General features: G+C 62.0%; 222 protein-coding genes (1 of these 222 cut by a window edge). 108 read left to right on the top strand and 114 right to left on the bottom strand.

The window, feature by feature from the left end; genetic code table 11:
- The 6 genes from R8L07_16835 to R8L07_16810 all read right to left on the bottom strand — a co-directional run.
- Positions 1 to 2,352, bottom strand: partial view of an aminotransferase class I/II-fold pyridoxal phosphate-dependent enzyme gene (locus tag R8L07_16835; GenBank protein ID MDW3207208.1) — the 5' portion only. Its footprint begins 450 nt before the window's first position; only the first 2,352 of its 2,802 coding nucleotides appear in the window; its start codon is at positions 2,350 to 2,352; the stop codon falls past the left edge of the window.
- Positions 2,349 to 3,341, bottom strand: coding sequence for a carbon-nitrogen hydrolase family protein (locus R8L07_16830; protein MDW3207207.1), 993 nt, complete (start codon positions 3,339 to 3,341; stop codon positions 2,349 to 2,351). Before R8L07_16830 ends, R8L07_16835 begins: the two co-directional genes overlap by 4 nt.
- Before the next feature lie 89 nt (positions 3,342 to 3,430).
- Entirely contained in the window at positions 3,431 to 4,186 is a 756-nt protein-coding gene (locus R8L07_16825; GenBank protein ID MDW3207206.1) for a sulfite exporter TauE/SafE family protein, read from the bottom strand.
- Positions 4,187 to 4,207: 21 nt separating this feature from the next.
- Complete coding sequence (gene speB, locus R8L07_16820) at positions 4,208 to 5,182, bottom strand: agmatinase (GenBank protein MDW3207205.1); 975 nt, start codon at positions 5,180 to 5,182, stop codon at positions 4,208 to 4,210.
- An 85-nt stretch (positions 5,183 to 5,267) separates the two neighbouring features.
- The gene (locus tag R8L07_16815; GenBank protein MDW3207204.1) at positions 5,268 to 5,891 is read right to left on the bottom strand and encodes a glutathione S-transferase N-terminal domain-containing protein; all 624 of its coding nucleotides are present in this window, start codon (positions 5,889 to 5,891) and stop codon (positions 5,268 to 5,270) included.
- Between the two features lie 78 nt (positions 5,892 to 5,969).
- Complete coding sequence (locus R8L07_16810) at positions 5,970 to 6,314, bottom strand: hypothetical protein (GenBank protein MDW3207203.1); 345 nt, start codon at positions 6,312 to 6,314, stop codon at positions 5,970 to 5,972.
- 227 nt (positions 6,315 to 6,541) lie between these two features.
- Between R8L07_16810 and phnC the strand changes: the two genes are divergently transcribed.
- The 4 genes from phnC (at position 6,542) to phnE (R8L07_16790) (ending at position 10,806) form a co-directional block, all read left to right on the top strand.
- Positions 6,542 to 7,387, top strand: coding sequence for a phosphonate ABC transporter ATP-binding protein (gene phnC / locus R8L07_16805; GenBank protein MDW3207202.1), 846 nt, complete (start codon positions 6,542 to 6,544; stop codon positions 7,385 to 7,387).
- Positions 7,388 to 7,478: 91 nt separating this feature from the next.
- Positions 7,479 to 8,393: a phosphonate ABC transporter substrate-binding protein gene (gene phnD, locus R8L07_16800; protein ID MDW3207201.1), complete on the top strand. Its 915-nt coding sequence runs from the start codon at positions 7,479 to 7,481 to the stop codon at positions 8,391 to 8,393.
- Positions 8,394 to 8,478: 85 nt separating this feature from the next.
- Positions 8,479 to 9,336, top strand: coding sequence for a phosphonate ABC transporter, permease protein PhnE (gene phnE / locus R8L07_16795; GenBank protein MDW3207200.1), 858 nt, complete (start codon positions 8,479 to 8,481; stop codon positions 9,334 to 9,336).
- A gap of 12 nt (positions 9,337 to 9,348) precedes the next feature.
- A complete protein-coding gene (phnE, locus tag R8L07_16790) occupies positions 9,349 to 10,806 on the top strand; it encodes a phosphonate ABC transporter, permease protein PhnE (protein ID MDW3207199.1) in 1,458 nt (485 codons plus the stop codon).
- A 95-nt stretch (positions 10,807 to 10,901) separates the two neighbouring features.
- Here the strand turns inward: phnE (R8L07_16790) and R8L07_16785 are convergent, their stop codons facing one another.
- The gene (locus R8L07_16785; GenBank protein MDW3207198.1) at positions 10,902 to 11,936 is read right to left on the bottom strand and encodes a hypothetical protein; all 1,035 of its coding nucleotides are present in this window, start codon (positions 11,934 to 11,936) and stop codon (positions 10,902 to 10,904) included.
- A gap of 185 nt (positions 11,937 to 12,121) precedes the next feature.
- Here R8L07_16785 and R8L07_16780 point away from each other — a divergent pair, with 185 nt between their 5' ends.
- Positions 12,122 to 12,412 carry a hypothetical protein gene (locus R8L07_16780; protein MDW3207197.1) on the top strand — a complete coding sequence of 97 codons (291 nt, stop codon included), beginning with the start codon at positions 12,122 to 12,124 and terminating at the stop codon, positions 12,410 to 12,412.
- Between the two features lie 19 nt (positions 12,413 to 12,431).
- Here R8L07_16780 and R8L07_16775 read toward each other — a convergent pair whose 3' ends face one another.
- A complete protein-coding gene (locus R8L07_16775; protein ID MDW3207196.1) occupies positions 12,432 to 13,253 on the bottom strand; it encodes a hypothetical protein in 822 nt (273 codons plus the stop codon).
- A 3-nt stretch (positions 13,254 to 13,256) separates the two neighbouring features.
- Positions 13,257 to 13,739 (bottom strand): ABA4-like family protein, encoded by a 483-nt coding sequence (locus R8L07_16770; protein ID MDW3207195.1) that lies wholly within the window; start codon positions 13,737 to 13,739, stop codon positions 13,257 to 13,259.
- An 83-nt stretch (positions 13,740 to 13,822) separates the two neighbouring features.
- On the opposite strand from R8L07_16770, the gene R8L07_16765 reads away from it, so the two are divergent.
- Positions 13,823 to 14,431, top strand: a complete 609-nt coding sequence (locus R8L07_16765) for a TetR/AcrR family transcriptional regulator (GenBank protein ID MDW3207194.1) — start codon at positions 13,823 to 13,825, stop codon at positions 14,429 to 14,431.
- Between the two features lie 8 nt (positions 14,432 to 14,439).
- Here the strand turns inward: R8L07_16765 and R8L07_16760 are convergent, their stop codons facing one another.
- Together R8L07_16760 and R8L07_16755 are read right to left on the bottom strand one after the other, a co-directional pair.
- Positions 14,440 to 15,879, bottom strand: a complete 1,440-nt coding sequence (locus R8L07_16760) for a PleD family two-component system response regulator (protein MDW3207193.1) — start codon at positions 15,877 to 15,879, stop codon at positions 14,440 to 14,442.
- 34 nt (positions 15,880 to 15,913) lie between these two features.
- Positions 15,914 to 16,279 (bottom strand): response regulator, encoded by a 366-nt coding sequence (locus R8L07_16755; GenBank protein ID MDW3207192.1) that lies wholly within the window; start codon positions 16,277 to 16,279, stop codon positions 15,914 to 15,916.
- Positions 16,280 to 16,460: 181 nt separating this feature from the next.
- On the opposite strand from R8L07_16755, the gene R8L07_16750 reads away from it, so the two are divergent.
- On the top strand, positions 16,461 to 17,363 hold the full coding sequence (locus tag R8L07_16750; protein MDW3207191.1) for an ROK family protein: 903 nt from the start codon (positions 16,461 to 16,463) through the stop codon (positions 17,361 to 17,363).
- Positions 17,360 to 18,637, top strand: coding sequence for a DNA polymerase IV (locus R8L07_16745; GenBank protein MDW3207190.1), 1,278 nt, complete (start codon positions 17,360 to 17,362; stop codon positions 18,635 to 18,637). The genes R8L07_16750 and R8L07_16745 overlap by 4 nt, the downstream gene beginning before the upstream one ends.
- 24 nt (positions 18,638 to 18,661) lie before the next feature.
- Here the strand turns inward: R8L07_16745 and chrA (R8L07_16740) are convergent, their stop codons facing one another.
- Together chrA (R8L07_16740) and R8L07_16735 are read right to left on the bottom strand one after the other, a co-directional pair.
- Positions 18,662 to 20,017 (bottom strand): chromate efflux transporter, encoded by a 1,356-nt coding sequence (gene chrA / locus R8L07_16740; protein MDW3207189.1) that lies wholly within the window; start codon positions 20,015 to 20,017, stop codon positions 18,662 to 18,664.
- Positions 20,014 to 20,835, bottom strand: a complete 822-nt coding sequence (locus R8L07_16735; GenBank protein ID MDW3207188.1) for a sulfurtransferase/chromate resistance protein — start codon at positions 20,833 to 20,835, stop codon at positions 20,014 to 20,016. The genes chrA (R8L07_16740) and R8L07_16735 overlap by 4 nt, the downstream gene beginning before the upstream one ends.
- 208 nt (positions 20,836 to 21,043) lie before the next feature.
- On the opposite strand from R8L07_16735, the gene R8L07_16730 reads away from it, so the two are divergent.
- The 3 genes from R8L07_16730 (at position 21,044) to R8L07_16720 (ending at position 23,663) form a co-directional block, all read left to right on the top strand.
- Complete coding sequence (locus R8L07_16730) at positions 21,044 to 22,009, top strand: D-glycerate dehydrogenase (protein ID MDW3207187.1); 966 nt, start codon at positions 21,044 to 21,046, stop codon at positions 22,007 to 22,009.
- Between the two features lie 123 nt (positions 22,010 to 22,132).
- The gene (locus R8L07_16725) at positions 22,133 to 22,906 is read left to right on the top strand and encodes an isocitrate lyase/phosphoenolpyruvate mutase family protein (GenBank protein ID MDW3207186.1); all 774 of its coding nucleotides are present in this window, start codon (positions 22,133 to 22,135) and stop codon (positions 22,904 to 22,906) included.
- Between the two features lie 76 nt (positions 22,907 to 22,982).
- The gene (locus tag R8L07_16720; GenBank protein ID MDW3207185.1) at positions 22,983 to 23,663 is read left to right on the top strand and encodes an SDR family NAD(P)-dependent oxidoreductase; all 681 of its coding nucleotides are present in this window, start codon (positions 22,983 to 22,985) and stop codon (positions 23,661 to 23,663) included.
- A gap of 10 nt (positions 23,664 to 23,673) precedes the next feature.
- Here the strand turns inward: R8L07_16720 and R8L07_16715 are convergent, their stop codons facing one another.
- Complete coding sequence (locus R8L07_16715; protein ID MDW3207184.1) at positions 23,674 to 24,243, bottom strand: CGNR zinc finger domain-containing protein; 570 nt, start codon at positions 24,241 to 24,243, stop codon at positions 23,674 to 23,676.
- Positions 24,244 to 24,334: 91 nt separating this feature from the next.
- Here R8L07_16715 and R8L07_16710 point away from each other — a divergent pair, with 91 nt between their 5' ends.
- From R8L07_16710 to R8L07_16700, 3 genes are all read left to right on the top strand, one after another.
- Positions 24,335 to 25,216: an alpha/beta hydrolase gene (locus R8L07_16710; protein MDW3207183.1), complete on the top strand. Its 882-nt coding sequence runs from the start codon at positions 24,335 to 24,337 to the stop codon at positions 25,214 to 25,216.
- 166 nt (positions 25,217 to 25,382) lie between these two features.
- Positions 25,383 to 26,072 (top strand): GGDEF domain-containing protein, encoded by a 690-nt coding sequence (locus R8L07_16705; protein MDW3207182.1) that lies wholly within the window; start codon positions 25,383 to 25,385, stop codon positions 26,070 to 26,072.
- Positions 26,073 to 26,191: 119 nt separating this feature from the next.
- Complete coding sequence (locus R8L07_16700; protein MDW3207181.1) at positions 26,192 to 27,436, top strand: Xaa-Pro peptidase family protein; 1,245 nt, start codon at positions 26,192 to 26,194, stop codon at positions 27,434 to 27,436.
- 48 nt (positions 27,437 to 27,484) lie between these two features.
- Here R8L07_16700 and R8L07_16695 read toward each other — a convergent pair whose 3' ends face one another.
- The 8 genes from R8L07_16695 to fabD all read right to left on the bottom strand — a co-directional run bounded on the left by R8L07_16695 (position 27,485) and on the right by fabD (position 35,209).
- Positions 27,485 to 28,444: a hypothetical protein gene (locus R8L07_16695; protein ID MDW3207180.1), complete on the bottom strand. Its 960-nt coding sequence runs from the start codon at positions 28,442 to 28,444 to the stop codon at positions 27,485 to 27,487.
- Positions 28,445 to 28,506: 62 nt separating this feature from the next.
- Positions 28,507 to 29,100 (bottom strand): hypothetical protein, encoded by a 594-nt coding sequence (locus tag R8L07_16690; protein MDW3207179.1) that lies wholly within the window; start codon positions 29,098 to 29,100, stop codon positions 28,507 to 28,509.
- Between the two features lie 23 nt (positions 29,101 to 29,123).
- Positions 29,124 to 30,314, bottom strand: coding sequence for a cyclopropane-fatty-acyl-phospholipid synthase family protein (locus R8L07_16685; protein ID MDW3207178.1), 1,191 nt, complete (start codon positions 30,312 to 30,314; stop codon positions 29,124 to 29,126).
- 158 nt (positions 30,315 to 30,472) lie between these two features.
- Complete coding sequence (gene mltG, locus R8L07_16680) at positions 30,473 to 31,546, bottom strand: endolytic transglycosylase MltG (protein ID MDW3207177.1); 1,074 nt, start codon at positions 31,544 to 31,546, stop codon at positions 30,473 to 30,475.
- A gap of 49 nt (positions 31,547 to 31,595) precedes the next feature.
- Complete coding sequence (gene fabF / locus R8L07_16675; protein ID MDW3207176.1) at positions 31,596 to 32,861, bottom strand: beta-ketoacyl-ACP synthase II; 1,266 nt, start codon at positions 32,859 to 32,861, stop codon at positions 31,596 to 31,598.
- Between the two features lie 202 nt (positions 32,862 to 33,063).
- Positions 33,064 to 33,297: an acyl carrier protein gene (locus tag R8L07_16670; protein MDW3207175.1), complete on the bottom strand. Its 234-nt coding sequence runs from the start codon at positions 33,295 to 33,297 to the stop codon at positions 33,064 to 33,066.
- Between the two features lie 184 nt (positions 33,298 to 33,481).
- Entirely contained in the window at positions 33,482 to 34,219 is a 738-nt protein-coding gene (gene fabG / locus R8L07_16665) for a 3-oxoacyl-[acyl-carrier-protein] reductase (GenBank protein ID MDW3207174.1), read from the bottom strand.
- A 48-nt stretch (positions 34,220 to 34,267) separates the two neighbouring features.
- Positions 34,268 to 35,209, bottom strand: a complete 942-nt coding sequence (gene fabD, locus R8L07_16660; protein ID MDW3207173.1) for an ACP S-malonyltransferase — start codon at positions 35,207 to 35,209, stop codon at positions 34,268 to 34,270.
- A 194-nt stretch (positions 35,210 to 35,403) separates the two neighbouring features.
- On the opposite strand from fabD, the gene R8L07_16655 reads away from it, so the two are divergent.
- Positions 35,404 to 36,582, top strand: coding sequence for a hypothetical protein (locus tag R8L07_16655; protein MDW3207172.1), 1,179 nt, complete (start codon positions 35,404 to 35,406; stop codon positions 36,580 to 36,582).
- A gap of 88 nt (positions 36,583 to 36,670) precedes the next feature.
- Here R8L07_16655 and R8L07_16650 read toward each other — a convergent pair whose 3' ends face one another.
- Complete coding sequence (locus R8L07_16650; protein ID MDW3207171.1) at positions 36,671 to 38,515, bottom strand: ATP-binding protein; 1,845 nt, start codon at positions 38,513 to 38,515, stop codon at positions 36,671 to 36,673.
- Between the two features lie 230 nt (positions 38,516 to 38,745).
- Positions 38,746 to 39,183 (bottom strand): hypothetical protein, encoded by a 438-nt coding sequence (locus R8L07_16645; protein MDW3207170.1) that lies wholly within the window; start codon positions 39,181 to 39,183, stop codon positions 38,746 to 38,748.
- A gap of 435 nt (positions 39,184 to 39,618) precedes the next feature.
- Here R8L07_16645 and rpsF point away from each other — a divergent pair, with 435 nt between their 5' ends.
- From rpsF to rplI, 3 genes are read left to right on the top strand one after another with little or no spacing between them, the layout of a single operon-like run.
- A complete protein-coding gene (rpsF, locus tag R8L07_16640) occupies positions 39,619 to 40,062 on the top strand; it encodes a 30S ribosomal protein S6 (GenBank protein MDW3207169.1) in 444 nt (147 codons plus the stop codon).
- 3 nt (positions 40,063 to 40,065) lie between these two features.
- The gene (rpsR, locus tag R8L07_16635; protein ID MDW3207168.1) at positions 40,066 to 40,305 is read left to right on the top strand and encodes a 30S ribosomal protein S18; all 240 of its coding nucleotides are present in this window, start codon (positions 40,066 to 40,068) and stop codon (positions 40,303 to 40,305) included.
- Positions 40,306 to 40,319: 14 nt separating this feature from the next.
- Positions 40,320 to 40,988, top strand: a complete 669-nt coding sequence (gene rplI, locus R8L07_16630; protein ID MDW3207167.1) for a 50S ribosomal protein L9 — start codon at positions 40,320 to 40,322, stop codon at positions 40,986 to 40,988.
- A 93-nt stretch (positions 40,989 to 41,081) separates the two neighbouring features.
- Here rplI and R8L07_16625 read toward each other — a convergent pair whose 3' ends face one another.
- On the bottom strand, positions 41,082 to 41,723 hold the full coding sequence (locus tag R8L07_16625; protein MDW3207166.1) for an NAD(P)H-binding protein: 642 nt from the start codon (positions 41,721 to 41,723) through the stop codon (positions 41,082 to 41,084).
- Between the two features lie 94 nt (positions 41,724 to 41,817).
- On the opposite strand from R8L07_16625, the gene R8L07_16620 reads away from it, so the two are divergent.
- Positions 41,818 to 42,327 (top strand): MarR family transcriptional regulator, encoded by a 510-nt coding sequence (locus tag R8L07_16620; GenBank protein ID MDW3207165.1) that lies wholly within the window; start codon positions 41,818 to 41,820, stop codon positions 42,325 to 42,327.
- Here the strand turns inward: R8L07_16620 and R8L07_16615 are convergent.
- A complete protein-coding gene (locus tag R8L07_16615; protein ID MDW3207164.1) occupies positions 42,317 to 43,279 on the bottom strand; it encodes a sigma 54-interacting transcriptional regulator in 963 nt (320 codons plus the stop codon). The genes R8L07_16620 and R8L07_16615 overlap by 11 nt on opposite strands.
- Before the next feature lie 179 nt (positions 43,280 to 43,458).
- On the opposite strand from R8L07_16615, the gene pspA reads away from it, so the two are divergent.
- The 3 genes from pspA (at position 43,459) to R8L07_16600 (ending at position 45,006) form a co-directional block, all read left to right on the top strand.
- Entirely contained in the window at positions 43,459 to 44,124 is a 666-nt protein-coding gene (pspA, locus tag R8L07_16610; protein ID MDW3207163.1) for a phage shock protein PspA, read from the top strand.
- A 90-nt stretch (positions 44,125 to 44,214) separates the two neighbouring features.
- Positions 44,215 to 44,466, top strand: a complete 252-nt coding sequence (gene pspB, locus R8L07_16605) for an envelope stress response membrane protein PspB (protein ID MDW3207162.1) — start codon at positions 44,215 to 44,217, stop codon at positions 44,464 to 44,466.
- Between the two features lie 51 nt (positions 44,467 to 44,517).
- Positions 44,518 to 45,006, top strand: coding sequence for a PspC domain-containing protein (locus R8L07_16600; protein MDW3207161.1), 489 nt, complete (start codon positions 44,518 to 44,520; stop codon positions 45,004 to 45,006).
- Positions 45,007 to 45,083: 77 nt separating this feature from the next.
- Here the strand turns inward: R8L07_16600 and R8L07_16595 are convergent, their stop codons facing one another.
- Entirely contained in the window at positions 45,084 to 45,473 is a 390-nt protein-coding gene (locus tag R8L07_16595) for a response regulator (GenBank protein ID MDW3207160.1), read from the bottom strand.
- A 225-nt stretch (positions 45,474 to 45,698) separates the two neighbouring features.
- Between R8L07_16595 and R8L07_16590 the strand changes: the two genes are divergently transcribed.
- The 3 genes from R8L07_16590 (at position 45,699) to R8L07_16580 (ending at position 50,731) form a co-directional block, all read left to right on the top strand.
- Positions 45,699 to 46,679 (top strand): ABC transporter substrate-binding protein, encoded by a 981-nt coding sequence (locus tag R8L07_16590; GenBank protein ID MDW3207159.1) that lies wholly within the window; start codon positions 45,699 to 45,701, stop codon positions 46,677 to 46,679.
- 67 nt (positions 46,680 to 46,746) lie between these two features.
- Complete coding sequence (locus R8L07_16585; protein MDW3207158.1) at positions 46,747 to 49,074, top strand: ATP-binding protein; 2,328 nt, start codon at positions 46,747 to 46,749, stop codon at positions 49,072 to 49,074.
- A 106-nt stretch (positions 49,075 to 49,180) separates the two neighbouring features.
- Entirely contained in the window at positions 49,181 to 50,731 is a 1,551-nt protein-coding gene (locus R8L07_16580) for a replicative DNA helicase (protein MDW3207157.1), read from the top strand.
- A gap of 24 nt (positions 50,732 to 50,755) precedes the next feature.
- On the opposite strand, the gene R8L07_16575 is transcribed toward R8L07_16580, so the two are convergent.
- From R8L07_16575 to R8L07_16560, 4 genes are all read right to left on the bottom strand, one after another.
- Positions 50,756 to 50,980, bottom strand: coding sequence for a hypothetical protein (locus R8L07_16575; GenBank protein ID MDW3207156.1), 225 nt, complete (start codon positions 50,978 to 50,980; stop codon positions 50,756 to 50,758).
- Positions 50,981 to 51,090: 110 nt separating this feature from the next.
- Positions 51,091 to 51,774: a DUF1194 domain-containing protein gene (locus tag R8L07_16570; protein MDW3207155.1), complete on the bottom strand. Its 684-nt coding sequence runs from the start codon at positions 51,772 to 51,774 to the stop codon at positions 51,091 to 51,093.
- A gap of 33 nt (positions 51,775 to 51,807) precedes the next feature.
- Entirely contained in the window at positions 51,808 to 53,022 is a 1,215-nt protein-coding gene (locus R8L07_16565) for an MFS transporter (GenBank protein ID MDW3207154.1), read from the bottom strand.
- Positions 53,019 to 53,759 carry an SDR family oxidoreductase gene (locus R8L07_16560; GenBank protein ID MDW3207153.1) on the bottom strand — a complete coding sequence of 247 codons (741 nt, stop codon included), beginning with the start codon at positions 53,757 to 53,759 and terminating at the stop codon, positions 53,019 to 53,021. Before R8L07_16560 ends, R8L07_16565 begins: the two co-directional genes overlap by 4 nt.
- Positions 53,760 to 53,860: 101 nt before the next feature.
- On the opposite strand from R8L07_16560, the gene R8L07_16555 reads away from it, so the two are divergent.
- The 5 genes from R8L07_16555 (at position 53,861) to R8L07_16535 (ending at position 57,897) form a co-directional block, all read left to right on the top strand.
- Positions 53,861 to 54,469: a TetR/AcrR family transcriptional regulator gene (locus tag R8L07_16555; GenBank protein ID MDW3207152.1), complete on the top strand. Its 609-nt coding sequence runs from the start codon at positions 53,861 to 53,863 to the stop codon at positions 54,467 to 54,469.
- 101 nt (positions 54,470 to 54,570) lie between these two features.
- On the top strand, positions 54,571 to 55,698 hold the full coding sequence (gene alr, locus R8L07_16550; protein MDW3207151.1) for an alanine racemase: 1,128 nt from the start codon (positions 54,571 to 54,573) through the stop codon (positions 55,696 to 55,698).
- Positions 55,695 to 56,468: an ABC transporter permease gene (locus R8L07_16545; protein MDW3207150.1), complete on the top strand. Its 774-nt coding sequence runs from the start codon at positions 55,695 to 55,697 to the stop codon at positions 56,466 to 56,468. Before alr ends, R8L07_16545 begins: the two co-directional genes overlap by 4 nt.
- A complete protein-coding gene (locus tag R8L07_16540) occupies positions 56,465 to 57,253 on the top strand; it encodes an ATP-binding cassette domain-containing protein (GenBank protein MDW3207149.1) in 789 nt (262 codons plus the stop codon). The genes R8L07_16545 and R8L07_16540 overlap by 4 nt, the downstream gene beginning before the upstream one ends.
- Before the next feature lie 188 nt (positions 57,254 to 57,441).
- Positions 57,442 to 57,897: a glyoxalase superfamily protein gene (locus tag R8L07_16535; protein ID MDW3207148.1), complete on the top strand. Its 456-nt coding sequence runs from the start codon at positions 57,442 to 57,444 to the stop codon at positions 57,895 to 57,897.
- Positions 57,898 to 57,922: 25 nt separating this feature from the next.
- On the opposite strand, the gene R8L07_16530 is transcribed toward R8L07_16535, so the two are convergent.
- Positions 57,923 to 58,690 carry an Hpt domain-containing protein gene (locus R8L07_16530; GenBank protein ID MDW3207147.1) on the bottom strand — a complete coding sequence of 256 codons (768 nt, stop codon included), beginning with the start codon at positions 58,688 to 58,690 and terminating at the stop codon, positions 57,923 to 57,925.
- 223 nt (positions 58,691 to 58,913) lie between these two features.
- Between R8L07_16530 and radA the strand changes: the two genes are divergently transcribed.
- The 4 genes from radA to R8L07_16510 all read left to right on the top strand — a co-directional run bounded on the left by radA (position 58,914) and on the right by R8L07_16510 (position 63,270).
- On the top strand, positions 58,914 to 60,335 hold the full coding sequence (gene radA / locus R8L07_16525) for a DNA repair protein RadA (GenBank protein MDW3207146.1): 1,422 nt from the start codon (positions 58,914 to 58,916) through the stop codon (positions 60,333 to 60,335).
- Positions 60,336 to 60,418: 83 nt separating this feature from the next.
- Positions 60,419 to 61,084 (top strand): CvpA family protein, encoded by a 666-nt coding sequence (locus R8L07_16520; protein MDW3207145.1) that lies wholly within the window; start codon positions 60,419 to 60,421, stop codon positions 61,082 to 61,084.
- A gap of 12 nt (positions 61,085 to 61,096) precedes the next feature.
- Positions 61,097 to 62,587: an amidophosphoribosyltransferase gene (gene purF, locus R8L07_16515; protein ID MDW3207144.1), complete on the top strand. Its 1,491-nt coding sequence runs from the start codon at positions 61,097 to 61,099 to the stop codon at positions 62,585 to 62,587.
- A gap of 8 nt (positions 62,588 to 62,595) precedes the next feature.
- Positions 62,596 to 63,270 carry an SDR family NAD(P)-dependent oxidoreductase gene (locus R8L07_16510; protein ID MDW3207143.1) on the top strand — a complete coding sequence of 225 codons (675 nt, stop codon included), beginning with the start codon at positions 62,596 to 62,598 and terminating at the stop codon, positions 63,268 to 63,270.
- Positions 63,271 to 63,279: 9 nt separating this feature from the next.
- Here R8L07_16510 and R8L07_16505 read toward each other — a convergent pair whose 3' ends face one another.
- The 5 genes from R8L07_16505 to R8L07_16485 form a co-directional block, all read right to left on the bottom strand.
- On the bottom strand, positions 63,280 to 63,702 hold the full coding sequence (locus R8L07_16505) for a hypothetical protein (protein MDW3207142.1): 423 nt from the start codon (positions 63,700 to 63,702) through the stop codon (positions 63,280 to 63,282).
- Between the two features lie 7 nt (positions 63,703 to 63,709).
- A complete protein-coding gene (gene der / locus R8L07_16500; protein MDW3207141.1) occupies positions 63,710 to 65,134 on the bottom strand; it encodes a ribosome biogenesis GTPase Der in 1,425 nt (474 codons plus the stop codon).
- Positions 65,135 to 65,153: 19 nt separating this feature from the next.
- Positions 65,154 to 66,482 (bottom strand): PQQ-binding-like beta-propeller repeat protein, encoded by a 1,329-nt coding sequence (locus tag R8L07_16495; protein MDW3207140.1) that lies wholly within the window; start codon positions 66,480 to 66,482, stop codon positions 65,154 to 65,156.
- A gap of 12 nt (positions 66,483 to 66,494) precedes the next feature.
- Positions 66,495 to 67,145 (bottom strand): tetratricopeptide repeat protein, encoded by a 651-nt coding sequence (locus R8L07_16490; GenBank protein ID MDW3207139.1) that lies wholly within the window; start codon positions 67,143 to 67,145, stop codon positions 66,495 to 66,497.
- Positions 67,146 to 67,210: 65 nt separating this feature from the next.
- Positions 67,211 to 67,762: a thioredoxin family protein gene (locus R8L07_16485; protein MDW3207138.1), complete on the bottom strand. Its 552-nt coding sequence runs from the start codon at positions 67,760 to 67,762 to the stop codon at positions 67,211 to 67,213.
- A gap of 155 nt (positions 67,763 to 67,917) precedes the next feature.
- On the opposite strand from R8L07_16485, the gene R8L07_16480 reads away from it, so the two are divergent.
- Entirely contained in the window at positions 67,918 to 68,268 is a 351-nt protein-coding gene (locus tag R8L07_16480) for a hypothetical protein (protein MDW3207137.1), read from the top strand.
- A 100-nt stretch (positions 68,269 to 68,368) separates the two neighbouring features.
- Entirely contained in the window at positions 68,369 to 68,710 is a 342-nt protein-coding gene (locus R8L07_16475; protein ID MDW3207136.1) for a DUF2794 domain-containing protein, read from the top strand.
- A 30-nt stretch (positions 68,711 to 68,740) separates the two neighbouring features.
- On the opposite strand, the gene R8L07_16470 is transcribed toward R8L07_16475, so the two are convergent.
- The 3 genes from R8L07_16470 to R8L07_16460 all read right to left on the bottom strand — a co-directional run bounded on the left by R8L07_16470 (position 68,741) and on the right by R8L07_16460 (position 71,989).
- Positions 68,741 to 69,388 (bottom strand): MBL fold metallo-hydrolase, encoded by a 648-nt coding sequence (locus tag R8L07_16470; protein MDW3207135.1) that lies wholly within the window; start codon positions 69,386 to 69,388, stop codon positions 68,741 to 68,743.
- A gap of 52 nt (positions 69,389 to 69,440) precedes the next feature.
- Positions 69,441 to 70,409 (bottom strand): polyphosphate kinase 2, encoded by a 969-nt coding sequence (gene ppk2 / locus R8L07_16465; GenBank protein MDW3207134.1) that lies wholly within the window; start codon positions 70,407 to 70,409, stop codon positions 69,441 to 69,443.
- 62 nt (positions 70,410 to 70,471) lie between these two features.
- A complete protein-coding gene (locus tag R8L07_16460; protein MDW3207133.1) occupies positions 70,472 to 71,989 on the bottom strand; it encodes an AMP-binding protein in 1,518 nt (505 codons plus the stop codon).
- 139 nt (positions 71,990 to 72,128) lie between these two features.
- Here R8L07_16460 and R8L07_16455 point away from each other — a divergent pair, with 139 nt between their 5' ends.
- From R8L07_16455 to R8L07_16435, 5 genes are all read left to right on the top strand, one after another.
- On the top strand, positions 72,129 to 74,054 hold the full coding sequence (locus R8L07_16455) for a CoA-transferase (GenBank protein ID MDW3207132.1): 1,926 nt from the start codon (positions 72,129 to 72,131) through the stop codon (positions 74,052 to 74,054).
- Between the two features lies 1 nt (position 74,055).
- A complete protein-coding gene (locus R8L07_16450; GenBank protein MDW3207131.1) occupies positions 74,056 to 74,535 on the top strand; it encodes a GNAT family N-acetyltransferase in 480 nt (159 codons plus the stop codon).
- A 4-nt stretch (positions 74,536 to 74,539) separates the two neighbouring features.
- Positions 74,540 to 75,235: a rhomboid family intramembrane serine protease gene (locus R8L07_16445; GenBank protein MDW3207130.1), complete on the top strand. Its 696-nt coding sequence runs from the start codon at positions 74,540 to 74,542 to the stop codon at positions 75,233 to 75,235.
- Positions 75,228 to 76,046, top strand: a complete 819-nt coding sequence (locus R8L07_16440; GenBank protein MDW3207129.1) for a nitroreductase family protein — start codon at positions 75,228 to 75,230, stop codon at positions 76,044 to 76,046. The genes R8L07_16445 and R8L07_16440 overlap by 8 nt, the downstream gene beginning before the upstream one ends.
- 66 nt (positions 76,047 to 76,112) lie before the next feature.
- Complete coding sequence (locus R8L07_16435; GenBank protein ID MDW3207128.1) at positions 76,113 to 76,694, top strand: nitroreductase; 582 nt, start codon at positions 76,113 to 76,115, stop codon at positions 76,692 to 76,694.
- Positions 76,695 to 76,707: 13 nt separating this feature from the next.
- On the opposite strand, the gene R8L07_16430 is transcribed toward R8L07_16435, so the two are convergent.
- The 5 genes from R8L07_16430 to R8L07_16410 all read right to left on the bottom strand — a co-directional run bounded on the left by R8L07_16430 (position 76,708) and on the right by R8L07_16410 (position 82,832).
- On the bottom strand, positions 76,708 to 77,544 hold the full coding sequence (locus R8L07_16430; protein ID MDW3207127.1) for a protein-glutamate O-methyltransferase: 837 nt from the start codon (positions 77,542 to 77,544) through the stop codon (positions 76,708 to 76,710).
- Positions 77,541 to 78,698: a chemotaxis response regulator protein-glutamate methylesterase gene (locus tag R8L07_16425; GenBank protein ID MDW3207126.1), complete on the bottom strand. Its 1,158-nt coding sequence runs from the start codon at positions 78,696 to 78,698 to the stop codon at positions 77,541 to 77,543. The genes R8L07_16430 and R8L07_16425 overlap by 4 nt, the downstream gene beginning before the upstream one ends.
- Positions 78,699 to 79,064, bottom strand: coding sequence for a response regulator (locus R8L07_16420; protein MDW3207125.1), 366 nt, complete (start codon positions 79,062 to 79,064; stop codon positions 78,699 to 78,701).
- 165 nt (positions 79,065 to 79,229) lie between these two features.
- On the bottom strand, positions 79,230 to 82,061 hold the full coding sequence (locus R8L07_16415; protein MDW3207124.1) for a chemotaxis protein CheW: 2,832 nt from the start codon (positions 82,059 to 82,061) through the stop codon (positions 79,230 to 79,232).
- 93 nt (positions 82,062 to 82,154) lie between these two features.
- Complete coding sequence (locus tag R8L07_16410) at positions 82,155 to 82,832, bottom strand: histidine phosphotransferase family protein (GenBank protein MDW3207123.1); 678 nt, start codon at positions 82,830 to 82,832, stop codon at positions 82,155 to 82,157.
- 89 nt (positions 82,833 to 82,921) lie between these two features.
- Between R8L07_16410 and R8L07_16405 the strand changes: the two genes are divergently transcribed.
- The 4 genes from R8L07_16405 (at position 82,922) to R8L07_16390 (ending at position 87,079) form a co-directional block, all read left to right on the top strand.
- The gene (locus R8L07_16405; GenBank protein ID MDW3207122.1) at positions 82,922 to 83,122 is read left to right on the top strand and encodes a DUF3553 domain-containing protein; all 201 of its coding nucleotides are present in this window, start codon (positions 82,922 to 82,924) and stop codon (positions 83,120 to 83,122) included.
- A gap of 152 nt (positions 83,123 to 83,274) precedes the next feature.
- Positions 83,275 to 84,981 carry an NADH-ubiquinone oxidoreductase-F iron-sulfur binding region domain-containing protein gene (locus R8L07_16400; protein ID MDW3207121.1) on the top strand — a complete coding sequence of 569 codons (1,707 nt, stop codon included), beginning with the start codon at positions 83,275 to 83,277 and terminating at the stop codon, positions 84,979 to 84,981.
- An 86-nt stretch (positions 84,982 to 85,067) separates the two neighbouring features.
- Positions 85,068 to 86,009, top strand: a complete 942-nt coding sequence (locus R8L07_16395; protein MDW3207120.1) for a succinylglutamate desuccinylase/aspartoacylase family protein — start codon at positions 85,068 to 85,070, stop codon at positions 86,007 to 86,009.
- A complete protein-coding gene (locus R8L07_16390; protein ID MDW3207119.1) occupies positions 86,006 to 87,079 on the top strand; it encodes an AbrB family transcriptional regulator in 1,074 nt (357 codons plus the stop codon). Before R8L07_16395 ends, R8L07_16390 begins: the two co-directional genes overlap by 4 nt.
- Here R8L07_16390 and R8L07_16385 read toward each other — a convergent pair.
- The 7 genes from R8L07_16385 to R8L07_16355 form a co-directional block, all read right to left on the bottom strand.
- Positions 87,076 to 89,073 (bottom strand): NADPH-dependent 2,4-dienoyl-CoA reductase, encoded by a 1,998-nt coding sequence (locus R8L07_16385; GenBank protein ID MDW3207118.1) that lies wholly within the window; start codon positions 89,071 to 89,073, stop codon positions 87,076 to 87,078. The two genes, R8L07_16390 and R8L07_16385, sit on opposite strands and share 4 nt — an antisense overlap.
- Entirely contained in the window at positions 89,063 to 89,515 is a 453-nt protein-coding gene (locus R8L07_16380) for a MaoC family dehydratase (GenBank protein ID MDW3207117.1), read from the bottom strand. Before R8L07_16380 ends, R8L07_16385 begins: the two co-directional genes overlap by 11 nt.
- The gene (locus R8L07_16375) at positions 89,512 to 90,567 is read right to left on the bottom strand and encodes an MBL fold metallo-hydrolase (protein ID MDW3207116.1); all 1,056 of its coding nucleotides are present in this window, start codon (positions 90,565 to 90,567) and stop codon (positions 89,512 to 89,514) included. The genes R8L07_16380 and R8L07_16375 overlap by 4 nt, the downstream gene beginning before the upstream one ends.
- 34 nt (positions 90,568 to 90,601) lie before the next feature.
- Positions 90,602 to 91,378, bottom strand: coding sequence for an alpha/beta hydrolase (locus R8L07_16370; GenBank protein MDW3207115.1), 777 nt, complete (start codon positions 91,376 to 91,378; stop codon positions 90,602 to 90,604).
- Positions 91,375 to 92,931, bottom strand: coding sequence for a benzoate-CoA ligase family protein (locus tag R8L07_16365; GenBank protein ID MDW3207114.1), 1,557 nt, complete (start codon positions 92,929 to 92,931; stop codon positions 91,375 to 91,377). Before R8L07_16365 ends, R8L07_16370 begins: the two co-directional genes overlap by 4 nt.
- 62 nt (positions 92,932 to 92,993) lie before the next feature.
- The gene (locus R8L07_16360) at positions 92,994 to 93,470 is read right to left on the bottom strand and encodes a DUF4863 family protein (GenBank protein MDW3207113.1); all 477 of its coding nucleotides are present in this window, start codon (positions 93,468 to 93,470) and stop codon (positions 92,994 to 92,996) included.
- A gap of 44 nt (positions 93,471 to 93,514) precedes the next feature.
- Complete coding sequence (locus R8L07_16355; protein ID MDW3207112.1) at positions 93,515 to 93,979, bottom strand: flavodoxin domain-containing protein; 465 nt, start codon at positions 93,977 to 93,979, stop codon at positions 93,515 to 93,517.
- Positions 93,980 to 94,140: 161 nt separating this feature from the next.
- On the opposite strand from R8L07_16355, the gene R8L07_16350 reads away from it, so the two are divergent.
- Positions 94,141 to 95,043 (top strand): helix-turn-helix transcriptional regulator, encoded by a 903-nt coding sequence (locus R8L07_16350; protein ID MDW3207111.1) that lies wholly within the window; start codon positions 94,141 to 94,143, stop codon positions 95,041 to 95,043.
- A 2-nt stretch (positions 95,044 to 95,045) separates the two neighbouring features.
- On the opposite strand, the gene R8L07_16345 is transcribed toward R8L07_16350, so the two are convergent.
- Positions 95,046 to 95,693, bottom strand: coding sequence for an HAD family phosphatase (locus R8L07_16345; protein ID MDW3207110.1), 648 nt, complete (start codon positions 95,691 to 95,693; stop codon positions 95,046 to 95,048).
- Positions 95,690 to 97,366, bottom strand: a complete 1,677-nt coding sequence (locus R8L07_16340) for an NAD+ synthase (protein MDW3207109.1) — start codon at positions 97,364 to 97,366, stop codon at positions 95,690 to 95,692. Before R8L07_16340 ends, R8L07_16345 begins: the two co-directional genes overlap by 4 nt.
- A gap of 146 nt (positions 97,367 to 97,512) precedes the next feature.
- On the opposite strand from R8L07_16340, the gene R8L07_16335 reads away from it, so the two are divergent.
- Positions 97,513 to 98,346, top strand: coding sequence for a hypothetical protein (locus tag R8L07_16335; protein MDW3207108.1), 834 nt, complete (start codon positions 97,513 to 97,515; stop codon positions 98,344 to 98,346).
- On the opposite strand, the gene R8L07_16330 is transcribed toward R8L07_16335, so the two are convergent.
- Positions 98,343 to 99,422 (bottom strand): GTP-binding protein, encoded by a 1,080-nt coding sequence (locus R8L07_16330; protein MDW3207107.1) that lies wholly within the window; start codon positions 99,420 to 99,422, stop codon positions 98,343 to 98,345. The genes R8L07_16335 and R8L07_16330 overlap by 4 nt on opposite strands.
- A gap of 106 nt (positions 99,423 to 99,528) precedes the next feature.
- Between R8L07_16330 and R8L07_16325 the strand changes: the two genes are divergently transcribed.
- From R8L07_16325 to R8L07_16315, 3 genes are all read left to right on the top strand, one after another.
- Positions 99,529 to 100,944: an amidase family protein gene (locus R8L07_16325; protein MDW3207106.1), complete on the top strand. Its 1,416-nt coding sequence runs from the start codon at positions 99,529 to 99,531 to the stop codon at positions 100,942 to 100,944.
- Positions 100,945 to 101,066: 122 nt separating this feature from the next.
- Positions 101,067 to 101,543 carry a MaoC family dehydratase gene (locus R8L07_16320; GenBank protein MDW3207105.1) on the top strand — a complete coding sequence of 159 codons (477 nt, stop codon included), beginning with the start codon at positions 101,067 to 101,069 and terminating at the stop codon, positions 101,541 to 101,543.
- A gap of 72 nt (positions 101,544 to 101,615) precedes the next feature.
- Positions 101,616 to 102,566, top strand: a complete 951-nt coding sequence (locus tag R8L07_16315) for a bifunctional riboflavin kinase/FAD synthetase (GenBank protein ID MDW3207104.1) — start codon at positions 101,616 to 101,618, stop codon at positions 102,564 to 102,566.
- A gap of 4 nt (positions 102,567 to 102,570) precedes the next feature.
- Here R8L07_16315 and R8L07_16310 read toward each other — a convergent pair whose 3' ends face one another.
- A complete protein-coding gene (locus tag R8L07_16310; GenBank protein MDW3207103.1) occupies positions 102,571 to 102,819 on the bottom strand; it encodes a DUF6356 family protein in 249 nt (82 codons plus the stop codon).
- A gap of 130 nt (positions 102,820 to 102,949) precedes the next feature.
- Between R8L07_16310 and R8L07_16305 the strand changes: the two genes are divergently transcribed.
- From R8L07_16305 to hutG, 4 genes are all read left to right on the top strand, one after another.
- Entirely contained in the window at positions 102,950 to 103,417 is a 468-nt protein-coding gene (locus tag R8L07_16305) for an Lrp/AsnC family transcriptional regulator (GenBank protein ID MDW3207102.1), read from the top strand.
- A 67-nt stretch (positions 103,418 to 103,484) separates the two neighbouring features.
- Positions 103,485 to 104,147: a dienelactone hydrolase family protein gene (locus R8L07_16300; protein MDW3207101.1), complete on the top strand. Its 663-nt coding sequence runs from the start codon at positions 103,485 to 103,487 to the stop codon at positions 104,145 to 104,147.
- Positions 104,148 to 104,157: 10 nt separating this feature from the next.
- Complete coding sequence (locus R8L07_16295; GenBank protein ID MDW3207100.1) at positions 104,158 to 105,084, top strand: endonuclease/exonuclease/phosphatase family protein; 927 nt, start codon at positions 104,158 to 104,160, stop codon at positions 105,082 to 105,084.
- A gap of 57 nt (positions 105,085 to 105,141) precedes the next feature.
- Complete coding sequence (gene hutG / locus R8L07_16290; protein MDW3207099.1) at positions 105,142 to 105,939, top strand: N-formylglutamate deformylase; 798 nt, start codon at positions 105,142 to 105,144, stop codon at positions 105,937 to 105,939.
- On the opposite strand, the gene tssA is transcribed toward hutG, so the two are convergent.
- The 13 genes from tssA to tssH all read right to left on the bottom strand — a co-directional run bounded on the left by tssA (position 105,940) and on the right by tssH (position 125,225).
- Positions 105,940 to 107,124, bottom strand: a complete 1,185-nt coding sequence (gene tssA, locus R8L07_16285; protein MDW3207098.1) for a type VI secretion system protein TssA — start codon at positions 107,122 to 107,124, stop codon at positions 105,940 to 105,942.
- A gap of 3 nt (positions 107,125 to 107,127) precedes the next feature.
- Complete coding sequence (locus R8L07_16280; protein MDW3207097.1) at positions 107,128 to 111,294, bottom strand: type VI secretion protein IcmF/TssM N-terminal domain-containing protein; 4,167 nt, start codon at positions 111,292 to 111,294, stop codon at positions 107,128 to 107,130.
- 16 nt (positions 111,295 to 111,310) lie between these two features.
- Positions 111,311 to 112,255: a DotU family type IV/VI secretion system protein gene (locus R8L07_16275; GenBank protein ID MDW3207096.1), complete on the bottom strand. Its 945-nt coding sequence runs from the start codon at positions 112,253 to 112,255 to the stop codon at positions 111,311 to 111,313.
- Between the two features lie 9 nt (positions 112,256 to 112,264).
- Positions 112,265 to 113,617, bottom strand: a complete 1,353-nt coding sequence (gene tssK / locus R8L07_16270) for a type VI secretion system baseplate subunit TssK (GenBank protein MDW3207095.1) — start codon at positions 113,615 to 113,617, stop codon at positions 112,265 to 112,267.
- 103 nt (positions 113,618 to 113,720) lie between these two features.
- Positions 113,721 to 114,200: a hypothetical protein gene (locus R8L07_16265; protein MDW3207094.1), complete on the bottom strand. Its 480-nt coding sequence runs from the start codon at positions 114,198 to 114,200 to the stop codon at positions 113,721 to 113,723.
- A gap of 41 nt (positions 114,201 to 114,241) precedes the next feature.
- Positions 114,242 to 115,351: an SPOR domain-containing protein gene (locus R8L07_16260; GenBank protein MDW3207093.1), complete on the bottom strand. Its 1,110-nt coding sequence runs from the start codon at positions 115,349 to 115,351 to the stop codon at positions 114,242 to 114,244.
- A 320-nt stretch (positions 115,352 to 115,671) separates the two neighbouring features.
- Positions 115,672 to 115,962 (bottom strand): PAAR domain-containing protein, encoded by a 291-nt coding sequence (locus R8L07_16255; protein MDW3207092.1) that lies wholly within the window; start codon positions 115,960 to 115,962, stop codon positions 115,672 to 115,674.
- A gap of 81 nt (positions 115,963 to 116,043) precedes the next feature.
- On the bottom strand, positions 116,044 to 117,174 hold the full coding sequence (locus R8L07_16250) for a hybrid sensor histidine kinase/response regulator (GenBank protein MDW3207091.1): 1,131 nt from the start codon (positions 117,172 to 117,174) through the stop codon (positions 116,044 to 116,046).
- Positions 117,171 to 117,602, bottom strand: a complete 432-nt coding sequence (locus R8L07_16245; GenBank protein ID MDW3207090.1) for a response regulator — start codon at positions 117,600 to 117,602, stop codon at positions 117,171 to 117,173. The genes R8L07_16250 and R8L07_16245 overlap by 4 nt, the downstream gene beginning before the upstream one ends.
- A gap of 49 nt (positions 117,603 to 117,651) precedes the next feature.
- Complete coding sequence (locus R8L07_16240) at positions 117,652 to 119,316, bottom strand: ATP-binding protein (GenBank protein MDW3207089.1); 1,665 nt, start codon at positions 119,314 to 119,316, stop codon at positions 117,652 to 117,654.
- Positions 119,317 to 119,428: 112 nt separating this feature from the next.
- Complete coding sequence (locus R8L07_16235) at positions 119,429 to 120,322, bottom strand: hypothetical protein (GenBank protein ID MDW3207088.1); 894 nt, start codon at positions 120,320 to 120,322, stop codon at positions 119,429 to 119,431.
- Between the two features lie 4 nt (positions 120,323 to 120,326).
- Positions 120,327 to 122,510 carry a type VI secretion system tip protein TssI/VgrG gene (gene tssI, locus R8L07_16230; protein MDW3207087.1) on the bottom strand — a complete coding sequence of 728 codons (2,184 nt, stop codon included), beginning with the start codon at positions 122,508 to 122,510 and terminating at the stop codon, positions 120,327 to 120,329.
- A 45-nt stretch (positions 122,511 to 122,555) separates the two neighbouring features.
- Entirely contained in the window at positions 122,556 to 125,225 is a 2,670-nt protein-coding gene (gene tssH, locus R8L07_16225; protein ID MDW3207086.1) for a type VI secretion system ATPase TssH, read from the bottom strand.
- A gap of 206 nt (positions 125,226 to 125,431) precedes the next feature.
- Here tssH and R8L07_16220 point away from each other — a divergent pair, with 206 nt between their 5' ends.
- On the top strand, positions 125,432 to 126,211 hold the full coding sequence (locus R8L07_16220; GenBank protein ID MDW3207085.1) for a transporter substrate-binding domain-containing protein: 780 nt from the start codon (positions 125,432 to 125,434) through the stop codon (positions 126,209 to 126,211).
- Here R8L07_16220 and R8L07_16215 read toward each other — a convergent pair.
- From R8L07_16215 to tssB, 8 genes are all read right to left on the bottom strand, one after another.
- Positions 126,208 to 127,533: an FAD-binding oxidoreductase gene (locus tag R8L07_16215; GenBank protein MDW3207084.1), complete on the bottom strand. Its 1,326-nt coding sequence runs from the start codon at positions 127,531 to 127,533 to the stop codon at positions 126,208 to 126,210. The genes R8L07_16220 and R8L07_16215 overlap by 4 nt on opposite strands.
- A gap of 99 nt (positions 127,534 to 127,632) precedes the next feature.
- Positions 127,633 to 128,703, bottom strand: a complete 1,071-nt coding sequence (tssG, locus tag R8L07_16210) for a type VI secretion system baseplate subunit TssG (protein MDW3207083.1) — start codon at positions 128,701 to 128,703, stop codon at positions 127,633 to 127,635.
- Positions 128,667 to 130,481 (bottom strand): type VI secretion system baseplate subunit TssF, encoded by a 1,815-nt coding sequence (gene tssF / locus R8L07_16205; GenBank protein MDW3207082.1) that lies wholly within the window; start codon positions 130,479 to 130,481, stop codon positions 128,667 to 128,669. Before tssF ends, tssG begins: the two co-directional genes overlap by 37 nt.
- Before the next feature lie 3 nt (positions 130,482 to 130,484).
- Positions 130,485 to 130,955, bottom strand: coding sequence for a type VI secretion system baseplate subunit TssE (gene tssE, locus R8L07_16200; protein ID MDW3207081.1), 471 nt, complete (start codon positions 130,953 to 130,955; stop codon positions 130,485 to 130,487).
- Positions 130,956 to 130,992: 37 nt separating this feature from the next.
- A complete protein-coding gene (locus R8L07_16195) occupies positions 130,993 to 131,538 on the bottom strand; it encodes a hypothetical protein (GenBank protein ID MDW3207080.1) in 546 nt (181 codons plus the stop codon).
- A gap of 33 nt (positions 131,539 to 131,571) precedes the next feature.
- Positions 131,572 to 132,060, bottom strand: a complete 489-nt coding sequence (locus R8L07_16190; GenBank protein MDW3207079.1) for a type VI secretion system tube protein Hcp — start codon at positions 132,058 to 132,060, stop codon at positions 131,572 to 131,574.
- Between the two features lie 53 nt (positions 132,061 to 132,113).
- Positions 132,114 to 133,565 carry a type VI secretion system contractile sheath large subunit gene (tssC, locus tag R8L07_16185; protein MDW3207078.1) on the bottom strand — a complete coding sequence of 484 codons (1,452 nt, stop codon included), beginning with the start codon at positions 133,563 to 133,565 and terminating at the stop codon, positions 132,114 to 132,116.
- Between the two features lie 65 nt (positions 133,566 to 133,630).
- Entirely contained in the window at positions 133,631 to 134,155 is a 525-nt protein-coding gene (tssB, locus tag R8L07_16180; protein ID MDW3207077.1) for a type VI secretion system contractile sheath small subunit, read from the bottom strand.
- 397 nt (positions 134,156 to 134,552) lie between these two features.
- Between tssB and R8L07_16175 the strand changes: the two genes are divergently transcribed.
- The 3 genes from R8L07_16175 (at position 134,553) to R8L07_16165 (ending at position 135,812) form a co-directional block, all read left to right on the top strand.
- Complete coding sequence (locus R8L07_16175) at positions 134,553 to 134,846, top strand: hypothetical protein (protein ID MDW3207076.1); 294 nt, start codon at positions 134,553 to 134,555, stop codon at positions 134,844 to 134,846.
- Positions 134,847 to 134,911: 65 nt separating this feature from the next.
- Entirely contained in the window at positions 134,912 to 135,082 is a 171-nt protein-coding gene (locus R8L07_16170; GenBank protein ID MDW3207075.1) for a hypothetical protein, read from the top strand.
- 34 nt (positions 135,083 to 135,116) lie between these two features.
- On the top strand, positions 135,117 to 135,812 hold the full coding sequence (locus R8L07_16165; GenBank protein ID MDW3207074.1) for an aspartyl/asparaginyl beta-hydroxylase domain-containing protein: 696 nt from the start codon (positions 135,117 to 135,119) through the stop codon (positions 135,810 to 135,812).
- On the opposite strand, the gene R8L07_16160 is transcribed toward R8L07_16165, so the two are convergent.
- Positions 135,809 to 136,531, bottom strand: coding sequence for a GNAT family protein (locus tag R8L07_16160; protein ID MDW3207073.1), 723 nt, complete (start codon positions 136,529 to 136,531; stop codon positions 135,809 to 135,811). The two genes, R8L07_16165 and R8L07_16160, sit on opposite strands and share 4 nt — an antisense overlap.
- Positions 136,532 to 136,643: 112 nt before the next feature.
- Positions 136,644 to 137,804, bottom strand: coding sequence for a D-alanyl-D-alanine carboxypeptidase (locus tag R8L07_16155; protein ID MDW3207072.1), 1,161 nt, complete (start codon positions 137,802 to 137,804; stop codon positions 136,644 to 136,646).
- 205 nt (positions 137,805 to 138,009) lie between these two features.
- On the opposite strand from R8L07_16155, the gene R8L07_16150 reads away from it, so the two are divergent.
- The gene (locus tag R8L07_16150) at positions 138,010 to 138,729 is read left to right on the top strand and encodes a hypothetical protein (protein ID MDW3207071.1); all 720 of its coding nucleotides are present in this window, start codon (positions 138,010 to 138,012) and stop codon (positions 138,727 to 138,729) included.
- Between the two features lie 3 nt (positions 138,730 to 138,732).
- Here R8L07_16150 and R8L07_16145 read toward each other — a convergent pair whose 3' ends face one another.
- The gene (locus R8L07_16145) at positions 138,733 to 139,509 is read right to left on the bottom strand and encodes a peptidase (protein MDW3207070.1); all 777 of its coding nucleotides are present in this window, start codon (positions 139,507 to 139,509) and stop codon (positions 138,733 to 138,735) included.
- Between the two features lie 392 nt (positions 139,510 to 139,901).
- Here R8L07_16145 and R8L07_16140 point away from each other — a divergent pair, with 392 nt between their 5' ends.
- From R8L07_16140 to R8L07_16130, 3 genes are all read left to right on the top strand, one after another.
- Positions 139,902 to 140,387: a phasin family protein gene (locus tag R8L07_16140; protein ID MDW3207069.1), complete on the top strand. Its 486-nt coding sequence runs from the start codon at positions 139,902 to 139,904 to the stop codon at positions 140,385 to 140,387.
- A 192-nt stretch (positions 140,388 to 140,579) separates the two neighbouring features.
- Positions 140,580 to 142,955, top strand: coding sequence for a sensor histidine kinase (locus tag R8L07_16135; GenBank protein MDW3207068.1), 2,376 nt, complete (start codon positions 140,580 to 140,582; stop codon positions 142,953 to 142,955).
- A gap of 154 nt (positions 142,956 to 143,109) precedes the next feature.
- A complete protein-coding gene (locus R8L07_16130) occupies positions 143,110 to 143,709 on the top strand; it encodes a cell cycle transcriptional regulator TrcR (GenBank protein ID MDW3207067.1) in 600 nt (199 codons plus the stop codon).
- A 36-nt stretch (positions 143,710 to 143,745) separates the two neighbouring features.
- Here R8L07_16130 and R8L07_16125 read toward each other — a convergent pair whose 3' ends face one another.
- The 3 genes from R8L07_16125 to R8L07_16115 are packed head-to-tail and all read right to left on the bottom strand — an operon-like array spanning position 143,746 to position 145,299.
- Positions 143,746 to 144,204: a methylated-DNA--[protein]-cysteine S-methyltransferase gene (locus R8L07_16125; GenBank protein ID MDW3207066.1), complete on the bottom strand. Its 459-nt coding sequence runs from the start codon at positions 144,202 to 144,204 to the stop codon at positions 143,746 to 143,748.
- Positions 144,205 to 144,219: 15 nt separating this feature from the next.
- Complete coding sequence (locus R8L07_16120) at positions 144,220 to 144,489, bottom strand: hypothetical protein (protein ID MDW3207065.1); 270 nt, start codon at positions 144,487 to 144,489, stop codon at positions 144,220 to 144,222.
- Positions 144,490 to 144,534: 45 nt separating this feature from the next.
- Positions 144,535 to 145,299, bottom strand: coding sequence for a S49 family peptidase (locus R8L07_16115; GenBank protein ID MDW3207064.1), 765 nt, complete (start codon positions 145,297 to 145,299; stop codon positions 144,535 to 144,537).
- Between the two features lie 175 nt (positions 145,300 to 145,474).
- Here R8L07_16115 and chrA (R8L07_16110) point away from each other — a divergent pair, with 175 nt between their 5' ends.
- Positions 145,475 to 146,671, top strand: a complete 1,197-nt coding sequence (chrA, locus tag R8L07_16110) for a chromate efflux transporter (GenBank protein MDW3207063.1) — start codon at positions 145,475 to 145,477, stop codon at positions 146,669 to 146,671.
- Positions 146,672 to 146,693: 22 nt separating this feature from the next.
- Here the strand turns inward: chrA (R8L07_16110) and R8L07_16105 are convergent, their stop codons facing one another.
- Positions 146,694 to 148,142: a PLP-dependent aminotransferase family protein gene (locus tag R8L07_16105; GenBank protein ID MDW3207062.1), complete on the bottom strand. Its 1,449-nt coding sequence runs from the start codon at positions 148,140 to 148,142 to the stop codon at positions 146,694 to 146,696.
- A gap of 93 nt (positions 148,143 to 148,235) precedes the next feature.
- Here R8L07_16105 and R8L07_16100 point away from each other — a divergent pair, with 93 nt between their 5' ends.
- The 6 genes from R8L07_16100 (at position 148,236) to R8L07_16075 (ending at position 153,322) form a co-directional block, all read left to right on the top strand.
- Positions 148,236 to 148,502, top strand: a complete 267-nt coding sequence (locus tag R8L07_16100) for a DUF1127 domain-containing protein (protein ID MDW3207061.1) — start codon at positions 148,236 to 148,238, stop codon at positions 148,500 to 148,502.
- A gap of 181 nt (positions 148,503 to 148,683) precedes the next feature.
- Positions 148,684 to 149,658 carry a threonine dehydratase gene (locus tag R8L07_16095; GenBank protein MDW3207060.1) on the top strand — a complete coding sequence of 325 codons (975 nt, stop codon included), beginning with the start codon at positions 148,684 to 148,686 and terminating at the stop codon, positions 149,656 to 149,658.
- Positions 149,645 to 151,078 (top strand): aminotransferase class I/II-fold pyridoxal phosphate-dependent enzyme, encoded by a 1,434-nt coding sequence (locus tag R8L07_16090; protein ID MDW3207059.1) that lies wholly within the window; start codon positions 149,645 to 149,647, stop codon positions 151,076 to 151,078. The genes R8L07_16095 and R8L07_16090 overlap by 14 nt, the downstream gene beginning before the upstream one ends.
- The gene (locus R8L07_16085) at positions 151,075 to 151,875 is read left to right on the top strand and encodes a PhzF family phenazine biosynthesis protein (protein MDW3207058.1); all 801 of its coding nucleotides are present in this window, start codon (positions 151,075 to 151,077) and stop codon (positions 151,873 to 151,875) included. Before R8L07_16090 ends, R8L07_16085 begins: the two co-directional genes overlap by 4 nt.
- A complete protein-coding gene (locus R8L07_16080; protein ID MDW3207057.1) occupies positions 151,868 to 152,362 on the top strand; it encodes a GNAT family N-acetyltransferase in 495 nt (164 codons plus the stop codon). Before R8L07_16085 ends, R8L07_16080 begins: the two co-directional genes overlap by 8 nt.
- Positions 152,363 to 152,557: 195 nt before the next feature.
- The gene (locus R8L07_16075) at positions 152,558 to 153,322 is read left to right on the top strand and encodes a transporter substrate-binding domain-containing protein (GenBank protein ID MDW3207056.1); all 765 of its coding nucleotides are present in this window, start codon (positions 152,558 to 152,560) and stop codon (positions 153,320 to 153,322) included.
- Between the two features lie 79 nt (positions 153,323 to 153,401).
- Here the strand turns inward: R8L07_16075 and R8L07_16070 are convergent, their stop codons facing one another.
- The 3 genes from R8L07_16070 to R8L07_16060 form a co-directional block, all read right to left on the bottom strand.
- A complete protein-coding gene (locus R8L07_16070; GenBank protein MDW3207055.1) occupies positions 153,402 to 153,695 on the bottom strand; it encodes a ferritin in 294 nt (97 codons plus the stop codon).
- 133 nt (positions 153,696 to 153,828) lie between these two features.
- Positions 153,829 to 154,206 (bottom strand): hypothetical protein, encoded by a 378-nt coding sequence (locus R8L07_16065; GenBank protein MDW3207054.1) that lies wholly within the window; start codon positions 154,204 to 154,206, stop codon positions 153,829 to 153,831.
- 161 nt (positions 154,207 to 154,367) lie between these two features.
- A complete protein-coding gene (locus tag R8L07_16060) occupies positions 154,368 to 156,833 on the bottom strand; it encodes an FAD-dependent oxidoreductase (GenBank protein MDW3207053.1) in 2,466 nt (821 codons plus the stop codon).
- A gap of 372 nt (positions 156,834 to 157,205) precedes the next feature.
- Here R8L07_16060 and R8L07_16055 point away from each other — a divergent pair, with 372 nt between their 5' ends.
- Together R8L07_16055 and R8L07_16050 are read left to right on the top strand one after the other, a co-directional pair.
- Positions 157,206 to 157,694 (top strand): cytochrome c, encoded by a 489-nt coding sequence (locus R8L07_16055; GenBank protein ID MDW3207052.1) that lies wholly within the window; start codon positions 157,206 to 157,208, stop codon positions 157,692 to 157,694.
- A 51-nt stretch (positions 157,695 to 157,745) separates the two neighbouring features.
- A complete protein-coding gene (locus R8L07_16050; GenBank protein MDW3207051.1) occupies positions 157,746 to 158,630 on the top strand; it encodes a cytochrome c in 885 nt (294 codons plus the stop codon).
- A 7-nt stretch (positions 158,631 to 158,637) separates the two neighbouring features.
- Here R8L07_16050 and R8L07_16045 read toward each other — a convergent pair whose 3' ends face one another.
- From R8L07_16045 to R8L07_16025, 5 genes are all read right to left on the bottom strand, one after another.
- Positions 158,638 to 159,663: an Ldh family oxidoreductase gene (locus tag R8L07_16045; protein MDW3207050.1), complete on the bottom strand. Its 1,026-nt coding sequence runs from the start codon at positions 159,661 to 159,663 to the stop codon at positions 158,638 to 158,640.
- 86 nt (positions 159,664 to 159,749) lie between these two features.
- Positions 159,750 to 161,786 (bottom strand): adenylate/guanylate cyclase domain-containing protein, encoded by a 2,037-nt coding sequence (locus R8L07_16040; GenBank protein MDW3207049.1) that lies wholly within the window; start codon positions 161,784 to 161,786, stop codon positions 159,750 to 159,752.
- Between the two features lie 371 nt (positions 161,787 to 162,157).
- Positions 162,158 to 163,498 carry a tetratricopeptide repeat protein gene (locus R8L07_16035; protein ID MDW3207048.1) on the bottom strand — a complete coding sequence of 447 codons (1,341 nt, stop codon included), beginning with the start codon at positions 163,496 to 163,498 and terminating at the stop codon, positions 162,158 to 162,160.
- Complete coding sequence (locus tag R8L07_16030; GenBank protein MDW3207047.1) at positions 163,491 to 164,075, bottom strand: peroxidase-related enzyme; 585 nt, start codon at positions 164,073 to 164,075, stop codon at positions 163,491 to 163,493. The genes R8L07_16035 and R8L07_16030 overlap by 8 nt, the downstream gene beginning before the upstream one ends.
- Before the next feature lie 85 nt (positions 164,076 to 164,160).
- Complete coding sequence (locus R8L07_16025) at positions 164,161 to 165,027, bottom strand: TauD/TfdA family dioxygenase (GenBank protein ID MDW3207046.1); 867 nt, start codon at positions 165,025 to 165,027, stop codon at positions 164,161 to 164,163.
- A gap of 106 nt (positions 165,028 to 165,133) precedes the next feature.
- Here R8L07_16025 and R8L07_16020 point away from each other — a divergent pair, with 106 nt between their 5' ends.
- Positions 165,134 to 166,060, top strand: coding sequence for a LysR substrate-binding domain-containing protein (locus tag R8L07_16020; protein MDW3207045.1), 927 nt, complete (start codon positions 165,134 to 165,136; stop codon positions 166,058 to 166,060).
- A 7-nt stretch (positions 166,061 to 166,067) separates the two neighbouring features.
- Here R8L07_16020 and aroC read toward each other — a convergent pair whose 3' ends face one another.
- Entirely contained in the window at positions 166,068 to 167,150 is a 1,083-nt protein-coding gene (gene aroC / locus R8L07_16015) for a chorismate synthase (GenBank protein ID MDW3207044.1), read from the bottom strand.
- The gene (gene fabI, locus R8L07_16010; protein ID MDW3207043.1) at positions 167,150 to 167,992 is read right to left on the bottom strand and encodes an enoyl-ACP reductase FabI; all 843 of its coding nucleotides are present in this window, start codon (positions 167,990 to 167,992) and stop codon (positions 167,150 to 167,152) included. Before fabI ends, aroC begins: the two co-directional genes overlap by 1 nt.
- 232 nt (positions 167,993 to 168,224) lie before the next feature.
- Between fabI and R8L07_16005 the strand changes: the two genes are divergently transcribed.
- On the top strand, positions 168,225 to 169,565 hold the full coding sequence (locus R8L07_16005; GenBank protein MDW3207042.1) for a YihY family inner membrane protein: 1,341 nt from the start codon (positions 168,225 to 168,227) through the stop codon (positions 169,563 to 169,565).
- Between the two features lie 8 nt (positions 169,566 to 169,573).
- Here the strand turns inward: R8L07_16005 and R8L07_16000 are convergent, their stop codons facing one another.
- On the bottom strand, positions 169,574 to 170,494 hold the full coding sequence (locus R8L07_16000; GenBank protein ID MDW3207041.1) for a DnaJ C-terminal domain-containing protein: 921 nt from the start codon (positions 170,492 to 170,494) through the stop codon (positions 169,574 to 169,576).
- Positions 170,495 to 170,587: 93 nt separating this feature from the next.
- Positions 170,588 to 171,091: an RT0821/Lpp0805 family surface protein gene (locus R8L07_15995; GenBank protein ID MDW3207040.1), complete on the bottom strand. Its 504-nt coding sequence runs from the start codon at positions 171,089 to 171,091 to the stop codon at positions 170,588 to 170,590.
- A 190-nt stretch (positions 171,092 to 171,281) separates the two neighbouring features.
- Here R8L07_15995 and pdxH point away from each other — a divergent pair, with 190 nt between their 5' ends.
- Genes pdxH through R8L07_15975 form a run of 4 tightly spaced genes read left to right on the top strand, consistent with a single transcriptional unit; the run spans position 171,282 to position 174,096 of the window.
- On the top strand, positions 171,282 to 171,878 hold the full coding sequence (gene pdxH, locus R8L07_15990) for a pyridoxamine 5'-phosphate oxidase (GenBank protein ID MDW3207039.1): 597 nt from the start codon (positions 171,282 to 171,284) through the stop codon (positions 171,876 to 171,878).
- Between the two features lie 4 nt (positions 171,879 to 171,882).
- Positions 171,883 to 172,866: a cation diffusion facilitator family transporter gene (locus R8L07_15985; GenBank protein MDW3207038.1), complete on the top strand. Its 984-nt coding sequence runs from the start codon at positions 171,883 to 171,885 to the stop codon at positions 172,864 to 172,866.
- Positions 172,863 to 173,642 carry an SDR family oxidoreductase gene (locus R8L07_15980; GenBank protein MDW3207037.1) on the top strand — a complete coding sequence of 260 codons (780 nt, stop codon included), beginning with the start codon at positions 172,863 to 172,865 and terminating at the stop codon, positions 173,640 to 173,642. The genes R8L07_15985 and R8L07_15980 overlap by 4 nt, the downstream gene beginning before the upstream one ends.
- Positions 173,643 to 173,661: 19 nt before the next feature.
- Complete coding sequence (locus R8L07_15975; GenBank protein ID MDW3207036.1) at positions 173,662 to 174,096, top strand: thioesterase family protein; 435 nt, start codon at positions 173,662 to 173,664, stop codon at positions 174,094 to 174,096.
- A 12-nt stretch (positions 174,097 to 174,108) separates the two neighbouring features.
- Here the strand turns inward: R8L07_15975 and R8L07_15970 are convergent, their stop codons facing one another.
- Together R8L07_15970 and R8L07_15965 are read right to left on the bottom strand one after the other, a co-directional pair.
- Positions 174,109 to 175,926: a sensor histidine kinase gene (locus R8L07_15970; protein MDW3207035.1), complete on the bottom strand. Its 1,818-nt coding sequence runs from the start codon at positions 175,924 to 175,926 to the stop codon at positions 174,109 to 174,111.
- Positions 175,927 to 175,979: 53 nt separating this feature from the next.
- A complete protein-coding gene (locus R8L07_15965; GenBank protein MDW3207034.1) occupies positions 175,980 to 176,756 on the bottom strand; it encodes a hypothetical protein in 777 nt (258 codons plus the stop codon).
- A 247-nt stretch (positions 176,757 to 177,003) separates the two neighbouring features.
- On the opposite strand from R8L07_15965, the gene R8L07_15960 reads away from it, so the two are divergent.
- Both R8L07_15960 and R8L07_15955 read left to right on the top strand, forming a co-directional pair.
- Complete coding sequence (locus R8L07_15960) at positions 177,004 to 177,795, top strand: DUF4197 domain-containing protein (GenBank protein ID MDW3207033.1); 792 nt, start codon at positions 177,004 to 177,006, stop codon at positions 177,793 to 177,795.
- 92 nt (positions 177,796 to 177,887) lie between these two features.
- Positions 177,888 to 179,993 (top strand): adenylate/guanylate cyclase domain-containing protein, encoded by a 2,106-nt coding sequence (locus R8L07_15955; GenBank protein ID MDW3207032.1) that lies wholly within the window; start codon positions 177,888 to 177,890, stop codon positions 179,991 to 179,993.
- Between the two features lie 57 nt (positions 179,994 to 180,050).
- Here R8L07_15955 and R8L07_15950 read toward each other — a convergent pair whose 3' ends face one another.
- From R8L07_15950 to R8L07_15940, 3 genes are all read right to left on the bottom strand, one after another.
- Positions 180,051 to 181,358, bottom strand: coding sequence for a FecR family protein (locus R8L07_15950; protein MDW3207031.1), 1,308 nt, complete (start codon positions 181,356 to 181,358; stop codon positions 180,051 to 180,053).
- 18 nt (positions 181,359 to 181,376) lie between these two features.
- Positions 181,377 to 182,006 (bottom strand): flavin reductase family protein, encoded by a 630-nt coding sequence (locus R8L07_15945; protein MDW3207030.1) that lies wholly within the window; start codon positions 182,004 to 182,006, stop codon positions 181,377 to 181,379.
- 113 nt (positions 182,007 to 182,119) lie between these two features.
- Positions 182,120 to 182,527: a hypothetical protein gene (locus R8L07_15940; GenBank protein ID MDW3207029.1), complete on the bottom strand. Its 408-nt coding sequence runs from the start codon at positions 182,525 to 182,527 to the stop codon at positions 182,120 to 182,122.
- 426 nt (positions 182,528 to 182,953) lie between these two features.
- On the opposite strand from R8L07_15940, the gene R8L07_15935 reads away from it, so the two are divergent.
- The 6 genes from R8L07_15935 to R8L07_15910 all read left to right on the top strand — a co-directional run bounded on the left by R8L07_15935 (position 182,954) and on the right by R8L07_15910 (position 189,851).
- Positions 182,954 to 183,970, top strand: a complete 1,017-nt coding sequence (locus R8L07_15935) for an amino acid ABC transporter substrate-binding protein (GenBank protein ID MDW3207028.1) — start codon at positions 182,954 to 182,956, stop codon at positions 183,968 to 183,970.
- Positions 183,971 to 184,164: 194 nt separating this feature from the next.
- Complete coding sequence (locus tag R8L07_15930) at positions 184,165 to 185,358, top strand: ABC transporter permease subunit (GenBank protein MDW3207027.1); 1,194 nt, start codon at positions 184,165 to 184,167, stop codon at positions 185,356 to 185,358.
- 10 nt (positions 185,359 to 185,368) lie between these two features.
- Positions 185,369 to 186,748: an amino acid ABC transporter permease gene (locus R8L07_15925; protein ID MDW3207026.1), complete on the top strand. Its 1,380-nt coding sequence runs from the start codon at positions 185,369 to 185,371 to the stop codon at positions 186,746 to 186,748.
- Positions 186,749 to 186,772: 24 nt separating this feature from the next.
- Positions 186,773 to 187,552 (top strand): amino acid ABC transporter ATP-binding protein, encoded by a 780-nt coding sequence (locus R8L07_15920; GenBank protein ID MDW3207025.1) that lies wholly within the window; start codon positions 186,773 to 186,775, stop codon positions 187,550 to 187,552.
- A gap of 154 nt (positions 187,553 to 187,706) precedes the next feature.
- Positions 187,707 to 188,726: a 2-dehydropantoate 2-reductase gene (locus tag R8L07_15915; protein ID MDW3207024.1), complete on the top strand. Its 1,020-nt coding sequence runs from the start codon at positions 187,707 to 187,709 to the stop codon at positions 188,724 to 188,726.
- Between the two features lie 57 nt (positions 188,727 to 188,783).
- Entirely contained in the window at positions 188,784 to 189,851 is a 1,068-nt protein-coding gene (locus R8L07_15910) for a TAXI family TRAP transporter solute-binding subunit (GenBank protein ID MDW3207023.1), read from the top strand.
- Positions 189,852 to 189,877: 26 nt separating this feature from the next.
- On the opposite strand, the gene R8L07_15905 is transcribed toward R8L07_15910, so the two are convergent.
- The 4 genes from R8L07_15905 to gmd form a co-directional block, all read right to left on the bottom strand.
- A complete protein-coding gene (locus R8L07_15905) occupies positions 189,878 to 190,708 on the bottom strand; it encodes a universal stress protein (GenBank protein MDW3207022.1) in 831 nt (276 codons plus the stop codon).
- A gap of 101 nt (positions 190,709 to 190,809) precedes the next feature.
- Positions 190,810 to 192,186 carry an SLC13 family permease gene (locus R8L07_15900; protein ID MDW3207021.1) on the bottom strand — a complete coding sequence of 459 codons (1,377 nt, stop codon included), beginning with the start codon at positions 192,184 to 192,186 and terminating at the stop codon, positions 190,810 to 190,812.
- A gap of 3 nt (positions 192,187 to 192,189) precedes the next feature.
- On the bottom strand, positions 192,190 to 193,134 hold the full coding sequence (locus tag R8L07_15895; GenBank protein ID MDW3207020.1) for a GDP-L-fucose synthase: 945 nt from the start codon (positions 193,132 to 193,134) through the stop codon (positions 192,190 to 192,192).
- 11 nt (positions 193,135 to 193,145) lie between these two features.
- Positions 193,146 to 194,186: a GDP-mannose 4,6-dehydratase gene (gene gmd / locus R8L07_15890; GenBank protein ID MDW3207019.1), complete on the bottom strand. Its 1,041-nt coding sequence runs from the start codon at positions 194,184 to 194,186 to the stop codon at positions 193,146 to 193,148.
- Positions 194,187 to 194,317: 131 nt separating this feature from the next.
- Here gmd and R8L07_15885 point away from each other — a divergent pair, with 131 nt between their 5' ends.
- Complete coding sequence (locus R8L07_15885) at positions 194,318 to 194,671, top strand: DOPA 4,5-dioxygenase family protein (GenBank protein ID MDW3207018.1); 354 nt, start codon at positions 194,318 to 194,320, stop codon at positions 194,669 to 194,671.
- Positions 194,672 to 194,694: 23 nt separating this feature from the next.
- Here R8L07_15885 and R8L07_15880 read toward each other — a convergent pair whose 3' ends face one another.
- Positions 194,695 to 196,017, bottom strand: a complete 1,323-nt coding sequence (locus R8L07_15880; protein ID MDW3207017.1) for an aspartate aminotransferase family protein — start codon at positions 196,015 to 196,017, stop codon at positions 194,695 to 194,697.
- A 167-nt stretch (positions 196,018 to 196,184) separates the two neighbouring features.
- Between R8L07_15880 and R8L07_15875 the strand changes: the two genes are divergently transcribed.
- The 4 genes from R8L07_15875 to R8L07_15860 all read left to right on the top strand — a co-directional run bounded on the left by R8L07_15875 (position 196,185) and on the right by R8L07_15860 (position 200,872).
- Positions 196,185 to 196,727: a cupin domain-containing protein gene (locus R8L07_15875; protein MDW3207016.1), complete on the top strand. Its 543-nt coding sequence runs from the start codon at positions 196,185 to 196,187 to the stop codon at positions 196,725 to 196,727.
- Between the two features lie 101 nt (positions 196,728 to 196,828).
- Entirely contained in the window at positions 196,829 to 197,506 is a 678-nt protein-coding gene (locus R8L07_15870; GenBank protein ID MDW3207015.1) for a TIGR02466 family protein, read from the top strand.
- On the top strand, positions 197,503 to 198,825 hold the full coding sequence (gene purB, locus R8L07_15865) for an adenylosuccinate lyase (GenBank protein MDW3207014.1): 1,323 nt from the start codon (positions 197,503 to 197,505) through the stop codon (positions 198,823 to 198,825). The genes R8L07_15870 and purB overlap by 4 nt, the downstream gene beginning before the upstream one ends.
- Positions 198,776 to 200,872, top strand: coding sequence for a hypothetical protein (locus R8L07_15860; protein ID MDW3207013.1), 2,097 nt, complete (start codon positions 198,776 to 198,778; stop codon positions 200,870 to 200,872). The genes purB and R8L07_15860 overlap by 50 nt, the downstream gene beginning before the upstream one ends.
- Before the next feature lie 241 nt (positions 200,873 to 201,113).
- Here the strand turns inward: R8L07_15860 and R8L07_15855 are convergent, their stop codons facing one another.
- On the bottom strand, positions 201,114 to 201,440 hold the full coding sequence (locus R8L07_15855; GenBank protein ID MDW3207012.1) for a DUF1476 domain-containing protein: 327 nt from the start codon (positions 201,438 to 201,440) through the stop codon (positions 201,114 to 201,116).
- 266 nt (positions 201,441 to 201,706) lie between these two features.
- Between R8L07_15855 and R8L07_15850 the strand changes: the two genes are divergently transcribed.
- The 3 genes from R8L07_15850 (at position 201,707) to purQ (ending at position 203,662) form a co-directional block, all read left to right on the top strand.
- Positions 201,707 to 202,471 carry a phosphoribosylaminoimidazolesuccinocarboxamide synthase gene (locus tag R8L07_15850; protein MDW3207011.1) on the top strand — a complete coding sequence of 255 codons (765 nt, stop codon included), beginning with the start codon at positions 201,707 to 201,709 and terminating at the stop codon, positions 202,469 to 202,471.
- Between the two features lie 122 nt (positions 202,472 to 202,593).
- Positions 202,594 to 202,836, top strand: a complete 243-nt coding sequence (gene purS / locus R8L07_15845; GenBank protein ID MDW3207010.1) for a phosphoribosylformylglycinamidine synthase subunit PurS — start codon at positions 202,594 to 202,596, stop codon at positions 202,834 to 202,836.
- Positions 202,837 to 202,957: 121 nt separating this feature from the next.
- Complete coding sequence (gene purQ / locus R8L07_15840; GenBank protein ID MDW3207009.1) at positions 202,958 to 203,662, top strand: phosphoribosylformylglycinamidine synthase subunit PurQ; 705 nt, start codon at positions 202,958 to 202,960, stop codon at positions 203,660 to 203,662.
- A gap of 316 nt (positions 203,663 to 203,978) precedes the next feature.
- On the opposite strand, the gene R8L07_15835 is transcribed toward purQ, so the two are convergent.
- On the bottom strand, positions 203,979 to 205,529 hold the full coding sequence (locus tag R8L07_15835; GenBank protein MDW3207008.1) for a S8 family serine peptidase: 1,551 nt from the start codon (positions 205,527 to 205,529) through the stop codon (positions 203,979 to 203,981).
- A gap of 345 nt (positions 205,530 to 205,874) precedes the next feature.
- On the opposite strand from R8L07_15835, the gene R8L07_15830 reads away from it, so the two are divergent.
- The 5 genes from R8L07_15830 to grxD all read left to right on the top strand — a co-directional run bounded on the left by R8L07_15830 (position 205,875) and on the right by grxD (position 209,802).
- Positions 205,875 to 206,267, top strand: coding sequence for a DUF2237 domain-containing protein (locus R8L07_15830; GenBank protein MDW3207007.1), 393 nt, complete (start codon positions 205,875 to 205,877; stop codon positions 206,265 to 206,267).
- Positions 206,268 to 206,296: 29 nt separating this feature from the next.
- On the top strand, positions 206,297 to 206,824 hold the full coding sequence (locus R8L07_15825) for a DUF4019 domain-containing protein (GenBank protein MDW3207006.1): 528 nt from the start codon (positions 206,297 to 206,299) through the stop codon (positions 206,822 to 206,824).
- A 112-nt stretch (positions 206,825 to 206,936) separates the two neighbouring features.
- Positions 206,937 to 209,144, top strand: coding sequence for a phosphoribosylformylglycinamidine synthase subunit PurL (gene purL / locus R8L07_15820; protein MDW3207005.1), 2,208 nt, complete (start codon positions 206,937 to 206,939; stop codon positions 209,142 to 209,144).
- A 35-nt stretch (positions 209,145 to 209,179) separates the two neighbouring features.
- Positions 209,180 to 209,419 carry a BolA family transcriptional regulator gene (locus R8L07_15815; GenBank protein MDW3207004.1) on the top strand — a complete coding sequence of 80 codons (240 nt, stop codon included), beginning with the start codon at positions 209,180 to 209,182 and terminating at the stop codon, positions 209,417 to 209,419.
- 44 nt (positions 209,420 to 209,463) lie between these two features.
- Positions 209,464 to 209,802 carry a Grx4 family monothiol glutaredoxin gene (gene grxD, locus R8L07_15810; protein ID MDW3207003.1) on the top strand — a complete coding sequence of 113 codons (339 nt, stop codon included), beginning with the start codon at positions 209,464 to 209,466 and terminating at the stop codon, positions 209,800 to 209,802.
- A gap of 76 nt (positions 209,803 to 209,878) precedes the next feature.
- On the opposite strand, the gene R8L07_15805 is transcribed toward grxD, so the two are convergent.
- Together R8L07_15805 and R8L07_15800 are read right to left on the bottom strand one after the other, a co-directional pair.
- Complete coding sequence (locus R8L07_15805) at positions 209,879 to 210,709, bottom strand: hypothetical protein (GenBank protein MDW3207002.1); 831 nt, start codon at positions 210,707 to 210,709, stop codon at positions 209,879 to 209,881.
- 7 nt (positions 210,710 to 210,716) lie between these two features.
- Complete coding sequence (locus R8L07_15800; protein ID MDW3207001.1) at positions 210,717 to 211,358, bottom strand: ABC transporter substrate-binding protein; 642 nt, start codon at positions 211,356 to 211,358, stop codon at positions 210,717 to 210,719.
- Positions 211,359 to 211,452: 94 nt separating this feature from the next.
- Here R8L07_15800 and R8L07_15795 point away from each other — a divergent pair, with 94 nt between their 5' ends.
- The 6 genes from R8L07_15795 (at position 211,453) to R8L07_15770 (ending at position 219,530) form a co-directional block, all read left to right on the top strand.
- Positions 211,453 to 214,044, top strand: coding sequence for an MMPL family transporter (locus tag R8L07_15795; GenBank protein MDW3207000.1), 2,592 nt, complete (start codon positions 211,453 to 211,455; stop codon positions 214,042 to 214,044).
- A gap of 150 nt (positions 214,045 to 214,194) precedes the next feature.
- Positions 214,195 to 215,085, top strand: a complete 891-nt coding sequence (locus R8L07_15790) for a sterol desaturase family protein (GenBank protein MDW3206999.1) — start codon at positions 214,195 to 214,197, stop codon at positions 215,083 to 215,085.
- Between the two features lie 261 nt (positions 215,086 to 215,346).
- Positions 215,347 to 216,018: a VWA domain-containing protein gene (locus R8L07_15785; protein ID MDW3206998.1), complete on the top strand. Its 672-nt coding sequence runs from the start codon at positions 215,347 to 215,349 to the stop codon at positions 216,016 to 216,018.
- Positions 216,019 to 216,037: 19 nt separating this feature from the next.
- Positions 216,038 to 216,814 (top strand): PP2C family serine/threonine-protein phosphatase, encoded by a 777-nt coding sequence (locus tag R8L07_15780; GenBank protein MDW3206997.1) that lies wholly within the window; start codon positions 216,038 to 216,040, stop codon positions 216,812 to 216,814.
- Positions 216,815 to 216,823: 9 nt separating this feature from the next.
- Positions 216,824 to 218,638, top strand: coding sequence for a hypothetical protein (locus R8L07_15775; GenBank protein ID MDW3206996.1), 1,815 nt, complete (start codon positions 216,824 to 216,826; stop codon positions 218,636 to 218,638).
- Between the two features lie 61 nt (positions 218,639 to 218,699).
- Positions 218,700 to 219,530 (top strand): glycosyltransferase, encoded by an 831-nt coding sequence (locus R8L07_15770; GenBank protein MDW3206995.1) that lies wholly within the window; start codon positions 218,700 to 218,702, stop codon positions 219,528 to 219,530.
- Positions 219,531 to 219,578: 48 nt separating this feature from the next.
- On the opposite strand, the gene aceB is transcribed toward R8L07_15770, so the two are convergent.
- On the bottom strand, positions 219,579 to 221,195 hold the full coding sequence (gene aceB / locus R8L07_15765; protein MDW3206994.1) for a malate synthase A: 1,617 nt from the start codon (positions 221,193 to 221,195) through the stop codon (positions 219,579 to 219,581).
- A 116-nt stretch (positions 221,196 to 221,311) separates the two neighbouring features.
- Entirely contained in the window at positions 221,312 to 222,292 is a 981-nt protein-coding gene (locus R8L07_15760) for a DMT family transporter (GenBank protein ID MDW3206993.1), read from the bottom strand.
- A gap of 126 nt (positions 222,293 to 222,418) precedes the next feature.
- Here R8L07_15760 and R8L07_15755 point away from each other — a divergent pair, with 126 nt between their 5' ends.
- A complete protein-coding gene (locus R8L07_15755; protein MDW3206992.1) occupies positions 222,419 to 222,883 on the top strand; it encodes an Lrp/AsnC family transcriptional regulator in 465 nt (154 codons plus the stop codon).
- Here the strand turns inward: R8L07_15755 and R8L07_15750 are convergent.
- Positions 222,880 to 223,254 carry a response regulator gene (locus R8L07_15750; GenBank protein MDW3206991.1) on the bottom strand — a complete coding sequence of 125 codons (375 nt, stop codon included), beginning with the start codon at positions 223,252 to 223,254 and terminating at the stop codon, positions 222,880 to 222,882. The genes R8L07_15755 and R8L07_15750 overlap by 4 nt on opposite strands.
- 144 nt (positions 223,255 to 223,398) lie before the next feature.
- Between R8L07_15750 and R8L07_15745 the strand changes: the two genes are divergently transcribed.
- The 3 genes from R8L07_15745 to R8L07_15735 are packed head-to-tail and all read left to right on the top strand — an operon-like array spanning position 223,399 to position 225,173.
- A complete protein-coding gene (locus R8L07_15745; protein ID MDW3206990.1) occupies positions 223,399 to 223,980 on the top strand; it encodes a gamma-glutamylcyclotransferase in 582 nt (193 codons plus the stop codon).
- Between the two features lie 14 nt (positions 223,981 to 223,994).
- Positions 223,995 to 224,444, top strand: coding sequence for a D-aminoacyl-tRNA deacylase (gene dtd, locus R8L07_15740; protein ID MDW3206989.1), 450 nt, complete (start codon positions 223,995 to 223,997; stop codon positions 224,442 to 224,444).
- 9 nt (positions 224,445 to 224,453) lie between these two features.
- Entirely contained in the window at positions 224,454 to 225,173 is a 720-nt protein-coding gene (locus tag R8L07_15735; GenBank protein ID MDW3206988.1) for a phenylalanine--tRNA ligase beta subunit-related protein, read from the top strand.
- A gap of 12 nt (positions 225,174 to 225,185) precedes the next feature.
- Here R8L07_15735 and R8L07_15730 read toward each other — a convergent pair whose 3' ends face one another.
- Positions 225,186 to 225,320, bottom strand: a complete 135-nt coding sequence (locus R8L07_15730; protein ID MDW3206987.1) for a hypothetical protein — start codon at positions 225,318 to 225,320, stop codon at positions 225,186 to 225,188.
- Positions 225,321 to 225,510 lie beyond the last annotated feature (190 nt).

Raw genomic sequence — 225,510 nt, 5'->3', positions numbered from 1 at the left:
TTCGTCCAGATCGGTCGCAATCTTGACCAGCACCTCGATCAGATAGGCGACGGAGGATCGCGTGGTGCCGATATTCGTCATGAACAGAACGGTGTTCCGGGACGTCTTGTTGATCTGGATCCCGTACTTGTCCATCAACTCCTTGTTCTTGAACGTGTCGCCGTCCAGCCCGGTCTTGCCGATCAGCAGCGTGATCCGGGTCGCGTCCAGCGCGAACTCGTCCTTAGCCCAGGCCTCCCAGATGTCGTTCCAGCCCTTGCCGGCCTGATAGTAAGCCTCGATCCCGCTCTCCCGATAAGTGTCCGGGATCATGTCATGCGGCGTCAGAACCCTGAAATATTTGCTGAGCAGCGGATGGGTCGCGACCTTCTCGCGCAGGACCATCGCCATTTCGACCTGTTTCTGAACCAGTTCGAAACCTTCCAGTTCGACCTGGCGGCGGCCGACATCCAGGGACGCCACGATCTGATAGTTCGGCGAGGTCGAGGTATGGGTCATGTAGGCCTCGTGAAAGGCCTCCTCCACCTTCGCCTTGTAGTCCTGATCGTGGATATGGATCATCGACCCCTGACGCAGGCTGGTCAGGGTCTTGTGCGTGGACTGGCAGGCATAGACCCGCACCCGCACCTTGTCCGGATCCGGCATCAGTCGCCGGTCCAGCCAGGTACCGTCCTTCTCAGGATCGGCCTTGTCGAATTCCTTCTTCCAGGCCTCGTATTCGGCGCGGTACTCCCCGGTCTGATAGCGTTCCCGCAGCATGCCGGCATTGTGCATGGCGGTTCGCAGCCGGTATGTCGGACCGAACCGGGCGAAACCAAACCACGCCTCGTCCCACAGGAAGACAAGATCCGGCTTGATCGCCAGACATTCCTCCATCACCCGTTCGACATTGTAGACGATGCCGTCGAAGGTGCAGTTGGTCAGCAGCAGCATCTTGACCCGGTCGAGCTTACCGGCCCGTTTCAGGGTTAGGAGCTGATGCTTGATCTCGCGCAGCGGCACCGCGCCGTACATCGAGAACTCATTCAGCGGATAGCTGTCCAGATAGACGACCTGCGCCCCGGCCAGAACCATGCCGTAATGGTGCGACTTGTGGCAGTCCCGATCCACCAGCACGATGTCGTCCGGCTTCACCAGCGCCTGTACGACGATCTTGTTACAGGTCGATGTACCGTTGGTGGCGAAGAAGGTGTGCCGCGCACCAAAAGCCCGGGCCGCAACTTCCTGTGCCTGCTTGATGGGCCCGTGCGGGTCGAGCAGCGAATCAAGCCCGCCCGACGTAGCCGACGTCTCGGCCAGGAAGATGTTCATGCCGTAGAAATCGCCCATGTCCTTGATCCAGTGGGACTTGGCGATGGACTTGCCGCGGCTGATCGGCATGGCGTGGAACACGCCAGTCGGCTGCTTGGAATACTCCTTCAACGCGGTGAAGAACGGCGTCTTGTAGCGCGCGTTCACCCCCCTGAGGATATTCAGGTGCAGTTCCATGTAGTCTTCCTGATTGTAGAAGACCCTGCGGCAGTTTTCGCAGACCCGACCGGCGATATCCTCCACCGATTGGTCCGTAACCATGTAGATATCCAGCTCCGGGCGCAGCTTCCCGACGGCATAGGCCAGGGAAACACCGTATTCTTCCGGCGGCAGGTCCTCGAAACTCTCGTCGCCCAGCCGGTTCAGATACCGGGTCAACATCGGCAGGCCATGGCGCGACGGATACGGGAAGCCGTACCGAATCACGACGGCCTGGATGTTGTAATTGAACAGGACACCGATCAGCGCGTCTTCGAAACTGCCGACGACCACGCTTTCATAGACGAAGGAATCCTCCGCCCGGCGCTTGTCGCGCAATGACCGTTTCAGCGTGTATTCCTGATGCGGCGACAGATCGTCGACGATCATCACCTCGAAATAGGGTCTGGCCCGCGCCCGCTCGTCCGCGGTATCGGACCGGTCCTCCTCGTCCTCGTCCTCATCCGTCGGCAGGACATGAACGTGACGGCTGCGGTAACTGTCGGACATCAGGGCCCTGGTCGTCCGCGCGACCGTATGCGCCAGGGAGGTGAATTCTCCCTCGTCGAACATCGCTTTCAGACGCTCAAACGTGACCCGCCCCGGAAACGCCCAATAGCTTTCGATGGGCTCCAACCGCGCCAGCAGGTCCTCGACAACCCGATGCAATGGGTCGCCCGGTGCCCGCCTTTCCGCCATGGCAAGCCGCGCGGTGGCGTTCTTCAATTTGCTCCAGCTGTCGTTTCGCAGCTGCGATGCGGAGTAATGGGCCGTTAGATCGCCCTTTTGTCCCCCGCTCCCCTGTTCGCCGCTCGTGGCGGACTTTTTCTTGTTCTGGCTCATGTTGTCCCGGTTCTGTTTACTCCATGAATCAGGTCCACCGTATGCAGACGGGGACCGCCGGCCCCCGCGGCTTCGCCGTAAGCTTCCGGCGGGTTCGTTTCCAAAGTGCCTGGACGGACATCCAGTCCGGCGCGGGACCCGCGCTTCGGCATCTCCAGCGGTCCAAGGCTGTTCAGATAGGCATTGGCCGGATTGTTCCGGTCGTAAATCCCGAATTCGACATCGCGGTCACGGAAACTCTTGAGAGTCTGCCCCAGCCCCTTGAGGCCGGTTTCGCGCTGCCGCCGGACGAGGTCGAGGTCGACTTCGATCGGAATGATCTCCTCCTGGCCGGCCGCCTGGTACAGGACCAGCCCCGATGGATCGACGACGCAGGATCGCCCGCAACCGCCGGCACCCAGTCCGTTGATGTCGAAAATGTAGCACTGGAACATGGCGGCGGATGCCCGCGCGATCGACAGTTCCACATCCCGGTCTACGGTGCCGGTCAGCACCGGGTGCAGCAGGACCTCGACGCCCTGCGCCGTCAGTGTCCGTGTCGTCTCCGGGAACCAGATATCGTAACAGATCGACAGGCCGAACCGCCCGACCTCCGGCACATCGAAGATCAGAAACTCCGTCCCAGCCTCGACGCCATCCTCATACGGGCGGAAGGGAAACATCTTGCGATAACGCCCGACGACTTCCCCTTCCGGATTGATGACAATTGCGGTGTTATAGATTTTGTCGCCGACACGCTCGAAGACGGAACCTGGAATCAGCCAGACCCCATGCGCGCGGGCCATTTCCTGAAACGCCTCTTCCGTCGGGCCGGGCAAATCCTGGGCATGCTGCGGCAGCGGCCCGTAGGGCGCCAGTTCCGAGAACAGGACCATTTGAACCCAGGGAAACCGGGCGACCGTCAGATCAAGGCGTTGGCGGATGGCAGAAACGTTCTCGGTATAAGCGCCGACATGCATCTGAACGCCGGCGATTGCAAAGGGCTGCATACGGGGTGATCTTCCATCCTTCGTTTTCTTGAATAACTAGGACAACACAGGGCAGGTGTTCTGTAAACAAAGCGTTTTTCCGCAGTGCGTTACCCTGCCACCCCGTTTGTCAGCGCGACAAGGATGCCGCCCAGCGCGCCGAGAATGACAAGTCCCAGTACAACCCGCCGAAAGACCTTCTCCGACACATACCCGAAGGCATGTCGCCCCAGCCAGACTCCGCAGAGATAGATCGGCAGCAGGCTTGCGCCGAACCAAAGCACGTCGGCGGTAAACAGTCCGGCAGTCCAGAACATCGGAACCACCAGGGCATCGATGATCGCGAAATAGGCAATGATGTTCGCCCGCAGCATCGGTCCCGGAACCTGGGCAGCCACCCAGCCGAGGATGATCGGCGGACCGGGCAGTGCAGCAGCCCCCTGCAACATGCCGGAAAGCGCGCCCATCGCCAGGCTGCGTCTCCGCGAAGGACGACCACCCAGCGTGAGCCCGGCCAGCAAGGCGACCGCCGTCGCCAGCGCTACGGCATTGGCACTGATCGCGACGACATCCGCCTCGACATAGGTCAGGACCCAGATGCCGATCGGCATACAGACGATCGCCGCAACCGCCAGGGTCAGCACGTCACGCCGATCGATACGGCGCCACGCCTCCGCAACCAGATAGAGGGAGGCCGGAGTATCGAGAATGGCCAGGACCGGCACCATGAAAGCCGGCGTCAGCAACGCGCCGCCGATCGGCATCATGATCAGTCCGATCCCGAATCCCGACAGGCCCCGCGCCACGCCCGCGACAGCGGCCAGTATCGCGACGATCCCCCAGTCGAGTGTCCACAGAATGTCCAAGGGCTCAGCCCTGCCCCGGCGTCATGCGGCTTTGCGCTGCGATACCTTTTCCGCCATCAGACAGAGGATTTCCCACATGATGGTAACGCCCGCCAGTGCCGTGGCACCGGACGGATCGAAAGGCGGCGCGACTTCGACGACGTCTGCCCCGACGATATCCAGGCCACGCAGTCCGCGCACCATGCGCTGAGCCTCATGGGTCGAATAGCCGCCTATTTCCGGCGTGCCGGTCCCCGGAGCATAGACCGGATCCATACCGTCGACATCGAAGGAGACATAGGCCGGACCGCCCCCGACAACCTCACGCGCCAGTTCCGCGACCTTGTCGGGGCCAAGGTCGAAATACTCCTCGATCTCGACGACGCGAATGCCCTGCGCCAATCCCCATTCCTTGTCTTTGGGATGGTAGAGTCCTCCGCGAATGCCGATCTGGATTGTTCTCCTGGGATCCAGAAGGCCTTCCTCGATGGCGCGGCGGAACGGTGTGCCGTGCGTGTACTTTGCTCCGCCGAAGTAGCGGTCCCAGGTGTCGGTATGGGCATCGAAATGCACCATGCCCAGAGGGTTCGCCGTGTCCGCGATGGCGCGCATGATCGGCAGGGAGATCAGATGATCCCCGCCCGCCGTCAGCGGCAGGATGCCCTTCTCATGGATCTTTCGAAAATGCTCCTCGACCCGGCCCAGAGTGTCCTCGAGCTGGATCGGATTGACCGGGCTGTCACCGAGATCGGCGCAATTGGCGAGGTCGAACGGCATGATGCCATGGACGTGATGACAGTTGCGCATCATGGTCGACATGTCGCGCATCTGGCGCGGCCCGTGTCGGGCCCCCGCCCGGTTGGTCGTGCCGCCGTCCCAGGGGACGCCCGTGATTCCGATGTCGACGGCATCCGCCTGTTCCGGCAGCAGATGCGGCAGACGCATGAAGGTCGGAATGCCCGCAAATCGCGGCAGAACGGTTCCCGAAACAGGTTTGAAGTCGATCTCGTCGGACATGCGGTACGCTCCTGGCAAACTGGGCTTGGGGCCGAAGCTTGAACCAGGAGTCGAGGGGCCGCAAGCGGCCCTCGACCATTCCCTGTCAGGGTACTGACATTCCTTTCTTCACGGCCTCACGCTGTCCCAGATCGGTGAACCAGCGCCAGACATTCGGGAGTGTCTTCAATTCAATCTGATGCCATTCCCGACGGGCCACCCACGGGTAGGTCGCAATGTCTGCAATGGAATAGGCGTCGCCCGCGAGGAAGGGTCGCTCCGCCAGACGCCGGTCAAGAACGCCGTAGAGTCGATGGGCCTCATTGCGATAGCGCTGCTCGGCATAGTCCGACTTGCCGGGATTGAAATGCAGGAAGTGATTGGCCTGGCCAAACATCGGGCCGACGCCGCCCATCTGGAACATCAGCCATTCATTGACCCTTGTGCGCTGCCGCAAATCCTTCGGCCAGAGGTCACTGCCGGTCTTCTCTGCCAGATAGGTCAGGATCGCCCCGGTTTCGAACACGGAAATCGGTGCCCCGCCCGGTCCGTCCGGGTCGACGATCGCGGGGATCTTGTTGTTGGGGCTGATCTTCAGGAAGTCGGGCGCGAACTGTTCGTCCTTGCCGATATTGACCGGGTGCACGGAATACGCCAGCGCCAGTTCCTCCAGCAGGATCGAAACCTTGCGGCCGTTCGGCGTTCCCCAAGTGTACAGTTCGATGGTCATCGCACGTCCCGTATCAGCGAATGAAGGTGCGACGAAGCTTAGTGATCGGTGTCGTGATCGCCAACCGGCAAGGAAGGATCAGTGATCGGATTCCTCAAGGAACCGGTCGCCAAGTCCCGTGTCATAGGCCTGACCTTCCGGGGTCAGCGCAATCGCGTGCATGTTCGCACTGCGCACCAGCCCCTTGCGCGCCAGGGCCGCCCAGACCGAAGGATTGGAGAACCCGCTGGCGTCCCGCGCCGAAACCACGAACGGGCCGACATGCACATGGTCGCCATGAGCATGGGGAATCTTTGCCAAACGCACGTCACCGGTCCCCGGATCGGCAATGCCTCCGTCGGGCTGGCGCGCGATAACCTGGGCAAGAACGAGTGTCCGGGCCTGCAGCTTGTTCAGCTTAAGGGGATTGGGTCTCTGCATCATGGTTTTCCCTTACAGAACTCCGCTGACGGCGGCAACCGCCCAATAGACCTTCGATCAACCCTTTCACAAATCTGACACCGCATCTGCACGCGGCTGCAACGCAGGCGGGGTAATCAGGGTCGGCGCAGGCGGCGGTCCGCTGCTGCGCGGGGGAAGCCACCTTAACGGACTACAAGGTCGACCTTACCGGATCGGCTGAATTTCGCATATCCGGTGACGAGGGAAAGATGCTCGAAATCAAGTCACTTACAAAACAGTTCGGCAGCTTGTGCGCCGTGGACTCGGTCAGCCTGTCAATCGAGGAAGGCGCCATGGTCGGGATCATCGGGCGCTCCGGTGCGGGGAAGTCGACCGTCCTGCGCCTGATCAACCGGCTGGCGACGCCGAGCCAGGGCAGGATCCTGTTTCGCGGCAATGAGGTGAGCAACCTGTCGGGCGGGGCCCTGCGCGACTGGCAGGCGAGCTGCGCCATGATCTTCCAGCAATTCAATCTGGTGCCGCGCCTGGATGTGCTGACGAATGTAATGCTGGGTCGCCTCAACCATGTCGGCACCCTGCGCAGCGTCTTCAAGCTGTTCAGCGAGACGGAACGACTGGAGGCGCTGCTGGCCCTTCAGCGGCTGGGTATCGAGCAGACTGCCCTGCAGCAGGCCGGGACGCTGTCCGGCGGCCAACAGCAGCGCGTCGCCATCGCCCGTGCCCTGGTCCAAAAACCCAAACTGATCCTGGCCGACGAGCCGATCGCGTCGCTGGATCCACTCAACGCCAAGCTGGTCATGGATGCGCTGAAGCGCATCAACAAGGAGGACGGCATTACCGTCGTCTGCAATCTACACACCCTGGATACCGCACGGACCTATTGCGAGCGCATCGTCGGAATGAGCCAGGGCAAGGTCGTGTTCGATGGTGGGCCGGACGCGCTGACAACCGATCAGGCTCGCGAAATCTATGGCGCCGGCGAAGAATTCAACGAGGCCGCGACCTCTACCTCAATCAATTCCGAAGCGGACAAGAAATCCCCTGCTGCCGATGACGACGAGCCGGTGGTGGCGGGGAATGTCGTCAATCTCTGAGCATGTGCCGGAGATCAGACGGGCTCGTACACGCGGGGCGGCGGGGGGTCCTCCGCCCATTCGATCAAACGATTTTCTGGAAGGGTAGAACATGAAACTCACCAAGATCGCGGCTGCCGTTACGACCGCCGCTGTTATGAGCTTCGCCGGCAGTGTCGGCGCGGAGGAGATTTCCGAACTGCGTATCGGCATCCTGGGCGGCGAAAACGCCAATGACCGCCTGAAGGCCTATTCGTGCCTGGAGGAAAAGGTGGAAGACCTGCTGGGTGTCGAAGCCTCGGTCTTTGCGCCGGCCGACTATTCCGGCGTCATTGAGGGCCTGCTCGGCGGCAATCTTGATCTCGCCTGGCTGGGCGCCTCGGGCTACGCGGCGGTCTATCTGTCCAATCCCGATGCGGTCGAACCGATCCTCGTCAAGGTCAACACCGACGGTTCCTACGGCTATTATTCGATCGGCTTTGCCCGGGTCGACAGCGGAATCTCGAACCTGGACGACATGAAGAGCAAGGTCTTCGCCTTCGGCGACCCGAACTCGACGTCCGGCTATCTGATCCCGTCGATTGAAATCCCGCAGAAGGGCTATTCGATGAAGCCGGGTGAGTATTTCGGTGACGTGAAATTCGCCGGCGGTCACGAGCAGACCATCGTCGGGGTCTTCAACGGTGATTACGATGCCGGTGTCACCTGGGCCGATGGTCTGGGCGCCTGGGAAGAAGGCTTCAATTCCGGCGCGCTGCGCAAGGCGACCGATGCCGGTCTGGTCGATATGACCGAGATCCGTGAAATCTGGCGCTCGGACGTCATTCCGGAGGGCCCGTTCGTCGTCCGCAAGGACCTGCCGGAGGACGTGAAGGTCAAGCTGACCGGCCTTCTGGCGAGCCTGCCGTCGATGGACTCGGATTGCGCCTACGGTGTGCTGGCCGGCGACGCGCTGGGCCTGGCCCCGATCACGCACAAGGCCTATGTGTCGGTCATCGAAGCCCGCAAGGCGAAGATCGACAACTAAGCGTTCTGACATTGCGCGGCGTCGCCGGATTTCCGGCGGCGCCGCCGCTTCTTCCAGCACCGATCCAATTTGCGGATAATGGACAATGAGCGATCACGCCCTCAGCATCGGGGAGCTTCAATCCCATTTCTCGGAGATGGAGCGCAGGCGACGCCTTTATACGGCATTGTTCCTCGGCGCCTCTTTCATTGTCTTCTTTGGCGGCTTCTATATCGCCGATGATCTGAACTCAGGCGGTTTCTGGCAGGGTCTGGCCAAGTTCTTCGACTACCCCTACGAGATCGTCATGGATTCGCTGGAGGCGGATCGCTGGGCCGGCCTGCTGGTCGACCATTTCCCGGCGCTGATCGAAACGGTCAACATGGCCGGCGTCGCAACTCTGGTCGGCGCCGTCCTGGCAATGGTCCTGGCGTTCTGTTCGTCGCGGAACCTCGGCATCTTTGGTCCGCTGGTCCCCGTCGCGCGGCGCGCAATGGACATTTCCCGCGCCTTCCCCGAACTGATCCTGGCCCTGTTCCTGATCTACCTACTGGGTGCTTCGCCCATCCCGGCGATGATCGCAGTGACGTTTCACACCGCCGGTGCGCTCGGGAAACTGTTCTCGGAAGTGAACGAGAACATCGACAACAAGCCGCTCGAAGGTCTGCAGGCGACCGGCGCGACCTGGCTGCAACGTATGCGCTTCGGCGTCCTGCCGCAGGTCCTGCCCAATTACTGCAGCTACGCGCTGCTGCGGTTCGAGATCAACATCCGCGCGTCGGCCATTCTCGGTTTCGTCGGCGCAGGCGGTATCGGTCAGGAGTTCAAGACCGCAATATCCTGGGGCGCCGGCGCTGACATTTCCGCCCTGTTCACCCTGCTGTTCGTCACCATCGTGGTGATCGACCAGATATCCAGCCGCATTCGCCAGCACCTGGTCGGCGGCACATTCCAGATGGCTTGAGGGACGCAGATCATGTCGATCAGCACCGCCGATACCAACCGCCTGTCCGCCGGCTTTACCACTGTTCTCAAGTCGCATAGGCGCGCATCGCTGGCACCGCTGGGCCTTATTGCCCTGGCCCTGATCTATTTGATCTATGCGTGGTTTTCCTTCGACATGGGCAAGGTTTTCGGCTCCGCCGATGCCGACCGCAGCCTGATCCTGTCGCGCGACAGCTTTCATTACAAATATCAGATCGAACACTCGCAACGCCGCGACGCGCTCTCGATTACCGTCGAAGGCAACCGCGACACCGAATCTGCGAAAGGCGAGGACTGGGAAGGCCCGGCCTGGATCAGCCGTCAGGGCAATGTCACCCGTGTGGATCTGGGCGACGGCCATGTTGCGCTGTTCGGCAAGGGGTTTCTGGACTACACGGCGCCGGATGGTGCGGTTTACGAAGTCCGCACGACGGATGAAGGTGTCACCGTAAACGGCTACCGGTCCATCCTGGTCGATGATCGATACTACCGTTTCCTGCCGGTCGGTGCCGACCCGGCCGCCGGCCTCCTGACATTGGCGGAGCTCGAGGATCTGGGCATCGTTCCCCAAGGCGCGTCCTTCGCCACGACCAAATTCGAATACGCCCCGGATTTCTATAAGCGCATCCGCGCGACCCGGTCCCAGATCCTCGCTGAAAGGTACTTCTTCGGCTGGGAGTTCTTCTGGTTCGGCCCGAAGTCGCCGCTGGCCGGCAAGGGCCTTGGCGAAGTGTGGGACATTGCGATGTCCGACGAGCGGATCACGCCGGAGCTGGCGAACCACGAATACATCTTCCTGCAATTCTGGCGGAATCCTGACTGGCAGCATAACGAGATGTTCATCGCGCTGCTGGAAACGCTTCTTATGGCACTTCTGGGAACCTTCGTGGCGGCCGGTGTCGGACTTCCGCTCGGTTTCCTGGCCGCGGCCAATTTCAATCCCTTCTTCGCAGGCCGCATGGCGCTGCGTCGGCTGTTCGATTTCCTGCGCGGCATCGACCAGATCATCTGGTCGCTGATCTTCATCCGGGCCTTCGGTCTGGGCCCGCTGACGGGATCGATGGCAATCGCCTTCACCGATACCGGGACATTGGGCAAACTGTTTTCCGAGGCGATCGAGAATATCGACAACAAGCAGGTCGAAGGCGTGCGCTCCACCGGTGCCACCGCATCACAGCGCTATCGCTTCGGGGTAATCCCTCAGATCCTGCCCGTCTTCGTGTCGCAGACGCTCTACTATTTGGAATCGAACATCCGTTCTGCGACCGTCATCGGTGCCCTGGGGGCCGGTGGAATCGGGCTGAAGCTGGTTCAGGCCATGCAGACTCACAAGGATTGGGAAAACGTGATGTACCTCATCACGATGACCCTGATCGTGGTCATCACCATGGATATCGCATCCGGTTGGCTGCGCCGCAAACTGACCGGAGCGGAGGCCAGCCGGAACTGAGCCGGCTGAGTCAGACGAAGTTGTCGATCAGCATCCGCCAGTGCGCGGTTCTCGATGCTGTAGCGCGGAGGCCAGCCGGAACTGAGCCGGCTGAGTCAGACGAAGTTGTCGATCAGCATCCGCCAGTGCGCGGTTCTCGATGCTGTAGCCCGGCCTTGGACAATGGCAACCGCCATCTCGAACGGCATGCAGGCGCGGATGTCCTGCAGCATCTCAGCGCGGGAATGGTTATCGATATTCAGCTCCGCCAGGGTGTCGGTATAGACTGAAAGAACCTTTTCCAGCGATAGCCGCCCGGACGTGTCATCCAGCAGCAGCCGCGCGATATCGCCGGCCCAGAGGTCGATACGCCAGTCATCCCAGTCCGTCAGGATCACCGGCACGCTGCTTGTCTTGCGCGGCAGCCACAAGGCCCCTAGCGACGGGCTGCCGTGAACGCGTGTCAGTGGGCTTCCGGCCGACAGGCGTGCCTGCTTGGACGTCGCAGCCGCGTCCAGCGTGGCCTCCATCCAATTCAGGACATCGGCCCGGATATGCGACATTCGGGCAACCGCTGCCGCGGCACGGGCAACGATCCGTCGATCACGCTGCATCAGGGCCTCAAGGCCGAAGGGTGCGGTACCGGCCTTTTGACGTAGATCCCGGGACGGCCACCACACGCCATGGACGCGTGCTACCGAAGCAATCAAGGCCGTGCGCGCGGCGTCGATGTCGCCCGCAGAGTCCCATGCCCGAAAATGGGTGGCGCGCAGATCGGGCGTTACGGTGCAGGCCCGCGCCGCCGCCCGATCCCGGAACACCACCGTCTCGCCCTGGACCGGCAGATCGACCCTGGGCAGCGATTCGAAGAAGGCTGCCTCGCCGGGCCATTCCGGTGCCGTCGCGTGCGCCCCTCCATGAAACCGCACGACAATACCCTGCCCCGCTTCGGTTCCGGACGGGCCTGCGGCCGGGCGGTGCGTCAGATAGAATGTCTTCGCATCCGGTCTTGATCCGCCACGAAGCAGGTCCTCCCGCCCACGGATCATTCCCGCGCCCATCAGCGTATCGGCAAGCCATGCCAGATCAGAATGCTGGGAAACGCCGGAATCGGTGTCACCGGGCATACCGGGGGGGTCATCGTTCAGCACCGGGCGTCTCCCTGGGAACGGATCAAATCAGTATTTCCCCCAATGGGATAAATTGATGCGCGAGGCCGATTCTGCAATACTTGATGTGCGGTGTCGGCGTATCGCCTGAACCAAGGACCGAAGCAGAGCACTCTGAAAGGCGCGGCACCCGGTCCGAACCGAAGACCCGAAAGGTCGAATTTCCCATGAAGCTGAATGCCACCCAGCTGGCTGCTGTGAAACAGCAGACCGGAGCCGATCCTATTGAAGACGGCAGCGATGCCTATGGCCAACTTTCCGAGGCTTTCGGCGATCACACCTTCTATGTCAGCGAGGTCGGACTCCTGGTTCCGGAATCCGTTGAAGCGGAAGGTACGGATCCGGTGGAACTGATCCTGATCGCGGAATGGACTGACGAGAAGCGTGAGGCGATGGAGCGCATTCCGCCCAAACAGACGGGGTACGTTCTGGACGCCGGCGCAACGCCCGGGGCCTGATCGCCCGACTTGCCGGTCCTCAGCCAAGGAACGGCTGCCCGGCGAGAGCCTGGAAAAAGGTCGCAACGGTAATCGTCACGCCCGCTGCGGCGGTCAGACAGACCGTCGTAACCGGGCGCGACGACCATCGGTCGGCTGCCAGGCCGACAAGCGGCAGCACCTGCATCAAGTGCGTGGCAAAGAAATGGGGCACCCGAAGATCCCCGCCGTCGCGTGCCCAACCAAAAATCGGAAGGCCCGCCGTATCCGAAGGTGCGCCACCGACCCAATGGCCGCCGGCATTGCTCATATAGCCAGCCACGACAAAGGTCGCCACGCTGCCGAGGATCAGCCCCCAAGACGCGCCCCAGCGTAACCCTGGCCCGAGGCCGACCCTCGGACAGCGCCAGATCAGGACACCGATCAGGGCCGCTGTTACGACCAGCGTGACGGCGCCCGCGCCCATTACACCGTAGAGCACCTGTTCGAGCATGGTTGAATCGTTGAAATGCGAATGGCGACCCCGGCCGGCCTGAAGGGTGATGTAAACCACCTCGAATATGGCCGACACCACGCATGCCCGGACGGCCGCCCTTACCCATCCCCTGTCTTGCCGTTCCACGGCGACTAGTCGCAGCAGCAGGGCCAGCGTTCCGAGATGCAGGGCAACCGAAAGCTGGAATTTCAGCGGCTTCATCCAGAGATTTATGCCGTTGAGCAGCCGTTCCTCCCCCGCCAGCGCCGCCAGGGTCAGAGGCACAAGGACGAGGATCGCCACACCGGATTGCCAGAGTAGGCTTTCAGCGGGTCGAGCCCCCGTCCGACCGGCGGACCTTTCAGCCTCACAGGTCGCATCCGTCATCGATCAGGCTTCCGCCAGGGATTTGGGGCGCCGGAACTGCTTCATGCCCTGCTCCAGGATCAGGTAGACCAGCAGACCAAGCGGCCCCAACATGAAGGTCGCAAACAGAATCGGCACCTGCAGGACACGGTGTAGCCCGACACTGTCCGCGCGCCGCGCGATCCAGGCCCCGATGAACAGGTCGAACGCCAGGTAGTGAATCCAGCCTGCCAGCAGGAGTGGCGGCGATTCGAACAACGTCGCCACGGCGGCGAGCGTGTCGACCCCCCCTTCCGACCGACCGAAATAGAGGAGGACGAGAACGCTGTATCCGACACTCAGCACCGCCGGCAGCAGAAGGGCGGGGACCGCATTCAGCAGCGGCCAGCGCCGGGGCGCGAGCGCCAGTATGAGCCAGCCCAAGGCTGCCAGACTGCCACCGATCGAGAACCATGTTTCCCAATCCAACCCGAACAAGCCGACTGCCTCGTTCATGCCCTCAGTCATCGTGCCCTCTCCTTCCGGAATCGGTGATTGATCCACACTCAAATCTTGACACCGTCAGGATATATAGAGCTTGTTTCTTGACGGTGTCAAGTTACAATCCGGCCATGGCTGGAAAACGCGACTATCATCACGGAAATTTGAAAGAAGCACTGATCGAAGCCGGGATCGAAATCCTGGATGAGGTCGGCTGGGACGCCCTGAGCCTGAGGGCCTGTGCGGCACGTGCGGGCGTTTCCCATGCCGCCCCCGCCCACCATTTCGGGAACGTCAAGGGGCTGCGGACCGCGCTGGCCGCGGTCGCCTTTTCCCGATTTCACACGACCCTTGCCGAGTTCCGTGACACGGCCGAGCCGGATCCGAAGCTACGCCTTCAGGCCGCCGGGGCGGGATATGTCACCTTTGCCCTGCGCCATCCCGGACTTTTCAAGCTGATGTTCGGCGGGGCCGACCTGGATTACGACAACGCGGACTATCGCGAAGCCAGCGGCCGCGCCTTCGAACAGCTCGGCGAGATCGTCGCGCCGTTCCTGCCCGACGGTTCAGACCCGTGCGACGATTACCAGCTCCGCGTGACTATCTGGTCCGCGGTTCACGGCTATACCCATCTGCTGCTGGCAGGAAAACTCAGGGACATGGGGGTTTCCGACGATGGCCTCAGCCACCTGCCGGACCTGACGAAGCTGGTGCGGTAACGGGATCGCTACTCGGCGGCGTCCGAGGAAGCCGCCGGCAAGGGGCCGCCGCCGATACGCTCGAACGACTCACCCAGATTGCCGATGCAACAGTTCCGGCCGCCGCGCTTGGCCTCATAGAGTGCCTGGTCGGCCTTGTGAATGACGCTGTCGACCGTATCCGTGTCGAAATCGAACATCGCCACCCCGACCGAAATCGACACGCCCAGCCCCCCTTCCGGCCCGTCGCGGGTCTGCATGGGGGTCGCGCACACACTCTTGCGGAGACGCTCTGCGACAACGCCGGCAACCTGATAGTCGGCATCCGGCATCACGACGACAAACTCTTCGCCTCCGAACCGCGCGATTGTATCGATGGAGCGGACATTCTGGCCAATCCGCCGACTAAGTTCGATCAGGACCTCATCCCCGGCCGCATGTCCGTAGGTGTCGTTGACCTGTTTGAAATAGTCGATGTCGAACATCATGATCGCCAGCGGCTTGCCACTGGCCCGGACCCGGTCAACAAGCCCCCCGAGATGCGCGGTCAGATACCGGCGGTTATAGAGACCGGTCAGACTGTCGGTCAGGGCCATGGCCAGACTGCGTTCGTAATTGTCGCGCAGTCGTTCCTGATAGCGCTGCCGGCGGATCTGGGTTCTCACCCGGGCCAACAATTCCTGTTTTTCGATCGGCTTGATCAGATAATCGTTGATACCGATGTCCAGCGCCTTGGCCAATCGCTCCGTATCGTCCTCCTCGACCGTAAGCAGCAACGGTGTATGGCGATTGGCATCGCTTGCCCGCACGTGGCTGCAATAGCGCAGGGCATCGCCCGATTTCAGGCGCAGACTCACGACGACCAGTTCGTAGCTGCCCATGCGAAGACGTTCGTTCGCCTCCTCCACCGTTGCGGCGATATCCGTGGAGGCATTATCCCGTGCGAGCGCGTCCACGACTTTCTGGGCGTCGATCCGATTGTCTTCGACCACAAGCACCCGGGCATTCGTGGCATCGACCTTATGGATCGGTTTCTCGTCGCGCATGACGCCCAACTGGCCGGATGTCTGTTCACGCATCCGCCATTCGTCCATCAGCATTTTCAGGCGCACAAGCGACCGCACCCGCGCGAATAGCGCGCCATCATTGACGGGCTTGGTCAGGAAATCGTCGGCACCAGCCTCCAGCCCTCTCACGCGATCGGCGGAATCGGAAAGCGCCGTCACCATGACGACGGGGATATGCATGGTCGTCGGATCCTGCTTCAGACGCTCGCAGACCTCGAACCCGTCCATGCCGGGCATCATCACGTCCAGCAGGATGATATCCGGCTGGTCATGCTTCGCCATCTCCAGGGCCGTCTGCCCTTCGCGCGCGGTAATGACCTCGAAATACTCACTGGTCAGCTTCGCCTCCAACAATTTGACGTTGGGACGAAGATCGTCGACCACAAGTACGCGAGCGGTCATACGCTGCTAGTCCTTTCAGAGATCCAGGTCGGTCCTACGACAGGAACTTTTCCACCGTGGACAGGAAATTCGCCACCGAGATCGGCTTGGCGATATACGCCTCGCAGCCGCCTTCGAGGATCTTTTCCTCATCACCCTTCATCGCAAATGCCGTGACGGCGATCACCGGAATGTGCCGAAGATCGTCGTCTTCCTTGATCCACTTGGTCACTTCCAGGCCTGAAACTTCGGGCAATTGGATGTCCATCAGAATCAGATCCGGCTTGTCGCTGCGTGCGATTTTCAGGGCCTCCATACCGTCCCGCGTTTGCAGAATTTCGTAGCCCTTCGAATCCAGCAAATCGTGAAACAGCTTCATGTTGAGTTCGTTATCCTCAACGATCAAAACCGTCTTCGCCATTTGGCCCCCTCTGCCGGTACCTACATACTAATCTGCAGCACCCTATGTGCTGCGAATCCCACGATTGCGCGACTCTGCCTTTCATGACAAATCGGCAAAGACGCGACGCCTGCTTCGTTCTATATCATAATGACAGGGGTGGCGACGGTTTTCGAGCCCCAAGATGGTTGAGGAGAACAGGGTGCGCATCGGGATCGATCTGGGCGGCACGAAGATTTCCGGCGTCCTGATGAACGACGCCGGTGAGGTCGAGACCCACCTTAGACGCGAAAGCCCGCGCGGCGACTACGGCGCGACCCTTAACGCGATACGGGAATTGTCGAACGACTTGGCCGGGCCGGACCGCCGCGATCTGCCCATCGGCATCGGCATTCCCGGCACAGTCTCCGGCACGACAGGTCTTGTGAAGAACGCCAATTCCACCTGGCTGATCGGAAAGCCACTGGACCAGGATATCGAAAGCCTGACCGGTCGGCCGGTTCGGGTTGCCAATGATGCCGACTGCTTCACCCTGTCCGAAGCCGTCGACGGCGCCGGGCAAGGCTTCAGCACGATTTTCGGCGTAATTTTGGGCACCGGGGTGGGCGGCGGCCTAGCGGTGAATGGAAAACTGATTCGTGGCCCGAACGGAATTGCCGGCGAATGGGGCCACAATCCGCTGCCCTGGAGAAACCCGGCGACGGACCCGATGCATGGCTGCTATTGCGGCAAGGACGGCTGCATCGAGACATTCCTCAGCGGGCCGGGCCTCAGCGCGCATCACAGGAGCGACACCGGCGAGGACCTGACCGCCGAATCGATTGCAGCCGGTGAGAAACCCAGCCGCGTCGCCTCCCTCGCCCGTTATTCAGACCGCCTGGCGCGGGCCCTGGCGCATGTGATCAATGTTTTCGACCCGGAGGCCATCGTTCTGGGCGGCGGTCTTTCGCAAATCAAGGGACTGTACGACAGTGTCCCCGCCCGCTGGTCGCGATACGTCTTTTCCGACAGCGTCGAAACGAAGCTGCTGCGAAACCGGCATGGCACAGACAGCGGCGTGCGCGGGGCGGCCTGGCTTTGGCCGGGCATGACAGACCGAAAATGACCGCCCGCACCCAGTTGTGCCGCGACTGTCTGAAATCCGGCCGGTTCGAGGTGGACGATGTCCTGCCGACACGGTGCCCGCATTGCCGCTCGACCCGCGTCATAGACCATCCAGAGCTGGATCGACTGTCGATCGCGCATATCGACTGCGATGCCTTCTATGCCTCGGTGGAGAAGCGCGACGACCCCAGTCTGGCGGACAAGCCGGTAATTGTCGGCGGCGCGACGCGTGGTGTCGTCTCTGCCGCCTGCTATGTCGCGCGCATTTATGGCGTCCGGTCGGCCATGCCGATGTTCAAGGCGCTGAAAGCCTGCCCGAATGCCGTCGTCATCAAACCGAATATGGAGAAATACGCCGCGGCGGGCCGCGAGGTACGGGCCCTGATGCTGGAAGCCACCCCCCTGGTCGAACCGCTGTCCATTGACGAGGCGTTCCTGGACCTGTCCGGGACCGAGCGGCTACACGGGCGCAGCCCCGCCGCGACCCTGGCCTGGCTGGTGAAGCGAATCGAGACCGAGGTCGGCGTCACCGCTTCCATCGGCCTGAGCTATAACAAGTCGCTGGCGAAGATTGCCTCCGATCTCGACAAGCCCCGAGGATTTGCCGTGATCGGTCGTGACGAAGCCGTTTCCTTTCTGGCGCAAAAGCCCGTCGGCCTGATCTGGGGTGTCGGCAAGGCACTTCGAACCAAGCTGGAAGCGGATGGCATCGCGACAATCGGCGACCTGCACAAATTCGAGAAGATCGACCTCATGGCCCGCTATGGCGCCATGGGAAAACGCCTGTATCATTTCGCACGGGGCGAGGACGACCGATCCGTCTCGCCGGAGGGTGAAACCAAATCCATCTCCTCCGAAACCACTTTCAACACCGACATTGCGGATCCCGAAGCCCTGAAGGCCGAACTATGGCCGCTCTGCGAGAAGGTGTCCCGGCGATTGAAGGCAAAGGAATTCGCCGGAAGAACCGTGACACTGAAACTGAAGACCAAGGAATTCCGTACGGTGACCCGATCCCGCACCCTGCCGGATCCGACACAATTGGCCGAAACCCTCTATCGCACCGCGGCTCCGATACTGGAGAAGGAGGCCAATGGTCGGGCCTTCCGTCTGATCGGGATCGGAGCGTCGGAACTGACCGACCCTACCCAGGCGGACCCGCTCGATCTCGCCGATCCGGACGCCGGCAAGCGCGCCAAGGTCGAACGAGCCATCGACGCCGTCCGCGCCAAGATGGGTAAGGATATCCTGAAGAAGGGCCGCGGCTGGCATTGAGGCCGCTTCTCATACACTGAACCGTCAGAACACCACCCGGGCCACGAGCCCAAGCCCCGAACAGATTGCCAGCAACCCGACCACCCCGATCCGGCCGGAAAAGAGCAGCAGCGCAGCGATCAGGAATATTGCCACCGCCGCTGGATCGACACTCTGAACCACCGGCAGTTCAAGTCCTGAGGGCGCCCATGCCGGAACTTGCATTTCGGAAAATCCGACCCTCAATCCGAACCACAGGGCCATGTTTGCGACCACCCCGACGACCGCCGCAGTGATACCGGCCAATGCCCCTGCAAGTCGTGGCTTGCGCAAAGCGGATTCGACATAGGGTGCGCCCAGAAAGACAAAGGCAAAACAGGGCGCAAAGGTTACCCATAGGGTCAAACCGGCCGCCAGAATTCCGCCGGTGACGCCACAGCTGCCGTGGCCAGCCAGAAATCCGACAAATTCCAGCACCAGGATCAGAGGTCCGGGCGTGGTCTCCGCCAGGCCGAGCCCCGACAGCATCTGGTCCGGAGTCAGCCATCCGAAAGTTTCGACAGCCTGCTGGGCGACATAGCTCAGGACCGCGTAGGCGCCGCCGAAGGTGACCACGGCCATTTTCGAGAAGAAGACCGCCACATCGGCATAGAGGCCGCCGATCGGGATCAACGCCAGAACCGGTAAAGCCCATAACAGCAACGCCAGCAGCCCAGAACGCCGGGCGGATGCCGCATGCCTGTCGGCACGGCCCGGATCCCCGAGCGCGAGTCGGTCCAGCAGGCTTTCTTCGCCGTTGTCTGCGCTGCCGTGCCCTCCCCCTGCGAAGAGCCCGGGTCCCGCCATCCCGATCAGGGCCGCCGCCAGCACAACGATCGGAAAGGGCACATCAAAGGCGAACAATGCCACGAAGGCACTGACCGCCAGCGCCCACGGCAAGGGACCGATCAGGGCGCGCCGCGCAATCCGGACGACCGCATGCGCCACAACGGCGACCACCGCACAGGTCAGTCCGAAGAACAGCGCCGATACGAACCCGACCTCGCCGTACAGTACGAAAACCAACGAAAGGCCCAGCATCAGGACAGCGCCGGGCAGGATGAAGGCAAGGCCCGCGATCCATCCGCCGCGCGCGCCATGAATCAACCAGCCAAGATAGGTGGCAAGCTGCTGTGCCTCCGGCCCGGGGAGCAGGGAACAGAAATTGAGCGCGTGTAGGAAGCGACGCTCGTCGATACACCGCCGCATTTCCACCACTTCCCTGTGCATCAGAGCTATCTGTCCGGCCGGTCCGCCAAAAGACAGACAGCCGATCCTGAACCACATCCGGGCGGCCTCTCCGAAAGCCGGCGCCGAGTTCTCGACAGTTCCGATCCGATCGGACGTTGCGATCTGCGTCATTTGCCGCCTCCCGTCCGCATGGGCCAGTCATGACCTTCGTCCGTGGCGTCGCGGCACCAGCGGTAGAACGCGTCATAGACCCCCAATGCGGCGTCCAGCTGCTGCAGGTCGTCCCTGTACATTCGGGACAGTCCAAGCGACGCCGCCAGCAGACCTGCACACTCCGGGGCGAGGTCCGGACGGGCGGTATCCGCACCGCGGACGATGACGGCAAGATGCTGCAGCGCCGGATGCACCAGTTCAAACTCTCGCAGCATCGTATCGAAGGTGCATTCCTCGCCGCGATGGCTCCAGAATACGCCTTCCAGGTCGAACGGCTCGGCCGAAAACCGGTCCGCGACATCCATGACCTCCGCCGGGGATACGAACAGGAAGGCCGCGTCCGGATCGACGAACCGGCGGATCAGCCAGGGACAAGCGACCCGATCGACCTTGGGCCGCGCCCGGGTGACCCACAGCGTTCTTCCCCTGGCATCGCGATCCGGAAGACATGCCGGGTTGATCGTCGGCAGGCCGGCCTCGATCCAGGCGACGGCTCCGCCCTCCAGAGTCTCCGCCTCGATGCCTTCCGTGCGCATCAGGGCCGCGACGCCCTGGCTGAGTTTCTTACCCTTGTGACAGATGACGACACATTTCCGCCCCGCATAGTCGGACAGCCACGATTGGACATCCGTGTGACGGCGCCGTCTCGCTCCGGGCATGAGGCGCGGGCGCGCCGCGAAATCTTCGTCTATTCGGATATCAATCAGCGCCGGACAATTCGGCAGGCCGATGAGTTTGGACAATTGGGCTGCTGTAATTTCAGTCGGAGACGCCATAACACGTCCTCCCTTCCATTCAGGGTTCACAGGACGCGACTCTTGGGCTGACGCCTCACGGGGCGATCGCATGCCCCAGTGGGGCAACGATACGAAGCTCCTTGAATCCAGTCAATATGTTGGCATTCCTGTCGCTGCCGTACATGTTCCGCGCTGCGGCGTCGGCATAAGCTGCGCGCCAATGTCATTTTGTCTGGGGAGTTTCCTGATGTCCGTTCGACCGAGAGTGCTGGCCACCCGTCTGATGCCCGAAGCCGTCGAAACCCGTTTCCATGCCGAGTTCGACGCCGTTTCCAATGCGGAGGACCAGCCTCTGGACAGCGACGCCGTAATCAATGCGGCCGACGACTGCCGGGCGATTATCTGCAGCCCGACCGAAAGGATGGACGCGGACACCATCGCGCGGCTGCCCGAAAGCGTGGAGATTCTCGCGACCTTTTCCGTCGGCTGCGACCATATCGACCTGGAGGCCGCGAAAGCACGGGGGCTGATCGTCACCAACACGCCCGATGTGCTGACCGACGCAACGGCCGACACCACGATTCTGTGTTTGCTGGGCGCGGCACGGATGGCGCAGGATTCGGAACGCGTTCTGCGCCAGGGGCGTTGGGGCCGCTGGGCTCCGCGTGACATGCTGGGCGTGCACATGTCCGGGAAGCGCCTCGGTATCGTCGGCATGGGGCGGATCGGCCAGGCGGTTGCCCGCCGCGCGCAGGGCTTCGGGATGTCGGTGATGTACCACAACCGCCGCCGCCTGAAGTCACCCGACGACCAGGGTGCCGCATTTTATGCGGATGCAGCGGAGATGCTGCCGCAATGCGACTTCCTGGCCCTAACCTGCCCGTTGACGCCCGAAACGCACCACTGGCTGAATGCCGAGCGGATCGCCCTGCTGCCGGATGGCGCGGTTGTCGCCAACACCGCGCGCGGGCCGGTCGTGGTGGATGACGATCTGATCGAGGCCCTGAAGTCCGGCAAGGTCTTTGCCGCCGGCCTGGATGTCTTTACCGGCGAACCGAAGCTGGACCCACGGTACCTGGACCTGCCCAACGCGTTTCTGCTGCCCCATATCGGATCGGCCACTGTCGAGACCCGCAACGACATGGGGTTTCGATGCCTGGACAATCTGGCTGCGCATTTCTCCGGCCGTCCGCTCCCCAGCCGGGTCGTCTGATTTCGGTTGAATATCCGCGCGGGATAATGTCTGAACGTGTGATCCTCAGGCACATCGCGCGATAGCAGCCATCCATGCAAGGTCGGTGCGCTTGATGCACTCTCCCGGGAAAGGAACCACACCGTGTCGCAAGTGGATAAGGCGCGTCAGTTTCAGGCCCTGCATGTAAAGGGCCGCCCTGTCATCCTTTACAATATCTGGGATGCCGGAAGCGCGAAGGCGGTTGTCGATGCCGGCGCCCCAGCCGTGGCGACCGGAAGCTGGTCTGTGGCGGCTGCGCAGGGCTACCCGGACGGCGAGGCACTTCCGCTTGAGACGCTTTTCGGGATCGCGCGCCGTATCGCGGCTGCGGTCGACGTTCCGGTGACCATCGATTTCGAAGGCGGCTATGCCGAAGAACCGGAACCGGTCGCGGCGAACTTTTCGGCCTTGCTGGAGACAGGCGTTATCGGCGTCAACTTCGAAGACCAGGTGGTCGGAGGCAACGGGCTATACCCCATCGAGCGGCAGGCCGCGCGGATTTCAGCCCTTCGGAAAGCCGCTGACGCCATGGGACTGCCTGCCTTCCTGAATGCCCGAACGGACCTGTTTCTGCGGCAGAAGGACAAAGGCCGACACCCCGACATGATCCCGGAGGCAAAGGCACGCGCACAAGCCTATGCGGATGCCGGGGCCAGTGGCTTCTTTGTGCCGGGCCTCGTCGACCCCGATGGCATTCGGGAAATCTGCGACGCCAGTCCGCTGCCGGTCAATGTGCTGAAAATGGGCGACGCACCGGACCTTGCCGCTCTTGCCGACCTGGGCGTTGGTCGCGTCAGCTTCGGGCCCGCCCCCTATTTCCGGGCCATGGAGGAACTGGCCATTCACTTCCGAGCGGAAACCGGATCGGCCGGATGATTAGGCCTTGCGCCGGGAAGCAGTGACCCCAGCTATCAGAGGGTCACACTCTCCCTTGCGCGAAAGGATGCCGCCCATGACCGACCAACAGGAAACCGCCTTGATCGTAGGTGCCGGATCGGGGCTGAGCGCGTCCCTGGCACGGCTATGCGCGCAGGACGGCATGGCGGTGCATCTCGCGGCGCGCGATCCGGATAAGCTCACCGGCCTGTGCGATGAGACCGGGGCGACGGCCCATCGCTGCGACGCCACCGACCCCGCGGCAGTGGCAGCCGTGTTCGACGCCCTGCCCCGCATACCCGACCTCGTCGTCTTCAACCCGTCGAAACGGGTGCGCGGCGGCGTTCACGAACTGGACCCTGCCGAGGTCAAAGAAGCGATCGAGATTACCTGTTTCGGCGGTTTCGTTGTCGGACGGGAGGCGGCACGACGCATGCTGCCGCGCGGCAGTGGATCGATCCTGTTTACCGGCGCTTCGGCCAGCGTGAAGGGCTATGCCAACTCCTCCACCTTCGCGATGGGCAAGTTCGGATTGCGCGGCCTGTGCCAATCCATGGCCCGCGAACTGCAGCCCAAGGGCATCCATGTCGGACACTTCGTCATTGATGGCGCCATCGCCAGCGACAGCCGCTCCTCCGACGACGACCGCTTCCTGTCTCCGGATGCGATAGCCAGATCCTATCTGAACCTGCACCGGCAACACCGCAGCGCCTGGACCTGGGAAGTCGAACTGCGCCCATGGGTGGAGACGTTCTGACCCTCAGGGATCAATCGTCGGACGGCTTTTGGCGCGCATTGTAGGCCCGCTTCTTCGCCCGATTGCCGCATCGCGACATGCTGCACCAGCGTCGCTTGCCCGGTCGCGAGTAGTCGACGAACAGGACCGAACAATCCTCCGCTGCACAGCGCTTCACCTTGGCGAAGTCGGGACCGCTCAGCAGGTCGATCGCGTCGCGCGCGATTTCGCCCAGCACGGCCTCCAGTGTCGTGTCTTCCGACGCCATCACACTTCGACCATCCAACGCCAGGCGCGGCGGTGACGGGAAGGTCGCCGCATGGTCGTTGATGCGCGCGATGTCGTTTACGTCGGGCGCCTGATTGTCATACAGCGCATCCGCGACACGCCCGATGCTGTCCCTGAGGTTCCGTACGGTGGCAAGATCCTCGGACGTCACCTTCGCCGGCAACGGACTCCCCGCGACCGATGCAAACCATTCGGCCAGCGACTCCGGTTCTACCAGGCGCTCGAGTGGGGAGCCGAAGCGATCACCCAGCGTTGCGGCCAGGTCCAGACACCGCCGCCCCGTGTCGGTATGGAAATCCATCTCGGAGATCATCAGGAAACCTCACATCATTTTGGCACTAGTATAACTGGTTCCACACTGATAGTCTACGGCACCATTTAAACCGGTGCCAATGGAGACAGCCATGCCCAGCACAACATCGTGGAACGATTTTCAGCGGGAAATGATTGAGACCGACCATGGACCCATGCTGGTGCGGAGCGCCGGTTGCGGCCGCCCCTTGCTCATGCTGCACGGCTTCCCGCAGACCGGGCACACCTTTCGCTACATTGCCCCGGCCCTCACAGACCAGTATCGGGTTATCGTGCCCGACCTTCCCGGCTACGGCGCATCCCCCGGCCCCGCCGCCATGGAAAGCGGCGCCCCCTTCGACCGCCGTTCGGTGGCACGCACTCTCATGCACCTGATGGCCGATCTCGGCCACGAACGGTTTCTGCTGCTCGGCCATGATCGCGGTGCCCGGGCCGCCTATCGCCTGGCCCTGGACTTCCCCGAAGCCGTGGCCGGGCTCGTCTCCATCGACACTGTCCCAACGGTCATTATCTGGGAGGCCATGACCTACCAATCGGCAAACAAGGCCTTCCACTGGCCGCTCCTTGCCCAACCTGCACCATTGGTCGAAGCCATTCTGCATGGCGCTTCCGACGTCCTGATCGGACACCTGATCGAGCAATGGGCCGAGAAGCCCTTGGAACCCCAGGCAGTGCAACGCTATCTGGCGGCCTATCGGAATCCGGCAGTCCAGGCCGGTGCAGCGGCTGATTATCGCGCGGGCGCCGGACTGGACCTCGATGCCGACCGCGCGGATCGGGAGGCAGGACGAAAGCTCGCCTGCCCTTTGCTGGTGCCCTATGGGCGTGGCTATACGAAATCCGACCCGGACCAGGATTGGCGCGTCTTCGCCGATGACATCCGAACGATCTCGATCGATTGCGGCCATTTCGTCCAGGAAGAAGCCCCGGAACAATTGATGCCAGGGTTGCGGACTTTCCTCCAATCCGCGTAGCGATACTAGGAATCCGATTCCGACTCCGCTGCAGAAAATCCCCGGTTAACAATATGTTAACACGTTGTTAACCAGGAAAACCCGCAGGACTCCGGGATTCTGCCATCTGGCACGCCCCTTGCCATTTCGAAGGCAGAACGACACCGCGTGACGGGAGAGGATTGGGATGATGACCGAAGTTCTGAACAAAGGTGCCTTGGTTGCTGTGAGTGGCGGGGATATCCCGACAGCGGCTTTGGTCCGGGATCTGACCAGCGACCTGCCGGACGATCTGGCAGAGGCCCGCAACTATCGACGGCTGCTGGAGGATGCGCTCAGCATGGCGATGGAAGCCCGCGCCGAATTGTCTGACGCCCAGCGCCGGATTGCGGTGCTGGAACACCAGGCCCGAACGGACGAGGTCACTGGGCTGCTCAATCGTCGCGGGTTTGAAATTGCGATGGAAGGCGCCTTGGCGCGAACCCGACGCTTCGGCGAAAAGGGGGTGTTGGTCATTGTCGATCTGGACGGTTTCAAGACCATTAACGACACCCACGGCCACGCGGCGGGCGATCTTGTGCTTTCCGCGGTTGGGTCGATCTTGTCCCGGCATGTCCGAGATACGGATTCCGTGGCCCGGATCGGCGGCGATGAGTTTGCGATCATTCTGACGGAATCCACCCCCGAAGGCGCCAGGAAGCGTGTTCGCAGTCTGGACCGATTGCTGAACTACGCCAGCGTCCCCTGGCACGGTATTCAGATTCCGATCCGCGCCTCTTTCGGGTCCGTTCCCTATGGACCGAAGGATCGCGCCGACACCTTGTTCGAACGCGCCGACGAGGCAATGTATGCCCGCAAACGCGGCCGGTCGGCGTGATCGCGGCAGGAATGTCGTTTCCGAACCATTAGTGTCGCTTCCGGGGGACCCCTGCCCCGCCAAATGCCGAAATCTGGAACGGTCATTCGTCCGGGCGGAGTATTTCGGGAGGCAGTGCGATGGGGTTGAACGCAGTCGGGGGGCTTCGACAAAAGGCCCGTCAGCATGGCGCCATGGAATACTCGGACGCGCCTGTCGACCTGAATGTGGTTCGCGGCTATCGGCTGGAACGGCTGAGAGCGAAACTGCGCGAGGGCGATTTCGCCGGCGGCCTGTTCTTCAATCAGTTGAATACCCGCTATGCCACCGACGCCACCAACATGCAGGTCTGGTGCGCACATTACGAGACGCGCTGCGTCTTCGTCTGTACCGACGGGCCCGTCGTCCTGTTCGATTACGCCAACCATCCGCACCTGGCCGAGGATCTGCCCGGCGTCGACGAATACCGTACGATCCCTTCGTTCTATTTTTTCACGGTGGCCCATCGCGGCCCTGACCGGGCCCGTCTCTTCGCGGATCAGATCGCAGACCTGGTGCAGAAACATGGCGGCGGGAACCGCCGGATCGCGATCGATCACCTGTCGATGATGCCGACCGAGGCCCTGCGAGAGCAGCAGTTGAGCCTGCACGAAGGGGAAGGCCTGGCGGAACTGGCGCGTTGCGTGAAATCGCCGGAGGAACTGGCCCTGATGCGAAAGTCAATGGAGGCCTGCGAGCAGGGTATCCGGGAGATGCGCGATATTCTGGAGCCCGGCATCACCGAAAACGCGTTGTGGGCCAAACTGCACGAAGTGAACATTCGGATGGGCGGCGAATGGATCGAAACCCGCCTCCTCTCGTCCGGTCCCCGAACCAACCCCTGGTTCCGCGAATGTTCCATGCGACCCATCGAGCGCGGGGATATGGTCAGTTTCGACACCGACCTTGTCGGCCCCTACGGCTATTGCTCGGACATCTCCCGCGCCTGGATCTGCGGCGCGAAGCCGACCGATGAACAACGCCGCCTCTATGCCAAGGCTCATGAGCAGATTGAGCACAACATCGCCATTCTGGCCCCGGGCCGAAGCTTCCACGACGTCACGATGGATGCCTGGGAGATCCCGGAGGAATATCTGTCCAACCGCTATGCCAGTTGCATGCACGGTGTCGGGCTGGCCGACGAATACCCATCGATCAAGCATCGCGCCGACTTCGCGGCGAAAGGCTATGACGGCCTGTTCGAGCCCGGCATGGTGATTTGCGTGGAAAGCTTCATCGGCGTCGAAGGCGGCCGTGAGGGCGTGAAGCTGGAAGAACAGGTCATCATAACCGAGACCGGCGTCGAACGGATGTCATCCTACCCCTTCGAAACGGACTGGCTGTAGCCAAGACGCCGCTTTCCACACGGTCGGAAAGGGCCGCATATCGCGGGATCAGCAACCGGTCGTCGGCGACAGCCCGCCCAGCAGCGTCACGGCCTTGAACGGCATTGCCTCCTGGGGTGACACGGTGACCGTAACCGCGTCGATTACCGCATAATCCCCCGCAGCGTTCAGACGCCAGAGATTCGTAGCCTTTTCCCCGCCAAAACCGGCATCCAGGCAATAGGGGTCGGTGTCACCGTGAATATAGAGCATGGGCTTGCCGAAACGCGCCGCCGCCTGCCGCAGCCGTTCCCGAAGATCCGCAAAGGCGTCGCATTCCTGCGGGTTCTGCACGCTACACCTTCCGCGCCCCCAGGGCTCTGTCAGATCCGCTTGCGCAGCAACGACCAGCGCGGCGGCACCGGTTTCCTGCGCGTAGGACACAGCTGCCTCCAGCCATTGCGCATTCGCCGTATCGCGGGCCTCCACCCGCGCAAGAGCCTCTTGGACGTCATCGAGCAGGATCTGCTTCCGACCGTTGTTGGTGCCGACCACATGCAGGGTCACGAAGATCACATCGTCATGGCGCCATCGGGCATTTTCCGGATAGCCGCCCTGGCGCACGACATCCAACTCATTCGGTGCCTCCGGCGGTGGCTCGAAAAAGAGCTGGCGGAGACGATCCAGGCGATCATACTCCCGCATCGCGATGCCGGAGGAATCGCGATCGCAATCCGTCCATTCATTGTCGCCCGGCGTATAGAAGACCCGCCCCGGCTTCAGCGCATAGATCGCGTCTCGTCGCGCGGTCAGCAGCCCATCGGAGCAGATCTCCTTACTGCCCTTGATGTCGCCGACATGAATCACAAAGGGAATATCCGCCGCGGTGATCGCCGGGGCGATTGTTTCCTGAAAAGCCTCGTCTTGAGCGGAATTGTAGGGCAAATCACCAACTACAATGAAGCTTTGCGCATGAACCGGTCCGGCGACCGACAGAAGCGCCGCGGCGGCCAAGGGTAAACATTTCATATTCCAATTCTCCGAATGCGACATACCACCTTAATCGGGTTTCGTTACTCCGTCGCGGCGGTTCAACCGAAGAGAACGGCGCAAGCAATCAATCCCCAGATTACGACGCACACCAGGAAAAAGACTTTCTCAAAAAGGAATGCATGGTCGTGCAGCATTTGAACCGCTTCGTCCGAGGCCCGCTGAGCATCCTGGGCACGACTGGATATCTCGTAGCTCAGAATACAGAACCCAGCCCGAAGCATCCCGACACCCGACCGGCAAAGTTGCGAATAGCGCGGGCGGTCGGACCACTCCGCGTCCCGATATAACGAATCCGCATCAATCAGACGGGTGAATCGGGGAATGAGTTTGGCTTCATCTTTAACCTCGATTTCCCTGACCTCCCGAAGGATGCGCCGTATCGTCAGATACAGAAAGGAATGCGCGCACCATGCGCCCAGGTTGAAAACGACCCCGAAGAAAACAATCGCTAGAAAAATGATACCCTTGGTGAGTCCGGACCAGTTATCGATGCCATTCTGTCCGAAGAGGAACGACGACAAGACCCCTACGGCCAGGTTCAGAACCACCACCGTCCGCGTCAGATCGAACAATCGGTCATAAAAGGACATTGCCCGGTCCAGCAGTTCCTTCCTGTAAGGATGATCCTGCATAACGCCCCCTCCAAACCGGACCGTCAATTACGGTATAGGTAGGCACGGGTTCTCGGCACGGCGTCGATCTTGCGCGCGAGTTGAACCTGGAACACACAGAGTTCCTGAATCCGGAAACTCATCTCACACCCCAACAGGTACAACTCCCACATTCGGCAGAATTTCTCGTCATAGAGCGCAAGGACCTTGTCCCGGTTTGCCTGAAACCGCTCATGCCAGCGTAGCAGCGTGTCCGCATAGTGTTCGCGCCAGACCTCGAAGTCGGTCAGCCAGAGCCACTGTCTTTCGATCGGTCTGGTGATCTCCGTCAGGGTCGGCAGATAGGCACCAGGGAAGATATACCGGCGCATCCACGGGCTGATCGGTTCCGGCGTGCCCATGCGTCCGATCGTATGGATCATCGCAATGCCGTCATCCTTCAGGAGCGCCTTCACCTTCGCGAAGTATTCATCGTAATGCCGGGGGCCGACATGTTCGAACATGCCGACCGAAACGATCCGGTCGTAGCGGTCTTCCAGCAGGCGGTAGTCCTTCAACTCGAACCGGACGCGGTCGGAGATACCGGCCTCCCGGGCACGTTCGTTCGACACCTTGTGCTGTTCGACCGACAAGGTCACACCGGTGACGTCACAATCATAATTCTGTGCCAGATAAAGCCCCAGCCCACCCCAGCCGGACCCGATGTCGAGTACCTTCATGCCGGGTTCGATTCGCAGCTTCTTCGCGATATGGGCCTTCTTGGCGATCTGCGCGGATTCCAAGTCGGTTTCCGGCGTCTCGAAATAGGCGCAGGAATACTGCTTGTCGGAATCGAGAAACAGCCCGAAGAACTCGCCATTCAGGTCGTAATGGTGGGCGACATTTTTCTGCGCCCTGCCGATGGGGTTGTAGGTTTCGACAAGATTGAGAAGGTTCTGACAGAAACGGCTGACCCGCTGCGGCAGGCCATCCTGCTGCGCCGCCAGGTTGCGGCCAACGACGTAGAGGAAGTCGTGCAGATTGCCCTGTTCGATGGTCATCGTCCCGTCGACATAGGCCTCGCCGATCCGCAGGCGCGGCCACAGCGCCGCCCGGTTCATCGCCCGGGAATCGTGGAACTTGATCCGAACCGGTTGGCCGGTGCCGTCACCATAACGATGGACCACGCCATCGGGGCGTTCCAGCTCAAGCGATCCGGATTGTATGAGATATTTGAGCAGCAGATGTAGCAGCACGTCGAACGCTCCCCTTACGAAGACCGCACCGCGCCGCAAACAAGAAGTGCAGCGCTGAATTGCACCCTGTTTCCACGAGACAATTCAAGCAAGTAGCAGAATTCATGGCAAGGGATTTGCCAAACAGCCCTAAAGGATACCCCTATGGCGATAGAAAGCTAGTCGGTCTGACTGCGGATTTTTCGCCATTTCGCCACATTGCGGTTGTGCTGGGCGAGGGTCTCGGCGAAGGCATGACCGCCGGTCCCGTCGGCGACAAAATACAGCTCTTTCGACTCCACAGGATTCAGCGTCGCTTGCAGCGCGTCGCGTCCGGGGTTGGAGATCGGTCCGGGGGGCAGTCCTTCGACGCGATAGGTGTTGTAGGGGTGCTCCACCTTCCAGTCCTGCCGTGTCAGGGCCCGCCCAAGGGGCGCCTGGCCTCCGGTCAGGGCATAGACCACCGTTGGGTCCGATTGCAGGCGCATGCCCCGGCGCAGCCGGTTGACGAAAACAGCGGCAACCCGGGCCCGTTCGGAGGCGACGCCGGTTTCCTTCTCCACGATGGATGCCAGAATGACGGCTTCCTCGGGGCTGGAAATCGGCAGATTCTCCGCTCTGTTTTCCCACAATTGCTGAAGGGTTTCATCCATTGCCGCCTGCATGCGGGCAAGGATATCCGCGCGGCTGTCCCCCCGCCGGTACTGATAGGTTTCCGGAAGCAGGCTGCCTTCCGGCGGCGCCGGCGGCATGGCGCCGGTCACACCATCGGCTCCGGCCACGATTTCCAGGATCTCGGCCACGGTCAGCCCTTCCGGTATCGTCAGGAAATGGGCCAGGACATCGTGGTCAATCAGCTTGCCGGCAACCTCCTGCTGGCTCGCGCCGGCTTCGAATCGATATTCCCCGGCCTTGAGGCGGGTGTGCTCCCCGGAATAGCGCAGCATGGCGATGAACACTTCGGGATGGTCGATGACACCCGCCTGTTCGAGTTCGCGGGCAATCCGCTGCAGGCCCGATCCCGGCTCGATCACGACCACCGTATCCTGTGCCAGCGGCCCGGCCTGGCGATGGACATCCTGCGCCCATTTGAACAGCCACGCCGCGCCGCCGCCGGTCAGCAGAACCAGAAGCAGGAACGCAACAAGGGCACGACGAAGAATACGCGCCGCCGAACTTCTGCGCGGCGGCGCATCCTTCTGTTCCGGGCTCTGCCCCTTGTTGTGGGAGTCTTCGGAATGCTGGTCGGTCACGGTGTCGAGCGTCCGCCTACTTGGTTTGGAAGGCAGGCGCCCCGTCGGATCACGACGGGGACGGGCCGAAGATCACGCTGGCATTGGTGCCGCCGAAGCCGAAACTGTTCGACAGGGCGTAGTTGACCTCCCGCGTCTGGGACGTGTGGGCCACCAGGTTCAGATCGCAGCCCTCCGACGGGTTGTCGAGGTTCAGCGTCGGCGGAATCTTGCCGGTCTCGATCGTCTTGACGGAGAAGATCGCCTCCACCGCCCCGGCCGCGCCCAACAGATGGCCAATCGCAGATTTCGTGGACGACATCGCCAGCTTGTAGGCATGGTCCCCGAACAGCCGCTTTACCGCACCCAGTTCGATTTCATCCCCCAGCGGCGTCGACGTGCCGTGGGCGTTGACGTAATCGATCTCTTCCCGGGCGATACCGGCATTGCGGAACGCGTTCTCCATGGCCCGATATCCGCCAGAGCCATCTTCCGCCGGTGCGGTCATGTGATAGGCGTCGCCCGACAGACCGTAGCCCAGGACTTCCGCATAGATCTTCGCACCGCGCGCCTTGGCATGTTCCAGTTCTTCCAGGACCACGATGCCCGCGCCCTCGCCCATGACGAATCCATCGCGGTCCTTGTCCCAGGGACGCGACGCGCGTTCCGGCGTGTCGTTGAACCCGGTCGACAAGGCGCGCGCTGCGGCGAATCCGGCAACACCGATGCGACAAACCGCGGATTCAGTCCCGCCCGCGACCATCACGTCGGCGTCGCCGAACATGATCAAGCGTGCGGCATCTCCGATGGCATGCGTCCCCGTCGCGCAGGCCGTAACCACCGCGTGATTCGGGCCGCGGAAGCCATGGACGATCGACACATAGCCGCTGGCCAGGTTGATCAGGTTGGCCGGAATGAAGAACGGGCTGAGACGGCGCGGACCGCGATCGTCAAGAATCTTGCTGCCTTCGGCAATGCCGCCGAGGCCGCCGATGCCGGAGCCGATCATGACCCCGGTGCGATCCAGTTCGTTCTGGTCCTTGGAGGTCAGTCCGGCGTCTTCCACCGCCTGCTGGGACGCGGCCAGCGCATAGGCGATGAACGTGTCCATCTTCTTCAGGTCTTTTTTCTCGACCCATTCCTCGGCGTCAAACGCCCCTTCGGACTTGCTGCCCTTGGGGATTTCGCCGGCGATTTTGGCTGGCAGGTCCGATACGTCGAAACTCTCGACGGCCCGAATACCGGATTGACCGGCAATCAGCCGTTCCCAAACCGTGTCGACTCCGACACCCAGCGGCGTCACTGCGCCCAGACCCGTCACGACTACGCGTCTCATGATCGTCCCATCCTTAAACTGTCGGTCCCACTACGATGCACAGGACACAAAAAAGCCCGCAAGACGTCGCGACCCCGCCACAGCCGTCACTATCGAAAGACGACTGCCTGGGGACCGTGCCGCAGCGGGCGCTGCGCCGACATACGGCGCGGCAGATACGCGGCGAGCGGCCCTGAACGGGCCGCCCGAAACACGCGCTGTGTTACTTGTTCGCGGCGATGAAATCGATCGCATCCTTGACGGTCGCGATCTTCTCAGCCGCGTCGTCCGGGATCTCGCAGTTGAATTCTTCTTCGAACGCCATCACGAGCTCGACCGTGTCGAGGCTGTCCGCGCCCAGATCGTCGATGAAGCTGGCATTGTCGGTAACCTTTTCGGCATCAACACCAAGATGCTCGACCACAATGCTTTTCACACGCTCCGCAACGTCGCTCATATCTGTCTTTCCCTTGTCTGCCGCGGCCAGGAAGACCCGGCCGACCTCAGTTTCAAACCCGATTTTTGCGCCGGTCTCCAGCGCGACGGCGCCTGCCTATCACACTTCAACTGGAGAGACCAGCCTATCGTGTCACTTAAATGACCACCCATTTTGTCCCGGATTTCCGGGCTGAGCGGCCAAATCAGATCATTGCCATGCCGCCATTCACGTGCAGCGTCTGACCGGTGATATAAGCCGATTCCGGGGCTGCCAAGAAGAGGGTCGCGGCGGCGATTTCCTCCGGTGTGCCCATACGGCCCGCGGGAATCGCGGACAGCAGGCCTTCCTTCTGCTTGTCGGCCAGTGCATCCGTCATCGCCGTTTCGATGAATCCAGGCGCCACGCAGTTGACGGTGATGCCGCGACTGGCGACTTCCTGGGCCAGCGATTTCGACATGCCGATCATCCCCGCCTTGGACGCCGCATAATTGGCCTGCCCCGGATTGCCGGTAACACCGACGATTGAGGTAATGCCGATGATCCGGCCCCAACGCTTCTTCATCATCCCGCGCAGGCAGGCCCGGGACAGACGGAAGGAGGCGGTCAGATTGACGGCCAGAACCTGATCCCACTCGTCATCCTTCATCCGCATGGCGAGATTGTCGCGCGTCAGACCGGCATTGTTCACAACGATATCGACGGCCCCCATCGCCTCTTCGGCGGCCTTGGCAAGCGCGTCGGGTCCTTCCGGATCCGACAGATTGGCCGGCAGCACATGGGCGCGATCGCCCAGATCCGCCGCGACGGCTTCCAGCCGTTCCGCCCGCGTCCCGCTCAGGCCGACAGTCGCCCCGGCCGCATGCAGCGCCTTGGCGATTTCGCCGCCAATGCCGCCGGTAGCGCCGGTGACCAGGGCACATTTTCCCGTCAGATCGAACATGACCGATTATCTCCCAGAAAATTCGTGAATTTCGTTATACCGCCTTGATCAAAGCGACGACAGAAACGCCTCGACATCGGCCGGGCCGTTGATCGCGACGCCGCTGAGGTCGCGGTCAATTCGCTTGGCCAGACCGGACAGAACCTTGCCGGATCCGACTTCAACCAACGTGTCGATCCCCAGCTCCTTCATCGCCAGCACGCTTTCGCGCCAGCGGACACGACCGCACACCTGCTCCACCAGCTGACGCCGGATGGCATCGGGGTCGACGGTGCGCGCTGCCGTGACATTGGCAATCAGCGGAACAGCGGGCGGCTGAATGATGGTTTCCGCCAGGGCGCGCCCCATCTTGTCGGCGGCCGGCGCCATCAACTCGCAGTGAAACGGCGCCGAAACCGGCAGCAGAACCGCGCGCTTCGCGCCCTTCTCCTTGGCAATTTCCAGAGCGCGCTCGACGGCACTCGCCGCGCCGGAGATTACAACCTGTCCCGGGGCATTGTCATTTGCCGCGGCACAGATTTCGCCCTGGGCAGCCTCAGCCGCAACGGCCTCGGCTTGCTCCAGATCCAGGCCCAGCAGCGCCGCCATGGCACCTTCCCCGACCGGCACGGCCGCCTGCATGGCCTGGCCCCGCAGTTTCAGCAGCCGGGCCGTGTCGGCAAGTTCCAGCGCCCGGGACGCCGCCAGAGCCGAATATTCCCCCAGGCTATGCCCGGCGACGCAATCGGCCATGTCGCCAAGAGTTCTGCCGCCTTCGCTTTCGAGGACCCGAACCACGGCGAGGCTTACTGCCATGAGAGCCGGCTGCGCATTCTCGGTCAGGGTCAGATCGCCCTCCGGCCCTTCCTGCATCAGCTTGAAGAGGTTCTGCCCCAGGGCATCGTCGACTTCCTCGAAGACTTCTCGCGCGACGGTGAAGGCCTCGGCGAGTTCGCCGCCCATGCCGATCGCCTGACTGCCCTGTCCTGGAAATACAAATGCGCGGCTCATAAACGTCTCCCTTCCCCGGATCGAACGGTTAGCCCGCTAAGGACCGTGATTTTCTTCGGCGCAGTCATAATCGGCAACGTTCCGGTGTCAAGCGGCGGGCATTTCAGCGCCCTTCCCTACGATGGCACCGTTAACCAAACATTCAGGATAAGGATAGTAGAAATATGGCGCAGGTTTAATGGGCGGGTTTTATCATGGCGGATCTTCCGGCAACCTATGAACAGCGCGGCGTCTGGGCCGGTTTCAAAACCGCCAACATGAATTTCGGGCGGCTGCGCCTCGACAACGGATCCAGCGATCCCAAGGACTGGATGGTTCTGATTCCCGGATTTTCCGGGAAAAAGGAAGCGTCGATGGTTCTGCCGCTGACGCAAGTAAAGGATGCGTTTGGCAACCTGGCCGAAGACGAAATCGAGTTCGTCGATGACATCGTGCAGGCCCCGGTTTCTCCTTTGAAACCGTTGATCAGCCCGGCAGATATTCGCGCAAGCCTGCTGAAGCGCATCCCGCGATTCGGCCAGTCCTTGGCCCAACGCCGACGCGACGACCATCCGACCGAGGCGGAAATCGACAGGACGGTCGAGGCACAGACCTATCTGCGCCTTGTCGTCCAGTTGATGCGGCTGACAGGGGAGGCCTACGGGCAAGCGCAACTGAAGAAGATGACGGTGAATACATACCGTCTTCTGATGAACGCGTCGAAGAGTGACCCGGAAACCGCCGCCATCCAGAACAAGTTCAACAAGGTGATGTTCGAGCATCTTGCGGCGACCATCGGCTGCAGTGTCGAGGAAGCGATGGAGCGGCTGGAGAAGTTTGCCATCGCTATCGCCCCTGCGGTGCAGGTCGATTCGGCAGATGACAGCCTGCAAGGCTGGCTCATCCGTCAACGCAATCGCCTGGGGAATGTACTCAGTGACCTCGAGGACCGACAGGACGATCTGCCCGAACTGTTCAAGACAGTCCTGGGCGACCTGATCTTTCCGTTCCAGCAATTCCTTGGCATCGCGGCTAAGGAACTGGCCCGCGTGGAACGTCGCGCAAACAATCTTCAGTCCAGCCTGAAACGTCTCGACAAGGCCCTGGCCGAATGTGAAGAGGCCAAACTGAATGCCGCGCTCGCCCTGGATGGCTGGCAGCCGATCTGTTCGCTGTTCGAAGCCGCGCTGGCGGCTGACAACGACGAGGATGTCTTCAAGGCGATCGATCTGGCGCTCAAAAATACGCCGCTGGTCCCGCGCGAGGTCGTCGAGGACTTGGAGAACGAACTCACGAACTGGCGCGATTTCAGTTCACGTCAGCGCAAACTTGTCGAAGCGCTGGAAGACTGGCGTACCGGCAAGATCGATCAGGAAATGGCCTCCCGCCTCTGACGGCGCCCGCTCACGGACCGGCCCCCGGACTGCCCACCGACACCGCATCACAGAACTCTTCTGACGCCGCCGCGCCGCGCAGCGGTCGTCAGGAAACGACGCGGGCCGCCGGAATGAACACCAGGGCTACTGTGCCCTTGCCGAGTTCGGACTGCAGACTGAACGTCCCGCCGTGCAACTCGACCAGTTGCTTGACGAGGGGCAGTCCCAGCCCGGCCCCCTGGCGTTTCCGCTCCATACCGGACTCGGCCTGGGTAAATGGCTGCATGACACGATCGATGTCGCGCGCGCTGATCCCGATTCCCTGATCGGCGACCTCTATCGTTACCCCGCGTTCATTGTGCGAAACCTTCACCCTGACAGGGCTGGGCGGCTCCGAGAACTTGAGCGCATTGGTCAGCAGGTTGGTGACGATCTGGCGCATGCGCATCTTGTCGGCGATCAGTATCGGAACGCTGCGTCCGGACTGAATGTCTATTTCCCGCTCATGATTGCCATGAGCCGACAGCGCATCCCGCACGGAATCTGCAATGATGGAGCGGATATCGACGGACTCGCTTTCCAGCTTGATGGCGCCCTGTGAAATTCGGGAAACGTCGAGGAGGTCGCTCAGCATGCCAAGCAGGTGCTCCCCGCTACGCCGGACGATGCCCGCATATTCTACGTAATTGTCGTTCAGCGCCCCAAAGAGCTGCCGTTCCATGGCTTCCGAGAAGCCGATGACGGCATTCAGGGGAGTTCGCAACTCGTGGCTCATATTGGCCAGAAACATCGTCTTGGCCTGGTTCGCTTCATTGGCGGCAACGGCGGCACGCATGATCGTCCGTTCCGATTCCACCTGCTGCGTGATGTCCGTTCCGGTGCCGCGAAAGCCGCTGAACGCGCCATTGTCATCGAAGACCGGCTTGCCCCGCAGAGCAAAATGCCGGTAGTCCCCCTCCGGTGATTTCCGTGAAATCTTTAGGTCCCGAAAGGGCTCACGCTTCTCATAGGCGTCAGACAAGGCATCGATGCCGGCGGTGACTCCGGCTCCGGACAGAACATGGTTCTGTTGGGCGCCGAGGACCGCCTCCCGATCGACCTGGAGCAGGTATTCGACATTCTGGGACACGAAGGTGAATCGCCCGTCGGCGTCCGTTTCCCAGATCCAGTCCGCTGCCGTATCGGCAATGTCCTGGAATCGCGCATTGCTTTGAATCACAGCAGCCTCACTGCGGTCCGCATTCATGGCAATTCTCAGGCCGACGGTAATCGCGATTCCCCACAGGACCACCGACAACGCCAAAATCGCCGCGACCGCTAGGGTCTTGACCTGAAGTGCGATTGCACCGACCGCCGCGGCAAAATCGAATTCCAGCTCGGTAAGGCTCTGATCGAGACTATGGACATCTTCCAGAATGGCCGCCTTTACCGCCGTCCCCTCACCCTTTGCTATCGCGTTGTGCAAACGCTGTCCCGCGGCATCCAGCTGCTGAATTTTCTGATCCGCTTCCTGCCAGATTTCAACGGCCGGACGCATCAGGGCCGTCTCGCCCGCCAATCTGAACATCAGGATCAGAATGGGAATGTCGGATTCATGATTGCGCCCGCGCAACATGCCTTCACTCGCAGCGTTCCAATCCAGGTCCTCTTTCTGCATGGCCTCCAGCGCGGCGCCATCTCCCAAGGGAATATCCATGTAGTACTGGTACCGCTCATACTCAGCAGGATCTTCGCTTATGGCATAGCGCAGCAGGGAGTATGCCGCCGACTTTTGACCGATGGCATAGTATTCACTGCCTGCAGTATAGGCGCGCGTCCCGTCAATCACCGTGATGGTGACGCCAAAAAGCGCAAGCAGCACAACCTGAATGGATAGAAAGACCGTGATCAGTTTAATGATCAGGGTTTTCTGTGTTCGACCCGACTGGGCCCCTACCCCAAAGTACCGCATATGCCTCCGTACAAGCCCGACTGATGGCTGTTCCAGCGACCCCACCCCGCCGCAACGCAGAAGATATACGTCCAAATTCCTCTCATACGGTTAACGAGAGAGGGAATTTCACAATACTCGACCTTGCATTGAACTCAAAATCCGAAACCGCCGAAAAACCGACGCCCCGGCCGATCTCTCGGTCCGGGGCGCCCATCCCTTGCCAGGGTGAAACTCGTCGATTTGCTGATTTATTCCGCGGCGGCCGCTGCCGGTCTCTCGCGACCCGGTTGCACGTCGTCGTTCACGCCGCCTTTCAGAACCGCGGAGCGAATCCACCGGTCTTCGGCCACATATTGCGGGAACTCGTCCCAAAAACCGTCGAAATCGCCGACCTGCCCGTGAACGAACCGGCCATCGCGAATCTGGATAAGGATTTTCTTCGCGCTGAAGGCATCTCCGTCCCGGCGGCAGATGTACCAAAGCGCGACACCTTCGAATTCGAAGGAGACATCCAGGTCGATATCGCCGATTTCCGCGCGATCGTGCAGCACGTAGTCGATCGGATCATCCGGCTGATCCGGGTCGTACAGCGTGTAGACCACAAGATCCGCCAGCACCGAGAGCCGTTTCAACTCCCGGGCGATCAGGTCCGCCATCACCGCCTTCATTTCGTTCGGATCGTTCATCGCGTCATCTCCTTGTTAGGTTGGAGAATCGGGCGATTCGCGAATCGCTTCAAATAAAAAATGTACTATTAACCGGTTTTTATCTAATTCGATTTGAGGCGATCAAATACACACCTCCACTTTGTTGTTTCCCAACTTACCAACGTCGTCCGCAACAGGTCGGCGCGACGAATCGACGATTCTCACCCCGGACAGAAAACGTAGCTTTTCCGCGGGAAACCGCACTATTCGGCTTGCATGGCGTCAGGCCATACCCTATAAGCCGCGCGTCTCGGGACGGGATTTCCGGTCCGGGGCGATACTCCTTGCCGATTTTTCCGGCGCCGAGAGGCATCGGATTAAGAAGTCGGCTAGGGCCGGGCGGCAGAGCCGTCCCCGGATTTCCGGGAACGACCACTGCGCCGGACCGTGAAACAGCCAGAGGGAGTGACATCGATGGCGAACTACGAAACCGTGCTCATTGCACGGCAGGATGTCTCGGCGGCACAGGTCGAGAGCATCACCGACATGGCTCAGGAAATCCTGACCGAAGACGGCGGCCGCATTGCCCGCCGCGAATACTGGGGCCTGCGGGGCCTGGCCTACCGGATCAAGAAGAACCGCAAGGGCCACTACGTTCTGCTGAACTACGAAGCCAAGGCCGAAGCGGTCCATGAAATGGAACGCCGCATGCGTCTGCACGACGACGTGCTGCGTTACATGACGGTCCGCACGGAAGACCTGCCGGAAGAACCGTCCGTGGTTCTGGCGCGCCGCGACGAGCGTGACCGGGATCGTGGTGGTCGCGGCCGGGATCGCGACGATCGCGGTCCGCGTGGTGACCGCGGCCCGCGGGGCGACCGCCCGCAGCGTGACGGCAACGACAGCTCGGAGGGCTAAAACATGGCTATGCGACCCGCTCGGCGGCCTTTCTTCCGCCGCAAGAAAACTTGCCCGTTCTCCGGCCCGAATGCGCCCGAGATCGACTACAAGGACGTCAAAACCCTGCAGCGCTTCGTTTCCGAGCGCGGCAAGATCGTCCCGTCGCGCATCACCGCCGTGAGCGCCAAGAAACAGCGTGCCCTGGCCCGTGCCATCAAGCGCGCCCGTTTCCTGGGCCTCATCCCCTACGTGATCCGCTAAGGGAGGGCTAAATCATGCAGATCATCCTTCTCGAACGGGTGGAAAAGCTGGGCCAGATGGGCGACGAAGTCGCCGTCAAGCCGGGCTATGCCCGTAACTACCTGCTGCCGCAGAACAAGGCGGTCCGTGCCACCGAGGCCAACCGTCGCCGGTTCGAAGCGCAGCGCGCGGAACTCGAAGCCCGCAACCTGGAGCGCAAGTCCGAAGCCGAACGCGTCGCCAAGGACCTGGAAGGCCTGACGGTCGTCCTGATCCGTGCCGCGTCCGACACGGGTCAGCTCTATGGTTCGGTGAACGCCCGCGACATCTCCGACGCCGTTTCGGCCGAAGGCATCAAGATCGGCCGCGGTCAGGTGATGATGGAGCGTCCGGTCAAGACGATCGGAATCTTCGACTTCCGTATTCAGTTGCACCCGGAAGTGATCGTCACGGTTCACGTCAACGTCGCTCAGTCGCTGGAAGAAGCGGAGGCCCAGGCCGAACGCCACGCCCGCGGTGAAGCCGTCGTCGTGACCGAAGCCGAGCGTGCGGCACAGGACATGGCTGAGGAAGCCGAACGCCAGGCGGCGGAAGTCGCCGCGGCGGCGGCCGAACTGGTCGACGATCAGACCGCCGAGAAGATTCTCGACGATGCTGCCGATGTTCTGGAAGACGAAGGCAGCGAAGAAAAGTCTGACGACTGATCTTCGCCAGCCGGCAAGTCCAAGAGATCAGGCGCGGGGAACCTTCCCCGCGCCTTTTCTTTTGCCACCAATTCCTTGTCTGCCACCTCCGGGTCAGTACCCGACGGTGAAGGCTGCCCGCTGGTGTTTCGGCGATTCCGCTTCATCCAGAATGGCGACGGCAAAATCCTCCATGGAGATTGCCGATTGCCCCTCTTCATCGACGATCAGTGTATCGGTTCCGGTTCGGTATCGGCCGGTGCGACGGCCCGGCGACAGCATCGCCGGCGGGCTGATATAGGACCATGCGCCTGTCGTTCGGGCCGTGACCAGTTCAAACTGGTGCTGGCAGGCAATTGCGATGGGCCGAACCTCCGACGGCAGGAACCCCGGCGCAGTCAGGACCGTGTTTGCCGGGTCCTCCGGCAAGCTCAGACGCGCGGCGCCGCCAACGACAATGGTGGGGAGAGAAACTGAATTCGCCGCGTCCAGCACTGACCGTGTCAGGACGATCAGATCCTCCTCCCGGCCTTCTGCCGGCCTCAGGGCGGTTACTACGAGGTCGTGCCCTGTGATCGCTTCCGCGACAGCCTCCGCGTCCTCCGCGTTCACGCCGACCACATGCGCTTCAGGCGCTACGGCTTGTGCCCGGTCCGGACTTCGTACTGCCGCCGTCACCTCATGACCGCGTGCCAGGGCCTCCCCGACAATCCGGCTTCCGACCTCACCATTTGCCCCCAGGACAACAATCTTCATCTGTCTTTCCAATCATGCAGTCGTTCAATCAGCCCTCAAGCCAACTATCTTGACGTCGAGATAACATCATTTATCTTGACGTCAAGGTATTTTCGTGGACACTGATGTCATGGATAAGATCGACGGCATTCGGGAACAGTGGCGGCGCGAGAAACCGCACATGGATACGGCCCCCATGGCACTGATCGGGCGCATCCGGCGCTATGCACAGTTTCTGGGGCAGGAAATGGCCCAGACCTTTGCGGCACACGGGCTGAACGGAGCGGGATTCGACGTCCTGGCGACCCTGAGACGGTCCGGGCCGCCCTACGCCCTCTCCCCCGGAGAGCTGATCGAGGCGACCATGGTCACCAGCGGAACCATGACCAATCGTATCGATCAACTCATCAAGGCGGGCCTGGTGGAGCGCCGACGCAATCCACAGGACGGGCGCGGTGCCGTTATCGCGCTGACAGAGCAAGGCAGGTCCACGATCGATGTCGCCCTGGAAGACCACGCGGCCACACAGGCACGGTTGGTGGCCTCATTCAGCCCCGATGAACGCGAAATGCTGAATGCGCTGATGCGGAAGGGCCTGGAGTCGTTGGATCCGGCTAGCCGATGACACCGTGTTTCTTCGCCATCCGGCGAAACCGAAGATAATCCATATCGAGGCGACGGGCCGCCGCCGCCTGGTTACCGGATTCCGCGGTGAGGGCATCCCGTATCAGCCTGCGCTCCACCTCACCGACGGTTTGGTCAAATCCCCGGGCTTCCGGTACGCACTCCGCGGGTTTGCCCTCCCCATCTGACGGAAAGACATCGATGACTATGCGATCGATCGCGGTTTCGGGGTCGCCGTGCCGAAAGACAGAGCGCTCCACCACGTTGCGCATCTCGCGAACATTGCCGGGCCAGTCATAGGTCTCCATGGCCTTCTCCGCCGCCCTGGTGAAGCCGGGGAAGGAGTGCCACCCCAGATCCCGAGCCATGCCGCGCGCGAAATACTCGGCCAGTATCGGAATATCCAGCGGTCGCCGACGCAGCGGCGGTACCGCGACCACATCGAACGACAGGCGGTCCAGCAAATCCGCGCGGAAGGCGCCCTTCTCGACCGCGTCTCGCAAGTCCTCGTTGGTGGCGCCGATGAACCGGATGTCAGTCGACAGCGTTCTGGTACCGCCCAGCCGCTCAAACTCACCGTATTCGACCGCGCGCAGCAGCTTTTCCTGAACCGCCGGACCCGCCAGGCCGATTTCGTCCAGCAACAAGGATCCGCCATCCGCGCGTTCCAACAGGCCGGCCCGCATTCTCTGCGCGCCGGTGAATGCGCCCGCTTCGTGACCGAACAGTTCGCTCTCGAGAAGATTCTCCGTGAACGCAGCGCAGTTGGCACGGATATAGGGACCGTCCCAACGGCGCGACAGGTAATGCAGGCGCGCTGCGATCAGTTCCTTGCCGGAACCGCGCTCTCCCATGACCAGAACGGGACGGTTCAGCTTGGCCAGTTCCGAAACATGATCCAATGCTGCGACGAAGGCCGGGTCGGCACCAATGATGGTATCTGCGTTTTCCATGATCTATTTCATCATATATGTCATTCATACATATATATTATGGATACAGTAATTGCATCAAACATTCTTAACCTGTTGTTTTTACGGGTTTTTCATTCTGGCATGCCGCTTGCCATTACCGGAGCAGTGCCCGACGGCCTGGCCGGCGGGGTTTTGAGACAGCGAAGGAGTTTGCCCCGATGGGTATCTTTTCCCGAATGACCGACATCCTGAATGCCAACATCAACACGCTGCTGGATCGGGCCGAGGACCCAGAGAAAATGGCGCGGCTGATGATCCAGGAGATGGAAGACACACTGGTCGAGGTCCGCTCCAGCGCGGTGCGCATGATTGCCGACAAGAAGACCATTGTCCGACGGCTGGACGAGGCTGAAGGCGACATGGAGGACTGGGGCAAGAAGGCCGAATATGCCCTCAGCCGGGACCGCGAAGACCTGGCCAAAGCCGCCCTACTGGCGAAAAAGCGACTGGGGGATCATGTCGAGCAGTTGAAGCGCGAGTTGAAATCCGTCGAGGAAAGTCTGGAGAAATACGACGACGACCTTGCACGGCTGCAGGCAAAACTCGACGAGGCAAAGGCGCGACGCAAGTCGATCGAGATCCGTCACACGTCAGCCCGTAACCGCGTCCAGATGCGCCGTACCCTTTACGACGGCCGCGTCGACGACGCCCTTGCCCGCTATGAAAGCCTGGAACGGCGTATCGACGACATCGAGGGCGAGGCGGAAGGATTCGATCTGGGCCGGCGCGAAGATCTGAACAGCGCCTTCGCCGATCTGGAGGCGGAACAGGAAATCGAGGGTGAACTCGAAGCGATGAAGGCCAATATGAAGAAAAAGGGATAAGCCGTCCTTCAAACTGCGGGCCGGTTTGGCATAATCGCGACACAGAGCGTCAGATGCTCACCACACTTCGACAGGGCTCGGCCTTTCGCCATGGATATCTGGATTGTCTTCTTCGTACCGACCGTCTTGCTGATCGGCGTGGTGCTGCCCATGTGGCTGATATTCCACTACATCACCAAGTGGCGGGAACAGAAACGGCGCCATGTCGCGTCGGAGGAGGATTTCCAGGCCCTGTGGCGACTGGCGTCCCGTTTGGAGGAGCGACTGGATACGCTGGAACATGTCGTCGATGACGCCGACCGCCCCGGCGCAGACCGCACACGGCGCCGGGCCCCGCAGTAAAGAGTTGAGTTGAACCGATCCGAACTGACCGCGACGAGACGAGATAGAAACATGACCTGCCCCCATCGGAAATCCCGCCCACACACTGACGGAACCGCGCAGTCGCGCGGATCGCGCGGCGGCTTCGGCCGGAAACTGCACGACAAACTGCAGGCCCTTCACCGGGACCCCGAATATGGAAAGATCGCAGGTGTCTGCGCCGGCCTGGCCCATACTTTCGGACTGCGGCCCATCACCGTGCGCGTTGCCGCCGTGATCTTCCTATTCATGAACCCGCCGGCTGCCATTGCCCTGTACGGCCTCGGATTTCTGTTGCTGAAGCGCAAGGAAGACGTGCCCGCGGCCAACGCGAGTCCAGTCCAGGAGCCGCAACCTCAAACGTCCGATCCCCGTCCGCGAGAAGACGAGGGGCTTCCGGAAAGCCTGAAATTCGAGGCGTTGCGCAAGAAGTTCAGAGATCTGGAACGGCGCGCGGCGGACCTCGAACGCACGGTGACCTCGGAAGACTATGATCTTAAACGTCAGTTCCGCGAGATCTGATCCGATCCGTTACGGCAGCGCTAATGCGCAGGACCGGTTCATTCCAGACGGTGGGCCGGTCCGTCGTTTCCAGCCCCTCAATCCTGCGCAAGCACCTTGGCGATGGTATTCCGCCGATAGGGTTTTTGCAGACCGGTAATGACCCGAATGCCGTTCCCTGCCGCGACCTGAACCAGCGATTCGATATAGTTCGGGGCATTGGCGGACGCGACGATCAGGGCCCCCTTGAATTCATTGGCGACCAGGGACCGTACGACCTCGAACCCGTCGATCGATTCGCTGAGAATGATATCCAGGACAATCAGATCCGCCTTGGCAATTTCCCGCGCCTCGGCGTGAAACTGCGGCCCCTCATGCGGGGCACGTCGTACGGTATACCCCAGGCTTTCGAGGATGGAGCGCAAGACCTCGAAACTCTCGTCGTTATCCTCGACAACCACGGCCGTCATGCTATCGCCACTAATCATGCTTGGATGCCCGCACCCCGGTCATTGATCACTCCATCTCGCATGCCCTGATCCGGCTACGACTTGCACGAGCCATTTACGGTTCGTCGATTCAATTCGTCAAACGGATGCAAAACAAGGGATAATTGCAAAAAATTCGAACCGGATTCGATTTATCGGTTGTTAATCATTGGCGGCTAGGGTTTGCGTGTATCGGGCGACCCTAAAAGTCGGGAGGTTTTACCCATGGTTGTCATGCGCATCATCGCCTTGGCGCTGAAGACCCTTTCTGCCGCCGCGATCCTTGGCCTTGCGGCCCTGACGGGCGCTGCCGGCGCGGCAGAGCCCGTACGCATCGGAACCTCGAAAACGGGCATGTTGGTCTGGCTCGCGGATGCCAAGGGATATCTGGACGGCCTGAACATCGAACTGGAAGAAGTGGGGTCCGGCGTGGTAGCGGCCAATCGGGTTGCCGATGGCAGCCTGACCTTCGGCACCAGTTCCGAATTCGCCTTTGCCAGCAAGATCCTGACCGACCGGGACCTCTGCCTTTACGGAACGATTTCAGCATCCCGCACGACGCGCCTCATCTCGCGCAGCGACAAGATCGGGCCGGCCCCGTCGGACCTGCGCGGCGCCAGCATCGCCGTGACGCCGAACGGGATCGGTCAGTTCTTCCTGTCCCAGTATCTGATCCTGTCGGATGTCGATATAGACAGCGTAACCCTGGTTAGCGCCCGACCGCAGGAAATCGTGGAATTGATTTCCGACGGCAAGGTGGATGCCGCCATGACCTGGGAGCCTCATGTGACCAATATCCGGAAGGCTCTTGGTGAAATCGCCACCGACTACCCGGATCAGGCGGACCAGTATTACTACTTCACACTCCACGGCAAATGCGCGTTGTCGGAGGAAACGGCCGAGACCCTGACCGGCTTTCTGGAAGGACTCCACAAGGCCGAAAACTTCGCACGGGAGAACCCGGACGAAGCAAAGCAGGCACTTGCGGAGCGTCTGGCAATGGATGCCGGATCTTTGGAAGACATCTGGCCGCAGCACTCACTTGCACTCGTCATCCCGCAGGACCTAATCAGTGCAATAGAGGCGGAAATGGCATGGCGGATCGAGAACGATCTGTCGGAAGGGCCGGCCCCGAACGTTCTGGACTTCCTAAGGCCCGACCCGCTCCATAGTGTGGCACCGCAGGCGGTTCGGGTGGTCTACTGATCCGCCGGGGAAAGGATCTGTCACGATGAAGCTTCGGACAAGGGCGGTTTGGCTGGGTTGGCTAGCAATGGCCGCGATTGCCGTCCTTGTCACCGTGAATGCCTTCGCGCTTCTGAGGCAGAGCGATTATGACGAGCGTCTCCGCGGCGTGAATGAGACCCTTTCCGACCTTCGCTACGTGGACGAGCTTGCGTCCGAAATTCTGCAAAGCCCGAATCAGCGAACCGCGAAACAATGGAACAGGCTGCTGGACCGGTTGGACGATCGGTTGGACCAGTTGTTCATGCAGTTGGACATCAGTGAAGGGTTCCAGAACGAGATCCGGGGCCGGCTAAGCGCAATTGACCGGGCTGTCCAGCGCCTGAATGACACTCAGACGAGCCTTAGCCCGGCTGCCAAGAAGGCGCTGGTCGGTCGACTGAGTTCGAACCGCAATGCGCTGTTCACACAGATCGAACGACTGCAGTCGGAACTGGGCGACCGGCGCTCCGCTCTCATCGAGACCACCGGCCTAATCGTTGCGGTCAGCATCTTCTTCGTGGCCGTAATCGTCATCGTTTCCGCAGTCATCCTGCGACGCACCGTTCTGGTTGCCGTCGACGAAATCGGCGGGGCCGTGGAAAAGCTCAAACCCGGCCATTCGGACCCGATCGAGACGGATCGAAGCGATGAAATCGGTGACATGCTGCGCCGGATGGAAGATGCTCGCAAAATCCTGACGCGGGCTTTCGAACGCGAGGCCAGGTCCCGTCAGGCGGCGGAGGATCTCAGCCGCGCCAAGACCTCCTTCATCGCGACCACCAGTCATGAACTGCGCACACCGCTGAACGGACTTCTGGGAAGCCTCTCGTTCCTGGCGCAGTCGGACCTGACACCGGACCAGGCCCGCTACGCGAGGATGGCCCAATCTTCCGGCGATGCCCTGCTGGCCGTCATCAACGATGTTCTCGACTTCTCCCGGATCGAAAGCGGCGGCATTCAACTGGAGGATATCGCGTTCCTGCCGACCCAGGTCCTGAGCGACTTCGCATCGATGTACTCAATGCTCGCGGAGCAGAAGAATCTGGAATACAGCGTCACGATCGATCTGGAGGACGACTTGGCCCTGCATGGCGATCCGGAACGCATTCGGCAGATACTGAACAACCTGATCGGCAATGCCCTGAAGTTCACCGACAGTGGATCGGTTCGGGTCCAGGCCTGCCTGGACAAGGCGCGCCTCGGCGCCACAAAGAACCTGATCATTGAAGTGTCCGATACCGGAATTGGGATTCCGGAGGACAAGGTGAAGGCGATCTTCGAGCCCTTTGCGCAGGCGGACGGATCGACGTCGCGCCGTTTCGGCGGCTCCGGTCTCGGCCTCTCGATCAGCGCGAAACTGGCACAGGCCATGGGTGGCAATCTGACTGTAACCAGCCAACCCGGCGTCGGGTCCACCTTTCGGCTGACGCTGCCTCTTCGCAAGGCGAAGGTCGAGGATGTGCTTTCGATGGCCCATGTCATGTCCGGAACGGACCTGGACAGTGCTTCCCTGAACGGCCTCCAGGTCCTGGTCGTCGACGATGTCGAGATCAACCGGGTGATCGCGTCCGACATGTTGAGCAAATGGGGGTGTCTGGTCAGCGAAGCCTATGACGGCCGCAAGGCCCTCGAGGCCCTGGAACGATACACGTTCGACGTCGTCCTGATGGACGTTCAGATGCCGGAAATGGATGGCCTGACGGCAACCAGGAAAGCGCGCGAATTCGGGCACGAACTGCCGATCATCGGCATGACCGCCAACGCGTTCAAGGAACAGCGTGACGAATACCTGGCGGGCGGCATGAATGAGGTCGTGTCGAAACCAGTCGACTGGGCGAAACTGAAAACCCGTCTGTTGCAACTCTGTCCCGAAAGGCCGAACCCCAAAATGCCCGGGAAAGACACGGATCCGCGGCAGGTCGCGCCGGAACACGTTCCGCCGTCGCCCCCCTTCCACGACAGCGCCTCACCACTTGCCGATAGCCTTTCCGCCCCCTCCTCCGGCATTACCGTGTCGGCGCCTGCGGTGGCATCGCCCCAGAACGACCTTGACGAGCCGGTTCTGGATATCGCGACGATCGGCTCCCTCAAGGGCATCATGCCGGCGGAAAAACTCGAAGATCTCGGCCTGCGCGCCATCGATCAGGTCTATGAATCGATCGAGACCTTGCGCGCGCCCCATTCTGCGGAGGAGCGCAGCAAGATCGCCCATACCGTAAAAGGCATGTGCGCCAATCTGGGCTTCACGACCTTGACCCGGGTCTGCAAGGAACTGGAGTTCGAATCCAACGAGGACAGGGTATCCGATCTGGTACGACGACTGGACAGCGCAGCGGCGGAAACCCGCCGGGAGTTCACCGCCCTGACCGCCTGAGGGAGGCCGCACAGGAGGCGGCTGCCCCCGATATCCACCTAATTCACAGGGTCGGTTCACACCCGTTCTCCGTGCCAAGATGGCCGACTCGGCGTATGGTCCGAGAATGACAATCGATCCTGCTGAGAGCCCCGGCGGCTCAAACAATGTGCGCCCCCTGCATGGCGACCGCACCAATCAGGACGGCCAGCAAAAGGCCTTCCGCCAGCCCCCCTTCAACGCGGAGGTGGAGCAGGCGCTGCTGGGTGCAATCCTGCGCAACAACCGCGCCTATGAGCCGGCGGCGGATCTCCTGCGCGCCGTGCATTTCTATGTGCCGGAACACCAGCGCCTTTACGAACACATCAAGAAGCTGATCGACAAGGGTCAGGTCGCCAGTCCGGCGACGCTGAGCCATATCGCCGACAGCGACGACATCCTGCGAGAGGCAGGTGGCACGGAATATCTCTACGAATTGGCGACAAACGTCGTCACCGTCCTGAACGCGGCGGAGTATGCGCGCACCATCCACGACCTGCACCTGAAGCGGGAATTGATCGGTCTGGGTGAAGATATCGTCAACGATGCCTATGACAATCACGACATCGACTTCACCGCCAACAAGCAGATCGAAAAGGCCGAACAGCGGCTCTACGACCTGGCCTCCACCGGCGAAGTTGATCGGTCCGTCACCAGCATGGATGTGGCCGCCAAGCGTGCGCTGGAAATGGCGGAGCAGGCGTTCAAGCGCGACAGCCATATCGTCGGGATCACGACCGGCCTGCGCGACGTCGATGAGCGTCTCGGTGGTTTGCACAAGTCGGATCTGCTGATCCTTGCCGGGCGCCCCGCTATGGGCAAGACGGCGCTGGCAACCAACATCGCCTATAACGCGGCAGCGGCGTACAAGAAGATCGTGACCGAGGACGGACGCGAGATCGAGGAAGGCGGCGTCGTCCTGTTCTTCTCGCTGGAAATGAGTGCCGAACAGCTGGCCGGCCGACTGATCTCCACCTGCGCCGGCGTGCCCTCGGACAAGATCCGGCGCGGCGATATCCAGCAGGAGGAATTCGAGCGCGTGGTCGTCGCCAGCCAGGAACTGGGGCGGATTCCGCTCTATATCGACGATACGCCGGCCCTGTCGATCACCGGGTTGCGCCAACGGGCGCGGAGGGTGAAGCGCCAGCACGGCTTGCACCTCGTCGTCGTCGACTATCTTCAGCTGCTTCAGGGGCCGCCGGACAAGCGCATGGATAACCGTGTGCAGGAGGTCTCGGAAATCACCCGTGGCCTGAAAACCCTGGCCAAGGATCTGGAAGTTCCGGTCCTCGCCCTCTCCCAGTTGTCGCGTCAGGTCGAAAACCGCGAAGACAAACGCCCGCAGCTCGCCGACCTTCGTGAATCAGGCTCGATCGAGCAGGACGCGGACGTGGTCAGCTTCGTCTACCGTCCGGAATACTATCTGGAAAAGGAATATCCGGAGCAGCGTCCGAACGAAGCCCCGGAAAAGTTCGAGGAACGCCGGCTGCGCCACGAACAGATGCTGGCGGAAAAGCGCAATATCGCCGAACTGGTCATCGCCAAGCAGCGACATGGCCCGGTCGGTATCGTCGAACTGTTCTTCCAGGGCGAACTGACCCTGTTCGACGATCTGGACAAGGCGCATGAGGCCTACTGACGACCGATCCGCCGAACCGGCGCGTTAGAACTCCAGTTCCCGATTCGACTGTGCCCAGACGCGCGCCGCCTCCCGCGCCTCCTCGTCCGGCATGCCGGTAAAGGCGCTCAGCACCATGCTGGCGGCCACCACGCCTTCGCGCAGGGCCTGCAACCGGGACCCGGAGCGGCTCACCGTTTCCTGCGCGGTTTCGATGAAGGCCTCTACCATCATGCAGGATGTTGACGCATCGATTTCCTGAAGTGACATGCATTCCGCTCCGGCTTTTCGTAACTGGCACTACGAATTTGTCGGGAGTCGGTTGATAAACCGTAAACGCCGAATGACAGTCGAATGACATTTTCTGAGACTGATGAAACTCAGTCCAGCGGTGCCTCGGCCAGGCTGGCGCCCAACACTTCTCGGATCAGCTTGCGGCGCATCGCGGCGGCGTAATCGCCATAGCCGTCGGCGATCTCCACGAAGGAGCCTGGTCCGAACATCACCTGTTCGCGGTAAAACTCCTCCGGATCCGGGTCGGCCCCCTTGATGACCAGGCCATTGACGGTGACTCCTCGGAAGTCGAAGGCATTGTAGGCGTTGGACGGCGCAAAGCCTTCATTGTTGACGCCGTCGCCCGCGACATCGATGACCCGACGAATGCAGCCCGGCGGCGACTTCTTCAGATAGACCGAGGCAAACCCCAACGCATAGCCAAGAGCCGTTGGGAATTCATTGGTGCTGCGCTGAGCGTCACGAATGCGCGCCGCGGCCTGCCCGATCACTTGCAGCGAGTTCAGATGCGTCCAGTCAATCAGAATGCGCTGGTTGCGGCGACCGGACCATTCGAACGCCGAAAGCCAGATTCCCCCTTGTGACAGGATCGCTTCCATCACGGTCGGGTCGGTCAGCGCGCGAGCCAACCCCTCCGACTGCAGTCGGTGTTCCTGATCATCGACACTGGAGGATACGTCGAGCGCCAGCACCAGCGCCAAGGGGCAGGCCGATGCCGGCATGGCCGTCAATGTCAGCATCGCCAGTCCGGCGCAGGCGGATCGGAACATGTGCTTTCCCCCGAAACTATCCAGGGAATGAGACTAGGGTGCCCCCGCTCGGTCGGCAATCCGGCGCCCTTGTGCCCGCATGAGCCATCCGTTCAGCAGGATCGCGGGCAGCGCTACCGCCGCCATGGCTGGGCCCAGCCATGCAGTTCCGGCCGCTTCCAGTACCCAGCCGCCAAGGACGGCCCCTATTCCGATCCCGACATTGCAGACGGCAATGTTCAAAGACCCGGCAAAGGCGGCGGCCTGCGGTGCCTGAACCATGACGCGGACCTGGCAGGCAACGAAGGCGGCGGCATGTGCTGCGCCCCAAGCCGTTAGCATGAGAAAGTCCGCGACCGGGTTCCAGCCCAGCAACACAAGCGCCGAACCGGACAGGGCAAGCACGGCCAGCGTGCCCAGGGTCGCCCGGTCCGGATCGCGGTCCGCCTCCTTCGACGCGAGGGCGTTACCGATCAGGCCCGCCGCGCCGATACCGATCAGCACAACGGAAACGGGACCGGCCGACGCACCAAGCCCTTTGGAAAGAACTGGCGCGATGAAACTGTAGGCCGAAAACATGGCCGCGAATGTCATGAGGGACAGGGCCAAATGGGCCAGCACAGGCCCGGTTCGAAGGATCGACACTTCGCCTGAAATTGCCGCCCTGACAGGTCCCAGGATACGCGGAACCGTTGCCAGTACCGGGAATGCGGACAGAACCGCCGCGCCGCCGAGCGCCAGGTAGATGGCCTGCCAGCCGAGGGCGTCCGCCCCCCAAAGTCCCAGGGGCGTTGCGGCCATGGCCCCGAGGATTGTCCCGACATTCACATGGCCGACCGCGCGTGCGGCGCGCTCCGGCGGCGACAGGTCCATCGCCGTCTTGCTTGCCGCGCTGATGAAATAGGTGAGGAGAGCCCCCTGCACGATCCGAACCGCAAGAAAGACATGAAAGTCCTGAATGAGGGCGGCGATCCCCCCTGCCCCGCCATAAAGCACAAGCCCTAGGGCCAGTCCGGTCCGCGGCCTGATACGGCCCATTCCGAGGGTCAGGGCCGGCCCAAGCAGTGCCGCGGAAAGGGCGAAGGCCGAAACCAGCCAGCCCGCGCGCGACAGGGATATATCAAAATCCCTTGCAAGGGCGGGAAGCAGGCCGACGGCGATGAATTCCGTCAGCACGACGGCCCCGGCGGCGGCGGCGAATGCCGCCACCGCCCGCCTGCCCGCCATCGGAACCTGCCCTGAACCGGACAGAGGCGGATATTCGGTCATGCGTTGACGCCACTGTCGATGGTGAATTCGGCACCGGTCACGGTTCCCGCATCGGGCCCGGCCAGCCAGGCAACGAGGCTCGCCACTTCGGCGGGCTCATTGTATCGACCGATCGACATGATCGAGCGCTGCATATCCGCAAACTCGCCGTCGGCGGGGTTCATGTCGGTATCGGTAGAGCCAGGATGCACCACGTTTATGGTGATCCCGCGCGGACCGAAGTCCCGGGACAGACCCTTGGCGAGACCGATGAGGGCCGATTTGCTCATCGCATACAGCGCGATACCCGGGCCAGGGACATGCTTGGCCAGATTGCTGCCGATGAGGACGACGCGCCCGCCCTCTGCCAAGACCCGATCGGCCGCCAGCATTGCCGCATAGACCGCCCGCACATTGACGGTCATCGTGCTGTCGTAGCTGTCCAACCCAAGGTCCTGCAGCGGGCCGACCTCAAAAACCCCTGCATTGCAGACCAGGATATCCAACCCGCCCATCCGCGATGCTGCTTCCTCGACCGCCGCCGTGACCGACGCATCGTCCCGGTTGTCCGCCCAGATGGCGCTCGCCACCCCGCCGGCCTCGACGATCGACCGTACGACAGCATCGGCCTTTTGGGCGGACGCCGAATACGTCAGGGCCACCTGCGCCCCGTCCGCCGCCAGTTTCCGCGCAATGGCTGCGCCGATGCCCCGTCCGCCACCGGTGACCAGCGCCCGCTTGTCCATAAGGTCCGACATGATCGCAACTCCTTTTCTGTAATGATCGATACATATTTCGTGCCGCTCTTGCCTCACACTGTCAATCGATTTATTTATTGATCGTTACAGAAAGGATTCTGATGGCGGGAAGAGGCAGACCAAGGGGCTTCGACAAGGATCAGGCGCTTCGCCGGGCGATGGACGTTTTTTGGACCCGTGGCTACCAGGGGGCCTCCATGGCGGAATTGACAAAGGCCATGGACCTGACTCCGCCCAGCCTCTACGCGGCTTTCGGCGACAAGGAGGCATTGTTTCGATCGGCATTGCAGCTCTACAGCACGACCGAGGGTTCCGGGATCTGGACCGGCGTAGAGACGGCACCGACGGCCCGTGAAGCGGTAGACGCCGTCCTCCGGGCTACTGCGGAGGCCTTTACCTGCCACGCAGAACCGCGTGGCTGCATGATCGTGCTGTCCGCCCTGCAGAGCGAAAGCCCCCATCCTGAGATCTGCGACGAGTTGAAAGCGTTGCGCACGGCCAATATCGATCTTCTGCAGAACCGCTTCGAACGCGCAAAGGCAGACGGCGAACTGCCCGAAAACGCCGACTGTCGCGCCCTGGCCCTCTTCGTGACGACCCTTCAGCACGGCATGTCGATCCAGGCCCGCGACGGCGCGGACCGCACTGCCCTGAACGCCGTGGCCGACTGCGCGATGGCCGGATGGGACGCGATGGTTCGAGTACCCTGACCGCACCGATCCCTGCCGCCTGTGCAATGACACTTGCACCGCGGCGCCGAAACCGACAAGAACGGTGCCGAACAATCCTTTGTCCAACTTTGGATTCCTGAATGACGCAATCGACCGGGTTTGCCCACAGTCCGACGACGTTGACCGTCGATCTCGACGCCATCGCCGAGAACTGGCGGATTCTGCGCGACAGGACGGTGCACAAACGGGCGGCTGCGGTGGTCAAGGCGGACGGCTACGGGTTGGGCCTGGCGCCGGTCGCGCGGACGCTGGCGGCGGCCGGGTGCGATACATTCTTTGTCGCTCACCTGGATGCGGGCCTGGAACTGGCTGACATCTTCGCCGACCGGAAGCCGCGTCCCCGAATCTGCGTCATGAACGGTCTGATGCCGGGGCAGGAAGCCGTCTACAGCGACAACGATCTGTGGCCCAGTCTCAACGATCTGGGACAGATCGACTTGTGGCGGGACCATTGCCGACGTCTGGAGACACCGTTGTCGGCCACACTGCATTGCGACACCGGCATGAGCCGAACGGGTCTGGACCGTCGCGAAGCGGAGACCTTGATTGCCGAGCCGGACCGGCTGTCCGGGATCGGCCTGCGCTTTCTGATGTCCCATATGGCCTGCGCCGACACACCGGTTCACCCCATGAACCGTGAACAGCAGCTGCGTTTCGCCGATCTGGCCGCACGCCTGCCCAAACCGTCGGAAGGCGCAATGCTGGCGGCCTCCAGCGCCACGTTCCTGGGACCGGACTGGCATTTCGACTGGATCCGGCCCGGTGTCTGCCTCTACGGCGTGCGACCCAATACGGATGGTCCAAACCCCATGCGCCCGGTGATATCTTTGGACTCCCGGATCCTTCAGGTCCGTCAGATTGACGCTTCTGAGAGCGTCGGATACGGTGCCTCGCATCGGGTCGAAGGACCGACGCGCATCGCCACTCTTGCGGTTGGCTACGCCGACGGATATCTGCGCTCCCTAAGCAACACCGCCAAAGCCTTTGTGGGAGAGGTGGAAGTGCCGGTGGTCGGTAGGGTTTCCATGGATCTAATCACGTTGGATGTCTCTGCCCTGCCCCATATCGGGCCGGGCGACAGCGTCTCCCTGATCGGACCGCATCAGGATGTGGACGCAGTGGCGGACCAGGCCGGCACGATCGGATACGAGATCCTGACCTCTCTGGGCCCGCGTTACGCCCGGCACTATATTGGAGGCGCTGCGTGAATCCGCTTCGCGTCATCGGCGCCGCCTGCCTTCGCTTCCTCTCGGCAACCGGTCGCCTGACCGTCTTTGCGCTCAGCGGTGTTAGCCACTGCGTCCGGCCGCCGATCTACCCCCGGCTGATCGCACGCCAGATGATCGACATCGGCTACTATTCGCTGCCTGTCGTCGGCCTGACCACGCTGTTTGCCGGTATGGTGCTCGCGCTGCAGAGCTATACCGGTTTCGCCCGATTTTCCGCGGAAGGCGCGATCCCGTCCGTCGTGGTTCTGTCGATCTGCCGGGAGCTGTCGCCGGTTCTGGCCGGTCTGATGATCGCCGGCCGGATCGGCGCCGCCATGGCAGCCGAACTCGGGACCATGCGCGTGACGGAACAGGTCGATGCGCTGGAAACCCTGTCGACGAACCCGATGAAGTATCTGATCGCGCCGCGCCTGATGGCCGGGGTTACGATGCTGCCGCTTCTGGTCCTGATCGGCGACATCATGGGCGTCTTCGGCGGTTTCGTGGTCAGCGTCTACAAGCTGGGCTTCAACGAACAGACCTACCTGATCAACACCTGGAATTTCCTGCAGGCGCAGGACGTGATTTCCGGGCTGGTCAAGGCGGCGGTCTTCGGTTTTCTGGTCGCACTGATGGGCTGCTATCATGGCTTGCACAGCCGCGGCGGCGCGCAGGGCGTGGGGGCGGCGACCACCAATGCCGTGGTCAGCGCGTCGATTCTGATCCTGATCGCCAACTACCTGATCACCGAAATGTTCTTCGCGACATGACCGATGCCAACGCCACAGTGCCGAAGATCCGGCTGACCAACGTGCATAAGCGCTTCGGCGCCAAGCATGTTCTTCAGGGTTTCTCGCTGGATGTCATGCCGCAGGAATCCGTGGTAATCATCGGCGGATCCGGCACGGGCAAATCGGTCATGCTGAAATGCATTCTGGGCCTGTTGAGTCCGGATGAAGGCGAGATCGAGATCGACGGTCAGCCGACGGTGAACCTGTCCAGTTCGGAGCGCGAGGCGGTCAATGCCAAGATCGGCATGCTGTTCCAGAACGCGGCCCTCTTCGACAGCCTTTCAGTCTGGGAGAACGTCGCCTTCGGCCTTATCCAGGGCCAGCGCATGAAGCGCAAGGCAGCGAAGGAAATTGCCATCGAGAAGCTGTCGCAGGTCGGTCTGGGGGCGGATGTCGGCGCCCTGTCACCGGCCGAGCTGTCCGGCGGCATGCGCAAGCGCGTCGGCCTGGCCCGCGCCATCGCCGGCAACCCGGACATCATCTTCTTCGACGAACCGACAACCGGTCTGGACCCGATCATGGGCCATGTGATCGACAACCTGATCGTCAAATGCGTGAAGGAGGTCGGCGCGACGGCGATTTCCATCACCCATGACATGCCCAGCGCTCGGCGCATCGCCGATCGCATGGCCATGCTCTACAAGGGCGAAGTGATCTGGAACGGCCCCGTCACAGATATCGACAACAGCGGCAATCCCTATGTCGATCAGTTCATCAACGGGTCCGCGGAGGGCCCGATCAAGATGGAACTGCGCAAGCTTTAGGTGCCGGTTGACACCCACAGCGATTTTCCGCGATAACCACGTCCGGGTCGAGGCCCCTGCCGCTCGCAGGCGAAAGCCATGGTGAAGCCTCATATTTCATTCGTTTGACCGCGATCCGGATTTCCGCGGCGTAACGGCAATGCGAGCCCCGTTCGGTTTCCGTGGAATGTCCTGACGGAGGCAAACGAATGTCCAATACCCAATCCCGAATACCAGATGTGTCGGAACTCAAGGAACAGGCAAAACGCTTGAGATCCGGCTTGAATGCACGGCAACAGCCCGTGTCTCACAGTGTGGCCCTGGAACTGCTGGCGGCCCAATACGGGTACCGCGACTGGAACACCCTGCAGGCAATTGCCGACCAGCCGGCCCCACTGCCGCCGTGCCCATACCAGATCGGCAGCCGGGTTTCCGGCCGGTATCTCGGACAGGCGTTTCAAGCAACGATCCTGAGCGTCCAGACCCGCGCGGCCCTCAATCTGTTCAGAGTGACGCTTGATCTGGACGAACCGGTGGACGTCGTTCAATTCGACAGCTTCTCGGCCCTGCGAAAGCGGATAACCCTGAATCTTCGCCAAGACGGCACGACGAACGAGAAGACGTCCGACGGTCGACCGCATATGACACTGGAAGCAGTGCCCTAACCGCGAAGGGAGGCTGGCCTTACGGTCAGCCGACTTCGATGCGGGCCAGGAACTCGGCCATGTCGCCGTCGAAATGCTGCTTGCCGATCCGAACGATGGAGATCCCTGCAGGCATATCCTGGAAGGCGGCATGGTCGAGGGCAAAGCTTGTCAGGACGCCGATCGGGACGGAATTGGTCGCCGGCATGGCATGAAAGGCACGCGCCAGATCGGCGCCGGACAACTCGTCCAACGTCATGGCAAACAGCATTGCATCCGGCCGTGCCCGCACCGCGAGGGTGAAACAATCGATCATCGTGGCCGCCCGCATGACGCGGAAGCCGCAATTCTGCAGGACATCGCGTACGATCTTGGCCGTCAGGTTGGACGGCACGCCGATCAAAACCTCGATATCGACCGCGGTGACCGTGATATCAGGCGACGGACGCCGTGCCGGCAGGGAGCGCAGCAGTTCCGCCGCGGCATCCGCCGCCGGTTCACTGCCCGCCCGGGCAATTTCCCGAATGCGATCGGTGAATTTTCCAATGTTGCGCGCCATCTCGGGCGTCAGCGAGGTTTCCTCATCCAGGAAATCCTCCAGCCGGTGTGCGATGGCACTGCACACGTTGAACCCGAATGACGCCGACATGCCTTTGATCGAATGGGCCTGACGCCGCACGGCCAGAAGCGCGGCCTGGGGGTCGCCTCCGCCCCGCACAGCGCCGTCGACCGCGGCCTCCAGCTGATCCAGCGCGTCATCCGTTGTATCGAGAAACTCTGTCTGGAGCTGTTGAAACAGCTCTTCATCCAACATTGGCATTGCCTGATCCCACACCCGAAACGTTTTTTAAGGGACGAACGTACATCGAAAGCCTTTCCGGAGTCTTAAGGTTAATGCCGGTAAAAATGCACATGATTCGAGCCGCGAAACTTCCACCTTCCATCCGAATCGGGAGACCGTCGTTGCAAGCATGGTGACTGTGGGATAAGTCGGCACCGTGAGCCCGTCACAAATCTGAAGGATCGCACGGTCGACCATGGCCCGCACAAAGACGTCCTATGTCTGCCAGTCCTGCGGCGCGGTACATCCCCGCTGGGTCGGCAAGTGCGAGGCCTGCGACGCCTGGAACTCTATCGTCGAGGAGACCGTGGAATCGGCGCCCATTGGCGGCGGCAAGCGGTCCGGCACCGGCGGATCGGGAAAATCCATCGACTTCGTCTCCCTGAAAGGCACGTCTGAGCAGCGCCCGCGCCTGACATCGGGTATCGCGGAACTGGACCGTGTCCTGGGCGGGGGGCTGGTCGACGGATCGGCAACCTTGATCGGCGGCGATCCCGGGATCGGAAAGTCGACCCTGCTGCTGCAGGCCGCCGCCGCATTATCCGTTCAGGCACCCGTCGCCTATATCTCCGGCGAGGAAGCCATAGACCAGATCCGCATGCGGGCAACGCGTCTGAACGTGTCGGAAGCCCGCGTCGATCTGGCCTCCGCAACGTCAGTCCGGGACATCGTCGCGTCTCTGGACAAGCCGGACGGACCGAAGGTCGCGATCATCGATTCCATTCAGACAATGTATGTGGATCTGATCGATTCCGCCCCGGGCACGGTGGGTCAGGTCCGGGCCTCGTCCCAGGAACTGATCCGGGTTGCCAAGCGAAGGGGCATCGCGCTGCTGCTGGTCGGCCATGTCACGAAGGAAGGCGCCATCGCCGGGCCGCGGGTTCTCGAACACATGGTCGACACGGTCCTGTATTTCGAGGGGGAACGCGGCCATCCCTTCCGCATTCTCCGCGGGGTGAAGAACCGTTTTGGCCCGACGGACGAAATCGGTGTCTTCGACATGACCGAACGCGGCCTGGAGGAAGTGAAGAACCCCTCGGCGCTTTTTCTGGCCGATCGTCAGGACGGCGTTGCGGGCGCGGCCGTCTTCGCGGGGATCGAAGGGTCGCGCCCGATGCTGGTCGAAATACAGGCCCTGGTCGCCCCGTCCGCCTACGGTACGCCGCGCCGCGCCGTGGTCGGATGGGACAACAACCGACTGGCGATGCTGCTGGCCGTGCTGGAAGCGCGCGGAGGGCTGGATTTATCGGGCCGCGATGTGTATCTGAACGTCGCGGGTGGCCTGCGTATCGGCGAGCCTGCGGCGGATCTGGCAGTCGCGGCGGCAATAGTCTCCTCTCTGACCGGTGTGCCGGTAACGGGATCGACGGTCCTGTTCGGCGAAGTCGGACTTTCAGGCGAGGTTCGGGCCGTGGGACGGCCGGACGCCCGATTGAAGGAGGCCGCCAAGCTGGGTTTCAATCACGCGATTGCCCCGAAAGGGCGCAGCGCGAAGGATGCCCGGAAGGGATCGGATATGACCGTGACGGCGGTCGCGGATGTCGGCGCCCTGATCCGTCGACTGGAAGCCGCGGCGGACGGTCCGATCCGGATCCTGGACGCGGATGCCCGCCGGTGACGGTCGGCGCGGCGGTACTGGATGGAGTGAAACCCGGTTCCCGGATCGTGGCGCGTGCGGCGTCAGACCGGCGGAGGTTCTGAATGGAAGATCTTCCCTTCACGGTAACGGACATGATCGTACTGGGCGGCATTGCCCTGTTCGGTCTTCTGGCCGCCTTCTGGGGTTTCGTCGGGCTGGTCACCGGGATCGGCGCCTGGGTCGGGGCCCTGGCTGTCACGATCCTGGGCTATCCGCATGCCCAGGCCTTCGCCCGCGAACAGATCGAACAGGAACTCTTCGCTGACATCGCGGCCGGAGCCGGCCTCTTCGCCGGATCGCTGGTATTGCTGATGATCGTCAGTTCCGTCCTGTCCCATGTTGCGAAGGAAAGTCCGCTTGGATCGGTCAATCGGGCGCTCGGATTCGTCGCAGGGCTTGGCGTCGGCTATCTGGTATGCTGTGCGGTGCTGGTCGGATCGGTCCTGATCTTCGATGAAGGATCCATCCCCGAGAGCGTCCGGGAAAGCCGGAGCTACGAACTGGTCCGTGCGGGCGGGGTTCAGATTCTGGAGGCGCTGCCGCAGGACGTCGGCGGATACATCCTGCAGAAGCTGGAGCAGGGTCGCCAGACCGTGAATACCATCGAGGGGCTAAAGGACGTGATGCAGCCGCCCGTCGAAAGTGGTACATCAGGCGGCGACGCCGGATACACACCTGAAACCAATCAGGGCATTCAGCAAGTGATCGACAGTTCGGACAACCAATAGGAACCGATGACGATGGCGACAGACTTCGGCAACAACCCGTTCGATGACGACAAGCTGCACGAAGAATGCGCGATCTTCGGCATCTACGGGACGGAAGACGCCTCGAAACACACCGCGTTGGGCCTCCACGCCCTGCAGCACCGCGGCCAGGAGGCGACCGGGATCGTCTGCTACGACGGCAGGGAATTCAACGCGCACCGCGAGTTGGGCCATGTCGGCGACGTTTTCGACAAGGACCGGGGGATCGTCGAGAAGCTGAATGGCTTCGCCGCGATCGGGCACAATCGCTATTCGACGACCGGCGACCCCATGGTGCGCAACATCCAGCCGCTGTTTGCCGATTTCGAGTTCGGCGGCCTGGCGGTCGCCCATAACGGCAACCTGACCAACGCCCTGCATCTGCGCAAGGAACTGGTCCAGAACGGCGCGATCTTCCAGTCGACCACCGATACAGAAACGCTGATCCACCTGATGGCCCACGCCCAGGGAACGCTGACCGAGCGTCTGGTCGCCGCCCTGCGCCGGGTCGAAGGGGCCTATTCGCTGGTCTGCCTGAGCCGCAAGAAGCTGATCGGCGTGCGCGATCCGGCGGGGGTACGTCCGCTGGTCCTCGGCAAGCTGCACGAGCCTTCCAAAGGCACCACGGCCTACATGCTGGCCTCAGAAACCTGCGCCTTCGACATCATCGGCGCGGAAAAGGTCCGCGACGTGCAGCCCGGCGAGTTGATCGTCATCGACGAGAAGGGCGTCCACAGCCAGTTCCCCTTCCCCAAGATTCAGGAACGGTTCTGCGTCTTCGAATACATCTACTTCTCGCGCCCGGACAGCATCGTCGAGGGGCATTCCGTCTATGAGGCACGCAAGGCGATCGGCCGCGAACTGGCGCGCGAATATCCGGTGGATGCCGATGTCGTGGTGCCAATTCCGGATAGCGGCGTGCCCAGCGCCATCGGCTATGCCGAGGAAAGCGGTGTCCCGTTCCAATACGGTATCATCCGGAATCACTATGTCGGCCGCACCTTCATTGAACCGACCGATGAAATCCGGCATCTGGGCGTGAAGTTGAAGCACAATGCCAACCGCGCCGTCGTCGAAGGCAAAAAGGTGGTTCTGGTCGACGATTCCATCGTGCGCGGCACCACGTCGCGCAAGATTGTCGAAATGATGCGCTCCGCCGGTGCCACCAAGGTGCATATGTGCATCGCCAGCCCGCCGACGACCCATAGCTGCTATTACGGTGTCGACACGCCCGAGCGCAATCAGCTCATGGCCGCCCGCATGACCCGCGAGGAAATGCGCGAAGCGATCGGCTGTGACACGCTGACCTTCATTTCGATGGATGGGCTATACCGCGCCATGGGACTGCCGGGCCGGGATAGCGAGAAGCCCGCCTATTGCGACGCCTGTTTCTCCGGCGACTATCCGATCAAGCTGACAGATTTCGACGAGCGCGGCGAAAATCCCGCCCAACTCTCTCTCCTGCGTGAACAGAAAGCCGGATAAGGGTCCCCATGTCCAAACGTCTTGAAGGCCGTCTCGCCCTGGTGACGGGCGCGAGCCGCGGCCTGGGTGCCGCCATTGCCAAACGTTATGCCGCCGAAGGCGCCCATGTCATCCTGATCGCCCGCACGCAGGGCGGACTGGAAGAAGTCGACGACGCCATCCGTGCTGCCGGCGGCCAGGCCACACTGGCCCCGCTCGACCTTTATGAGGCCGACAAGATCGACATGGTGGCGGCCTCGGTGCATCAACGCTTCGGCAAGCTGGATATCCTGGTCGGCGCTGCGGCGCAGCTCGGCGTATTGTCGCCCGCCCATCATATCGACGCCAAGACCTGGGAACGCACCCTGTTCCTGAACCTCACCGTTAACCAGCGCCTGATCCGGGCCTTCGATCCGCTGCTGCGCCTGTCAGAGGCCGGCCGCGCAATCTTCCCGACCTGTGAGGCCGGATCGGTCCCCAAGGCCTTCTGGAGCGCCTACGCCGCGTCCAAGGCCGGCCTGGAAGCGTTGGTAAAGTGCTATGCCATGGAACTGGCCAAATCGCCGGTCGAAGCCCACCTGATCGACCCGGGCCCGATGGCCACCAAGCTGCGCACGGAAGCCTATCCCGGCGAACCGCCCGATACGCAGATCGACCCGGAAAATGCGGGGATCACCGATCTATTCGTGGAAGCGGCGGCTTAACGCCGCCGCTCACCGCGCTTTCTTCAGCGACCATTCCCCGCGGCAGACCTTGTTCTGCCAGACGCCCTTGGCGGAGTCTTCTCCGAAAGTGCCGGTGAACTCGACATCGTCCTTGGCATATTGGCCGGTCAGGGTCGCGTAGCGGATGGTGCCGTCTTCGTCGACGACGCCTTCGAATTCGCCCGCTGTGGTGTCAAAGCGCGCCTGGCCTTTCATCTGGCCGCCTTCGATGCGGATGCGCAGGCCGCCGCGGCGCAGACGGCATTCCGGCTGACGCAGGCCGAGAGTCATCAGACCGATCCAGGCACCGTCGTATTTGGTGGAGGTCGGGGTGAACAGTCTCGCCCCCTGCACCGAATCGCAGGCCGACAGGGCCAGCAATCCGGCCAACCCCAAGGCCGCCAATCCGATTTTCCGCCCGCTGATCCGCATTGATGCCTCACCGCCTTTTGGTTGGTTGGAACGGGTTCTTACCCTGCCGGATATGCAGGCGCAACGGCACTCCATCCAGACCGAAATCCGCGCGCAAGCCATTGCTGAGGTAGCGGATATACGCTTCCGGCAGGTTTTCCGCCTGGGACGCGAAGATCGCGAATGTCGGCGGACGGGTCTTGGCCTGGGTCATGTAGCGGATCTTGATGCGGCGCCCCTTGGACAGGGGCGGCGGATGGGTCGCGACCATGCCTTCCAGCCACTGGTTCAGCTTGGCGGTCGATATCCGCTTGTTCCATAGGGTGTGGATGCGAAACGCCTCGGACAGAAGCTTGTCCAGATTGCGGCCTTCCTTGGCGGACAGGGTCACGACCGGAACGCCGCGCAACTGCGTCAGCGAGGTCTGCAGCCGGTCGCGCAGCTTCTGCAGGGCCGCCTCACGATCCTTGACGGCATCCCACTTGTTCGCGGCAACGATCAGCGCGCGCCCCTCGTCGATGACCTGACGTGCGATGGTCAGATCCTGTTTCTCCAGCATGTCGTCGGCGTCGAGCAGCAGGACGACGACTTCTGCGAAGTCAATGGCGCGACGGGTATCCGCGGCGGACAGCTTCTCCACCTTTTCGGTTACGCGAGCGCGACGGCGCAGACCGGCCGTATCGACCAGTCGGACACTCTTGCCTTTCCAGTTCCAGTCGACGGCAATGGAGTCCCGCGTAATCCCGGCTTCCGGACCGGTCAGCAGGCGGTCTTCGCCCAGATACCGGTTGATCAGGGTCGACTTGCCGACATTGGGCCGTCCGACGATGGCAAGCTGCAGCGGCCGCTCGGGTGATCCTGCTTCGGGCGGCGCGACATCCTCAGCTTCAGGGTCGTCGCTCAGCGTCACGTCGATTTCCGGCCGCAGCAACTCGGCTTCGGAAAGGGCCTCTGCCTCGCCCAGCCCGATATGCTCCTGAAGCGCGTCATACAGATCGCCCAGACCTTCGCCGTGCTCAGCGGAGACCGGAATCGGATCGCCAAAGCCAAGGGAATAGGCTTCCATGAGGCCCGGTTGTCCGGCGCGCCCCTCGCATTTGTTGGCCAGCAGCAGGACCGGCGTACGGCCCTTGCGCAACAGAGCGGCGAACCGCTCATCCAGCGGCGTCACACCGGCACGGGCGTCAATCAGCAGCAGGGCGACATCGGCCTCCGCAATGGCCTGTTCCGTCTGACGCCGCATGCGGGCTTCCAGACTGTCGTCATAGGCGTCCTCGAAGCCGGCGGTATCCAGAATCCGGAACCGCATGTCGGCGATGCGCCCTTCGCCTTCCCGACGGTCGCGGGTCACGCCCGGCGTATCGTCGACAATGGCAAGGCGCTTGCCAACCAGCCGGTTGAACAGCGTCGATTTGCCGACATTGGGTCGGCCCACAATGGCAACTACAGCCATGATTCCAGCTTTCTACGCGTTACCGCAGGGCGATCAGGTCGCCACCATCGGTCTGAACATAAACGGTGCCGTTGGCAACGATCGGCGGCACAAAGATCGGGTCGCCCAGATCGATCCGCCCCAGCGGCTTTCCGTCATAGGGGGAAACCGACCAAAGTTCGCCGATCGAGTTTCCGATCAGCAACCGGTCGGAGACCAGAACCGGACCGGACCAGGTGATCGGATCCTCCAGATCTTCCGGGTCCTCATAATTCGGCAGCGGCGTCGCCCAGCGTACCCGCCCGCCCCGACGCGTCATGCACAGGATCGTCTGGTCGGAGGTAATGACATACAGGAACTCACCGGCAATCCACGGGGTCTGCGTCCCGCCGATCCGGCGGTCCCAGGCGCGCGAACCGCTGGCGAGGTCCAGCGCGACCATACGGCCCCCATGACTGATGGCATAGACGACGTCGCGATCGATGATCGGACGGCCACGGATATCAGCCAGGGAAGCCAGCGCATCGATGCGGCGGACCGACACCAGACTGTCCGACCAATTGGCCCGTCCGGTCGACAGACGCAACGAGTAAATCTCACCCGACGAATAGGGTACGATCGCGGTACGATCGGACACCGCCGCGCTGGCCCCGCCGAGCAGGCCCGCCGTTTCGGCGAACCCGGCATGGAACCAGATTTCCTCACCGGTATCGGCATTATAGGCGGTGACGCGGTTGTCGATTGAAATCGCCAGGACCTTGCCTTCGCCGATGGACGGCGCCGCGCGGATCGGCCCCGGGGTCTTCTGTTCCCAGATCAGTTGACCGGTTTCGGCATTCAGGGCGAAGATCCGTGCATAACCGGTCGTCACAAAGATCATGCGGTCTGCATAGGCAATGCCGCCGCCGAAGGCCTCGTCATCCTCATCCGGGATTTTCGGCTCGAAACGCCAAATACGCTTTCCCGTGGCCGCATCGAACGCACGAACCTCGAAATCGGAGTCCATCGTATAGACCCGGTTTTCGGCAACGATCGGGCCGGACAGCAGCCGACGATCGCCATCGGATCCACTTCCGATGGACACGCGCCAGGCCTGTTTCAGAACGTCGTTTGCTTCCAGGTGATGCATCGCATGATCAGGATAGCCACCGCCCTGCGGCCAGGCGTCATTCGCATAGGGCGCCGGCAGCTTGACCCGCAGATCGGAAAGCCGGGGGTCGGGCTCCGCATCGGTATCGACAACCATGACGGCGATGCGGGTTCCGGGCAGAGGCGGCGCCTCTTCGTCACCGAACCAGTCGCAGGCGCCAAGCACCAGCGCGGCGGATATCAGCGTCACAACCGGGCGAATGAACTTCATGCGATGCATCAGGAAATCACCTTAAGACCCGATGGCCTGGAGAATTTCAGCAGCCTGCGTACGGGCGCTGTTCGGGGCGCCGTCATCGTCGGACACCTGGGTCAGATAGGCGCGCGCCTGCTCCATGTCGCCCGTCCCCATGGCCAGGGAGGCCGCGACCATGCGGGCCGAATACCGCCAGGGCTCACCGTCCTGCGTCAGCGGCTCGATCTCGCTCAAAAGGGCGGCGTGGTCTTCACCGGCAACGGACCGATGCAGGATGGACTTGAGACTGGCGAGACCGCGATACAGGGGTTCGACGCCATCGTCGGCAGAAATCGCCGCATAGGCTTCGGCGGCCTCAGCGTGGCGATCCTGTTCGGCCAGAAGGCCCGCACGCCGGAACGCGGCAATCATGCCGATGCCTTCGCCGTCCGCTTCCTGGGACAGGGTCTGCAGGGATGCCAGCGCAGGCTCGGTTTCACCCGTTTCGGCCTGGGTCAGAGCGCGGCCATAGCGATCAGCCAGAGCTCGCAGTTCGGCGGTACGCTGCTGCTCGAACCAAGTATAGCCCGCGGCGGCCGCGACCACCGCCACACAGCCGGCAATCACGAACCTGCCGTACCTGCTCCACCATTCCTGCGCCTTGTCCTTGCGCAGCTCCTCATCGATCTCATTGAAAATATCGGCCACGGGTTTCCGCTCTCCGCTGAAAGGTAATGCGTCTTGACCGCCCTATGTATGCGAGACGGCCGGTTTTATCCACGCCATTTAATCGAACAGCCCATTGCGGACGGCTGATTTTCCGGAATGGGCCCGCCATCGGCAACCGCCAGCATGGCATCGACGAGGTCGCGTTTCGCCTCTTTCGGCCCCGGCATGCGACCGCTTTCGTCTAGTCGACCGCGGTAAACGAGCTTCAGATCCGAATCGAAACCGAAAAAGTCCGGCGTGCAGACCGCACCATAGGCCTTTGCAATTTCCTGGGTTTCATCGATCAGATACGGGAACTCGAAACCATAGCGCCGGGCAAACTCCACCATTCGGTTCGGGGCATCCTGTGGATAGGCCTGCCAATCATTGGACATGATCGCGACAAAGCCGATATCGCGCCCTTGCAGATCCCGGGCGGCCTGCGCGATGCGATCTGCAACCGCCACGACGTATGGGCAGTGATTGCAGATGAACGCAACGACGGTGCCATTCTTGCCGCGTACATCGTCCAGGGAATGCGCCGTCCCCGTCGGGTCCGGCAACTCGAAGGACGGGGCCGCCGTGCCCAGCGGCGTTTGCGGAGATACTGCAGCCATGTCGTTCTCCTCAGGCAAAGTGCTGGAAATCCGAGCCCTTTGTAAGCATTGCGCCCGCGCACCGCAATGCCGGACAGGCAGCGTTCCGGAATGGCCCGCTTATTGCTTTACAATGTGGCAAAATCTGGACGACCCGGGAACTGGAGCACGGATTCATGCGCAAGCGCCTTACCGACAGAAAGCTGGCACGACTGGCGCCGATCATCGGTCTGACCGCCCTGCTGAGCGCCTGCGGCGGCAGCGAACTTGTTACGCCGGCCACCGCCCTTCTGGCGACCGGCGCGGTCATCATCGCCGAAGACAAGACGCCGACGGACCTGATCGCCAGCGCGGTTACCGGCATGGATTGCGATACGATCCGAAAGAGCCGGGACAAGGGCCCGCTGTGCCGCCCGGAAAAGGAAGAGGTGATCGAAGCGCCGCTCTATTGCTATCGCACTCTGGGTACCGTGAATTGCTTCGAGCGTCCGAACCCCTACGGCTACCAGCAACGCACCATCAATTAACCCCGTCGCCGCCGGATCGGCGGCACGAATTTGACGCTTCCGTGACAGTCCGTAAATGGGTTAGGCTTGCGGCCAAGATCGACCGACGGATGCGAGGCCAATGACGGAGCTGATCGATTTCTCCGAGTACCGCCGCAAAGGCGGGGGCAAGCAACGGGTCTACTTCGATCAATCCGAACTGCGTCTTTTGCTGGATATGTATTCCCGCCGTGTCGCGACAGGCGAATGGCGGGATTATGCAATCGATTTCAACGGACCGATCGCGGTGTTCTCGATTTTCCGACACACCCATGAAACACCGCTCTACGCCATCGCCAAGAGGCGCAACGGCAAGCATTGGGAATTCATCATTCGCACGGGCGGCCAGACGGTCAAACGCGGCCGCGACCTTCCGGACGTATTGAAAGTCCTGGAGAAGAAGCTGCGTCTGGTCGACGCCTGACCCGGGGAATCAGCCCCCGGCAGAGGCGCCCTAACTCCCTACGACGTGGTCCGCCACGAACGGGTTGGAGCGTCGTTCTTCCCCGAAGGTCGAATAAGGCCCGTGCCCTGGAATGAAAACGGTATCGTCGCCCAGCGGCCAAAGCTTTTCGACGATCGAACGCACCAGGGTCGGACCGTCGCCCCGCGGAAAGTCGCTGCGTCCGACAGAGCCTCGGAAGAGGACATCCCCAACCCAGGCAATCCCCGCGTCGCGGTCGTGAAAAACCACATGCCCCGGCGTATGCCCCGGACAATGATAGACATCCAATGTCCGCTGCCCGACGGTCACCGTGTCGCCTTCCGCCAGCCACCGGTCGGACGAGAACGTCTCGGTCGCCGGAAAACCATAGCGTTCGCAATCTTCGGCGAGCCGGTCGATCCAGAACCGATCCTCTTCATGCGGCCCTTCAAGCGGGACCGACAGCCGGTCCGCCAGAACGCGCGCAGCGCTGCAATGATCCAGATGACCGTGTGTCAGCAGGACCTTCTCGATCTCAACGCCGTTCTGCTGAGCGGCGGCGAGGATGCGATCGATCTCGCCACCGGGATCGACGACCGCACCCTTCATGGTGTCCGGACACCAGATGACGGTGCAGTTCTGCTGAAACGGTGTGACGGGTACGATGACGGCTTTCATGGCTCAGGGTTTAGCCTGCGCGCGCCCGATGCTCAACCGGGTAAACGGGCCGCTACATGTCCAGGCTTTCCCCGAAGACGTGATCGCTTTGACCGATCAGGTGGCTGGCCGGTCCGACGATGCGCGAATCGGGCGCACGCAGGATTTTCCGGTCCTTCCCGGCATAGGGGAGATGGTGCAGAAAATGGGTCATGCAGTTCAGGCGCGCGCGCTTCTTGTCATTCGATTTCACCACCGTCCAGGGCGCATCCGCCGTATCGGTATAGAAGAACATCGCCTCCTTGGCCTCGGTGTAATCGTCCCATTTGGACACCGCGACCTTGTCGATCGGCGAAAGCTTCCACTGTTTCAGGGGATCCGTCTCCCGCCGTTCAAAGCGACGGATCTGCTCGTCCTGTGTCACCGAGAACCAGTATTTGAAGAGCCGAATGCCGCTGTTCACCAGCATGCGCTCCATCTGTGGCGCCTGACGCATGAACTCCAGATACTCCATCGGGGTGCAGAACCCCATTACCCGTTCAACCCCTGCGCGGTTGTACCAGGAACGGTCGAAGAGTACGATTTCGCCGGCCGTCGGTAGGTGCTTGATATAGCGCTGAAAATACCATTGGCCGCGCTCTTCGTCCGTCGGTTTCTCGAGCGCGACGACGCGGGCACCACGGGGATTCAGATGTTCCATGAATCGCTTGATGGTGCCGCCCTTCCCCGCCGCATCGCGCCCTTCGAACAGGATCACCACGCGCTGGCCGGTATTCTTGGTCCATTTCTGAACCTTCAGGAGTTCGACCTGAAGCTTCGCCTTGCGCCGTTCATAGACAGCACGGCTGATCTTGGTCTTGTAGGGATATTCCCGGCTCTGGAAGCTTCGGATCGCGGCATCGTGGTCGTCTACGCCGCTGCCGTGGTAGGACGATTCGGATTGTGCCGCGTCACCGTCGGCATTGTGTTCCAGCCGGTCCTTCTGCGAATCCGCCGCCGCGGGGAGTGCTGGTCCGACAGGTGCTTCCGTCTCGCTGCTCATGTCCGCCTCCTGTTCAATATCCGCCATTCTGGCGAAAGGCCGTGACGGGCCAATGACATGGATCAGTGTCCCACCGATCTGGAGCCGTCCAAGTCCCGCAACGCAGTCTTCAACACCTTGCCGTAATTGTTCTTCGGCAGGCTATCGACAAAGACATAGTCCTTCGGCCGCTTGAAGCGCGCAATCTTTTCAAGGCACAGCGCGTCCAGTTCCGCGGGTTCCGCTGCACCGACCACATAGGCGACAACGACCTCTCCCCATTCCGGATCGCGGCGCCCGATTACCGAGACCTCCTCGACGCGCGGATGTTCCAGCAGTACCTCCTCGATTTCCCGCGGATAGATGTTGGTACCGCCGGAAATCACCAGGTCCTTCGACCGGTCCATCAGGGTCAGATAACCGTCAGCATCGAACCGCCCGACATCCCCGGTATGCAGCCAGCCACCGCGCAGCGTATCTGCCGTGGCCTCCGGATTGTTCCAATAGCCTTTCATCACGCTGTCGCCGCGAACCAGGATTTCACCGGCCTCTCCGACGGGAACGGGATTGTCGTCCGCATCGGCGACCCGCACCTCGACATTTGCAAACGGCTGCCCGACGGACCCCAGTCGCTCCAGATAGCGTGTCTGCCCGGTATCGGCGATGGACTGCTTCTCCAGACAGGTGATGGTCATCGGACTTTCGCCCTGACCGTAGATCTGAACCAGATGCGGTCCCAGCCGCGCCAGGGCAGCCTGGGCATCCTCCACATACATCGGTCCGCCGCCATAAATCAGGGAGCGCAGATTTTCGGTCGGGGCCGGACCGCCATGGCGGGTCAGACGATTGACCATGGTCGGCGCGGCGAACATCGACGTACCGGGCCAATGCGCGATGGTCTCGAATATCTCCGCGGCATCGAACCCGCCGCTTTCCGGCGTCACCTGACAGCAACCACGGGCCAGATGCGGCAGGATGTACAGGCCCGACCCATGGCTCATGGGCGCGGCATGCAGGATCGCCCCCCCCGGTTCCAGCCGGTCGATGGATGCGAAGTATGCCCAGGTCATTGCCGCAAGATTGCGGTGGGTCAGCATGGCCCCTTTCGGGCGCCCCGTCGTGCCGGACGTATAGAACAACCAGGCCAGATCATCGGCCTCCGCCGGACACAGGGACAGGCTTTCGGCGGCTAGCAGCCTGTCGTGATCCGCCCCGCCCAGCAGCACCATCGGTGCCCGATCCGGCAGGCCAGGCGCCGCCGTTTCAGCCAGATCGGCGGAAACGAAAACCGCGCGCGCCTGCGAATTCTCCAGAATATAGGCGACCTCGCTCTCATGCAGCTTGCCGTTGATCGGCACTGCGCCCAGTCCGGCCCACCAGATCGCATACAGCGTTTCGGCGTAATCCGGCCCGTTCTTGGCAAAGACGGCGACATTGTCCCCGGCCTTCAGGCCCAGACCGTGACGCAATCCACCTGCCAGACGGGCGACCCGCTCCGCACTTTGCCGAAAGGTTCGAACGGTGTGGCTGCCAACCCCTATGGATGGCAGATCGCTGAAAGCCTTCGCCGACCGTTCCAGCCAGATTGCAAGATTCATCATCTGCTCCCCTGAACACGCATCTTTTGCCGCAGACTGTATCGTCTCCGCAGGCTCTGCCAAGTCGCGCCGGAGGACGCTATCCCCTTTTGGCGACGGACACGCTCGGATAGTATCCGCCGAAACGGGGGAGAAAATCGCGATGAAAAACAAAATCGTATCGGCGGACGAGGCCGTTGCGATCATTCGCAGTGGGGACACCATCGCCAATTCCGGATTTGTCGGCGCCGGTACGCCCGATGCACTGCTACAGGCATTGGCAAGACGGTTCGAGGAGAGCGGCGCGCCGGCCGATCTGACACTGATATTTGCGGCCGGTCAGGGCGACGGCAAGGATCAGGGGCTCAACCGACTGGCAGCTCCAGGGCTGGTGCGCCGGGCCATCGGTGGGCATTGGGGTCTGATTCCGAAACTGGCCGCGCGCGCCGTCGCCGGAGAGATCGAGGCCTACAATCTGCCGCAGGGCGCCATTTCCAACATGTACCGCGATATCGCCGCGGGACGGCCCGGCTCCTTCTCACGAGTCGGCCTGGGGACCTTTGTCGATCCGCGCCAGGATGGCGGCAAGATCAACGCCGCCACGACCGAGGACATCGTCACCCTGGAACAGCGCGGCGAAGAGGAATTCCTGTTTTATCGCACCCACCCGATCCAGATTGCCCTGATCCGTGGCACCACGGCGGATGCAGCCGGCAACATCACGATGGAGCGAGAAGCCCTGACGCTGGACAATCTCGCCATGGCGATGGCGGCGAAGAATTCCGGCGGCTTTGTTCTGGCGCAGGTCGAAAGAATTGCCGAAAGTGGATCGCTGCCGCCGCGCCAGGTCCGGATTCCAGGCAATTTGGTCGACTGTGTCGTGGTTGCCGAGGGCGACCTGCATCGTCAGACCTATGCAACAGCCTTCTCCCCGGCATTTGCGCAGGAAATCCGTGCCCCGATGGTCGGTCTGGAAAGCATGCCCCTAGACGAGCGCAAGATCATCGCGCGGCGTTGTGCCTTCGAACTGCCGATGAACGGAATCGTCAATCTGGGTATCGGCATGCCCGAGGGGGTGGCCCGCGTCGCCGCCGAAGAAAAGATCCTGCGTTATGTGACCCTGACCGCCGAATCCGGCGCCATCGGCGGCATTCCGGCATCCGGGCTGGATTTTGGGGCCACGGTCAACGCGGATACCATCCTGGACCAGAATCAGCAGTTCGACTTCTATGACGGGGGCGGGCTCGACCTGGCCTGTCTGGGGCTCGCCCAAGCCGACCGGGCTGGCAATGTGAATGTCAGCCGCTTCGGTCCGCGACTGGCCGGGGCCGGGGGCTTCATCAATATTTCGCAGAATGCCAAGAAGGTCGTCTTCGCGGGGTCCTTTACCGCAGGCGGCCTTTCGGTCCGCCTCGCCGACGGCGGGTTGCGGATCGAAACGGAAGGCAAGGCCCGGAAGTTTCTTCCCGAAGTCGAGCAGATCACCTTCTCCGGTAGCCGGGCCGCTGCTTTCGGCCGCCCCATTCTTTACGTGACGGAACGCTGTGTCTTCAGACTGGACGAAACGGGACTGGTGCTGACCGAAATCGCACCTGGAATGGACCTGGAGCGGGACATTCTGGCCCAGATGGATTTCATGCCGCAGATCGACGGCCCCATCCCGATGGACGGGCGGATCTTCGACGAAGCGCCGATGGGGCTGGTCGACGATCTGACGAAAATCCCCCTGAGGGATCGCGTCACCTTCCGGCCGGACAGGGATACTCTCTTCCTGAATTTCGAGGGTTTGACCGTACGCAGCGCGAAGGATGTCGACGCCATACGGCAGGCCGTTGCGCGCACCTGCGAGCCCTTGGGGCACAAGGTGAAGGCCGTCGTCAATTATGACAGTTTCACCTTGGACGAGACCGTGTCGGATGCCTATGCCGCGATGGTCTCCGATGTGGTCGACACCTACTACACGGACGTATCCCGCTATACGACATCGGCTTTCCTGCGTCTGAAACTGGGGGAAATGTTGTCCCGCCGCGGACTGGCGCCCCACATTTACGAATCCGAAGCCGAAGCACATCGCGGCATAGGGGGATGACATGATTGCGATACGCCGTGCCGGTCAGTCCGATTCGGAAACGCTGGCCGAACAGGCGCATGCATTGAACCGTCACTTCGGTGTCGAGGAACCTGCTTTCTCCGGCAGTGCGATTGCGCCGCTGATGGCAGGAGACGATCCGTTCATGTTCGGATATCTGGCCGAATCGGAGAGGACGGCGGTCGGTTACGCCCTGTGCCAGAAATTCTTCGACACGGATACGGGCACCATGGCGACATGGCTTCTGGACCTCTACATCGATCCGGCACACCGGGGCGGCGGCCTGGGCCGCCGTATGCTGGCCAGGGTGGCGGCAGACGCGAAAGCGAAGGGGCAGCGTTGCGTCGGGTTGGCCGTCTATCGGGACAATCCGGCACGAAACCTCTACGACCGGATCGGTGCCGCCCTGTCGCCGGAAGCGCTGGTTTACGAATTGCGTGACGGAAATCTGGACAGTCTGGCCCGGGAAGCCCAGTTATAGCGGCATGACGGATCCATCCCCCTTCGGTTCTCAACGACCGCCCGCCCGCCCGATGTTCAATGCGCCAAAGGTCGTCCTGTGGACGATCGGCATCACGCTTCTCGCCTTCCTGTTCGTCCAGATCGGGCCGGCCAGCTGGATCGATGCGATCCTGCGCTATCTCGTCTTCAACCCGGCCGATCTTGTCTTTTTTGACGAGTATCCCTTCACCATCGGCATCCGCTGGGTCGGTTATGCCCTGATGCATGGCGGCTGGATGCATGTGCTGGTCAACAGCGCCTTTCTGCTGGCCTTCGGCACACCGATCGCGCGCCAGGTACCCGTCGGGACATTCCTCGCGCTCTATGCGCTGGGCGCCATCGGCGGGGCCCTTGCCGTCCTCATGATCTATGGCGGACAGGATATCTATCTTGTCGGTGCCTCGGGCGCGGTATCCGCCCTGGTCGGCGCATTGTCCCGCATGGTCTACCTGCGTCGCGGCAATGAAGCCGTGCCGCATCCTTTCAACAACCGGCGCGCCGGCACGATCTTCATCGCCGCCTTTTTCGGGATCAACCTCGTGCTGTCCTTCCTGCCGGGCCCGGGCGGCATGTCGGTTTCCGGCGAAAGCCATATCGGCGGCTTCGTGACAGGCTTCCTGATGTCGCTGATCCTGCCCTGGCACAAATCCACCAATCGACGACAGGCGGCCAATGACTGACGCGGAGAACCCCATCCGTGCGCGATACGGCGACGGACCACAGGCGAATGATGCATCGGAGGTCCTGGCCGATATGCTGACACGCGGGTCGTGTCGTGCCTTTACGTCTGAACGAATTCCGGATGAGGTCCTGCAGACTCTGGCGGCCGCCGCCCTGTCAGCACCGACGAAGAGCGACCTTCAGCAGCGCGATATCCTGCTGGTCGAGAGCGCCGATCTGCGAAACTGGATGGACGGGCTGTTTCCCGATATGCCCTGGATCGCCACGGCGCCGCATTTCCTTCTGTTCCTGGCCAACAACCGTCGCCAGCGCCAGGTCCACGACTGGCGTGGCAGGGACTTCGCCAACGATCATCTCGACGCCTTCTTCAACGCGTCGGTCGATGCCGCGGTCGCGCTGACGGCTTTCACCCTTGCCGCCGAACGTCTGGGATATGGCTGCTGCCCTGTCAGCGCTGTCCGCAACCATGCCGCCATCATCTCGGAGCGCACCGGCCTGCCCGACCATGTCTTTCCGATCTGCGGTCTGGCCCTGGGTCGCCCTGCGGTGAAGCCGCCAATCAGCCCACGCCTTCCGCTGAGCCACACAGTGCACCGCGACCGGTTCAATGAAGACGGGATCCGTCATGCGGTGGATGCCTATGACCGCCGCCGCAACGAAACGCACCCCTTCGCCCAGCAACGGTTGGCGGAGAAGTTCGGCACGACGGAGCCCTACACCTGGTCCGAGGACAAAGCCCGCCAATATGCGGTTCCCGAACGCGCCGATTTCGGACAATTTGTTCGTGGAAAGCGTTTCGATCTGTCCTGAACCTTGAATCCCGCAGCGGGCAGGCCACATTGAAAATTGCGAATCATTCTTAATTGGAGATACTGAATGAGCAACAGGGAAGCCATACTCTCGCATATCGCGGAACGCCGCTCTGTGAAGGCGAACCTGCTGGACGACCCGGCACCGAATGACGAGGAACTGGCGGAACTGCTGCAGGCATGCATGAGTGCCCCCGACCACGGCGCCATCCGGCCATGGCGTTTCAAGATCATACGGGGCGATGATCGGCACAAACTGTCGGACCTCTTCGAAACCGCCCTGCGAAAGCGCGACCCGGCCGCAGATGCCGAAGCGATCGAGACAATCCGATCGAAGCCGTTGCGCTCACCGCTGATCGTCGCGGTGTGCGTCGATATCATGGAACACCACCCCAAGGTTCCGGTGGAGGAACAGCTGGTGGCCGCGGCCTGTGCCACACAAAACCTGCTTCTGGCCGCGCCTGCCGCGGGCTGGGGCGCGATCCTCCTGACCGGGTGGCCGGCCTTCGACGACACGGTACGCGCCGGTCTAGGCCTTCAGCCGAAGGACAAGCTTGTCGGATTTGTCTATCTGGGGACCCCGACCGAGACGCCGCGCCCCATGGCACGCCCCGATGCGACCGGTTTCATGGAGAAGTGGCCGGGCTGACCGGCCGCCGCAATCAGGCGACCTTCACCGCCGGCGTACCGTCCGAATGCTGATACATGCCGCGCAGATTGGGAACCGGCTTGAACTTGTCGGTGACGCCCAGCACCGTTTCCGCGCCGCCGAGATACAGCACGCCGTCTTTCGCCAGCACGTCCGATACCTGTCCCAGGACCTTGGCTTTAGTCGGCTGATCGAAATAGATCAGAACGTTGCGGCAGAACACGACGTCGAAATTGCCCAGTCCACGCGGATGTTCCAGCAGGTTGAACGGACGATAGTCGATCATTGAGCGCAATCCGGCATCGATATGCCATTTGTCGCCGTTCTGCTTGAAGTATTTCACCAACATCTGAATCGGCAGGCCGCGCTGAACCTCGAACTGCGTGTAGATCCCCGCCCGCGCCTTTGCCAGCATCTCTTCGGAGATATCGGTGGCGACAATCTCGAAACGCCATCCCTGAAGCTTGGCCTGGTCTTCCTTCAGGATCATGGCCAGTGAATAGGGCTCCTGCCCGCTGGAACAGGCGGCGCTCCAAATCCGGATCTTGCGCGTCGATGCGCGGTTGATCATCAACTGCGGCAGTACGACGTTGCGGAACTGATCGAACGGCTTGGTATCACGGAAAAACAGCGATTCGTTCGTCGTCATCGCTTCGGTGATATCGGCGATAACCTTGGCGTCCTTGCGAAGCCGGACGGCGTCGCACAACTGATCCAGATCCTTCATGCCGTGCTTACGCGCAACCGGCATCAGGCGGGTTTCCAGCAGATACGCCTTGTCCTTGGTCAGCACCAGACCGGAACGCTGCTTCAGCAGCGTCGCCAGCATATCGAAATCTTCGATTTTCATGGCCGTCCTCCGTCGACCGCGAAACGACGAATCTCCTGGCCGATCTTATCGAGCGGCAATACCGCCCCGCATATTCCCGCAGTGGCCGCCGCACCCGGCATACCCCAAACGACGCTCGTCGCCTCGTCCTGTGCCAGAACCTGAGCCCCGGCGTCAACGCACACTTTACCACCCTTTGCGCCGTCTGACCCCATGCCGGTCAAAATCGTCACCAGCAGCTTTGCGCCATAGACCGTGGACAGGCTGCGCAACATCGGGTCGACCGCCGGCCGGCAGAAGTTTTCCGGCGGGTCTTCGGTCAGTTCGATAACCGTGCGGCCGCCTGACGACCGGATCAGCATATGACGTTCGCCCGGCGCAAGATAGATACCGCCGCTTTCCACGGCCATCCCGGAAACCCCTTCGACACACTTCCGCCCCGTGCTGCGCCCGATATGTTCCGCCAGGATCGTTGTGAAGGTCGGCGGCATGTGCTGCGTGATGAAGATCGGCTGGCGCACTTCGCCCAGATCCTTCAGAACCCGCATCAGCGCCTGTGGCCCGCCGGTCGAACTCCCGATGGCCAGCGCCTCCGGTCGAAAAGGCTTCAGCGGCCGCAGGACGACTTCGCGCCCCTTGGGCGTCAGCGTCGCTGTTGTCGGTTTTGCCGGATCCGCGCGGAATGTCGTCGGCTTCGGGGCATTTCGTCCGGCACGGCGCCGTGCCGCCCTGCCCAGTGACCGGACTTTCTCCACCAGTTCGCGCTTGAACTCGTCCGCGGACCGCAGCTCGCCGGTTGAACCGGGCTTGGTGACATAGTCCGCAGCGCCCAGCTCCATTGCCTTGAGCGAGATCTCGGCATTGCGTTTGGTCAGGGTCGAGGCCATCACGACCTGAATATTGGGGTATTCGGACACGATCTTCGGCAACGCCTCGATCCCGTCCATACGCGGCATCTCAATATCCAGAACGACGACGTCGACCGGATTGCGCTTCAGTTGGGCCAAGGCGCGTTCCCCGTCGCCGGCCGAGGCCACGACGCTGATATCGCCCGCCTCCTCCAGCATGCGGCTCAGCATTCCCCGGATCACAAGCGCGTCATCCACGACCATGACGCGGATCGGGTCGGCGTTACTGGCCCCCGCCGCTGCTTGCGATGCGCCCAGGCTGCTCATTCAAAGAAGCCCCACCTGCGCGAATTTGGACGAGACAATCTCGCTGTCGAACGGTTTCATGATGTATTCGTCCGCCCCCGCGGAAATCGCCTCCTGAATGTGGTTCAGGTCGTTTTCCGTCGTGCAGAACACGACCTTCGGGTCGCCGCCGCTGGGCAGCTTCCGCAGTTCCTTAAGGAAGGTCAGACCGTCCATGACAGGCATGTTCCAGTCCAGCAGAACGCCATCGGGCATCGACTTTTTGCATTCGTCGAGCGCCTCCTGGCCGTCTTCCGCTTCAATGACCTCGAAGCCAAGTTCCTCGAGGATCTTTCGTGCCACCATGCGGATGACCCGAGAATCGTCGACGACAATGCAGGATTTCATCGTTCTACCCCACTGACCACAAACCGAATTCGAACATTCTGCACCGCCGGAACTCCCTGGGTCCGGCAACCGCCTTCATTCCGTCTCATCCGAGATTAGCCCCCGCCTCTATCACTCGCAAGGATACCGTCGCTCCAATGACGGTGGCATGCCGATCACACCGGTTCAGCCGGCCTCGCGCACAAACCCGTCGGTCAAGGTTTCCGAAAGGGCCTGCAGCAGACCGTCGCGGTCGTGTTTCGCGACATAATCCGTGAAGCCGACCTCGTGCCCCCGCTCCAGATCCGCCTGGGTCGTGTGCGACGACATCGCGACGATGGGCAGATCCGACCAGCGGCCACCGCCGCGCAATTCCTCGACCAGTTCGAAACCATTCATGCCGGGCATTTCGATATCCGACACGATGGCGTCGAACTCCTGGCCGCGCGCCTGCAGTTTCAAGGCAGCTTCGGCGCTGTCGACGGAGGTAACGGCGTAGCCCGCCGCCGAGAGCATCGGCGACAGGAGGTTGCGGAAGAACGCACTGTCATCCACCAGCAGCACCCGCGCCTGATGGTTGGCATTGGTTTCCAGCGCGCCGCCCTTTTCGCGGCCGAACCAATCCGGGAAGGCCACCGTCAGATAATGGGCGGTATCGATGATCTCCGTCGCTTGGCCGTTGACGATGGCGCTGCCGACGAAACCTTCGCGCGACGCGCCATGTTCGACGGTCAGGCGATCCTCGACGATGTCGAGGATTTCGTCGACCACGAGTCCCATCGACCGCGAGCGGTCCGAGAACACGAGGGTTGGCTTCTTGCCCGTCTCCGGGAAGGATTCGCTCGGATTGACCGGAACAAGGGGCATGAGCGATCCGCGATACTGAACCATCGCACGGCCGTTGGAGTATTCGACCTCGTCGAAGTTGATTTCTTCCAGTCGCGCGACGAGTGCCAGCGGGACCGCCTTGGGCTGTTTTCCATCGGCGCGGAACAACAGCAGTGCAACCCGCTCCTGTCCCTGATTGGCACGGGCCTCCGCCGTTTCCAATGCCTGCTGTTCGGCAACCTGAATTTCGCCGGTCGATTGGGCGATTCCGTTGGGATCGAGGATCATGATAACGCTGCCGTCCCCCAGAATGGTATTGCCCGCAAAGATCGGGATATGCCGTACCAGGGAGGATACCGGCTTCACGACGATTTCCTCGGCGTCGTAGATCTTGTCGACAATGATGCCGAATGTGTAAGCACCGACCTGGCTGACGACGATGAAAGCCTCGTCCAGATCGGTCATGTCGTCCGCGCCTTCCACGTCCAGAAGCTTGCGCAGATTGACCAGCGGCAACAGCCGGTTGCGCAGACGCAGGACCGGGGTGCCGTGGATCATCTCGATCTTGTGTTCGGCATCGGCGGACGCACGAACCAGTTCGACGACGCTGATCTGCGGAATGGCGAAGCGTTCGGCGCCGCATTCCACGATCAGGGCGGAGACGATGGCGAGTGTCAGCGGAATCTTGATGGTAAAGGTCGTTCCCTTACCTTCCGTCGACTTCAGTTCGACCGTTCCACCGATCTTGTCGATATTGCTTTTCACGACATCCATGCCGACGCCACGGCCGGAAACGGAGGTCACCTGAGCAGCGGTAGAGAAGCCGGCAGCGAAAATGAACTGCTGGATCTGATGCTCGCTCATCTGCTCCAGTTCGGACTCGGTCGCCAGGCCGTTCGCGATGGCCTTTGCCTTGATCTTGTCCGCGGCCAATCCCTTCCCGTCATCCTTGATCTCGATCAGGATGTGCCCGCCTTCATGGAAGGCGTTCAGGGTGATGGTACCGGTTTCCGACTTGCCCGCAGCCACACGCTCCGCCGGCATTTCAATACCGTGGTCAGCGGAGTTGCGGACCATGTGGGTCAGCGGATCCTTGATGATTTCCAGCACTTGACGGTCCAGTTCCGTCTCGGCACCAACCATCTGTAGGTCGATTTTCTTGTCCAATTCAAGCGACAGGTCGCGAACGATACGCGGCAGCTTGGCCCAGGCGTTCCCGATCGGCTGCATACGGGTCTTCATGACCCCTTCCTGCAGTTCGGACGTCACGTGGGACAGGCGCTGAAGCGGCGCATTGAATTCGCTGTCACCCTGGGAGCGCAGAATTTGCAGCAACTGGTTCCGAGTCAGGACCAGTTCCGAGACCATGGTCATCAGATTTTCCAGAAGATCGACATTGACGCGGATCGTCTGAATGACGCCGGCGCCTTCCTTCTTCTCGGCCGGCGGCGCCCCTTCGGCTGCCTTTGTCTCCTTGGTGGCCGGCGCCTTGGAGGCCGTCGTGGCCGGAAGATTGGCCTTCTCCGGCTCTGCTTCGGGCTCCGGTTCCGGCTCCCCGGCGCCGTCGGCTGCCTTCGAAGCGGCGTTCGGATCGCCTGGCCCCTTGTAAACCGCATTGTCGAATGCGGCCTGTAGTTCCGGGGAGTCCTCCGCCACCTCGTCCGAGTTCAGCATCGCGTCGAAGGCAGCGCTTCCCGCAGTCGTCTTGCCCGCTTCCGCTTCCATGGCCGCAGCAGCGGCGGCATCTTCCTCATCCGCGTCGTCGGACGGTTTCGCGGCTGCTGGCGGCGCATTGTCCGCGCCCGGGACCTCGCCGGTTTCCGCCAGATGATTGAGTCGCTGGATCAGATCGCTGTCATCGCCTGCAGGCTCGGCCTCCGTCTCTTCCAACCCTTTCAGGATCAGCTTGATCTGGTCGAGGGATTCGAGAACCAGGGATACGGCCGCCGGCGAAACATCCAGTTCGCCGTCGCGGATCCTGCCGAGAACGTTCTCGGACGCGTGCGCCACCGCTTCCAGTCGCGGCAGGCCCAGGAACCCGCAGGTCCCCTTGATGGTATGAACCAGCCGGAAAATATTGGACAGGATCGCCTGATCGTTTGGGTTCTGCTCCAGCTTGATCAGCTCGGTGTCGAGCACATCCATGCTCTCCGCCGTTTCCGTCAGAAATTCGCTGAGAAGATCGTCCATAAGGTGTCTCCAGTCCCTAACCTTAGCCGCCCCGTGCGCCAGCTTCTGTAATCATGCAGTCGAAAGGTAGTCCGGTAAAGGTTAAGAAAGAATTTAACCAATCGCCCGAACGAGCGACAAAGTGACAGTTTCTGTTTCTGCTTTGACCGCGACCCGATAGCCGATCTCCCCGGCAAACGTGCGTGCCAGCGCCGCATGGACGGTTCGGGGTGTCAAATCAGAGGCATCCATCCGACCATCGAGGGCCCGGGCCAGCGACTCCTCCAACTGCGCTCCCTGGCCCTGCGCCATGACGTCGACCGTATCGTCCGAGGTCGAAACCCGAACGGTTCCGCCACGCACCAGGCAATCCCGGGCCAGTTCGGTCAGGATCAGAATCACCCGGCCCGCCCCGTCATCCAGAGACGGCAAAACCGGCGGTAACGGCCAGGAAAGATCGTGATGCGGCGCCTCGTCAAAGAATGCGGAGGCAGCGGCGCGCAATTGCGCCATGTTCGTGATCCCGTATCCGGACCGTCCATAGGCCATGCGATAGAACTGCAGCCGGGCGCCGGCCTGACGCGCACTGTCCGCGACCAGCTTTAATGCGTCGTCGCCAGCATCGGCTCCCAGTTCTTCCATCAGCTCAAGCCCGTTCGAGATCGCGCCGACGGGTCCGACAATCTCATGCGCCATCCGGGACGCCGTAAGGTCGGCGAGCGCCACTTCGAAAGAAATCGGCTGTGGATCGGAATCCGGTGCGATCGGGGGCATCTGGGAACCAAAAGTCATTTTTACTGGCCTCATTATTCGAATCAACGCATGATATATTGCACTGCACAATCAGATCGACAGATTGAGCGTGAGGAGCGAGGGAACCCATGATCACCGACCATTCGGACGAACAGGGCCTCGTGCCCGGTGCCTATGTCCGTCATCCCGACGCACCGGACTGGGGGATTGGACAGGTCCAATCCTGCGTCGGAACCCGGGTAACCGTCAATTTCGAAGACCGGGGCAAAGTCCTGATCGACACCGCCGTTGTCGGGCTGGTCGCGGCCGATGCAGAGATTGACGTTTAACGGCCAGAACGGTCGACCCGCCATCCGTTAAACAATTCGGCAATGGTACTGCCCGTCTGCGCGGTGGTTCCAACGAGTATGGGGCGGACAGGTTTACCTGTCGGCCGCATACCTTCACTCTATGCGTATTCGATACCGGCAGGAGAGCATTGATGCCCGACGGCGATAACAGCGTTCGCCAATTCCGAAGCCCCGGCTTCGGCCGACGCAAGACGACACCGCACCCGAAGGGTCGCCAGATCGACCCGGACGCCTTGCAGGAAGTCGCCGATCTGTTGGGCGATGCGCCGCGCGACCGCGATCTGCTGATCGAACATCTGCACCTGGTTCAGGATCGTTTCGGCTGCCTTCACGCACGCCATCTGGCAGCGTTGGCCGACCAGATGAACCTGCCCATGGCGGAGGTTTTTGAGGTCGCAAGCTTCTACGCCCATTTCGACCTTGTGATGGAAGACGACCCGGCCCCGCCGGAATTGACGGTCCGGGTCTGCGATTCGCTGACCTGTGAGATGCTGGGCGCCCAGAAGCTCCTGAGCGATCTGCAAGGTTGGGCCGGCGACGACGTTCGGGTCATTCGTGCCCCCTGCATGGGACGCTGCCACCAGGCCCCCGTCGCGGAAGTCGGCCACAAGCATCATGTCCAGGCCGATTTCGACAGCCTGACCGCCGCGATCGAAGCCCGCGACACCCATCCCGTCATCCCGAATTATCAGGATTTCGACACCTATACCGCCGAAGGCGGTTACGCCCGGCTGAAAGCCTGCCTTGGCGGTGAAACACCGGCCGAAAAGATCATTGAGACGCTGGAGAACGCCAATCTGCGCGGTCTCGGCGGCGCGGGGTTCCCGACCGGGCGCAAGTGGAAGTTCGTCCGGATGGAAGCGAAACCGCGCCTGATGGCGGTCAATGGCGATGAGGGCGAGCCCGGTACGATCAAGGACCACCATTATCTGGCCCGTCGTCCGCATCAGTTCCTGGAAGGCATGCTGATCGGTGCCTGGGCGGTCGAGGCAGAGACCGTCTACGTCTATATGCGCGACGAATATCCCGACATCATCGAGGTTCTGAAGCGGGAAATTGCGAAAGTTGAAGCTGCAGGACTGTCCGATCATGTGAAGATCGTCATTCGCCGGGGCGCAGGTGCTTATATCTGCGGCGAGGAAAGCGCGATGATCGAATCCATCGAGGGCAAACGCGGCCTTCCCCGCCATCGCCCGCCCTTCGTCGCGCAGGACGGAATTTTCGGCCGACCGACCCTGGTGAACAATGTCGAGAGCCTGTACTGGGTGCCCGAAATCCTGGAAAAAGGCGCCGACTGGTTCGCAAGCCATGGCGAGAACGACCGCAAGGGACTGCGCAGTTTTTCGGTTTCAGGACGCGTCCGGGAGCCGGGCGTGAAACTTGCGCCGGCCGGGATCACGATCCGACGTCTGATCGAAGACTATTGCGGTGGCATGCTGGACGGCCACACATTCAAGGGGTATCTGCCGGGCGGCGCGTCGGGCGGCATCCTGCCCGCAAGCATGGACGACATCCCGCTGGACTTCGATACGCTGCAGCCGCACGGCTGTTTCATCGGCTCCGCGGCCGTCGTTGTCCTGTCCGATCAGGACGATATCCCCGCGGTGGCGCTGAACCTGATGAAGTTTTTCGAGGATGAAAGCTGCGGGCAATGCACGCCCTGCCGTGTCGGAACGGAAAAGGCGGTCAAGCTCATGGAATTGGCCCGATGGGACGTGCCATTGCTGGAACAGCTCTCCAAGACGATGATGGATGCGTCCATCTGCGGCCTGGGCCAGGCGGCGCCGAATCCGATCCTGACAATGCTTCGTTACTTCCCGGAGGAAGTTCCCCGATAAAACAGGTCGTTTTCAACAGGACATCACAACTGATTGCCTGAGCCGTGCGGTGGTAAGCGTTCCGGGGCGGGATTATCCTGCGCAGCATGGAGTTCCGCAAAGATCCCCGGGTCGCCATCGACCCGCCCGACATCGCGCCGCATGGAGCAAGCGCGACCGGAATTCCCTACACTCATGTCCTCGAAGGTGCGGAACCCGGGCCCACCGCGATGATTTCCGCCGTGGTGCACGGCAACGAACTGTGCGGCGCGATCATCCTGGACGAGTTGCTGCGTTGCGGATTTCGACCGCTGAAGGGCCGCCTGATCCTGGCCTTCATGAATGTCGCCGCCTACGAATCCTTTTCCTGCCGCCATCCGGACGGCTCACGCTATGTCGACGAGGATCTGAACCGGGTCTGGACTGAAGACCGGCTGAACGGCCCCGGAGACACCACAGAACTCCGACGCGCGCGTGAAGTTCGCCCGCTGCTGAATGACGTCGACATGCTGCTGGACCTGCATTCGACCAGCAGCTACTCCGCGCCGATGAGCCTCGCCGGCCTGTCGGATCGCTCCCTGTCCCTCGCCCTGGCGCTGGGAGCACCGGCCGCGGTGGTCCGGGACGCCGGGCACGTAGCCGGAAAACGGATGCGGGACTACACGCCATTCACCGGCGACGGCCCCGGACCGACCTCTCTCCTGGTTGAATGCGGCCAGCACTGGCAACGGGCCACCGTGGATTGCGCGCGGGACGTAACCCGGCTCTTCCTGCGGCATCTGGGCATGGTGAAGGGCGGCGTCCCCCCTGCGCCGCGCCAGACCGTACTGGAAGTAACCGAAGCCGTGACAGTCATGACACCGAACTTCAGATTCGCGGCGGACTTCCAGGGGTTGGAATCCATCGACCGTGCCGGGACGCGGATTGCCATCGATGGCGACATGCCTATCCTGACGCCCTATGACGACTGCGTCCTGATCATGCCGACCCATGGTGCCGCGCCGGGTCAGACCGCCGTGCGCCTGGCCAGAGAGATACCGCGTATATGACCCTTCCTTCCCTGGACTCCCTGCCCAAGATCGCGTTCGCGCTCGGTCTGGGGGCGATCGGCGGTTTTGTCGCTGATCATCTGACGGTTCCCCTGCCCTGGATGCTGGGCCCGATGATCGTCTGTACCGTCGCCTCGATCTTTGGCGCGCCGGTGAAGGGACCGATGCCCTTGCGTCCCCTCATGGTCACCGTGCTGGGTGTCATGCTGGGATCCGGATTTGCGCCGGAGATGCTGGATCGCGCCGGCCAGTGGGCCATCAGCCTGAGCCTGCTGGCGGTTTACGTCGCCGTTGGCGGGGCGTGCTGCTATCCGTTCTTCCGGCGCATCGCGGGCTATGACCGGCCGACAGCCTATTTCGCGGCCATGCCGGGCGGCCTGAACGAGATGATGATCGTCGGCAAGGAAATGGGCGGCGACGACCGGCGCATCGTCCTGACCCATGCCAGCCGCATCCTGCTGACGGTCCTGACCATTCCGATCCTGTTTCGCCTGACATCGGAAATCGACATGACCGACAGGTCCCGTTTCGGTGTCGGCCTCGGCGATGTCGCGCTGAAGGATTACGTGCTGCTGGGCCTGTGCACATTGGGTCTGCCCGTGGCGCGCTGGCTGCGGATTCCCGCCCCGATGCTGGTCGGCCCTATGCTGGCCAGCGCTGCCCTGCACCTCAGCGGCATCACCTCCGCCCAGCCCCCCATGTTGATCGTCAACACCGCACAATGGGTCATGGGAACGATCATCGGCTGCCGATTCGCCGGCACGGAACGTGCCGAAGTTCTGCGCACTATCCTGATGAGCGTTGGCTCAACCGCGATCCTGCTGGCCGTCACCGCGGTGTTTGCCGTGACGGTCTATCTGATCAGCGCGACACCGATCGAAAGCGCCATCCTGGCCTATTCGCCAGGCGGTCTGGCGGAAATGAGCCTCGTCGCTCTGGCCCTGGGCGTCGATGTCGCCTTCGTGGCGACCCATCACGTGGTCCGGATCATCTATGTCGTAATCGCCGCGCCACTGGCCTATCGCAAATTCGTCGACGACCAGCCGCAGGCCCCCCCGCAGGAAAGCTAGACCGCCGCCGCTGCGTCGATGCCCTCCCGGATTGCGCGTTCGGCGTCGACCTCCGCCGCCAGCTTGGCCCCACCGATCACGTGCACCGGAACCCCTGCCGCTTCCATCGGCGCCTGCAGATCGGTCACCGATTCCTGCCCGGCACACAGAACGATGCTGTCGCAGGCGATAACCCGACGTTCACCGCCGGTGGAAATGGTCAGGCCACGGTCATCGATCTGCTCGTAGATCACTTCCGGGATCATTTCGACCCGCGCCTTGGTCAGTGTCAGACGGTGGACCCAGCCGGTCGTCTTGCCCGGTCCGATCCCCATCTTTCCGGGACGGCGTTGCAGCAACGTGATCTCGCGCGGCGGTGGCGGGTTCTCCGCCGGCCCATCCACGCCCCAGTGCCGCCGAAAGGCTTCCGGGTCCATATGGGCGGCGGATTTCTCCTCCGCCAGGAACACCGACACATCGACCCCGATTCCGCCGGCGCCGACCACCGCGACCCGCTGCCCCGGGTCGCGCGCCCCGGATAGCAGATCGGCATAGGTCATGACGCTGGGGTGGTCGACCCCGTCGATTTGCGGGATGCGCGGCACGACGCCCGTCGCAAGGATCACGGCGTCATACTGCTTGAGTTCCTCTTCGGTCGCCCTGGTCCCAAGGCGCAGATCCACCCCGAGTTCATCCAGGCGTACCGTGAAATAGCGCAGCGTCTCGGCGAATTCCTGCTTGCCGGGAATCGCACGGGCAAGTGCGAACTGTCCGCCGATATGGCCGTTGCTTTCGAACAGGGTGACCCTGTGTCCGCGGACAGCCAGTGTTTCCGCCGCCGACAGCCCGGCCGGTCCCGCGCCCACCACGGCGACACACTTGATCTGCGGTGCGGGCGTCACGGAAATCAGTGTCTCACTGCAGGCACGGGGATTGACCAGGCAGGACGAGACCTTGCCCAGGAAGTAGTTGTCCAGACAGGCCTGGTTGCAGGCGATGCAGGTGTTGATCCGATCCGAACGGCCATTTTCCGATTTCGATACGAAAGCCGGGTCGGCCAGGAATGGGCGCGCCATGCTGACCATGTCCGCCTCGCCATTCGCCAGGATGGCTTCCGCTGTTTCCGGCGTATTGATCCGGTTCACGGCGACGATGGGAATCGACTTCAGCGCGTCGCGCACCCTCGCCGTCGCCCAGGCGAAACCGGCCCGCGGTACGGCCTGGGCAATGGTCGGAACCCGTGCCTCATGCCAACCGATGCCGGAGTTTATGACATCGGCGCCGGCGTCCTCGATCTGTTGCGCCAGATCCCGAACCTCGGACAGGGGACTACCGCCCTCGACGATGTCCAGGACGGAAAGGCGGTACATGATGATGAAATCCGGACCGACGGCGGCCCGCACTGCCTTCACGATTTCCAGCGGGAAGCGGATGCGGTTTTCGAAGGAACCGCCCCACCGGTCGGTTCGGTGGTTGGTGCAGGGCGCGGTGAATTCGTTGATCAGGTAGCCTTCGGAACCCATGATCTCGACGCCGTCGTAACCGGCATCGCGCGCCAGAACAGACGAGGCGGCGAAATCCCGGATCGTCCGCTCGATCTCCTCCCCGGTCAGTTCCCTTGGCGTGTTTTTGTTGATCGGTGCGCGGATCGGCGACGGCGCAACAAGGTTGGAGTGATAGCTGTAACGTCCGGCATGGAGCAATTGCAGCAGGATCCGGCCGCCATGGGCATGGACGGCGGCGGGCACGGGCTTGTGAGCCTCCGCCATTTCCGGCGTATCGAAGCTGGCGGCATGCGCATTCAGCTTGCCCGCGTCATTGACCGAAAAACCGCCGGTGACGATCAGAGCGCAGCCCTGTTCGGCACGCTCACCGTAGAAGGCGGCCAACCGTTCGACCCCGTCGTCGCGCTCTTCCAACCCGGTATGCATGGAGCCCATGACGATGCGGTTGGGCAGGATATGGCTGCCGACCTGAACGGGCTGAAACACGTGCCGGTAAGGATTAGTCGACATGGCGCGCCTTGATCATGGTCATGGAAGTCATGGTCAGAACCGTGTCGCCTTCCTGGTTCCGAACGTCCCAGGACAGGTGCAGAATTCCGCGATCCGGTTTCGAACGCGATTTGCGCGCCTCCGCGACGGTCACGTGGGGCGTCAGTTCATCCCCGGGTCGTACCGGCCGAACCCAGCGGATTTCATCCATACCGGGGCCGGCCAGGGACACATCCTTGAACAATCCCATGCGCAGGAAGGAGGCAAAACTGGCAGCCACCGTCTGAAATCCGCTGGCAATCAGGCCGCCGAACGGCCCGCTTTCGGCATAGTCCTTGTCGGTATGGATCGCCTGCGGGTCGTATTCCGTGGCGAAACCGACAATGTAATCCTCATCGAAACGAACGGGCGGCGCGACGATTACCTCCCCCACCGTGTAATCCTCGATATAGCGCCCTGTCATCTTTCGCCTCTCCGATAGAGTATCTTGTCGTCCATTCTTTCCTTCCGGACCGTTCCCTGCGCAGCCAGGTGGTCCAGATGGGCAACACTCTCCCCCAGCGCAAACATGACGTGCTCATCGCCGATCGTTCGCGGGAAAATCGCCGGCATCAGCTCCCAGGCGTCCCTCGCCGTACCGTCTTCCAGCGCATCGATCAGGTCCTGCAGGCGGTCGCGGTGATGTTCCTGCAGTTCCGCGATGCGCCTATGCACGCCGACAAAAGGCAGCTTGTGGGACGGCAGGACCAGCGTATCCGCCGGCAGTGTGTCGGCGATGCGATCCAGACTGTCCAGGAAATCGCTCAACGGTTCCGTGCCGTCCTTGAACCAATGCACTGAGATATTCGGGCTGATCTTGGGCAGAACCTGATCCCCGGCGATGAAGACACGCAGATCGGGGCAGTAGAGACCCGCCAGGTTTTCGCTATGCCCTTCCAGCGCCATGACATGCCAGGTGCGGCCACCGATCGACAAGTCCTGTCCATCGCGAATTCGGATGAAACCGTCCGGTGGATCGTGGATGCAGTTGCGGTATTCGTTGCCGACCGCCTTCAGCCGGTCACGCACGTCGGAAGGGACGCCATGCTGGATATAGAAACGATCCTGCCCTGCCGCGAAAACCTCGTTGCTCATTTTCTCCAGCAGGGTTCCGACCAGCCATTCCTTTTCGGTCATCAGGCAGGGAATGCCGTATGTTCGGGCCAACCAACCGGCCTGACCGAAATGATCCGGATGGTGATGCGTGCAGATCAGCCGTCCGGGACGCCGGTCCTTGGCCGGCCCTTCGAATAGCTGGTGCCATAGTTCGCACGTATGGTCGGTTCCGAAGCCGGTATCGACGATGACCCATTCCTCACCGTCCTCGATCAGCCACAGATTGATGTGGTCCAGGGAAATCGGCATCGGCATGCGCAGCCAGTGTACGCCCGGCGCCACCTCGATCATTTCGCCGGGCGGCGGCGCATCGTCCCAGGGGTGATGGATCGGCTCCGGCTTGAACGAAATCGACGTCATGACAATCCTTGCAGTGCGTCCGGCGGGGTATGCGTCAGCGGATGGCCGCGGCGAATTCCGCTATCAGGTCTACCGTCTGTTCCGGTTGATCGCGATGGGGGGAATGGCGACAGTCCGGCAGGATACGGGTTTCGCACGGACCGGCAACCTGTCTGCCGATCGCGTCGATCTGTGCCTGGGTTCCGTATTCGTCCTGCGCGCCCTGAATCGCCAGAACCGGGCAGCTGATCCGGGGCAGGAATTCCTCGATGTTCCAGTGGCGGAAACTCGGCGCCAGCCAGGCCTGATTCCAGAGCCAGAACGCACCTTCCGGATCGTCATGGTATCGACCCAGCCTGTCCTTCAGGTCCGTTGTCTCGAACGCCTTCTTCGCCTGTTCGATGGACGCAACGCAGACATCCTCGTTGAAGACATGGGCTGCCAGGGTCACCACCCCTCCCACGGGACGGTTCGCCCCGCCGGCATGGATCAGGGCGATTGAGCCGCCGTCCGAATGTCCGACCAGGATCGGGCGGTCCAGTCCCCGCCGGTCGAGCAGTTCAGGCAGTGCCTCCAACGCCTCGCGGTGCATGTAGCGGTCACCGACCGGGTGGGTCGTACAAGGCGTCGACCGGCCATAACCGTATCGCGAATAGACCAGAACGCCCCGCCCCGTCCTTTCGGCCAGCTTTTCCGGGAAGTCGCGCCACATGGCGACCGACCCCAGCCCCTCATGCAGGATGACCAGGGCAGGCCCATCCACCCGCGGCGGATACCATGCGCATTCCAGCCGATGGCCGGTTACATACTCGAAGAATGTCTCCGAATTCATTCGGCGTCCCGCAGCTTGAACCGCTGAATCTTGCCGGTGGCCGTCTTCGGCAGTTCGTCGATGAACTCGACCCAGCGCGGATACTTGTATCCGGCCAGTTCGGCCTTCACGAAGGCCTTGATCTCGTCCGCCAGGGCATCGCTCTTTTCGACCCCTTCGCGCGGCACGACAAAGGCTTTCGGCTTGATCAGTCCGTCCTTGTCCGGGTGGCCGACCACGGCCACTTCCAACACCTTCTCGTGCCGGACTATGGCGCTTTCCACCTCTACCGGCGACACATAGATGCCGCCGACCTTCAGCATGTCGTCCGACCGGCCGGCGTGGGCGTAGACACCGTTTTCGTCGCGGATGTACTTGTCACCCGTGCGGGTCCATGGCCCCTGGAAGGTGTCCCGGCTCTTGTCCCGCTGGTTCCAGTACATCACGGCGGAAGTCGGACCGCTCACTTCCAGCATGCCCATCTCACCCGCGCCTTCGATGACGGACCCGTCATCCGCGACCAGCCGCAGTTCATATCCCGGCACCGGTCTGCCGGAAGCACCCGGGGTTATGTCACCGACCCTGTTGGACAGGAAGATGTGCAGCATCTCGGTCGAGCCGAGCCCGTCCAGAATGTCGACACCGGTTGCTTCCTTGAATCGGCGCAGAAGATCCGCAGGAAGGGCTTCACCGGCCGAAGTCGCAAGACGCATCGCATGATCACCCGGTGCCGGCAGTTCGCCGGAGGCCAGAAGCATGCCGTAGAGGGTTGGCACCCCATAGAAGATCGTCGGCTTGTGTTCGCGGATAACCTGACAGACGGATTTCGGATCCGGCGGGCCGGCCAGCAGCACGGTCGTCGCACCGACGGCCATTGGGAAAGTCAGTCCATTGCCCAAACCATAGGCGAAGAACAGCTTCGCCGCCGAAAAGCAGATATCGTCTTCCTGGATACCGAGGGTCGGAATTGCGTAAAGCTCTGCCGTGTCGATCAAATGCGTGTGCAGATGCACCGCCCCCTTGGGCTTGCCGGTTGTCCCGGAGGTATAGAGCCAGAAACACATATCGCCCTTCCGGGTCGGGGCGGTCTCTGCCTCCTCCGATTGCCCCTTGAGGAGATCGGCAAGCAGTGCGTACCCCTTGCCTTCGGCGCCGGAGACGATGACCGTCTCCAGGAAGGGATGGTTGCCGAGATGCGGCAGGAACGCATCCAGCAACTGTTCGGAGACGACCAGCACGCGCGCGCGACTGTCCTCCAGCATGAAGTCATAGTCTTCAGCGGTCAGCCGGGTGTTGACGGGGATCGGGACAGCGCCGGCACGGATCGCCCCCAGAAAGCAGGTCGGCCAGTCGATCGTGTCCAGCATGCACATCAGAACACGCTCTTCCATTCGCACTCCGCGTTCCCGCAGGAGATTGGCAAAGCGGCTGACGCGACCGTTGAGTTCGGCGTAACTGTAGCGGCCGGCGTGATCGATAAAGGCGGTCTTTTCGCCGCGGCCCGCTTCCAGATTGCGGAGGATCAGGTCGTCGGCGGCGTTGTAAAGGTCGTCTGCGGCGGAATGGCCGGCCATGGTTCTCCCTCCCTATCAGGAACCGTCGGAATGAACTGTACTTTGAAGGCGGCGGGACCTGATCAGCCCTTCTTAGACCGCGTGAACTCGATTTCGCCGTTGGGCAGCAGATACAGAACGATCGCCTTTCCGCCACTGACGGTCGGGAAGTGCGCGGTGCCCGGCTCATAGACCAGCCAGCCGCGACCGCGCCCATCGAAATCGGCGCCGTCGTCATCCGGCAGGATCAGGTCGATCTCGCCGGTCGGATGGGCATGGTGGGGGCCTTTGCAGTCGTCCATGACAACCACGTCGACGGAAAACTTGTGCTCCGCCAGGCTTGGCTTGATCGGACGGCCAAAGCGGATGCCACCGTGTTCGTTCTGGCACAGCCAGCCTTCGGATATGCCGGTCCGACATGCCTGTTCTATGCGGGCAACCATGTCGCCGTCGCCTGGGAAGGCCTGGTTCAAAAAGGTGTCGAGGTCCGAATTGAGCGGTCGCGGTCCGATCGTCTCGGAGACTTCGCGCATCAGTGCGGAAAAATCATCTGGCGTCATCGCTACCCCCGGTTCTGCGCGATTGGCTGGATCAATGCGTCGGGTCAGGCGGCGGCAAGGCTGCCTTCATACCATTCGGCAGCCCATTCGGCCGCGACGTCTTCAGGCAGTTCGCCGGAAGACGCGTCATGCTCCCGCCGGTCGCCTAGCCGCTTGGCGCCCAGCTTCTCGAACAGTTCGTCGAACTTCTTGCCACCGAAACAGAAGGTCTGCATGTAGGTCCGATCGCCCAGCGCGAAGACTCCGTAATGCAGGCCGGACAGGTCCGGTTTCGACTCTTCCAGTGCCTCAAAGAAGTCCTGGGCATTGTCGGGGACGTCCCCCTGCCCGTAGGTGGAGGTGCAAATGATGTACAGCGGACCGGACGTCAGCGCGTCGGGCTTCAGGTCGTCCATGAGGAGGACTTCGACATCCGCACCCTTGTCTTCCAGAACGTCGACGATTTCATCCGCCACCAGTTCCGCCGTGCCGGTCATCGTGCCGACGAGAATCTTGACCTCATTGCTCATCCGTCGCCTATCCTGCTTCTTCTCTATCCCAAAACCGCCGCACTTGCCGTACGGGTGATTTAGGAACTATAGTGCATGTTACTGGATGTGGAAAGAACCATAGTGCATTTTTTCACATCGACACAGAAGAGCGGCCTGATAAACCGCCGCCTGGGGGTCTGATGAGTGACAAACTGGCCGAGGATCCGGCCCTGAAAGCCTACCTCGCCGCCCTGGGCGCCCGGGTACGGGAAGCCCGCGCGAAACGCGGCATGGCGCGGCGGATCCTGGCACGGGATTCCGGCGTTTCAGAACGCTATCTGGCACAGTTGGAAGGCGGGTCCGGCAATCCGACTGTCGCGGTGCTGCGGCAGATTGCAACGGCGGTCGATTATCCGCTGGCGCAGCTTGTCACGGGCGAAGCCGGCGCCGAGACAGCGCCGGAACTGGCGCCGCTGATTGCGCGGCTGCGTGCCCTTCCGCCCAACCTGCTGCCGGAAGCGCGTGACGCCCTGAATGCCATTGGCCGAACCGGGGATACCCCCGAAGGTCCCTCCCCCGCCAAGGCCAAACGCATAGCGCTGATCGGCCTGCGCGGCGGCGGCAAATCGACCCTGGGCCGCCTTCTCGCAGAGCGCATGGATGTGCCCTTTGTCGAACTGAACCGTATCGTGGAACGGGACTATGGCGGCAGCGTCGGTGAAATCATGGCGCTGAGTGGCCAGCCGGCCTTCCGACGCCTGGAACGACGGGCCCTGGAGAATATCGTCAACGAGAACAAGACGGCGATCATTGCGACCGGCGGCGGCATCGTTTCCGAATCCTCGACCTTCCAGCTCCTCCTCGACCGCTGCCACACGATCTGGATCCAGGCCCAGCCGGAGGAACATATGAGCCGCGTCATCGCCCAGGGCGATCTGCGCCCGATGGCGAAAAACGAAGAGGCCATGGAAGATCTGAAAGCCATTCTGGCAGCGCGGGAACCCGCCTACCGCCAGGCCGACGCCCGGGTCGACACCAGTGGCCAGACCATTCAGGAAAGTCTGGAATCCCTGGAAGTCGCCGCACGCAAACTGATCGCCTGACCTTATTTCCGCCGATCGAATAGAAGTCCCGCGACCTGAGCCATCTCCGGCACGATGACATGGGCCCCGGCGGCGCGCAGTTCGGCTTCGTCCGTATCACGGCTGAACCCGATGACCCGCATCCCCGCCGCGACCGCCCCTCGGACGCCGGTCGCGGAATCCTCGATCACGGTGCAGTCTTCCGGCGACCAGCCCATGGTGCGGGCAGCATGCAGAAACAGGTCCGGCGCCGGTTTTGGATTCGCGACCATGTCCGAAGAAAACACACGTCCCTCGAACAACGGCCAGAGCTCGCAGCGTCCGAGCGAGATCTTCATCTTGGCGACCGAGGCCTGGCTGGCGACGCAGAATCCGCGGCCGTGGGCGACCAGCCGATCGATCACCGCCCGCACGCCGGGAATCGCCTTTGTCTCCCGCGCCAGCGCAGCGAATTGCTTTTCAAAGAACCGATCCAGGAAGTCGGGACCAAGCTCAATCCCGAATTCGCTTTCGATCTGCCGTGGCAGGGATTTTATCCGACCGCCCTTATAGCGGCGGACCGATTCCTCCATCGTCATCGGCCTTCCGGCTTCCGTGATCGCTTCCGCCAGAAGTCGGTTGGAAATCGATTCCGTATCGACCAACACGCCATCGCAATCGAAGATGATCACAGGATTTTCCGGAAACCGTTGGTGATCGGATAGCGGCGGTCGCGGCCAAAGGCACGGGCCGTGATCTTGACCCCCGGGGGGGCCTGACGCCGCTTGTACTCGGCGATGTCCAGCATCCGCCAGACCCGCTGCACCAGTTCGGGCGGATGGCCGCGATCCGCAATTTCCGGCACCGACATCTCGCGCTCAATCAGGCAGTTGAGAATATCGTCCAGCACGTCATAGGGCGGCAGGCTGTCCGCATCCTTTTGGTCCGGCTTCAACTCGGCCGAAGGCGGTTTCGTGATGATCCGTTCCGGCATAACGGCGCCGGCCGGCCCCTTCAGCAGGGGGTCGTCATTCCGCGACAACCCTTCGTTCCGCCATTCGCACAGGCGGAAAACGTCACTCTTGTAGATGTCCTTCAGCACCGAATAGCCGCCGCACATATCGCCATAGAGCGTGGCGTATCCCGTCGACATCTCCGACTTGTTGCCGGTTGTCAGCACCATGGCGCCGTGCTTGTTGGAAATTGCCATCAAGGTCAGGCCACGGGACCGGGACTGGATGTTTTCCTCCGTCACGCCGCTCTCGGATTCTCCAAAAATCGGCGCCAGCATTTCCTGAAACGCCGTCATGGCCGGGCCGATATTCACTTCGTCCAGCCGAACCCCCAGCAGACCGCAGGCCGCGGCGGCATCATCCAGGCTGTCCTGGCTGGTATAGGGCGACGGCATCATCACGCAATGCACGGCATCCGGCCCCAGCGCGTCGACGGCAACCGCGGCCGAAAGCGCCGAATCGATCCCGCCCGACATGCCCAGGACAACGCCGGGGAAGCCGTTCTTGCGCACGTAATCGCGCAATCCCAGGGTCATCGCCCGATAGATGGATTCCAGCCGTTCCGGCGGTTTGACCCGGTCACCCGGCAGGCACGTCCAGCCGTCACGCCCACGCTCGAACACCGCAATCGAAATCGTGTCCTCGAAAGCAGGCATCTGGATCGCAAGGCTGAAATCCGGGTTCATCACGAAGGACGATCCGTCATAGACCAGCTCGTCCTGACCGCCGACCTGATTGAGATAGGCAATGGGCAGGCCGCTTTCGCGCACGCGGTTGACGCCCAGTTGGATGCGCACGTCTTCCTTGCCGTCCTCATAGGGACTGCCATTCGGGACCAGAAGGATCTCCGCGCCGGACTCGTCCAGACATTCGACGACGTCGGCGGTCCAAATGTCTTCGCAGATCGGGACCCCGATTCGCACGCCCTTGATGCTGATCGGGCCCGGCATCGGTCCGGCCTCAAAGACGCGCTTCTCATCGAAGACACCGTAATTCGGCAGATCGTGCTTGTAGCGAGCGGTCTCGATACGCCCACCGGTAAGATAAAGCACCGCATTGCGGGGCTTTGTACCATCGCCGCGCCAGGGGGTCGGCAACAGCACATCCGGACCGCCATCTGCGGTTTCCGCGGCAAGGGCGGCCGCCGCCTCCTCAAGCTTGTCCAGGAAGAATGGCTTCAAAACCAGATCTTCCGGCTGATATCCCGACAGGAAGAGTTCCGGCAGAAGCAGCAGGTCCGCGCCCGCGGCGGCGGCTTCGGCACGCGCCTTGCGTGCCAGTGCGGCATTGCCGGTGACGTCCCCGACGGTCGGGTTGAGCTGCGCCAATGCGACGGTGAGGCGATCGGTCATCGGGGTGGGTCCTTCGGGATGACGGGGCACCGGTGTCCAGGGCGGCCGGTCCGTCCCGCCGCGCCGTGACTATCTTGGCCGGGCCGCTTGAAATCAAGTCCCGGCAGGGCGATACCTAATGTCCAGGAGCGATTGGAAAGACGATAATGGCCGACGATAAGGGAAATTCCGTGACAGCCGCCTCACCCGGCGCCGAAAAACTGGGCGAGTTCGCCCATCGTGTCAGCCAGTTGCTGATCGACCGGCTGGCGGCGCATTCAGCGCGCGGCGACGGCAAACTGACGGCGCGCGACATCCAGGCGGTGGTCAATGCGTACAGCTACGATCAGGATCCGACCCTGCGCGGCCTGTGCGATTCGACATGGGTCGGTCTGCAGCAGCAGTTCGAGGAATCCTATTATGCACGCATGCGGAAGTTTCCGCTGGAGCGTCTGATCGTTGCGCGCTTCGTCCACCTGCTGCCTGACCGCGACAAGGATCCCGTTCCGGGGCGCACTCTCTCCCGCCGGATCATTCCCGCCTTCATCCAGGCCCTGCACCAGATGGTCGGTCCTGAACTGTTTGACGAATATGAGGACCGGGCACGCGAAATGATCGAATCCCTGCGCGCCAAGGAGGGTGGCTCTCTGGATTGGGAACGGCTGCATGAGCGCCCGGTGGCGCAGGTACTGGTCAACGATATCCTGATCTATATCTCGCGCTACTTCCTGGATGTCCCGAAGCGGCGCGGCTGGATGGTCAGCTTCTTCGAACGCACCATGCCCGCCGCCAAGTCCGATGCGGAAAAGGCTTGGCATTTCGGCGACATGGAATTCCACAAGCTGATGTCGGCGCTCTACAAGGAACTCGCGGAAACGCTGTTCGACGTAGAGGGACGTCAACGACTGGAGCAGCGCTACGACGCGGGCAGCCTGTCACAGCTTGAGCAGATGCTGGCAGGTCTGGCGCAGGACCAGAAGCGGGTCCTCAACGGTCGCTAGACCTCCATAAAGGCCCGGAACATCTTCTCGACCGGATCCTGATTCAGGTCCCGGGCAATAATGACGATGCGCGATACCTGATCGTCCCCCTGAGGCCAGGATTCCAGCATGGCGGGCGGGTGGAAGACATGCTGCACGCCGTGAACGGCAACCGGGCCCTGTGCTTCCTTCACATTCAGGATGCCCTTCATCCGCAGCAGGTTTGCGCCGTGGGTCGAGATCAGGGCCTCGATCCATTCGACGAAGGAATCCCATGCAATCGGCGCGTCGTAGCGGATGACAAAGGATCGGATCCGGTCGTCATGACGGTTTCGGTCGTGGTCATGTGCGCGCCCGTGATCATGACCGTGATCATGATGCCCATGCCCGCTGTCGGCATAGGCTTCCTCCGCCAGCCAACGGGCAACGTCCGGCGACTTCGTGGCCGGATCGTAAAGTCCGCTGCCGAACAGGTCTGCCGGATTCACCGCCCCCTGCACCACTGGCAGGACCGGCGCGGCCGGGTTGATCCCGCCCAGGCGTTCGATCAGGTCGGCATTATGCGGCGCGAGATCGGTCTTGGTCAGCAGGATGCGATCGGCGACCGCGGCCTGCTTCACGGCCTCCGGCTGCGCGTCGAGGGTCGCCGCCCCCGCCGTCGCATCGACCGTTGCAATAACGCCATCCAGGCGATAGCGGGCCGAAATCACCGGATCGGTCATTAGGGTGTGAAGGATGGGCGCCGGGTCGGCCAGACCGGTCGTTTCGATGACCAGTCGCTCGAAGGCAGGCACCTCGCCGCGCCAGCGCCGCCGGATCAGACCTCTCAGCGTCTCGATCAGATCGCCCCGAATGGTGCAGCACAAACAGCCGGAATCCATGACCACCATATCCTCGCTGGCGCTTTCGACCAGCAGGTTGTCGATTCCGACTTCCCCGAACTCGTTGATGACGACTGCGGCCTGCCCCATGTCCGGATTCTTAAGCAGCCGGTTCAGCACCGTCGTCTTGCCGGATCCCAGGAAGCCAGTCAGGACACTGACCGGAATCCGGTCCAGCATCGGGTCGGTCACGTTCTGGCTGGCATCATCGGTCATCGCGGGACTGTCCCTTTCTCGTATGGCTGATCCGGTTGACCTTGCTGTAGGGTTTCGTCACCGTCTTTTCAACTTCCGTCCCGCATTTCCATTTGAAAGCCACGCCATGACCGACCTGATCCGCCTGACCGCCTGCGATGCCGTCGACCTTCTGAAATCCGGCGATGTCACGCCGATGGAGATGATCGCGGCGGCTTTCGACCGGATCGACGCGGTGGACGGTACGGTCAATGCGATGGTTACCCGCTGTCGCGACCGCGCGGAAGCACAGGCGGCGAAGGCGGACCGGAACAGCCTGCTTGCCGGCCTGCCGGTCGGAATCAAGGATCTGACTGAGCTGGCCAGCGTCCGCTGTACCTATGGTTCGCCGATTTTCGAAGACTTCATCCCTGATTTCACCGACATACCGGCCGCCAATCTCGAAGCCAATGGCGCAATTCCGATCGGCAAGACCAACACGCCGGAATTCGGCGCCGGCGCCAATACGTTCAATGCGGTCTTCGGCATCACCCGCAATCCCTGGGATATCTCCAGGAGTTGCGCGGGGTCGTCCGGTGGATCGGCAGTGGCCCTCGCGACCGGGCAATGCTGGCTCGCCAGCGGGTCCGATCTGGGCGGCAGCCTGCGGACGCCGGCCAGTTTTTGCGGCGTCGTCGGGCTGCGACCCAGCCCCGGTTGCGTACCGCGCCTCAACCCCGGTGACCCGTTCGGTACAATGAGTGTTGAAGGTCCGATGGGCCGCACCGTGGAAGACACGGCCCTTATGCTCGACGCCATGGCCGGCCGCGATCCCCGTGACCCGATCAGCCAACCGGCACCCACCCCTTCCTTCCGGGAAACGTGCCGCCAGACCGCGCCGCCGAAAAGGATCGCCTACAGTCTGGACCTGGGCGGCATCATTCCGGTCGACCCGGCGGTGCAGACCGTGTTCGAGAGCGCATTGGAACGCCTGCGCGACATGGGTGTCGAACTGGTGGAGTCCTGCCCGGACTTCAGCGAGGCCATCGAAACATTCAAGGTCCTGCGTGGTCTGGGTTTCGTCAACGGACACCGCGACAAATATGGCGATCCGGCCCTGCGTGCCAAGTTGAAGGACGATGTGATCTGGAACATCGAATACGGCATGGGCCTGACGGCGGATGACATCGCAGCAGCCCAGCGCAGCCGCGGCGCCATCTACATGGATGCGGTATCGCTGCTGACGGAACGCGGATTCGACGCCTTTGTCTGCCCAACCTCCATCGTGCCCCCTTACCCGGCCGAGCAGCTCTGGGTCGACGAAGTGAACGGCCAGCGGTTCGACAACTACATCCACTGGCTTGCCATGGTCTCGGCCATCACCTTGACGGCGATGCCGTCGGTGTCTGTACCGGCCGGATTCACAACGGACGGTCTGCCGGTGGGTATCCAGTTTGTCGGCGGGCCGCGGGGCGAAGGACGCGTTCTCGGCCATGCACGGCATTTCGAGGCGGCGGCAGGCCTGGCAACGGGCCTGCCCATCGATCCTCGCGGGCAGGCCTGAACCCGCGCCCCGTTCCGGACTTGCCGCCTCGCGGCGTAGTCGCTAGCGTTGCAGCGCAGCATCAGCCGCGGGCCCGCAGATTTCGGGCCCGCATGCCAGTATAACGCCGAGGAGCCTTTCCCATGGACAGTCCGCGACTGCATACCGACCTGAACGGTTTTTTCATCGAGGACCTGTCGGTCGGCATGACGGCGGTCTTTGCCAAGACCATCACGGAAGCGGATATCGTATTGTTCTCCGGGGTGACGGGGGACATGAATCCAGTCCATGTGAACGAGGATTTCGCTGCCGACACGATGTTCAAGGGCCGGATTGCCCACGGCATGCTGACGGCCAGTCTGATCTCAACGGTTCTGGGTATGAAAATGCCCGGGCCGGGCTGTATCTACCTCAGTCAGGATCTGAAATTCCTGGCCCCTGTTCGCGCCGGTGACACGGTCACGGCCAAGGCGGTCATTCTGGACATCATCCCGGAGAAGAAACGTATCATCTGCAAGACCACGGCGTCCGTCGGCGACAAGCTGGTATGCGATGGCGAGGCCAAGATGATGGTGCGCAGCCGATCGGAGGAAGAAGCGACCAAGGCGGCCTCCGCCTGAGGCGTTTTCAGTGCAGGCGGAAACGGCTAACCTGCCAACAGCCAGTCATACCAGCCGGAGCGGCACGCTTTCATGCAGATTTTCAGGGAAACCGCCGACTTTCCGGCAGAACGCCGGGGCGCGGTCGTTGCTTTGGGCAATTTCGACGGGGTGCATCGCGGCCATCAATCGGTAATCGGCCAGGCCGGAGAGATCGCGGAGGAACGCGGAGTCGATCTGGCGGTCATGACGTTCGAACCCCATCCGCGCGCCTATTTCCGGAAGGACGACCCACCCTTCCGCCTCACCCCCTTCACCAACAAGGCCCATCAGTTGCAGGCGCTGGGCGTGGATTCCCTGATCTGCCTGAACTTTGACGGATCGCTGGCGGCACTGGAGGCGGAGGCATTCATTCAGTCGGTCCTGGTCGACGGGATCGGCGTCGGCGTCCTGGTCGTGGGCTACGATTTCAAGTTCGGCCGCGGGCGCACCGGCGATATCGAGACACTGAAGGCGGACGGTCGGTTCGAGACCCTGGTGATCGAACCCTCAGCTTCCGCGACTGGAGAAATATATTCCTCGACCCGGATTCGGGATTATCTGGCCGGTGGTCAACCCGGTCAGGCCGCCGCCCTGCTGGGCCGGCCCTTCGAGATCGAAGGCGAGGTATTGCATGGCGACCAGATCGGCCGGACCATCGGCTTCCCGACGGCAAACCTGGATCTGGGCGATTATATCCGGCCAGCCTATGGCGTTTACGCCGTGCGGGTGGGCGTTGAAACCGGACGGGTGGGCCAGACCGTTTGGTGCGACGGCGTCGCCAATCTGGGCAAGCGGCCGACCGTGGACGGCTTGACGGAGAAGTTCGAAGTCCACCTGTTCGACTTCGACCGCGACCTATACGGGACGCATATGCGCGTCGCCCTGATCGAATTCATTCGCGGCGAACGGAAATTCGACGGGCTGGATGCGCTGAAAACTCAGATTGCCAAAGACTGCCACAGCGCGCGGGTCATCCTCGACACACGCGCCGCCGGGGCCTGATCGATCATTCGGCGGGCTGCGCCACCACCTTGTCCATGTTGTGCGGCTTGACCCGGTTGGCGACCATCCGGTCATGAAGACGCGTGATCATCCGGCTGCCGGTCTTTTCGAAGGCGAAGGGCAGAAACGCATGAACGACGCAGCACAGTCCAGCCAGCAGCAACGGGCCGGCAAAGCTGAAAGCCGTTCCCATATGCTCGGTGTAGGTTTCCCCGACAGAGGCCGGGTGTTTGGTAAAGGCACTGTGCAACATATTCATCCCCTTGCTTCGACCCTGTAATCATGCCTCAGGTTTCGGGAAAATGGATTTCAAACATGCTGACATTTTTCCCATTTCGTGATATTTTTTTCTAATCTTGTTAATTTTTCGAGCGTTTCATTCTATGGCTCTCGACTCGATTGATCGGCGCATCCTCCAGGAACTGCAGCAGGATGCATCCCTGTCGACCGCCGACCTCGCGGACCGTGTCGGCCTTTCGACAACGCCGTGCTGGCGCCGGGTCCGGCATCTGGAAAGCGCCGGCTATATCAAGAAGCGGGTCGCCCTTCTGGATCGCGAACGGCTTGGGGTCGCGACGACGGTTTTTGTGGCGGTAAAGACGCGATCCCATGCCGCCGACTGGCTGGACAAGTTTGCCGGCGCCGTTCGGGACATGCCGGAGGTCGTCGAGTTTCATCGGATGAGCGGCGATGTCGATTATCTGATGAAAGTCGTCGTCCCGGACATTCCGGCCTATGATGCCTTCTACAAGCGGTTGATTTCCAAGATCGACCTGTCGGACGTCTCCTCCAGTTTCGCCATGGAGGAGATCAAGACGACGACCGCCCTGCCCCTGGACTATCTCGACTGACCCCTACACAGATCGGCGGACGGCTTCTATCTTGGGAGGCGAACCCTTGAAACTGGGAGAAAATGCAATGGGTGACATGATCGACTATCCGTGCCCGGACGGGAGCCGCGCCAAGGGATATCTGGCGAAGGCGGAATCGCCGAAAGGGTCCATCGTCCTGATCCAGGAATGGTGGGGTCTCAATGACCAGATCAAGGGCGTCGCCGACCGGTTTGCGAAGGCCGGCTTCACGACATTGGCGCCGGACCTGTTCGAAGGCCGTGTGACGAAGGATCCCGACGAGGCGAACCACATGATGTCCGGCCTGGATTTCCCCGGTGCGGCCAATCAGGACATTCGCGGCGCGCTGCAGTATCTGAAATCCGATGGCGGCAAGGCGGCGGTCCTCGGCTTCTGCATGGGCGGCGCGCTGACCATCATTGCTGGGGTCAAACTTCCAGAATGCGACTCCGCGGTCTGCTATTACGGCATCCCGCCCAAGGAAGTGGCCGATCCCGCGGCAATGCGGGTTCCGTTCATGGGGCATTTCGCAACCCAGGACGACTGGTGTACGCCTGCCGCCGTTGCGGCCCTCAAGAACGACATGGCGGCGGTCGAAACCCCGGTGGAGATCTACGACTACGAAGGCGAACACGGATTCTTCAACGATACCCGAGAGGTCTATGACAGGTCCGCCGCGGAGCTGAGCTGGGACCGCAGCATAGCCTTCCTGGAACGGACACTGGCCTGAGTACCTCCCGGTGGCGTCCGCGCGTCTCGCGGTTCTGGCAATCGCGATCCTGACCTTCTTGAGTTTCGGCGGTCCGTTCTCCGATACGTTGGAACTGCTGTCTCATTGGCGCATCCAGATTCTGGGGCTGGCGGTCCTGGTGGCGGTTCTGGCCACCTGGCGCAGCAATCGCAGAATTCAGGCCGCCGCCCTGGCGGTCTGTGTTCTGAATGCCTGGCCCATGGGGCAGCATCTGGCGCGGTCTGCGCCGGTCGCGGAGGGCCACGCACAGCCTTCTGACATCACCGTTCTGGCCGCCAACCTTCATGGCGACAAGGTCGATCCCCTGTCCTTCGGCACGCTGCTGGATGAAACCGATCCGGACATCGTCGTGCTGACGGAGGTCACGAAGCCGGTCGAAACACGACTACGGACCCGGCTGCGCGATCACCACTTCGCCTGGGCAGGCGATCCGAACCGGCTGTTCTCCATCCTGATCGGCGTGCGCGGTCGGCAGCCCGCACCGGAAGTCCGCGACACGCTGCCGGATCAAAACTTTCCCTGGGCCAGCCTTGAGGCCTGCCCGCATGCCTGCGCAACGATCATCGCGGTACATGCCCCGCATCCGGACGGCCTTTCCCCGTTTAATGCCCAATCCCGGCAGTTCGCCGAAATCATGGCGGAATCGCCCGACATCCTGCCGGACGTCCTGCTGGGTGATCTGAACACCACGCCCTGGTCCCCGCATTACGCACGTCTGCTGGACAATACCGGCCTCAAAGACGCGGCGCCGGGTATCGGCTGGGTGAACACATGGCTTTCCGCCCTGCCGGGCCTGGGCCTGAGGCTGGATCACATTCTGGTCGGCCCGCGCGTGGCCGTCCGATCTTACAAGGTCGGCCCCAATATCGGATCGGACCACCGTCCCGTGATTGCCCGGCTGTCGGTCGCGGAATAGCACCATCGAGGCCACTTCCCGCTTGTGTGCAAGACCGGACGGACTAATCTGCGGCCCATGTCGGACATCTACACTTTGCATCGCGGCAAGACGCCGCTTCTCGTCAGCGTTCCGCACGCCGGAACGGCCGTTCCCCCGGATATTGCCGAGCGGCTTTCGGACGCCGCGAAGCCCGTGCCGGACACCGACTGGCATGTCCACACCCTGTATGACTTTGCCGCCAGCCTCGGCGCGTCGATCCTGATCGCGCATTACTCGCGCTATGTCGTGGACCTCAATCGCCCGCAAAACGACGAGAGCCTATATCCCGGACAGACGACAACCGGACTGACCCCGGTCGACACGTTCAACGGCGAACCGATTTATCGCGACGACATCGATCCGGATGTCTCGGAAGTCATGGCCCGTGTGACCGGGTACTGGCAGCCCTATCACACGGCCCTGCGGGAAGAACTCGACCGCCTTCGCGAGATGCACGGGCACGCGGTCCTATGGGACGCGCATTCGATAGCCTCCGAAGTGCCGCGCCTGTTTGACGGCAAGCTGCCGGATTTCAACCTGGGCACAAATGGCGGTCAGAGCTGTGACGAAACCCTGGCCAATGCCGTTCTGGCGAAGGCGGAGGCCGCAGCGCCGGACTACACCACCGTTCTGAACGGCCGGTTCAAGGGTGGCTTCATCACCCGGAACTACGGCGATCCGGAGAACGGTGTCCACGCGATCCAGCTTGAACTCAGCCAGGCAACCTATATGAGCGAGGGCCCACCCTGGCCGTATCGCATCGATCTGGCGAACAAGGTCCGCCCCCACCTGCAGGGTTTCCTGCAGACCTGCATCGACTGGCGGCCGGCCTGATCAGCCCTCCTTGTTCTTCTTTCCGACGGCATCGAGGCCCAGCAGACGCAGGACCCGTTGGTGATCGCCGCCGCCTTCGACCAGCTCGATCAGCAACTCGCCGAAGCTCATGTTTCCCCAGGTCACGGCCCGTTTAACCAGGTAGGGGACGGGGCTGTGCGGCTCGGTCCGGATAAGGTAGTCCGCCGCCTCGCTCAGGCGCTGATAGGCCTCTGCCCGGCTCTGTATCGGCCCCGCGGGACCGGTGGCCGGCGGCGTTTTCACATCGCTCGCCATGGCAGTTGTCTCCTCTCCGTCGGTCTCGCCCGTTTCGGCGACGTCCGCCGCGTCCTCGGCATCGCCCGGCAATGTGCCGCCCTTCTGTTCCATCCAGCCCCGTGACCGGCCTTCAATGTCCTGCAGAACCGTTCGAATTCTCGCGAGGGAGGGCGATTCCTTGGGGCAATGCTCCTCCAGCAAAAGGTCCAGACGCTCCAGTTCTCCCAGACAGGCTTCCGCCACGCCGACCATGTGGATGTAGTAGTCCACCGGCGTCAGTTCGACCGAGGTCTCGAACTGGGTGCGGTTGAAATAGCGCTTCTGCTCCTTGGCGGCAGCGTTAGGGTCGCGCTGTTTCAGATTCTCGATCCGAAGCACGTCCTCCCAGTTCTTGAGGCTCATTGGCTGCGCATCGGCGCCGGTCGGTGCCGTGATCTTCACCAGGCGCAGCATCACAGGAAACTGCTCAGACGCCCAGCGCAGCGGCCCCAGCCGGTAATCCAGGTCTCCGTCCTCGTCGATCTTCGGATGGATGTCGGCCCAGAAATCCTCAATCAGGGAACAGGTAAGATCGATTCCCCGTCGAAATCCGCGCAGGCCCTGCTGATGCGTCCAGGCCTCGGTGAGCCAGAGCGCGAGATGAAGATCCTTGCTCTTTTTCGACAAGGCATCCTGGCACAGGCGCTCGACGGCCGGCCAGTCCGCGCGCTTCACCTCGGTTTCCCATACCCCTTGCGGCAGGTTCGGATCCTCGTCGCGGCGGTGTTCCCGGATGGCGTCGAAGGTTCCTTCGTACCGCAGGTTCTCGCCGCAAGGCGCGTCCCCCGGCAGCGGCGTCAGCAGCGCTTCGGGCGGCCCGTCGTCCACCACCTCCGGCGGCGGTTCGGCAGGGGCGTCCCCTTCGGTCTCTTCGGCGGCGTCACTCATTCCTCAGGGCTCCAGGCGCGGGGCTTCGTAGGGAAACGGCGTCATCACTAGCGGCACCGGCTGCCCTTCAAGCAAGGTCGAAAGCTCCACCCTGAGGAACAGCCTCGCCGGCTCGATCGAGCCACCGTCAACCGGCCTTGTCGGAATCTCGACCCGCAGGGTATGCGGTCTGGAATCAACAAACTCGGCGAAATCATCCGATCCCGACCGGTGCCGACGGATCAGATCCATCAGCGACCAGAGATTGTCATATACGATCTCGACACGACGGCCGTCGACCCGGATATGCGGCTGATCCACCGCGATGGCTGGAATTCGGGTCGAATTCTCCGCCCAGCGCAGTCGCAGAGAGATCGCTTCGCCCAGACTCCATCGCAGGGGCTTCTTCTCTCCTCGCAGCGTCACCGTGTCCGGCCCCGACGACAACTGCCAATCGATAACCTGATCGCCCCCGACTTCCCGGCCGCGATTGACGCGGAAGCTGACATCCAGGTTGAAGACGGGCGTGTCCTCCCCGCCGCTCGAGGCCAGCCACGGGCCGAACAGGTCGCGAATTCGGTCCATTCGCGTCACGAATTCCAGGGCCCGGTCACGACTGAATCCCAGATCGTCGGCCTGCTCCAGTGCCAGTCGCGCCGCCTCCACCTCGCGGTCGTAACGGGCGAAGAAGGCACGAAGGTCCCGTGGTGATGCTTCTCGCATATCCGCCTCATAGGGCGTCAGCGTGAAGGGATAGCGTCCTGCAAGGTAATCCTCGAACGCATCGGCAATCGCGGAATAGGCGGTCTGTGCCTCGACCCCGGCCAGATCCAGGCAGCGGCTGCGAATGCCACGGCTCAGCCGCGTGATGCGGTCCAGGAAGAAGTCCGCCGACCGCCGTTCGGTGGCAGCTGCATCGAGCGTTTCCGCGCAGGTCGCAAACCGGACGTCGAGCATAGGCCCGGTGATGAAGCGTTCCAGTTCCGCGACGGTGTTGTCGGCCTGCTGCAACTCGTATTTCTGCAGTTCCTCGATGATGCGGCGCCATTTGCCCAACAGCCCCGCCTCACGCTCCGACAAGCGAATGTCCAGGCCCGACAGGAAGTCGGAAATCGGCTTCACATAACCATTGGCGATGATACCGATCCGGGCGCGCTGCTGGGCCAGGACATCCCGCAGTTCGAAGGCATCACGCGCCCGGAACGCGGTCAGCGCTAGTCCCGGCGTGCCATCCCAGAAGTCAAAGTCGCCGCCGCGCGGAACATACAGAGCCCCGGCGGAAAACAGCGAATCCGCTTCTTCGACCATGGCAAAGGCTGTTGCGACGCTCAGATCCAACAGGTCGAGATAGCTGTCCTCCAGTCCGAGTTCATCATAGGCGCCCAGAATTTCCGTCAGAACCATGCCGGCTTCCGAAAAGGCGCTGACCGCCCGTCGCAAAGCATCTTCCGATTGGACGCTACTCGCCGCCCGTCCCCGCGCACGAACCATTGCCGATGCGACACGGTCGTTCACCGCACGCTCCAGCAGTTCTCCACCGGCCGTTCGGATCAGCGGCTGCAGCCCGCGCGGCACACGATCGAGTTCCTCGCGCACAAAGCTTTCGTAGGACTCCACGAGGTCCAGCCCCTCGCTCAACACCCTGGCATCCCACTCCACGGCGCTGCCGCTCACCGGTGGTGACGGTAGCGGCTGGTATCGGCCTTCGCGCATGAACGGCTGCTGGAACAGGGCCTCCACAACCGCATAGAATTCCGTCACCTGCGGGGCGAGACGCAGTACCGTCCTGTCGCCGTCACGATCCAATAACGGCCCGACCGATATGGACCTGATGTCAGGCAAGGCGGCGCGCAGTTTCGCCAGACCGTTCTCATGGGCGGCATTGAACCCGACCACCGTCTGGGGCCCCAGCAGCAAGGATCCGCCGATACGATCCGAAATCGACGCATAGGCGACAGCCGGGTCAAAGGACGGGTCGTCCATCCAGGAATATTTCGGATCCTCCAGCATCTGCCGCACATCTGCGATCTTGCGCCGCAAGGCACGCAGCGCATCCAGACCGGCCGAACGACGGGTCGAGAGGTCGTCCATCATCACGGCCAGTTCTGATAGGGCAACCCTCAGGGGATTGCCGGCATAGAGCTCTTCAATCGCCGCATTCATATAGCTTTCGAAGCGACCACCGATCTCCCGGCTATATGCCGTCAGCGGCACCGGCCGATAGTTGGAACCGCTGAGCGCGTCGCTGTAGAAATCCGAATTTTCAAGGAAGCTCTCCGGAAGCCGGACGTTGAAAAGGTAGTCGACAAGGCGCCGGACATCTTCGAGGCTTCGGGTTTCCGTCAGCCCGTTGTATCGCTCGACCGCGGACTCGAAATCCCGGACAGCCAGCATGTAGTCGCGCAAACGGGCAAATTCCGGGCCGCGCTCGACCGGGTCGAGGAGACGAGGCGCAGCACGGCCGCGCTCGGCATCCGACAGAGAGGCTGCAACGCGTTCCAGCGCTGAATCGCCTGCGAAAGCACCTTCTTCGCGGGGCGGAATTCGACCGGCTGCGATCGACACGCCACGCTCGTTCAGGGCATTGCCCATGGCCTGCAGAATGAACAGGTTGAAGGCATCGGTTGTAACGCGCACTACACGGTCATCCACGTCCGCCAACCAGGACGAGGGGATGATGAAGGAGTGGAAGGACCCTGTATCCAGGGATGCCATCCCCTCCAGAAGGACAAGGGCCCGTTCACGGCTGAACCCCGCTGCGGCCGTGTCATGATCACCGGCGCGCTGATTGGCTCGGACTTCGCGGATATCCTGCGCGACGGTGTCGATGAACGGCGTTACCGTCTGAACATCGTGATGCATGTCGGCATGCAGGTACCACAGAGCGAGACCACCGAAGACAAGCACGCCAAGCGCACCGGCCTGAGCCCCGGTCGCCATCTTGTTGCGCGCGGTCAGGGCCCGTTTCACCGGACGCGCCATGTTGCGCTCCGGAAAGATCTTCGTCTCGAACAGATCCCGCAGGAACACCGGATAGGCCTGGCGTGCCCGCGGGCCGCCATAGACGCCCGACAGAACCGGAACCGGCCGCTCCATGTCGCTGAACTCGACACCGCTGTCGCCGGTAAACCAGATGCCGCGCAGCGTGAAACTGTCGTGGTACACGCTGGGTTTGAAAATCTGGCGCAGATAGTTTCGCAGCGGTTCGCGCAGGCCGTTGAACGCCGCCGGCAGCCGATAGATGTCCTCGGCGACCGACGCTTCGCCCACCGTGGCAAAGATCTCCATCTGGGTGGCCTGGAGCCCGGTGCCCACGGTCTCGATCGCTTCGTCGACCCATTGTTCGCGAAACTCGGTCTCGAAGCTGTAGGGACTGGCCCAACCGAGCATGTCGGCCAGCGAATGATCGGGCAACTCGCCGACGAGGGTCTGGAATCCGGGTAACCGATCCAGCTTTGTCACCACCACATAGACCGGGAAACTGAGGCCCAGACGACTTTGCGCCTGCCATAGTTTCTTGTAGATCGCATCGCCCCGCTGGGCGATGTCTTCCGGCGGCCGCAGCGCCCCCTGCTCATCCAGGAAATCCTCAATCGGGATGGTCAGAATGACGCCGTCGACCGGGCGGCGAGGCCGATACCGGTCCAGAAAGCCAAGAAACCGCTTCCAGGCCGTGGTGTTCGACCCGCGACCGTCCTTCTGCCGGATCAGCGTACCGGCGGTGTCCAGTACGACGCCCCGGTCAAAGAACCACCATTTGCAGGCTGGGCGCAGGTCTTCGTAGTCTTCTGCCGGATGACCGACCGGGAGGTCCATTCCGGTATGGGCAATCAGCGAGGATTTCCCGGACTGCTCAGGTCCGACCAGCAGGTACCAGGGGATGGCATAGCGCCAGTCGCGTCCGGACACGTGCCGGCGCAGTATCTTCAGCGCATGCTGGAAGCTCTTCCGCATCGGCAGCAGCGGCAGGTCGTCCGGTTCGGCCGAAAACGGCTCATAGTCCGGATCGTCATCCACGCCACGGACCTCGTCCCCGTCCTCCGCCGTCGGATCCTTCTTCCGCATCCGGCGCATGACGATGATCAGGAAAACCGTGAGCGCCAGCGCCAGAAAGACCAGGAAGCCGACAATGCCGGGCAGGTACGGCGTGATGCGGAACAGAATATCCCGGATGGCGTCCCACATGCTCATGATCGCAGCATCCCGGTCATCGATTCTGCTCCTCGAGATTCAGCGCCTCGATCAGCGGCGCCATCACGTCGTGGAACACGAAATGCGATGCGATCAGATAGATCAGCACAGCAGCCCCCAGCGCCCAGAACCACCGGGTTGGAGACGGCAACAGACGCGCAGTCACGTTGCCATGGGTATGCTGATAAGCCTCCGGCACGATCCGCGTGGCCGGGTCGCCCAGATCCGGACGCTTCTGGAAAATGTAGTAGTAAAGCTGCTTTCGATACTCCGCGATCCGCGCTTCGTGGCGCCCCCCGGCATAGCGTCCGCGAAAGCCGAGGGTCAGGGCCATCAGATAGACCACGGCGATTTCGGCCTGAACGCGATCCCCGGTCTGCAGCAGCTTCTCCAGACGCTTGAACACGACATCACCGGCGTTGTAGCTGCCAAAGAGCCGCGTCTCCAGAAGGTCATTGCGCCAGAAGTTGCGGCCCGCCCAGTCCAGATTGATGAAAATCTCGTCCGCCAGGGCAGCCATGACATATTGTGCTTCGCGATAGTACAGGACACCGTATTCGCCGCCCCGATGACCGGCCTCCAGCGCCTGCATCTCTAGGAGCGTCTGAAGTTTCTGAAGCGCTTCCTCCGCCGAAAGCCCAACGGACGGACGGGCTGCCTTCGGCACAGGGTCTTCGCCCTCATCCTCGTCGTCGACCGGTTGCTCCGGCAGCGGCGGCGCGGCCTCTCCCGGCAAGGGCGGTGGTCCAACGGCGAAACCCGGCAGCGGCGGCGGGGGCGGACCGTCCGAGGCATCTTCCTCCTCGAAACTCTCGTAGTCTCCTGGGGCGCGACCCGACCGCAGGGCCGCATCCCGCAGCACCATGACCTCATCGTAGAATTCGCGGAACTGGTCCAGCACATAGGCCCCCGCACCGCCCATGGCGGTGGCGGCGGCGACGGAGGCGGACCGCGCAGACATGGCCGGGCCCTACCGGTCGTCGCCCGACGAATTGCGGACGTAGAGGACTATTTCCTGCGGGGGCTCCCGCCGACCGCGGTCGCCAGACAGAATGGACAGACGTTCGCCGGGCACGATGTCGTCGAAATTCACCTCGATCTTGAACAGGACGACACCACGGGTCGGCACAACGTCCAGCGCCTTATCACGATCAATGCGGTGACGCGGCGCGCCCAGGACACGTTTTGCCCGCATCGGCGTAATCACCGATTCGGACCCGATCAGGGCGGTGTCCATCCACGCGATGACATCGGATTCCGTCATGTCCGCCCGAGCCCGTACACCGACGGTCAGGTCATCATCGCACCACTCCGGCTCGATCTTGAGACTGAATATTCCATCGGCCTCGGCAAACGGCAGTGCGGTATAGGCCTCCGAGATCCGGTCCAGCATCTGGATCACGAAATCATGGGCTGCAACGAAACTGGCGCGCGGATTGGCGTGATCGTAAGCCGGCAGCGCGGGCGGCACCAATGCTCCGCCGACCGCGGTCATGTGACCGACGATGCTGCACAGGGCAAGGTAAAGCGGATACGGATGGCTGGAATCCGTCTTCAGCATGGCCTCGAAGACCGGCAGCCCCGCGACGAGGCCATGAATTGCCGTCTGGGATTCCTGCATCATCGGACGGTCCGACTGCCCCAGCGGCGTCCGAGCCCGTTCGGCGAGATACACGGCCTTCTCCCTTAACCGCGTCGACAGCGTCTGGCACATCTCCCCAATGGCAGAGACACGTGTCACCGCCAGTTGCGGCGGCACGAACTCGGTCAGCGTGAAGGCTTCCTCGCGCAGGGCCACCCGCGCAATCGGAAAGCCGACATATTTCTGTGCCAAGGATTCCGTCATCTGCAGCGACAGGCGCGGCCGGATGCGCGGAATGGTCATTTCGCTTTCGCCGGTCTGTTCGTCCGCGACCGGTAACCCCTCGGTTTCGGAATAGCGGGGCAGGTCGCCGCGCGTGGCGCGCCCCCCCAACCGGCGGACCGGCACCGCGAGGTAGACAGGCATAGGCCCGGAAGCCAGTTCCTCCTGATGATCCGCGACATTCAGTTCCAGCGGATTACCGTCCCCCTGCTGATGGCTGACAATCAGGCCGTCGGGCAGAATCGCCTCCAGTTCCAGGACTCGCAGCACACCGCTGACAAGCTGAACCGGATCAATCTTGATATGGCGGACACCCCACTGAAACGGATTCCCCGTCAGCGCATGATAGGCAACAAGCTCTTCGCCGCGGATCGCCTGCTGCTGAAAATGCTGCGGCGCCAGCAACATGCCCTCATGCCACTGAATGGCATCCGGCAATTCCCGTGCGGATCGCGGCATTCCCCTTCCTTTCATGCTCCCCCGGTCCGACCACCGACACGGGACCGGTTAGAAGTCCCTGATTCCGCGCCCTTGGTCAAGAAACGCAGCCTGTGCGGGCGACTCAGGAATCGGGGTTAAACGGCGTCAGCGTGAAGTCGTCCCGCCCCAGTTCGATACGGATTCCCCGGCGCGTTTCCAACCGCGCCCGATGCGCCCCAGGAGACAGATAGTCGGCAAAGACGAAGGCCGCGACCGCCTTGTCCCCCGATTTGTTTTCCAGCAGGGAATCCGAAATTTCCTCCTGGTCCAAAGACGTCGCCGGCACGACCTCCCAGGACCGGATACCGATACCCTCCGGAAAATCCAGCATGAACTGACGCTTGCGGTCGAACCATTCCGCTGCGGACAAGGATTGGAGCATGTCCACCGCAGCCTCTTCATAGACGAAGACCATGTCGAGCCGCGTGGCGGAGTTGTTGTTGGCATTCGGGGTCGCATGCACCTGAACGGCCTCGACCTGGAACACGGGTGAAGAGACTGCACCGACCAGGCCGCAGCCCGAAAGCCCGCCCGCCACAAGAAATGTACCAATTGCAAGCATGACGGCACGCCGCCCGCGGTCAGCCCCCCACATCCCAGGCATCAGCCCGAACCGCGATTGGCGTGAACGAAGGTCACGATACCCGTCCGCTCACGAAGTTCGCGCACGGCTTCAAGAGCCTCTGCCCGCGTCCGGAAGGATCCGGCCCGGACGTAGTACAAGACATTGCCGGACACGCCGGTTTCCTCTGCGATTCCGCCTTGAGCGACGGGGGTAATCTCCCGAACGAGCGCTTCTGCATTAGCGCGATCGCGGAAGGCACCGAACTGCAGGGAGTAGTTTCCAGACGGAGCGGAGAAGACACCGCTGGCAGGCGAAATGGACGCCGTCTGGCGCGGCGGTTCAGCCGGCTTGGAAGGCGGGAAGATAATGCTGTCGGTGACAACAACGCCGGACGTATCGGGCCGTCCCAGACCCCCGGAGGCTGGCGGCGCGATAACGGAGGTCCCGTTCGCCCCGGTCGTCGCGGCCGGTTCAACCGGCCCTCCGGCGACCGCAGTTGCGAGTTGACCTGAATTAAGCGCGGACTGCCGCGCCGCCTCTGCCGCCGCAATCTCCGGCGCCGGCGCCGGCAGGACTTCACGAGCGGCCGTGGCACTGGGCACGACTGTGCTGCGCGACGGGGCAACCGGCTGGACCTGAGGCGATGATTGGGCTGCCAGGCTAGGTGTCGCAGGTGCGGTACGGATGGCAAGGTCACCGCCCTCGTCCGGCTCTCCGAAGATCAGAACCGCGGACAGGAAGCCGGCCACGAAAACGATCAGAACCGACATTGCCGCCCCGCCAATCAAGGCGCCGGCTGTTGCGAACGACGCGGCCGAACGGCGCGCCGTTGCGGAATGCGCAATTTTCGGCGCGTCCTCATAGGCGTCGCCGCGATAACTGCGAGCACGCGGTTCCATATGTTCGAAAAGCTGGGTGATGCTGAGCCGGTCCGCCCGTCGCGCCGCCGTTGGTTCGTCCGGGGAACCCGGCATCCAGGCACCGTCGCCCCCGCGGCGCGGATCGCGACCGACGGCAGGGTCGCGCGACCAGCCACCAAGCACACCGGCGCGCATCTCCGCGCGACCGTCCGATCGCGTCGGTTCGATCGGCAATCCGATCCTGGGGCCGGTACGCCCGATATGTCTGCCGCCGCTTCTGCCGCTCATTCGGCCTACCCTCGAGTCAAAAAACGCCTTCCTCTCAATATCTTGTGGGTCATTCTGAACGCCACGCCAGATACCGGGTTAAGCACGCGTATTGTAACATCCACGGAATCCGGCGATCAAGAATGGAAACGCAAGAAAAAACAAGTAATTACAGATCAACATATAGCATGCACATTAAGGTTCGATACAGGATATCGGCGTCGTCGAATTTGATCAAAAAGAACAAAATAGAGTCAGACGTCGGCAGGGGAGTCCAGCGTCGCTACATCTAATTTTATTTGTTTTCGGCTCCCGGAACTATGGATCCGCCCTTAAAGCGGTCAGGGCAGCAGCACGGTCGGCATCGGCACGACGATGGCTCCGCCATGAGCGCAGGTATCCCCGACACGTGACATCGGAATACCGCCCGCCAGCGCGGTGGGCGAGCCCATGACGACCGTATCCGGCGGCCCGACGCAGACGGCAATCGAGCCGGGACCAATGGCCGGCATGCCGCCGATCAACACCGTCGGCATGGAGGGCGATGAAACAGGGCCACCGACATGCGGCACGATCCCGGTCACCATTGGACAGACATGCATGGCGGTTACAGTCGCCGCTGGCATAGGCATCAGAAATCTCCGTTTCCACGCGGATCCGCGTGTATGGGGAGTCTAGGCCGGTTCGTTTCGAATAGGAAGGGGGGAGACTTCTCAGAGCTTCGCCGGGCTCAGCGTAAAGCTGATCGTTGTGCCGGCTCCATCGTTCGGCGCACACCATATCGTTCCGTCATGACGCTCCACGATCCGGCGGCAGGTGGCCAGACCAATCCCACTGCCGTCGACCCCAACGTCCGGATCAACCCGGTGGAACATATCGAAAATCCGTTCGCGATGCTCTTCAGGAACACCGCGCCCATTATCCGAAACAGAGACAATGATCCGGCTTTCCTGTTCTTCCGCGGTCACGACGATGCGAGGAGAGGCATCCCCCCGGTATTTCAAAGAGTTGCTGATCAAATTCTGCATCAGCAAGAGCAAAAGCCCATGATCGCCGACAACCGCCGGGGCGGCATCCGGAAGCGACAGGGTTGCGCCCTCCGCCGCGATGCGGTCGGCCATCAGTTTCCGAACATCGAAGAACACGCCTTCCAGCGGCACGCGCCCCGCCAGCGCCTTGTCCTGCTTCACCGTCGAAAACTGATAGAGCGCATGGAGCATGCGGTCCATTCGGTCGAGGCCGTCTGTAATATTCGTCAGATACTCGTCCCGTTTCTCGATCGGAAGATCCGGCTGAATCTTGAGGAGCTCGCTGTACCCTTTGACGAAATTGATCGGGTTGCGGAGGTCATGCGCCAGTCGCGCGGCGAAATTCGTCAGGTCCGCATTGCTGCGTTCCAGGGCGGAATGATAGCGACGGAGCTGCCGCTGAATCCTGAATCGCTCCACAGCGGTATCGACGGACCGGCGAATGCTGTTTCGCGTCAGGCGATCCTTCGTCAGATAATCGGTCGCTCCAAGCCTCACCGTATCGGCCGCCACCGCCTCCGACCCGTTGCCGGTCACCACGATGACCGGCGGGTGCTGGTTGGGTAGATACGGGCTCATTTCACGCAAGAAATCGAGCCCCGTCACATCCGGCAGACGGTAATCGATGATGAGGCAGTCCGGCTGTCCTTCCTGGCAGGCGTCCAACGCCTCGGACCCGGACCCGGCCTCGCGTATTCTGGCGATCTTGCCACAGCGCAGCGGCGCATTTTCGAGGCATCGCTTCAGCATCTCCCGATCGGCCGGAGAATCATCGACGATCAAAATGTCCAGCATCGGCACAGCGTCCTCTGTCATGGCGGCAACTCCGCCACCTTGCCCCAGTAGTGCAGAATCCCGTCCATGGCCTGGATCAGGGACTCGAAATCCGGGGGCTTTGTTACAAACCCGTTCGCTCCTGCCCGATAGGCTGATTTTATATCACTGGCCGACCGGGAACTTGAAAAGATAACGACCGGGATGTGACTAAAGTTTTCACTGGATTTTAGGGTCATGAGGACTTCCAGCCCACTGGTCCCGGGCAGGCTCAGATCAAGCAGGATGAGGTCCGGAAGGCTATCCTCTCCGCTCCTGTCGACGCTGTGCTCAAGGAACGCCAGAGCCTCCCGCTCCGAGTCGGCAGCATGCAGCCGGTGCTCGCCCTCAATACGCGCAAGAGCCCGTGAGACGGATTCCACGTCGATCACGTTGTCGTCGACCAGCAGCAGGCTGCACCCGGCTTTCATTCCTCCTCCTGTTTCATCGGTGGCGTCGCCCCGCGGCGCCACTTCCACATCATGCCATCAAAGTGAAATAGAACACCGAGCCGCCTTCGCCAGCCGATCGTGTCCAGATTGTTCCGCCATGCCGCTCGACAATGCGCTTGGCGATGCTCAGACCGATGCCATGGGACTCGCCATTGTCTTCCTCGTTGGAAAGCTTTCGGAAGACCGTGAATATCTCGCTGCTCGACTGCTCCGGAATGCCGATCCCGTTGTCACGAACAAAGAAGACCGGGCCCTGAGACCTGGGCAATGCAGAAAGGGACTGCCCCTCCGGCAGGTCTCCGACAGTGCGGAACCATCCGATCTCAATCAGCTTGGCGTCGGCGCGATTGTACTTGATGCCGTTTGAAATCAGGTTGCGATACAGCTGCTGAACCTGATCCGGGTCGACCCGCATGAGAGGCATGTCTTCAGCGACCGTAACCCGGGCGTTCTGAGAGGATACGTAGCTGGTCAGAGTATCGACCGCGGCACGGGCACAGTCGCCGATGTCGGTTCGATTGACCGGGTTCCAATGCCGCCCGCTCTTGGCCAGCCGATACAGGGAATCGATCGTCCCCTGCAGCCGGGACGCCATGGTGCGAATATCCGTCAACCGCTTCCGCACGTCGTCGGGAAGAGTCTCCGCATGGTCCTCCAATGCGAAAGTCGCATAGTGCGAGATGCCCCGCAGCGGTTCCTTCAAGTCGTGTGATGCCGTATGGGCGAAGCTGTCCAGTTCGGTATTGCTGATCTCGAGCTGCCGCGCATACTCAGCCTGTTCAATCTGGGCCCGCTCGCGCATCGCAACTTCCTCGACCAGTTGCTTGTTCACCTCCATCAGTTCGGTCTGTGCCAGTTTCAATGCCGTGACATCCGTCGCGATGCCGCCGACAGCAACCACATCACCATTTTCGGACAGGATCGGGAATTTGGTCGCGACAATTGCGCCGACCTCCTTGGAGGTTGTCAGCGGCTCCTCCTCCCGTAACGGGCGACGCGTCGCAATTACCTTGCGGTCGTTCCGGACAAAGGCGTCGGCCATTTCCTGCGGAAGAAAGTCGTGATCCGTGTAGCCCACCGCCCGGGATCGGGCCACACCGGTCAGCTTCGTCCATTCGTCGTTCACCAGCTGATACCGGTTGTCGATCCCCTTCACCCAGATGGCCGAACCGGCATTGCCGATAATCGATTCAAGAAACCGGGATTGTTCCAGCAGGCGCCGATTGACGTCCTGCAGTTCCTCCGTGCGTTCCGCGACCCGATGTTCCAACTCGTCCCGGGCACGGCGCAGATTGACCTCTGCTTCGCGCCGGGTCTCGACCTCATCCTGCAACGCCCGGTTGGCGACCTTCAGATCGGCCGGTGACGGCAAGGCAATCAATTGCGGCATGATGGCCCAGACGACGATTGCCGTGGAGACAGAGGCCAGGGCCGTCAGGATCTTGGCCGTCGCCTGAACCCCATAGATCGGGTACCAGATCGTCACCAGGTCGGCGACATGGGTGATGCCGCACCAGAGGATGAACAGGATGAACAGATGGGCAATCCATCTGAATTCCAGGTCCTTTCGTTCCCGGGCGAAATACAGGATCGCCAACGGAATCGAAAAGTAGGACAAGGCAATAACCGCATCCGACCCGACATGGGTCACGATGAGATCGGGATCTTCCGCAAAACAGATTGAATGCGGCATGTACCGATCAAGAGAGAAGAAATCCCACATGGGTGCACCGTATAGATTGTCGCGCGCTCAATTCGCGACAGGATAGCACCCTGACACCTTAAGGAAGGTTTAAATATTCAACTCACTCGTCGGCATCGTCATCGAGTTCCCGCCTGCCGAAACGGGTTTTCTCCAACTTCGGTCCAATGGGCTCTCCGTCACGAAACTCCTGGCGGAAAGCCTCCTTCGATTTATGGTTGTACTCAATGACCCAGCCGTGAAGCTTGTCATCCCGATACATGGATTCCTTCAGCACGGTACCGTTCGGAAGGGTCTCGATCGCCGGGCCGTTCAGCTTGCCGTTGGCGAAGACCTCCCGCTTGACCAGATGTCCTTCCATGTCGAAGTACCGTGCTTCTCCATGCTTTCGGCCATCCTTGTAGGGAATGCGCGCCATCGGCTTTCCGATTGGTGAGAAGGTGGTGAGCCATCCGTTCTCCTGGTCGCCGCGAAACTCCACTTCCATCAGGCGTTTGCCCTTGTCGTAGAAGACGCACAACCCCTCCTTGCGCCCCCGGGAAAAAACGACCGTCTGCTGGACCTCGCCGTCATCGTCGAAGAAGACCGTCTCGCCGTCCAGAAACCCGTTCACATAGATCGATCGCTGGGTCATCCGGCCATCGCTGAAAAACTCCGACGGGCCGTGCAGGACACCGTTGTTGAAGTGATGGCGGGCTGTCGGGCGGCCCTGGCTGTATTCCACATATTCACCGTGCAGCTTGCCATTCTTGTGGTGCGACAGCTGGGTGATTTCCCCCTCGTCGTAGAAGCGGTTTTCGCCGTGCAGCTTGCCGGCGCGGAAATTGGCCCACTGGGAGAGTTCACCATCGGTGTAAAATTGCGCGACGCCGTCCAACAGGCCGTCCGCGATGGTATATTCCGCCTTTGGCCGGCCTGCATCGTCCCGTTCCTGGTAGATGCCGTCCGGCGGCCTGGGCCGGGCCTTTTTTGCGGGTGCCTCGCCGTCTTGCGCCATGTCGCTAACCCAGCTTCGCGATGGCGGCCTGCAGCATCGCCATGACCCCGCCCTTCAATGTACCGGTCAGACCGCCTTCGTAGGTTCCGGACAGGCCGCCCTTGGCCGTAAGAGACAGCCCCCCCTCTTGCTTCAGGCTCATGCCGCCCTTCATCTCCATGGACATGCCCCCTTCCTCCTTCAGCGACATGCCGGCCTTCGATTCCGTGTTCATGCCGGATTTCAGAGTGAGCTTCATGCCCGCGTCATCGGTCACGTTCATGCCGCCCTTGTTGGTCAGGTTCATTTCCGCCTTGTTGTCCATGTTCATTCCGGCAGTGTTGGTCATGTTCTGGCCCGCCGAATTATCCATATTCATGCCGGCATCGTTGGAAATGCTCTGACCGGCGGCGCTGTCGATGTTCTGCCCCGCCTCGATGGAGATGTTCTTGCCGGCGGTGATGCTGATATTGCCGTCGACATCGATGGTCAGATCCCCGGATACGGTCAGCTTGTAGTCGCCGGTCACCACATGGGTGAAACCGTCTCCCGTCGTGTGGTCCTGTGCCCCGTCAATCTTGAGCGTCCGCGTCCCCTTGACATAATGATCCTCGTTCCCGGTGTTTATTTTCGATGTTCGGTTGCCCTTCTCGATCGTCAGTGAATCGTCAGCTTCATTGATCGTTGTGGTCCGCGCATTCTCGACAACGCTGTTCCAGTCCTTTTGGGCATGGAGATAGACTTCTTCCTCGCCCGCCTTGTCCTCGAAACGGAATTCGTTGAACCCCTCCCCGCCCTTGGAAGAATTCGACTTGATCGTGAACTTGGTCTGGTCGTCGGGCAACGTATAGGGCTGCACCTGTTCGCCGTTATAGACGCAGCCGGTAACCATCGGCCGGTCAGGGTCGCCTTCCAGGAAGGTAACGACCACCTCCATCCCGACGCGCGGCAGGAACCAACTGCCCCAGCTCTTTCCGGCCCAGCCCTGGGCGACACGAACCCAGCAGGAGGTATTCTCGTCCTTCTTTCCTTCACGATCCCAATGGAACTGCACTTTCACGCGGCCGAATGCATCGGTCCAGATCTCCTCCCCCGACTTGCCGGTCACGACGGCGGTCTGGGTACCGTGGATGCGCGGTACCGGCGTGCGGCGTCCCGGCCGAAAAGCCAGGGACTTGGGAAAGGCGCGAAAGGTGTTCTCATAGCGGTCCTCTTCCGCCCGGATCGAAAGGTCGCCCAGCACATATTCGTCGTTCAGGGATTCCCGTCCGTGCCAGATCAGTGAAAAGGAGTAGCCCGCCGTGAAGGATTTCATCTGTGAGCGGCCGTCGAGAGACTTCGACAGGGCCTCAAACTCCTGAACCCTGATATTGGCACGCCCGTCCCCGGCACTTTTGGCCATGTAGCCGCCGGGATATTCATAGACTTCCATGTCGGACCCGGAGCCGTCGCCATCGGCGGTCGTTGCCAGTTCGGTCGACGGCGTCTCGAAATTGTAATCGTCGGTCGCGAAATGGTCCGATACGACTCGTTCCGAGTAGGAAAGCTGGACAATCGCATCCTCGTCTTCCCGTCCCTGCTGGCCGGTCGGGCGATAGGTTGCGGTGTCGAATCCTGAACAGGGCGCATGCGCATCGGCATCGTCCGCCAGCACAAGCGTGTGCTTTCCATCCTCGTGGCGATGGAAATAGAAAATGCCTTCATCCTCAAACAACCGGTTCAGGAAATCGAAGACGGTTTCATTGTACTGAACGCAGTAGGTCCGCGCCGTATAGGACGACGTGGTCTCATCCGCAAAATCGGTAACACCGATCTCGCCAAGAACCTTGGCGGCGATGTCGGGAACCGACATGTCCTGGAAGATTCGGCAATCCGTCTTGCGGGTACCAAGCCAGAGTTTCGGCCGGATGACAGCGCGGTAGGTCCAGAAACGCGGATCTGAATCATGCTGCGAAAATTCCGTTACCAGACCGTCGAAGTAGCGCGCCGATTCTCCGTCCGACATCTCGATTTTCGCGGTGACGGTTTGTCCGACAATACTGGAAAAGTCGACTTCCGGATCCTCGGAGAACATCTCAAGTTCATAGCGGAACAAGGACGACAGGCCCTCGTTCCCCCGGATCGCCCGCAGGATCATCTTGTCGGCGCCCAGCGGTGTGGTCACCGACAGATATCGGTTCTGTTGCGTATAGCCGACGGGTTCAGCCATTCCCGGCCCTGCCCCTATCCGCGCATCTCCGTACCGGCATCACCGTCACTCGAAGGAGACGGCGAATCCGCCGCCATCCAGGCGAACCAAGGCTTTCTCGAACGGCTTTTCCTCGGCCATTCGCGCCAGAACGGATTGCGCCAGCGTCGGCAGCAGGTTCTGGGTCACGACGTTATCGATGGCACGTGCTCCGCTTTCCACCTCCCCGGACCGTGCGGCGATCGTCGCGGCGATCTCGGGATCGATCACCAGGTCGGCGCCATTGTTTTCCCGGAAACGGCGCGCGACCTTGTCCAGCTTCAGGGTCACGATGTTGGCAATCTCCTCCTGGCCGAGCGGCAGGTACGGCACGATGACCAGGCGCCCCAGAAAGGCCGGCTTGAAGCGAGTCAGCAGATCCGGTCGGATCTTCGTTACCAGACCGTCCAGCGACAGGTCCTCACCGGAGAAGGCGGCATCCATGATGACCCTGTCGCCCAGATTGCTGGTCAGGATCAGCACGGTGTTCCGGAAATCGACCTCGATCCCTTCCCCGTCTTCCATCTGTCCCTTGTCGAAGACCTGGAAGAACAGTTCCATGACGTCGGGGTGGGCCTTTTCGACCTCATCCAACAGCACGACCGAATAGGGGTTGCGGCGAACGGCCTCCGTCAACACGCCGCCCTGGCCATAACCGACATAGCCCGGTGGCGCGCCCTTCAGGCCGGAGACGGTATGCGCCTCCTGAAACTCGGACATGTTGATGGTGATGAGATTCCGCTCGCCGCCATAGAGCAACTCTGCAAGGGTCAGGGCCGTCTCGGTCTTCCCCACACCGCTTGGGCCGGCGAACAGGAACACGCCTACCGGCTTGCCCGGATCGTCCAGCCCGGCACGATAGGTCCGGATACGGCGTGCAACCACGTCCAGTGCATGGTCCTGCCCGACGATCCGTGCCTTCATCCGGTCTTCCAGGTCAATCACGCCCTGAATGTCGTCCCGCATCATCCGTCCGACCGGAATACCGGTCCAGCCGGCGACGACGGATGCCACCGTGTCGCCGTTGACCTCGATCGGAACCATCGGGTCGTCCCCCTGAAGCGCTACCAGACGGTCCCGCAGGTCGGCATAGGCGGGTCCCGGCGGCTCACCGTCCAGTCGCTTTCCGAACACCGCGATCATTTCATCCGCTATCTCGCGCTCGGCCTCCCAGCGCGCGGTCAGGTCATCCCGTTCCGCCTCGGCTTCGGAAAGTGCCTTTTCCAAGCCTTCGAGACGTTCGGCGTGGTCGTCTTCCAGAATTCGTTCCCGGCGCAGGATGTCGATCTCGACCTCCAGCCGTTCGACCTGTCGGATCGCCGCCTCGACCGCCGCAGGCCGGTCCCCCTGGGCGACGGCCACCCGCGCGCAGGCGGTATCCAGGACACCGATGGCCTTGTCCGGTAACTGCCGACCGGCAATGTAACGGGCCGACAGGGACACCGCCTCCGCGATGGCCTCATCCAGTATCCGAACCCTGTGATGATCCTCCAGCCGGCGTGCCAGGCCACGCACCATGGCAACGGCCCGTTCCTGATCCGGCTCATCCACCTTTACGACCTGGAAACGACGGGCGAGCGCCGGGTCTTTCTCGATGTATTTCTTGTACTCCGCCCAGGTGGTGGCTGCGATGGTGCGCAATTCTCCCCGCGCCAGTGCCGGCTTCAGAAGGTTCGCCGCATCCCCCTGTCCGGCCGCTCCGCCAGCCCCGATCAGGGTGTGTGCCTCATCGATGAACAGCACGACGGGTCGGGTCGATGACCGGACGGAATCGATTACGGATTTCAGCCGCTCCTCGAACTCCCCCTTCATGGATGCCCCGGCCTGCAGCAGGGCCAGATCCAGCACCCGCAGGTCGACATCGCGCAGCGGCTCCGGCACGTCACCGTCCGCAATCCGTTGCGCCAGCCCTTCAACAACGGCCGTCTTTCCTACCCCGGCCTCGCCCGTCAGGATCGGATTGTTCTGGCGACGCCGCATCAGGATATCGATCATCTGACGGATCTCACCGTCGCGCCCAACGATGGGATCTATTGCGCCGACCAGCGCTTGGTCGGTCAGCGATACGGTATACAGATCGAGCGCATCGGCTTCACCCTCGGCCCCCGATGTTTCGTCATCGCGATCCGCCGTCGATGCGGGTTGGACCTTACGAGCATCCTTACGGCGCTCCCGAGCCGCCTTTGCATCCGCCTTGCTGGCTTCCAGCGAAGTCGGCATGGTTTCCGGCGAATGGCGCAGTACCTCGTTCCAGGCGTCGCGCAGCCCGTCGCGCGGAATGGTCTCGAAAGACGGTGCCCCGTCGATCAGGGGCGCCCGAATGGACTCGGTATCCAGGGCCGCCTGCAGCAAGCCCGCGGACCGCGTCGCGTTTTGCCCCAGGGTCAGCGACGAAAAAACCCAGGCTTCCTGCAGAAGATCGTTGATATGCGGCGACAGGGACGGGGTGCGCGTATTGCCGCGCCGGAAACCGTCTATGGAAACCTGTAGATCCTCCAGAAGACTCGCCACATCGACGCCATGAGCCTTCAGAGCCTGGACCGCATCCGTGTCGGTCTGCTCCAACAGTTTCAGCAGAACGTGTTCGACCTCGACATTGAAGTTGGTCTGCTGAACGCAGAACTGCGCAGCCCGTTCCAGGGCCCGCTTGCAGGCGGGGTTGAGCTTCCCCACCAGGGTCTTCATGTCGAGCTGCATGCCTTCGGCTCTCCTGGCGCCTTGCGGTGATTAGTGCTGCTTCGATTCGAGATGCAGCGCAAGAAATGCAGGCGGTTGGAGTGCCGCGCCCAAAGTGTCACACAAAGGAAACATTTCGTCACCGTCACCATCCCTGTTACGCTGATCCCGGTGGGGGACGGACCACGGCATCCAGCGACGGTCCGAAGCGAAGGGGGATGAAATCAATGGCTCGTCACCTCGCCATAGTGTTTCTGCTTGTGGTGCTGGCGGTCTCTGTGGCGCCGTCACGTTATGCGATGGCCGACGGATCCTGCGCGGCGATACGCGTTGGTGGAGCGGACCTCTGGTACCCCTACGCCTTTCGCGATGCGGATTCGAATGAGGCACGGGGCATTGCCTACGATCTGATCCGTTGGATCGGGAACGAGCTTCAAGTTCCCGTGGTTTTCGGCGAGCGCGTTCCCTGGGCCAGAACGGAAATGCTGTTCGACCATGGTGACCTCGACGTCATTGCCGGGGTCTATAACGGTTCAGAACGTTGGGAAGGGCGCGGTTTCCTGACGATTCCTTTCGCCGAAGACAAAGTCAGCGTGTTCGTCAAGAAAGGAGAAGAGTTCCCTTTTTCCGCTCCTGAGGACCTGAACGGGCGGCTTGGAGCCGCCCTTCTCGGCGCGCGATGGGGCGCGCGGTTCGAACGCCACCGCAGCAAGTTGCCGCTCCAGGAAGTCCAGAAGCACGAGCAGGTCTTGCGGATGATCCTGAGGGATCGCGTCGACTACGGGGTTCTTCCCTACTTCACAGGGAAATACTGGGCGTCCCAGCTGACCGGCGGGGACCGCCTGACCGCGCTGGACACACCGATCTCCATCAATCCGGTGCATTTCGTCATCGCCCGCGGCTCCCCCTGCGCCGGACTTTTGCGGCGCATAAACGGCTTGATCACGAAGGCCCGGGAAACCGGCGTCCTCGACGGCATCGTGTCGATGCACACACCGGTCAGTTAGACTTCCGCCGGGGCCAATCGCGTACCATCGAAGAACCGCTGGTAGCGGAAGGGAGTCGGATCGACACAGGTTGGCGCGCCCGAAACCATCTCGGACACAAGTTTCCCGGCGCCCGGCCCGATTCCGAACCCGTGACCGGAGAAGCCCGACGCAAGGACGACGCCTGGAATCTGGTCGATTGGCGCAATGCAGGGCACTGCATCGGGCGTTACATCAATCATGCCGGCCCAGTATTCCTCCGCCTTGAGGTCCTTCAGGACAGGGAACCGCCTGCGGAAGTCCTCCAGGCCGGCATCCAGGATTTTTCGATCTGCCGGCGGGTCGAGAACCCGGTTGCGCTCAAACGGGGTCTCTGACTCCAGAGACCAGTCCTTGTCCTCTCGAAGGTCGCGAAGGAATGCGCCGTCGAGGCGCAGTTTCACACTTCCCCGTTCCGCCAGAAACGCGTTCCAGAATTTTCCAAACCAGCGGAACGCGTCCGGTACCAGATGGAAGGTCGAGTGAAAGCCGCGCGACAGTGTGTATTTCCCGTCGTTGCGACGCCGGATGGAAAATTCCGGGGTCGACAGACCGCCCGGCGTCACCTCAGGTCCTTCGCTGGTCCGCATGACCGAAGAACGCACCTTCAACTGCGGAAACTCCACCCCGTGCCGACGCAGGAACAGCGACGACCAGGCCCCCCCGGCCAGGACCACGGCATTGCAGTTGATGCGCCCCTTCTCCGTCACGACGGCGGAGACCTTTCCACCGGTCGTTTCCAGTCCGCGGACGGCACACCCTGTCAGTACCGTAGCCCCTTCCCGTTGCGCCGCGCGTGCTATGGCCGGCGCAGCGCGGGACGGTTCGGCGCGGCCGTCACTGGGCGTCCACAGGGCGCCGGGCCAATCCGCCTCAAGCTTCGGCAGCAGATCCGAGAGACCCTGGCGGTTGAGCGTCTTCGTATCCAGCTGATACTCACCCGCGATCTTCTGCCAGTTTTCGTAGCTCGCCATGTCCTTTTCGGAATTCGCGACATAGATGACGCCGGTCTGAACGAAGCCCGTCTCCGCCTCGATTTCCGCATCAAGTCCGCGCCAGATGCGCATGGATTCGATGATCAGCGGCAATTCCTTGGGATCGCGGCCCTGCTGTCGGCAGTACCCCCAGTTTCGCGAGGACTGCTCGCCCCCGACCACGCCCTTTTCGCACAGGGCCACCCGCAAACCGCGCCGTGTCAAAAACCAGGCTGCGGAGACACCGACGATGCCCGCGCCAATCACGACAACGTCGACCTCGGACGGCACAGTATCGTTCGGGGTGACGGGATCGACTGGTGGGGACATGGGGAACCTGCTGCATCGGAAAGGATGCCTACGATAGGCGGGAGTCCGGGACGACCGCAAGCGGCGCGGCAGGTTCCCGCATGGTGAGGACGGAGCGTCTTACAGTGCGGCGACGGCGCTCCGGTCACGGACCTTCACAACGACCTGGCTATCCGCATTCTCGGCGTCCCGGCTGCGCAGCCAGCTGGTCCAGCCAAGCCGGAGATCGCTACCGAGACGGCTGGCAGGGACCGCGGACGGCGCCGCAATCAGGCGGGCGGTGAAATTGTACTCCGGGGAGACATAGAACATCACCATCGACCGCATCGGCGTATAGCGCTGACCGCCGGGCAGGAAACTCTCGAAGATTTCGCGGTCCAGGGGTCCGATCTGAAGTTCCAGGCCGGATTGCTGATCCCAGTAGCGATTGCCCAGGAAAGCCTGCGTGCCCAAGGCATTGTTGCGCCCGGAAAGGCCCTGCAACTTTCCGCCAAGGACAGTCTCCTGCCCCTCTTCCAGAGCGACCCATTCACCGATAAACTGACGCGCCCGGACCGGCAGGCCGTAATAATCCTGCATCATCCGCTCAAGCCCCAACGCGGTTCTCGGCCGATGTACCAGCAATCCCGAATAGCGTAGCAGCGCACGATCATCGACCGACATCCGGTCACGCAACCCCCGGGTGCCGAGCCCGATGAACGACCGCAGCAGTTTCGCGATCAGCGTTTCATGGGGCGGTCGGGTGTCCAGACCGATCCGGTGGGCCTTGCGGACACGCACCATCAGCGAGGCGAGACGATGGTTGAAGACATCCAGGAAGGCGCGCCACGCCGTGTCCTTCTTCGCGATGCGCCGGATCAGGCGTTCCGTGAAGGGGCGCGGGAGTGGCCCCAACGCACCGGCTAGCCCGAGGAATCGGATCGTCATGTCGTCGGGACGTCCGCCGTCACGCGGCAGATAGTCCTTGATCGCGCTCGGCGGAAAGGCGAGCGACGGATCCGAGGAGAAGCGCACCGCCTCCTTCCGCGGATCCGGCCCTTCCCCAAGCGCAGTCCGACCGGAATCGGGATCGATCCCGACGCCGTGCGACAGTTCCACCATCCGCACAGCCTGATAGAAGTCGAAGCGATACGGCCGGTTTCGCAGTTCCTCGATCAGAGGAGGTGTTGATCGCCTGCCCTTGGCGGCCATGCCTTCCACACTCCTTCACGCTGGACCGAATGCACGACCAGCTTGGAAAATGAATTGATCGATGCGTAGAGTCCCAGGAACCGGTCCAGGACCGATGCCAGCAGGATCGCGCTGGACCCGACATAGGCCCGTTCATCCATGGTCAGGTGCACTTCCACACCGCGGGCGAACCCGCGCCTGGCGTCGGGCCCCATGCGTTCGACCGCACGACGGCACTGCATCTCCACGATCCCGTTAATCTGCTGTTCCGTACCGGGGGCGGCGTCGTTGGTGTAGAGCCGCAGTATTTCCCGCAAGGCCTTCAGCGAACCGTCGAACTGACTGAGCGACAGGTAGTTCAGCGACAGATGCGAGATCAGGCGCCACAGCGTCTCTCCGCCGACCGGCGGCTCGATCTGCGGTGTCGGTTTGTAGAGTGCCACGATCGATGACACGGGCGCGCCAAGCTCCGTCTGCAGCACAGCGCCTGCCCGCAACTGCTCCGCCAGCCCACGGTTGGTACATACGGTATGGGCATAAAGTGTCGTCGCCGCCGGCTTGGTCGGACGGTAGTCCAGATCCACGAAGGAAAGATAGAGATCCGTTCCCTGCATATCCGACCGACCGGTCATGTCGCGCCGTGCGTACCAGAACGCGCGGGCATTTCGGCTATGGGCAGCATGGTTGAACGAGAAGAAGGGCTCGACCCTGTAGGCTTCTGCCTCTTCCTGATTGCTGGCCGTAACGCTGACGATGGAATGAATCTCCGTCGTCAGTTCCCGTCTCCTGTCCCCGATCAGCCGGTACTCGGCCGCGCGTCCGTCGATCCGGATCGGTTCGGACGTCTTGCGGAACAGGTTGACGACGGGCGTAGAGAACAATCGGAAATTCTCGGCTTCGACGGTAACGCTGCTGGGTGGCGGCGTGTCGAGCAGGATCAGGATATCCAGCTCCTTGTCGGCCCCGGCGGCCGACAGCCCCGACACATCGAAATACAGGAACTTGTCCGGGAAAGTGAAGTACTCACGCAGCAGGTGATAAGCCGGCTGCCCGTGCGACGGAACCTCGATGATGGCCTCGTCCCGCTCGAACCCGACCGGGCGTATGGCATTCGGAGGCCTGACAACAGGCGCCTTGGTCTTGCCGTCCGCAATCAGCGCAACGCCGCGCGCATTGACAAATATCTGCTCGTAAATCGCATCGCTGAGCACACGATCCGCATGCAGATGAAAACGCAGCGTGTCCATGCCCAGGTCGCGCAAGGCATCGGCTTCCGTCCGGATCCGAATGCGAAGCACCGCATTGACGTCGACACGACTGTCCAGGAAATCATAGCGATCGGTGGATTCGATCGCGGCATCCTCTACGCGGACAGGCCATAGCGTTACCGGATAGGAGGTCCGGAAACGGCAGGTCATGCCGTTGGGTGCGGTCGCAAAAAGTTCCGACGATTTCGGGATTTCATAGCCATCGGTCAGTTTGCCGCGGGCGCTGTCGACATTGAACTGCGCGATGGTCATCGACGGCACCGGGTCGACGAACTGCGGATAGAGGATACCCAGTAGTGCCTGCGGAATCTGAGGGAATTCCGCGTCGATATTCTGCTGAATGCGGCCCGTCAGGAAGGCAAAACTCTCGATCAGCCGTTCGACATGGGGGTCCGGGGATTCCGCGCCACCGAACTCCAGCCGTGCCGCGATCTTCGGATAGGTTTCGGCAAACGCCTGCCCCATGCGGCGCAGATAGCCCAACTCCCGCTGATAGTGGGCCAGCAATTCATCGCGGGTCCCGCGCGCCATGGCTTATGCCCCCTCCGAACTTGCCGTACCGTCCACGCGGATCGGAAAGGAGATCGGCTCGATCGCCTCACCGAACCGCAGCCCGCCCTCAACTCTCAGATCAAGGCGGCCCGTTTCCTTCTGGATCGCCTCCACCACGACCGCGACATTCAACAGCCTTGGCTCGTATGCCGCTATGGTCTTCGCCACGTGGCGCGCAACCTTTCTGCGGTCCTGCACATTCGCGGTGAACAGATGCGACAGGTCGACAAGTCCGAAATCGGGCACTCCCCGGTTATCGTAGTCGATGTCGGATTCGCCCCATCCGCAGCGGGTATTCAGTAGCACCTGGATTTCTCTCTGGACGGATTCCGCCAACCCGTCGAGGTCGAGGTAGCGCCGCGGCACCGGCTCGTTCGGCACCCCCGGGTCTTCATCCGTCAGCCGGTCGAAAAGCGGGGCCAGTGCGCCCGATTTGGTGCGTAGGGGTCTCATACCGCTCCTCCAATGGGCCGTCGGGCCCGGGGAGGCATTACAGGTTCAGTAGATCGTGCTTGCGAACCCGCAGGATATCCGCCCCTTCCTCCAGATTTGGAATATAGAGCTGATACCCGACGAAATTCTTCTCCGACCCCGGTGCCGCCGCGCCGCCGCCGGAGGCAGCCGAACCCGTGGCCGCCGCGATCTGCGCCGCAGACTTTCCCTGGCGTCGGATCGGTCCGAAAAAGGCATAGCAAGAGCGCCTCAGCTTGGCGACAATCGCATAACGTCCGCCCGCATGCTTGCCATAGAAGGCGGACATTTCCCCGAACAGTTCTTCCGACTTCATGCCGCCGGTTCTGGCCATCTCCGCGCGGGCTTGAAAGCCCGGATCGTGCTTGAACTTCTTGTATGGCGACCAGAACTCCGGGACACCGCCCAAGGAGGCCGAACCTGAGAAATTCCCGCGGCGCGACACCGTGAACAGCATCATACCGGCTTTCAGGTGTACGCGCTTTGCGTGGCTGCTCTTGAACGACCGCCTGACATAGGAAGGCATGTCGCTCGTGCTCAGTCCAGAATTCAGTTCGGCACCCATGCGACACCCCGCCTGTCCGCGATGAAGGCCGGATTAACCTTCGCCCTTGTTGACCGTAACGTCCCATTCCGACGCGATCGAGCCCGGCTCCGCCATATCCTCGGACTGAACCTTCACTTCCCATTTGATCTTGGTGTAGTTCAGGCTGACCGATTCTACCGGGGAGTCGTTGCCACCACCGGCAATCGCGATGTTGGAGACCATTGCATTCTCCAACGTATAGATCATCTGCGGCGTATGTGCGGCCTGACCGGATGCACGCAGTACGGTGAAGGTCACCGTTCCGAGATTGGCCCCCATGCAGCACTTGTAGTTCAGCAGCGGGCTGGATTTGTCCGCATACTTCGTGATCGTGAAATCCGTGTGCTCGACACGACCACGGGCACGCCCGACGTTGGAAACGTCGGTGTGAAGATGGTTGTGAACCGAATGAGAGAAGCTCTGACACATGATCTGCTTCTCATATTTCTCGATCGTGGCCTCACCCTCGATGCCGTCGATCTTCATCACCAGAACGTCCATAGCGGCCTTCCTTGTTTAGTGCCGAGTTTCCCCTGTGCCCCGATCGGGCCCGATTAAGCGGCCGGCGGCGGCAGTTCCGCTACCAGACGAACCGACGCGGTCAGTTCTTCCAGCTGGAAATGCGGCTTCAGGAAAACGGTCGCGTTGTAGCAGCCGGGCTTGCCCGGAATTTCACGCACATCGACGCGGGCCTCGCGCAGCGGATACCGCGCCTTGGTGCCCTGCGGCGCGTCGTCGGTCAGCAGCACGTAGTTCGCAATCCACGTGTTGAGGTATTCCTCGACATTGGCCGCCGTCAGGAAACTGCCGATCTTGTCGCGCATGATGACCTTCAGATAATGCGCGAACCGCGATGCGGCGAGGATGTAGGGCAGCCGTGCCGACAGCGCCGCATTCGCGTTTGCACTGTCCAGATTGTACTTCTTCGGCTTCTGCGCGGTCTGACCACCGAAGAAGGCGGCATAGTCCGTGCCCTTGCAATGGCACAGCGCAATGAACCCCAGGTCGGACAGTTCCTTCTCGCGCCGATCCGTGATGGCGATCTCGGTCGGGCATTTCAGGGCGATATCGCCCTCGTCGGTCTTGAAGGTATGGGTCGGCAGGCCCTTCACCACGCCGCCGCCCTCGACGCCGCGGATCGCCGCGGTCCAGCCGTAGAGCGAGAAGGCATTGGTGATGCGCTGTGCCAGGGCCCAGGACGCGCTGCCCCAGAGATATTTGGAATGATCGCGGCCATCGACATCTTCCGTGAAGCCGATCCCCTCCACCGGGATCGTCTCCGGGCCGTAGGGCAGACGCATCAGGGTGTGCGGCAGCGTCAGGACCATGTAGCGGCTGTCTTCGCTGTCCCGGAAGCTGCGCCACTTGATCATCTCGGCGCTTTCGAAAATCTTCGCCAGATCGCGCGGTGTCCCGAGGTCGGTAAAGCTGTCCATGTCGAACATGCGCGGACCGGCTGACGCGATCATCGGCGCATGTGCCGCCGCAGCGACTTCCGCCAGCTTTTCCATCAGGGCGAAATCCTGCGGATGGCGGCCGAATTCGAAATCGGTCACAAGGCAGCTATAGGGGAAGCCGCCGAAGGTCCCGTATTCCTCTTCGTAGATCTGCTTGAACAGCGCGGACTGGTCGAATTCGACGGCCTTCTCCAGGTCGCCGAGAACATCCTTCTTGGAGGCGTTCATCAGACGCAGCTTGAGCTGAGTTCCGGTTTCGGTATTCATCACCAGGAAATGCAGGCCGCGCCAGCTGGCCTCCAGTTTCTGGAAGTCCGGATGGTGCATCACCTCGTTCAGCTGATCGGTGATCAGCGCGTCGATTTCCGCGATCTTCTGATTGATCGCCGCGACAGTGTCGTTGGAGACATCCGTGCCGCTCTCGACCACCGAATCGATGAACTCACCGATCAGGTCGCGGGCATAAGCCTTCTGCCCTTCATCCCGCGCCAGCTTGCCCTCGACCATGATCTGATCGAGAACATTCAGTTCTTGGGTTTCTTCCGCCATCCTGCTTCCCCTTTATCGGGTCCCCGTCGCCAGGACCGGAGCCCGCCAACCGGCACTAGACCGGATTATTCCTCGTCGCCCTTGGATTCCTCCAGGAGCTTCTTGACCTCGGCCTGGGTGTCGCCGTCCTCGACCATCTTGCGCAACAGCGCGTCCAGATCGTCGTTGCCGTCCAGCTTTGTCTTCAGGTCTTCAAGGCGGCGCCGGGCTTCATAGAGCTTCCGTAGCGGCTCGATCTGCTTGACGATCTGCACCGGCTCGAAATCTTCCAGCGACCGGAAATTCAGCTCGACATTCATCTTGCCGCCGTCTTCGCTGTCCTCGTCCGCCATCTTGTTGTCGACCTGGAAAGCGAGGCGCGGCTTGGTCGCGGCCAGGATATCGCCAAAGTTGTCGCGATCGATCTCGACGAACTTGCGATCCTTCATTTTCGGCAGCGGCTCTTCCGGCTTGCCGGACAGGTCCGCGATGATGCCCATGACGAAGGGCAGTTCCTTCATCTGGATCGCGTTGCCGATCTCCACATCATAGGTGATCTGGACACGCGGCGGGCGGACCCGGCCGATTTTGTGCTGTATACTATCGGACATCGATGTCCCCCTTCATCGGTCCGCCCCCACGGCACCCCGATCATATCCGGACGGGCGCGGGCGGCCCAGTGTCGACTTCAGGCCAAACTCGCTTCCCCGACAACGCGCGGCCCGAGGCCGATTCGCACCACGTCAGGGTGATTCGCAAGACAAGGTAAATGAAAGTCGGTTACTATTGCAAGAGTTTCCACGCACTATGTTTTTTTCAGATTTCGTTACTTGAATCGCCTTGCGAGCACCTGTCTGGACTACTCGAATCAGGGCGCGCTATTTATTTCTCTTTCGAATCGAGCTTAACCCCCTGAAAATATGGCGTAAAGCGTTATGCTGGCGATACAACCTGTTTCCGCCTAGACTGCTGTGCCAAAATGAAACCAAGGGGAGGCCAGGGGCACTGATGAGCGACGAAGTGATCGAACTGATCGGCACGGAAACGGCGACCGGCAGCATTCGGGTTCGGCTCGACCTGGAATTGCCGCACGAACAGGCCATGCAGATCCTCGCGACGGTTCACGATTACAAGGACCGGAAACTGAAGGAGGAAGAGGTCGCGCGCCGGCGGGAGGAAGCCGAACGCCGCAAGGCGGAGGCCGCCGCACGCAAGGCGGCGAAGGCCGAGGCAGCCAAGGTCAAGAAATCCGCCCCTGCAAAGGAAGCCGCCGCCAAGGGCGCAGACGAAAAGAAGGCGTGATCCGGTCCGTCCGACCTGACCCGCCTGAAGCCATGAACTGAACAACTGACGATCGAGCGAACGCCATGTCCGACAAAGTGCTGGAATTCAACGGCAGCGAGACCCTGCCCCACTCCCTGAAGGTCAATATCCAGATGGAAATGCCCTACGATCTGGCCGTGAAGATTCTGGATCTGATCCAGAAGAACATGCCCACCGACGTCGCGGAAGAACCGACGGAGGATGCCGGGTCCTGATCCGTAGGCGGGCCACCGGTTAAGAGGCGTTATCATGGATATCGGCGTACCGTATCGCCGTCTGGGGCCGGTCGACATCGCACCGGCTCTCGACCTGTTGCAGAACCTGACCGATGCGGACTGGAACACCAATCGCATCCGGCAGGAGTTGATGGCGGCGTCGCCTCATCGCAACACGACCCGTGCGATCATGCTGAAGTACAACTGGCTTCCCTATCAGAAGCCCTGGGGCATGCGCACGATGCGGGAACTGGTAGAGGCGTGGTGCCGCCAGGAGAACGTCCCGACCGACGACCTGCTTCCAGAGATCGAGGCGGAAACCGACCAGGGGCATGTCAATGTCTTCCCCCAGTGGAAGACATTCGGCCCGGTCATCGGCCCCCTGGTCGACCAGGCGACTTCCTATCTGAACGCCCCGCGCGGGATCGCGACCCGGGTTGCGATTGTCGAGATGGTGCCCAACGGCAAGATCGCCCCGCATGTTGACGGCCAGGCCCATGCCGCCGCCGCGCACCGTCTCCACATCCCACTGATCACCACCCCCGGAACGGAATACAAGGTGGACGGCAAGAAGTTCCGGATGCAGCCCGGCTTCGCCTACGATTTCAACAATCGAAAGCAGCATAGCGTCCGGAACAGGAGTCCCCGCCCCCGGGTCAACATCCTGATCGACTTCCTGCCAAACCCGGGTGTACCGATGCAAACGGCTCTGCCCCCGAAATTCGGCTAGGCAGAAACCGCCGCGGCCGTCAGTTCGGACAGTCGCAGTTTCTGACGCCCATCCGCATCAAAATTGTCCGGTGAAAGCCAGGTCTGAAAGGCTTGTTTCACGGCCGGCCACTCCCGGTCCAGAATCGAGAACCACGCGGTATCGCGGTTCCGTCCCTTGACGACACTCATCTGCCGAAATGTGCCCTCATAGGTGAAGCCCAGTCGCTTCGCCGCGTTCATCGAACCCGCATTCGCGGCATTGCATTTCCACTCGTAACGCCGGTACCCGAGCGTGTCGAAGGCCCGCGCCATCATCAGATACATGCATTCCGTCGCGACCAGGCTGCGCTGCATCAATGGGGAATAATTGATATGACCGACCTCGATCGACCCCGCTTTTGGATCGATCCGAAGATAGCTGGCCACCCCAACGGCCTTTTCGGTCGCCAGATCGATAATGGCGTGGAACTTCGGATCCTCTCCCAGGCAGGCGGAATCCATCCAGGATCGATAATCCTCCAGCGTGTCGAACGGGCCGTAGGGCAAATAGGACCAGAACCGGCCATCGGGCGCCGTCCGGTTTGCCGCAAAGAGGTCGGCGGCATGACGGTCGGGATTGATTGGCTCGACCCGGCATGTCCGGCCGGTCATCGGCTCGTTGCCAGGCCATGCCGGCGGTTTGAAGTCGGGCACGGAGAAGCCGATGGGCTGGCCGTATTCATTGGTGTGCTGCGTCACGGGCGTGCTTTCGTAACAGGGGCGCGAACACGCCCCGGATACCAAGCATTGGCCTGTCGACAAAGGGCCAGAAAGACGGGGTTGATGAGGCCACTATGCGCGGCCGCCGGCATCAGTTTCGCGGCGCGAAGACGATGCAGTCCATATTCTGTGTTTTCAGCGAACGACAGGCAGCAAACGCACTGGACTTGTCAAAACCGGCTACACGGGATCGGTGCAGTCTGCCGGCGCTATCCACCACGACAACACGGTTTTCGCCCATCGCCCCCAGCCGCGTCACGGCCTGCTGGGCAACCGTACGGGCCGGCTCGGATCGGCTGAAAGCGCCGACCTGGATAGTCCACTTGGTTGCCTGCAATTCGGTCAGATCGATATCGGCCGCAGCATCGCCCTGTGGCAGGTCATCCTCGATGGGGCCCGCAGACGGTCCGGCAGGCACATTCAGCGCAACCATTTCGTTCTGGCGCAGATCACTCTCGAACAGCTTTGCGAAGCCCTTGTCCAGCAAGGTCTTCATATGCTTGTCCCGGGACGCGCCGGTCTTGCCGCCGAACACGACCCCGATCAAGCGATAGCCTTCGCGCTCCACCGAGGCGACTAGGTTGAACCCGCTGGCGCGGGTATAGCCCGTCTTAATGCCATCTGTCCCCTCATAGGACGACAGCAGGGTGTTGTGATTCTTGTAGGTACGACCGCCGAACTTGAAATGGGTGGTCGCGAAGTAATCGTAGTAGGCCGCGTGGTCCTCCCGAATGCGAAGGCCCAGCAGCGCCATGTCCCGGGCGGTCGACAGTTGGCGCCGGTTGGGCAGCCCGCTGGCATTGCGGAACGTGGTGCGGCTCATCCCGATCTGGCGGGCACGCTCCGTCATCATTCGCGCGAACTCGATCTCGGTTCCCCCAAGACCTTCGGCAATGACAACGGCAACGTCATTCGCGGATTTGGTCACCAGCGCCAGGATCGCGTCCTCGACGGTAATCGTGTCGCCCGGGCGCAGGTTCAGTTTCGACGGCGCCATGCCGGCCGCGCGGCGCGATACCTTCAGCTTCGTGTCGAGAGAGATCTGGCCCGACCTCAAGGCATCAAACGCCATGTAGAGGGTCATGATCTTCGTCAGGGAGGCCGGATAGTTGCGGGTATCCTCGTTCACCGCGTGCAGGACGCGGCCGGAATCCGCGTCGATCACCATCGATGCGTATCGGGCCGCCGCTTCCTGCGGCGCGACGGCGACAAACATCGCCACGGAAAGGAAAAACGCGATTATGACTTTCACGGCGTCACCTTAGTCTTTCGGATTTCTTCCTAAGTCCTAAGGGGCGAATAAAACCGTCCCCCATTTGAACGCGAATCTTTAATACTTTAAGTAACTCACTATGTCCATTACAAAAATCGACGAGGCCAAAAAACCAATTGCCGGTTGATCCGCGGACCGCCATATCAGAATGGCCGTCACCAACAGAGGAACGGAACGTATTATCATGCGCCGCAACGCCCTGCTTCTTGCGTTTACCGCCGGCATTGCCGGACTGCTTGCCGCCTGCACGACCGATGGCGAAATCGACAATCCGGCCCAGCGTCGGGCGACGTGGTTCTCCTTCATCAGTGGTGATGACATTGCAGCGGAATGCGAGGCCAGCGGCCGTGAGCGGTATCGTCTGACCTATCTGGCCGATCGGGAAATCCAGGTTCGCATATACGACATCGATGCCGATGTGGCCCCGGCCCCGCAACTGCGTACCCGCGTCCTGCAGGTGGCCGCCAGCGAATGGTTTCCGCTGCCGCTGTTCGAAGATCCTTCCCGGCCCTTCCGGCCCTATGATTCCGTGACCACGCTCCCCGAGGCGGACCTGGACGCAATCCGGGAAGACCTGCTCGCGGCGGGATGGTCGACCGAACCGCCCCCGGTCGGGCGGAAAATTGCGTCCCATTCCTTTGCCTGGCTGGTCGCGGGCTGCAGGGACAGCGCGTTTTCCTTTCAGGTCTGGGAATACCCGGACGCCGAATTCGCCGGTCTGAACTTTCCGGATGTCCTGTTCGCCGTCGACAACAGCGCCATTGATGTCGTCCCGCCTCCGACAGACGGTGAGCGGCGGACCTTCAACCGCTTCATGGGGCGGACCGGCAGCAACACGCCGACCGACGGGCGGGAACTCTACAACATGCAGGTCGGTCCCCGCGGCGTCACGCTGGTCAACTGAATCCTATTTCCGGTCTTCGTCCTTTACCAGGGCCAGCGGTGCCGCCATTTCGGCGGCGCCGGGGATAAGGGCATTCTTCCAGGGCGCTTCCGGCATCTGCATCGCCAGTTGGGTCAGATTTTCGTTCCACCAGCGCCGCTGGACCATAATGTCGTCGTAATGATACTGCGCCTCACGCCATCGCCCATCCGACTGAGAAAAGGTGATCAGATCGATCGGGAAGCCGACATCGGCGGCACTGATCCGGGTCGAGTCGAAGGACAGGTAGGCAAGGTTCGCGGCGGTCGCCAGATCGGTTTTTGCGTTCAGCGCACGATCCAGGATCGGTTTTCCGTAGCTCGTCTCGCCGATCGACAGATAGGGCGTACGGCTGTCGATCTCGATCCAGTTGCCTTCCGGGTAGACCATGTAAGCCGTCGGTTCCTCGTCTTCCGGCATCCGTCCGGCGACGATCGCATGAAGATTGAACTTCAGGTTCGATCTTTCCAGATCTTCGCCGTCCTCGTTGAAAACCCGGCGCAGCGCGGCGCAATAGGCCTCCACCGCATCCAGCATCGAGGGATACCCCTTGATATCACTGCGGCGCAGATCCCGTTTCAGATAGGCCAGGGTCTTGTCCCGCAGGGACCTGAGGCCTGACGTCATGGTCAGGACCGGCGTTGTGGCAGGTCCGATGAATTCGACCTTGCGGGCCGTGGTGACCTGCGTTCCTGCCGTAATCCGACCGTCGGCAAGGCAGACCAACCCGTCCTCTACCTTGATTGCAAGACAATATGTCATTCAGGGGATCTCCATACGCGACCGCTGCGATCCGCCATTTTAGTCGGACTCCCGCGTCGCGGTCCATCGCAATCAATGCCGGCCAAGAGCCGCTATCCGCCCCTTCGCCACCGTTAAGCCGCTGCGACACAACGTAACGATCGCATACGATAAAACGCTGAAATTAAAATTGAATTAATGGCTGTCGACAGAAAATTGTTGCGGTGCACAAAAATATAACTTGACCCGAATAACAACCTATCACATATACCGCTGCATGAAATTGTTGCGGTGCAGCATAACCCGCTGGGATGTGGCACCGACAAGGAGGGCGCCGGGCGGTCCGGTCCTTCCGATAGGCCCCGGTCCGACAGGCCTCGCGCCCGGACACCAGTGAAACAGGAGTAACGAACATGACCACCGCGAAAAAGACCCCGACCGTCGACACCAAGCCGATCGAAGAAGCTGTTGCCGCTGGCAAGCAGACCGTCGAGCAGGCTGTTGCCGCGACGAAGGAACAGGTCGAAAAGGCCTCTTCCGCCGCGCTGAAGAGCTATGACGAGTTCGCGACGCTGAACAAAGACAATGTCGACGCCTACGTGAAGGCCGGCAATGTCTTCGCGAAGGGTTTCGAAGACCTCGGCAAGACCTTCTTCGCCTTCGCCCAGTCGCAGGCCGAATCCAACGTCAACGCCGCCAAGGCGCTGATGTCGGCCAAGACGATCAACGACGTCGTCGAAATCCAGTCGGACCTGGCCCGCACGCAGTTCGACGCGTTCGTCGCCGAAGGCACGAAGGTTTCGGAAATGTCCCTGAAGGTCGCCAACGAGACGGTTGAGCCGATCCAGGCGCGTTTCAACGTCGTCGTCGAAAAGATGATGAAGCCGGTTGCCGCCTAACAGGCACCGACATCATCCGCCCCGCATAAGCAGGGCGAATGCTTTCAGGAAAGGCCCGGTCCTCGTGACCGGGCCTTTTCCTTGAATTCTTTTCGGGCATTTTCCACCATGTTGCCACTATGCGTCGTCGGCATGCCTTGCTAGTCTGACGCCCGCCGGTCCCCGGCGCGCCTCGATTTGCCAAGGATTGTTATGCGTTTTTCGACCGTCGCGATGAAGCACGTCATTCTGGCCGGTGTGGCCTTCATCGAGATCGCGACGGCAGCGGCCTTTCTCCTGGCGTTCCACTTTTACGCCACCCGGTCGGCGGAGGAACATGCCCATTCCAGCATTCGCTGGGCCCTCACCTCCGTCGAACAGGAACTGTCCCTGTTCGTCGGCAAGGTTGAAACGGTCGCCGACCTGACGCTCGGTCTGTCGCAATCCGAAATCCTGGATTTCTCCGACGCCGACAGGATAGAGCGCTACTTCTTCGACGCCCTGATCGCATCGCCGCGTTTCACCGGAATCTATTTTGCCGGAACCGATGGATCGTTTGTCTTCGTGACCCGCGAAGCCCCGCAAATCGATGACGGGGAAATCTTCGTACGGCGGGTCGACGTGACAGGTTCCTTCAGGTCGCAGACCCTGTACGCCCGCGCCCTGGACTATCGGACCGTTCGCGACGTTCCCGATGACGGGCCGGTTTTCGATGGTCGGACGCGCCCCTGGTACGCCGATGCCCTCGAAACGAATGCAGCGCATTGGAGCGACCCCTATGTCTTCTATACGTCGGGACAGCCGGGCATCACGGTATCCAGCCGTGTCCTGAATCCCGCGACCGGGGAAACCATCGGTGTCGTGGGGCTGGATCTCAGTTTCCGGCAATTGTCGGAATTCGTGCGCGGCCTCGAAATCAGCGAGAACGGCAAGGCCTTCATCGCCGACCGCGCGGGGCGTCTGATCGCCTTCCCGATCGAGTTTTCGGCAGATCCTGGAACACTGCCTGCCATAAACGACCTGTCGGATTCCGTCGCGGCGGAGGCGTTCCGACGCTCGGAGTTCGGCCCGGCGAATGCGCCTGCAGCCATGACGTTCGATCATGACGGCATGCAGTATGTTGCCGCCCTGAATGTCCTGGATCTGAAGAACGGCGAATGGGTGGTGGGGGCCTATGCCCCGACGGATGATTTCCTGAACTGGTTTGACGACGTTCAGATTGCGACCTTCTGGCTGACCCTGCTGCTGATGGCGGCGGGCATGCTGGGAGGGCTCGCCCTGTGGCGCACCGTTCAACGGCGTCTGGCCCGGATACAGGCCGGCGCGGAGGAGATGATTCGCAATACAGGCCGGCCCTTCGAGTATGAGCCGTCCGGCTTCGTCGAACTTCAGACGACGGAGCGCGCATTGTCGGTCATGGCTGAAGCGGTGATGGACCGCGAGGAAGCCCTGCAGGCGCTGAACGAAAAGCTGGCGGAAGTGATGCGGGCGGTTGATCGAATGCCGATCGGGATCGGCGTCTTCACGCCCCGTGGCAAGGTTCGTTACGTCAACGCCGTCGCGGCCGCGATCCTCGACTTGACCGGCGATGGGGAGGAAGTGTTCGACGCCGATCTGATCGATCGACTGGATGCATGCGTGGCGGCCGGCGATGGGCGGCAGAACCTGTCGCTCTCAGCCGCGTTCGAGACACAGCAGAGCTGGGAAGGTGAACTTTCTGACAAGGCGTTGCACGGGCGGGATGAAGGAACGATCTATCGCATGATTGCTGTTCCGCTGGCGCCGAAATCCTCCGGGAAATGGGTCTTTGCGGTGGAGGATATCACGGTCCAGAAGGGCATGGAGCGGGACCTGATTTCCGCCCTCGAGACCGCCACGGAAGCGTCGCAGGCGAAATCGATGTTCCTGGCGAATATGAGCCATGAGCTTCGGACACCGCTGAATTCGGTGCTGGGCTACAGCGATATGATGCGGAACGAGGTCTTCGGCCCGGTCGGCGACCCGCATTACGCCGAATATGTCGAGAATATTCTGGCAAGCGGCCAGATGCTGCTCGAGATTTTGTCGAACCTGCTGGACCTGACCGCCGTCGAAACCGGCCGCATGACCCTGAAGGCGGAACCCGGAGACCTCGTCGCCATCGTGGAGGAGGCCGTCCAACCCCATCGCAGCGCCTGTCAGGCCCGTGGATTTCCGATTACCTTGGATCTTCCCGCGACACTTCCCATTCAGGCGGATGCCACCAAACTGCGGCAGGCATTCGGGAATCTGATCCAGAACGCGGCGCGATATGCCCGCGGCGCAACGGCACTGACCGTGTCCGTCTCTCCGGCTGCCGGGCAGTGCGTGCGCATCGTCATCGAGGATGACGGGATCGGCATTCCCCCCGACCGTTTCGAGCGGGTGCTGCAGCCCTTCCGCCGCTCGGTCGAGAATTCCCATCTTGCCGCGACCGATGGGGTCGGCCTCGGACTTCCGATCGCCAAGGCCATCATCGAGTTGCATGGCGGTACAATGACACTGGAAAGCCCCGAGACCGGAAAGGGGCTCCGCGTCACCCTCATTCTGCCGGCCGAACGAGCAGGCTAATTTCCGCCGTTTTTCTTTGCGTCGGCGTGGCACGATTGTTATAAGCGCGTCGATTTTCCCGAAACGCGTGGATATCCCGTCACCGGCCAAATCTCGGCCGGCCCCGGTGGAACTGGCGGACCACGCCGGACCAGACCATGGAGCGCACCTGACTATGGCAAAGCTGTTGATGCCGAAAGCGACTGCCGTTTGGCTGATCGACAATACCGGCCTGACCTTCGAGCAGATCGGCGATTTCTGCGGCCTGCACGAACTGGAAGTCCAGGCGATCGCCGATGGTGAAGTTGCGCCCGGCATGCATGGGATCGACCCGGTCCAGAGCGGCCAGTTGAGCGCCGAGGAGATCAAGCGCTGCGAAGCCGATCCGGATGCCAGCCTGAAACTGTCGGTCAGCGACATTCCGCAGCCGGTCATCCGCCACAAGGGGCCGCGCTATACGCCGGTCTCCAAGCGTGCGGACAAGCCGGATGGCATTGCCTGGCTTGCGAAGCATCACCCCGAACTGGCCGATGCCCAGATCAACCGCCTGATCGGCACCACGAAGCCGACCGTCATCGCGGTGAAGGAACGCACGCACTGGAATTCCGCCAATATCCGGCCGCGTTCGCCGGTAGAACTGGGCCTGTGCACGCAGGAAGAACTGGCGATTGAGATCGACAAGGCCATCAAGGCCGGCCGCAAGCCGCTGGAACAGCCGATCATGGAGCCGATCAACGAGGATCCGGATGCCGGCGGCTGGGAAGGCCTGGAGTAGGACAGTCCGCCATTGTCGCGAGTTTCGGCGGCCGGTCTACAGCAGTAGGCTGGCCGCTTTTTCTCTACGCAGCAGTGCCACCTTCGTCTCGACCCCACCCTTTGCAGAGAAGCCGCCCAGTCCGCCACCGGCCGCGAGAACCCGGTGACAGGGAATGATGATCGGGATGGGATTGGATCCGCAGGCCTGGCCGACCGGCTGCGGCGCAACACCGAGATCCTTCGCCAGTTCGCCGTAACTGCGGGTGTGGCCATAGGGTATCGCGGACATCAGATCATAGACCTGCTTCTGAAACTCTGACCCGGCGGGGTTCAGGGGCAGATCGAATGCGGTCAGGTCCCCGTCAAAATAGGCCGAGAGCTGTGCCAGCGCTTCCTTCAGCAATGGCGTTTCCGGATCTCCGGCCCGGCTGTCCCAATGAACGGAGACGATCGCCCCGTCTTCTTCCCGCAGACCGATCCGACCGAGCGGTGTGTCGATAGCGGCGGTCGGCATGACGGATGGTCTTCCTCAGTAGGGGCAGTTCGGCTTGCCGCAATCCGTGATGCCTTCGACCGAGACAAAGGCCTGACAGGTCGGGCAACGTTCGGTGTCCTCGACATCGTCGGCACGCGGACGATCGGCTTCCTTTTCGCGCATCGATTTGCGCAAGCGTTCGCCCAGGGTGCGTTCACCCGTTCCGCGTTTTCCGGCACCGATCTTATCGCGGCGTTCCAGATATCGGAAGCCGAACCAGATCACCGCGACGATCGCGACGAGGAGGAGGATTTTCAGAAACATGAATTCTGTCTAAGCAGCACCGCAGACCCGGTCAAGCGCGCATGGTCACAGCCCAAGCCGTTGCCGCAGGGTCTGCTCCTCGGCCCGGTCCAGGATCGCATCCGCCAGCGCGTCCATGCCCAGAAGCCGCTGCAGCTTGGATTTCGGCTTCACCGTTGCCCGGAACCGGACCTTCTCGCCGAAACGCTCACGCAGGACGGACCGGCGGTCCCCCAGCCCGTCGACCAGCCCCAGTTCCTTCGCCTCCCGGCCGGTCCAGAAGGCACCGGTAAACAGATCATCGTGATCCTTCAGGCGACCGTCGCGGCGTTCCTTCGTCCAGCCGATGAACTGATCGTGCAGATCTTCCTGAATGCGTTTCAGCTTCGCGATGTCTTCGTCCTTCTCCGGGCGGAACGGATCCAGAATCGCCTTTGATTTGCCGGCAGTGTGGACACGCCGTTCAACGCCCAGTTTTTCGATTGCCTCGACGAATCCGAAGCCGGCGGACACGACCCCGATGGAGCCGACGATCGATCCCGGCATGGCGTAGATTTCGTCCGCTGCACAGGCCAGCCAATAGCCACCAGATGCCGCGGCATCCTCGCAGAACGCTATCACAGGCACCTGCTTTTCATCCGCCAGCGCCCGAATCCGGCGGGCGATCAGATCGCTCTGCACCGGTGATCCCCCCGGTGAATTGATCTCCAGAGCGACGGCGGCCAGGCGCTTGAACCCGAAGGCTCGGTCGATGGGGGCGGCCAGGGTATCAAGCGACAGGCCCTTGCGACCGACACCGGCCTGACCGATCACGCCGGCAAGTCGGATCACGCCGACAACCGGCCCACCCCTGAAGCCTGGCAGTTTGGAAAGCATCCCGTCAGCGGGACGCGGCGGCTGTCTGGTAGATTGATTTTCCGTCATGGCGGTAAAAGTGAGGGGCGAAGGTACCGGAAACAAGTGCTATTCGTACGCCTGTCACGAATCCGTGCTAATCATGGAACCGATGTCCGATACAGCACGCTTGGGGCCGTTCGCCCTCTTCTCCATCTTCTTCAAACTCGGCTGCACCAGTTTTGGTGGGCCCGTCGCCCATATTGCGATCTTCCGGACGATCTTTGTCGAACGAAAGGCCTGGCTGAGCGACCGCGACTATGCGGATCTTGTCGCCCTGTCCCAGTTTCTGCCCGGCCCGGCTTCAAGTCAGGTCGGCATGGGACTGGGTCTGATGCGCGGCGGTGTCGCTGGCATGGCCGCAGCCTGGTTCGGCTTCACTCTGCCCTCCGCCATCCTGATGGCCGCCTTCGCGCTGGGAATGAACGAGTTGGGCCTCCTGGAAGGCGCCTCCTGGGTCGCCGGGGTCAAGGCGGCGGTGGTCGCGGTCGTCGCCCAGGCCCTGTTCGGCATGGCAAGAAGCCTTACCCCCGACGCTCCACGCGCGACCCTGGCGCTTGGAGGGCTTGCCGTCGCTCTGCTTGCGCCGGTTGCCTGGGCGCAGATCCTCGCCATCGCCCTGGCCGGGCTGATCGGCCTTGCCGTACCGACAATCGCCGGTCCGCGCGACGACACCGCCAGCGCACTGAAAATCGACGTCCCGCGATGGCTGTCCGTCACCTGTCTGGTCACGTTTTTCCTGCTCCTCTTCGGCCTGCCGGTTCTGTCTGCGACCGCGCCGGAAGGGGCCCTGGGGTTGTTCGACGCCTTCTACAGGGCCGGTGCCCTGGTTTTCGGCGGTGGTCATGTCGTCCTGCCCCTGCTTCAGGGGGAGTTGGTGGAACCGGGCCTCGTGTCCCGCGACGCTTTCCTGGCAGGCTATGGCGGCGCGCAGGTCGTGCCGGGGCCGATGTTCTCGATCGCGTCCCATCTCGGGGCAATCGCCGACATCGGACCGGGCGGGATCCCGGGGGCTGTCCTTGCCACAATCGCGATCTTTCTGCCGGGTGCATTGTTGATTGTCGGCGGGCTGCCTTTCTGGGCCGGACTGACAGGCAATCCCCGCGCGCGGGGTGCCGTGACCGCGGTCAGCGCCGCAGTTGTCGGCCTTCTGGCTGCGGCCCTCTACGACCCGGTCTTCATCGAGGGCATTCAGGACGCTCCGGCCCTGGTGCTGGCCGCGGCCGCATTGATCGCCATGACCAAGTGGAAGGCACCTGTCTGGATCGTGATCCCGGCGGCAGGGCTGATCGGCGCCCTGGTCCTCTGACCGCGGCTCGGCCGCCACCGGGCTACATCATCGCCGACGGATCCTGGTGCGGATCGTGTTCGTCCAGGATATGCCGCAGGATGCGCAGCCCTTCCTCCATCCGTGCCTCCGTCCGGGGCGGACCGAGACAAACCCGCACCGCGAAAGGTGGCCGTTCCCGACCGATGGAAAAGGCGTGGGCTGCGGAAAGGGTCACGCCTTCCTCACGCGCATGATTTACGAACTGGCTGGCATGCCACGGGTCCGGCAGATGCAGCCAGGCATGAAGCGACCCCGGCGGCATATCGAAATCGAGTCCGCCCAAAATCCCCTGCGCAATTTCCCGGCGCGCCTCGTCTATGCGCCGCCTCTCCGCCAGAATTCGCTCGCCGGTACCGTCCAGAATCCATCGGCTGGCGATCTCCGTGGTCAGAGGCGATGCCATCCAGGTGCTGCCGCGCACGCCCGCCGCAATCTGTTCGCGGCTGCGTTGCGGTCCGCGGATGAACCCGACACGCAGGCCGGGCGCGATGCTCTTCGACAGCGACGTGACGTAGTATCCCAGTTCGGGCAATCGGGCGGTCAGCGGCGTCGGCGCATCTTCAGGCAACATGCCGAAGAGGTCATCTTCGATAACCGGCACGTCGAACTCCCGAAAGACCGCCGCCAACGCGTCCCGCCGTTCCTCGGACTGGGTGACATTCGTCGGATTCTGCAGGGTGGGCACGGTATAGACGGCATCAATGCCGCCCGTCGCAAGCACCTGCCGCAGGGATTCCGGCGTGATCCCCTCCCCGTCCATGTCGATGGGCACGAGATCCAGCCCCAGCAGGCGCGCAATGGCCCGCAACCCGGGATAGACCAGTCGCTCCGTGGCCACGCGGCCGCCGCTGCGGCAGATCGCTGCCAGGGTTGCCAGAATGCCGTTATGCGCGCCGGACGAGATCACGACGGTATCGGGCGGCGCCGACAGGCCGCGCTTGTTGAGCCAGGCTTCCGCCGCCTGCAGATGCTGGCGATTTCCCGTCGGGGGCTGATACCACAGCAATTGGCCCAGCCGCGGGTCCTGGCTGAGCGTCATCATCGCACGGCGAAGGTCTTCGGTACCGACATCGCCCGGGGGAAAATTGAACTGCATGCTGATCGGCGCTGAGGGGTCTTCCTCCTCATCCGGCGGATCGAGGGTATACCAGTCCGTCGGCATGCTGGTGCCCTGCGACCCCACACTATGGTCGCGAGGCGGACGGACAAAGGTCCCCCGCCCCACTTCACCGCCGACAAGCCCGCGACGTTCCGCCTCCTGATAGGCGCGGGTCACGGTTCCCACCGTCACCTTCAATTGCCAGGCGAGCTCCCGTTGTGGCGGAAGCTTGTCCCCCTGCTTCAGAACGCCGTCGCGAATGTCCGCAGACAATGCGTCCGCGATGGCCCGGTATTTCGGTCCATCGAACCGGTCAAGGCTCGGAACCCAGATGTCAGCATGAATTGTCATGGTGACAATATACTAATTGACCGGGACAATTGGAACCCCTTATTCATTGAACCGAGACAATAACGTCTCATCTGGGCAGATAGGAGAATTTGTATGGGTACAATTCGTCTTTCGCCCGGATCGATCGGGTTCTCGAAAGGATCGGACCGCTCCGGGCAGATTGGTGCCGGATTCCGCAAGACCATCGACCGCGTGACGGTTGGTGCCTTTCACCTGATCTGGAATTTCCTGGTCGATTACCAGCGACGCTACGAAACACGTCACCGCCTGCGGAACATGGACGACAGGCAGTTGCGCGACATCGGCCTCAACCGTCGCGAGGCCGACCGCATGGCGGACAGAACGTTCCGGCTGTTCTGAGAAGGGGCCCGAAAGGGCCGCTTCGTCCCCGATCCCGGCAAGACATTGCTCAGGCCAGGGATTGAACAGCCGGAAACGGTATCGGGTGGCCCGTCTTATAGCGCGGACGGCGGGCCGCCCGATTTCCGTTATTGTGGTACGCGACCGCCGCGCATCCAGCACCGTTCAAGGGGGCCCCAACATGACCGTAATCACACGATCCCATCTCGAGGCAGCCATGGAGACCGTGCACGCGGTCTTTCCCGGAACGCCGCAATACAGCTGGCCGCTGCTCAATGCCCGCCTTGGCTGCGAGGTCTGGGTGAAACATGAGAACCATACCCCCGTCGGGGCCTTCAAGCTGCGCGGCGGTCTCGTTTTCATGGCGGATCGGGCCCGGAACAAGTCAACGCGGGGCATGATCACCGCCACCCGCGGCAATCACGGACAATCGATCGCGACGGCCAGCCGGCGCTACGGGATGGACTGCACCATCGTCGTCCCGGAGGGCAACAGCGCGGAAAAGAACGCGGCCATGGAAGCACAGGGCGGCAAACTGATCGTCCACGGACACGATTTTCAGGCCGCCGCCGAACATGCCGCATCTCTGGCGGAAAGTGAGGGCCTGGACATGCTGCCCAGCTTTCACGAATTGCTGGCGCGTGGCGTCGGAACCTATGCGATGGAACTAATGCTGTCCCGGCCGGACCTGGAAACCATCTATGTGCCGATCGGCCTCGGATCCGGCATCTGCGGCGTCATTTCCGCGCGCGATGCACTGGGTCTGAAAACGGAAGTCGTTGGCGTCGTCGCCGACACTGCGCCTGCCTATGCCCTGAGTTTCGAGGCTGGGGAGCCGGTCTCGACCAACACGGCGGACACCATGGCCGACGGCGTCGCCTGCCGGGTTCCGGTGCCGGCCGCCTTGGACATAATATTGAAAGGCGCCGCACGCATCCTCAGGGTTACCGATCCCGAGATCCGCGCCGCCATGCGCTGGTACTATCGGGACACGCATAACATCGCCGAAGGGGCCGGTGCGGTTCCGTTGGCCGGCCTGTGGCGGGAACGTGAAAAAATGTCCGGCCGCAAGGCGGGCGTGATCCTGACCGGGGGCAATATCGACCGCGGTCTTTATGCCCAGGTACTGACGGAGTCCGACGATGTCGATGCATGATGACCAACTGAACCTGGGCGACCTGCTGCGGGACGTTCTGAGTGCGACCACTGCATTCCATGAAGACCTCCAGCAGCGACCGGTCGCAGCGCGAAACCGTGACGGCGGCGCGGTCACGGACCTGCCGGGCCGTGGTATCGGCGGCCGGGCCGCCTTGCAGGAATTCGTGGATCGTCATGGCCGCGACCTGTCCGGCAGCATCGGACCGCGTTATTTCGGGTTCGTGACCGGCGGTGCGACCCCGGCTTCCATTGCCGGCGACTGGCTTGCCGCCGCGGTCGACCAGAATGTCGCCTCCCCCGGCGATTCCGTGGCCGTCGCCATCACCGTCCAGACGCTGAACTGGTTGAAGCAGTTGTTCAACCTGCCTGCGGATTCTTACGACGGGGCCTTCACCACCGGGGCCACCGGAGCCAATTTCGCCTGCCTGCTAGCTGCCCGGGAATGGGCCGGCGAGCAGGCCGGCTATGACATCGCACAGAAAGGTCTGGCGGGCGGGCCGCCGATCGCGATCTATAGCGCCTGTCCCCACGCCAGCTTCATAAAGGTCGCGCGCTTCAGCGGGATCGGCCAGGACGCCATCCGGCCTGTCACGCGTATCGGCGATACAGAAGCCATGGATCCGAATGCGCTGGAGGAGGCCCTCGCCGCCGCACCGTCCGGCGAACAGAAGATCGTCTGTGCCAGCGCCGGCACGGTAACCACCACAGCATTCGACGACCTGGTTTCGATCGGCTCGATCTGTCGGCGGCACGGCGCGTGGCTGCATGTCGATGGCGCATTCGGCCTATTCGCCCGGACCGTCCCGGAACTGGCGGACCGCACATCGGGTGTGGAGCTTGCGGATTCGATCACTGTCGACGGCCACAAATGGCTGAATGTCCCCTATGACAGCGGCTTCTATTTCACCCGCCGGGTCGATCTCATTGAACGCGCCGCCGGCGGACTGCCGGCCTATCTCGATGTCGAAGGCGACGGCCTGCCGCATTACATCAACCGGGTGCTGGAAGGCTCCCAGCGCTTTCGTGCCCTGCCGGTCTGGATGACGCTTTGCGCCTATGGCGCGGACGGCGTGCGGGAAATCGTTCGCCGGAATGTAGCCCAGGCCACCGCCCTCGCCGCCTTCATCAAGGAAAGCCCGGCCTTTGAACTGCTGGCACCGGCAACGCTGAACGTTGTCTGTTTCCGGGGTCTCCCGCCGGAGGGCGTCGACGATGCGGATGGCTGGAACAAGGCACTGCTGACACGCCTGAATCTGGACGGCGCGGCCTTCATGACCCCTGGCGCCTATGGCGGCAAGACGGGCATCCGGGCGGCTTTCTCCAACTGGATGACCAGCGACGCGGACCTCGACCAAACCATCGCGGCGTTGCAGACTGCGCATGATGCCGTGACCCGAAAAGGAATACTCGCCGCATGACGATCAGCCTTCCGATCTTTCAGATCGACGCCTTCGCCGAAGAGCCCTTCTCCGGCAATCCGGCCGCCGTCGTTCCCCTGGATGCGTGGTTGCCGGACGATGTCCTGCAGAAGATCGCAATGGAAAACAATCTGGCGGAAACCGCGTTCTTCATCCCGACGCCGGATTCGGAGGATACGGATTTCCATCTCCGCTGGTTCACGCCGGCGGTAGAGGTCGATTTGTGCGGTCACGCGACACTGGCAACCGCGGCAGTGCTTTTTGAGAAGCTGTCTTTTGCAGCCGAACTGGTCCGGTTCCAGTCCAAATCGGGTATTCTGCGGGTCCGGTCACAGGGCGACCGTTTCCAGTTGGACTTTCCGGTGCGCGCGGCGACACCGACCCGTGTTCCCGACGGACTGGCCGACGCCCTCGGCGGGATCGAACCGGTTGGCTTCCTGCGTGCGAAGAAGAGCATGGCCGTTCTGGCCAGCGAAGCGGAAGTGCGTGCCGTCCGCCCGGATTTTGCCTTCATCAGTCGGCTTGAAGGCGATGGCCTGATCGTCACAGCGCCCGGCGACGCGGTGGATGCCGCCTCCCGCTATTTCGCGCCCCATGCAGGAATCGACGAGGACCCGGTAACCGGATCGGCCCATTGCACCATCGTCCCCTACTGGGCGGAACGGCTGGGACGCACCAGTCTTCACTGCCGCCAGGTATCGGCCCGCAGCGGCGATCTCTATTGCGACCTCGCGGACGACCGCGTTCTGATGGCCGGCGCGGCGCGATTCTACATGGACGGCACAATTCATGTCTGAGCCTGCCGTCGAGATCACGGAAGCTGCCGAAGACGGCGACGACATTGCCTTCGTAAAAACCCTGTTCGTAGAATATGCGGAAAGCCTCGGTTTCTCCCTGTGCTTTCAGGGGTTCGACGGCGAACTGCAGAACTTGCCCGGAATGTATACTCGTCCGGAAGGAAACCTCTGGCTCGCGCGGGTCGACGGTGCCCTGGCCGGATGCGTTGCCATGCGGCCGCATCAGGATGCAGCTGCTGAGATGAAACGTCTCTATGTGCGCCCCGGATTTCGGGGCCACCGCCTGGGAAACCGGCTTACGACGACGGTGATCCACTATGCCCGCGCACAGGGCTACAGTGCCCTGAGGCTGGACACCGTCGTCGACAAGATGCGGGAAGCCCAGGCCATCTACCGGCAACTGGGTTTCGAGAAGCGCGCGCCCTATTACGATGACGCGCCGGTGGATCTCGTCTTCTATGAACGGGATTTGACGCTGCCCGTCTAGCCTTCCGACTCGCCCCTTTGCGGTCAGTCCGGTCGAACGAGCCAGATCGTCCTAATCCTCCAAGGTATTGCCGTGCTAGACTTCAGGGCATACTTCCATCCTGTATGAGGAATGTGCCGCTACGTCACGCCTTGGCGAATGAAGCTCGGATTGGCGGCAGCGAGGCTGCGGTCTCAAACAGCGTCGGGAGCATCCATGCGCGCACCGATCCTAACCGCCCTGACGCTTTTACTGGTTGGCACCTTTGCACCCGAAATCCGGGCATCCGAGGTTTCAGTCTGTATGGAAAGCTGGCCTCCCTACTACACATTGAACGATGATGGTGTTGCGGTCGGGGCAGCCGTTGATGCGTTGGATGTGGCACTCGGTGAAGCCGGGCACGAGGCCAGCTACCTGGTGCTGCCCTACGGACGCTGCATGCAGCAGGTACGTCTGGGAAAGATTGATGCAGTACTGACGCTTTCTCCTGGCGAAACCGGCTTCGTCTATGTCGGTATCCCCCTCGCGTACTGGGAGATTGCCGCAGTCGTGCACAAGGACGACCCGATACAGCGGTTCAAGTCCCTTGACCAGTTCGACGGCTATACGCTCGTCTACTACACCAGTTATTCCTATCCGGAGAGCCTGGCCAACCTGATGAGCAGGCCGAACGCGATCGGAATTCCTGCACAGGAAGACACCCTGCAGCCCCTGCGGATCATTCAATCAAGGGCACGGCATTTTGCCGTGGTAGACAGGATTTGGGTGAAGCGCGTGGTGCGTGAGGAAGGCCTGGAGATAAGCGTCCTGGAACCGCCGATTGCGACGCAACCGAACTACCTGGCATTCTCACGACAACAGGCTGACCTGGCCGAAACAATCGAACGGTCTCTCAGGCGCATGTCATCTGACGGGCGCTTGCAGAGGATCTACGAGCGCCACATTGACGTTGTCAGCAATAATGCGCCCGGCGGCAGCTGACATCGGGTTCCCGTTTCAACCGTATGATTGAAGGGAAATCGACGCGTGGCACCGGACAACCAGCGCCACGCCGAGGATTTCAGTGATCGGCGATTTCCCCGTCCTTGAACAGGAACTCTCGAAGGTATCCATCGAAATCCTTGCTGTTCCGACGCATCCATTCCAGCACCATGGCCGCATGCTCCATTTCCTCACGCATGTTGTGGAGCAGAATTTCCTTCAGTTCGGGATCTTCGCAATCATCGGCACGCTGGCGGTACCAATCGACGGCTTCCAGTTCTTCCATGACCGACACGATGGCATGGTGAAGATTGAGTGTTTCCTTGGAAAGACGCTCGCGCGGGGCGTGAAGTGAGGCGCTGGCTCCGGCCATGGCTGATTTCTCCTTCTGGCTTGGCTGATTTACTGCCACCCAATTGAATACTGTGTTCGGATCGTACTCAAGACAACTGCCGGCGGGACAGTGCACGCACCACCCCGCCGACAATTCAGTAACGCGGCAGAACTCAGCGCGTTGCCTTCCAGACGATCACGCCGAACAGAACCATGTTCAGGAGCAACAGGATCGACGAGATCGAGGCAATCGGCTCACCCGTGGCGATCTGCCCGCCGTAGATCAGAAACAGGCCCGCCACCAGACCGATCAGCGCGCCATGGGCCAGGACGGCATGAATCTTCACCAGAATGCCGCTGCCCGCATCCGGATAGAGCCGGTAAAAGACGGCATAGATCGTCATGCCGACCCAGCCGAACAGCATCAGATGGGCGTGTGTCGGCATCTGGCTGTGATCATGCGACGCGGCCATATGGATGCCCATGGCCATTCCCAACAGTGCATAGAGTACAGAACTACGAAAATACATCGACGCAAGCGTACTGCTCATTTCCATTTCCCCTTGCGCCCCGGGGCCGGGGCTCCGACAAAGAAAACCGCCACTCGGAATGAGGGCGGTCACGGGCGCTATTATACAACAGCGACCGGTTCCGGAACAGTTATCTCAGAAAGGAAGCTCTGCCGGGCTCGACGGGAAACACCAGGGGGCCGCTAGGATTTCGTCTTCTCCGAAGACGGATCGTATAGCGGCCTCAACTGGGCCGTGGCCTTGTAGCGCTTCCAGGCGATCTCAATCTCGTACGATCCCTGTTCGATCCAATCCTTCGTCGCCTTGCCGCCGTCGGATTCCGGACAGGTGATGTAGCCCATACCGATCGACTTGCCGATGCGATGCCCCCAGGCGCCGGAGGTCGTAGCGCCGACCAAAACACCGTTCCGATATATCGGCTCTTCGTGGAACATCATCGGCGCGTCGGCATCGTCCTGATCCAGGCAGACCTGAACCATTCGTTTCGCCGGGATACCCGCTTCCTTCTGGCGCAATACCGCATCGCGTCCGATGAAATCCGGCTTGTCCCAGGCAACCGCGAAGCCCAGCCCGGCCTCAACCGGCGTGTCCTCGTCGCCGATATCGTGCCCCCAGTGACGGAACCCCTTCTCCGTCCGGCAGACATTTAAGGCGAAGTATCCGGCATGCTTCAGGCCGAACGCTTCCCCCGCCTCAACGATCCGGTCGTAGACATGGGTGGCGAATTCGGCGGGCACATAGATTTCCCAGCCAAGTTCGCCGACATAGGTGATCCGTCCCGCACGAACCTTGGCGTATCCCAGTTCCAGTTCCTGCATCGTGCCGAAGGGGAAGGCTTCGTTGGACAGGTCCGCGCCGGTCACCTGTTCCAGCAGCTTCCGGCTGTCCGGGCCCATCACCCCGAACATCGGCAGCCCGCTGGTGATGTCCGTCGCGATACAGTGTGCGTCTTCCGGAATATGGCGCGTCAGCCAGGCGAAGTCCCGGACCTGGGCGGCCCCCGCGGTCACAACCAGATAGGCGGTTTCCGACAGCCGCGTCACGGTCAGATCGGCTTCGATGCCGCCGCGCTCGTTCAGCCATTGGGTGTAGACCATCTTGCCGACCAGCACATCGACCTGGTTCGCGCAGATCCGGTTCAGGACCGCACAGGCATCCCGCCCTTCGACCCGGAACTTCGCGAAACTGGTCTGATCGTAGAGCGCCACGGCATCGCGCGTCGCGCGGCATTCGGCACCGACATGATCAAACCAGCCGGGCCGATGGAACGAATAATCGAAGCGCCGCTCGACGCCCTCTGGCGCGAACCACATCGGTCGCTCCCATCCCGCCGTTTCGCCCCAGACCGCACCGGACTTGTCCAATCGGTCGTGCACCGGGGTTCGCCGGACGCCGCGCGCCGTCTCCACCTGATGGTTCGGCCAGTGCATGGCATAGAGGAGCCCCAGCGTTTCGGTCGTACGGTCGTGCAGGTATCGCTTGTTGTTCTGGAAGCTGGCCATGCGGCGGACATCGACATCGGCCAGATCCATCGGTGGATGACGGTCGCGAATCCAGTCTGCCAGCACCTTGCCGACCCCACCCGAAGACTGAATGCCGATCGAGTTGAAGCCGCAGGCCACGAACAGGTCCCGGACTTCAGGAGTTTCGCCCAGCAGATAGCGATCATCCGGCGTGAAGCTCTCCGGCCCGTTGAAGAACAGCGCGATGCCCGCTTCCTGCAGAATCGGCAGCCGCTCCATCGCGAATTCCAGCACCGGGGTGAAATGATCGATGTCTTCCGGTAGGGTCTCGAACTCGAAATCCTCCGGGATGCCGTTCATTCCCCAGGGCTTGGCCCCCGGCTCGAACGCCCCCAGCAGGATCTTGCCGGCGTCTTCCTTGTAGTAGGCGTATTCGTCCATCACCCGCAGCACCGGAAGATTGCCCGGCAGGCCGTCGAGCGGTTCGGTCACGATATAGAAGTGTTCCGCGGCATGCAGCGGCAGGTTCACGCCGATGGAAGCGCCGAGGTCCCGGGACCACATGCCGCCGGCGATTACCACCGTCTTGGCGCGGATCTCACCCTTATCCGTGATTACGCCTACCGCACGTCCCCCCTCGACCAGAATTCGGGTGACCTTGGTATGCTCGAAAATCCGCGCTCCGCCCATGCGTGCGCCCTTTGCGAAGGCCTGGGTCGTATCGATCGGATTGGCCTGCCCGTCGCCCGGCAGGAAGGCGCCACCGACCATGCCGTCGGTGTTCAGCAGCGGATAGATCGACTTCAGGTCATCCGGGGTCAGCAGTTCGACCGCCAGTCCGAAACTTTTCGCCATGGAGGCCGCGCGCTTAACTTCTTCGAATCGTGCCTCGCTCAGCGCCGTATGAAGCGACCCGTTCTGTTTGAATCCGGTCGACTGCCCCGTTTCCTTCTCCAGATCGAACAGCAGGTCCGCCGTGTACTTTGCCAATTCAGTCATGTTGCGGTTCGGGCGCAACTGTCCGATCAGCCCTGCGGCGTGCCATGTCGTCCCGCTGGTCAACTGTTTGCGTTCGCACAGCACGACATCGGTGATGCCGATCTTGGTCAGATGATAGGCAATGGAACACCCCGCGATCCCGCCGCCGACGATCACGACATCCGCCCGATCCGGAAACACCGCCATTTTCGTTACTCCCTGCCATCACCAATGAATTTACCGGAGGCGAGTTTCGCCAATGCCGCCCCCGGACGACAATGCTAATTTTCTGGATCACCCGTGACGTCATCTAACCACTGTTGCGATAGATGGCATTTTATCGGGTTGGTCGGTCCGACGGGTCGGGCGCGCCGTCGATCCGGATGCGCAGGATCGCCGGAAATCCAGGCAAGTCATGGCGTCGCTTGCCATAAGTCCGAGTGAAATGCGGTGAACCGTTATCGGTTTCACAAAATCTCTATTGGAAACCGCATCATAAATCGGGATAGCCTTACGCCGTGACGGACAACCCACGGGCGCGGCGCATCGTCGACGCCCCCAGGCACAGGACGAGGCATCATGACCCTGACGACTTCCGGAAAATTCCTGGCGCGGACCGGCGGCGCCCTGCTGATCGCCGCGGTTTCCTTTGGTTCGGCAACCGCCGACGACATGAATGGCAGCCTTTCGGCCGAAGAAAGCTACCAGATCCGCAATGGCGCAATGGAAGCGATTGCCGGCCACATGAAGGCGTTGGGCGCCGTTGCAAAGGGTGAGGCGCAAGCAGACGCCGGCACACCGGTTCACGCGATGAGCCTCAACGCGCTGGCCAAGACCGTACCGTCGCTGTTCATGGCCAATGCCACCACCGACAAGAGCCGCGCCAAGCCCGAAATCTGGAGCGACTGGGAAGGTTTCAAGAAGGCCGCGGATGATTTTGCCATGGCCACCGGCGAACTGGCCGAAGCGGCAAAAAGCGGCGATGCCGGCCAGATCGGCGCTGCGCTCGGCGGTGTCGGCAAGACCTGCGGCGGCTGCCACAAGCCGTTCCGCGCGCCAAAGAATTAGCGCCAGACCGCTATGACCCGATCGCCCCGCGGACGGATCGGATCGCGCTTGGTGACCGCCCTGGCAACAGGTGCGGTCCTGGGTGCGCTCTGCGAAATCGCCTCGGCACAGAACCCGGAGGGATTGGATGACGCCCTGGCACGGGGCGCCTATCTGTCCCGGGCGGCGGGATGCATGTCCTGCCATACCCAGCCGGGCGATGACGGTCAGCCCTTTGCCGGCGGGCGGGCCCTGGAAACACCCTTCGGCACATTCTACTCCCCGAACATTACCCCCGATCCAGAAACCGGGATAGGGGAGTGGTCCGATGAGGATTTCGTCCGGGCGCTGCGGTCCGGCGAAGCGCCGGAAGGGCACCTGTATTACCCGGTTTTCCCCTATCCGAGTTACACCAGGATGCGGGAAGACGACATGCTGGCCATCAAGGACTACCTGTTCTCGCTCGTCCCCGTTCGGGCGGTGAACAAGAAGCATGACGCGGTCTTTCCGCTCGGCTGGCGGTTCCTGCTGAACGGATGGACGCTGCTGAACTTCGATGAAGGAGAGTTGCGGGACGATCCGGACAAGAGCGCCGAATGGAACCGCGGGCGCTATCTGGTCGATGCGATGTCCCATTGCGGCGAATGTCACACTCCACGCGGTCTTTTCGGCGGTACCGATTCTGCCATGTATCTGGCTGGAACCAGAGACGGGCCCGACGGCGAACTGGTCCCCAATATCACCCCGCATGAAACCGGCATTGCGGACTGGAGCGAAGCGGATATCGCCTATCTTCTTCAAACCGGCATGAAGCCCTCGTTTGATGATGTCCAGGGCAGCATGGCGGAAGCGGTCGAGGACGGACTGAGCCATCTGACGGAAAACGACTTGAACGCGATTGCGGTTTATCTGAAGTCCGTCCCGCCCATCGAGAACCGGGTCGAACGGACAGAATAGCGGCCGATCAGGAACCGGCCTGCAGTATCTGGCGCCAGGTTGGTTCGGGAATGGAGAGACCGTCGCGACGCGCGCGCTCCCGCGCTTCGCTTTCACGTTCGCCGGGAACCTGAACCCGGTCGAAACCGGGCGCCGGCGGGCAATTCCTCAATTCCTCCAGAATTTCCTCCGCGACCGAATGGATCGCCGTCGTCTCTCGGTATCGGCAGGTGTCCAGCACAACCATCAGCCAGTTCATCTCGGTCGTAGCGGGGCCCAGCATCGCTTCGCCGATCAGTTCGGCCAGCACCGCCATGGCATACCCTTTCGGACCGCCGGCCGGCAGAATGGCGCCCCCGCGGAAGTAGTCCTCAGGATCGGTACTGGGGTTGCCCTGCCCGTCGATCATGACACCTTCCGGCAGACGTGCGCCGGCATTGCGTGCCGCGTAGATCCATCCGCCGGCAATCATGGCGGTGGCAAAGTCCAGCACGACCGGCCCCCGGCTGCCGCCGGGCATCCCGATGCAGTAAGGGTTGGTGGGCAGCACTGCCTTGCATCCGCCATAGGGCGCGACCTGCCGCCAGTTCTGGCGTCCCCCGCCGCCGATGATGATGGCCAGGCAGTCCTGTACCGCGATCCATTCCGCGTAGGCACCCAATCGGCCGGTATGGCCGACATTGCGGATGGCGATTGCGGAGACACCGGACTCTCGTGCCAGTTCCACGGCATGGCGCGCCGCCATCTGCATTGCCGGTATGCCGATGCCGCCGCCGCCATCGACGACCGGCCCACGCCCGGCCCGAAATTCAGGTCTGGCGATCGGATCCATGTAGCCGTCTTGAAACTGACAGGCATATTGCAGGCAGCGCATGATGCCGTGCGATTCCACTCCGCCCATCCCGGCATCGACCAGATGATCGGCTATCAGATCGGCCGTGTCGTCCGGACAGCCCGCCCGAACCAGAACGGCACGAACCGCCAGCAGCGCGTCCGGCGCCGATACACGCACCCGTGCGCCGTCATAATTCAGCTTCCCCGGTTTTTCGGCCATGCTTCCCCCTAACTCCTTCAGGGGTCAGTCTACCGGCGCATGCGCGGGCGAGTGGTCCAGTCGCGACAGGTACGGATTGCCGGACGTCAGGAACTGGCGGCAACGGCCTTTTCGGAAGCGTCGGTCCCCCGCGCCTTCTTTCGACGATCCTTGACGCGGAAGATCGGCTGGGGTTCCTCGAACCCCTTCAGGTCGAACCGCCCGATTTCCTCAAAGATGAAGCTCTTACCACGGCACATCTCACGGACGATGCTGCTGACGGCGGTCTCATGGGCGCTGGCCTTGGAGAGCACACGGGCGGCCAGATTGACCGGCGTGCCGAACAGGTCGCCGCTTTCATGGATCGGTTCCCCGGCGCTGATGCCGACACAGATCTCGAAAGCCAGGTCGGGCATCATCTCGCTGAACTTCTGAATGCCGTCCTGCATGGCCAGGGCCGCTTCGACGGAGGCTATTACCGCCGGGAAGGACGCCATGATGCCGTCTCCGGTATGCTTGATTTCCCGGCCACCATGTTTCGATATTGCCTCGCGGACGATATCGTTATGGGCCCTGACGACATTCATCAGCCAGGCATCGCCATTGGTCTGCTGTTTCTGTGTCGACCCGACGATGTCGGTGAAGAGTACCGCGACAAACCCGTAATGTTCCTGATCGCCCGGCGCATTGTCGTAATGCTTCGGATCGTCCTGCGCATTCACGTCCTGACCGGGCGGTGCCTTCGGCGTCTTCCACAGCCTGAATGCAGCCGCCATGCCACTGTCGCTTCTGGAATCCCCGCCCTGACTGAGTGCGCCCCCGCGGCCGGCCGCGTACATTTCGAAATAGCGCTTGTCGAGAAGGTATTCGTCGATGTTGGCCGCAAAACCCAGTGCCATGGACGCGGATACGCCCAGGGTTTCGATCTGCTCGCTCAATATGGTGGTGACTTCGCGGGCCGCGACCTTGAAGCGGCGCGCAAGGGTCTCCGCCGCACCGGCCAGGAACAGGATAACCCCGAATCGCAGGAAATGATCCTTGTCGAGCGTGTTGTTGGAAAGCCGCTTGGCCTCGTCGACCAGTTCCGCCAGCGCCGCGCGCAGCGGGGCCGGTCCGACCTCTTCCATCGGTTCTGACGTGGAACGGGTTTCGGGGCGTTCTTCCGCCTCGCCGGAAGTTGCGCCCTCTTCCTGGTCTACGCTGTCATTGGCGCCCGCTTCATCAGCGCCAGTGTCCCCCTCATTCTCGCCCCCGGTTGCCCCCTCTTCCGCCGTTTCCTCATTGGCGGCGGGCGGCATGGCCTCGTCCGGCTTGCTGGCAAGTGCGTCCAGCGTACTGGCCGCATCCGCCAATGCCTTGGACGCCGCCTCGGATTGGCGGCGCCTCTGTTCGGCAAGCTGCTGGTCAATGGACGGTCGCACGGGGGCGGCACGCGCCATGGGACGAATGCCGGATAGAATCTTTCGCAACAGGGGAAAGAAGGTCATGGCCCATCCGACAAACCAGGAACCGATCAGAACGAACTGATTGATCTGAAGGCCAAAGGCGATGCCAACGGACGACAGTAGTTTAATGCCGTAGTAGGCCAGAACCCCGGCGATCGTTCCCGTCACGCAGGCAAACAGAAAGGCGATGATCATCTTGGGAATAGCCGCGGCCCAATCCGCGTCGTCAGCCCCCTTCTCACCGCGCTTTGGCGGCCTGCGAAGGTCCGGCTCCTTGGCTGGCGCCTTCTTCTGCTGGGCCTTCCTGGCGGCGGCCTTCTTCCGGGCTTCTGCAGCAGCATTAGCCGCGGCGGATCCGGGCGGCGCATTCTTTACGCTGCCGCGCCCGCCACCGCTGGGCCCGCTGGCGCCTGCGGTGCTGGGTTTCGCGGTGCCGTCATTGCCGGCGGTGATGAAGGCGACCGGGGGCTTCGTCTTCAGTTTCGGGCTGTGATAGATGACGGATTCGGATGCGGTGCCGGAGGCTTCGTCCCAGCTTTCGCGCACGACACAGGCTGCATCGAAATGCCCCTGGCTATCGAGCCGCTTGGCTTCATCGATCGCAATGTCCCGTTCGCTGTAGTTATAGCGATGATGGATCTGCCATCGACCGTATTGGAGGTAGTAGACCTCATACGAGACCGACCTGCCACCCGCCATTTACCTAACCCCGGTTTCAAACGTTTCTTCGTAAGAAGTCCCACATGAACGGAAGGTCGAAGTGCGACAGGGCATTTTCCTTCTGGAAACTGCCGATGACGCGCGACTCCCCCTTAGGCACCACTATACCGCAATCGCCGCCAAAGAATGTATGATTAGTCCTTCAAAAAGGTTAATTCCGGGCTTTCGGCGCTCATCGGCAGCCCGGGTCCATCGCGCGAATTCATAATACTGCATTCACAGCAAAGGCTTAGATGGACCGGCCGGCCGCCGAACGGCGACAGGATTTGGTGTACAGATGCACTTCCGACGCCGAATTTCCGGCAGATAACCGACCCGGAATTGACCTCCAGCCGCCCGAATTTCGCGAATCACGCCGTTTTGGCGAACGCCAGGTGGTCGCCAAGGGCGCGCGCCCAGTCATCCTCGGGCCGGTTTTCCCGACGCTCTGACAGCAGGGCCCGGGACAGGGCAATCCGTTCCGACCGGATGGCATTGACGATCAACATTCGCTCAAACAGGTCACGCTGAGCATGGCTGCCGCCGATACGGTGCAGATGCGGCCGTACGGACAGCAGAAGCTCGACGGCTTGACCAGCATCCCCAGCCGCATCGGCAACCGCGGCCATGCACAGGGTTCGCCCCACATCGGCTGCGACCTGCGCCTGGGTCCCCGACCGCGTCGCAAAACGGGTCAGGTCGTCGAGAAAATCGGAAAGGGCCTCACCCCGCCCCGCCATGGCGAGTGCCAGCGCAACATGGCAATCCGCGAAGACGAGGCCGTGATCCCGCGCCTTCTTCAGCGCCAGTTCCGCGACGGCGTCGGGACGATGACCGATATCCGCACCGCGTTCTTCAAGTCGCCACAGGAGTGACGCACCATTGGACAGGTCGAGATAATCCTCGACCTTGTCGGTCCAGACGTCGTTGTCGAAAATGGCCAGCGCCTGCTGCACGTCGCCAAGATCCAGCGCGAACAGTGCGCGGTGCCAATGGGCATGATGGACGAAGTTGTGAATGCTGCCCCAATGGTCTTTCAGCCCGTTCAGCCAGGCGAGGCCCTCATCACTGCGCCCCGTCATCTCCATCACATGGGCGACGGCGTGGGCAGCCCATATATCCGCCGGTTCCATTTCGATCGCGCGACGGCCCATCGGCTCGGCCCGCGCATAGTCACCCGACTCCTCAAGCGCAAAGGCGTAGGACCCGGCGATGAAACCATAGCCCGGTACGCTCTCGTCCCAGGCATACCAAGCGCGGCCGACGGCATTGCGCATGTCCTTGCCGACGCCCAGATAGAACCGGTTCAATTGCGACAGTTTCAAAGCCAGGACGTCTCGCGGGTGATCCACCAGGATCGCTTCCCAGCTACGACAGGCGGATTCCATGTCGCCGGCGACCCAATCCGTCAGTGCCGACAGATGCCCTTCCTCTCGCGTCGAGACCGGGCGACGGGTCACCGCGTCCCGCGCGGCTGCCAGGGTCCTGCGAGCGCCTTCGTCCATTGCGGCGGTCGCGAACATCTTCAGGAAGGCGCCCTTCACGATGAGTGCCATCGGCATGTCCGGATCGGCGGCGAATACGGATTTCAGGTGATCCCCGATATCCACCCGCATTCCCATATAGGCCATCAGGGTCGCGTTTAGACCATCCACCGCCGACGCGTCTTCCGTCGTGACCGGACAGCCCCACAAATCAGTCCTTTCACGCATTGTCGCCCCTGTTCATGCGGTGATATTCGCGGTTGGGCATCATCTCCACACCATGCGCCAGACGATTGGTATAGTTGAAAAAGGCAGCAGTTTCGACGATTTCCCAGATCGCCTCCTCACTGAATCCCAGATCCATCAGCACCTCGCGGTCCTCAGCATCAATGTCGTTGGGTGCTTCGGTCAGGGCCCAGGCATAGTCCAGCATCGCCATTGTCCGCTCATCCAGATCCGCCACGCGGTAGTTGAGCGCGATCATTTCGCCCAGCTCGGGATCGCCGGACAGGGCGCGCACCTGCTGGCCATGGGCGACGAGACAGTAATAGCAGCGGTTGCAGGACGAAACGGTGACGGCAATCAGTTCGCGTTCCAGCTTGGTCAGCGCGCCGTCCGACAGCATGATTTCGTTATAGCTATCGATGAACCGGCGCAGCCGCTCCGGTCGGAAACTGAAGGACCGAAGAACATTCGGCAGCAAACCCAGCTTCTCGCGGCAGATGCCGAAATATTTCTGAATGTCCGGATCCAGACCGGCCTCGTCGGGAACCGGCAGGGCGTGAACACTGTCGCGATCGGGCATGACGAACGGTCCCTTCGATCATTGAATGAATGACCGAAGGTCTACCCGTTTCGGCAAAGATTACCCAGCGCTTTCTTGCCTTCGTTCACTCCGCGGCGGCCTGCTGCGGTTGGGTGAAGGGCTGGGAACGCTTGTCGGCGATAACCGTGACGCGACGCATTTCGCGTTCCTTCGGATAATGGTCGCCGGTTGCGAGATGTTGGGTCTGCCAGTTGTCCCAAACCGCCAGCATGTCGGGCTTCCAGCGGATTCTGAGCTGGTGGCGCGGCTGATCGATCAGGTCGAAGATCAGCCCCAGCAGTGCCGTGCTTTCAGCCTTGGTGAGTCCGAGAATGCGGGCCGTGAAGGCCTCATTGACATAGACAAAGGGCCGACCGGTCGACGGATGCTGCTTGATCACCGGATGATGGGCCGTGCGGTTGCGAATCGCGTCGGTAATCAGCATGTCCGCTCGATCATGGTGTCCGATGTCGCGCAGATAGTCGAACCCCTTGTCCATGCGGTGCTCTGCGGTCAGGCCGGACAGCATCTCCCGCAGCGGCTCCGACAGCGCGTCATGAACCGCCCGCATGTCGCAGAACAGCGTATCCCCGCCTGCATCCGGAATGATCTTCGACTGCAACAGCGATACGAAAGGCGGATTGGCGTCACAGCTCAGATCCGTATGCCACTTCTCCGATTCCGGCGGATTATCCTTGTCGTTCCGGATAATCATGATGTTCTCGAACCCGTCCGGCGTCGGATAGAACGGATGCTTGGGGGCCAGCGGGCCGAAGGCCTCGCCCAGCGCCAGATGCGCCTCGGAGCTTAGCGGCTGATCGCGGAACAGCAGCACTGCGCGATCCATGATGAGCTCATAGAGGTCCGCCGCCTGTTCGGCGGACAGACCATTGCGCAGATCGATATCGTCGACTTCGACGCCGAAGCTGGCGGTAACCGGGGTAACTCGCATTTTCCGACCCTCCGCTGGAATGGAAAGCACGTTGGATTTGGCGATCCTATGACTTTCCAATACGCTGTAAATTAACGTTTTCTATAATCAGACATACGGGATACGTATGGCATACCTCGAAAAACGCCTGCCGCCGATGAACACGCTGGTCGCCTTCGAGGCCGCCTTCCGGCACCGCAACTTCACCCGAGCGGCGGAGGAACTGCATCTGACGCAGGCCAGCGTGAGCCGCCTGATCCGACAGTTGGAACAAGGCCTCAACACCACGCTGTTCGAACGGGGACGGCGTGATGTCACGCCGACGCAGGCCGGCGAAGTCCTGGCGGAGACGGTTCGTCGGACCCTGGGTGACCTGGCCATGACCGCCGACCAGTTGCGGGGCGAAAACCAGAATGCGCAGACTCTGACGGTCTTTTCCGAACTGGTCGTCGCGAGTCTGCTGATAGCGCCCTGCATCGGGGCCTTTCAGCACCGATACCCCGATCTGACGATCCGGGTCTTTACCTCTTCCGAGCCGCTGGAAGCCTTCGATCGGGATTTCGACGTCGGGCTTCGCAGCGGTCATTGGGCACAACATTCCTATCTGATCGAACCGGTGGCCGACGACGCGATCTTTCCGGTCTGCGCTCCAGGGCTGCTAAAGGCCCATGGCGGAGAGATCACGGCGGCCTCGATTCTTGCGTGCCCTCTGCTTCATCTGGCGCAGGCCGGCGGACCATGGCCGGACTGGCGACAGTTCCTGCGCCATATCGGGGTGGAACCGCCGCCCTCCCTGCGGGGACCGTCAATCAATTCCTATGACGTTCTGCTGGACTTTGCCGAAAACGGGGAAGGGCTTGCCCTCGGATGGGCACGGTCGGTAAGGGCCCGGATCGAGGCCGGCCGACTGGTGCGCATTCCCAACATGCTGCTGCCCCTGCCCGACCACATCGCCGCGCATTACTCCAAACGCACCCGGCCGAATCCGATCGCACGGGAATTCGTGGCGCTCTTGCGGGAAACAGCCAGCCCTTTGGACAACTTCTCGGATTAGGCGGGTCTCACCCGCACTGACCGCGGTGACGCAGCAGGTGGTCCAGCAGAGTGCAGGCCATCATCGCCTCACCCACCGGCACCGCACGGATCCCGACACAAGGGTCGTGCCGGCCCTTGGTGACGATGTCGGTTTCCTCGCCGTCCGTGGTGATCGTGTCACGCGGCGTCAGGATGGAGCTGGTCGGTTTCACGGCGAACCGGACGACGACCGGCTGACCGGTCGATATGCCGCCCAGAATGCCCCCGGCGTGATTGGACCGGAAAAGCGGCTTGCCATCGTTGCCGATGCGAATCTCGTCGGCATTCTCCTCGCCCGACAATGCCGCGGCACCGAAACCGGCGCCGACTTCAACGCCCTTTACGGCGTTGATCGTCATCATCGCACAGGCAAGATCGGAATCCAGCTTGCCATAAACAGGCGCGCCCCATCCGGCCGGAACCCCTTCGGCCACAACCTCGATCACCGCGCCGCAGGACGAACCGGACTTGCGGATACCGTCAAGGTAGGCCGCCCATTCGTCGGCCGCGACCGGATCCGGGCAGAAGAACGGGTTTTCATCCACCGCCGACCATTTCCAGCGGTCGCGGTCGATGCCATGCGGTCCCATCTGGACCAGCGCCCCGCGAATCGACAGCCCCGGCACCAGGACTTCCAGTGCCTTGCGGGCAACCCCGCCGGCCGCCACCCGCATCGCCGTTTCGCGGGCGGAAGAACGCCCGCCCCCGCGATAGTCCCGGATGCCGTATTTTTCCCAATAGGTGAAATCCGCATGACCGGGTCGAAACTTGGATGCGATTTCGGAGTAATCCTTGGACCGCTGATCGGTGTTCTCGATCTGCAGGCCGATGGGCGCCCCCGTCGTCATCCCGTCGAACACCCCGGACAGGATGCGGACCTGATCGGCTTCCCGACGCTGCGTGGTGTAACGGGACTGGCCCGGCCGCCGTTTGTCGAGGAACGGCTGCAGGTCGGCCTCGCTCAAAGGGATTTTCGGGGGACAGCCATCGACGACACAGCCTATGGCCGGCCCGTGACTTTCCCCGTAGGTCGTCACCCGGAAGAGATGCCCGAAGCCATTGTGGGACATTACCCGGCCTTCTTGTTCAGCCCGGCGAGAAGATCCGAAACCGCCTCGGCCTGGTCCACGGCAACCATGCCGACCGTGTGATAGCCGCTGTCGACATGATGCACTTCACCGGTCACGCCCGTGGAGAGATCCGACAGGAAGTACAGGCCCGCACCACCGACCTCGTCGATCGTGACGTTGCGGCGCAGCGGCGAGTTCAACTCGTTCCACTTCAGGATATAGCGGAAATCGCCGATACCGCTGGCCGCCAATGTCTTGATCGGCCCGGCGGAAATGGCGTTCACGCGAATTCCCGATGCCCCCATGTCGGCGGCCAGATATCGGACGGAGGCCTCCAACGCAGCCTTCGCAACGCCCATCACATTGTAGTGTGGCATCACCCGCTCCGCGCCGTAATAGGTCAGCGTAAGGATCGACCCGCCCTCTGCCATCATCGGCGCGGCGCGCTGACAGAGCGCGGTCAGCGAATAGCAGGAGATGTCCATCGTACGAAGGAAGTTTGCCCGCGTCGTCTGAAGGTAGTGTCCCTTCAGCTCATCCTTGTCGGAAAAGGCGATGGCATGAACCATGAAGTCGATCTCGCCCCATGCGTCCTTGAGCGCGGCAAAGACCGAATCCATGCTGGCCTCGTCCGTAACGTCGCACGGCAGGACGATGTTCGACCCGACGCTTTCGGCCAGCGGGCGAACCCGCCGTTCCAGCGCCTCCCCCTGGTAGGTGAAGGCCAACTCGGCGCCGGCATCCGCGGCCGCCTTGGCGATTCCCCAGGCAATCGATTTATCGTTCGCGACGCCCAGAATGACGCCTTTTTTGCCCGCCATAAGGGATTCCGACTGGCTCATGCCCCCACACTCCAAAAAGTAACCGTTACCGCCGGTCCGAAAGGTGCGCCATCCTATAGGCGCCCTGCCGATCCGTCAAAGTGAAGCCCCCCTATCGAAAGGCAACGTCATCCCGCTATACTAAGTCCGGTAGCGATGGGAAAGCCGTATGAATGACAGCACAGTACGGGCGGGCTCGCCCGGTCCCGGTTCCCCGGGCCGAAGACACAAATTCACCCAGGGATTCTCGAAGGTGTTTGGGTTCGGACTTTATGCCGCCGCCCGCTTCGTCATGGATGGATGTCAGCAGCGTGCCGCCTCGCTGACCTTCACGTCGCTGCTCGCGATGGTGCCGCTGCTGGCGGTCAGTTTTGCAATCTTCGCGGCGTTTCCCGCTTACGACTCCCTCAAATTCCAGGTGCAGAGCTATCTTTTCGAGCAGTTCGTCCCCTCGGTCGGGCTGGAGGTGCAGTCCTATCTGGAGGGCTTCACCCAGAAGACCGGTGAACTGACCGCGGTCGGGATCGTCTTTCTGGCCGTCAGTGCGGTCATGTTGCTGATGAGCATTTCTTCGACCTTCAACCAGATCTGGCAGGTCAAGCAGACACGCGGACTGATTTCGCGCCTCCTGGTCTTCTGGGCCGTGCTGACCCTGACACCGATGCTGTTCGGGGCTTCTATTTCACTGTCGAGCTACCTCTTCGCGGCGGCCCGGGCCAGCGGCGTCGAATCGGTCACCGGCAATCTGACGAATTTTGCCTTCGTGGTGCCGTTCCTGCTGCAGACGGCCGGACTGACGATCCTCTATCTCGTCATGCCCAACTACCCGGTTCGCAGGCGCGACGCGCTGGTCGGGGGACTGATCGCCGGGATCATGCTGGACCTTCTGAAACGCGGTTTCGGACTCTACATAACCCATTTCCCGACCTATGAGACGATCTATGGCGCCATGGCGACCGTGCCGATCTTTCTGGTCTGGGTCTATCTGAGCTGGATGGTCGTCCTGTTCGGCGCGGAAATCGCGGCGGGCCTGCCGGAATGGCGCCACGGGGCCCGAAGTCCGCGCCGCGAAAGCCTGACTCCGTTGATCCGCCTGTCCGCGACACTGGCGGTGCTGAACGCCCTGCTGCGGGCTTCCGCGGAAGGGGTCACCCTCTCCGAACGGCGGCTGCAGCGCAGTTCCCGGATCGGCCCCCTGGCCCTTGGATGGGTCACGCGGACCCTGAAGAAAAAAAACTACATTGCCCGGACCGAGAAGAACGGTTGGGTGTTGAGCCGCGATCTCGGCGGGGTCAGCCTGTCCACCCTGTATGCGGACCTGGGCATCGACCTGAGCGGGCGCATGCCATCCGGCCAGTTGAACACGGCCTGGGGTCAGCGCTTCGCGGAAATCCTCGATGAAGCCGAACGCGCCCAGAACGACGTCATGGCGACAGACCTGAAAACACTCCTCGCGCCGCCGCCGGTCGGCGACGAGCCTTTGCCGGAAGAAGATGAAGACGACGAAAATGTCGGAACGGGCACGAACAAGCGGTCGTTCAATGCCAGAATTCTCGCGCTGATCGGACTTGGGACGCTCGGACAGGCCGGGTAACCGACGGCCTAGGGCTTATCCAGGCCGGCCCGCTTGCGGACATCGTAGTCGTAGTCCTTCGACCATTCCTTCACGAAATCGACCAGATCCTTGTCCGGCTTGTCCGGCAGGACGACCATCAGTTTCACGAACTGATCGCCGGAGACGCCGCTGCGCGGGCTGATACCCTTGCCGCGCAGCCTCAGGGTCGTGCCCGAATTGGATCCGGTCGGAACCGTCACGGCGACATTGCCATGGATCGTCGGCACCGTGATCTTGCCGCCCAGTACCGCCTCCGCGAGGCTGACCGGGACATCGACGAAGATGTCATTACCGTCGCGTTCGAAGAACCGGTGAGAGTCGACCTGGACCTCGATGAAGGCGTCGCCGGCCTCACCGCCCCCCATGCCGGGCATGCCCTGACCGCGCAGGCGCAATGTCTGCCCGTCTTCGGTGCCGGGCGGAATGCGCACGTCGAGACTCTTGCCGTCATAAAGACTGACCCGACGGGTGGTACCGCGCGCAGCATCGAGGAACGATACCCGCAGCGCGTAGTTTACGTCCTTGCCCTTCATCCGAACCGTTCGGGTACGCGCCCGGTTTCGGCCGAACAGGTCGGCAAAGATATCTTCCGCCCCTTCACCACCACCGAAGCCGCCAAACCCGCCGAAACCGCCGCCGCGCCCGCCACTGAACCCGGCATGCCGTTGCGACCCGTCGGCATTGATCTCACCGCGGTCGAACTGGGCGCGCTTATCCTTGTCGCCCAGAATGCCGTAGGCTTGCGAGATTTCCTTGAAACGCTGCTCGACAATCGGATCGTCGGGGTTGAGATCCGGATGAAACTCCTTCGCCAGGCGGCGATAGGCTTGTTTGATTTCGTCCGCGCTCGCCGTCTTCTTGACGCCGAGCACGTCATAGGGATCCTTCATACCGGTCCTGACGCTCATGCTACCTGAGTGCTCCCAAACACGCCGGACGCTGTCCGCGCCCGGCGAGTATCATAAGCAAGATTCGTTCCGACGGCCCGAATTGTCCAGGATTTAGCTGACGATCTTCCAGGTTCCGTCCGGCTGGCGGCAGGCCGTACCATAGGCTTCTTCAGATTTGCCGCCGATGGTCACGGTCTGGGTGAACTCCCGACAGTACTGACCGTTATCAGCCTGATAGGTTTCCTGCGGCGTCACGGTTCCGGAATGGCCGGAATTCGGGTTCACCCAGGTCGATGTCGAATTGTCCGGCTGGTTCTCCAGGGCGGACTGCGTGGTGTTGTGCATCTTCATCTTGTCGACGTCGTCGAGCGAACGCCCGATGGACGACCCGACGAGTCCGCCCAGAACCGCACCGGCACCGACCGCGATCAATTGCCCCGTGCCCTTGCCGATCTGGGAGCCCAGCACACCGCCCAGAACTGCGCCGCCGACCGTGCCCAGCGCTTCCTTGTCGCCGGTATTCTGGCAGGCACTCAACCCCATACCCGCAACCAGCGCCAAGGCGACAGCTTTTGCCGCGCGGCAGGGACGTCGTACTTCGGTATAGCTCGTCATCTTACCTTCTCCTGTTAGGCTGGCCCTCGCCATCCGTATCCAGCGGGCACGCGCACGCTCTCCAAAATCAGGACGTATCCGAATTCGATTTCCGTCGCCAGACGGATCAATCGAAAAACTGGTCCGCTCATTGAGGCGGCGCGTATCGCCCGCTATATACCTATCGATCCCACTTCTATATGGCGTAGTCATGACCGATTTCAAAGAGACAGACCCCTTTGCCCTTTTTGCCACCTGGATGAAGGAGGCGGAGGCATCGGAACCCAACGATCCCAACGGGATGGCTCTTGCTACAGCAGACGCGCAAGGGCGCCCTTCGGTTCGCATGGTCCTGCTGAAGGGCTATGATGAGAGCGGGTTCGTCTTCTATACCAACCTGGAGAGCAAGAAGGGCGTCCAACTGGCAGAGAACGCAAATGCGGCCCTTCTGTTTCACTGGAAAAGCCTGCGCCGACAAATTCGCGTCGAGGGGTCGGTAACCCCCGTCACCGAGGCCGAGGCCGACGCCTATTTCGAGAGCCGTCCACGTCAGAGCCAGATCGGCGCGTGGGCAAGCGACCAGTCACGCCCCTGCGAAGGACGCTTCGAATTGGAAAAGCGGGTCGCGACCTATGCTGCGAAGTTCAACATCGGGACCGTGCCCCGGCCCCCACACTGGTCCGGATTTCGAATCGCGCCGCGCTATATCGAATTCTGGAAGGACGGGACGTTCCGGCTGCATGATCGCCAGATCTTCCGTCGTGAGGCAGAGAGCGATCCCTGGACGATCGAGCGGTTGTTCCCCTGATCGGATGTCAGACTCGACCCATACCGATCCCGTCCTGGGCCTGACCCGGGGCAATCCCCAGACGCAAAAACTGCTGCGCCAGGCCACCTATGCCTCGGCCGCGACGGCTGCAATCTTGATCGCAACGAAACTGGTCGCCTGGTTCATGACCGATTCCGTCGCGATCCTGTCGAGTCTGGTCGATTCCATGCTCGATCTCGGGGCCTCGCTGATCACCCTGTTCGCCGTTCGGCAAGCCATGGTCCCACCGGATTCGGAGCATCGGTTCGGTCATGGCAAGGCGGAGCCGCTGGCGGCCATCGCACAAACCGGTTTCATCGCGGGATCGGCGGTTCTGCTGCTGATCGAGGGAATCGGTCGCCTGATCGACCCTCAGCCCGTCACCGAAACGGCGGTCGGCCTTTCGGTCATGACCCTGTCGATTGTCGCGACCAGCGCACTGGTCCTGTTCCAGCGCCACGTGATCGCCCGGGCGGGTTCGGTCGCCATCAAGGCCGACTCGGCCCATTATCGCGCCGATCTGGCCGCCAATCTTGGCGTCATCGCCGCGCTGCTGATCAGCAGCTATCTGGACCTGCCATGGGTCGATGCCCTGTTCGGCATCCTGGCCGCCGTCTATATCGCACACAGCGCCTGGCACGTCGGGTCGGAATCCCTGCAGATGCTGATGGACCACGAATTGCCGGACGAGGACCGTGCGCGGATTCGAAAAATTGCCCTGGCCTACCCCGATGTCGAGGGGGTCCATGATCTGAGAACCCGTCGGGCGGGACCCGATACGTTCATTCAGATGCATCTGGACTTCAACGGTCAGTTATCGCTGAATCGCGTTCACACAACCGCCGACGCGGTCGAGAAGGAAATCATGGAGGTCTTCCCCGGGGCAGAGGTGATCGTGCACCAGGACCCGGTCACGCCCCGTTGGGATGACCGGGGCGGCATGCCGCCGGAAACCGCCGACAACAACGGGACACAGCCCGAGCGATGAGTAGTGAGACCGAGCATCGAAGAACCGTCATCCTGACCGGCGCCAGCCGCGGCATCGGTCATGCCACCGTGCAGCGGTTCTCCGACGAGGGCTGGCGCATCATCACTTGTTCACGCGAAGGCATACCGGACCATTGCCGGGCGGACCCGAACTGGACCCATCACATCCCGACCGATCTGAGCGACAAGAACGACGTCGCGGCCTTCATCAAGGCGGCGAATGACATCGTCGGGGACGCCCCCATCCATGCCCTGGTCAACAATGCCGCCGTTTCACCCAAGGCATCGTTCAAGGAGCGGCTTGGATGCCTGAACGGAGACCTCGACAAGTGGCGCGAGGTGTTCGAACTGAACTTCTTCACGCCACTGACCCTGTGTCGCGGTTTTGCCAAGGCTCTGGGGCGCGGTGCGCGCAAGAGGCCCGACGGCTCTGCCGGCGGCGCGGCAATCGTCAACATCACTTCAATCGCCGGGCACGCAATTCACCCCTTCGCCGGTTCCGCCTATTCGACATCAAAGGCAGGTCTGTCGGCCTTGACCCGGGAACTGTCCGTCGAATTCGCCCAGATCGGGGTCCGGGTGAACGCCGTTGCCCCCGGTGAGATCGAAACCGAGATGATCGGAGAGGAGTACGAACCCCTGATCGCCCGTATTCCCATGCAGCGCATGGGTGCCGCCCGCGAGGTAGCCGCCTGTGTTTATCGTCTTTGCGGGGACGATTTCAGCTATGTTACGGGTACAGAGATTTTCGTGACGGGGGGGCAACACCTCTACTGAGCCGAGAAGGAGGAAGACAATGAACGCTTGGACCGAGACCTTTCGCGGTGCCGTCATGGCTTCGGAATACGATCCTGAATCCTCCATGAATTCGCGTCTCTACATCGAACGCTTCGATCAGGCGACGTGGTTCCTGATGCATACCATCGGCGTGACGCCGCGAAGCATCCGGCAGCAGGGACGCCGGGTCGCCGTGGTTCGCCAGAATTTCCAGTATGTACGGGAATTGCAGGGCGGCGAACTGGTTCGCATCGAAAGCGGGTTCATCGCGGTCGGCCGCAAGCATCTGCGCTTCCTGCATCGCATGTTCGATGTCGAGAACGCCTCTCTCATCGCCTCGTCCGATGTGACGGCGGTACAGGCCAGTCTTGAAACCGGGAAGACCGTGGCGCTGCCGGAGGAACAGATCAGCCGAGCGCAGGACCTGACCATCACCGAGGCCGAGATCGACTGACGTCGACGCAACCTAGCCGGACAACCGTTCGCGCAGGGTCCCGGAAATCCCGACGCGTTCCGGCGGCAGTGTCATCGTCACGGTCGTTCCATCCTCGGGACTAGACCGCAGGCGCAAAGATCCGCCATGCAGTTCGATCAGCATCTTGGCCAGCGGCAGACCCAGCCCCGCCCCTTCATGCGACCGGTCCAACCGGGATGAAATCTGTCCAAACGGAGCCAGCGCCGTCGGAATGTCCGATTCGGAAATTCCGATCCCGGTGTCAGATACGGCAATCGACAGCCCGCCATTGTCGGTCAGCGCTGCGTCGATACGGACCCGGCCGCCCGACTGGGTGAACAGAACGGCATTCTTGACGAGATGACCGAGGGCCTGGCGCAGCTTGATCTCGTCGCCCCAGACCTGCGGCAGGCCTTCATCGACCGCAACGGCGACCGCAACGCCGGTTTCCTCGGCCAATGCCGCTACCTGATCGGCCACGGCCGACACCGTTCGGCGCAGATCGATCGAGGTTTCGGTCAATTCCTCGCTGCGGCCCTCGATGCGGGCAAAGGCAATGATGTCGTTGACCATCTCCAGCAGCCGCTGGCCGCTGTCATGGATCAGCCTTGCATATTCGACATAGTCCGGAGAGCCGATGGCACCATGCGCCTGATCGCGGATCATCCCGGAAAATCCGATGACGGAATTCAACGGCGTCCTGAGCTCATGCGACACACGGGCGACGAAATCCGACTTGGCCTCTGCGGCCTCCTCCGCAGCACGCAAGGCCAGGGTCTGGGCACGATGCGATTCGTCCAATGCGGCGGTCATCTGGTTGAAGCGAAGGGCCAGCGCCTCAAGCTCGGCAATCGCCATGCCGGACGGCATCGGGACAGAGACGTCCGAGCGCCCTTCGGCCAGCCGGTCAGCAGCTGCCGCGACAGCCCTCATGGGCCTGGCGATCAAACCGCCGATCAGCCAGCCGACAATGCCGGCCACGGCCGCACCAAAGGCGACGATCCCATAGGCGGAGTTTCTGACCTCGTCGGCCCGGGCCTCAAGCTCGCGCAGGGGCTGCGGGATCATGACGCCCCAACCGGTCATCGGCACGGTGGTGAAACCGGCAATCATGTCCAGCTCTGCCGCCGGTGAGTAGAATTGCGAAACGCCGGTCTCCCCCGCGATCATTCGGGCGACCGCATCGACCTGCGCAATATTGCGGACTTCCTCCTCCCAGGCCTTGTTGGGGTGACCGATGACATTGCCGGCCGCATCGACGATCGCTGCATGCCCTCCCTCACCGAAGGCGACGGCCTGCTGTGTGTCCCGCATGTAACGCGTGCTCAATTCCCCGAGGGCGACCAGATTTGGGCCGACCTTCTTGGTCAGATAGATCGCAGGCGCGCCATTCGGGTTGCGAACCGCGTTCGAGAACATCATCCGGCCGAGCCCGCGTTCGGCACGGGCGATGTATTCGTCCAGCGGCGGCAAAGCGACGGAACTGAGATCGGTCGACGTGGCGGTCGAAACCGATATCACCCGCCGGCTGTCTGTCTCGATTAGGCAGATATGACGGAATTCGAGAGATTCCAGCAGGGCGGACAAATGTTCGGAGCCGCCGGATTTCGGATCGGCCTCCACCACATGCGCGAACACCGCCGCGACATCATGGGCGTATCGATCCAGGGCGCGGCTCAGATTGCGGGCCAGCAGCAGATGCCGATCTTCGACCTCCTCGATCTCTCGATCCAGGGCGGAGATGCTGACCCACGACGCCCAGGCGGCCAGCGGCACGATCGCGGCGACGATGAAGGCGCCGGCCAGTATCCCCCTGATCCCCAGTTTCACGTTCGATCCCGACGCACTTTATGCATCTCCTTGCGGGAAGGCCCGGCTGCAATCTATGCCGTGCTTCGTCGCCGAAATCCAAAGAATCCCGCGACGACCAGCAATATGGCCACCAGGATGGACAGCCAGAAACGCTGAAGTTTCAGCGCTTCACGCTCAGCCTCCGCCTTCGAAAGCGCGCTTCTGCTGGCGGACACGGCGGACTGCTCATCGGCCAGCATCTTCTCCGTCTCCGACAGGCGCTCGCTCAGGATGTCATGGTCGGCCTTCGTGGATGCCAGTTCCGCCTGCAGGTCGGCCACAGCCTCGGAGGAATCGTCCTTGTTCCGCAATTCACCGTTCAGCCGGTCAATTTCCGCCCGGGCTGCTGCCAAATCCCCCTGTAACGCGGCAATCGACGCACTGGAAGCGCTGATCCGATCTTTCAGTTCCTCGATCAGATTGTCCTTCCGGCGCAGGGCTGCAGCCCCGGCCTCCGTGGCCGCGGACGCCTCGGCCCGTGCTTCGGTCAGCGCGGCTTCAAGCTCCGTCAGGGCGGCGGCCTGCTCCGACAACTGCTCGGCCAGGGCCGCCGTTTCCTCGGATTTCGCCCGCAGATCCGATTGCAGCGCGTCCAGAGAGGCGCCAAGGCCGTCCAACTGCTTCTTCAACGCTTCCAATACCGGGACGGCACTGGGCAGGGCGTCCGGTTGCTCGTCCGGTTCGGATTGCGCGGATTCGTTCGCTGACTGCGCGAGGGCCGGCAGAGGCGTTGCGCCCCCCCAAAACACGAAAGCCGCTGCAAACGCTGCTGCTATGGCTTTGTCCCGGAACGCATTCGGCGACAACATGCTTCCCCCTTCCAGACGACAGGTATGGTGACGGACGGCCCGACAGGCGGTGCATCTTACGAACCGCCGTCAACAGTGTAGCGGGAAGCCGCGCATCGGTCATCCGCCGGAACGGAGATTTCCCGGGACCGCCAAATTGCCGAAGCCCGGCATTTCTTTTTACGGTACGAATGGATTAGCATGCCGACGGGTGGAAGTTTTGGTGCAGACATTGCGCCATGCAAAGTCGAGAGGATGAACAATCGAGATGACCGGCCCGACCCGAATTTCGAACCGCACGCCCAAATCCGGCCGGCGCTGGTCGCCGCCCCTTCTGGTCGCGGTGCTGGCGATGGTCCCGCTCAACGCTGGTGCGGACTCCCTGCTGGATAACGCAAAGTCCCTTTTGAACCAATCCCTTGGTGGATCATCCGCCGGTTCGACGGCGGCCGGTCTCAGCGGCAGCGAAATCGCCGAAGGACTGAAACAGGCATTGGAAGTCGGCAGCAAGCTGGTCGTCGACAATCTGGGATCCGTCGACGGTTTCAATGCAGACCCGGTCGCGCATATCCCGCTTCCGGCGGAGCTGCAGAAGGCGCAGAAACTGCTTTCCAAGGTCGGTCTCGGCAGCCTGGGCGACGAGGTCGAACTGAAGATGAACCGGGCCGCCGAAGCCGCCATGGACGAAAGCGGCGAAGTTGTCCTGAATGCCATCCAGGCCATGACCCTGGACGACGCGAAAGGCATTCTGCAGGGACCCGACGATGCAGCCACGCAGTATCTGATGCGTGTTGGCGGCGACGACATCAAGGCCCGCATCCGCCCGATCGTGGACCGCGCCCTGGCGGAAGTCGGTGCGGTCGATGCCCTGGACCGGATGATGGAGGGGTACGACACCCTGCCCTTCGTGCCCGACGTCAAAGGCGACCTGACCGAGCACGCCACCCAGAAGGCATTCGATGGCCTGTTCCACTATATCGCGGTCGAGGAGGCGGCGATCCGCGAGAACCCGGCCAAACGGACCACGGACCTGCTGCAGCGCGTGTTTGCGCAGCAGTAACGGTGTAGCCGTCGCAATTCATGGGAAACGCCGCCGACATCGCCAGAAAACTGGTACCCGTTCTTTTATCATTTGCGGTTCTGGCGGTTTGTGTGGTCCTGATTCGAGCCGACTTCCCCCTGAAGTCACGACTTCGAAACGTCGTATTCGATACCTACCAGCAGATCGAACCGCGCGCGCATTTTGAGGGCAGCCCGGTACTGATCGTCGATATCGACGAGGAGAGCCTTCTGAAAATGGGACAATGGCCGTGGCCGCGGGATTATCTGGCGGCCATCACATCCTATTTGCAGGACGCCGGGGCCGCCGTAATCGCCTATGACGTCTTCTTCGCCGAACCGGACAGTTCCTCCCCGTCGCTGGCGGTGGGCAGGATGCCGGAAGAAGCCCAGGACCGTCTGGCCGGATTGGAACTGCCCAACAATGACGAGATCTTCGCGGCAGCCATCGCTCGCGGACGCGTCGTCCTGGGCATGGCCCTCAACCCGTCCGACCTCGACGCCGACCGCCCACCGCTGGAACTGAAATACGGCGTGAATTCCAGCGAACCGTCCGCCCTGAACTACATGTATTCGACCGGTGGCCTGACACGAAACATCCCCGCCCTGGAAGACGCCGCGGCGGGCGTCGGATCGGTCAGCCTGACCCCGGATGTCGACGGGGTCATTCGCGTGGTTACCCTTATGAGCAGCCAGGGCGATCAAGGCATCGCGACACTCGCTCTCGAAGCCTTGCGCGTTGCGCAGGGCGCCAGCAGCTACAGTTTCAAGACGGTCGGCGGCAGCGGCGAGACCGGCTATGGGCAGAATACCGGCATCGTGAAGATGAAGGTTGGACAGTTCGTCGTGCCGACCGACAAGCGCGGCGGCATGCGTGTTCATTATTCCCCGGTCGGCTCAGAAGACGTCGTGCCGATGTGGCAACTGGTCACCGGCGAAGTCGACCCGACCCGACTGCAGGGACGCATCATCCTGATCGGCACTTCCGCCGCCGGGCTGCGCGATCTGCGCTACAACACGCTGGGTCAGCAGGTGCCCGGTGTCTACATGCATGCACAGGTGATCGACCAGATCCTCTCCGGGAACTACCTCGTCCGACCGGACTGGGCCGAGGGGGCCGAGTTCATTCTGATGATCGTGGTCTCATTCCTCCTGATCGTCGTCGTGCTGAAATTCGGCGCAGTCTGGTCCGCCGTTCTTGGGGGCGCGCTGGTTCTGGCCGGTGCCGGCGGCGCGCTGTGGGCGTTTCTGGAACTGCGTCTGCTATTCGACCCGCTGTTGCCTTCGGTCGCTGCCCTGGCCGTCTTCATGGTCTGTTCCAGCGCCCGCTACTGGCAGACGGAGCGGGAGCAGAAATTCATTCGCGGCGCGTTCAAGACCTTCGTCAGCCCGAACCTTGTCGACAGTCTGGCCCTGCACCCGGAAGCCCTGAAGCTGGGCGGTACCCGCAAGGAATGCACCTTCATCTTCACCGATCTGGCCGGGTTCACCAGTTTTGTGGAGAAATCGGATCCGGAGGTCGCCGTGCCTCTGCTGAACGATTACATCGACAACATGGTTCGGATCGGCCTCAAGCATGGCGGCTATCTGGACAAGATCGTCGGCGACGCGACCGTCTTTCATTTCAACGCGTTCCTGCCGCCGCTCGATCAGCCCGACCACCGCCAACGCGCCTATGACTGCGCGATGGAGATGAACCAATGGTCGGACGCATATTCGAAACAGAAGCAGGCCGAGGGCATTCCCCTGAACGAAACCCGGATCGGGATCAATTCCGGCATGGTGACCATGGGTAATTTCGGCGGCGCGGTCATGGATTACACAGCCCATGGCGATGCCATCAACACCGCCGCGCGGCTTGAAAGCGCCGGCAAGTTCCTCGGCGTGCACGTGTCTCTGTCGGGGGCGACCCTGGAGGGCGTGTCGAACTTCATCGGCCGACCATGCGGCACCCTGGTTCTGAAGGGACAGACCCAGGGAACACCGGTCTACGAACCGATGTCCGAGGAACGCTTCAACGGGCCGGCGGTTCAGAAGTACCTGGAAGCCTACGAACTGATGAAATCGGAGGACCCGAGGGCCGAAGCCGCCATGGAAGAGGTGCTGTTGCTGGCCCCCGACGACGGCCTGGCAAAGATGCATTTGCGCCGACTGCGCGACGGCGAGACGGGCATCCGCATCGTCATGACCAGCAAGTAGCGCTTGTTCGACTTCGCGTTTCCAGCCGGTTCAGCCGTCTGAAGCCTTAGGGTCCCCTTAATCGAGACTGCCGCTGGTGCCCACTGTCGCACCGCTGCCACGCGTCACATCCGTATCGCTCCCCGAGACGGTCTTGCTCTGATTCGTGTTGGTGACCGTGACCTCATGGTCCATGGCGCCGGCAACTGTATCGTTGAAGTTGCGGAACTTCATGACGACCGCCCCATTGCAGGTGTCGCCGCCGCAGGCGAAGGTAATGTTGTTCTGACCATCGAAAACGGCCTGGCCGTCACGCCCGGTCGAAAAGTCGTTGGACAGGATCGAAAAACTGCCGCCGGAAAAACTGCTCGGCGAAATCGACACGGCGCTGTTACCGCCGCCGATCGATCGGGACGAGAAGTTGATGTCGACTGCGATGATATACGAGCCACCGTCGCTGAGGTTGCCGGCATCATTGAAATGGAACTGCCCGCTGCTGCCGTTGAGTTCGGCAATCGTATTGATTTCGCCGATGCCGGAACTGACGGGGTCACTGTCGCTGCCATCGGGCGCGCCGCTGGCCAGGGTCTGCCCGATTGTAACGGAGGACTGAAAGGCGGCACTGCGGCTCTGACCGGTCGCTGCGGGCGCACCCGTCATGTTGGTCGTCGCGCTGCCGCCATTGCCGCCTTGTTGTGCGGACCCGTCCTGCGTGGCAGACGCATTGCCCTGCGTGCCCGAACGGAGCCCTTGCAGAAAGGCATTGCTGCTGGCCGCCGGTGGGGATGGCGGGGCTTCGGGCAGGAGTACCGTGCCAAAACCGGTTCGTTCGATCTCGACGCTGCCCTGCGCATTTGAAACGGTGATGGCGCCGGAGCGTTCAGTCGTATTGTTGTTGATGCCCGGCCCCAGCAGGACGATTTCCGTCCGCTCCGGCGACACCGATCCTCCTGCGATGGTGCCGCGGATGCCGATCGTCCCGAGGGGGGTCTTGACCGACATCTTGTCAGGGTCGTTCTGCGCCACCTGCCCGGTCACGAAACGAAACACGCCCTTGGTGACCGAGGCCGCGACCTGGCCGGCGCCGGTAGCGGGATCGTACACGAACTCGTCGATGGTCATCTCGCTGTTCGGACCGATCGTGAACACCGTCTCGTCGAGCAGCAGGATCTGCATGCCGGAATCGGTCCCGGCGGTTATCTGATCCCTCAGATAGATCGGCTCTCCGCTGCCCAGGCGCTGCCCGACGACGGAGTCTCCGCGCGCCAGCTGTACGTTGCCGCGCACGGCGGCGGACACACCGGCCTGCACTTCGTCCTGTGCCTGCGCGCCCGACGGCAGGGCAACGGCAACCACCAGTGCGAATAGCGGACTCAGTCGGGTCATCTCATCGAAGGCTCGAACCTATTCCTGAATTGGCCAGTCGGGACGGTTCATCGTGAAGACGTCGGTCACGCGGGCATAATCGCGATACCCGAGTCGGGAGATCGCGTCGACCTTATGAATGTCGACCATGCCATCGACGATCACGTCGTCCGAAATGTGGATTCCCACTACTTCGCCGAAAATCACGGTATTGGAGCCATTCTCCTGGCTTGCGGGAAGGTCCACGACCTGGACCAGCTTGCACTCCAGGTGGATGGGGCTCTCCTTGACGCGCGGCGGCGCAACCATCTCCGCGGGCGCCTTCGTCAGCCCGGCCACTTCGAACTCATCGACACCATGCGGCGCCGCGACGGATGTCTTGTTGACCGCCTCACGCAGGGGCCAGGTCGCCATGTTATGCACGAACTCACCGGTCTCGATGATGTTGCGCACGGAATCCTTTGGTCCGTCATCATTGGTGTGCGGACTGGTGGCACAGAACATCACCTGGGGCGGGTGGTAGGACACGGCGTTGAAGAAGGAATAGGGCGCCAGGTTGACGTTGCCGTCCTTGTCCATGCTGGAGATCCAACCGATCGGCCGGGGCACGACCAGCCCGTTGAAAGGGTTGTGCTTCATGCCATGCGGTTCGGATGCTTTATAGAACATGTACCAGCCCATATCGGTTTGCGTCGAAGGCGAATGCCCAGACATAGAAGACTTGGCTGTCCGGATCGAGTCCCGTCGCGAGATTTGCCGGACCGGTGCGCCCCATCGGCGGCCTATTCGCCCTTGTCGCCCCGCATGGCCAGAATCTGGTCGCACATGTTCAGGTTGAGCTTGATCACCTTGTCCAGAAGGGCCGCATCCTTTTCGCCCTCCTCCGACATCGCGACCGTCACCTTGGTCATGAAGGTGCTGATCTTGGACAGCAGTTCGGAGGTATCGTTGGAAACCTTGTCGTCGAAATGGCGCGGCAGGAAATTGGCGATGAACCGCCACAGAAACAGGTTCGTCTCAAAGATCGCACGCCAGCTCTCTTCGGAGGCACCGTTAATCTTCGCTGCCTCGATCTTTTCAGCCAGGTCCAGAAACGGCAGGGCCATATCGTCGATAAGATCCGCCCGTCTGCCATCTGACAGATCGATCTCGCCAAAACGGATTACATTCGTATCGCTGATTTCGGCCATTTAAATTGTCCTCGCATCCAGATTTTCGCCGCAAGCCGCGCCTTCAAGGCGACGAGTTTCGCACAGGCATCAGCGCCAAGTCCATGAGAAAGCAGCAGGAACCGGTGTCCCGGGCCTGCACCGAATACGCGTAAAACTTCTGTCAAAAAAGTGCTGGCGGTCACTGGAAATAGCTGCCAGTGTTTCCTCCAAGGACGCGACGTTTTGCCTCTTGTTCCAAGTCGGCACGACTGGAACCGCGAAAACGGCGGGTCTAACGGGAGGTCGGCGACAGGGTTTGCAAAATCCATAGGGATTTGAAATATTCAATGTCGCCAAACCAGAAAAGAGCTGCGACAGCAGCCGTTTGGGAGCGCTAGAGGGCCTGAGCAGGCTGCTTGACCGGTATTTACTGGCATCAACCAAAGCATAGGGGACAGTAACACAATGAAACTCAAATCGATCCTGGTCGCAGGTGCGGCTATGGCTATGTCGGCGACGATCGCCAACGCGGCCACGCTGGACGACGTTAAGGCGCGTGGCGAGCTGAACTGCATCGTCACCACGGGTCTCGTCGGTTTCGCCTACACGGATGAAAGCGGTAAGTGGAACGGCTTCGACGTCGACTTCTGCCGTGGCGTTGCCGCCGCGGTTCTGGGCGACGGGATGAAGGTCAAATTCGTTCCGACGACCGGTAAGACGCGCTTCACCGCGCTGAACGCCGGCGAAGGCGATGTCCTGTACCGCAACACGACGATCACGATGAGCCGTGACGCCGACCTGAAGCTGACGTTCCTGGGCGTCAACTACTACGATGGTCAGGGCTTCATGGTCAGCAAGGACCTGGGCGTCAGCTCGGCGAAGGAACTGGACGGTGCGTCGGTCTGCATTCAGACCGGTACGACGACCGAACTGAACCTGGCCGACTACTTCCGTGCCACGGGCATGTCCTATGAGCCGGTTCCGATCGAAACCAACGAAGAAGCGCGCACGAACTACCTGGCCGGCCGCTGCGACGTTTACACGACGGATGCCTCGGGCCTGGCTGCCAGCCGCGCCACCTTCGATGATCCGAAGAACCACATCATTCTGCCGGAAATCATCTCCAAAGAACCGCTGGGTCCGGCGGTCCGTCAGGGCGATGACGACTGGGCGGACGTGAACCGCTGGGTTCTGAATGCCATCATCGAAGCCGAAGAGTACGGCATCACCTCGGCCAACGTTGACGAAATGGCTGCCAATCCGCCGAACCCGACGGTTGCTCGTATTCTGGGCGCCGAAGGCAACTACGGCGAAATGATCGGCCTGGACAACGAATGGGCCAAGCGCGTGATCAAGGCCGTCGGCAACTATGGTGAGATCTTCGACCGTAACATCGGTCCGAACACCGAAATCGGCCTCGAGCGTGGTCTGAACGCTCAGTGGAAAGACGGCGGCATCCTCTACGCCCCGCCGATCCGCTAAGACCGAATGAATGTCGGGGCGGCACGCAAGTGCCGCCCCGATCTTCTTTAATTTCAATTTTCCATGCGTTTGTCGATTTTCCGGGCAGACCATATCCCGATTATTTTACGGGATTGCCCCTGCCCTCGACTGGGCCCAGCCCTTACAGAAATTTGGGGGACCGTAAGTGTTAACGCTCGGGGAGTATCTATATCATGTCCGCTGTAGCTGACTCGGATCGGCAAAGCGCCGGCCTGCTCAGCCTCTGGTACAATCGGGAGGCACGGCAGGTAATCATCCAGATCTTCACCATCGCGGTGGTGTTCGCAGCCGTCTTCTATCTGGCTCGGAACGCCGCCATCAACCTGGAGCGGATTGGTAAGGATCTGGGCTTCGCCTTCCTTCTCGAACCGTCCAGCTACGACATCAACCAGACGTTCATCGAATATTCGTCGCGCAGTTCGCACCTTCGCGCGGCGGTCGTGGGGGTGATGAACACCTTCGCCGTCGCCATCTGCGGTGTCTTTCTGGCGACGATCGTCGGGTTCGTTCTCGGGGTTCTGCGGCTTAGCAAGAACCTGCTGATGAACAAGATGGTCTACTGCTATGTCGAGGTGGTCCGGAACGTTCCGGTCCTGCTGTGGATCCTGCTGATGCACGGTTTCGTCGTGCACACGCTGCCGCATCCGAAACAGGCGGGGGACATCGCAGAGACGTTCTTCTTCTCGAACCGCGGCATCAACATGCCGAGCCCGACCTTCGAACCCTTGTTCTGGGCAAGCGCCTTCGTCTTCGTCGCCGGCATTGTCGGCGCGGTGATCTACAAGCGCCATGCTAAGAAGGTCCAGGACGAGACGGGCAAGATCCTGCCGGTCCTGTGGGTGTCACTGGGCCTTGTGATCGGCGCACCGATCGTCGTGTTCCTGGTCACCGGCATGCCGATCGAATGGAGCATTCCGGAACTGAAGGGCTTCAACTTCAAGGGCGGTGTGACCGTCAAGCCGGAACTGATGGCTCTGACGCTGGCGCTGGCGCTCTACACCTCGGCCTTCATCGCCGAAATCGTCCGCGCGGGCATTCTGGCGGTCAACTACGGCCAGACGGAAGCCGCCGGGGCTCTGGGTCTGCGAAGCAATCGTACGCTTCAGCTGGTGGTTATCCCGCAGGCGCTGCGGGTCATCGTGCCGCCGCTGACCAGCCAGTATCTGAACCTGACGAAGAACTCGTCGCTGGCGATCGCCATCGGTTACATGGACGTCACGGCCACCCTGGGCGGCATCACGCTGAACCAGACCGGCCGCGAAATGGAATGCATGCTGCTGCTGATGGCGATCTATCTCACCATCTCGCTGGCCATTTCATCGTTCATGAACTGGTACAACAAACGTATCAAGCTGATCGAGCGGTAGGAGGTCAGAGATGAGCATTACGACGCAATCCTACGAGCCGATGCAGACCAGCCCGCCGGAATACAAGCCCGGTGAACATCCTGATCTGCCGCCGCCCCGCAACCTTGTCGGCCCCGTGAAATGGGCCAAGGACAATCTGTTTGGCAGCGTGACCAATACGATCCTGACGATCGTCGCGGTCTACCTGCTGTACCTGATGGTTCCGGGGATCCTGGACTACTTCTTCTTCAATGCGGCATTCGAGGGCTCGTCCCGTGCCGAATGCCGGGAGATCGCGACGGGCGCCTGCTGGGCGTTCATCGACGAGCGGATTTCGGTCTTCACCTATGGGTTCTATCCCGAAGAAGAGCGCTGGCGCCCGAACCTGGCCTTCGTGCTGCTGTTCGTGGCCCTGGCCCCGGTCCTGTTCGACAAGGTGCCCTACCGGGAAAAGCTGATCGTCTTCTCCCTGATCTATCCGCTGCTGGCGGTGCTGCTGATCGTCGGACCGATTTCCGTCGAGAGCATGCATCTCTCCGAAGGCATTTCCGGTCCGGTAACCTGGCTGGTCATCTTCGCGGCGGCCGTTGCGCTGACCGTCTATGGCCGGCGCACGGGCAACGCCCTTGCCCAGGTGGTCGGGATTGTGCCGGCGGGATTTGTCCTCGTGGCCCTGTTCCTGTCCGACGCTCTCTGGATTGCACTTCCGGATGCGATCGGCCTGACGAACTCGGCATCGGACATCTACATCTTCGAACCGGTGGACACCCACCTGTTCGGCGGTGTTCTGCTGACGATCATCATCGGGGTCACCGGCATCACGCTGTCCCTGCCGATCGGCATCGTCCTGGCTCTCGGCCGGTATTCCAACCTGCCGGCGATCAAGACGCTGTGCATCATGTTCATCGAGTTCATCCGCGGCGTCCCGCTGATCACGCTGCTGTTCGTGGCATCGACCATGCTCAGCTATTTCCTGCCGCCCGGTACGGATTTCGATCTGCTGCTGCGGGTGCTGATCATGGTGACGCTGTTCGCATCCGCCTACATGGCGGAGGTCATTCGCGGCGGTCTGCAATCGCTGCCGAAGGGCCAGTTCGAAGCCGCCGATGCGATGGGCCTAAAGTATTGGCAGACCATGCGCCTGATCATCCTGCCGCAGGCCCTGAAGGTCTCGATCCCCGGGATCGTGAACACCTTCATCGGCCTCTACAAGGATACGACACTGGTGCTGATCATCGGGCTGCTCGATATCCTTGGGGTCGGCAAGACGGCCATTTCGGACCCGGCCTGGAACGGCCTGTCCACCGAAGTCTACATCTTCGTGGCCCTGTTCTTCTTCGTCTCGTGTTTCGGCATGTCGCGGTATTCGCTCTATCTCGAGCGGAAACTCCATACCGGCCACAAACGATAAGATTGCGAATAAAGGAAAACCGTCATGAGCGACGTCGCTGGAAAAGCTGAAAGCATGGTCAACACCGATGAGGTGGCGATCCAGATCAACCAGATGCACAAGTGGTACGGCGAGTTCCATGTGCTGAAGAACATCAACCTGACCGTTCCGCGCGGCGAACGGATCGTCATCTGCGGCCCGTCCGGGTCCGGCAAGTCCACGATGATCCGCTGCATCAACCGGCTGGAGGAACACCAGCAGGGCCAGATCATCGTCGATGGGATCGAACTGACGAACGACCTGAAGAATATCGACGCGATCCGTCGCGAGGTCGGGATGGTGTTTCAGCACTTCAACCTGTTCCCGCACCTGACCGTGCTGGAAAACTGCACACTTGCCCCGATCTGGGTACGCAAGACGCCGAAGCAGGAAGCGGAAGAAACCGCGATGCACTTCCTCAACAAGGTGAAGATCCCGGAACAGGCCCACAAATACCCGGGCCAGCTTTCCGGCGGTCAGCAGCAGCGCGTGGCCATTGCGCGCTCGCTGTGCATGAACCCGCGCATCATGCTGTTCGATGAGCCGACATCGGCGCTCGACCCCGAGATGATCTCGGAGGTTCTGGACACGATGATCGACCTCGCCAAGACCGGCATGACCATGCTGTGCGTGACGCACGAAATGGGTTTCGCCCGCAAGGTCGCCGACCGCGTCATCTTCATGGATGGCGGCGAGATCATCGAGGAGAACGAACCGGAAGAGTTCTTCACCAATCCGCAGAACGACCGGACCAAGCTGTTCCTGAGCCAGATTCTGAACCACTGATCGGTCCACGTTTAGGGGGGGAGGTCATCGCCGCATCGTCGGGATGAACCTCAGCGGAAACGGGCGCTGCTGACGGGATCGGCAGCGCCCGTTTTCTTTTCCCTGCTTGCCGGGTAAAAGCGCCGGGCAAGGAATCGAGTTGGGGGAGTATCGAATGCGCATTGCGATAGTCGGCGCCGGGGCGATCGGCGGCATGCTGGGCGCCCTGCTGGCCAAATCCGGTTGCGATCCGTTGCTGGTTGCCAGAGGGGAAACCCTGGCGAAGATCCGCGACGGGGGTATCGCCTTCGATGAGGGGGATCAGCGCTTCACGGTGGCGCCGCGTGTGACGGACGATCCCGCCGGTCATGGCCATCAGGACCTTGTCGTGATTGCCGTCAAGGCGCATCAGATCGAAGGGGCGTTACCCGCCATCCAACCGCTGGTCGGACCGAAAACCCGAATTCTGACCGCCATCAACGGGGTCCCCTGGTGGTTCTTTCAGGGGATCGGCGGCGAACTGGACGGGCGCGTCCTGCACCGTGTCGATCCGACCGGTACCCTGGCAAGGACCTTCGACCCGGCGTGCATCATCGGCTGTGCCGTCTATCTGGCAGCCGAGATTCAGGCGCCGTACACGGTCGTCAGCGCCGGGGTGCGAAAGCTGGTAATCGGTGGTGCGTCCGGTGACGACACGGGTTTCCTCACCGATGTCGCCGAATTGTTCGAAACATCCGGCATCCCAGCGCCGGTCACACCGAACATCCGGGCGGAGGTCATGAACAAACTGATGGGCAATCTTTGGGCAAACCCGATTTCCGTAATCATCGGCGGCACGATGGCGGAACTGACTGCCGATAGTAACGTGCGCGACGTCGGGCGCCGCATGATGGCAGAGTTCGAGACCCTGTGTTCGACCGGCTTGGGGCTGACCATGCCGCTCAGCATCGACAAGCGGCTTGAGGGGGCGGCAAAGCTCGGCGCGTTTCGCACGTCCATGCTGCAGGATATAGACCGGGGACGGCCAATCGAGTTGGAAGCCATCCTGGGCGCGGCAATCGAAATCGCGGACATGGTCGGCACACCATCGGAAACCATGCGGACTGTCTACGCATTGACGAAGCTGAAGGCGGAACTGGCCGGTTGCTACGCGACACCTCCCGGATTGAAGCCGCTTCAACAGACCGGGATTTGACGTCGGTCGCCTTCAAGGCTTAAAAATTCAGGGTCACTCCAGACAAGGAATTCGGCCATGGCCTCAAAGCCCAGCCTGCGCCCGAGCCCCGGCATGCGCTGTGCATTGCCGGATCGGCGTCAGGTATTGGCAAGCGGCCTCGCCGGTTTTGCCTGCGCGGCAGTACCGGGACTGGCTGAAGCGGAAAGCCGGGAGGCGCTGACCTTCTTTCGCATCGGTACCGGCCCACCATCGGAAACCCTCTACAGTCTAGGCACGGCGATATCCGCCGGGATCAGTCGCCCGCCGGGCAGCAGCCCGTGTGACGAAGGCGGCGTCTGCGGCGTGCCCGGGCTGATTGCGGTCGCGCAATCGCGCGAAGGGTCGATCCCCAGCATCCGCGATCTGCGCAACAACGAGCTGGAATCCGCCCTCGTCTATGCCGACATCGCCTACTGGGCTTACAAGGGGGGCGGTCCGTTTTCAGACGGTCGCGGCGTGCCCGACCTTCGGGTAATCGCCGATCTGATACCGGTCTCGCTTCATGCTGTGGTCCGGGCCGATTCCGGTATCCGGTCGATCCGCGACCTGCATGACAAGGTCGTGTCCGTCGGTCCGAACGGATCCGGCACCGACCGGATCGTCGACGTTCTGCTGCGGGCCAATGGCCTGAACATGACCGAGATCCACCCCGTCCGGCTGGGCCCGGGACCGGCCGCAGATCGCTTGATCAGTGGCGAGATCGATGCGTTCTTCGACATGGGGGCCTATCCGATCGACGCGGTTGTCGAACTGACGGACGAGATCGATATCCGGCTGCTGCCCATCGATCCCCTGACGATGGAGACGCTGAAACCCTTCTTCCCATTCCTGAAGAACGGCCGCATACCGATCGGGGCCTATCGCGGCACGGAGGAGGCGGACACAGCAAAACTGGGTGTTCACTGGGTCGTGCGGGAAAGCATGGATGCCGAGTTGATCCGGGCGATCACGCAGGCCTTGTGGCAGAGCAGTACCGCCGACGTGTTCAACCTGAACAATCCCGGCCATCGGTTCCCCACCATAGGGGAGGGCCAGCCCCAGGGCCTCATTCCGCCCCATCCGGGCGCCGCGGCCTATTACAGCGAAGTGTCGCGAACCGGCTGAACCCCGCCCGCCGACACACCTGCGGATCAGTGGGACATCAGAACCGGTGCGATCATCCCCCTCAGAACCGTGCGCGTCGCACCGCCCATGATGGTCTCACGCAGCCTGGAATGGCCATAGGCCCCCATCACGATCAGATCCGCACCAATATCCGACGCCTCGTTCAGGATCGCGGTCCCGGCGTCGATTCCCGCCGATGTCGACCGCCGGATTTCTGTTCGGACGCCATGTGCCGACAGATACCGCGCCGGATCGTCGCCGATATATTCATCCGTGGGCGTATCCAGACCGGCAGTCAGAATGGTTACCTCAGAAGCCGAATTGAACAGCGGCAAAGCATCCGCCATTGCGCGTGCCGCCTCTCGGGTATTGGTCCAGCACAACAGGACATGTCCTCCTGCCGGTTTTTTCTGCCCGATATACGGAATGATCAGGACCGGGCGGCCGGCGGCCAGAACCAGATTGTCCGGCAATTCCTCTATTTCCGCCGGCTCTTCATCCGGCTTCGCCTGCCCGACGACGATCAGGTCGCAGCCCCGGCCGACTCGGCACAGGACCTGAACCATATCCCCTCGCCCCTCCACGAACTCCGATCGGTCCTGGCGACCCGCGGCCTGGACTTTGCCTTCGAATTTGGACCGAGCATCGGCAACGAGCCGGTGTTGCTCCTGAATCAGCGCGTCCACGACATCGGCAGGGATCTGCGCCGCGGCATAGGTTGGAATGCGTGGCTCCATCTCGATGGCACAGCCGATCAGATGGGCGTCCTGCGCCTCCGCGAATTGCAGCGCCGCGCTCAGCGCGCGGTCACCACGCTCGGTACCGTCATAGTGAACCAGAATGCGTTTAAGGCTCATCTGCGTGCTCCTTTTCGTATCCGGCCGGTTGATCAGCCTAAGACATAATACGCCGAAGGAGCGGTCGCCGCCTTGATGTCCCTCAATTCCCCCAAAATGCCTTAAATCATGCCGAGGACGCGCCACCAGAGGAAGTTCAACGGCAGCAGGACGGCAAAGCTGAGCGCCGCCACGAGAAGCACCAGCTTCGTGGCGTCGGAAAGCCGTGCCCCGCCCAGCGCGATGGCCAGAATGATGGGCGGTGCCTGATAGGGCAGCAACGTGGTCGAATAGGACAGAACCACTGCAGCAAGGGAGGTTTCGAGCGGCAGGCCGGAGGCCTCACGCAGGGGTTCGACCAGCGGCACCATCACGGCGGGGAGGCCCGGCATGGTCGTCACCAGCGAAATCACCCCGCCGCCCAGAGCAAGGGAATAGTAATTCAGCAATCCCTCCCCTTCGGCCAGCGGCAGGATCTCCGCCATCGCGGCCCCCAACTGTGCCCCCAGGCCGCTATCCGCGATCAGGGCGCCCAGAGCCAGGATGCCTGCGACATAGATGACGAGGCCGACATTGACCTGCTTGAAGGCGTCATTGCCGAGCACACCGATCCCCGGCAGCAGGCAGGCTGACGCGGCAGTCAGACCGATCCAGGCCGGCGACACGCCGTGCAGGACATCGGTGGCCCATCCGACCAGCACGCAGATCAGAATGACGGCCAATCGCTTTTCGGGCGCACTCATCGGTGCGGTTTCGATATCGCTGCTATCGATTTCCACCCGATCGCGGAAAAGGTACCAGGCGACCGCGCAGATCACCGCCGCCTTGAAGAGGCCGAGAAACGGGAAGTGCAGCAGCAACCATTCGCCATAGAGCGGCGCGATCCCGTATTGCTTCTCCACCGCCCCGACGAAGACCATGTTCGGTACGGTCGCCGGCAGAATGCCGTTCGGCGGGTTGAAACAGGCGAAACCGGTCGTCAGTGCCACCCCGACCCGGCCGATCCGCCCCTCGCGCAGCCCGTAGCGGTCCGCCAGCGCCAGCGCGATGGGCATCAGCAGCACCACCCGACCCATGCTGGAAGGCATGAAGAAGGCGATGGTCATGGCAACGAAGACCAGTCCGGCCAGCAAGCCGCCATATGTCGGCGGAAACAGGCGCGCCAACGCCCGCGCCACCCGGGCACCCAGTCCTGTCTGGTTGATCGCCGCGCCGAGGATAAGGCCGGACAGAACCAACCAGAACGCCTTGCTGGCGAAACCGGAGAAGATCAGCGAAGCCGGAGCGATGGCGAACACCATCGCTATGGTGAAGAACAGAAGTGCCGTGACATGTTCGGAGGTTACGCCCGTGGCATAGAGCGTGATCGTCCCGACGATCAGGCCGGCGACCGGCGCCACGGACGGGCCCAGCCCCAGCGGGTCCAGGAAGGCAACCAGGGCGGCCGAGGTCAGACCCGCCAGCGCGAGCAGTGCCGTCGGCCTGGCCAGCCCGGACATTGCCTAGACCGACAGTCTGGCGTCCGTCGACCCCAGAAACCACCGATAGGTTTCCGCCAGTCCGTCGCGCAACGCCACCTGCGGCGCCCAGCCAAGTCCGCGCAGACGGCTGGAATCCGCAAGCTTGCGCGGGGTGCCATCGGGCTTGGTCTTGTCAAAGACCAGCGTGCCTTCAAAACCGACGACATCCCGGATAAGAGATGCCAGTTCCGCGATGGGCAGTTCTTCACCGGAACCGACATTGACCATGTCGTACGGGACGTCGTTCTCCAGGCAGAACCGCGCGGCATTGGCCATATCGTCGACATGCAGGAATTCACGCAACGGCGTACCGCTGCCCCAAATCGTCATCGTGTCGGCACCCGCCAGTTTCGCCTCGTGCGCCTTGCGCATCAGTGCCGGGATGACGTGGCTCTTCTCAAGGTCGAAATTGTCCCCGGGGCCGTAGAGATTGGTCGCCATCAGGGTGACCGACTTCATGCCGTACTGTTTGGCATAGGCGCGGCACATCATCAGACCGGCGATCTTGGCTACCGCATAAGCCTCGTTGGTCGGCTCCAGCGGACCGGTCAACAGATGCTCTTCCTTGATCGGCTGCGGCGCGTGTTTCGGATAGATGCAGGTCGAGCCCAGATAGATAAGCTTGTCCACGCCGGTCTCGCGGCAGGATTCGATGACGTTTGTCTGGATCGCCAGATTGTCGTGGATGAAGGTGCCGGGATAATCGTTGTTGGCAACGATTCCGCCGACCTTCGCCGCGGCGCAGACCACATGCCGCGGTCTTTCGGCGCGGAAAAAGTCCCGGACTGCCGCCTGATCACGCAGATCCAGTTCGGCGGAGCGACGCGTGATCAGATTGGTGTAGCCCGCCGCCTCCAGCGCCCGGCAGACCGCGGAGCCGACCAGGCCGCGATGGCCCGCGACGAATATCGGTTCGGACCGGTCCAACACCATGCGGATCAGTCCCCGGCGCGGGTATGAACGGCGTGACCGGCATCCACCAGCGTGCGCTCCCGCCGGGCCAGATCCATGTCGTGATCCACCATCATCCGCACCAGTTCCTCGAAACCGACCTTGGGCTCCCAACCCAGGCGCTCCTTGGTGCGGGTCGGATCGCCGAGCAGATGATCGACCTCTGTCGGGCGCAGATAGCGCGGATCGAAGTCGACATGTTTCGCCGGGTCCAATCCCGCATAGCCGAAAGCCAGATCCAGGAAGTCGCGCACCGAATGCGCCTCGCCCGTCGCGACGACATAGTCGTCCGGCTCGTCCTGCTGCAGCATCAGCCACATAGCCTCGACGAAGTCGCCGGCGAAGCCCCAGTCGCGTTTGGCGTCCAGATTACCCAGGAACAGCTTGTCCTGAAGGCCCAGCTTGATGCGGCCTACGGCACGGGTGATCTTGCGGGTCACGAAGGTCTCGCCGCGGCGCGGGCTTTCATGGTTGAACAGGATGCCGTTCGCCACGAAGAGGTTGTAGGCCTCGCGGTAATTGGTCCCGAACCAGAATGCCGCAACCTTGCCCACCGCATAGGGGCTGCGCGGATAGAAGGCCGTGTCTTCGTTCTGGGGCGGTTTGGCGGCGCCGAACATTTCCGAACTGCCCGCCTGATAGAGCTTCACCTGCTTCTTGGTCGTGTGAATGTAATCGCGCAGGGCCTCCAGCAGCCGCAACGCCCCGGTGCCCACAACGTCAGCCGTGTATTCCGGCTGGTCGAAGCTGACCCGCACATGGCTTTGCGCGCCCAGGTTATAGACCTCGTCCGGCTGAACATGCTCCAGAATCCGGCGCAGCCCGGTGCCGTCCGCCAGATCGCCATAATGCAGGTTCAGACGCAGATGGCTTTCATGCGGGTCCTGATAGATGTGATCGATCCGCTCCGTCGTGAAGGTCGAGGCCCGGCGCACAAGGCCGTGAACTTCATACCCTTTCGACAGCAGCAACTCCGCCAGATAGGAGCCGTCCTGACCGGTGATACCCGTGATCAATGCCTTCTTCATACCGCGTCCGTCCGCACCACTATTCAAATGTCCAGAAAATGAGCCGCATAGCTACGCGCGCCGCCGGGGATGGTCAAGTTTGACGGGCATTGCGGCTTGCCAGCACTGCGACCCCGCCGCACAATTTCCCGATGACAGAAGTGAGCGATATCGGCGGCTACCATGCCCACGTGTATTTCGATGCGGAATCCCTGCCCCGCGCCCGGGCTTTGTGCGAAGCCGCCCGGGATCGGTTCGGGCTGCGTATGGGGCGAGTCCACGAACGCCTGGTCGGGCCACACCCGAAGTGGTCCTGCCAGCTTCTGATGCCGGCGGAAAAGTTCGCCGCGGTGATCCCGTGGCTGAACGTGCATCGCAACGGGCTGACCGTCTTCGTGCACCCTCTGACCGGCGACGATCTTTGGGACCACAAGCACGGGGCAATGTGGCTAGGCGAAAGCGTCCCGCTGAACCTGGAGATGTTCGAGATGGAGGACGCCGACTAGCGCCCTCCCCCGAAAGCGTCGGCTCAGTCCACTTCTTTCAGGACGTCGCCCAGTATGCCGACCAGATCGTCGATGTGCTTTTTCTCGCAGATCAGCGGCGGCGACATTGCGATGATATCGCCGGTGACGCGGATCATCGCCCCCTTTTCGAAGGCCTTCACCATGACATCGTAGCCGCGTTCTCCGGGCGCGCCCGGTCGCGCGGAAAGCTCAACCGCCGCCACAAGGCCCATATTCCGGATATCGACGACGTTCGGATGGCCCTTCAGAGAGTGGATCGCGTCCGCCAGATAGGGTTCCAGAGCCCGCGCGTTTTCGAACAGGCCCTCCTCCCGATACGTCTCCAACGATGCAAGGCCGGCCGCCGCGGCGACCGGGTGGCCGGAATAGGTATAGCCGTGGAACAGTTCGATCGGCGCGTCGGCCGTATCCAACATCGTATCGTAGATTTCCTTGCGCACAGCGACCGCGCCCATCGGGATTACCGCGTTGGTCAGCCCCTTCGCGCAGGTCAGGATGTCCGGCATCACGCCAAGGCGCTCCGCCGCCGTCGCAAAGCCCAGGCGGCCGAAAGCGGTGATGACTTCATCGAAAATCAGCAGAATGCCATGCTTGTCGCAGATTTCGCGCAGACGCTTCAGGTAGCCCTTCGGCGGCAGAAGCACACCTGTCGATCCGGCCATCGGTTCGACGATCACCGCGGCGATGGTCGACGCGTCGTGCAGGGTGACAAGCTTCTCCAGATCATCGGCGAAATGCGCGCCGTATTCCGGCTCGCCCTTGGTAAAGGCGTTGTGTTCCAGGTCGTGGGTGTGGCGAATATGGTCCGCCCCGGCCAGCAGCGACCCGAAATACATCCGGTTCTTCACGATGCCGCCGACAGTGATCCCACCAAAGCCGGTGCCGTGATAGCCGCGTTCGCGCCCGATCAGGCGGGTCCGCGTGCCCTGGCCGCGCGCCCGCTGATAGGCCAGCGCGATCTTGAGGGCGGTGTCCGCGGATTCGGAGCCGCTGTTGGTGAAGAAGATGTGATCGAGGTCGCCCGGAAACAGGTCCCGCAGCCGGCTGGCAAGTTCAAAGGCCTTGGGATGGCCGAACTGGAAAGTCGGTGCAAAATCCAGCTCCGCGACCTGTTTCTGCACCGCCTCCACGATCTTCGGACGGGCATGACCGGCATTGACGCACCACAGGCCGGCGGTCCCGTCCAGAACGTCCCGGCCATCGGCACTCTTGTAATACATGCCTTCAGCGGAAACGAGGATCCGGGGATCCTTCTTGAAACGCCGGTTCGCCGTAAACGGCATCCAGAAGGCGCTGAGATCGTTTTGGGTCATTCCGTCGGGCATGGGTTCAGGCTCCGCCACCAGTATGTTTCGAAGGCCGATACGGTAGCGATCCCTCAATCGTTAACACAACCCCTTTTCTTGCCCGCCTTAAATCCATGATTTACCTGACAGATCAGGCCAGTATGTTATCTATACTTAACAACTGAAACACTTTGGAGCGGCAGGCGGTGGAGATCGGCGACAGATTGCGGGCGGTACGACAATCCTTCGGGCTCTCCCAGCGGGCGCTGTCCCGACGCTGCGGCGTGACCAATGCCACGATTTCCCTGATCGAATCCGGAAAGTTGAGCCCGACTTTCGGGGTCCTGAAGAAGATCACGGACGGATTGTCGCTCGACCTTTCGGAGTTCTTCGGCTTCGAGGAACCCAAGTCGGAACAGGTCTTTTATTCCGGCGACGAGTTCCGGGAACTGCGCAACGGCAAGATCCTTTACCGCCAAGTCGGCCGCGACCTGTCCACTCACGCGCTGCAAATGCTCTATGAAACCTACGATCCGGGCGCGGATACCGGAAAGGTCATGCTGAAACACGAGGGCGAGGAAGCGGGCGTCATCATCGAGGGCCGGCTGGAAGTCTGGGTCGGCAGCGCCAAGAGGGTTCTGAAGGCCGGCGACGGCTATTCCTTCCGCAGCAGCATCCCCCATCGGTTTCGCAACCCGTTCGACGAAACCTGTACCGTGGTCAGCGCCTGTACCCCGCCTTCCTTCTGATCGCCGGGAATGCCGAAAATCCGCGCGGGCCTTGCCGTTTGGAGACTCCGGGACTAGAAACGGCGCGTTCACCCGCCTTGATCGCTGTGTCCGGAGCCGCAATGGCGCTGCATCAGGAATATTCCAACGGTCTGTTGCTGGCCTGGCCGACGCCGATTTTGCGTCGCAACGTCGATGACGCGAGCCTGCTGTCGGCGCTGCGCGATCAGATTCTGGCGCGGGAAGCGGACGATCCCGAAGGAATGCCGCGCGCGCTGGTCAATGGCTGGCATTCCAGGTTGGACCTGATGGAATGGCCGGGCGACGCGATCGCCGACCTGAAACAGCATATCGGGGACGCCCTGTCCGACTTCATGACGATGATGGCGAATGGCCGTCACGTGTCCGGTACCGCCCACATTACCGCCTGGGCGAACATCAGCCGTCGCGGCGGCTTTCACCGCCTTCACACCCATCATTCGTCGATGATCTCCGGCGTCTTCTATGTCGACATCGGACTGGCCGATCCGGAGGACACCGCATTCAACGGGTCCCTGACCTTCGTCGACCCAAGGCAGGCGGTGGAGATGATCCCCATGCCGGGTCAGCCCTTCGGTGAGAAGATCAAGATCGATCCGAAAGCGGGAATGATGCTGCTGTTCCCCAGTTGGCTGAAGCATTTCGTCGATCCGTTTCGAGGCGAAGGAACGCGGATTTCCATCGCCTTTAACATTGCCACGCCCGATGCTCGCGTCGCCGACGCGGGAACGGGCCAATCCATGGAGAAACAAAGCTCATGATCCCGCGTTACAGCCGCAAGGAAATGGCCGACATCTGGGAACCCGCGAACCGGTTCCGCATCTGGTTTCTGATCGAAGCCCATGCCTGCGATGCCCTGGCGGAGCGCGGCGTCATCCCGAAAGACGCCGCCGCAGCGGTCTGGGCCCGCGGCGACAAGCCCTATACCGACGAGCGCATTGCCCGGATCGACGAAATCGAGCGGGAGACCAAGCACGATGTCATCGCATTTCTGACCGAACTGGCCGAACAGGTTGGCGATGAGGCACGGTTCGTCCACCAGGGCATGACATCGTCCGACGTGCTGGATACCTGTCTTGCGGTTCAATTGACCCAGGCGGCGGATCTGCTGCTGGGGGACGTGGACCGCGTGCTCGACGCCCTGAAAAAGCGCGCGCTGGAGCACAAGAACACCGTCTGCATCGGTCGCTCCCACGGCATCCATGCCGAGCCGACAACCTTCGGCGTGAAACTGGCCGGCCATTATGCCGCCTTTGCGCGCAACCGGGAGCGCCTGCTGGCGGCCCGCGCGGACATCGCGACCTGCGCAGTCTCCGGCGCCGTCGGCACATTCGCCAATATCGACCCGTCGATCGAGGACCATGTCGCGGCGAAGCTGGGCCTGACACCCGAGCCGATGTCGACCCAGGTCATTCCCCGTGACCGCCACGCCCAGTTCTTTGCAACGCTCGCCGTCATTGCCGGGTCCATCGAGAACCTGTCCGTCGAAATCCGCCACCTGCAGCGCACCGAACTGCGCGAGGCGGAAGAGTACTTCTCGCCCGGCCAGAAGGGCTCCTCTGCGATGCCGCACAAGCGCAACCCGGTCCTGACCGAGAACCTGACCGGCCTCGCCCGGATGGTCCGCGCCTATGCCCTGCCCGCCCTGGAAAACGTCGCCCTGTGGCATGAACGGGATATCTCCCACTCCTCTGTCGAGCGCATGATCGGCCCCGATTCAACGGTCACCCTGGATTTCGCCCTCAACCGACTGGCCGGCGTTGTCGAGAATCTGGTCGTCTACCCGGAAGAGATGATGGCGAATCTCAACCGATTGGGCGGCCTGCACAATTCGCAGCGCGTGCTGCTCAACCTGACCCAGGCCGGGATGAGCCGCGAGGACGCCTATCGTGCCGTGCAGCGCAATGCCATGGAAAGCTGGAAAACCGGCACCTCCTTTCAGGATTTGCTCAAAGCGGATGAAGAGGTGGCCCGTCACTTGCAGGCGGAGACTATCGACGCACTGTTCGACATGGGCTACCACGTGAAGCATGTGGACACGATCCTGCAACGGGTTCTGGGAGAAACCGGCTCGGCCTAACAGGCCCTTCGCCGCTCTCCTGCTTGCCGCGACACTCCTGTCGCCGACCCTCGTGCTGCCGGACCGGGCCGTATTGGCACAGTCCCAGGACGAGACCGTCGACGGCATGGAGCGGCCGCGCTTCGACGTCACCGAGGAATTCAGCGCCAGCAACATCGACCCGGTCACGCTGGCGATCCTGAACGACGCCCTGAAGAGCCTGCAATTCTTCGCCATTGCCCAGTTGGAGGCGGATGAGGATATCGGCCTGGCCCAGAGCGGTGTGGTGCGCGGATACCTGGCCCGGCGGCAGAAACAGGATGCCATCGACAATGCCGAGCGGATCGAGGACCCGATCTGGCGCGCACGGTCCTACATCTGGATCTCCGACTATGTTCAGGTCGTGGAAAAGAACCGCGACGAGGCCCGGCAGTGGATCGACCGGGCAGTCCAAGAGGTTCTGGCCCTGCCTGAAATGCGGGACGAGGGGGAATCGCTCCAGATCGCCGCGCTGCGGCTTGCCGCCAGGCGCTACCCCGAAGCGGCGACCCGCGCGGCCCAGTCGATCCCGGATACACGGACCCGGGTCAGCACCCTGCAGCAGGTCGCGGGCATTGCGCTGAGCCTGAGCGAATCCACAAAGACCCGCGACGAGACCGCCACCATCCTGCGGGCAACCTTCGACGAAGCGGTGGCATTGGACATGGATCCGATCGCCAAATCGGACATCCTGATCGAAATCGGCGCCGTCCAGTTGCAGGCCGGCGACAGCGAAGGGGCGCAGGCCAGTTTCAGGATCGCACAGCAACTGATCCTCGAGGTGCCCGGCGCGCGAAAATACGAAGCCCTGACCCGGCTGGCCGCGAAGATGGTCGAGGCCGGCAACCAGCGCGGCGGCATGATCGTCGTGCGGATGATCCCGGAAGGCGCAGACCGCGCACGGGCCCTCGCCGCCGTCTCCGCAGCGATGGGACGGCGCAACATCGATGCCGCCGTCCCGCTATTCCGGCTGGCCATGGAAGAGACGGAACGGATCGATGATCAGCAGACCCGGTTTGACACGCTGGCCTTTCTCGTCGCCCGCCAATCCGAGGTGGGCCGGCTGGCCGACGCCTTCGAAGGGGCGTTCCTGATCACGGAGGACGTGCCGAGGGCGGAAGCGCTGCTGGGCATGGGCCGTGTCCTGATCTCCCAGGGGAAGCTTGCCGAAGCGCTGGTTCTCAAGGAATACATTCCCTATGTCGGCATGCGCGCCCAGATCATGGGGCCGGTCGCACTGGGCCGCGGCCTGGAACAGGATCCGGAAGGTGCCAGCGCCCTGCTGGCCGAGGCACTGGATCCGACCGGTTTCCCCTACATCCCGGAATATGTTCCGGCGGCGCTGGACGTGGTGCTGACCGCCCAGATCCGCGGTGGGTTGAAGAGTGCGGATCAGGCCATTTTCTCACGCGCCCGGGATCTGGCGGAGGTTCTGCCCGGCGACCTGCCACAGGTCGAGGCCCTGGTTCAGATCGCTATTGCCGAGGCGCGTCGGGGCCGCATCGAAGACGCCCAAAAGACCATCAGCGCCGCCTATCGCATTGCCTTCGAGAACAAGCGGACCAACGGTTTCGACCGGGCGCTGATGGCAATTTCGCTGGCGCAGCTTGCTGCCGGCGACCTGATCGGCGCCTACGACACCGCCGCGCGAATTCCAGAGCCGCCGCCGACGGGACCTTTCCCGCGCACACCGGACGGCGGTTTCGACGTGCCGCGCTACCAGGCCCTGATCCGTGTCGCCGCCGCCGCCGGCCGTCTAGGAGACCCACGCTTCGGCGGGGAAATCGTGACGCGCAAGATCGCCCATGCGCCGGCCAAGGCGACCGGACTGGCCGCCGTCGCCATCGCCATGGCAAACCGCACGACGGATCTGATCGACGTCATCAACGACATTCGGGACGGGGCGCTGCTGTCCCCTGACTTCGATTATCTGAATCGGGTCGCACAGGAGGCGCAGGAAGAAACCGGCGGGGATGCAAGTGGCCTTGGCAATGCGCCGCAGCTCGCCCCCTTGCCGCAGGATGGGTAGAGCGCGAATCTCCCTCGAAGGCACCCGGCCACCACCCAAACCTTGTTCCTGCGGAAGCAGGAACCTTCACTGATCCCGCACCGCGCCAAATCACCAAGGCTCCTGCTTTCGCAGGAGCACGGTGTTGGGGCCGTGAAACCGATGCGGACGTCGCCGGTCATGCGCCCGATACTGCAAGTCGCCAAACGCAAAGGGCGCGCCACCTGGCGCGCCCTTCGTCATTCGATGCTGGAGAACCGGGTCAGTCGGCTTCGCTGCGGATCTGCGCGCGGGCCGTGTCCAACAGCTCGTCCATTTCCTTTCGGACGAGATGCTCGGACGTATCGATACCCTTCGCTTGCAGGTCGCCCAGGACCTTGCGCAGCACATCGTCGTCGCCCGGCTCGTCGAAATCGACGATCACGACATCCTTGGCATAGGCTTCGGCGTCGGCACCGGTGATGCCCATCTGTTCGGCGGCCCAAAGGCCCAGCAGTTTGTTGCGGCGCGCGACGGCCTTGAACTCCTGCTCACGGTCGTGGCTTTCCTTGGCTTCAAAGCTCTTTTCGCGATCGTCGAACTTGTTCATACCTGCGGTCCCCCCGGCATAGTCTGTCCTGTCACAATCCGCGCGGCGCCATGCCCGCGGTGACCGGTCGGGGCGCGGGCTCCTTCCGGCGGTGCCCTGTATGTAATCCGTCCTGCTCCGCCGATCAACGACGGAACCGCCCCCGCGACAGGATTTCCCATGTGCTTTTCGGCCCGGCGGCCGCTCAGGAAGATTGTAACGGGCGGGACGCATTGCTATACGCTCCCAATTCTCACCATACAGGCGGCAAGGGCGGGTCCAAACCGATGGCGCGACGCAGACAGCTTTACGAGGGCAAGGCCAAGGTTATTTTCGAAGGGCCGGAACCCGGTACCCTGGTGGCCTATTTCAAGGACGATGCCACGGCCTTCAACAATCAGAAGAAGGGCACGATCACCGGCAAGGGCGTCCTGAACAACCGGATTTCCGAATTCCTGATGCTGCGCCTGCAGGATCTGGGCATTCCGACGCACTTCCTGCGCCGGCTGAACATGCGGGAACAGTTGATCCGCGAAGTCGAGATCATTCCGGTCGAGGTGGTGATCCGCAATGTCGCCGCCGGCTCCATGGCCAAGCGCCTGGGCATTCCGGAAGGTACCCCCCTGCCCCGTTCCATCGTCGAATACTGCTACAAGTCCGACGAACTGGGCGATCCGCTGATCTCCGAAGAACACATCACCGCCTTCGGCTGGGCCAGTCCGCAGGACATCGACGATTTCCTGGCGATGTCCCTGCGCATCAACGACTTCCTGTCCGGCGTCTTCCTGGGCATCGGCATCAAGCTGGTCGATTTCAAACTGGAATTCGGCCGTATCTACGATGAAAACGGCGATGTCCGCATCGTCCTGGCCGACGAGCTGAGCCCGGACAACATGCGCCTCTGGGACACGCAGACCGGCGAGAAGATGGACAAGGACCGCTTTCGCCGCGACCTGGGCAATGTCGAAGACGCCTATCGCGAAGTCGCCCGGCGCCTGGGCGTCCTGCCGGAAGGTGCGAATATCGAATCCATCGACGGCGAATCGAATTAGGAACTTCTGGCTCCGGCACCGGCCCTCTCCCCGTCCCGGCCGCCCAACGACAGGGTATGCTACGGGTGGCAGAGAGGGGGAGCGGGCCGGCGCCGCCAAGCGACCATAAGGAAGCGAAGACCATGAAAGCCAATGTTACCGTTACCCTGAAGCGCGGCGTGCTGGACCCTCAGGGCAAGGCCATCGGTCACGCGCTGGAAGGCCTCGGCTTCGACGGCGTCGGTGAGGTCCGCCAGGGCAAGCTGATCGAGGTGGAACTGGCCGATACCGACCGCGCCGCGGCCGAGAAGAAACTGGACGAGATGTGCCGCAAGCTGCTGGCCAACACCGTCATCGAAGACTACCGGATCGAGATCGTAGCCTAGCTTTTGGATTACGGCACCAGCCCGCTCCCCCACCCGGCCGCCCAACGACAGGGTATGCTATGGGGCGCCGGGTGGGGGAGCGGGCCGCCGCCGCCAACGCGACCATCGGGAGCACACAAATATGAAAGCCGCCATCGTCGTTTTCCCCGGCACCAACCGCGAGCGCGACATGGCCGTCGCTCTGGAAAAGGCCGCCGGGCATAACAGCAAGCCGGACCTGATCTGGCACGGCGAGACCGAACTCAAGGGCTACGACCTGATCGTCGTGCCCGGCGGGTTCTCCTACGGCGATTATCTGCGCTGCGGCGCCATGGCCGGCAACTCCCCGATCCTGCGCGCGATCAAGCAGGAGGCCGAACGCGGCGTCGCCGTCCTGGGCGTCTGCAACGGCTTCCAGATCCTGACCGAGACCGGGCTGCTGCCCGGTGTGCTGATGCACAATGCCGGGCTGAAATTCATCTGCAAGATGACCCATATCCGCTGCGAGCGCAGCGCCGCCCCCTTCACCGCCGGCCTGCCCAAGGGCGAGGTGCTGAAGGTCGCCGTCGCCCATAACGAAGGCAATTATTTCGCCGACGAGGACACGCTGGACCGCCTGGAAGGCGAAGGCCGCGTCGCCTTCCGCTACTGCGACGCCCGCGGCACCGTCTCCGACGCCACCAACCTCAACGGCTCCCAACGCAACATCGCCGGCATCGTCAACGAAGCCGGCAACGTCCTGGGCATGATGCCCCACCCGGAAAACGCGATTGATCCGCTGGCCGGCGGGGTCGCCGGCCTACCACTCTTCGAAAGCCTCGCGAAGTCGGTGATGGAACGAGCCTGAGACGATAAGCGGAACGTTTCCGGCCGAGTTTTGATACTCGGCACAGCCCGGATGCCACTAAGCCAAATAGCGGGCAGCCGATTTGTCGTGCGAAAATCTATAGGACTCCCGAACGACAGCGCCAGTGTCTTCGATTTCTTCGAGTAGATCCGAGGATGGATCTTCGACCGAGATAGAGAGCAAGTCACGCCGCGCCATACAGACGGCAGGGTTGCCTCGAAGCAGATCAAGCAAGCGATCAAACATCGAGGTGTTCTTAGCCTTAATTTTATAGCGCATCGTTCGTCGCTCTTCGCCCTAGCCGTCGCTTGTCCGGTCAGATACTGGAAACAGCAGCATTACAATCGATAACACCATGCCCAACCGTAACGGCAGGATACGGCAACATTAGAGCCGATTCCCGGATTATGTCAAAGAGCTCCGATGGCGGTAAGTCCGGCCGGGTCGTTAGAAGTAGAGCCGCCAAACCGCTGACTTGCGGAGCGGCACCGCTGGTGCCCCAGCCAACGGGGCCCACCATGGCTTTTCCGCCATACAATACCTTGCCGCGTTCCGGAGTGGGCGCGACGACGTCCGGCTTTGCCGACATTCCATCCTCACCGTGCCGCTCTCCAGGACCACGGCTGGAATAATGCCAAATTTTGTCACGCAGATCACAACCACCTACCGCCAACAAATCGCTGCGGCTCTTAAACGTATAGATTGAGTTCGGTGTGTCAGATTCTTTATCTCCTCCAGCAAGAATATGATTATTTCCTGCACTGAAAACGGAAACCACGCCGCTGGAATAGGCTGCGGCAATGGCTGCCTCCACGTCTTCCAAAGTTTCACGCGGCGGAATATCGTCAGGCTTATATCCCCAACTGTTGGACGCAACGACCGGCGTTCCGTTTCCGGCAAGTTTCGCCAAATCCATGAAAATCGCCTCGATTTCTTCTTCGAAGAATCGGGTTTTGCAGTCGATCAGCATCGCTTCTGGCGCAACACCAGTGAACTCAACACCTTCCCCGCCCGCTGCGGCAGCTATGCAAGCGCACATCGTGCCATGGCCCAGGTCATCGCGCCATTTCGGTTGTTCGTATTGTAAGGCCGGGATGGAACCTCTCTTCCAATCAGGAAATTCAGGTCGCGCCCCATCAATTCCGGTATCCACGATTGCAATGGACACTCCTGCGCCTTTTGATCGTGCCCAGGCGTCTTTGGCTCTGATCTTGTTGAGCACATCATCTAAATCGGCCGCTGGCGGCATCTCCTCAACCGATTTAAACGTCTCCGGCAACTCCGAATCCAATGAGAAGCGATAGGATTCCGTTACCGTAGCGTCGTAAACGCGACCCAGCTTATCCAGTTTCTCCAGAAGCCTGTCCTCGCCATCCTTTCCAAATGAGCGGAAACTGAAATAACGACGCGTCATATTGGTAAGGACGCTCGGGTCAGAAATATCTTCGCTTCGTCCCGCGACTTTAAAGGTCTTCTCATCGGGAAAACGAACTTTGAACCGCTTGACTAGGGCCGAAGCGTCAGTCGACGGCCCCCTTTCATTTGGGCCGGAGTCATGTAACTGTCCTTTACCCCTGACTGGCCGACGTCGGACGTGTTTGGATGGGCCCGATCCACCAGAGCCTTGAATGTGACGCGCCCGACCGCCATGGGCCTCCTTGAATGCAATTGTATAGCGGCGCATTTCGACTTTGATGCGACGCTTGAACCCAAAGTATCCTTTCGGATTCTCGCTCAAAGATGGCGCCATTCTCATTTTCCGGCGCCGTACCTCGTTGAATTTAGTATTAAAAGCATCATCATCAAGATGCGCGATAACGTGCGGCGGCGGCACGGAATCACATGTTTCCTTTCTAACTGCAGTCATAATTGCCCCCGCGATCAAACAAACAAAAACCCCATAAGTTAGAGTAATTTTATCAACACGACTTTCAATTGCAATGACCTATTCCTTGGCGCTTGACTGCGTTGCTCCCGAGGCCGATGTCTTCTTTGGCGTTGCGCCCCACAAGCGCTTGGCGGTACCCAAACGAGGAATCAAAAGTACACGGCATATACGCGCATTTTGTTTCCAAGATCAGATCTATTGCGACCGGAAATGGGAGACCTGTTAGATCTCGGCTCCCGTCCGTCGTGCCGACTTTAACCGGCCGGCCAAACCTGATTAAGTGGCGGCGATAGTGTTCGCCCACACCAGATTGAGGTTCATTCCGTGTTTGCCGCCAACGATACCGAGCCCGCTCAGCGCAATGTCATCGGCCAGGCGCTGATGCCCTGCTCCGTCGATCCGGTCACCGGGTTCTATCGCGACGGCTGCTGCAATACCGGCCCGGAGGATGTCGGCTCGCACACGGTCTGTGCCGTGATGACGGCCGAGTTTCTGGCGTTCAGCCGACGGCGCGGCAACGACCTGTCGGCACCGATGCCGGATTACGGCTTCCCCGGGCTCAATCCGGGCGACCGCTGGTGCCTGTGTGCGGCGCGCTGGCGTGAAGCCTACGATGCCGGCTGCGCGCCGCGGGTTGCGCTGCTGTCCACGCATGAACGGGCGCTGGAAGTCTGCGACCTGGCCGCGCTGAAGGATCACGCGGTCGATTTGAGCTGACCCGAAAGACGCGCGAGAGGAAGACAGCCATGCTGCGCCGTGCCGCCCTTTCCTTTCTGGCATGCCTGGCGCTGTGGGCCGTGGGGACCACGGCGCACGCTCAGGACAGTTGGCAGCCGACACAGCAGTTGAACGAACAGGTCGCGACGGCATCATCCCAGTTCTGGTCGCTGCTGGACGGGCGCCGATATGCCGAGGCTTATGGCCGGCTGGCGCCCGGGCTGCAGGCACAGCTCTCGCTGGAGCAGTTCACCGAACTGATGGCCTCCATCACCGATCAGGGCGGCATGGTGACCGCCCGTCGCCGCGGCCGTGTCTCCTGGTACCGGCAGCCGGACCCGAACGGCGTGATGACCAGCTTTGCCGCCGTCGATTTCCTCGGCACCATGGAACGGTCCGAACTGTATTGCGGCTATCTGCTTTGGCATGTACCGGACGACGGCAGCGCGATCGGCGTGCTGCGCGTTGAGCAGAACTACATCCCGACCAGGATGCAGGCGAAAATGTCGGAAGAGGAGGTCCGCAAGATGACCTCCGACTGGCGCTGCATGCGCTGAGTTGCCCGCAATGGCGGGCTGCGCCATCTATTCCTTTCGGAACCTTTGCATTTGCGTCTGAGTCGGGCTAGGAAACGCGCGATTTCCGAACATGCCAGCCGGAAGGGACTCCATGTCGCTGCCCCAAGTGGACATCACGCCCGAGGTCGTCGCCGAACACGGTCTGACCAAGGACGAATACGATACCGTTCTCAACATCATGGGGCGCGCGCCCAACATCACGGAACTGGGAATTTTCTCGGTGATGTGGTCGGAGCATTGCTCCTACAAATCCTCGCGCTTCTGGTTGAAGACACTGCCGACGGAAGGCCCCCAGGTCATCCAGGGTCCCGGCGAGAATGCCGGCGTGATCGACATCGGCGACGGCGATGCGGCGGTCTTCAAGATCGAAAGCCACAATCACCCCAGCTTCATCGAACCCTATCAGGGGGCGGCGACCGGCGTCGGCGGCATCATGCGCGACGTGTTCACCATGGGGGCAAGGCCGATCGCCAATCTGAACGCCCTGCGCTTCGGTGACCCTAGCCATCCCAAGACCCGGCATCTGGTCTCCGGCGTCGTGGCGGGCATCGGCGGCTACGGCAACTGCATGGGCATTCCGACGGTCGGCGGGGAAGTCAATTTCGACAAGGCCTATAACGGCAACATCCTGGTCAACGCCATGACGGTCGGCCTCGCCCGGACCGACAAGATCTTCTACTCCAAGGCCTCGGGCATCGGGAATCCGGTGGTCTATGTCGGCTCCAAGACAGGCCGCGACGGCATCCACGGCGCGACCATGGCTTCGGCGGAGTTCACGGAGGATTCCGAAGAGAAGCGCCCCACCGTTCAGGTCGGCGACCCCTTCACCGAGAAACTTCTGCTGGAAGCGTGCCTGGAACTGATGGCGACCGATGCCATCGTCTCCATCCAGGACATGGGCGCGGCGGGTCTCACCTCCTCCTCCGTCGAGATGGCGGACAAGGGCGGCGTCGGCATCGAGCTGGAACTCGACCGCGTGCCGATGCGCGAAGAAGGCATGACGCCCTATGAGCTGATGCTTTCGGAAAGCCAGGAGCGCATGCTGATGGTCCTGAAGCCCGGCCGAGAGGACGAGGCGAAGGCGATCTTCGACAAGTGGGAGCTGGATTTCGCGGTAATCGGGACGGTCACCGATACCGGCAACCTGACCCTGAAATGGTTTGGTGAGACAGCCGGCGACATCCCTGTCGCGCCGCTGGTCGACGCCTCCCCGATGTATGAACGTCCGTGGGAACCGACCCCGGCCTCCGCGCCCGTGGGGGAAATCGACCATCCGCTGAGCCCCGGTGAGGCCCTGAAGAAGCTGATCGGCACGCCGGACCTGTGCTCCCGTCGCTGGATCTGGGAGCAGTACGACCATCTGATCGGCGGCGAGACGGTGCAGACGCCCGGAGCGGCGGATGCGGCGATCGTACGCCTGCCCGGCCAGAAGAAGGCCGTTGCGGTCACGACAGACTGCACGCCGCGTTACTGCCTGGCCGATCCGATTTCCGGGGGCGCGCAGGCGGTGGCCGAGGCCTGGCGCAACATCACGGCAACCGGCGCCAAGCCTCTGGCCATCACCAACAACATGAATTTCGGCAACCCGGAACGCCCGCGGATCATGGGGCAGTTCGTCGGCGCCGTGAAGGGCATGAGCGCCGCCGCGAAGACGCTGGACTTCCCGGTCGTATCCGGCAACGTGTCGCTGTACAACGAGACCAATGGCGAGGCCATCCTGCCGACCCCGGTCATCGGCGGCGTCGGCCTGATCGACGATGCCGCGAAAGCCGTCGGCATGGGGTTGAAGAAGGTCGGCCAGATCCTGATTCTGATCGGCGAATCGAAAGGCCATCTAGACCGGTCGATCTATCTGCGCGACGTTGTCGGTCGCGATGAAGGTCCGGCCCCCAAGGTCGACCTCACCGTCGAACGCCGAAATGGCGACTGCGTGCGGGATCTGATCCAGAAGGGCGTCGTTCAGGCCTGTCACGACCTCTCCGACGGCGGCCTTGCCGTTGCAGTGGCGGAGATGGCGCTGGCCGGCGGAGTCGGTGTGACGCTTGACGCCGCCCCTCCCGGCTTCAGCATTCACGCATGGCTGTACGGCGAAGATCAGGCCCGCTACCTTGTGGCTGTGGACGATGAGAAGGCCGTCCTGTCCGCCTGCGAGGCGGCAGGGGTCCCGGCCCAGCGTATCGGAATCGCCATCGGGCGCTCGTTGACGCTGCCCGGGGGCGATACCATATCGCTGGAAGAACTGGCGAATATCAACGAGACGCGTCTGCCTGGCTATATGGCGGGCGCCGATTGGACGTGATCCTAAGTTTCTGAGATCCGAAGGGGGCAACGACCATGCCAATGAGTGCAGGCGACATTGAACGCTTCATCAAGGAGGCTCTGCCGGATGCCGAGGTCATCATCAATGACCTGCGCGGCGACGGCGACCACTATGCCGCCTTCGTGAAGTCGGCCGCCTTTGCCGGCAAGTCCCGCGTTCAACAGCACCAGATGGTCTATGCCGCCCTGAAGGGCCGCATGGGCGGAGAATTGCACGCGCTGGCGCTTCAGACGGCCGTGCCGGAAGACGCATGACATTCAGGGCGATCTGAAATCAGCCCCGCAGGAAGGAATTCGAAATGGACGATCAGACACAAAGCCGCATTCAGGGCGAAATCGACGGAACCGATGTGGTTCTGTTCATGAAGGGTACGCCGGTTTTTCCGCAGTGCGGGTTTTCCGCCGCTGTGGTGCAGGTGCTCAACCATATCGGGGTGCCGTTCAAGGGCGTGAATGTCCTGGAAGACATGTCGGTCCGCGAAGGCATCAAGGAATTTTCCAACTGGCCGACCATCCCGCAGCTCTATGTGAAGGGTGAATTCGTCGGCGGCTGCGATATCGTCCGGGAAATGTTCGAAACCGGCGAGCTGACGGAACTGCTGAGCGAACGCGGTATCGAGACCGAAGTCGACGCCTGATTTGACGCGACCGGGTTTGAAAGACGCCGGCGTGGCCTGACGAAGGGCGACGCCGGCGCTTTCCTGTTCCGGGTCGCTAATCGGACTGGGTCGCGCGCCGATAGACGAGATATCCGTACGCGACGATGGCGTAGGATACGATCTGTTCGAACCATTCATCGTAGAGATGCGATGCGATCAGGATCGGGATCAACGGCAAAAACCGCCCATCCGGCTTCAATGCCATGAAACGTCCCTTCAGACCCGGAATCGCGTCGCGCGGCAGCAGCAGCAGGATTCCGGACAGGATGCAGGCGAGAACCATCCGGACGACTTCGTTCCAGCCGACCGTCAGATTGTGCAGGTTGATTTCACCCTGAACGTTGGTTTCCTTCAGCGCAGCCGGTGTTTCGATCCCGAAAATCCTCTGCCCCCAGCTGATCTCCTCCATGGCAAGGAATACCAGCCCGCCGGCAAAGACCCAGAGCAGAACGCGGTCCGGTTTGGGAAAGGTCCGTTTCCGGGCGGCCAGTCCACCGAACAATGCCGACACGAGAAGCAGCACGACGGTCAGATACTCCATCACACCGTCTTCTGCGAATAGAACCCCGGGCAGAACCCCGTGATGCGACAGCAGAAAGATTGGGCTGACGGCAATACAGGCCCAGAACAGGACTGGCGACCACACGACCGGCAATGGCTGGTCCGGACCGTGATGTCGTGCCAGATACCAACCGGACCAGATCAGGAAGCCGGACAGGACAAGCAGCGAAAGCCAGACGCGAAAGGCATCGTAAAACGCGTTCGTCTGCCGCAGCGCCTCGATCGCACGCGCCATTGCGCCGTCATCCCAGTCGCCGACAAGGCCTGCGACGGCGACAACGGCCAGTAGAAGCCCCGTTACCTGAAGACTGCGCCAGCCGATCATGGCCGGATTACCCTTCCGACAGCGCTGCTGTGCGTTCCCGCAGCAACAGGATCAGACCGTCAAACCCCTTTTCGTCAAGGACCTTCGATACTTCCGACCGGCGCACGGCCAGTTCGCTGATATCGCCGTCGATGCGCAGGTCGACGATGCGATACCCGGCCGGCGTTTCGGAAAGCACGAAATCCAGCACCGCATCCCGCGAATCCGCACCGCTATAGGTCGCCCGTACGGCCGAAAGTCCAGCCGGTCCCTCGCTGATCGAGCCCACCGAGAAGCCGGACGCGTCGAACTGCGGCAGTCGCCGAATGTAGCTGGCAACCGTGAAACGGGTATAGGCGTCGATGAAGTCGGCCTGCTGCGTCTCGCTGAGGCCCCGAAACCGGCGAGCACCGATCGTGTTGGCCGCAATTTTCGGCAGATCGAAATACCGGTTCAGCAAACCGGACACCGCGTCCAGCCGCTCTGCCCCGGTCATCGTCCCGGAATTGCTCGCCAGATCGCCCAGATCCTGGCCCAGAGCGGCAACGATCTCAGCCGGCTCTGATGTCGAGTTCGCGGCCCGAAGCGGTCCTGCGGCGATCGCAGCAACGGCGCCGGCTGCGGCCAACAGGAAAAGGCGGCGGGACAGGGTACCGAAAGCAACTGACATGAACCATAACTCCTAGATGTTGGTTCGCGGGCTTATTCCTGTATCGTGCCTCGCGAATGAAACCAAACGTCCGAACCTGCGGAAACCCCAGATAATGGCCTCCAACAGTCCAATTCGCCGCTGGATGACGTCGCTGTCGGAGTTCTCGGCGCGACGACCCTGGCCTGTGCTGGCAGCGGCGGCCTTGATCGCTGTGCTGTCCGTACTGGGCGCGGGGCGCTTTCTGGCTCTCAACCCGGACGCTTACGCTCTCCTGCCGGAAGATGTGCCTTTCCTGCAGAATTACAACGCCTACAAGCAGCGCTTTACCTATGATCGGCGCACCAATATCGCCGTAATCGACGCGCCAAGTCCCGAAATCGCAGAAACGGCGCAATCCGCGCTGGCCGAAAGGCTGCGCGAAACCGGCGACGGTGTCTTTCATGCAATCCGTACGCCCGGCGCGGAGCCGTTTCACCGCCGCAACGGATTGCTCTATCTCACGCCGGATGCGCTGGAACAAGCGATTGATCGCCTCGCCCGGGCCGAGGCCGCGATTGCCATTCTGGCGGGCGACCCCAGTCTGCGCGGCATTGCGGACCTGGCGGAACGCAGTCGCGCATTCTCCGACGGCCAGCCGGACGTGCTGCAGGCACGCACGGCGCTGGCGGATATGATCGCAACAGCAGCGCAGGAGACCGTCGAGGATGCACCAAACACGGTTTCCTGGGCGCGCTTCGCCCTGGGACCGGACCTGGCATCCAACCGCCGCGTGGTGCTGCTGCAAGGCAGGCTCGATGGAGAGGAAAGCGACGTCGGCGGCGACGGTACCGCCCTGATCCGCGCCGCTGCCGAGACGCTGCAATTCGACGAGCGCGGCATCGATCTGCGGCTGACCGGCCGCGGACCACTATCGAAGGAGGAAATGACGCATGCGGTGTCGGACATCCAGACGGCCGGTGCCTTGTCCCTACTGCTGCTTGCGATCGTCCTGACCCTAGGGTTTCGGTCCTGGCGGGCCATTCTGGCCTGCTTCGGGGCGTTGCTCTGCGGCCTGGCCTGGACCTTCGGCTTCGCCACCCTCGCGGTCGGTTCGCTGACCCTGCTGTCGATTGTGTTTTCCGTTCTGTTCATCGGCTTGGGGATCGACTTTGCCATCCATTTCGCGATGCGCTTCCGCGAGGAGGCCGGCGAGAGCCGGGTCGGGCCGCTGGCCGCGGCGCGCGCGGCGGCGAGTTGCAGCGGGTCGCTGGGCCTGTGCGCTGTGACATCCGCCGTCGGCTTCCTGTCCTTCTGGCCGACCGAATATCGGGGCCTTGCGGAACTCGGCCAGATTGCCGCGGCAGGAATGGTGCTGGCGCTGGTCGCAAGTCTGACCGTCCTGCCTGCCCTGATGAGTCTGCTGAAAACGCCGGGCGGCGCCCATGCCCGCATGCCGGGCGGCGCTGCTATCGGCGCCTGGATCAATCGGCGCTTCCGGTGGATCACCGCCGCTGCACTTGTCCTGGCGGTCGCCAGTCTTGCCATTTCCCTTCGCGCGGAGTTCGATTTCAATACGCTTGCGCTCAAGGACCCGCATTCCGAATCCGTTCAGACTCTTCTGGATTTGCAGCAGGATGGGGCCATCACCCCCTATACACTCTCGATCCCGTTCGAGACCCGTGACGCGGCGCGGGAAGCGGCAAACCGTCTGCAGGGCCTGCCGGAAGTTGCAGGCGTCCGGACGCTGGAAGACCTCGTCCCAGCCGACATCGAGTTGAAGCAGGCGATGATCGAGGAGGCGGCTGTTTTCCTGTGGCCCGCCCTCAATCCCGCCGACCGCGCCGACCCGCCGGACGCGGATCAGACCGCCGATGCCCTGCAGAAGCTGAAGACCATGGCATGGGATGACCTGCCGCAGGAGGCCGCATCCCGGCTGAAATCCGCCCTTTCCGCGCTGGACGCTTCGGATGCACAGGCGCTGAACGATCGACTGGCCGCGCCTCTCACCATCACCCTGGCGCGCCTGAAGGATGCCCTTGGTGCCCAGATTTTCGGGATGGACGACATCCCGCAGGACATGGTCGACCGCTATGTCGCGGCGGATGGCGGTGTGCGCATCGCTGTCCTGCCCGGGGATGACCTTCGGGACTATGAGGCCCTGGGACGTTTTGTCGAAAGCGTCACCACCATCTATCCGGATGCCACTGGCCGGCCGGTCCTGGAGGCCGGGACAGGTCGAATTGTCGTTGCCGCCTTTCAGCAGGCCGTCGCCATAGCTTTGGGGGTTATCTTCATCGTCCTGTTCTGGCGGCTGCGCAGCGTTCGCGATGCGGTTCTGGTCCTGATACCCCTGATCTTGGCAGGGGCCGCCACCACGGCGTTCGGGGTCCTGGCGGGAATCCCGTTCAATGTCGCCAATGTGATCGTTCTGCCGCTAATTCTGGGCCTCGGCGTCGATAACGGTGTTCATTTTGTGGCACGATGGCGTGAAGAGCGGGATCTTGCGGCGGTGCTGCGATCCTCAACGCCGCGCGCGGTCTTGCTGAGCGGCGGCACCACCCTTGTCTCTTTCGCAACCCTGGCAATCGTAAACAATTCAGGGATTTCCGGAATGGGACTTCTGCTTGCCGCCGCCATGATCGCGATCATGATTTCGACCATGATCGTCCTGCCTGCGCTCCTTGCCTGGTTCGGCAAAACAAGCGGGGATATGCGACAAATTTAAACTTACTGACTTGAAATCTACGTCGATTCGTAACACATACCTCGCTGCACCGCACACGTCATCGTGGGCGGCCTTAACTGTTTGACCGGCATTACCCGTTGTCGGTTTCACTCACGCTCAGTCGGCGACGGATCCCGGATGCGACAGAAAATGACTATGTTGGTTCGGTACGGACTTTGGCCCGGCCTCCTCGCACTTTGCCTCGGCACGACGATTTACGGCGTTCGGAACGACAGTGGGTTTCTGCTGTTCAACATCGCTTATTTGGGACTCGCCGTGGTGCTTTTCTTTGCGGAGCGCGCGCTGCCCTACGAGCGGAGCTGGTTGAAGAACGATGGCCAGATCATGGTCGACCTCGCGCATACGGCGCTCAGCAAAGGCGTCGCGCAGGTTCTCATCGTGGTCGGCGCCGTCTTCGGGCTTGCCGAGAATTTCGCGGAATCCGGCCTGAACATCTGGCCGACCGAATGGCCGCTATTGCTGCAGGTCGCGCTCGGCTTGGTCATCATTGAGGCCGGTCTGTATACGGCGCACCGTCTGTCACACGAAGTGCCGTTCTTCTGGCGCTTTCATGCGGTTCACCACAGTGCGACCCGGCTCAGCTTCATCAACACCGGACGATTCCATTTCGTCGACACGGCTGTGTCGATCGTGCTGAGCCAGCCGCTGCTGTTCCTGGCCGGGGCCCCGATCGAGGTCTTCAAGCTGACAAGTGCGACCACCGCCTTCATCGGCATGCTGACCCATTGCAATGTCGACATGCGTTTCGGCTGGCTGTCCTACGTGTTCAACACGCCCGCCCTGCACCGGTTCCACCATTCGAAAGATCTGCGTGAGGGCAACAAGAACTACGGCGAGAACATTGTCCTGTTCGATCTGATGTTCGGGACCTACTACAACGCGTCCTACCGTCCGCCGGTCGATATCGGCATCGACGGACCGATGCCGAAGAACTTCCTGGGCCAGTTGGCGCAACCGTTCCGCAGCGAGCGCAAGACCCCGGTGGCCACCTCGGACGCAAGCACGGCCGGTTCCGCGTGATTCCCGCCGCCCCTCCGCGGCGGACGAAAATCAAGTCATGACGAATCCCTGGCGACTTCGGATAGACCAAAGGTCTCCGATGTATCGATAGGGATTCGCTGACTTTGTTTTTCCAACATTACCTGTTCAATATCTAAAATAACTTGTTATGCTGGCACAAAACTTGCTGAGAGAATCGGCGAGTCGATAATGGCGCAACCTCACCCTGGCAGGCGAATCCGTTGCGTATCTGGCGAATATCGAAAGACGGGACAAGACGACATGGGACTTGGCCTTCCCGAGTTCGTTCATAATCCGGAGAACCGTTGTCCGGTAGCGTTGCTGCTGGACACATCTGCGTCCATGCGCGGCGAACCGATCGCGGAACTGAATGCCGGCCTTCGGGCCTTCCAGCACCACATTCTGTGTGACGAACTGGCTAGTCTGCGCGTGGAACTGTCCATCGTCGCCTTCGGAGGCGAGGTCCGGATGGTGCAGGATTTCGTGACGGTCGACGAATTGGGTCCCCCCCTGCTGGAAGCGTCCGGCAACACCCCGATGGGGGCGGCGCTGGACCTCGGGTTACGAATGGTCGAGGCCCGCAAGGCGGTCTACCGGTCAAACGGGATCCACTACTACAGGCCCTGGATCTTCCTGATCACCGACGGCGCGCCGACGGACGGCGAATCCTGGCAGCACGCCGCCATGCGCATGCAGGAAGCTGACCTGATGGGCCGCGCGACCTTCTTTACCGTCGGTGTGCAGGGGGCCGATATGGATATCCTGCGGGAAATCGCCTCCCCGAACCGCCCGCCGCTGATGCTTCAGGGCCTCAAGTTCCGGGACTTGTTCCGGTGGCTTTCTGCCAGTGTGCGGCGCGTTTCCATGAGCCGCGTCGGCGGCGAAACCCTTGCGCTGCCGCCGGTTCACGGCTGGGCGGAAATTCACCCCTGACGGCGGAGGAACGACGGAGATGTCCTGGATGGCGGCCCTGGATTACCGGCAAGGTGCCTCGCACCGCCGCGCAGGCATTCCGTGCCAGGATTTCGGCCGTCTGACATTACCGGACGAGAACACCGTGATCGCCGCCTTCGCGGATGGGGCCGGCTCCGCCAGGCACAGCCATCTTGGCGCACGCGCCGCCGTGGATGCAGCCTTGCCCTGGATTCGAAGCCGCATTGCGGAGGCACCGGGACTGCATGGCGCCGTCAGCAGCCTCCCGTCGGAACGGCTGTTTGATGGGCTGCTTGAGGCGGTTCAATCGGCGGTACGCGCCACCGCAAACGACAACCGGCTGAGTTACGAAGACCTGGCCTGCACCCTGACCGTGGTTGCAATGGCGCCGAACGGTGTGACCGTCGGCCAGATCGGCGACGGCATTGTCGTCGCCCGTCTGTCCCGGCAGGACTACACTCTGCTGATCGAGCCGGATCGCGGCGAATATGTGAACGAGACCAGTTTCGTGACGGATGGCGACGCCGCCGACCGGCTGCGGATACGGTCGCTCGAAGGTCCCGTTCGCTTCGTCAGCGCCGCCACCGACGGCTTGGCAGCCGTATCCGTCGACAATCGTGCCCGAACACCGCACGCGCCGTTTTTCTCACCCATCGACCGATTTACCTGCCAGTCGGACAGCCCGATGGAGGTCCATGAGGGCATTCGCGAATTCCTGGGGTCCGAACGACTGTCGGCAAAGGTCGAGGACGATCTGATGCTGATGGTCTGCGGCTGGCGCGGGCTGGACGGCTGAGGCGGCGCGATGGCTACCCTCCTCACTTCCCGCGGAAGGCCCGACCTGTTCGACGATGACGGACAACGCCTGTCACTGGGCGACCGGATCGGCGACAGTGGTGAAGCCACCGTCTTCCGGGATGCCAACGACGAGCGGCGCCTGGTCAAGCTGCACCACGCACCGAATGACCGACTGCGCGCAAAGCTGTCGGTTCTGCCAGGGCTCGCACCGGACGATCCGTCGCTGGACAGCCGCCATGTAAACTTTGCCTGGCCCGTCTCGACAGTCTGGAATGCGGCTGGTGAGGCTGCCGGGACGATCATGCCGGCCGTGGCCAATGCGCGCAGCCTGACGGCCCTGAGCAATCCGAAGCTGCGTGCCCGGCGCGCGGCGGAGATGGACTGGCATTTCCTGCATGCCGTCGCCGCCAATGTGGCGTTCCTGTTCGACTACCTGCATGACAGGGACATCGTCATAGGCGATGTCCGTCCGGAGAACATCCTGGTCGGCGATCGCGCCCTGGCAACGATGATCGATTGCGATTCCGTCCAGATCTCGGGACGCGACGGAGTGCCCTTTCTCTGCCCCGTCGGCAGCGAGGGCTATACCCCGCCGGAATGGATCGGTCGCCGCTTTTCGGATCGACCACGCGATCGGCGTTCGGACCGGTTCGGACTGGCCGTCCTGATCCATCAGTTGCTGACCGGCGCGCATCCCTGGACCGGCGAGTGGATGGGGGCCGGCGATCCACCGCCCCGCGATCATCTGATCCGCAGCGGTGACTGGCCCTTCCGGCCCGGATCGAAACTGCGCCCGGTCCCGGGCATGGTGGCGCCGGACGAACTGGCCCCGGGCCTGGCATCGCTGTTCCGGCGCGCGTTCATCGCGGGTCATGCCGATCCGGATGCCCGGCCCAGCGCCTCCGAATGGCAGGAAGCCCTGTGCCACGCACTCGCCGACCTGGAAACCTGTGAGAAGAAGCCGCATCACCACCGGGATGCGGCGCTGTCATCCTGTCCCTGGTGCGCCAGGGTTGACGCCGGGCTGCCGGACCCCTTTCCGGCCTCTCCCACCCCGCGCGATCCGTTCGCGCCGCTGATCCTCGCCTTCGAAAGGGCCCTTGCCCGCGGCGACACCAGGATGGCGGTCGACCTGTGGGTCGAAAACAGCATCCTGTCGCGCGTAGCGGACCTGACCCATCTCCACGATCGGATGAAGGAACTTCGCGGCGCGATCGACGCCCTGGATCAGTGGCAGGCGGCGTTGTCGCGGACGCCGGATGACATTCGTGGACTGGCGGCCCTGGCGGATGACCTGCCGCAACTCCTCAATGGCAAGCTGTTCCTGCACGAAAGCGTGGAAGGCGAGGCTGTTCCGGACTTCGTTCGGCGGATCGCGGAGGCGGCGCTGGCGATCCCCCCTGCCCCTGCTTGTCCTGTCCCCGAACTTCCCACCCCGCCGATTGCTGCGCCGACCGAGACCGCCAGCGTCCCAAAACCATCCGCCGCGGCAACCGCTTCACCAATCGCCATCGCCTACCGCGTCGAGGGTGGCTGGCACGGCCTTCGCGCTGCCAGGCTGCAGGTCACAGTGGAGAAGCCGGGCCGTGTTCCGGCCCTGACATTGGTGGATGACCTGACCGGCACGATCCTACTTTCCCTGCCCGCCCAGCGCCTGCGCGGCACCACCACCTTTCCCTTCGATCAACCGGACCACCGTGTCGTTGTCAGCCTACGTGCATCAGATGGATCGGGCGTTCGGATCAAACCCGCGCCGAAGCGGACACGGACCATCGGTTCCGCCGCTGGAGGCTTCCTGACGCCCGCCCCGCAAGTCGGATAGCCCTTTGCACATCATTCCTGTTAACATCCGGGCTGTTACGACAAGAAATCGGTAATGCCTGATGATGGACGTTCAGGAATCGGCGGTGCGGTCGCACGGTCTGGCGAAAAATGGCACCCGCTTCGATGCCGCGGTTGTTATCCCGACACGGCTTCGGGAAACCCTACCCCAGGCGGTACATTCCGTCTTCTCCCAGCGCGATGCAGGCCGCATCCAGATCCTGATCGGGGTTGACGGCGACGTCGACGGAGACCGGGAGATGCTGACGGGCCTTCATCGTCAGTGTCCGGACAATGTGGCGATCACCATCGTGGATCCGGGCTATTCAACATCCAACCGGAACGGTGGCCTGCACGCGGCGATGGATTGCGGCGCCATGCGTACCGTCATGAGCTATCTGGCGCACAGCCGCCATGTCGCCTATCTGGATGACGACAACTGGCTGCACAATCAGCATCTCTTTCATCTGCGCAACGCGATCAAGGGGAAGGACTGGGCATACGGCTTTCGCTGGTATGTCGATCCCGAAACCGACAAGCCCGGCTGCATCGACCGTTGGGAATCCGTCGGGCCGGATCGCGGCGTCTATGCAAAGGCGCTGGGCGGGTTCGTAGATCCGAACTGTCTGATGATCGACAAGGTTGCCTGCGAACCGATCCTGCGGCTTTGGTCCATCTCAGGCAAGAAGGACGGCGTTTATCTGCCGCCGGACCGGCTGGTCTTCGATGCTCTGAAGCGTCATTTCCGCGCCGGCGAAGCCCGCAAGGCGACCGCCTATTACCGTCTGAATCCGGACAATGACGCCCATGTCCACCGATTAAAGTGGATTGCGGCGGAGCGCCTGAAGGAGGCGGCGTCCAGGGAACTCTCCCCGACCGCCCCCGAAGGCTGAAGGAAACGGGGCGACGTGTCAGGATCCGACGCCGCCCCGCCATGTCACTCAGCCACCCGATCCGAGGACCATTTCATAGGCCGGCAGGGTCAGGAAGGTCGGGAAGTCTTCCGCCAGCGCCATTTCCTCGAACAGGCTCCCCGCCTGTTCAAAACGGGTACCGGACAGATCACCGCCGGCTTCCGCACGAATCTTGTCCATTTCCTCGGCGATCATTCGAGACACGGACTCGCGGGTCAACACGGTGCCCTCCGCGGTCTTTGCGCCATGCTGCGCCCACTGCCAGAGCTGCGCCCGGGAAATCTCCGCCGTTGCCGCATCCTCCATCAGGTCGAACAGCGGCACACAGCCATTGCCGCCAAGCCAAGCCTCGGTGTAGCGCACGCCGACCTGGATGTTCATGCGTACGCCGGCTTCGGTGATTGCGCCTTCCGGCACGGCCAGCAGATCGGCGGCACTGACCGTGACATCGTCGCGCTGACGGTCGATCTGGTTGGGCTGCTTCATGACCGCATTGAATGCTTCCAGCGCGACCGGAACGAGGCCCGGATGCGCGACCCAGCTGCCGTCATGGCCGTCATTCGCCTCGCGCTCCTTGTCCGCCTTCACCTTGGCGAAGGCTTCCGCATTCTTCTTTTCATCGCCCTTCACCGGGATCTGGGCGGCCATGCCGCCGATGCAGGGCGCGCCCCGCTTGTGGCACGTTTTGACCGCCAGCAACGAGTAGGCCCGCATGTTGGGGACCGTCATCGTCACCAGCGACCGGTCCGGCATGACGAAATCGGCATTGCGACGGAATTTCTTGATGATGGAGAAAATGTAGTCCCAGCGCCCGCAGTTCAGCCCGGCCGAATGGTCACGCAGTTCATACAGGATCTCGTCCATTTCGAAGGCCGCGAGTATGGTCTCGATCAGGACGGTTGCGCGGATCGTGCCCTGTGGAACCCCCAGAAGCCGCTGCGACTCGACGAAAATGTCGTTCCACAATCGAGCCTCAAGGTGGCTTTCCATCTTCGGCAGATAGTAATACGGGCCGGTGCCCTGCGCCTTCGCCTCCGCATGATTGTGGAAGAAATACAGGGCAAAGTCGACGATGCCGCCGGACGCCGGCTGCCCGTCGACCAGAATGTGCTTCTCCTCCAGATGCCAGCCGCGGGGCCGTACCAGGAGGACCGCCGTCTTGTCCTTCAACGCATAGGACTTACCGGATTTCGGATCCTCGAAGGCAATGGTGCGAGCCATTGCGTCGCGCAGGTTGATCTGACCGCCGATCATATTGTCCCAGGTCGGGCAATTGGAGTCTTCCAGATCCGCCATGAAGACATAAGCCCCGGAGTTCAGGGCGTTGATCACCATCTTCCGGTCTGTCGGACCGGTAATTTCGACGCGGCGATCCTTCAGATCTTCCGGCAGGGGTGCAATCTTCCAGTCCCCATTCCGGATTTCGGCCGTCTCCGACAGGAAATCGGGCAGTTCACCGGCATCGATCCGGGCCTGTCGCTGCTCGCGCAGGGCCAGAAGCTCCCGCCTGCGTGCGCCGAACTTGCGTTCCAGGGTCGCGACAAAGCCGACGGCCTCGTCGGTCAGAATGTCGGCGTAACCCGGCTTCATTTCGCCGGTCAGGCGGACGCCGTCGGCAGCGGCGGCAAGGTCGGTATCGGTCATGGTTTCAACTCCCCGGGGCTGGCTTTGTCGAAAATTTCTGCAGTGCAGCATTCCACTGACGTTACCGACAGATGGAACGGTTTCCAAGCCCCGAAAAAAGGAAGTCTTGTCGCAGTCTAGGTTTTGCGGCGGCGCGTCAAAAGACCCAGCGCAAGGACGGTGCCGGAAGCGACGAGACCAAGACCGACCAGATGCCGCATCGATGGGATCTCTCCCAGCGCCGGATAGGCGAAGAGGGCCGCCAGCCCGGGGACAAGCGCCCCAAAGACGGCGGCACGCCCTGCGCCCAGTACCGCCACGGCCTTTGTATAGAACAGGAGCGCCAGAACGGCGGAGAACACACCCTGGGCAAGCCCCTGGAACAGAAGTTCTCCAAGCGGCGCCTGAAGGAAGGCCGTTCCGCGCTGAACCAGATAAACCGGCGCAAACAGGACAAGCGAGATCACCGACACGAGTGCCGTCGCGTGCAACGGCGCAACCGTCCATTTGCGACTGGCCACCGTATAGCTGGCCCATAGCAGCCCGCCGCCGGCGAAAAGCAGATGCCCTTTCCACAACGCATCGAAACCCGTGCTATCCATGACGGCCGCGCTGGCCATGGTCGCAACGCCCGACAGGACGATGGCCAGACCGATCCATCGCTTGCGATCGGGCGCATCCTTCAGGATGAGCCAGCCCACAAGGGTCGACGTCGTCAGCATGAAGCCTGGAATGATCAATCCACCGTGTCCGGCAGGGGCAAAGGTGAAACCGCTGGAGGTGACCAGCATGTAGGGCGCCCCCGCACCGATCGCCAGCACAATCGCCCGTCCCCATCCAAGGCCGCCATGGCCCAGACGCAGCACGATGGGCAGAAGAATCAGCCCCGCCACCAGGAACCGGACCATGGTCAGGTCCATCGGGGTCAATGTCTGCTGAACGCCGAAGCGGGAGGCAACCGGCCAGGCGCCCCAGATTGCAGCCGCGGCCAGACCGGCCAGAATACCTGACCAGGGAATGCCCGCCGCGATAGCCGCCGATGGGGCAATGGGTGCTGCGCCTTGTGTCATCTCATCCGCCACGCTGATTTCGGTCCCGTGATACCGGGATCGCGACACAAGCGCGATCCCGGATCCGTCACATCATTTGATACGTCAGGGCCGGAACCGCAGGGCGGCGAAGCATGCCCCGGCGGCGGTGATTTTCGGCTTTATCTCTCACAACGATGGTGAAATTCTGCTCCCATGCTGGAAATTGATGCATTCGACCGAAAGATCCTCGCCCTGGTTCAGGCGGATTGCCGCCAGACAACCGAGGCCATTGGTGCCGAAGTCGGCCTGTCGCCAACGGCGGTTCAACGTCGCCTGAAAAGGCTGCGCGCCGCAGGGGCGATCCGGCGCGAGATTGCAGTGCTGGACGGTGCGGTTACCGGAAACCGGATCACCTTGATCGTTCACGTCACCCTGACCAAGGGACGGGGGCAGGCGGTGGACGGCTTCAAGGCCAGAATGCGCAAGCTGCCGGAGGTGCAGCAGTGTTTCTATACGATGGGCGAATCCGACTTTGTCCTGATCGTCACCGCGAAGAGCGTAACCGACTATGAGGCCTTCACGCGCCGCGCCCTGTTCGACGACGCCAACGTTGCCCATTTCAAGACGACGATTGCGATGGATACGGTGAAAACGGGCCTCGACGTTCCGCTGGACTAGCGGTTTCCGTTCAGCAGTTCGGTGACCTTGGCAAGCAGTCGCTCGCGGTCGACGGGCTTGTTCTGGTAGGCAGTGACACCGGCATCGAAGGCCTCGTCCCGATCCTGGGCGGTCGTGAAGGCTGAAAGCGCCAGTATCGGGACCGATCGGCACTGTGCCTCCGCACGCAGTCGGCGCACGACGTCCCACCCCGTGGTCCCCCGCATGTTCAGGTCGGTCACGATCATGTCCGGTGCCGGCCCAGCCAACGCCGCCTGAATTCCGGACTCGCCGTCCGACGCCACGTCCACGTCATGACCGTCCCCTTGAAGGATTGCGGTCACCAGATCGCGCGTGCGTGCGTCATCATCAATCAGAAGTATGCGAGACATCGCCACCCTTGCTCCAATGTCCCTGCCCCGACGACTGTCTATCGCTGTTCACCGGCATACGCAATCTTTCGCGCCATGAAGCGGGTTGACGCCGGCGGCTCGTCTCTTTCTGATCGGACCGATTGATTAGGCATCGGGGTCGAAATGTGGTCGGAAACCGCCGCAAAGGACGGTGAGATCTGGGTATTCGGATATGGGTCGCTGATGTGGCGGCCGGGCTTCCCGCATCTTGAATCGGCGCCGGCAACCCTGCACGGCTATTCACGAAGCTTCTGTATCTGGTCGGAACACCATCGGGGGACACCGGAATGCCGCGGCCTCGTCCTGGGCCTTGCATTGAGCGACGGTGCGGCCTGCGACGGCATGGTGTTTCGTGTGGCCCCCAATGACTGGCCGGAAACCGCCGCCTATCTGGAGGAGCGGGAACTGCGCGGCTACGCCTATCGTCCGGCCCACCTGCCGGTCGACCTGCCGGACGGTCGGCGTGTCCCGGCGCATTGCTTCGTCGCCGACCCCTCACATCCTCATTTTGCCGGGCTCGTCCCGCTGGATCAGGCGGCCCGCGTCATCCTTCAGGCGCGCGGCGAGGCCGGCCTCAACCGCGATTACCTGATCAACACCGTCAAGTCGCTGGAAGAGCATGGCTATCGGGAGCCGCATCTGCACGCGCTGCTGGCGCGGGTGCTGGAGATGACCGGCGAACTGGATGCCGGCGCCGGAATCTAGGGAAGGGATTGCTCGTGAAACTGCTTGTTCAGCGATCCGGCAGGGCATCGGTCTCTGTCGAGGGCGAAACCATCGGATCGATCGAGCGGGGCCTGGTGATCTTCGTCTGCGCGGAACCCGGTGACAGCAACGACGATGTGGCCTTCCTGGCCCGTAAGGCCACGGCATTGAGGGTCTTTTCAGATGCGCAGGGAAAGATGAACCTGGCCCTGGGCGATGTCGGCGGTGAGGTGCTGGCCATCAGTCAGTTCACGCTGGCCGCGCGCTGGCGAAAGGGCAACCGGCCGGGCTTTTCCGATGCCGCGCCGCCGGATGAGGGCCTGAGGCTCTTCAATCACTTTGTAGACATCCTGCGCAGCGAATGCGTGACGGTGGCAACCGGCCGTTTCGGCGCGGACATGCAGGTAAATCTCATCAATGACGGCCCCGTCACGCTCTGGCTCGACGGGCGGAACCCGACCTGAGGAGCGGCCATGCGCTTCACGATTGCCCCCATTCTTGACACCTTTCCAAGCTACCGGGTTGCGGTTCTGGTCGCCCGAGACCTGTCGGTGGAAATGGATCGCGGTGCAGCCCTACAGGCCCTGATCGCGGAAGAGGAAGCGTCGGCCGCGGAACGATACGACCCGGAAGACCTGGGGACGTTGGCCGCGATATCGGATTGGCGCCGCGCCTACCGGGATTTCGGGATCAAGCAGACCAAGTATCGGTCGTCGGTCGAGCGGCTGCTGCGTTCCGCCGTCAAGGGACGTGGCCTGCCGCGGATCAGCCGCCCCGTCGACGCCTACAATCTCATTTCGATCCGGCACCTGACACCAATCGGTGCGGACGATCTGGACAATGTTCGTGGCAATTTCGGGTTCCGCTTCGCCACCGGCGAAGAGAGCTTCCTGCCGCTGGGAAAGGAAGATCAGGGCGAAGACCCACCCAAGCCGGGTGAAGTCGTATACGCAGACGAAACGAAGGTGCTCTGCCGGCGCTGGAACTGGTATCAGGACGGACGGTCCTGCATCACCGCCGCAACGCAGCGGGCCGTCGTCACGATACAGAGCCTGGGAAGCGTCGATGTCGACGCGGCGGCGCAGGAACTGGCGGCGCTTTGGCAGGACCAATGCGGCGCGCAGGTCTCCTGGCAGATCGCGGATGCCGCCCGCCCCGACCTGACTGTCGAAAGGCCGGGAACGCCCGCCTAGTTCACCGCAGCGCTAGATCACCGTAGCGACGGCGACCGTGCCGATCAGGACGAAGCAGAATGCGATGCTGAACGCGAAGCGCATGACCGGGCGGCGCGGCTGATATACACGGCGGTTACGCTGCGGCGCGAATGACAGGTCGGTCATTGTCTTAATCCTCTTACGGTTCCCAAGGTCCGCTCCTGCGATCCCTGTCATCCCTTCTGACAACAGAAATGGGCCGCAATGGGGCAAAAATCTGTGACGGCGGTCACGGTTTCAAAGAAATTTTATTATTCAAGATGAACGATATCTGGACGTTTGCTACATGTTCGCGTTAACGTCACATTAACCATGT

This window comes from Alphaproteobacteria bacterium (assembly GCA_033344895.1).
Taxonomy (GTDB): Bacteria; Pseudomonadota; Alphaproteobacteria; order UBA8366; family Aestuariispiraceae; genus Pacificispira.
The sequence above is the reverse complement of the archived record's forward strand: the minus strand, read 5'-3'. Positions and strand labels throughout refer to the sequence as shown.

What these genes read in the sequence shown, in the direction of transcription:
- R8L07_16830 (MDW3207207.1), bottom strand. Translation starts at nt 3,341, where the DNA reads ATGCAGCCCTTTGCAATCGCCGGCGTTCAGATGCATGTCGGCGCTTAT.
- speB (MDW3207205.1), bottom strand. Translation starts at nt 5,182, where the DNA reads ATGTCCGACGAGATCGACTTCAAACCTGTTTCGGGAACCGTTCTGCCG.
- R8L07_16815 (MDW3207204.1), bottom strand. Translation starts at nt 5,891, where the DNA reads ATGACCATCGAACTGTACACTTGGGGAACGCCGAACGGCCGCAAGGTT.
- R8L07_16810 (MDW3207203.1), bottom strand. Translation starts at nt 6,314, where the DNA reads ATGATGCAGAGACCCAATCCCCTTAAGCTGAACAAGCTGCAGGCCCGG.
- phnC (MDW3207202.1), top strand. Translation starts at nt 6,542, where the DNA reads ATGCTCGAAATCAAGTCACTTACAAAACAGTTCGGCAGCTTGTGCGCC.
- phnD (MDW3207201.1), top strand. Translation starts at nt 7,479, where the DNA reads ATGAAACTCACCAAGATCGCGGCTGCCGTTACGACCGCCGCTGTTATG.
- phnE (MDW3207200.1), top strand. Translation starts at nt 8,479, where the DNA reads ATGAGCGATCACGCCCTCAGCATCGGGGAGCTTCAATCCCATTTCTCG.
- phnE (MDW3207199.1), top strand. Translation starts at nt 9,349, where the DNA reads ATGTCGATCAGCACCGCCGATACCAACCGCCTGTCCGCCGGCTTTACC.
- R8L07_16780 (MDW3207197.1), top strand. Translation starts at nt 12,122, where the DNA reads ATGAAGCTGAATGCCACCCAGCTGGCTGCTGTGAAACAGCAGACCGGA.
- R8L07_16775 (MDW3207196.1), bottom strand. Translation starts at nt 13,253, where the DNA reads ATGACGGATGCGACCTGTGAGGCTGAAAGGTCCGCCGGTCGGACGGGG.
- R8L07_16770 (MDW3207195.1), bottom strand. Translation starts at nt 13,739, where the DNA reads ATGACTGAGGGCATGAACGAGGCAGTCGGCTTGTTCGGGTTGGATTGG.
- R8L07_16760 (MDW3207193.1), bottom strand. Translation starts at nt 15,879, where the DNA reads ATGACCGCTCGCGTACTTGTGGTCGACGATCTTCGTCCCAACGTCAAA.
- R8L07_16755 (MDW3207192.1), bottom strand. Translation starts at nt 16,279, where the DNA reads ATGGCGAAGACGGTTTTGATCGTTGAGGATAACGAACTCAACATGAAG.
- R8L07_16745 (MDW3207190.1), top strand. Translation starts at nt 17,360, where the DNA reads ATGACCGCCCGCACCCAGTTGTGCCGCGACTGTCTGAAATCCGGCCGG.
- chrA (MDW3207189.1), bottom strand. Translation starts at nt 20,017, where the DNA reads ATGACGCAGATCGCAACGTCCGATCGGATCGGAACTGTCGAGAACTCG.
- R8L07_16735 (MDW3207188.1), bottom strand. Translation starts at nt 20,835, where the DNA reads ATGGCGTCTCCGACTGAAATTACAGCAGCCCAATTGTCCAAACTCATC.
- R8L07_16730 (MDW3207187.1), top strand. Translation starts at nt 21,044, where the DNA reads ATGTCCGTTCGACCGAGAGTGCTGGCCACCCGTCTGATGCCCGAAGCC.
- R8L07_16720 (MDW3207185.1), top strand. Translation starts at nt 22,983, where the DNA reads ATGACCGACCAACAGGAAACCGCCTTGATCGTAGGTGCCGGATCGGGG.
- R8L07_16715 (MDW3207184.1), bottom strand. Translation starts at nt 24,243, where the DNA reads ATGATCTCCGAGATGGATTTCCATACCGACACGGGGCGGCGGTGTCTG.
- R8L07_16710 (MDW3207183.1), top strand. Translation starts at nt 24,335, where the DNA reads ATGCCCAGCACAACATCGTGGAACGATTTTCAGCGGGAAATGATTGAG.
- R8L07_16705 (MDW3207182.1), top strand. Translation starts at nt 25,383, where the DNA reads ATGATGACCGAAGTTCTGAACAAAGGTGCCTTGGTTGCTGTGAGTGGC.
- R8L07_16700 (MDW3207181.1), top strand. Translation starts at nt 26,192, where the DNA reads ATGGGGTTGAACGCAGTCGGGGGGCTTCGACAAAAGGCCCGTCAGCAT.
- R8L07_16695 (MDW3207180.1), bottom strand. Translation starts at nt 28,444, where the DNA reads ATGAAATGTTTACCCTTGGCCGCCGCGGCGCTTCTGTCGGTCGCCGGA.
- R8L07_16690 (MDW3207179.1), bottom strand. Translation starts at nt 29,100, where the DNA reads ATGCAGGATCATCCTTACAGGAAGGAACTGCTGGACCGGGCAATGTCC.
- fabF (MDW3207176.1), bottom strand. Translation starts at nt 32,861, where the DNA reads ATGAGACGCGTAGTCGTGACGGGTCTGGGCGCAGTGACGCCGCTGGGT.
- R8L07_16670 (MDW3207175.1), bottom strand. Translation starts at nt 33,297, where the DNA reads ATGAGCGACGTTGCGGAGCGTGTGAAAAGCATTGTGGTCGAGCATCTT.
- fabG (MDW3207174.1), bottom strand. Translation starts at nt 34,219, where the DNA reads ATGTTCGATCTGACGGGAAAATGTGCCCTGGTCACCGGCGCTACCGGC.
- fabD (MDW3207173.1), bottom strand. Translation starts at nt 35,209, where the DNA reads ATGAGCCGCGCATTTGTATTTCCAGGACAGGGCAGTCAGGCGATCGGC.
- R8L07_16655 (MDW3207172.1), top strand. Translation starts at nt 35,404, where the DNA reads ATGGCGGATCTTCCGGCAACCTATGAACAGCGCGGCGTCTGGGCCGGT.
- R8L07_16650 (MDW3207171.1), bottom strand. Translation starts at nt 38,515, where the DNA reads ATGCGGTACTTTGGGGTAGGGGCCCAGTCGGGTCGAACACAGAAAACC.
- R8L07_16645 (MDW3207170.1), bottom strand. Translation starts at nt 39,183, where the DNA reads ATGAACGATCCGAACGAAATGAAGGCGGTGATGGCGGACCTGATCGCC.
- rpsF (MDW3207169.1), top strand. Translation starts at nt 39,619, where the DNA reads ATGGCGAACTACGAAACCGTGCTCATTGCACGGCAGGATGTCTCGGCG.
- rpsR (MDW3207168.1), top strand. Translation starts at nt 40,066, where the DNA reads ATGGCTATGCGACCCGCTCGGCGGCCTTTCTTCCGCCGCAAGAAAACT.
- rplI (MDW3207167.1), top strand. Translation starts at nt 40,320, where the DNA reads ATGCAGATCATCCTTCTCGAACGGGTGGAAAAGCTGGGCCAGATGGGC.
- R8L07_16625 (MDW3207166.1), bottom strand. Translation starts at nt 41,723, where the DNA reads ATGAAGATTGTTGTCCTGGGGGCAAATGGTGAGGTCGGAAGCCGGATT.
- R8L07_16615 (MDW3207164.1), bottom strand. Translation starts at nt 43,279, where the DNA reads ATGGAAAACGCAGATACCATCATTGGTGCCGACCCGGCCTTCGTCGCA.
- pspA (MDW3207163.1), top strand. Translation starts at nt 43,459, where the DNA reads ATGGGTATCTTTTCCCGAATGACCGACATCCTGAATGCCAACATCAAC.
- pspB (MDW3207162.1), top strand. Translation starts at nt 44,215, where the DNA reads ATGGATATCTGGATTGTCTTCTTCGTACCGACCGTCTTGCTGATCGGC.
- R8L07_16600 (MDW3207161.1), top strand. Translation starts at nt 44,518, where the DNA reads ATGACCTGCCCCCATCGGAAATCCCGCCCACACACTGACGGAACCGCG.
- R8L07_16595 (MDW3207160.1), bottom strand. Translation starts at nt 45,473, where the DNA reads ATGATTAGTGGCGATAGCATGACGGCCGTGGTTGTCGAGGATAACGAC.
- R8L07_16590 (MDW3207159.1), top strand. Translation starts at nt 45,699, where the DNA reads ATGGTTGTCATGCGCATCATCGCCTTGGCGCTGAAGACCCTTTCTGCC.
- R8L07_16585 (MDW3207158.1), top strand. Translation starts at nt 46,747, where the DNA reads ATGGCCGCGATTGCCGTCCTTGTCACCGTGAATGCCTTCGCGCTTCTG.
- R8L07_16580 (MDW3207157.1), top strand. Translation starts at nt 49,181, where the DNA reads ATGACAATCGATCCTGCTGAGAGCCCCGGCGGCTCAAACAATGTGCGC.
- R8L07_16575 (MDW3207156.1), bottom strand. Translation starts at nt 50,980, where the DNA reads ATGTCACTTCAGGAAATCGATGCGTCAACATCCTGCATGATGGTAGAG.
- R8L07_16570 (MDW3207155.1), bottom strand. Translation starts at nt 51,774, where the DNA reads ATGTTCCGATCCGCCTGCGCCGGACTGGCGATGCTGACATTGACGGCC.
- R8L07_16565 (MDW3207154.1), bottom strand. Translation starts at nt 53,022, where the DNA reads ATGACCGAATATCCGCCTCTGTCCGGTTCAGGGCAGGTTCCGATGGCG.
- R8L07_16560 (MDW3207153.1), bottom strand. Translation starts at nt 53,759, where the DNA reads ATGTCGGACCTTATGGACAAGCGGGCGCTGGTCACCGGTGGCGGACGG.
- R8L07_16555 (MDW3207152.1), top strand. Translation starts at nt 53,861, where the DNA reads ATGGCGGGAAGAGGCAGACCAAGGGGCTTCGACAAGGATCAGGCGCTT.
- alr (MDW3207151.1), top strand. Translation starts at nt 54,571, where the DNA reads ATGACGCAATCGACCGGGTTTGCCCACAGTCCGACGACGTTGACCGTC.
- R8L07_16540 (MDW3207149.1), top strand. Translation starts at nt 56,465, where the DNA reads ATGACCGATGCCAACGCCACAGTGCCGAAGATCCGGCTGACCAACGTG.
- R8L07_16535 (MDW3207148.1), top strand. Translation starts at nt 57,442, where the DNA reads ATGTCCAATACCCAATCCCGAATACCAGATGTGTCGGAACTCAAGGAA.
- R8L07_16530 (MDW3207147.1), bottom strand. Translation starts at nt 58,690, where the DNA reads ATGTTGGATGAAGAGCTGTTTCAACAGCTCCAGACAGAGTTTCTCGAT.
- radA (MDW3207146.1), top strand. Translation starts at nt 58,914, where the DNA reads ATGGCCCGCACAAAGACGTCCTATGTCTGCCAGTCCTGCGGCGCGGTA.
- R8L07_16520 (MDW3207145.1), top strand. Translation starts at nt 60,419, where the DNA reads ATGGAAGATCTTCCCTTCACGGTAACGGACATGATCGTACTGGGCGGC.
- purF (MDW3207144.1), top strand. Translation starts at nt 61,097, where the DNA reads ATGGCGACAGACTTCGGCAACAACCCGTTCGATGACGACAAGCTGCAC.
- R8L07_16510 (MDW3207143.1), top strand. Translation starts at nt 62,596, where the DNA reads ATGTCCAAACGTCTTGAAGGCCGTCTCGCCCTGGTGACGGGCGCGAGC.
- R8L07_16505 (MDW3207142.1), bottom strand. Translation starts at nt 63,702, where the DNA reads ATGCGGATCAGCGGGCGGAAAATCGGATTGGCGGCCTTGGGGTTGGCC.
- der (MDW3207141.1), bottom strand. Translation starts at nt 65,134, where the DNA reads ATGGCTGTAGTTGCCATTGTGGGCCGACCCAATGTCGGCAAATCGACG.
- R8L07_16495 (MDW3207140.1), bottom strand. Translation starts at nt 66,482, where the DNA reads ATGCATCGCATGAAGTTCATTCGCCCGGTTGTGACGCTGATATCCGCC.
- R8L07_16485 (MDW3207138.1), bottom strand. Translation starts at nt 67,762, where the DNA reads ATGGCTGCAGTATCTCCGCAAACGCCGCTGGGCACGGCGGCCCCGTCC.
- R8L07_16480 (MDW3207137.1), top strand. Translation starts at nt 67,918, where the DNA reads ATGCGCAAGCGCCTTACCGACAGAAAGCTGGCACGACTGGCGCCGATC.
- R8L07_16475 (MDW3207136.1), top strand. Translation starts at nt 68,369, where the DNA reads ATGACGGAGCTGATCGATTTCTCCGAGTACCGCCGCAAAGGCGGGGGC.
- R8L07_16470 (MDW3207135.1), bottom strand. Translation starts at nt 69,388, where the DNA reads ATGAAAGCCGTCATCGTACCCGTCACACCGTTTCAGCAGAACTGCACC.
- ppk2 (MDW3207134.1), bottom strand. Translation starts at nt 70,409, where the DNA reads ATGAGCAGCGAGACGGAAGCACCTGTCGGACCAGCACTCCCCGCGGCG.
- R8L07_16460 (MDW3207133.1), bottom strand. Translation starts at nt 71,989, where the DNA reads ATGATGAATCTTGCAATCTGGCTGGAACGGTCGGCGAAGGCTTTCAGC.
- R8L07_16455 (MDW3207132.1), top strand. Translation starts at nt 72,129, where the DNA reads ATGAAAAACAAAATCGTATCGGCGGACGAGGCCGTTGCGATCATTCGC.
- R8L07_16450 (MDW3207131.1), top strand. Translation starts at nt 74,056, where the DNA reads ATGATTGCGATACGCCGTGCCGGTCAGTCCGATTCGGAAACGCTGGCC.
- R8L07_16445 (MDW3207130.1), top strand. Translation starts at nt 74,540, where the DNA reads ATGACGGATCCATCCCCCTTCGGTTCTCAACGACCGCCCGCCCGCCCG.
- R8L07_16440 (MDW3207129.1), top strand. Translation starts at nt 75,228, where the DNA reads ATGACTGACGCGGAGAACCCCATCCGTGCGCGATACGGCGACGGACCA.
- R8L07_16435 (MDW3207128.1), top strand. Translation starts at nt 76,113, where the DNA reads ATGAGCAACAGGGAAGCCATACTCTCGCATATCGCGGAACGCCGCTCT.
- R8L07_16430 (MDW3207127.1), bottom strand. Translation starts at nt 77,544, where the DNA reads ATGAAAATCGAAGATTTCGATATGCTGGCGACGCTGCTGAAGCAGCGT.
- R8L07_16425 (MDW3207126.1), bottom strand. Translation starts at nt 78,698, where the DNA reads ATGAGCAGCCTGGGCGCATCGCAAGCAGCGGCGGGGGCCAGTAACGCC.
- R8L07_16420 (MDW3207125.1), bottom strand. Translation starts at nt 79,064, where the DNA reads ATGAAATCCTGCATTGTCGTCGACGATTCTCGGGTCATCCGCATGGTG.
- R8L07_16415 (MDW3207124.1), bottom strand. Translation starts at nt 82,061, where the DNA reads ATGGACGATCTTCTCAGCGAATTTCTGACGGAAACGGCGGAGAGCATG.
- R8L07_16410 (MDW3207123.1), bottom strand. Translation starts at nt 82,832, where the DNA reads ATGACTTTTGGTTCCCAGATGCCCCCGATCGCACCGGATTCCGATCCA.
- R8L07_16405 (MDW3207122.1), top strand. Translation starts at nt 82,922, where the DNA reads ATGATCACCGACCATTCGGACGAACAGGGCCTCGTGCCCGGTGCCTAT.
- R8L07_16400 (MDW3207121.1), top strand. Translation starts at nt 83,275, where the DNA reads ATGCCCGACGGCGATAACAGCGTTCGCCAATTCCGAAGCCCCGGCTTC.
- R8L07_16395 (MDW3207120.1), top strand. Translation starts at nt 85,068, where the DNA reads ATGGAGTTCCGCAAAGATCCCCGGGTCGCCATCGACCCGCCCGACATC.
- R8L07_16390 (MDW3207119.1), top strand. Translation starts at nt 86,006, where the DNA reads ATGACCCTTCCTTCCCTGGACTCCCTGCCCAAGATCGCGTTCGCGCTC.
- R8L07_16385 (MDW3207118.1), bottom strand. Translation starts at nt 89,073, where the DNA reads ATGTCGACTAATCCTTACCGGCACGTGTTTCAGCCCGTTCAGGTCGGC.
- R8L07_16380 (MDW3207117.1), bottom strand. Translation starts at nt 89,515, where the DNA reads ATGACAGGGCGCTATATCGAGGATTACACGGTGGGGGAGGTAATCGTC.
- R8L07_16375 (MDW3207116.1), bottom strand. Translation starts at nt 90,567, where the DNA reads ATGACGTCGATTTCGTTCAAGCCGGAGCCGATCCATCACCCCTGGGAC.
- R8L07_16370 (MDW3207115.1), bottom strand. Translation starts at nt 91,378, where the DNA reads ATGAATTCGGAGACATTCTTCGAGTATGTAACCGGCCATCGGCTGGAA.
- R8L07_16365 (MDW3207114.1), bottom strand. Translation starts at nt 92,931, where the DNA reads ATGGCCGGCCATTCCGCCGCAGACGACCTTTACAACGCCGCCGACGAC.
- R8L07_16360 (MDW3207113.1), bottom strand. Translation starts at nt 93,470, where the DNA reads ATGACGCCAGATGATTTTTCCGCACTGATGCGCGAAGTCTCCGAGACG.
- R8L07_16355 (MDW3207112.1), bottom strand. Translation starts at nt 93,979, where the DNA reads ATGAGCAATGAGGTCAAGATTCTCGTCGGCACGATGACCGGCACGGCG.
- R8L07_16350 (MDW3207111.1), top strand. Translation starts at nt 94,141, where the DNA reads ATGAGTGACAAACTGGCCGAGGATCCGGCCCTGAAAGCCTACCTCGCC.
- R8L07_16340 (MDW3207109.1), bottom strand. Translation starts at nt 97,366, where the DNA reads ATGACCGATCGCCTCACCGTCGCATTGGCGCAGCTCAACCCGACCGTC.
- R8L07_16335 (MDW3207108.1), top strand. Translation starts at nt 97,513, where the DNA reads ATGGCCGACGATAAGGGAAATTCCGTGACAGCCGCCTCACCCGGCGCC.
- R8L07_16330 (MDW3207107.1), bottom strand. Translation starts at nt 99,422, where the DNA reads ATGACCGATGATGCCAGCCAGAACGTGACCGACCCGATGCTGGACCGG.
- R8L07_16325 (MDW3207106.1), top strand. Translation starts at nt 99,529, where the DNA reads ATGACCGACCTGATCCGCCTGACCGCCTGCGATGCCGTCGACCTTCTG.
- R8L07_16320 (MDW3207105.1), top strand. Translation starts at nt 101,067, where the DNA reads ATGGACAGTCCGCGACTGCATACCGACCTGAACGGTTTTTTCATCGAG.
- R8L07_16315 (MDW3207104.1), top strand. Translation starts at nt 101,616, where the DNA reads ATGCAGATTTTCAGGGAAACCGCCGACTTTCCGGCAGAACGCCGGGGC.
- R8L07_16310 (MDW3207103.1), bottom strand. Translation starts at nt 102,819, where the DNA reads ATGTTGCACAGTGCCTTTACCAAACACCCGGCCTCTGTCGGGGAAACC.
- R8L07_16305 (MDW3207102.1), top strand. Translation starts at nt 102,950, where the DNA reads ATGGCTCTCGACTCGATTGATCGGCGCATCCTCCAGGAACTGCAGCAG.
- R8L07_16300 (MDW3207101.1), top strand. Translation starts at nt 103,485, where the DNA reads ATGGGTGACATGATCGACTATCCGTGCCCGGACGGGAGCCGCGCCAAG.
- hutG (MDW3207099.1), top strand. Translation starts at nt 105,142, where the DNA reads ATGTCGGACATCTACACTTTGCATCGCGGCAAGACGCCGCTTCTCGTC.
- tssA (MDW3207098.1), bottom strand. Translation starts at nt 107,124, where the DNA reads ATGAGTGACGCCGCCGAAGAGACCGAAGGGGACGCCCCTGCCGAACCG.
- R8L07_16280 (MDW3207097.1), bottom strand. Translation starts at nt 111,294, where the DNA reads ATGAGCATGTGGGACGCCATCCGGGATATTCTGTTCCGCATCACGCCG.
- R8L07_16275 (MDW3207096.1), bottom strand. Translation starts at nt 112,255, where the DNA reads ATGTCTGCGCGGTCCGCCTCCGTCGCCGCCGCCACCGCCATGGGCGGT.
- tssK (MDW3207095.1), bottom strand. Translation starts at nt 113,617, where the DNA reads ATGCCGCGATCCGCACGGGAATTGCCGGATGCCATTCAGTGGCATGAG.
- R8L07_16265 (MDW3207094.1), bottom strand. Translation starts at nt 114,200, where the DNA reads ATGCTTGCAATTGGTACATTTCTTGTGGCGGGCGGGCTTTCGGGCTGC.
- R8L07_16260 (MDW3207093.1), bottom strand. Translation starts at nt 115,351, where the DNA reads ATGAGCGGCAGAAGCGGCGGCAGACATATCGGGCGTACCGGCCCCAGG.
- R8L07_16255 (MDW3207092.1), bottom strand. Translation starts at nt 115,962, where the DNA reads ATGCCTATGCCAGCGGCGACTGTAACCGCCATGCATGTCTGTCCAATG.
- R8L07_16250 (MDW3207091.1), bottom strand. Translation starts at nt 117,174, where the DNA reads ATGACAGAGGACGCTGTGCCGATGCTGGACATTTTGATCGTCGATGAT.
- R8L07_16245 (MDW3207090.1), bottom strand. Translation starts at nt 117,602, where the DNA reads ATGAAAGCCGGGTGCAGCCTGCTGCTGGTCGACGACAACGTGATCGAC.
- R8L07_16240 (MDW3207089.1), bottom strand. Translation starts at nt 119,316, where the DNA reads ATGCCGCATTCAATCTGTTTTGCGGAAGATCCCGATCTCATCGTGACC.
- R8L07_16235 (MDW3207088.1), bottom strand. Translation starts at nt 120,322, where the DNA reads ATGGCGCAAGACGGCGAGGCACCCGCAAAAAAGGCCCGGCCCAGGCCG.
- tssI (MDW3207087.1), bottom strand. Translation starts at nt 122,510, where the DNA reads ATGGCTGAACCCGTCGGCTATACGCAACAGAACCGATATCTGTCGGTG.
- tssH (MDW3207086.1), bottom strand. Translation starts at nt 125,225, where the DNA reads ATGCAGCTCGACATGAAGACCCTGGTGGGGAAGCTCAACCCCGCCTGC.
- R8L07_16220 (MDW3207085.1), top strand. Translation starts at nt 125,432, where the DNA reads ATGGCTCGTCACCTCGCCATAGTGTTTCTGCTTGTGGTGCTGGCGGTC.
- R8L07_16215 (MDW3207084.1), bottom strand. Translation starts at nt 127,533, where the DNA reads ATGTCCCCACCAGTCGATCCCGTCACCCCGAACGATACTGTGCCGTCC.
- tssG (MDW3207083.1), bottom strand. Translation starts at nt 128,703, where the DNA reads ATGGCCGCCAAGGGCAGGCGATCAACACCTCCTCTGATCGAGGAACTG.
- tssF (MDW3207082.1), bottom strand. Translation starts at nt 130,481, where the DNA reads ATGGCGCGCGGGACCCGCGATGAATTGCTGGCCCACTATCAGCGGGAG.
- tssE (MDW3207081.1), bottom strand. Translation starts at nt 130,955, where the DNA reads ATGAGACCCCTACGCACCAAATCGGGCGCACTGGCCCCGCTTTTCGAC.
- R8L07_16195 (MDW3207080.1), bottom strand. Translation starts at nt 131,538, where the DNA reads ATGGGTGCCGAACTGAATTCTGGACTGAGCACGAGCGACATGCCTTCC.
- R8L07_16190 (MDW3207079.1), bottom strand. Translation starts at nt 132,060, where the DNA reads ATGGACGTTCTGGTGATGAAGATCGACGGCATCGAGGGTGAGGCCACG.
- tssC (MDW3207078.1), bottom strand. Translation starts at nt 133,565, where the DNA reads ATGGCGGAAGAAACCCAAGAACTGAATGTTCTCGATCAGATCATGGTC.
- tssB (MDW3207077.1), bottom strand. Translation starts at nt 134,155, where the DNA reads ATGTCCGATAGTATACAGCACAAAATCGGCCGGGTCCGCCCGCCGCGT.
- R8L07_16175 (MDW3207076.1), top strand. Translation starts at nt 134,553, where the DNA reads ATGAGCGACGAAGTGATCGAACTGATCGGCACGGAAACGGCGACCGGC.
- R8L07_16170 (MDW3207075.1), top strand. Translation starts at nt 134,912, where the DNA reads ATGTCCGACAAAGTGCTGGAATTCAACGGCAGCGAGACCCTGCCCCAC.
- R8L07_16165 (MDW3207074.1), top strand. Translation starts at nt 135,117, where the DNA reads ATGGATATCGGCGTACCGTATCGCCGTCTGGGGCCGGTCGACATCGCA.
- R8L07_16150 (MDW3207071.1), top strand. Translation starts at nt 138,010, where the DNA reads ATGCGCCGCAACGCCCTGCTTCTTGCGTTTACCGCCGGCATTGCCGGA.
- R8L07_16145 (MDW3207070.1), bottom strand. Translation starts at nt 139,509, where the DNA reads ATGACATATTGTCTTGCAATCAAGGTAGAGGACGGGTTGGTCTGCCTT.
- R8L07_16140 (MDW3207069.1), top strand. Translation starts at nt 139,902, where the DNA reads ATGACCACCGCGAAAAAGACCCCGACCGTCGACACCAAGCCGATCGAA.
- R8L07_16135 (MDW3207068.1), top strand. Translation starts at nt 140,580, where the DNA reads ATGCGTTTTTCGACCGTCGCGATGAAGCACGTCATTCTGGCCGGTGTG.
- R8L07_16130 (MDW3207067.1), top strand. Translation starts at nt 143,110, where the DNA reads ATGGCAAAGCTGTTGATGCCGAAAGCGACTGCCGTTTGGCTGATCGAC.
- R8L07_16125 (MDW3207066.1), bottom strand. Translation starts at nt 144,204, where the DNA reads ATGCCGACCGCCGCTATCGACACACCGCTCGGTCGGATCGGTCTGCGG.
- R8L07_16120 (MDW3207065.1), bottom strand. Translation starts at nt 144,489, where the DNA reads ATGTTTCTGAAAATCCTCCTCCTCGTCGCGATCGTCGCGGTGATCTGG.
- chrA (MDW3207063.1), top strand. Translation starts at nt 145,475, where the DNA reads ATGTCCGATACAGCACGCTTGGGGCCGTTCGCCCTCTTCTCCATCTTC.
- R8L07_16105 (MDW3207062.1), bottom strand. Translation starts at nt 148,142, where the DNA reads ATGACAATTCATGCTGACATCTGGGTTCCGAGCCTTGACCGGTTCGAT.
- R8L07_16100 (MDW3207061.1), top strand. Translation starts at nt 148,236, where the DNA reads ATGGGTACAATTCGTCTTTCGCCCGGATCGATCGGGTTCTCGAAAGGA.
- R8L07_16095 (MDW3207060.1), top strand. Translation starts at nt 148,684, where the DNA reads ATGACCGTAATCACACGATCCCATCTCGAGGCAGCCATGGAGACCGTG.
- R8L07_16090 (MDW3207059.1), top strand. Translation starts at nt 149,645, where the DNA reads ATGTCGATGCATGATGACCAACTGAACCTGGGCGACCTGCTGCGGGAC.
- R8L07_16085 (MDW3207058.1), top strand. Translation starts at nt 151,075, where the DNA reads ATGACGATCAGCCTTCCGATCTTTCAGATCGACGCCTTCGCCGAAGAG.
- R8L07_16080 (MDW3207057.1), top strand. Translation starts at nt 151,868, where the DNA reads ATGTCTGAGCCTGCCGTCGAGATCACGGAAGCTGCCGAAGACGGCGAC.
- R8L07_16075 (MDW3207056.1), top strand. Translation starts at nt 152,558, where the DNA reads ATGCGCGCACCGATCCTAACCGCCCTGACGCTTTTACTGGTTGGCACC.
- R8L07_16070 (MDW3207055.1), bottom strand. Translation starts at nt 153,695, where the DNA reads ATGGCCGGAGCCAGCGCCTCACTTCACGCCCCGCGCGAGCGTCTTTCC.
- R8L07_16065 (MDW3207054.1), bottom strand. Translation starts at nt 154,206, where the DNA reads ATGAGCAGTACGCTTGCGTCGATGTATTTTCGTAGTTCTGTACTCTAT.
- R8L07_16060 (MDW3207053.1), bottom strand. Translation starts at nt 156,833, where the DNA reads ATGGCGGTGTTTCCGGATCGGGCGGATGTCGTGATCGTCGGCGGCGGG.
- R8L07_16055 (MDW3207052.1), top strand. Translation starts at nt 157,206, where the DNA reads ATGACCCTGACGACTTCCGGAAAATTCCTGGCGCGGACCGGCGGCGCC.
- R8L07_16045 (MDW3207050.1), bottom strand. Translation starts at nt 159,663, where the DNA reads ATGGCCGAAAAACCGGGGAAGCTGAATTATGACGGCGCACGGGTGCGT.
- R8L07_16040 (MDW3207049.1), bottom strand. Translation starts at nt 161,786, where the DNA reads ATGGCGGGTGGCAGGTCGGTCTCGTATGAGGTCTACTACCTCCAATAC.
- R8L07_16035 (MDW3207048.1), bottom strand. Translation starts at nt 163,498, where the DNA reads ATGCGTGAAAGGACTGATTTGTGGGGCTGTCCGGTCACGACGGAAGAC.
- R8L07_16030 (MDW3207047.1), bottom strand. Translation starts at nt 164,075, where the DNA reads ATGCCCGATCGCGACAGTGTTCACGCCCTGCCGGTTCCCGACGAGGCC.
- R8L07_16025 (MDW3207046.1), bottom strand. Translation starts at nt 165,027, where the DNA reads ATGCGAGTTACCCCGGTTACCGCCAGCTTCGGCGTCGAAGTCGACGAT.
- R8L07_16020 (MDW3207045.1), top strand. Translation starts at nt 165,134, where the DNA reads ATGGCATACCTCGAAAAACGCCTGCCGCCGATGAACACGCTGGTCGCC.
- aroC (MDW3207044.1), bottom strand. Translation starts at nt 167,150, where the DNA reads ATGTCCCACAATGGCTTCGGGCATCTCTTCCGGGTGACGACCTACGGG.
- fabI (MDW3207043.1), bottom strand. Translation starts at nt 167,992, where the DNA reads ATGAGCCAGTCGGAATCCCTTATGGCGGGCAAAAAAGGCGTCATTCTG.
- R8L07_16000 (MDW3207041.1), bottom strand. Translation starts at nt 170,494, where the DNA reads ATGAGCGTCAGGACCGGTATGAAGGATCCCTATGACGTGCTCGGCGTC.
- R8L07_15995 (MDW3207040.1), bottom strand. Translation starts at nt 171,091, where the DNA reads ATGACGAGCTATACCGAAGTACGACGTCCCTGCCGCGCGGCAAAAGCT.
- pdxH (MDW3207039.1), top strand. Translation starts at nt 171,282, where the DNA reads ATGACCGATTTCAAAGAGACAGACCCCTTTGCCCTTTTTGCCACCTGG.
- R8L07_15985 (MDW3207038.1), top strand. Translation starts at nt 171,883, where the DNA reads ATGTCAGACTCGACCCATACCGATCCCGTCCTGGGCCTGACCCGGGGC.
- R8L07_15980 (MDW3207037.1), top strand. Translation starts at nt 172,863, where the DNA reads ATGAGTAGTGAGACCGAGCATCGAAGAACCGTCATCCTGACCGGCGCC.
- R8L07_15975 (MDW3207036.1), top strand. Translation starts at nt 173,662, where the DNA reads ATGAACGCTTGGACCGAGACCTTTCGCGGTGCCGTCATGGCTTCGGAA.
- R8L07_15965 (MDW3207034.1), bottom strand. Translation starts at nt 176,756, where the DNA reads ATGTTGTCGCCGAATGCGTTCCGGGACAAAGCCATAGCAGCAGCGTTT.
- R8L07_15960 (MDW3207033.1), top strand. Translation starts at nt 177,004, where the DNA reads ATGACCGGCCCGACCCGAATTTCGAACCGCACGCCCAAATCCGGCCGG.
- R8L07_15950 (MDW3207031.1), bottom strand. Translation starts at nt 181,358, where the DNA reads ATGACCCGACTGAGTCCGCTATTCGCACTGGTGGTTGCCGTTGCCCTG.
- R8L07_15945 (MDW3207030.1), bottom strand. Translation starts at nt 182,006, where the DNA reads ATGTTCTATAAAGCATCCGAACCGCATGGCATGAAGCACAACCCTTTC.
- R8L07_15940 (MDW3207029.1), bottom strand. Translation starts at nt 182,527, where the DNA reads ATGGCCGAAATCAGCGATACGAATGTAATCCGTTTTGGCGAGATCGAT.
- R8L07_15935 (MDW3207028.1), top strand. Translation starts at nt 182,954, where the DNA reads ATGAAACTCAAATCGATCCTGGTCGCAGGTGCGGCTATGGCTATGTCG.
- R8L07_15930 (MDW3207027.1), top strand. Translation starts at nt 184,165, where the DNA reads ATGTCCGCTGTAGCTGACTCGGATCGGCAAAGCGCCGGCCTGCTCAGC.
- R8L07_15925 (MDW3207026.1), top strand. Translation starts at nt 185,369, where the DNA reads ATGAGCATTACGACGCAATCCTACGAGCCGATGCAGACCAGCCCGCCG.
- R8L07_15920 (MDW3207025.1), top strand. Translation starts at nt 186,773, where the DNA reads ATGAGCGACGTCGCTGGAAAAGCTGAAAGCATGGTCAACACCGATGAG.
- R8L07_15915 (MDW3207024.1), top strand. Translation starts at nt 187,707, where the DNA reads ATGCGCATTGCGATAGTCGGCGCCGGGGCGATCGGCGGCATGCTGGGC.
- R8L07_15910 (MDW3207023.1), top strand. Translation starts at nt 188,784, where the DNA reads ATGGCCTCAAAGCCCAGCCTGCGCCCGAGCCCCGGCATGCGCTGTGCA.
- R8L07_15905 (MDW3207022.1), bottom strand. Translation starts at nt 190,708, where the DNA reads ATGAGCCTTAAACGCATTCTGGTTCACTATGACGGTACCGAGCGTGGT.
- R8L07_15900 (MDW3207021.1), bottom strand. Translation starts at nt 192,186, where the DNA reads ATGTCCGGGCTGGCCAGGCCGACGGCACTGCTCGCGCTGGCGGGTCTG.
- gmd (MDW3207019.1), bottom strand. Translation starts at nt 194,186, where the DNA reads ATGAAGAAGGCATTGATCACGGGTATCACCGGTCAGGACGGCTCCTAT.
- R8L07_15885 (MDW3207018.1), top strand. Translation starts at nt 194,318, where the DNA reads ATGACAGAAGTGAGCGATATCGGCGGCTACCATGCCCACGTGTATTTC.
- R8L07_15880 (MDW3207017.1), bottom strand. Translation starts at nt 196,017, where the DNA reads ATGCCCGACGGAATGACCCAAAACGATCTCAGCGCCTTCTGGATGCCG.
- R8L07_15870 (MDW3207015.1), top strand. Translation starts at nt 196,829, where the DNA reads ATGGCGCTGCATCAGGAATATTCCAACGGTCTGTTGCTGGCCTGGCCG.
- purB (MDW3207014.1), top strand. Translation starts at nt 197,503, where the DNA reads ATGATCCCGCGTTACAGCCGCAAGGAAATGGCCGACATCTGGGAACCC.
- R8L07_15860 (MDW3207013.1), top strand. Translation starts at nt 198,776, where the DNA reads ATGTGGACACGATCCTGCAACGGGTTCTGGGAGAAACCGGCTCGGCCT.
- R8L07_15855 (MDW3207012.1), bottom strand. Translation starts at nt 201,440, where the DNA reads ATGAACAAGTTCGACGATCGCGAAAAGAGCTTTGAAGCCAAGGAAAGC.
- R8L07_15850 (MDW3207011.1), top strand. Translation starts at nt 201,707, where the DNA reads ATGGCGCGACGCAGACAGCTTTACGAGGGCAAGGCCAAGGTTATTTTC.
- purS (MDW3207010.1), top strand. Translation starts at nt 202,594, where the DNA reads ATGAAAGCCAATGTTACCGTTACCCTGAAGCGCGGCGTGCTGGACCCT.
- purQ (MDW3207009.1), top strand. Translation starts at nt 202,958, where the DNA reads ATGAAAGCCGCCATCGTCGTTTTCCCCGGCACCAACCGCGAGCGCGAC.
- R8L07_15835 (MDW3207008.1), bottom strand. Translation starts at nt 205,529, where the DNA reads ATGACTGCAGTTAGAAAGGAAACATGTGATTCCGTGCCGCCGCCGCAC.
- R8L07_15825 (MDW3207006.1), top strand. Translation starts at nt 206,297, where the DNA reads ATGCTGCGCCGTGCCGCCCTTTCCTTTCTGGCATGCCTGGCGCTGTGG.
- purL (MDW3207005.1), top strand. Translation starts at nt 206,937, where the DNA reads ATGTCGCTGCCCCAAGTGGACATCACGCCCGAGGTCGTCGCCGAACAC.
- R8L07_15815 (MDW3207004.1), top strand. Translation starts at nt 209,180, where the DNA reads ATGCCAATGAGTGCAGGCGACATTGAACGCTTCATCAAGGAGGCTCTG.
- grxD (MDW3207003.1), top strand. Translation starts at nt 209,464, where the DNA reads ATGGACGATCAGACACAAAGCCGCATTCAGGGCGAAATCGACGGAACC.
- R8L07_15805 (MDW3207002.1), bottom strand. Translation starts at nt 210,709, where the DNA reads ATGATCGGCTGGCGCAGTCTTCAGGTAACGGGGCTTCTACTGGCCGTT.
- R8L07_15800 (MDW3207001.1), bottom strand. Translation starts at nt 211,358, where the DNA reads ATGTCAGTTGCTTTCGGTACCCTGTCCCGCCGCCTTTTCCTGTTGGCC.
- R8L07_15795 (MDW3207000.1), top strand. Translation starts at nt 211,453, where the DNA reads ATGGCCTCCAACAGTCCAATTCGCCGCTGGATGACGTCGCTGTCGGAG.
- R8L07_15790 (MDW3206999.1), top strand. Translation starts at nt 214,195, where the DNA reads ATGACTATGTTGGTTCGGTACGGACTTTGGCCCGGCCTCCTCGCACTT.
- R8L07_15785 (MDW3206998.1), top strand. Translation starts at nt 215,347, where the DNA reads ATGGGACTTGGCCTTCCCGAGTTCGTTCATAATCCGGAGAACCGTTGT.
- R8L07_15780 (MDW3206997.1), top strand. Translation starts at nt 216,038, where the DNA reads ATGTCCTGGATGGCGGCCCTGGATTACCGGCAAGGTGCCTCGCACCGC.
- R8L07_15775 (MDW3206996.1), top strand. Translation starts at nt 216,824, where the DNA reads ATGGCTACCCTCCTCACTTCCCGCGGAAGGCCCGACCTGTTCGACGAT.
- R8L07_15770 (MDW3206995.1), top strand. Translation starts at nt 218,700, where the DNA reads ATGATGGACGTTCAGGAATCGGCGGTGCGGTCGCACGGTCTGGCGAAA.
- aceB (MDW3206994.1), bottom strand. Translation starts at nt 221,195, where the DNA reads ATGACCGATACCGACCTTGCCGCCGCTGCCGACGGCGTCCGCCTGACC.
- R8L07_15755 (MDW3206992.1), top strand. Translation starts at nt 222,419, where the DNA reads ATGCTGGAAATTGATGCATTCGACCGAAAGATCCTCGCCCTGGTTCAG.
- R8L07_15750 (MDW3206991.1), bottom strand. Translation starts at nt 223,254, where the DNA reads ATGTCTCGCATACTTCTGATTGATGATGACGCACGCACGCGCGATCTG.
- R8L07_15745 (MDW3206990.1), top strand. Translation starts at nt 223,399, where the DNA reads ATGTGGTCGGAAACCGCCGCAAAGGACGGTGAGATCTGGGTATTCGGA.
- R8L07_15735 (MDW3206988.1), top strand. Translation starts at nt 224,454, where the DNA reads ATGCGCTTCACGATTGCCCCCATTCTTGACACCTTTCCAAGCTACCGG.
- R8L07_15730 (MDW3206987.1), bottom strand. Translation starts at nt 225,320, where the DNA reads ATGACCGACCTGTCATTCGCGCCGCAGCGTAACCGCCGTGTATATCAG.